218 protein-coding genes, 2 tRNA genes and 4 pseudogenes (2 of these 224 running past the window's edge) are annotated in these 230,686 nt (G+C 52.8%); 120 read left to right on the top strand and 104 right to left on the bottom strand.

Features of this window, described 5'->3' with window-relative positions; translation table 11 throughout:
- The 4 genes in view from J9253_RS09190 to J9253_RS09175 are tightly spaced (each overlapping or abutting the next) and all read left to right on the top strand, a layout consistent with a single transcriptional unit that may run on beyond the window.
- On the top strand, positions 1-1,344 hold the 3' portion of the coding sequence (locus tag J9253_RS09190) for a type I restriction endonuclease subunit R (RefSeq protein WP_210224291.1). 1,707 nt of this gene lie to the left of the window's left edge; only the last 1,344 of its 3,051 coding nucleotides appear in the window; the start codon falls outside the window, past its left edge; it ends in the stop codon at positions 1,342-1,344.
- Complete coding sequence (locus tag J9253_RS09185) at positions 1,334-1,708, top strand: CidA/LrgA family protein (protein ID WP_210224290.1); 375 nt, start codon at positions 1,334-1,336, stop codon at positions 1,706-1,708. Before J9253_RS09190 ends, J9253_RS09185 begins: the two co-directional genes overlap by 11 nt.
- Positions 1,698-2,429, top strand: a complete 732-nt coding sequence (locus J9253_RS09180) for an LrgB family protein (RefSeq protein WP_210224289.1) — start codon at positions 1,698-1,700, stop codon at positions 2,427-2,429. Before J9253_RS09185 ends, J9253_RS09180 begins: the two co-directional genes overlap by 11 nt.
- Positions 2,411-2,767, top strand: coding sequence for a hypothetical protein (locus J9253_RS09175; RefSeq protein ID WP_210224288.1), 357 nt, complete (start codon positions 2,411-2,413; stop codon positions 2,765-2,767). The genes J9253_RS09180 and J9253_RS09175 overlap by 19 nt, the downstream gene beginning before the upstream one ends.
- Positions 2,768-2,769: 2 nt before the next feature.
- Here the strand turns inward: J9253_RS09175 and J9253_RS09170 are convergent, their stop codons facing one another.
- Positions 2,770-3,258 carry a hypothetical protein gene (locus J9253_RS09170; protein WP_210224287.1) on the bottom strand — a complete coding sequence of 163 codons (489 nt, stop codon included), beginning with the start codon at positions 3,256-3,258 and terminating at the stop codon, positions 2,770-2,772.
- Positions 3,259-3,338: 80 nt separating this feature from the next.
- Here J9253_RS09170 and J9253_RS09165 point away from each other — a divergent pair, with 80 nt between their 5' ends.
- On the top strand, positions 3,339-4,592 hold the full coding sequence (locus J9253_RS09165; protein WP_210224286.1) for an MFS transporter: 1,254 nt from the start codon (positions 3,339-3,341) through the stop codon (positions 4,590-4,592).
- Positions 4,593-4,656: 64 nt separating this feature from the next.
- Here J9253_RS09165 and J9253_RS09160 read toward each other — a convergent pair whose 3' ends face one another.
- From J9253_RS09160 to J9253_RS09150, 3 genes are all read right to left on the bottom strand, one after another.
- Complete coding sequence (locus J9253_RS09160) at positions 4,657-4,911, bottom strand: hypothetical protein (RefSeq protein ID WP_210224285.1); 255 nt, start codon at positions 4,909-4,911, stop codon at positions 4,657-4,659.
- A 170-nt stretch (positions 4,912-5,081) separates the two neighbouring features.
- On the bottom strand, positions 5,082-6,161 hold the full coding sequence (locus tag J9253_RS09155) for an agmatine deiminase family protein (protein ID WP_228291555.1): 1,080 nt from the start codon (positions 6,159-6,161) through the stop codon (positions 5,082-5,084).
- 34 nt (positions 6,162-6,195) lie between these two features.
- Positions 6,196-6,444, bottom strand: coding sequence for a hypothetical protein (locus tag J9253_RS09150; protein WP_210224283.1), 249 nt, complete (start codon positions 6,442-6,444; stop codon positions 6,196-6,198).
- 124 nt (positions 6,445-6,568) lie between these two features.
- On the opposite strand from J9253_RS09150, the gene J9253_RS09145 reads away from it, so the two are divergent.
- Complete coding sequence (locus tag J9253_RS09145) at positions 6,569-7,105, top strand: gamma carbonic anhydrase family protein (RefSeq protein ID WP_210224282.1); 537 nt, start codon at positions 6,569-6,571, stop codon at positions 7,103-7,105.
- A 24-nt stretch (positions 7,106-7,129) separates the two neighbouring features.
- Here J9253_RS09145 and J9253_RS09140 read toward each other — a convergent pair whose 3' ends face one another.
- The 3 genes from J9253_RS09140 to J9253_RS09130 are packed head-to-tail and all read right to left on the bottom strand — an operon-like array spanning position 7,130 to position 9,011.
- Positions 7,130-7,459: a rhodanese-like domain-containing protein gene (locus tag J9253_RS09140; protein WP_210224281.1), complete on the bottom strand. Its 330-nt coding sequence runs from the start codon at positions 7,457-7,459 to the stop codon at positions 7,130-7,132.
- Between the two features lie 11 nt (positions 7,460-7,470).
- A complete protein-coding gene (chrA, locus tag J9253_RS09135) occupies positions 7,471-8,781 on the bottom strand; it encodes a chromate efflux transporter (protein ID WP_210224280.1) in 1,311 nt (436 codons plus the stop codon).
- Entirely contained in the window at positions 8,778-9,011 is a 234-nt protein-coding gene (locus J9253_RS09130; protein ID WP_210224279.1) for a heavy-metal-associated domain-containing protein, read from the bottom strand. Before J9253_RS09130 ends, chrA begins: the two co-directional genes overlap by 4 nt.
- 117 nt (positions 9,012-9,128) lie before the next feature.
- On the opposite strand from J9253_RS09130, the gene cls reads away from it, so the two are divergent.
- The 5 genes from cls (at position 9,129) to J9253_RS09105 (ending at position 12,581) form a co-directional block, all read left to right on the top strand.
- A complete protein-coding gene (gene cls, locus J9253_RS09125) occupies positions 9,129-10,577 on the top strand; it encodes a cardiolipin synthase (protein ID WP_228291554.1) in 1,449 nt (482 codons plus the stop codon).
- Between the two features lie 52 nt (positions 10,578-10,629).
- Positions 10,630-11,493: a DUF72 domain-containing protein gene (locus J9253_RS09120; RefSeq protein WP_210224278.1), complete on the top strand. Its 864-nt coding sequence runs from the start codon at positions 10,630-10,632 to the stop codon at positions 11,491-11,493.
- 91 nt (positions 11,494-11,584) lie between these two features.
- Positions 11,585-11,821, top strand: a complete 237-nt coding sequence (gene rpmB, locus J9253_RS09115; RefSeq protein ID WP_028487721.1) for a 50S ribosomal protein L28 — start codon at positions 11,585-11,587, stop codon at positions 11,819-11,821.
- Positions 11,822-11,841: 20 nt separating this feature from the next.
- Positions 11,842-12,012, top strand: a complete 171-nt coding sequence (gene rpmG, locus J9253_RS09110) for a 50S ribosomal protein L33 (RefSeq protein WP_028487722.1) — start codon at positions 11,842-11,844, stop codon at positions 12,010-12,012.
- Positions 12,013-12,095: 83 nt separating this feature from the next.
- Entirely contained in the window at positions 12,096-12,581 is a 486-nt protein-coding gene (locus J9253_RS09105) for an SRPBCC family protein (protein WP_210224277.1), read from the top strand.
- Positions 12,582-12,583: 2 nt separating this feature from the next.
- Here the strand turns inward: J9253_RS09105 and folK (J9253_RS09100) are convergent, their stop codons facing one another.
- The 5 genes from folK (J9253_RS09100) to J9253_RS09080 all read right to left on the bottom strand — a co-directional run bounded on the left by folK (J9253_RS09100) (position 12,584) and on the right by J9253_RS09080 (position 14,745).
- Positions 12,584-13,087, bottom strand: coding sequence for a 2-amino-4-hydroxy-6-hydroxymethyldihydropteridine diphosphokinase (gene folK / locus J9253_RS09100; RefSeq protein ID WP_210224276.1), 504 nt, complete (start codon positions 13,085-13,087; stop codon positions 12,584-12,586).
- Complete coding sequence (gene folB / locus J9253_RS09095; RefSeq protein WP_210224275.1) at positions 13,069-13,440, bottom strand: dihydroneopterin aldolase; 372 nt, start codon at positions 13,438-13,440, stop codon at positions 13,069-13,071. Before folB ends, folK (J9253_RS09100) begins: the two co-directional genes overlap by 19 nt.
- Positions 13,441-13,490: 50 nt before the next feature.
- Entirely contained in the window at positions 13,491-13,772 is a 282-nt protein-coding gene (locus J9253_RS21310) for a zinc ribbon domain-containing protein (protein WP_407701790.1), read from the bottom strand.
- 138 nt (positions 13,773-13,910) lie between these two features.
- Positions 13,911-14,387, bottom strand: coding sequence for a glycine zipper 2TM domain-containing protein (locus tag J9253_RS09085; protein ID WP_210224274.1), 477 nt, complete (start codon positions 14,385-14,387; stop codon positions 13,911-13,913).
- 79 nt (positions 14,388-14,466) lie between these two features.
- On the bottom strand, positions 14,467-14,745 hold the full coding sequence (locus tag J9253_RS09080) for a glycine zipper 2TM domain-containing protein (protein WP_210224273.1): 279 nt from the start codon (positions 14,743-14,745) through the stop codon (positions 14,467-14,469).
- A gap of 243 nt (positions 14,746-14,988) precedes the next feature.
- Here J9253_RS09080 and J9253_RS09075 point away from each other — a divergent pair, with 243 nt between their 5' ends.
- Entirely contained in the window at positions 14,989-16,209 is a 1,221-nt protein-coding gene (locus tag J9253_RS09075; RefSeq protein ID WP_210224272.1) for a glycosyl hydrolase family 18 protein, read from the top strand.
- 24 nt (positions 16,210-16,233) lie between these two features.
- Here J9253_RS09075 and J9253_RS09070 read toward each other — a convergent pair whose 3' ends face one another.
- Complete coding sequence (locus J9253_RS09070; RefSeq protein ID WP_051542594.1) at positions 16,234-17,415, bottom strand: M20 aminoacylase family protein; 1,182 nt, start codon at positions 17,413-17,415, stop codon at positions 16,234-16,236.
- A 106-nt stretch (positions 17,416-17,521) separates the two neighbouring features.
- Here J9253_RS09070 and J9253_RS09065 point away from each other — a divergent pair, with 106 nt between their 5' ends.
- Both J9253_RS09065 and mltB read left to right on the top strand, forming a co-directional pair.
- Complete coding sequence (locus tag J9253_RS09065; RefSeq protein WP_210224271.1) at positions 17,522-18,169, top strand: hypothetical protein; 648 nt, start codon at positions 17,522-17,524, stop codon at positions 18,167-18,169.
- A gap of 72 nt (positions 18,170-18,241) precedes the next feature.
- Positions 18,242-19,399 (top strand): lytic murein transglycosylase B, encoded by a 1,158-nt coding sequence (gene mltB / locus J9253_RS09060; protein WP_210224270.1) that lies wholly within the window; start codon positions 18,242-18,244, stop codon positions 19,397-19,399.
- A 47-nt stretch (positions 19,400-19,446) separates the two neighbouring features.
- Here the strand turns inward: mltB and corA are convergent, their stop codons facing one another.
- On the bottom strand, positions 19,447-20,400 hold the full coding sequence (gene corA / locus J9253_RS09055) for a magnesium/cobalt transporter CorA (protein WP_210224269.1): 954 nt from the start codon (positions 20,398-20,400) through the stop codon (positions 19,447-19,449).
- A gap of 179 nt (positions 20,401-20,579) precedes the next feature.
- Here corA and queF point away from each other — a divergent pair, with 179 nt between their 5' ends.
- The 7 genes from queF to J9253_RS09020 all read left to right on the top strand — a co-directional run bounded on the left by queF (position 20,580) and on the right by J9253_RS09020 (position 28,511).
- Positions 20,580-20,969, top strand: a complete 390-nt coding sequence (queF, locus tag J9253_RS09050; protein ID WP_210224268.1) for a preQ(1) synthase — start codon at positions 20,580-20,582, stop codon at positions 20,967-20,969.
- A 198-nt stretch (positions 20,970-21,167) separates the two neighbouring features.
- The gene (locus J9253_RS09045; RefSeq protein ID WP_228291576.1) at positions 21,168-21,671 is read left to right on the top strand and encodes a peptidylprolyl isomerase; all 504 of its coding nucleotides are present in this window, start codon (positions 21,168-21,170) and stop codon (positions 21,669-21,671) included.
- Between the two features lie 198 nt (positions 21,672-21,869).
- Positions 21,870-23,351, top strand: coding sequence for a circularly permuted type 2 ATP-grasp protein (locus tag J9253_RS09040; RefSeq protein WP_210224266.1), 1,482 nt, complete (start codon positions 21,870-21,872; stop codon positions 23,349-23,351).
- On the top strand, positions 23,348-24,319 hold the full coding sequence (locus tag J9253_RS09035; protein ID WP_210224265.1) for an alpha-E domain-containing protein: 972 nt from the start codon (positions 23,348-23,350) through the stop codon (positions 24,317-24,319). The genes J9253_RS09040 and J9253_RS09035 overlap by 4 nt, the downstream gene beginning before the upstream one ends.
- A gap of 9 nt (positions 24,320-24,328) precedes the next feature.
- Positions 24,329-27,688 carry a transglutaminase family protein gene (locus J9253_RS09030; RefSeq protein ID WP_210224264.1) on the top strand — a complete coding sequence of 1,120 codons (3,360 nt, stop codon included), beginning with the start codon at positions 24,329-24,331 and terminating at the stop codon, positions 27,686-27,688.
- 94 nt (positions 27,689-27,782) lie between these two features.
- The gene (locus tag J9253_RS09025) at positions 27,783-28,037 is read left to right on the top strand and encodes a UPF0175 family protein (RefSeq protein WP_210224263.1); all 255 of its coding nucleotides are present in this window, start codon (positions 27,783-27,785) and stop codon (positions 28,035-28,037) included.
- Between the two features lie 96 nt (positions 28,038-28,133).
- Positions 28,134-28,511: a DUF3368 domain-containing protein gene (locus J9253_RS09020; RefSeq protein WP_210224262.1), complete on the top strand. Its 378-nt coding sequence runs from the start codon at positions 28,134-28,136 to the stop codon at positions 28,509-28,511.
- 16 nt (positions 28,512-28,527) lie between these two features.
- Here J9253_RS09020 and J9253_RS09015 read toward each other — a convergent pair whose 3' ends face one another.
- Positions 28,528-28,842, bottom strand: coding sequence for a hypothetical protein (locus J9253_RS09015; RefSeq protein WP_210224261.1), 315 nt, complete (start codon positions 28,840-28,842; stop codon positions 28,528-28,530).
- A gap of 101 nt (positions 28,843-28,943) precedes the next feature.
- On the opposite strand from J9253_RS09015, the gene J9253_RS09010 reads away from it, so the two are divergent.
- Complete coding sequence (locus tag J9253_RS09010) at positions 28,944-29,918, top strand: IS481 family transposase (RefSeq protein ID WP_210224260.1); 975 nt, start codon at positions 28,944-28,946, stop codon at positions 29,916-29,918.
- Here J9253_RS09010 and J9253_RS09005 read toward each other — a convergent pair.
- Positions 29,878-30,486: an HNH endonuclease signature motif containing protein gene (locus J9253_RS09005; RefSeq protein ID WP_210224259.1), complete on the bottom strand. Its 609-nt coding sequence runs from the start codon at positions 30,484-30,486 to the stop codon at positions 29,878-29,880. The two genes, J9253_RS09010 and J9253_RS09005, sit on opposite strands and share 41 nt — an antisense overlap.
- Before the next feature lie 49 nt (positions 30,487-30,535).
- Between J9253_RS09005 and J9253_RS09000 the strand changes: the two genes are divergently transcribed.
- Complete coding sequence (locus tag J9253_RS09000) at positions 30,536-31,882, top strand: IS4 family transposase (RefSeq protein ID WP_210221796.1); 1,347 nt, start codon at positions 30,536-30,538, stop codon at positions 31,880-31,882.
- Here the strand turns inward: J9253_RS09000 and J9253_RS08995 are convergent.
- From J9253_RS08995 to J9253_RS08980, 4 genes are read right to left on the bottom strand one after another with little or no spacing between them, the layout of a single operon-like run.
- Complete coding sequence (locus tag J9253_RS08995) at positions 31,840-32,082, bottom strand: hypothetical protein (RefSeq protein ID WP_210224258.1); 243 nt, start codon at positions 32,080-32,082, stop codon at positions 31,840-31,842. The two genes, J9253_RS09000 and J9253_RS08995, sit on opposite strands and share 43 nt — an antisense overlap.
- The gene (locus J9253_RS08990) at positions 32,082-32,924 is read right to left on the bottom strand and encodes an OmpA/MotB family protein (RefSeq protein ID WP_210224257.1); all 843 of its coding nucleotides are present in this window, start codon (positions 32,922-32,924) and stop codon (positions 32,082-32,084) included. The genes J9253_RS08995 and J9253_RS08990 overlap by 1 nt, the downstream gene beginning before the upstream one ends.
- A gap of 12 nt (positions 32,925-32,936) precedes the next feature.
- Positions 32,937-33,335 (bottom strand): hypothetical protein, encoded by a 399-nt coding sequence (locus tag J9253_RS08985; protein ID WP_210224256.1) that lies wholly within the window; start codon positions 33,333-33,335, stop codon positions 32,937-32,939.
- A 21-nt stretch (positions 33,336-33,356) separates the two neighbouring features.
- Positions 33,357-34,703 carry an IS4 family transposase gene (locus J9253_RS08980; RefSeq protein WP_210221796.1) on the bottom strand — a complete coding sequence of 449 codons (1,347 nt, stop codon included), beginning with the start codon at positions 34,701-34,703 and terminating at the stop codon, positions 33,357-33,359.
- Positions 34,704-34,907: 204 nt separating this feature from the next.
- Here J9253_RS08980 and tnpC (J9253_RS08975) point away from each other — a divergent pair, with 204 nt between their 5' ends.
- On the top strand, positions 34,908-36,419 hold the full coding sequence (gene tnpC / locus J9253_RS08975) for an IS66 family transposase (protein WP_210224255.1): 1,512 nt from the start codon (positions 34,908-34,910) through the stop codon (positions 36,417-36,419).
- A gap of 20 nt (positions 36,420-36,439) precedes the next feature.
- Here tnpC (J9253_RS08975) and J9253_RS08970 read toward each other — a convergent pair whose 3' ends face one another.
- Positions 36,440-37,015 (bottom strand): hypothetical protein, encoded by a 576-nt coding sequence (locus J9253_RS08970; RefSeq protein WP_210224254.1) that lies wholly within the window; start codon positions 37,013-37,015, stop codon positions 36,440-36,442.
- 365 nt (positions 37,016-37,380) lie between these two features.
- Here J9253_RS08970 and J9253_RS21305 point away from each other — a divergent pair.
- The 3 genes and pseudogenes from J9253_RS21305 to J9253_RS08955 all read left to right on the top strand — a co-directional run.
- Positions 37,381-37,611 (top strand): annotated as a pseudogene (locus J9253_RS21305) (transglutaminase family protein); the annotation flags it as partial.
- 179 nt (positions 37,612-37,790) lie between these two features.
- Complete coding sequence (locus J9253_RS08960) at positions 37,791-39,317, top strand: AAA family ATPase (RefSeq protein WP_210224252.1); 1,527 nt, start codon at positions 37,791-37,793, stop codon at positions 39,315-39,317.
- The gene (locus tag J9253_RS08955; protein WP_210224251.1) at positions 39,314-40,306 is read left to right on the top strand and encodes a zinc-binding metallopeptidase family protein; all 993 of its coding nucleotides are present in this window, start codon (positions 39,314-39,316) and stop codon (positions 40,304-40,306) included. Before J9253_RS08960 ends, J9253_RS08955 begins: the two co-directional genes overlap by 4 nt.
- Here the strand turns inward: J9253_RS08955 and J9253_RS08950 are convergent.
- Positions 40,292-41,044, bottom strand: a complete 753-nt coding sequence (locus tag J9253_RS08950; protein WP_210224250.1) for a proteasome-type protease — start codon at positions 41,042-41,044, stop codon at positions 40,292-40,294. The two genes, J9253_RS08955 and J9253_RS08950, sit on opposite strands and share 15 nt — an antisense overlap.
- 126 nt (positions 41,045-41,170) lie before the next feature.
- Here J9253_RS08950 and J9253_RS08945 point away from each other — a divergent pair, with 126 nt between their 5' ends.
- From J9253_RS08945 to J9253_RS08935, 3 genes are all read left to right on the top strand, one after another.
- Positions 41,171-41,899 (top strand): UDP-2,3-diacylglucosamine diphosphatase, encoded by a 729-nt coding sequence (locus J9253_RS08945; protein ID WP_210224249.1) that lies wholly within the window; start codon positions 41,171-41,173, stop codon positions 41,897-41,899.
- A gap of 84 nt (positions 41,900-41,983) precedes the next feature.
- A complete protein-coding gene (locus J9253_RS08940; RefSeq protein ID WP_210224248.1) occupies positions 41,984-42,661 on the top strand; it encodes a TIGR00153 family protein in 678 nt (225 codons plus the stop codon).
- A gap of 13 nt (positions 42,662-42,674) precedes the next feature.
- On the top strand, positions 42,675-43,937 hold the full coding sequence (locus tag J9253_RS08935) for an inorganic phosphate transporter (RefSeq protein ID WP_210224247.1): 1,263 nt from the start codon (positions 42,675-42,677) through the stop codon (positions 43,935-43,937).
- On the opposite strand, the gene phoR is transcribed toward J9253_RS08935, so the two are convergent.
- The 7 genes from phoR to J9253_RS08900 form a co-directional block, all read right to left on the bottom strand.
- On the bottom strand, positions 43,934-45,229 hold the full coding sequence (gene phoR / locus J9253_RS08930) for a phosphate regulon sensor histidine kinase PhoR (protein WP_210224246.1): 1,296 nt from the start codon (positions 45,227-45,229) through the stop codon (positions 43,934-43,936). The genes J9253_RS08935 and phoR overlap by 4 nt on opposite strands.
- Positions 45,229-45,930, bottom strand: a complete 702-nt coding sequence (gene phoB / locus J9253_RS08925) for a phosphate regulon transcriptional regulator PhoB (protein WP_210224245.1) — start codon at positions 45,928-45,930, stop codon at positions 45,229-45,231. The genes phoR and phoB (J9253_RS08925) overlap by 1 nt, the downstream gene beginning before the upstream one ends.
- Before the next feature lie 9 nt (positions 45,931-45,939).
- Complete coding sequence (gene phoU / locus J9253_RS08920; RefSeq protein ID WP_028490177.1) at positions 45,940-46,647, bottom strand: phosphate signaling complex protein PhoU; 708 nt, start codon at positions 46,645-46,647, stop codon at positions 45,940-45,942.
- Positions 46,644-47,525 (bottom strand): phosphate ABC transporter ATP-binding protein PstB, encoded by an 882-nt coding sequence (gene pstB, locus J9253_RS08915; protein WP_228291552.1) that lies wholly within the window; start codon positions 47,523-47,525, stop codon positions 46,644-46,646. The genes phoU and pstB overlap by 4 nt, the downstream gene beginning before the upstream one ends.
- A gap of 74 nt (positions 47,526-47,599) precedes the next feature.
- The gene (gene pstA / locus J9253_RS08910) at positions 47,600-48,880 is read right to left on the bottom strand and encodes a phosphate ABC transporter permease PstA (RefSeq protein ID WP_210224244.1); all 1,281 of its coding nucleotides are present in this window, start codon (positions 48,878-48,880) and stop codon (positions 47,600-47,602) included.
- Positions 48,881-48,893: 13 nt separating this feature from the next.
- Positions 48,894-50,285 carry a phosphate ABC transporter permease subunit PstC gene (gene pstC, locus J9253_RS08905; RefSeq protein WP_210224243.1) on the bottom strand — a complete coding sequence of 464 codons (1,392 nt, stop codon included), beginning with the start codon at positions 50,283-50,285 and terminating at the stop codon, positions 48,894-48,896.
- 98 nt (positions 50,286-50,383) lie between these two features.
- On the bottom strand, positions 50,384-51,163 hold the full coding sequence (locus J9253_RS08900; RefSeq protein WP_228291551.1) for a GNAT family N-acetyltransferase: 780 nt from the start codon (positions 51,161-51,163) through the stop codon (positions 50,384-50,386).
- A gap of 201 nt (positions 51,164-51,364) precedes the next feature.
- Here J9253_RS08900 and J9253_RS08895 point away from each other — a divergent pair, with 201 nt between their 5' ends.
- Positions 51,365-52,579: a DUF3419 family protein gene (locus tag J9253_RS08895; protein ID WP_210224241.1), complete on the top strand. Its 1,215-nt coding sequence runs from the start codon at positions 51,365-51,367 to the stop codon at positions 52,577-52,579.
- 2 nt (positions 52,580-52,581) lie between these two features.
- Positions 52,582-53,280, top strand: coding sequence for a class I SAM-dependent methyltransferase (locus J9253_RS08890; protein ID WP_210224240.1), 699 nt, complete (start codon positions 52,582-52,584; stop codon positions 53,278-53,280).
- 96 nt (positions 53,281-53,376) lie between these two features.
- On the opposite strand, the gene J9253_RS08885 is transcribed toward J9253_RS08890, so the two are convergent.
- The gene (locus J9253_RS08885) at positions 53,377-54,420 is read right to left on the bottom strand and encodes a substrate-binding domain-containing protein (protein ID WP_210224239.1); all 1,044 of its coding nucleotides are present in this window, start codon (positions 54,418-54,420) and stop codon (positions 53,377-53,379) included.
- Positions 54,421-54,599: 179 nt separating this feature from the next.
- Between J9253_RS08885 and J9253_RS08880 the strand changes: the two genes are divergently transcribed.
- Both J9253_RS08880 and J9253_RS08875 read left to right on the top strand, forming a co-directional pair.
- Positions 54,600-56,426: a pyruvate kinase gene (locus J9253_RS08880; protein ID WP_210224238.1), complete on the top strand. Its 1,827-nt coding sequence runs from the start codon at positions 54,600-54,602 to the stop codon at positions 56,424-56,426.
- A 96-nt stretch (positions 56,427-56,522) separates the two neighbouring features.
- Positions 56,523-56,726 carry a hypothetical protein gene (locus J9253_RS08875; protein WP_210224237.1) on the top strand — a complete coding sequence of 68 codons (204 nt, stop codon included), beginning with the start codon at positions 56,523-56,525 and terminating at the stop codon, positions 56,724-56,726.
- A gap of 49 nt (positions 56,727-56,775) precedes the next feature.
- Here the strand turns inward: J9253_RS08875 and J9253_RS08870 are convergent, their stop codons facing one another.
- Complete coding sequence (locus J9253_RS08870; protein ID WP_210224236.1) at positions 56,776-57,588, bottom strand: RMD1 family protein; 813 nt, start codon at positions 57,586-57,588, stop codon at positions 56,776-56,778.
- A 171-nt stretch (positions 57,589-57,759) separates the two neighbouring features.
- Here J9253_RS08870 and J9253_RS08865 point away from each other — a divergent pair, with 171 nt between their 5' ends.
- Together J9253_RS08865 and J9253_RS08860 are read left to right on the top strand one after the other, a co-directional pair.
- On the top strand, positions 57,760-59,634 hold the full coding sequence (locus tag J9253_RS08865) for a PhoX family protein (protein WP_210224235.1): 1,875 nt from the start codon (positions 57,760-57,762) through the stop codon (positions 59,632-59,634).
- Positions 59,635-59,715: 81 nt separating this feature from the next.
- A complete protein-coding gene (locus J9253_RS08860) occupies positions 59,716-62,322 on the top strand; it encodes a PDZ domain-containing protein (protein WP_210224234.1) in 2,607 nt (868 codons plus the stop codon).
- Positions 62,323-62,460: 138 nt separating this feature from the next.
- On the opposite strand, the gene J9253_RS08855 is transcribed toward J9253_RS08860, so the two are convergent.
- The 13 genes from J9253_RS08855 to J9253_RS08795 form a co-directional block, all read right to left on the bottom strand.
- The gene (locus J9253_RS08855; protein WP_210224233.1) at positions 62,461-62,994 is read right to left on the bottom strand and encodes a phosphatase PAP2 family protein; all 534 of its coding nucleotides are present in this window, start codon (positions 62,992-62,994) and stop codon (positions 62,461-62,463) included.
- On the bottom strand, positions 62,969-64,168 hold the full coding sequence (locus J9253_RS08850) for a glycosyltransferase family 4 protein (RefSeq protein WP_210224232.1): 1,200 nt from the start codon (positions 64,166-64,168) through the stop codon (positions 62,969-62,971). Before J9253_RS08850 ends, J9253_RS08855 begins: the two co-directional genes overlap by 26 nt.
- A gap of 100 nt (positions 64,169-64,268) precedes the next feature.
- On the bottom strand, positions 64,269-64,955 hold the full coding sequence (gene phoB, locus J9253_RS08845) for a phosphate regulon transcriptional regulator PhoB (RefSeq protein ID WP_028489450.1): 687 nt from the start codon (positions 64,953-64,955) through the stop codon (positions 64,269-64,271).
- A 75-nt stretch (positions 64,956-65,030) separates the two neighbouring features.
- Positions 65,031-65,894, bottom strand: a complete 864-nt coding sequence (rapZ, locus tag J9253_RS08840; protein ID WP_210224231.1) for an RNase adapter RapZ — start codon at positions 65,892-65,894, stop codon at positions 65,031-65,033.
- Positions 65,895-65,898: 4 nt separating this feature from the next.
- Complete coding sequence (locus J9253_RS08835) at positions 65,899-66,387, bottom strand: PTS sugar transporter subunit IIA (RefSeq protein WP_210224230.1); 489 nt, start codon at positions 66,385-66,387, stop codon at positions 65,899-65,901.
- Positions 66,388-66,393: 6 nt separating this feature from the next.
- Complete coding sequence (gene hpf, locus J9253_RS08830; protein WP_210224229.1) at positions 66,394-66,732, bottom strand: ribosome hibernation-promoting factor, HPF/YfiA family; 339 nt, start codon at positions 66,730-66,732, stop codon at positions 66,394-66,396.
- Positions 66,733-66,794: 62 nt separating this feature from the next.
- Positions 66,795-68,288 (bottom strand): RNA polymerase factor sigma-54, encoded by a 1,494-nt coding sequence (locus J9253_RS08825; protein ID WP_210224228.1) that lies wholly within the window; start codon positions 68,286-68,288, stop codon positions 66,795-66,797.
- A 127-nt stretch (positions 68,289-68,415) separates the two neighbouring features.
- Entirely contained in the window at positions 68,416-69,141 is a 726-nt protein-coding gene (gene lptB / locus J9253_RS08820) for an LPS export ABC transporter ATP-binding protein (protein WP_210224227.1), read from the bottom strand.
- Positions 69,138-69,602, bottom strand: coding sequence for a lipopolysaccharide transport periplasmic protein LptA (lptA, locus tag J9253_RS08815; RefSeq protein WP_228291550.1), 465 nt, complete (start codon positions 69,600-69,602; stop codon positions 69,138-69,140). Before lptA ends, lptB begins: the two co-directional genes overlap by 4 nt.
- 40 nt (positions 69,603-69,642) lie before the next feature.
- On the bottom strand, positions 69,643-70,092 hold the full coding sequence (lptC, locus tag J9253_RS08810) for an LPS export ABC transporter periplasmic protein LptC (RefSeq protein WP_210224225.1): 450 nt from the start codon (positions 70,090-70,092) through the stop codon (positions 69,643-69,645).
- On the bottom strand, positions 70,089-70,643 hold the full coding sequence (kdsC, locus tag J9253_RS08805) for a 3-deoxy-manno-octulosonate-8-phosphatase KdsC (RefSeq protein WP_210224224.1): 555 nt from the start codon (positions 70,641-70,643) through the stop codon (positions 70,089-70,091). The genes lptC and kdsC overlap by 4 nt, the downstream gene beginning before the upstream one ends.
- Complete coding sequence (locus tag J9253_RS08800) at positions 70,643-71,617, bottom strand: KpsF/GutQ family sugar-phosphate isomerase (protein WP_210224583.1); 975 nt, start codon at positions 71,615-71,617, stop codon at positions 70,643-70,645. Before J9253_RS08800 ends, kdsC begins: the two co-directional genes overlap by 1 nt.
- A gap of 114 nt (positions 71,618-71,731) precedes the next feature.
- Positions 71,732-71,818, bottom strand: a tRNA-Leu gene (locus tag J9253_RS08795).
- 110 nt (positions 71,819-71,928) lie between these two features.
- On the opposite strand from J9253_RS08795, the gene queA reads away from it, so the two are divergent.
- Both queA and J9253_RS08785 read left to right on the top strand, forming a co-directional pair.
- Positions 71,929-72,966: a tRNA preQ1(34) S-adenosylmethionine ribosyltransferase-isomerase QueA gene (gene queA, locus J9253_RS08790; RefSeq protein ID WP_210224582.1), complete on the top strand. Its 1,038-nt coding sequence runs from the start codon at positions 71,929-71,931 to the stop codon at positions 72,964-72,966.
- A 206-nt stretch (positions 72,967-73,172) separates the two neighbouring features.
- Complete coding sequence (locus tag J9253_RS08785; protein ID WP_210224223.1) at positions 73,173-74,003, top strand: hypothetical protein; 831 nt, start codon at positions 73,173-73,175, stop codon at positions 74,001-74,003.
- Between the two features lie 43 nt (positions 74,004-74,046).
- Here the strand turns inward: J9253_RS08785 and folD are convergent, their stop codons facing one another.
- Genes folD through ppsA form a run of 3 tightly spaced genes read right to left on the bottom strand, consistent with a single transcriptional unit; the run spans position 74,047 to position 78,184 of the window.
- The gene (folD, locus tag J9253_RS08780; RefSeq protein ID WP_210224222.1) at positions 74,047-74,904 is read right to left on the bottom strand and encodes a bifunctional methylenetetrahydrofolate dehydrogenase/methenyltetrahydrofolate cyclohydrolase FolD; all 858 of its coding nucleotides are present in this window, start codon (positions 74,902-74,904) and stop codon (positions 74,047-74,049) included.
- A 44-nt stretch (positions 74,905-74,948) separates the two neighbouring features.
- Positions 74,949-75,794, bottom strand: a complete 846-nt coding sequence (gene ppsR, locus J9253_RS08775) for a posphoenolpyruvate synthetase regulatory kinase/phosphorylase PpsR (protein WP_210224221.1) — start codon at positions 75,792-75,794, stop codon at positions 74,949-74,951.
- Complete coding sequence (gene ppsA, locus J9253_RS08770) at positions 75,791-78,184, bottom strand: phosphoenolpyruvate synthase (RefSeq protein WP_407701789.1); 2,394 nt, start codon at positions 78,182-78,184, stop codon at positions 75,791-75,793. The genes ppsR and ppsA overlap by 4 nt, the downstream gene beginning before the upstream one ends.
- 266 nt (positions 78,185-78,450) lie before the next feature.
- Here ppsA and J9253_RS08765 point away from each other — a divergent pair, with 266 nt between their 5' ends.
- Positions 78,451-79,362 carry a LysR family transcriptional regulator gene (locus tag J9253_RS08765; protein ID WP_228291575.1) on the top strand — a complete coding sequence of 304 codons (912 nt, stop codon included), beginning with the start codon at positions 78,451-78,453 and terminating at the stop codon, positions 79,360-79,362.
- 9 nt (positions 79,363-79,371) lie between these two features.
- On the opposite strand, the gene asnB is transcribed toward J9253_RS08765, so the two are convergent.
- Both asnB and J9253_RS08755 read right to left on the bottom strand, forming a co-directional pair.
- Entirely contained in the window at positions 79,372-81,207 is a 1,836-nt protein-coding gene (gene asnB, locus J9253_RS08760; protein ID WP_210224219.1) for an asparagine synthase (glutamine-hydrolyzing), read from the bottom strand.
- Between the two features lie 199 nt (positions 81,208-81,406).
- Complete coding sequence (locus tag J9253_RS08755; protein ID WP_210224218.1) at positions 81,407-82,819, bottom strand: hypothetical protein; 1,413 nt, start codon at positions 82,817-82,819, stop codon at positions 81,407-81,409.
- 713 nt (positions 82,820-83,532) lie between these two features.
- Here J9253_RS08755 and hemN point away from each other — a divergent pair.
- Positions 83,533-84,918, top strand: a complete 1,386-nt coding sequence (gene hemN, locus J9253_RS08750) for an oxygen-independent coproporphyrinogen III oxidase (protein ID WP_210224217.1) — start codon at positions 83,533-83,535, stop codon at positions 84,916-84,918.
- A 29-nt stretch (positions 84,919-84,947) separates the two neighbouring features.
- Here the strand turns inward: hemN and fnr are convergent, their stop codons facing one another.
- Positions 84,948-85,700: a fumarate/nitrate reduction transcriptional regulator Fnr gene (gene fnr / locus J9253_RS08745; RefSeq protein ID WP_210224216.1), complete on the bottom strand. Its 753-nt coding sequence runs from the start codon at positions 85,698-85,700 to the stop codon at positions 84,948-84,950.
- Positions 85,701-85,914: 214 nt separating this feature from the next.
- Between fnr and pssA the strand changes: the two genes are divergently transcribed.
- The 4 genes and pseudogenes from pssA to J9253_RS08730 all read left to right on the top strand — a co-directional run bounded on the left by pssA (position 85,915) and on the right by J9253_RS08730 (position 88,658).
- On the top strand, positions 85,915-86,688 hold the full coding sequence (pssA, locus tag J9253_RS08740) for a CDP-diacylglycerol--serine O-phosphatidyltransferase (RefSeq protein ID WP_210224215.1): 774 nt from the start codon (positions 85,915-85,917) through the stop codon (positions 86,686-86,688).
- A 105-nt stretch (positions 86,689-86,793) separates the two neighbouring features.
- Positions 86,794-86,919: a hypothetical protein gene (locus J9253_RS21145; protein WP_266097382.1), complete on the top strand. Its 126-nt coding sequence runs from the start codon at positions 86,794-86,796 to the stop codon at positions 86,917-86,919.
- 366 nt (positions 86,920-87,285) lie between these two features.
- A pseudogene (gene tnpA / locus J9253_RS08735) lies at positions 87,286-87,489 on the top strand (IS200/IS605 family transposase); the annotation flags it as partial.
- A gap of 245 nt (positions 87,490-87,734) precedes the next feature.
- Positions 87,735-88,658, top strand: a complete 924-nt coding sequence (locus tag J9253_RS08730; protein ID WP_210224214.1) for an SPFH domain-containing protein — start codon at positions 87,735-87,737, stop codon at positions 88,656-88,658.
- A 13-nt stretch (positions 88,659-88,671) separates the two neighbouring features.
- On the opposite strand, the gene J9253_RS21140 is transcribed toward J9253_RS08730, so the two are convergent.
- On the bottom strand, positions 88,672-88,929 hold the full coding sequence (locus J9253_RS21140) for a transposase (RefSeq protein WP_266097381.1): 258 nt from the start codon (positions 88,927-88,929) through the stop codon (positions 88,672-88,674).
- Between the two features lie 59 nt (positions 88,930-88,988).
- A complete protein-coding gene (locus J9253_RS21135) occupies positions 88,989-89,156 on the bottom strand; it encodes a hypothetical protein (protein ID WP_266097380.1) in 168 nt (55 codons plus the stop codon).
- 195 nt (positions 89,157-89,351) lie between these two features.
- Here J9253_RS21135 and J9253_RS08720 point away from each other — a divergent pair, with 195 nt between their 5' ends.
- The 5 genes from J9253_RS08720 to folK (J9253_RS08700) all read left to right on the top strand — a co-directional run bounded on the left by J9253_RS08720 (position 89,352) and on the right by folK (J9253_RS08700) (position 94,035).
- On the top strand, positions 89,352-90,902 hold the full coding sequence (locus tag J9253_RS08720; protein WP_210224213.1) for a 2-isopropylmalate synthase: 1,551 nt from the start codon (positions 89,352-89,354) through the stop codon (positions 90,900-90,902).
- A gap of 60 nt (positions 90,903-90,962) precedes the next feature.
- Positions 90,963-91,643 (top strand): uracil-DNA glycosylase, encoded by a 681-nt coding sequence (locus J9253_RS08715; protein WP_228291549.1) that lies wholly within the window; start codon positions 90,963-90,965, stop codon positions 91,641-91,643.
- Positions 91,624-92,094 (top strand): ribosomal protein S18-alanine N-acetyltransferase, encoded by a 471-nt coding sequence (gene rimI, locus J9253_RS08710; RefSeq protein WP_210224212.1) that lies wholly within the window; start codon positions 91,624-91,626, stop codon positions 92,092-92,094. The genes J9253_RS08715 and rimI overlap by 20 nt, the downstream gene beginning before the upstream one ends.
- 121 nt (positions 92,095-92,215) lie before the next feature.
- Positions 92,216-93,547: a polynucleotide adenylyltransferase PcnB gene (gene pcnB, locus J9253_RS08705; RefSeq protein ID WP_210224211.1), complete on the top strand. Its 1,332-nt coding sequence runs from the start codon at positions 92,216-92,218 to the stop codon at positions 93,545-93,547.
- Positions 93,544-94,035: a 2-amino-4-hydroxy-6-hydroxymethyldihydropteridine diphosphokinase gene (folK, locus tag J9253_RS08700; protein ID WP_210224210.1), complete on the top strand. Its 492-nt coding sequence runs from the start codon at positions 93,544-93,546 to the stop codon at positions 94,033-94,035. Before pcnB ends, folK (J9253_RS08700) begins: the two co-directional genes overlap by 4 nt.
- Here folK (J9253_RS08700) and J9253_RS08695 read toward each other — a convergent pair.
- The gene (locus J9253_RS08695; RefSeq protein ID WP_210224209.1) at positions 94,020-97,160 is read right to left on the bottom strand and encodes an efflux RND transporter permease subunit; all 3,141 of its coding nucleotides are present in this window, start codon (positions 97,158-97,160) and stop codon (positions 94,020-94,022) included. The two genes, folK (J9253_RS08700) and J9253_RS08695, sit on opposite strands and share 16 nt — an antisense overlap.
- 143 nt (positions 97,161-97,303) lie before the next feature.
- On the opposite strand from J9253_RS08695, the gene J9253_RS08690 reads away from it, so the two are divergent.
- Positions 97,304-98,455, top strand: a complete 1,152-nt coding sequence (locus J9253_RS08690; protein WP_210224208.1) for an RNA-guided endonuclease InsQ/TnpB family protein — start codon at positions 97,304-97,306, stop codon at positions 98,453-98,455.
- Between the two features lie 35 nt (positions 98,456-98,490).
- Here the strand turns inward: J9253_RS08690 and J9253_RS08685 are convergent, their stop codons facing one another.
- Together J9253_RS08685 and J9253_RS08680 are read right to left on the bottom strand one after the other, a co-directional pair.
- Positions 98,491-99,564: an efflux RND transporter periplasmic adaptor subunit gene (locus J9253_RS08685; protein WP_210224207.1), complete on the bottom strand. Its 1,074-nt coding sequence runs from the start codon at positions 99,562-99,564 to the stop codon at positions 98,491-98,493.
- 5 nt (positions 99,565-99,569) lie between these two features.
- Positions 99,570-100,205: a TetR/AcrR family transcriptional regulator gene (locus J9253_RS08680; protein ID WP_210224206.1), complete on the bottom strand. Its 636-nt coding sequence runs from the start codon at positions 100,203-100,205 to the stop codon at positions 99,570-99,572.
- Between the two features lie 115 nt (positions 100,206-100,320).
- On the opposite strand from J9253_RS08680, the gene J9253_RS08675 reads away from it, so the two are divergent.
- Positions 100,321-100,671, top strand: a complete 351-nt coding sequence (locus tag J9253_RS08675) for a YajD family HNH nuclease (RefSeq protein ID WP_210224205.1) — start codon at positions 100,321-100,323, stop codon at positions 100,669-100,671.
- 38 nt (positions 100,672-100,709) lie between these two features.
- Here the strand turns inward: J9253_RS08675 and J9253_RS08670 are convergent, their stop codons facing one another.
- Genes J9253_RS08670 through J9253_RS08660 form a run of 3 tightly spaced genes read right to left on the bottom strand, consistent with a single transcriptional unit; the run spans position 100,710 to position 108,010 of the window.
- Positions 100,710-103,769 (bottom strand): efflux RND transporter permease subunit, encoded by a 3,060-nt coding sequence (locus J9253_RS08670; protein ID WP_210224204.1) that lies wholly within the window; start codon positions 103,767-103,769, stop codon positions 100,710-100,712.
- Positions 103,770-103,784: 15 nt separating this feature from the next.
- A complete protein-coding gene (locus tag J9253_RS08665) occupies positions 103,785-106,868 on the bottom strand; it encodes an efflux RND transporter permease subunit (RefSeq protein ID WP_210224203.1) in 3,084 nt (1,027 codons plus the stop codon).
- Positions 106,865-108,010 carry an efflux RND transporter periplasmic adaptor subunit gene (locus tag J9253_RS08660; protein WP_210224202.1) on the bottom strand — a complete coding sequence of 382 codons (1,146 nt, stop codon included), beginning with the start codon at positions 108,008-108,010 and terminating at the stop codon, positions 106,865-106,867. Before J9253_RS08660 ends, J9253_RS08665 begins: the two co-directional genes overlap by 4 nt.
- 162 nt (positions 108,011-108,172) lie before the next feature.
- On the opposite strand from J9253_RS08660, the gene prfB reads away from it, so the two are divergent.
- Both prfB and lysS read left to right on the top strand, forming a co-directional pair.
- Positions 108,173-109,268, top strand: a protein-coding gene (gene prfB / locus J9253_RS08655; RefSeq protein WP_210224201.1) for a peptide chain release factor 2 whose coding sequence is annotated in 2 segments (ribosomal slippage) — positions 108,173-108,244 and positions 108,246-109,268 — 1,095 coding nt in all. Because the reading frame shifts where the segments join, the coding sequence is not laid out codon by codon here.
- Between the two features lie 33 nt (positions 109,269-109,301).
- On the top strand, positions 109,302-110,810 hold the full coding sequence (gene lysS / locus J9253_RS08650) for a lysine--tRNA ligase (RefSeq protein WP_210224200.1): 1,509 nt from the start codon (positions 109,302-109,304) through the stop codon (positions 110,808-110,810).
- 42 nt (positions 110,811-110,852) lie between these two features.
- Here lysS and J9253_RS08645 read toward each other — a convergent pair whose 3' ends face one another.
- On the bottom strand, positions 110,853-111,974 hold the full coding sequence (locus tag J9253_RS08645) for a Fic family protein (protein ID WP_210224199.1): 1,122 nt from the start codon (positions 111,972-111,974) through the stop codon (positions 110,853-110,855).
- Between the two features lie 207 nt (positions 111,975-112,181).
- Here J9253_RS08645 and J9253_RS08640 point away from each other — a divergent pair, with 207 nt between their 5' ends.
- From J9253_RS08640 to J9253_RS08630, 3 genes are all read left to right on the top strand, one after another.
- The gene (locus J9253_RS08640) at positions 112,182-113,246 is read left to right on the top strand and encodes an alkene reductase (protein ID WP_210224198.1); all 1,065 of its coding nucleotides are present in this window, start codon (positions 112,182-112,184) and stop codon (positions 113,244-113,246) included.
- 82 nt (positions 113,247-113,328) lie between these two features.
- Entirely contained in the window at positions 113,329-113,613 is a 285-nt protein-coding gene (locus J9253_RS08635; protein WP_228291548.1) for a DUF1294 domain-containing protein, read from the top strand.
- A gap of 163 nt (positions 113,614-113,776) precedes the next feature.
- A complete protein-coding gene (locus J9253_RS08630; protein ID WP_210224196.1) occupies positions 113,777-114,622 on the top strand; it encodes a hypothetical protein in 846 nt (281 codons plus the stop codon).
- A 122-nt stretch (positions 114,623-114,744) separates the two neighbouring features.
- Here J9253_RS08630 and moeA read toward each other — a convergent pair whose 3' ends face one another.
- Positions 114,745-115,983, bottom strand: a complete 1,239-nt coding sequence (gene moeA / locus J9253_RS08625) for a molybdopterin molybdotransferase MoeA (protein WP_210224195.1) — start codon at positions 115,981-115,983, stop codon at positions 114,745-114,747.
- Between the two features lie 126 nt (positions 115,984-116,109).
- Between moeA and J9253_RS08620 the strand changes: the two genes are divergently transcribed.
- The 6 genes from J9253_RS08620 to J9253_RS08595 all read left to right on the top strand — a co-directional run bounded on the left by J9253_RS08620 (position 116,110) and on the right by J9253_RS08595 (position 124,358).
- Positions 116,110-116,553, top strand: a complete 444-nt coding sequence (locus J9253_RS08620; protein WP_210224194.1) for a hypothetical protein — start codon at positions 116,110-116,112, stop codon at positions 116,551-116,553.
- Positions 116,554-116,643: 90 nt separating this feature from the next.
- Positions 116,644-117,837 (top strand): succinyldiaminopimelate transaminase, encoded by a 1,194-nt coding sequence (gene dapC / locus J9253_RS08615; RefSeq protein WP_210224193.1) that lies wholly within the window; start codon positions 116,644-116,646, stop codon positions 117,835-117,837.
- Positions 117,838-117,864: 27 nt separating this feature from the next.
- Positions 117,865-118,698 (top strand): 2,3,4,5-tetrahydropyridine-2,6-dicarboxylate N-succinyltransferase, encoded by an 834-nt coding sequence (dapD, locus tag J9253_RS08610; protein WP_210224192.1) that lies wholly within the window; start codon positions 117,865-117,867, stop codon positions 118,696-118,698.
- 71 nt (positions 118,699-118,769) lie between these two features.
- Positions 118,770-120,035: a metallophosphoesterase family protein gene (locus J9253_RS08605; RefSeq protein WP_210224191.1), complete on the top strand. Its 1,266-nt coding sequence runs from the start codon at positions 118,770-118,772 to the stop codon at positions 120,033-120,035.
- Positions 120,032-123,520, top strand: coding sequence for a YhaN family protein (locus tag J9253_RS08600; RefSeq protein ID WP_210224190.1), 3,489 nt, complete (start codon positions 120,032-120,034; stop codon positions 123,518-123,520). The genes J9253_RS08605 and J9253_RS08600 overlap by 4 nt, the downstream gene beginning before the upstream one ends.
- A gap of 175 nt (positions 123,521-123,695) precedes the next feature.
- The gene (locus tag J9253_RS08595) at positions 123,696-124,358 is read left to right on the top strand and encodes a lytic transglycosylase domain-containing protein (protein ID WP_210224189.1); all 663 of its coding nucleotides are present in this window, start codon (positions 123,696-123,698) and stop codon (positions 124,356-124,358) included.
- A 1-nt stretch (position 124,359) separates the two neighbouring features.
- On the opposite strand, the gene ppk1 is transcribed toward J9253_RS08595, so the two are convergent.
- Positions 124,360-126,444: a polyphosphate kinase 1 gene (gene ppk1, locus J9253_RS08590; protein WP_210224579.1), complete on the bottom strand. Its 2,085-nt coding sequence runs from the start codon at positions 126,442-126,444 to the stop codon at positions 124,360-124,362.
- Positions 126,445-126,721: 277 nt separating this feature from the next.
- On the opposite strand from ppk1, the gene J9253_RS08585 reads away from it, so the two are divergent.
- The 7 genes from J9253_RS08585 to J9253_RS08555 all read left to right on the top strand — a co-directional run bounded on the left by J9253_RS08585 (position 126,722) and on the right by J9253_RS08555 (position 132,883).
- On the top strand, positions 126,722-127,444 hold the full coding sequence (locus J9253_RS08585) for a MotA/TolQ/ExbB proton channel family protein (protein WP_210224188.1): 723 nt from the start codon (positions 126,722-126,724) through the stop codon (positions 127,442-127,444).
- The gene (locus J9253_RS08580) at positions 127,441-127,875 is read left to right on the top strand and encodes an ExbD/TolR family protein (protein WP_028490092.1); all 435 of its coding nucleotides are present in this window, start codon (positions 127,441-127,443) and stop codon (positions 127,873-127,875) included. The genes J9253_RS08585 and J9253_RS08580 overlap by 4 nt, the downstream gene beginning before the upstream one ends.
- 1 nt (position 127,876) lies before the next feature.
- Positions 127,877-129,628, top strand: a complete 1,752-nt coding sequence (msbA, locus tag J9253_RS08575) for a lipid A export permease/ATP-binding protein MsbA (RefSeq protein ID WP_210224187.1) — start codon at positions 127,877-127,879, stop codon at positions 129,626-129,628.
- Positions 129,618-130,544, top strand: coding sequence for a tetraacyldisaccharide 4'-kinase (gene lpxK, locus J9253_RS08570; protein ID WP_210224186.1), 927 nt, complete (start codon positions 129,618-129,620; stop codon positions 130,542-130,544). The genes msbA and lpxK overlap by 11 nt, the downstream gene beginning before the upstream one ends.
- Positions 130,537-130,728, top strand: coding sequence for a Trm112 family protein (locus tag J9253_RS08565; RefSeq protein ID WP_210224185.1), 192 nt, complete (start codon positions 130,537-130,539; stop codon positions 130,726-130,728). Before lpxK ends, J9253_RS08565 begins: the two co-directional genes overlap by 8 nt.
- Positions 130,725-131,468, top strand: a complete 744-nt coding sequence (gene kdsB, locus J9253_RS08560; protein ID WP_210224184.1) for a 3-deoxy-manno-octulosonate cytidylyltransferase — start codon at positions 130,725-130,727, stop codon at positions 131,466-131,468. The genes J9253_RS08565 and kdsB overlap by 4 nt, the downstream gene beginning before the upstream one ends.
- 149 nt (positions 131,469-131,617) lie before the next feature.
- Positions 131,618-132,883 carry an OmpP1/FadL family transporter gene (locus J9253_RS08555; protein WP_210224183.1) on the top strand — a complete coding sequence of 422 codons (1,266 nt, stop codon included), beginning with the start codon at positions 131,618-131,620 and terminating at the stop codon, positions 132,881-132,883.
- 174 nt (positions 132,884-133,057) lie between these two features.
- On the opposite strand, the gene J9253_RS08550 is transcribed toward J9253_RS08555, so the two are convergent.
- The 3 genes from J9253_RS08550 to J9253_RS08540 all read right to left on the bottom strand — a co-directional run bounded on the left by J9253_RS08550 (position 133,058) and on the right by J9253_RS08540 (position 134,248).
- Positions 133,058-133,366 carry a hypothetical protein gene (locus tag J9253_RS08550; RefSeq protein WP_210224182.1) on the bottom strand — a complete coding sequence of 103 codons (309 nt, stop codon included), beginning with the start codon at positions 133,364-133,366 and terminating at the stop codon, positions 133,058-133,060.
- Between the two features lie 304 nt (positions 133,367-133,670).
- A complete protein-coding gene (locus J9253_RS08545; protein WP_210224181.1) occupies positions 133,671-133,988 on the bottom strand; it encodes a hypothetical protein in 318 nt (105 codons plus the stop codon).
- A gap of 113 nt (positions 133,989-134,101) precedes the next feature.
- Positions 134,102-134,248 carry a hypothetical protein gene (locus tag J9253_RS08540; protein ID WP_210224180.1) on the bottom strand — a complete coding sequence of 49 codons (147 nt, stop codon included), beginning with the start codon at positions 134,246-134,248 and terminating at the stop codon, positions 134,102-134,104.
- 100 nt (positions 134,249-134,348) lie between these two features.
- On the opposite strand from J9253_RS08540, the gene mqo reads away from it, so the two are divergent.
- The 3 genes from mqo to rraA all read left to right on the top strand — a co-directional run bounded on the left by mqo (position 134,349) and on the right by rraA (position 137,995).
- Positions 134,349-135,833 carry a malate dehydrogenase (quinone) gene (gene mqo, locus J9253_RS08535; protein ID WP_210224179.1) on the top strand — a complete coding sequence of 495 codons (1,485 nt, stop codon included), beginning with the start codon at positions 134,349-134,351 and terminating at the stop codon, positions 135,831-135,833.
- A gap of 244 nt (positions 135,834-136,077) precedes the next feature.
- Complete coding sequence (aceA, locus tag J9253_RS08530) at positions 136,078-137,388, top strand: isocitrate lyase (protein ID WP_210224178.1); 1,311 nt, start codon at positions 136,078-136,080, stop codon at positions 137,386-137,388.
- 118 nt (positions 137,389-137,506) lie between these two features.
- Positions 137,507-137,995 (top strand): ribonuclease E activity regulator RraA, encoded by a 489-nt coding sequence (rraA, locus tag J9253_RS08525; RefSeq protein ID WP_210224177.1) that lies wholly within the window; start codon positions 137,507-137,509, stop codon positions 137,993-137,995.
- A gap of 50 nt (positions 137,996-138,045) precedes the next feature.
- On the opposite strand, the gene J9253_RS08520 is transcribed toward rraA, so the two are convergent.
- Entirely contained in the window at positions 138,046-139,290 is a 1,245-nt protein-coding gene (locus J9253_RS08520; protein WP_210224176.1) for an ISL3 family transposase, read from the bottom strand.
- Positions 139,291-139,459: 169 nt separating this feature from the next.
- Between J9253_RS08520 and J9253_RS08515 the strand changes: the two genes are divergently transcribed.
- Positions 139,460-140,611, top strand: a complete 1,152-nt coding sequence (locus tag J9253_RS08515; RefSeq protein WP_210224175.1) for a hypothetical protein — start codon at positions 139,460-139,462, stop codon at positions 140,609-140,611.
- Positions 140,612-140,659: 48 nt separating this feature from the next.
- Here J9253_RS08515 and J9253_RS08510 read toward each other — a convergent pair whose 3' ends face one another.
- The 6 genes from J9253_RS08510 to J9253_RS08485 are packed head-to-tail and all read right to left on the bottom strand — an operon-like array spanning position 140,660 to position 149,101.
- Positions 140,660-142,549 carry a propionyl-CoA synthetase gene (locus J9253_RS08510; protein WP_210224174.1) on the bottom strand — a complete coding sequence of 630 codons (1,890 nt, stop codon included), beginning with the start codon at positions 142,547-142,549 and terminating at the stop codon, positions 140,660-140,662.
- A gap of 22 nt (positions 142,550-142,571) precedes the next feature.
- Complete coding sequence (gene prpF / locus J9253_RS08505) at positions 142,572-143,750, bottom strand: 2-methylaconitate cis-trans isomerase PrpF (RefSeq protein ID WP_210224173.1); 1,179 nt, start codon at positions 143,748-143,750, stop codon at positions 142,572-142,574.
- The gene (gene acnD, locus J9253_RS08500; RefSeq protein WP_210224172.1) at positions 143,750-146,353 is read right to left on the bottom strand and encodes a Fe/S-dependent 2-methylisocitrate dehydratase AcnD; all 2,604 of its coding nucleotides are present in this window, start codon (positions 146,351-146,353) and stop codon (positions 143,750-143,752) included. The genes prpF and acnD overlap by 1 nt, the downstream gene beginning before the upstream one ends.
- Positions 146,354-146,370: 17 nt before the next feature.
- Positions 146,371-147,519, bottom strand: coding sequence for a bifunctional 2-methylcitrate synthase/citrate synthase (gene prpC / locus J9253_RS08495; protein ID WP_210224171.1), 1,149 nt, complete (start codon positions 147,517-147,519; stop codon positions 146,371-146,373).
- 18 nt (positions 147,520-147,537) lie between these two features.
- A complete protein-coding gene (gene prpB / locus J9253_RS08490; RefSeq protein ID WP_228291547.1) occupies positions 147,538-148,434 on the bottom strand; it encodes a methylisocitrate lyase in 897 nt (298 codons plus the stop codon).
- The gene (locus J9253_RS08485; RefSeq protein WP_210224170.1) at positions 148,382-149,101 is read right to left on the bottom strand and encodes a GntR family transcriptional regulator; all 720 of its coding nucleotides are present in this window, start codon (positions 149,099-149,101) and stop codon (positions 148,382-148,384) included. The genes prpB and J9253_RS08485 overlap by 53 nt, the downstream gene beginning before the upstream one ends.
- A gap of 224 nt (positions 149,102-149,325) precedes the next feature.
- Here J9253_RS08485 and galU point away from each other — a divergent pair, with 224 nt between their 5' ends.
- The gene (gene galU, locus J9253_RS08480) at positions 149,326-150,231 is read left to right on the top strand and encodes a UTP--glucose-1-phosphate uridylyltransferase GalU (RefSeq protein ID WP_210224169.1); all 906 of its coding nucleotides are present in this window, start codon (positions 149,326-149,328) and stop codon (positions 150,229-150,231) included.
- Positions 150,231-151,865 carry an exodeoxyribonuclease V subunit alpha gene (recD, locus tag J9253_RS08475; RefSeq protein WP_210224168.1) on the top strand — a complete coding sequence of 545 codons (1,635 nt, stop codon included), beginning with the start codon at positions 150,231-150,233 and terminating at the stop codon, positions 151,863-151,865. Before galU ends, recD begins: the two co-directional genes overlap by 1 nt.
- Here recD and plsY read toward each other — a convergent pair.
- A complete protein-coding gene (plsY, locus tag J9253_RS08470) occupies positions 151,817-152,440 on the bottom strand; it encodes a glycerol-3-phosphate 1-O-acyltransferase PlsY (RefSeq protein ID WP_210224167.1) in 624 nt (207 codons plus the stop codon). The two genes, recD and plsY, sit on opposite strands and share 49 nt — an antisense overlap.
- A gap of 30 nt (positions 152,441-152,470) precedes the next feature.
- Between plsY and bioH the strand changes: the two genes are divergently transcribed.
- From bioH to J9253_RS08430, 8 genes are all read left to right on the top strand, one after another.
- On the top strand, positions 152,471-153,244 hold the full coding sequence (bioH, locus tag J9253_RS08465; protein ID WP_210224166.1) for a pimeloyl-ACP methyl ester esterase BioH: 774 nt from the start codon (positions 152,471-152,473) through the stop codon (positions 153,242-153,244).
- Positions 153,245-153,280: 36 nt separating this feature from the next.
- Complete coding sequence (locus J9253_RS08460) at positions 153,281-153,640, top strand: hypothetical protein (protein WP_210224165.1); 360 nt, start codon at positions 153,281-153,283, stop codon at positions 153,638-153,640.
- 307 nt (positions 153,641-153,947) lie between these two features.
- The gene (locus tag J9253_RS08455) at positions 153,948-154,334 is read left to right on the top strand and encodes a hypothetical protein (RefSeq protein WP_210224164.1); all 387 of its coding nucleotides are present in this window, start codon (positions 153,948-153,950) and stop codon (positions 154,332-154,334) included.
- Between the two features lie 49 nt (positions 154,335-154,383).
- Entirely contained in the window at positions 154,384-155,544 is a 1,161-nt protein-coding gene (locus J9253_RS08450; protein WP_210224163.1) for a hypothetical protein, read from the top strand.
- Positions 155,545-155,644: 100 nt separating this feature from the next.
- The gene (gene bioC / locus J9253_RS08445; RefSeq protein WP_210224162.1) at positions 155,645-156,517 is read left to right on the top strand and encodes a malonyl-ACP O-methyltransferase BioC; all 873 of its coding nucleotides are present in this window, start codon (positions 155,645-155,647) and stop codon (positions 156,515-156,517) included.
- Positions 156,514-156,756 carry a CDGSH iron-sulfur domain-containing protein gene (locus J9253_RS08440; RefSeq protein WP_210224161.1) on the top strand — a complete coding sequence of 81 codons (243 nt, stop codon included), beginning with the start codon at positions 156,514-156,516 and terminating at the stop codon, positions 156,754-156,756. Before bioC ends, J9253_RS08440 begins: the two co-directional genes overlap by 4 nt.
- 57 nt (positions 156,757-156,813) lie before the next feature.
- Positions 156,814-157,263, top strand: a complete 450-nt coding sequence (locus J9253_RS08435; protein WP_210224160.1) for a hypothetical protein — start codon at positions 156,814-156,816, stop codon at positions 157,261-157,263.
- Positions 157,247-158,119, top strand: coding sequence for an NUDIX hydrolase (locus J9253_RS08430; RefSeq protein WP_210224159.1), 873 nt, complete (start codon positions 157,247-157,249; stop codon positions 158,117-158,119). Before J9253_RS08435 ends, J9253_RS08430 begins: the two co-directional genes overlap by 17 nt.
- 35 nt (positions 158,120-158,154) lie before the next feature.
- Here J9253_RS08430 and J9253_RS08425 read toward each other — a convergent pair whose 3' ends face one another.
- Complete coding sequence (locus J9253_RS08425; RefSeq protein WP_210224158.1) at positions 158,155-159,306, bottom strand: RNA-guided endonuclease InsQ/TnpB family protein; 1,152 nt, start codon at positions 159,304-159,306, stop codon at positions 158,155-158,157.
- Between the two features lie 144 nt (positions 159,307-159,450).
- Here J9253_RS08425 and pepN point away from each other — a divergent pair, with 144 nt between their 5' ends.
- A complete protein-coding gene (gene pepN, locus J9253_RS08420; RefSeq protein WP_210224157.1) occupies positions 159,451-162,060 on the top strand; it encodes an aminopeptidase N in 2,610 nt (869 codons plus the stop codon).
- Positions 162,061-162,094: 34 nt separating this feature from the next.
- Positions 162,095-162,547: a hypothetical protein gene (locus J9253_RS08415; protein ID WP_210224156.1), complete on the top strand. Its 453-nt coding sequence runs from the start codon at positions 162,095-162,097 to the stop codon at positions 162,545-162,547.
- Between the two features lie 128 nt (positions 162,548-162,675).
- Here the strand turns inward: J9253_RS08415 and J9253_RS08410 are convergent, their stop codons facing one another.
- The 5 genes and pseudogenes from J9253_RS08410 to J9253_RS08390 form a co-directional block, all read right to left on the bottom strand.
- Positions 162,676-163,062, bottom strand: a complete 387-nt coding sequence (locus tag J9253_RS08410; RefSeq protein WP_210224155.1) for a hypothetical protein — start codon at positions 163,060-163,062, stop codon at positions 162,676-162,678.
- Positions 163,063-163,181: 119 nt separating this feature from the next.
- A complete protein-coding gene (locus tag J9253_RS08405; RefSeq protein ID WP_210224154.1) occupies positions 163,182-163,913 on the bottom strand; it encodes a sulfotransferase family protein in 732 nt (243 codons plus the stop codon).
- Entirely contained in the window at positions 163,910-164,314 is a 405-nt protein-coding gene (locus J9253_RS08400; protein ID WP_210224153.1) for a type II toxin-antitoxin system VapC family toxin, read from the bottom strand. Before J9253_RS08400 ends, J9253_RS08405 begins: the two co-directional genes overlap by 4 nt.
- Positions 164,311-164,535, bottom strand: a complete 225-nt coding sequence (locus tag J9253_RS08395) for an AbrB/MazE/SpoVT family DNA-binding domain-containing protein (RefSeq protein WP_210224152.1) — start codon at positions 164,533-164,535, stop codon at positions 164,311-164,313. The genes J9253_RS08400 and J9253_RS08395 overlap by 4 nt, the downstream gene beginning before the upstream one ends.
- A 312-nt stretch (positions 164,536-164,847) precedes the next feature.
- Positions 164,848-166,197 (bottom strand): annotated as a pseudogene (locus J9253_RS08390) (TRCF domain-containing protein); the annotation flags it as partial.
- A gap of 323 nt (positions 166,198-166,520) precedes the next feature.
- Here J9253_RS08390 and J9253_RS08385 point away from each other — a divergent pair.
- From J9253_RS08385 to J9253_RS08375, 3 genes are read left to right on the top strand one after another with little or no spacing between them, the layout of a single operon-like run.
- Positions 166,521-167,924, top strand: a complete 1,404-nt coding sequence (locus J9253_RS08385; RefSeq protein ID WP_210224151.1) for an esterase/lipase family protein — start codon at positions 166,521-166,523, stop codon at positions 167,922-167,924.
- A gap of 14 nt (positions 167,925-167,938) precedes the next feature.
- The gene (locus J9253_RS08380) at positions 167,939-168,541 is read left to right on the top strand and encodes a hypothetical protein (protein WP_210224150.1); all 603 of its coding nucleotides are present in this window, start codon (positions 167,939-167,941) and stop codon (positions 168,539-168,541) included.
- Positions 168,538-169,806, top strand: coding sequence for a hypothetical protein (locus J9253_RS08375; RefSeq protein WP_210224149.1), 1,269 nt, complete (start codon positions 168,538-168,540; stop codon positions 169,804-169,806). Before J9253_RS08380 ends, J9253_RS08375 begins: the two co-directional genes overlap by 4 nt.
- Positions 169,807-169,835: 29 nt before the next feature.
- Here J9253_RS08375 and mfd read toward each other — a convergent pair whose 3' ends face one another.
- Together mfd and J9253_RS08365 are read right to left on the bottom strand one after the other, a co-directional pair.
- The gene (gene mfd / locus J9253_RS08370; protein ID WP_210224148.1) at positions 169,836-173,321 is read right to left on the bottom strand and encodes a transcription-repair coupling factor; all 3,486 of its coding nucleotides are present in this window, start codon (positions 173,319-173,321) and stop codon (positions 169,836-169,838) included.
- A gap of 33 nt (positions 173,322-173,354) precedes the next feature.
- The gene (locus J9253_RS08365; protein ID WP_210224147.1) at positions 173,355-174,716 is read right to left on the bottom strand and encodes an SEL1-like repeat protein; all 1,362 of its coding nucleotides are present in this window, start codon (positions 174,714-174,716) and stop codon (positions 173,355-173,357) included.
- A 186-nt stretch (positions 174,717-174,902) separates the two neighbouring features.
- On the opposite strand from J9253_RS08365, the gene minC reads away from it, so the two are divergent.
- The 3 genes from minC (at position 174,903) to minE (ending at position 176,760) form a co-directional block, all read left to right on the top strand.
- Positions 174,903-175,616 (top strand): septum site-determining protein MinC, encoded by a 714-nt coding sequence (gene minC, locus J9253_RS08360; protein WP_228291546.1) that lies wholly within the window; start codon positions 174,903-174,905, stop codon positions 175,614-175,616.
- 76 nt (positions 175,617-175,692) lie between these two features.
- On the top strand, positions 175,693-176,499 hold the full coding sequence (gene minD, locus J9253_RS08355) for a septum site-determining protein MinD (protein ID WP_210224145.1): 807 nt from the start codon (positions 175,693-175,695) through the stop codon (positions 176,497-176,499).
- Between the two features lie 3 nt (positions 176,500-176,502).
- Positions 176,503-176,760 (top strand): cell division topological specificity factor MinE, encoded by a 258-nt coding sequence (gene minE / locus J9253_RS08350; RefSeq protein WP_210224144.1) that lies wholly within the window; start codon positions 176,503-176,505, stop codon positions 176,758-176,760.
- A gap of 46 nt (positions 176,761-176,806) precedes the next feature.
- On the opposite strand, the gene J9253_RS08345 is transcribed toward minE, so the two are convergent.
- Positions 176,807-177,292, bottom strand: coding sequence for a TlpA family protein disulfide reductase (locus J9253_RS08345; RefSeq protein ID WP_210224143.1), 486 nt, complete (start codon positions 177,290-177,292; stop codon positions 176,807-176,809).
- 63 nt (positions 177,293-177,355) lie between these two features.
- On the opposite strand from J9253_RS08345, the gene J9253_RS08340 reads away from it, so the two are divergent.
- From J9253_RS08340 to J9253_RS08325, 4 genes are read left to right on the top strand one after another with little or no spacing between them, the layout of a single operon-like run.
- Entirely contained in the window at positions 177,356-178,036 is a 681-nt protein-coding gene (locus J9253_RS08340) for an HAD family hydrolase (protein ID WP_323128871.1), read from the top strand.
- Positions 178,036-179,346 carry a DNA recombination protein RmuC gene (rmuC, locus tag J9253_RS08335; RefSeq protein WP_210224141.1) on the top strand — a complete coding sequence of 437 codons (1,311 nt, stop codon included), beginning with the start codon at positions 178,036-178,038 and terminating at the stop codon, positions 179,344-179,346. The genes J9253_RS08340 and rmuC overlap by 1 nt, the downstream gene beginning before the upstream one ends.
- Entirely contained in the window at positions 179,330-180,259 is a 930-nt protein-coding gene (locus tag J9253_RS08330; RefSeq protein WP_210224140.1) for a hypothetical protein, read from the top strand. Before rmuC ends, J9253_RS08330 begins: the two co-directional genes overlap by 17 nt.
- A 3-nt stretch (positions 180,260-180,262) precedes the next feature.
- A complete protein-coding gene (locus J9253_RS08325; protein WP_210224139.1) occupies positions 180,263-181,147 on the top strand; it encodes an SPFH domain-containing protein in 885 nt (294 codons plus the stop codon).
- Here the strand turns inward: J9253_RS08325 and rlmB are convergent.
- Together rlmB and rnr are read right to left on the bottom strand one after the other, a co-directional pair.
- Positions 181,144-181,884 carry a 23S rRNA (guanosine(2251)-2'-O)-methyltransferase RlmB gene (gene rlmB / locus J9253_RS08320; protein ID WP_210224138.1) on the bottom strand — a complete coding sequence of 247 codons (741 nt, stop codon included), beginning with the start codon at positions 181,882-181,884 and terminating at the stop codon, positions 181,144-181,146. The two genes, J9253_RS08325 and rlmB, sit on opposite strands and share 4 nt — an antisense overlap.
- Positions 181,884-184,250 carry a ribonuclease R gene (rnr, locus tag J9253_RS08315; protein ID WP_210224137.1) on the bottom strand — a complete coding sequence of 789 codons (2,367 nt, stop codon included), beginning with the start codon at positions 184,248-184,250 and terminating at the stop codon, positions 181,884-181,886. The genes rlmB and rnr overlap by 1 nt, the downstream gene beginning before the upstream one ends.
- Before the next feature lie 110 nt (positions 184,251-184,360).
- On the opposite strand from rnr, the gene J9253_RS08310 reads away from it, so the two are divergent.
- The 9 genes from J9253_RS08310 (at position 184,361) to J9253_RS08270 (ending at position 189,749) form a co-directional block, all read left to right on the top strand.
- Positions 184,361-184,447, top strand: a tRNA-Leu gene (locus tag J9253_RS08310).
- Positions 184,448-184,550: 103 nt separating this feature from the next.
- Complete coding sequence (locus tag J9253_RS08305) at positions 184,551-184,787, top strand: DUF433 domain-containing protein (protein WP_210224136.1); 237 nt, start codon at positions 184,551-184,553, stop codon at positions 184,785-184,787.
- Positions 184,784-185,119, top strand: coding sequence for a DUF5615 family PIN-like protein (locus J9253_RS08300; protein ID WP_210224135.1), 336 nt, complete (start codon positions 184,784-184,786; stop codon positions 185,117-185,119). The genes J9253_RS08305 and J9253_RS08300 overlap by 4 nt, the downstream gene beginning before the upstream one ends.
- A gap of 27 nt (positions 185,120-185,146) precedes the next feature.
- Complete coding sequence (locus tag J9253_RS08295) at positions 185,147-185,803, top strand: RluA family pseudouridine synthase (protein ID WP_210224134.1); 657 nt, start codon at positions 185,147-185,149, stop codon at positions 185,801-185,803.
- A 117-nt stretch (positions 185,804-185,920) separates the two neighbouring features.
- Entirely contained in the window at positions 185,921-186,565 is a 645-nt protein-coding gene (locus J9253_RS08290) for an OmpA family protein (protein ID WP_210224133.1), read from the top strand.
- 98 nt (positions 186,566-186,663) lie between these two features.
- Entirely contained in the window at positions 186,664-187,212 is a 549-nt protein-coding gene (locus tag J9253_RS08285; RefSeq protein ID WP_210224132.1) for a CDP-alcohol phosphatidyltransferase family protein, read from the top strand.
- Positions 187,212-188,345, top strand: coding sequence for an AI-2E family transporter (locus J9253_RS08280; RefSeq protein ID WP_228291544.1), 1,134 nt, complete (start codon positions 187,212-187,214; stop codon positions 188,343-188,345). Before J9253_RS08285 ends, J9253_RS08280 begins: the two co-directional genes overlap by 1 nt.
- Entirely contained in the window at positions 188,342-189,046 is a 705-nt protein-coding gene (gene hda, locus J9253_RS08275; RefSeq protein WP_210224131.1) for a DnaA regulatory inactivator Hda, read from the top strand. The genes J9253_RS08280 and hda overlap by 4 nt, the downstream gene beginning before the upstream one ends.
- Before the next feature lie 25 nt (positions 189,047-189,071).
- Complete coding sequence (locus J9253_RS08270; RefSeq protein WP_210224130.1) at positions 189,072-189,749, top strand: DUF533 domain-containing protein; 678 nt, start codon at positions 189,072-189,074, stop codon at positions 189,747-189,749.
- A gap of 76 nt (positions 189,750-189,825) precedes the next feature.
- Here J9253_RS08270 and J9253_RS08265 read toward each other — a convergent pair whose 3' ends face one another.
- The 3 genes from J9253_RS08265 to J9253_RS08255 form a co-directional block, all read right to left on the bottom strand.
- Entirely contained in the window at positions 189,826-190,008 is a 183-nt protein-coding gene (locus J9253_RS08265; protein ID WP_210224129.1) for a PA3496 family putative envelope integrity protein, read from the bottom strand.
- Between the two features lie 80 nt (positions 190,009-190,088).
- A complete protein-coding gene (dsbD, locus tag J9253_RS08260; protein ID WP_228291543.1) occupies positions 190,089-192,428 on the bottom strand; it encodes a protein-disulfide reductase DsbD in 2,340 nt (779 codons plus the stop codon).
- A gap of 198 nt (positions 192,429-192,626) precedes the next feature.
- Positions 192,627-192,947, bottom strand: coding sequence for an H-NS histone family protein (locus J9253_RS08255; protein ID WP_210224128.1), 321 nt, complete (start codon positions 192,945-192,947; stop codon positions 192,627-192,629).
- A 276-nt stretch (positions 192,948-193,223) separates the two neighbouring features.
- Here J9253_RS08255 and J9253_RS08250 point away from each other — a divergent pair, with 276 nt between their 5' ends.
- From J9253_RS08250 to vapC, 6 genes are all read left to right on the top strand, one after another.
- Positions 193,224-195,218 carry a sensor domain-containing protein gene (locus tag J9253_RS08250; protein ID WP_210224127.1) on the top strand — a complete coding sequence of 665 codons (1,995 nt, stop codon included), beginning with the start codon at positions 193,224-193,226 and terminating at the stop codon, positions 195,216-195,218.
- Between the two features lie 78 nt (positions 195,219-195,296).
- Positions 195,297-195,770 carry an FxsA family protein gene (locus J9253_RS08245; protein ID WP_210224126.1) on the top strand — a complete coding sequence of 158 codons (474 nt, stop codon included), beginning with the start codon at positions 195,297-195,299 and terminating at the stop codon, positions 195,768-195,770.
- 98 nt (positions 195,771-195,868) lie between these two features.
- The gene (groES, locus tag J9253_RS08240) at positions 195,869-196,159 is read left to right on the top strand and encodes a co-chaperone GroES (RefSeq protein ID WP_210224125.1); all 291 of its coding nucleotides are present in this window, start codon (positions 195,869-195,871) and stop codon (positions 196,157-196,159) included.
- A gap of 17 nt (positions 196,160-196,176) precedes the next feature.
- Positions 196,177-197,817 (top strand): chaperonin GroEL, encoded by a 1,641-nt coding sequence (gene groL, locus J9253_RS08235; RefSeq protein WP_210224124.1) that lies wholly within the window; start codon positions 196,177-196,179, stop codon positions 197,815-197,817.
- Positions 197,818-197,941: 124 nt separating this feature from the next.
- A complete protein-coding gene (gene vapB, locus J9253_RS08230; RefSeq protein WP_093069820.1) occupies positions 197,942-198,169 on the top strand; it encodes a type II toxin-antitoxin system antitoxin VapB in 228 nt (75 codons plus the stop codon).
- A complete protein-coding gene (gene vapC, locus J9253_RS08225) occupies positions 198,169-198,567 on the top strand; it encodes a type II toxin-antitoxin system tRNA(fMet)-specific endonuclease VapC (RefSeq protein ID WP_210224123.1) in 399 nt (132 codons plus the stop codon). The genes vapB and vapC overlap by 1 nt, the downstream gene beginning before the upstream one ends.
- Before the next feature lie 72 nt (positions 198,568-198,639).
- Here vapC and J9253_RS08220 read toward each other — a convergent pair whose 3' ends face one another.
- The 15 genes and pseudogenes from J9253_RS08220 to J9253_RS20940 all read right to left on the bottom strand — a co-directional run bounded on the left by J9253_RS08220 (position 198,640) and on the right by J9253_RS20940 (position 213,810).
- On the bottom strand, positions 198,640-198,951 hold the full coding sequence (locus J9253_RS08220) for a hypothetical protein (protein ID WP_210224122.1): 312 nt from the start codon (positions 198,949-198,951) through the stop codon (positions 198,640-198,642).
- 345 nt (positions 198,952-199,296) lie between these two features.
- Positions 199,297-200,770 (bottom strand): annotated as a pseudogene (locus J9253_RS08215) (ISNCY family transposase).
- A gap of 558 nt (positions 200,771-201,328) precedes the next feature.
- Positions 201,329-202,306 carry a 2OG-Fe(II) oxygenase gene (locus tag J9253_RS08210; protein ID WP_210224121.1) on the bottom strand — a complete coding sequence of 326 codons (978 nt, stop codon included), beginning with the start codon at positions 202,304-202,306 and terminating at the stop codon, positions 201,329-201,331.
- Between the two features lie 3 nt (positions 202,307-202,309).
- Positions 202,310-203,029: a Dph6-related ATP pyrophosphatase gene (locus tag J9253_RS08205; protein WP_210224120.1), complete on the bottom strand. Its 720-nt coding sequence runs from the start codon at positions 203,027-203,029 to the stop codon at positions 202,310-202,312.
- Complete coding sequence (locus tag J9253_RS08200; protein WP_210224119.1) at positions 203,002-204,129, bottom strand: NAD(P)/FAD-dependent oxidoreductase; 1,128 nt, start codon at positions 204,127-204,129, stop codon at positions 203,002-203,004. Before J9253_RS08200 ends, J9253_RS08205 begins: the two co-directional genes overlap by 28 nt.
- 2 nt (positions 204,130-204,131) lie before the next feature.
- The gene (gene cysS / locus J9253_RS08195; RefSeq protein WP_210224118.1) at positions 204,132-205,517 is read right to left on the bottom strand and encodes a cysteine--tRNA ligase; all 1,386 of its coding nucleotides are present in this window, start codon (positions 205,515-205,517) and stop codon (positions 204,132-204,134) included.
- 17 nt (positions 205,518-205,534) lie between these two features.
- Positions 205,535-205,954, bottom strand: a complete 420-nt coding sequence (locus J9253_RS08190; RefSeq protein ID WP_210224117.1) for an OsmC family protein — start codon at positions 205,952-205,954, stop codon at positions 205,535-205,537.
- Between the two features lie 284 nt (positions 205,955-206,238).
- Positions 206,239-208,026, bottom strand: coding sequence for an FAD-dependent oxidoreductase (locus J9253_RS08185; protein ID WP_210224116.1), 1,788 nt, complete (start codon positions 208,024-208,026; stop codon positions 206,239-206,241).
- On the bottom strand, positions 208,023-208,679 hold the full coding sequence (locus tag J9253_RS08180) for a ferric reductase-like transmembrane domain-containing protein (protein ID WP_210224115.1): 657 nt from the start codon (positions 208,677-208,679) through the stop codon (positions 208,023-208,025). Before J9253_RS08180 ends, J9253_RS08185 begins: the two co-directional genes overlap by 4 nt.
- Positions 208,680-208,681: 2 nt before the next feature.
- Entirely contained in the window at positions 208,682-208,897 is a 216-nt protein-coding gene (locus J9253_RS08175) for a 4Fe-4S dicluster domain-containing protein (RefSeq protein WP_028487781.1), read from the bottom strand.
- A 103-nt stretch (positions 208,898-209,000) separates the two neighbouring features.
- A complete protein-coding gene (locus J9253_RS08170; protein ID WP_210224114.1) occupies positions 209,001-210,923 on the bottom strand; it encodes a monovalent cation:proton antiporter-2 (CPA2) family protein in 1,923 nt (640 codons plus the stop codon).
- Complete coding sequence (locus J9253_RS21130) at positions 210,923-211,057, bottom strand: hypothetical protein (RefSeq protein ID WP_266097379.1); 135 nt, start codon at positions 211,055-211,057, stop codon at positions 210,923-210,925. Before J9253_RS21130 ends, J9253_RS08170 begins: the two co-directional genes overlap by 1 nt.
- Before the next feature lie 109 nt (positions 211,058-211,166).
- Positions 211,167-212,318: an IS66 family transposase gene (gene tnpC / locus J9253_RS08165; protein ID WP_228291542.1), complete on the bottom strand. Its 1,152-nt coding sequence runs from the start codon at positions 212,316-212,318 to the stop codon at positions 211,167-211,169.
- Positions 212,315-213,079: an IS66 family transposase gene (tnpC, locus tag J9253_RS20945; protein ID WP_266097389.1), complete on the bottom strand. Its 765-nt coding sequence runs from the start codon at positions 213,077-213,079 to the stop codon at positions 212,315-212,317. Before tnpC (J9253_RS20945) ends, tnpC (J9253_RS08165) begins: the two co-directional genes overlap by 4 nt.
- The gene (locus tag J9253_RS20940; RefSeq protein WP_228291541.1) at positions 212,989-213,810 is read right to left on the bottom strand and encodes a DUF6444 domain-containing protein; all 822 of its coding nucleotides are present in this window, start codon (positions 213,808-213,810) and stop codon (positions 212,989-212,991) included. Before J9253_RS20940 ends, tnpC (J9253_RS20945) begins: the two co-directional genes overlap by 91 nt.
- A gap of 198 nt (positions 213,811-214,008) precedes the next feature.
- Here J9253_RS20940 and J9253_RS08155 point away from each other — a divergent pair, with 198 nt between their 5' ends.
- The 6 genes from J9253_RS08155 to J9253_RS08130 all read left to right on the top strand — a co-directional run bounded on the left by J9253_RS08155 (position 214,009) and on the right by J9253_RS08130 (position 220,571).
- A complete protein-coding gene (locus J9253_RS08155) occupies positions 214,009-215,160 on the top strand; it encodes an RNA-guided endonuclease InsQ/TnpB family protein (RefSeq protein WP_210224113.1) in 1,152 nt (383 codons plus the stop codon).
- 134 nt (positions 215,161-215,294) lie between these two features.
- The gene (locus tag J9253_RS08150; RefSeq protein WP_210224112.1) at positions 215,295-216,572 is read left to right on the top strand and encodes a YHYH protein; all 1,278 of its coding nucleotides are present in this window, start codon (positions 215,295-215,297) and stop codon (positions 216,570-216,572) included.
- A 25-nt stretch (positions 216,573-216,597) separates the two neighbouring features.
- On the top strand, positions 216,598-217,182 hold the full coding sequence (locus tag J9253_RS08145) for a hypothetical protein (protein ID WP_210224111.1): 585 nt from the start codon (positions 216,598-216,600) through the stop codon (positions 217,180-217,182).
- A 170-nt stretch (positions 217,183-217,352) separates the two neighbouring features.
- The gene (locus J9253_RS08140) at positions 217,353-217,994 is read left to right on the top strand and encodes an EF-hand domain-containing protein (RefSeq protein ID WP_210224110.1); all 642 of its coding nucleotides are present in this window, start codon (positions 217,353-217,355) and stop codon (positions 217,992-217,994) included.
- A 213-nt stretch (positions 217,995-218,207) separates the two neighbouring features.
- A complete protein-coding gene (locus tag J9253_RS08135) occupies positions 218,208-219,338 on the top strand; it encodes a YHYH protein (RefSeq protein ID WP_210224109.1) in 1,131 nt (376 codons plus the stop codon).
- Positions 219,339-219,551: 213 nt separating this feature from the next.
- Positions 219,552-220,571 carry a YHYH protein gene (locus J9253_RS08130; protein ID WP_210224108.1) on the top strand — a complete coding sequence of 340 codons (1,020 nt, stop codon included), beginning with the start codon at positions 219,552-219,554 and terminating at the stop codon, positions 220,569-220,571.
- A 64-nt stretch (positions 220,572-220,635) separates the two neighbouring features.
- Here the strand turns inward: J9253_RS08130 and J9253_RS08125 are convergent, their stop codons facing one another.
- Positions 220,636-220,950 (bottom strand): hypothetical protein, encoded by a 315-nt coding sequence (locus J9253_RS08125; protein WP_210224107.1) that lies wholly within the window; start codon positions 220,948-220,950, stop codon positions 220,636-220,638.
- A gap of 201 nt (positions 220,951-221,151) precedes the next feature.
- Between J9253_RS08125 and J9253_RS08120 the strand changes: the two genes are divergently transcribed.
- From J9253_RS08120 to J9253_RS08105, 4 genes are all read left to right on the top strand, one after another.
- Positions 221,152-222,288: a HupE/UreJ family protein gene (locus J9253_RS08120; protein WP_210224106.1), complete on the top strand. Its 1,137-nt coding sequence runs from the start codon at positions 221,152-221,154 to the stop codon at positions 222,286-222,288.
- Positions 222,289-222,394: 106 nt separating this feature from the next.
- Positions 222,395-224,485: a phosphate acetyltransferase gene (gene pta / locus J9253_RS08115; RefSeq protein ID WP_210224105.1), complete on the top strand. Its 2,091-nt coding sequence runs from the start codon at positions 222,395-222,397 to the stop codon at positions 224,483-224,485.
- Entirely contained in the window at positions 224,482-225,618 is a 1,137-nt protein-coding gene (locus J9253_RS08110; RefSeq protein ID WP_210224104.1) for an acetate/propionate family kinase, read from the top strand. The genes pta and J9253_RS08110 overlap by 4 nt, the downstream gene beginning before the upstream one ends.
- Positions 225,578-226,825: an FGGY-family carbohydrate kinase gene (locus J9253_RS08105; protein ID WP_228291540.1), complete on the top strand. Its 1,248-nt coding sequence runs from the start codon at positions 225,578-225,580 to the stop codon at positions 226,823-226,825. The genes J9253_RS08110 and J9253_RS08105 overlap by 41 nt, the downstream gene beginning before the upstream one ends.
- On the opposite strand, the gene J9253_RS08100 is transcribed toward J9253_RS08105, so the two are convergent.
- A complete protein-coding gene (locus tag J9253_RS08100; RefSeq protein WP_210224102.1) occupies positions 226,817-228,205 on the bottom strand; it encodes a vWA domain-containing protein in 1,389 nt (462 codons plus the stop codon). The two genes, J9253_RS08105 and J9253_RS08100, sit on opposite strands and share 9 nt — an antisense overlap.
- A gap of 114 nt (positions 228,206-228,319) precedes the next feature.
- A protein-coding gene (gene ppdK, locus J9253_RS08095; protein ID WP_210224101.1) for a pyruvate, phosphate dikinase crosses the window boundary here: on the bottom strand, positions 228,320-230,686 show its 3' portion. It continues 420 nt past the right edge of the window; 2,367 of the gene's 2,787 nt are visible here — the last part of the coding sequence; its start codon lies off the right edge, out of view — the gene reads right to left on this strand; the stop codon is at positions 228,320-228,322.

The following is a 230,686-nucleotide window of genomic DNA, read 5'->3' as shown; positions in this document are numbered from 1 at the left end:
CGTTCGCAGCACACCATCAACACCAAAGCTGAGATCATGCTGGAGCATTTCATCCCGCAGGTCGTGACGGCCAAAAAGCTCAAGGGCAAAGCCAAGGGGATGGTGGTCACGCAGAATATTGAAACCGCCATCCGTTACTATCAAGCCATTACCCGCTTACTGGTAGAACAAGGCAACCCGTTCAAAGCCCTCATCGCCTTTTCGGGCAGTAAAACCGTGGATGGTATTGAGTACACCGAAGCTGACGTGAATGGTTTTGCCGAAGCCGATACCAAGGACAAATTCGATACCGATGAATACCGCTTGTTGGTCGTGGCGAACAAATACCTGACGGGTTTCGACCAGCCCAAGCTGTGCGCCATGTATGTGGATAAGAAACTCGCCAGCGTGTTGTGTGTACAAACCCTGTCGCGCCTCAACCGTTCCTCGCCCAAGTGGGGCAAGAAAACCGAAGACCTGTTCGTGCTGGATTTCTTCAATACGGCCGAAGACATCAAGACGGCCTTTGACCCGTTCTATACGTCGACCTCCTTGTCGGAAGCCACGAATATCAATGTGCTGAACGATCTGAAAGATGAGCTGGATGCGGTAAGCGTTTACGAATGGGATGAGGTGGAGAACTTTGTGACGCGCTATTTCAACAATGAAGACGCGCAAACCTTAAGTACTGTGATTGATGTAGCGGCTGAGCGTTTTAACCGCGAGTTGGAACTCGACAACAATGCCAAAGTGGATTTCAAGATCAAAGCCAAGCAGTTCGTGAAAATTTACGGACAAATGGCTTCCATCATGCCGTATGAAAGGGTGATGTGGGAAAAGCTGTTCTGGTTTTTGAAGTTCTTGATTCCGAAGTTAAAAGTCGCTGACCCTGATGCCGAATTGCTGGATGAATTGCTGAACTCGGTGGATTTGAGCACTTACGGTTTGCAACGGGTGAAGTTGAACCATGCCATTGCCCTGGATGCTGTGGCCTCGGCATTAGATCCACCAAACCCCAATCCACGCGGAGCGTATGATACAGGGGGCGATACTGATACCTTGGATGACATTATTCGCACCTTCAACGAACGTTGGTTTCAGGGTTGGAGTGCTACGCCGGAAGAACAGCGGGTGCGTTTATGCAGTATGGCGGAGTCCATCAAGTCACACCCCGATTTTCACGACAAGTACCAAAATGAACACGACCCGCATAACCAGCATCTGGCGTTTGAGAAACTCTTCAAAGAAGTCATGTTGCAGCGGCGCAAGGATGATCTAGCGTTTTACAAACTATTCGCGGGTGATGCCGCGTTCAAAACGTCGTTGATGCAGAGTATGCAAAGGATGGTTGCTCATGTCCCCTAACTTTTTAAATGGCATCACCATTCTGCTGGTGTACCAACTGGTGGGCGAAGTGAGCGCCCGTTTATTGAACCTGCCCGTGCCCGGCCCGGTGATTGGCATGGTATTGCTGTTCCTGACGCTATTGTTGCGCAATGGGTTGGAGCAGGTGGTGGAACCGGCCGCCAGTGCCTTGCTGAGTCATTTGTCCTTGCTGTTTGTGCCTGCGGGCGTGGGGGTAATGGTGCATTTCGGGCGGATTGGGCATCAATGGCTGCCGATCAGTGCGGCGCTGCTGTTCGGTACGCTGATTACCTTGGCGGCTACGGCCTTGGTGATGCAAGGGGTGCAACGCCTCATGGGTAAGAGGGGTTCCGATGACGCCTGACAATAATCTGGCACAAATATGGGTGTACTTGTCCGCCTCGCCATTGCTCGGTTTGACGATTACCCTGATTGCCTATGGGCTGGCGTATCGGGTTTATGTGTGGGCGCAGTTTAACCCTTTGCTGAACCCAGTGGTGACGGCGGTGGGCTTGCTGATTGCGTTGTTATTGCTGACCAATACGCCGTATCAGGATTATTTCGCTGGGGGGCAATTTGTACATTTCCTGTTAGGGCCTGCGACGGTGGCGTTGGCGATTCCGTTGTACCGGCAGTTCGGCAAGTTGAAAACGCTGTGGTTGCCGGTGTTGGTGGCACTGCTGGTCGGGGTGACGGTCGGCGGTGGCAGTGCCGTTGGCATTGCATGGTTGCTGGGGGCGGATGCGCAAACCTTACTGTCGCTTGCGCCCAAATCAGTGACTGCACCCGTGGCGATGGGGATTGCGGAACGGGTCGGCGGTATTCCTTCCCTGACGGCGGTGCTGGTGGTGATGACGGGAATTGTCGGGGCAGTGTTCGGAACCAAGCTGTTCGATTTGATGCGTATCCGCGATGATAGCGTGCGCGGCATTGCGATGGGCGTAGCAGCGCATGGTATTGGTACGGCGCGGGCGTTTCAGGTGAGTGCCGAAATGGGGGCGTTTGCCGGGTTGGCAATGGCCTTGTCGGCGTTTGTGGCGTCGGTGCTATTGCCGTGGTTATTGGGATGGATAAGGTGGGTGTGATGGTATTGAACAAGGCGTTGGCGGCATGGGGTTCGGAAGATTTCCAGAACGTTTTTAAGCAGGAAGTGCAGGCGTTGGGAACAGCGGCTTTACCCTTGCAGGCAGGCATGGCGCACAGCAGCCATGTGAGTGGCGATGCCATGACCGTTATGGTGTTGGATGTGGCGGAAACCCCCAGCCTGCTTCAGGTCAGAACGGGCATTTTTTACGCCGGGGTAATTGCCGGAAGTTGTTGTGCGGATGACCCCAGCCCGGTGTGCGAACAGCAGGAATATTGCGAGCTGCGTTTCGACATTGACCGGGTGAGCGCTGGGACAAGCGTGGTGTTACTGACGTAAGGTTATTTTACGCTGCCTTTGGGCGGCGGCACTTGTATGCCGGGGGCGGAACCCACCCGCGCCATGTCAATCGGGTACGACTGGCTCTCTACCGTGCCGTAGTGGTCAGCACGGATTTTGGCATCATCGTAGTAACCTCGCAGGCTTTGGGTATGATTGTCGTCTTCACCCATGATCAGATAAAGACGGTGTTCGTTTTGCGCATAGGCCGGGTCACTGGAGGCTTCATCCGCGTGCAGGTACAGGAAGGGGTAAGTCGCGAGCTGCCCGTAGAAAAACTCAGGTGTCGAGTCCGTGTAGGTTTTGCCGTTAATGGTGAAACGGGCATCTTGCGGGGTGATTTTCAGGGAAATATCGGGGCTTTGACTGCGCCACTCGCCATCGTAAATCCCTTTGTCGACGGCGGCGACCGGGGTGTTCAGAGTGGCTGCCGTGATGAGTAAGCAAGCACACGCCCACGTTACGGGCTTGAACCGTTGTTCTAATTTCATGATGTTCTCCTAGCGTTTTGGGTATTATTGATTTATCACTATTTTAGCCGATTTATACCGATAAAGGGGAACAGGGAGTGATGAATCTTACCACTACGACTCGCCAGCGCTGGGCGTGGGCGTTTTATGACTGGGCGAATTCGGCCTTTATCACCACGGTGATGGTGGCGTTTTTTCCGATTTTTTTCCGTAAATATTGGGCGAATGGTTTGCCGTCGGAAGATATTACCTTGCACCTGGGCACGGCGAATGCTTTGGCGAGTGTCTCGATCATGTTGCTTGCGCCTTTTTTGGGGACAGTGGCGGATCAGGGCGGTATTAAAAAGCCGATGATGGCGGCCTTTGTTACCTTGGGGGTGTGTGCCACTTTGGGGCTGACGCTGGTCGGTGAAAGCCAGTGGCAATGGGCAATGTTTGCCTTTGTACTGGCGGTGGTGGGCTTTTTGGGGGCAAACATTTTCTACGATTCGCTGCTGGTGGATGTGGCGGAGGAAAAAGATTTTAACCGGGTATCCGCTTTGGGGTATGCGCTGGGTTATTTGGGCGGTGGTTTGCTGTTTGCGGTGTGTGTGTTGCTGACTTTGAAGCCGGAATGGTTTGGCTTGGTAGATAAAACGGCGGCAGTGCGTTGGGCATTCGGGATTACGGCGGCTTGGTGGGCGTTGTTTTCAATTCCGTTGTGGTTGTGGGTGCGGGAACGTGCGCCAGCACAGGCGGTGCGCCCGTCGTTGCCGGTGTTGTTGCGCCAGTCGGTGGGGCAGTTGCGGGATACTTTTCGGCATATTCGCCAGTTACGGGTGGTATGGCTGTTTTTGCTGGCGTATTGGTTCTATATCGACGGGGTGGATACGGTTATCCTGATGTCGGTGGATTATGGCAAGGCGCTGGGGTTTGCCGATGATAGTTTGATTACGGCTTTGTTGATTACCCAGTTCATTGCGTTCCCGGCGGCCTTGGTGTTTGGCTGGGTGGGCAATAAATGGGGGGCGAAACGCGGTATTCTGGCTGGTCTGGCGGGCTATGTGCTGATTACTATCATGGCTTCGCGGATGGAGAATGCGCAGGAGTTTTACCTGTTGGCGGCATCGGTAGGGCTGGTGCAGGGTGGGGTGCAAGCGTTGAGCCGTTCCTTGTATGCGAGTTTGATTCCGGCGGAACAGGCGGCGGAATTTTTCGGTTTCTACAATATGCTGGGTAAGTTTGCGGCGGTATTGGGGCCGTTGTTGGTCGGCTGGGTCGGTGTGTTAACAGGTTCGCCACGTTTGGGCTTGCTGGCAGTGTTGTTGCTGTTTGGTTTGGGGGCGTGGTTATTGTGGAAAGTACCACGCGATTAAGGCTGGTGAAAAACCGCAGGGGCGTGATATTCACGCCCCTAGGTTAGCTAATGACGTTGCAGTATCAGGCTGACAGCAATTGCTGGCCTTGATGACCCAGCATGACTGGCTGTGCCGGAAGTGGTCTGCCAACCATGCGGCCGCTTTCATCGTAACGGTAAATGAGGCTGCCTTTTTGTACGCTGATGGTCGTGGATGTGTGGTGTTTTAGGCCATCTTCAGGCCAACGCCCTGGTGCTGAAATGGAAGTGATTTGCTTTCCATGCTGGTCATAAATGTAAATTAATGACCCTTTTTGTATGGCATGTCCGATGCTCATGATTCTCTCCTCGTATGGTAATGACAATTTTTACTATTATTGGATATAAGGGGCTATCCCTTAGAGGGTATCATACCAGTCTGCCACTCGGAGGAGTATCAGATGAACGTAGGGTTAGCCCCTGTTGTACAGAGGCAACCGCTTGTCGGGGAAATGTTACCGCTGGTTGTTTAGGCTGGTTCTTGCTGCGTGGTGCAGTGGATGCTACCGCCACCTGCGGCAACGCCATCCACGTTGATTTGCTCAATTTTTCGGCCGGGAAAGGCTTTTTGTAAGGTGGCTTTTGCCTTGCTATCGGCCTGTTTGTCGCCGAATTCCTGCATGATGACTGCGCCATTGCACACGTAATAACCGATGTAACCGGCGGCGAAATCCTTGGTTTCGTAGGTTTCGCGTACCGTTTCAGGGCCTTCCAGCGTTAATACTTGCAGCTTGTTGCCTTGCGCATCCGTGGCGGCTTGCAGGATTTCCAGATGCCGCTGGGTGACGGCGTGATCGAAGGAGGCCGGGTCAGGGTCGTAACCGGCGACGACTACACCGGGGCGGGCAAAACGTGCGTAGAAATCGGTGTGCCCGTCGGTGATGTCCTTGCCCTTGATGCCCGGCAGCCAGATGATTTTATCCAGCCCCAGCAAGGGCATGAGGGTGTCTTCAAACTGTGCTTTGGACATGCCGGGGTTGCGGTTGTTATTGAGCGTGCAGCTTTCAGTCATGATGGCAGTGCCGTGCCCATCCAGCTCAAAGCAGCCGCCTTCCAGCACCAGCTTGGTGGAAATGACTTCCACGCCTGCTTGTTTGGCGATGAAGGCGGCGACCTTGCTGTCTTGCCCATGCTGTTGCTTGTTGCCCCAGCCGTTGAAGTTGAAATTGATCGCTGCCTTGTGACCCTGTTCGGTGAGGACAAAGGCGGGGCCGGTGTCGCGCATCCACAAATCATCCAGCGCTGATACGACCAGTTCCACTTTGCTATCCAGCAGTTTCCGCGCCAGCTCGACCTCGTTTTCACGCACCAGCAGGGTGACGGGTTCGTATTTGACTATGGTGTTGGCGATGGTGGCAAGGCTGCGGCGGGTTTCTGGCAGCAATTTCTTGCCCCAGATGGCCGCGCTGGCACCGAATGCCATCCAGGTGCGGGTGTGGCGTTCACCTTCGTCGGGCATGTACCACTCGCGGGGCGTGCTGGTGGCGGCCAAGGCGCTGCCTTGCATTCCCAGCAGGCTGGCGGTGGAGGCGAGTAAGGTGGATGTCATAAAGTGTCGGCGGGTCATCATGGTTTTGGCTTCTTCAATACGGTGCTACATCATCATAACGGACGTGAATTTCCTGGCTGATTTTCTCCAGTTGCCGGTACAGCGCATCCGCCTCATTCCCGATTTGTCGCATCATGCGCAAGTGATGCATCTGCTCGTTGCCTTTGGCGGCTTGCAGGTTCCTGACCCACCTTACCTGTTCTTGCGCTTTGCTATCAGCCCTTTTTTTTATTTCTTTGTATTGGGATACTAGCGAAAAATAATTGGAATCTTTTTGCGTCATGAAACTCTTCCCACATGAATTGATTTAACGCACTTGAGATGTTATCAGGATTATAACGTCCTGTTTCAAGAGCTGCTGTATTAATTTATACTGCAACGCATCATTAGTTGAGGAAATCTTTACCATGACCATTAAACGTTTTGAAAATCACCAGCCCGATATTCACGCTACTGCGTATGTGGATGACATGGCTTACGTCAGTGGCCAAACCACGCTGGCAGAAGGCGTTTCGGTGTGGCCTAGTGCAGTGGTGCGCGGCGATATTAACCGCATCACGATCGGGCGGCTGAGCAATGTGCAGGATGGCGCAGTGCTGCACGTTACCCACGGTGGTGAATACACCCGCCCTGACGGTTTGCCGCTGATTATCGGCGAGGAAGTGACCATCGGGCATCGCGCCGTGTTACACGCCTGTACTATCGGCAATCGTTGCTTGGTGGGGATGGGTGCAATCGTGCTGGATGCTGCCGTGGTGGAAGACGACGTAATTATCGGTGCAGGCAGCCTCGTGCCCCCCGGCAAGGTACTGGAAAGTGGTCATTTGTACGTGGGTAGCCCGGTTAAACAGGCACGTCCCCTGACTGAGAAGGAACGCGCTTATTTGCGGTATTCCGCCGAATATTACCGCAAGCTGGCGGCGCGGACGCTGGCTTCTGCTTAGCCCAAGGCGTTTTGGCGGTTGTGGTTACGCTTTTGGTGCCGGTTTTGCCACGACTTTACCGCCGGATGCTTTCCAGCCTTCCAGACCGCCTTCGATGAAACGTGCTTTCACGCCGTCGGCTTGCAGGCGATCCACCACGCTATTGCTGACGCCACCGCCGCGCACGCAGTAAATCACCACGTCGTGGATGCGTGGTACGGCGCTCATCCATTCGTCGATCCGCTCAGGGTCTTTCCAGAATGACCACTCAACCATTTCGTGGGAGGCTTCGCGGTCTTCCTTGCGGCGTACATCCAGCACCAAGGCAGTGTCAGCAATCGTGGCAAAATCTTGCGGTGTAATAGTCCGTTCCATGATGCAGTTCCTTAAAATAACGGTAATAACATGCTGTACGTCAGGCCAATCGCTGCGCTGGCCGAGATAACGTGCATTATATCGGCTTTGTATTTCCATAAGGCAACAAAAGCCGCCACTGCAATGATGACCGTAAACCACTCGAACGGTTGCGCAAACGGCGTTTCCCCCGTGCCGTTAGGCCAGAAAGTGTGCCATGCAAAAAACACCGCCAAATTCATGATGACGCCGACTACCGCAGCAGTCACGCCAGTGAGTGGCGCGGTAAATTTCAAGTCATTACGGGTACTTTCCACCACGGGCCCGGCGGCGATGATGAACAGGAATGAGGGGAGGAAGGTGAAAAACGTTGCGACTGCCGCGCCAGCCAAACCTGCACCCATGTAGCCAACCCAAGTGACGATCATGATTAATGGCCCTGGTGTGGTTTCACCCAGCGCCAAGCCATCCATCATTTGCGCCCCGGTCAACCAGCCGTAGTGTTCCACCCCGCCTTGATAGACGTAAGGCAATACCGCATACGCCCCGCCGATGGTGAGAAACGCGGCTTTGGTGAAGAAGCTGGCCATCGCTGCCAAGCCTTGATTGCCAGACAACGCCCACATGGCTATCGCCCAGATGCTCGCGAAAACCACCAGCGTCACACAGAGTTTCGCCCATGAAAATTGGGCGTGGGAGGGTGTAGGGGTATGGTCGTCAATCACTGCCGCGCCGTATTGCTTGTGGGATGCACCGTGCCCGCCACCGCTTTTGAATTTATCTGGCATGACTTTACCGCCAATCACGCCCAACAGCGCTGCGGCCAACACAATCCACGGGAAGCCAATATCAAACACAAAAATGGCGACGAAAGCCAAGATTGCCATGCCCCACAGGATGTTGTTCTGCAAGGCTTTCGAGCCAATGCGCCACGCCGCAAACAGCACGATTGCCACCACCGCTGGTTTTATCCCATAGAATAAGCCTTGCACCAGCGGCACATCTCCCCACGCGAGGTAGATGGCGGCTAATGAGGATAGCAATATAAAGGCAGGCAGGAAAAACAATACCCCGGCCATCACTCCACCGACGACACCGTGCAACAACCAGCTAATGTAAATCGCTAGTTGGGTCGCTTCTGGCCCCGGCAGCAACATGCAAAAGTTCAGGGCATGTAAAAATCGCTGCTCTGAAATCCAGCGTTTGCGCTCCACCAAGTCGGTGTGCATCATCGCAATTTGCCCCGCAGGGCCACCGAAACTGATGAAACCCAGTTTTAGCCAATAACGGAAGGCTTGCCCCAAGGTTGGTGTGACGGGCGGTGTCTGTGGTCTTTCGCTCAAAGCCCGATCAAGGCGGCATGGTAGCCACGATCCCGGACAGTACTCAGTATGTCGTAAGAGTAAGCTTGCTCGGGATCATAATCCACTACCATTAGATGACGCGTGCGTTCATTTATGCACGCTGAGCGGATGCCGTGGGAAAAGGACAGGTCATGTTCCAGTGTGTGGATTTCCATGTCGGAAAGTTCTTCGTCGATATGCATCACGACGGCTACATCGTATCTGTTCATGAGGGATCTCCTGTATCAGGTTACGCCCAACCCACGGTAGGACGTGTGCCGCCGACTGTCAAAAACAACTACATTTCATGTTTGAATCCGCCTACAGTAATAGCGGAATGTTTTTTGATGAAAGGGGCGGATTTGATTGCTTACCTGACAAGCTGGCTGAATACGGGGTTGTTGTTGTTTGACGTGTTCATCATTGCCATCCTGTTACCAATCGTGGTTCAGCAGCGCCGCGAGACGGGCGCGACCTTGGCGTGGGTGCTGGTGATTGTGTTGCTACCGTTCATCGGCTTGCTGAGCTTTTGGCTGTTTGGCACGACCCGTCTGCACTTGCGTCGCCGTAAACGTCGTAAGGTGGAGGAGAAATTTGCCCGTGCGCTGGAACGGGTGCAGATTAACCTCGATGGTGAGCAATACATCGCGGGTATTTCCCCTTCCTTACTGACGCTGGTTAACAAGCTGGATGATATTGGCCCGTTGGGTGGCAACGCAGTCGAGGTCATGCGCGAAGGTGACGCGCTCTTTGATGCGTTGGAAAACGCGTTTGATGCGGCAACTCAGCATATCCATCTGGTCTATTACATTTGGGAAACCGATTACACCGGAACCCGTTTGCGCGATGCTTTGAGCCGGGCGGCGCAACGTGGCGTCAAGGTCAGGCTGTTGGTGGATGACGTGGGTTCGCGGCAAGCCAAGGCGAGTTTCTTTGCGCCCCTGCTGGCGGCAGGCGGGCAGGTGGGGCGCTTCCTGAGGGTGAATGTCTTCAGCCGTCAATTGAACCTTAACAACCGTAACCATCGCAAGATCGTCATTATTGATGGCAATCTGACCTTTACCGGCGGGATGAACGTGGGTGATGTCTACGCGGGCAGGGGTGAGCCGTGGCAGGATTTGCACGCTCGCATTCAGGGGCCGGTGGCGTATACCTTGCAGGAAGTGTTCTGTCAGGATTGGTATCACGCGACCGGCGAAGATTTGGTGAGCGACACCTATTTCCCGGTGATTCCCGATGCGGGCAATATTTGCGCCCAGTTTCTTGCCAGCGGGCCTGCGGATGAGCGTTGGCAGGCGATTCATACGGTATTGTTTGCGGCGATGAATTTGGCGTGCCAGCGTATCTGGATTGAAACTCCGTATTTCGTGCCTGATCGGCCGATCCTGATGACGTTGCAAACAGCAGCATTACGTGGGGTGGATGTGCGCTTGTTGTTGCCGGGGCGTTCTGATCATCCGCTGGTGTTGTATGCGGGGCGTTCCTTTATTGATGATTTACTGGCAGCGGGGGTCAGGGTGTTTGAAATGTACCATGCGATGCCTCACGCGAAGGCGATGATGATCGACGGTAATTTTGCCACGCTGGGTTCGGCGAATATGGATCAGCGCAGTTTCCGCCTCAATTTTGAAGGCAATATGTTCTTTTACGGAACGGAGATTGCGGGCAAACTGGAGCAGGATTTTCTGACAGTGTGTGCCAACGCGAAAGAAGTCACGGAATCGCAGCGCCGCCGTTTGGGTAAACGTCAACGTTTGGCGGAGAGTGCCGCCCGCTTGCTGTCCCCTTTGTTGTAACTGTTTGATATTTTATGCTAAGATTTTGATAATTAAGTATTAGGGGCAAGCCATGCAGCCACTACCGTATTATCTGGGTTTACCGTTATGGTCAAACACGCACTGGAAAGGTTCTTTATTCGGTGCTGATGCCAAACCCGCCGACTTTCTGGCGCAATACGCGCAGGTGTTTAATGCGGTGGAAGGCAATACGACGTTCTATGCCGTGCCATCCGCCGAGATGGTGAGCCGCTGGTTGGCGGTGACACCGGAGAGCTTTCGTTTCAGCTTCAAGTTCCCGCGCACGATTACCCACCAGCATTATTTGATTCACGCGGCGAAAGAGACGCAGGAATTCTTGCATCGTCTGTCACCACTGGGGCAGCGGATGGATGGGCTGATGGTGCAATTGCCTGCGACGTTTTCGCCCAGCGAGTTGTCGATGCTGGAAAGTTTCCTGCGTAGTTTGCCTCGGGATTACCAGTATGCGGTGGAAGTGCGTCACCCGGCCTTTTTTACCCACGCGGCTTCGCGGGCTGCTTATAATGCCTTGCTGGAAGACCTTGGGGTGGATCGGGTGATTTTTGACAGCCGCCCACTACATGCGGCTGCACCGCTGGATGCGGCAACCCGTGAAGCGCAAAGCCGCAAACCACGTCTGCCGGTACAACTGGATGTGACGGCAGCGCAGCCTGTGTTGCGTTACATTGGACACCCGGTGCTGGAAGCCAACCATAACTGGTTGGATCGTTGGGTGGCGCAAACGGCGAGGTGGTTGGCGGAGGGTAAGCGCCCGCGCATTTTCCTGCATACCCCGGATAATCATTTGGCTCCAGCTCTGGCGCGGTTATTCCACACCCAGTTGCAGCAGCGAGTGCCAGAACTGCCTGATTTACCGGCTTTGATAACGGCACCAGAACAGGCACTGCTCTTATGAAAAAAAGGCGCAGTCGGGTTGCTTGCAAAGGGTGCTTCTGGTATCCTCACGCGCCTTTAGAGTTTAAGAATCGCAGATCTGGAGTATCCCGATGTCTCGTGTATGCCAAGTAACAGGTAAGCGTCCGGTCACAGGTAATAATGTGTCCCACGCTAACAACAGAACCAAACGCCGTTTCCTGCCTAACCTGCACGCGAAACGTTTCTGGGTGGAAAGTGAAGGACGCTGGGTGCGTCTGCGCGTTTCTACCAAAGGTATGCGTATTATCGACAAGCTGGGTATTGACACCATCCTTGCCGACATCCGCGCCCGTGGCGAAAAAGTTTAATCAACCGGAGGTAACAGCGAATGGCTAAGAAAGGCGGTCGTGATAAAATCAAGCTGGTTTCTTCCGCAGGAACTGGATTTTTCTATACTACAACCAAGAACAAGCGTACTACGCCGGACAAATTAGAGTTCAGCAAGTACGATCCGGTTGTGCGTAAACATGTCATGTTTAAGGAAGCCAAAATCAAGTAATTGATTGGTTTCCTGCGATTCTTTCAAAAGCCCGGCACTGCCGGGTTTTTGCGTTTACGAAAACTGCGATGGAACACACTATCATGTGGATTGTGATAAGCATTGGTATTTTGTTGGTATTAATGCCCCTATTTTTGGGATTTTTGATGTCCCCCTATCAGCAGGTCACGCGAGTGGAGCTGATCAAGGCATCCGCTGATGCTGTTTGGGAAGCGTTAAGTGATTTATCTCAGCAGGCACTTTGGCGTACTGACTTGGCCAAGATGCAAATGCTGGATGATGATGAAGGCTTGCGTTGGGTCGAACAAGCCGCTGGTGGTCAGCCTGTTGTATTGCGCAAGATCAAGGAAACACCATTGAAAGAGCTATTGCTCGACCTGAGGCAGAAGGGCAGCAAGGGCACTCGCCAAGTCCGACTGAGTGCCGTGCCGGGCGGGACGCGGGTGACATTCACCGAAACGCTGGAAACGCATACCGCGATTGGGCGCATCAAGACGCGTATGAATGGTAACCCCGACAAGCGTCTGGATCATTTTATCCAGCAGTTAAAAACTCGCTTTACGGTTTGAGGTTACGCGCGTTTTTTGTTGCTGCAATCCAGTCGAATGATGTTCAAGGTGTTGCGCGGCAAGGCTGAGTTGCCCGCAACTTCGGCAATGGTCTGTTTCAGGCCAGGGTGTAGCGCCTCGGGGGCGATTTCTGCCAGCGGAAAGAGCACAAAGGGGTAAGCCAGAATATCGCTGTGTGGCAGATTGTGTTCGGGGCGCAAATCCAGTGTGTCGTAGAGCAGCAAGTCCAAATCTAGCGTCCGCGCACTGAATTTTTTCTCACCCCGCAAGCGTCCGTGTGCCGTTTCCAGATCCCGTAAGTACTGTTTCAAAGCATTGGGTGTTAGCTCAGTGGTGAAACCAGCCGCGAGATTGAGGAAGGGTTCCCCCACAAAGCCGACGGCGGGTGTTTCATACACTTGTGAAAAGACTATATCGGCGAAGTCGTGCCGGAGCTGCTGCATACAAACACAAAGGTTGGCTTCGCGGTCGATATTGCTGCCTAGGCTCAGGTAGACGCTTGCCATTGGCGATTTCCCCGTTCAATCCTCACACCGACTTCGCTGGAGCCGCGTACTGCGCCCGGTTTGCCTACTGTGACCTGCATCCAGGGGATATGCAGCTCCTGCATTAAGGTGTCGGCAATGGTTTCTGCCAGCCGTTCCACCAGTTCGTAATGGTCGCTTTCCACAAGTTCCATGACACGTTTGGCGGCGGTTTTGTAATTGAGGGTGTCTTTGATGGCATCGCTGGCAGCGGGGATGCGGTTATCCCAGCCCATTTCCAGATCAATGCGAATTTTTTGCAGGATGCGCTTTTCCCATTCGTAAATACCGATGCGGGCATCGAGGCGCAGGTCGCGCACATAAACTATATCCATACATTACTCTTATTGTCAGTTAGGGTATGGATTTTGACATCCTCCCCTCCCTAAAGGAAGGGGATTCCTCCTACGAGACGGCTATGCCCAGCCGCGAGAATGTTCCGAGCTGCATTGACATCTCTGTCGTGCAGCGTGCCACACTCGGCACACGTCCATTCTCTTATTCCAAGTCCTGCCCTACCTTTCGGACTGCTGGCGGAAATACTGCCGCAACACGAACTCTGACCGATAGCGTTTTGAGGGATGTTGTAGGGGTAGTCATCAGCCGATGATGACCCGTTTAGGCGTGAGTGACAACGGGGAAATGGTATGAAAGGCAGGAGATGCACGACTAACGGATAGGTTAGCTAAAGACGCTTATATCCCTGACCTGGAGGACGGGACTTTACGCGAATATTGGTAATACAGATCCCCATGCCCTGTGAAAAAGGGTATGGGGTAAGGGAATTACTGTCAGTCAGGATAGGTTAGCGGTTGAGTTGCCACTGACCACGGCTGTCTTGACAGGCTTGTGTTTGGATATTCTGGCTTCTGCCATCAATCGTGCCGACGATGTTGACAGGGCGGCAAACCGTGCTTTGGTTATTGACGTTGGCGCGGTAAACCTGGCCGGGCGTGACATTGTACTGGTTGCCCGTGGTGGGGTTTTGCCAGCTTGCGGGACGCCCGCTGTAAACGGATTGACCAAGGTATTGTTGGTCGCGGCTATCCAATTGTGCTCCCCACTGGCTGCCAAGGTAGCTACCTAACGCCGTACCGAGGATGGTCATAGCGGTTTTGCCTTGCCCATCCCCTAACTGGTTGCCTGCAACGCCACCTAGGACGGCACCCAGCATTGAGCCAGTTTGTGCATTATTCATAGGGGCAGAGCCTACACACCCGGCAAGCATCAAAACAGATGATAGGGCGGCTACTGCGAGTGGGGTTTTAATAAACATTTTCATCGTGGACACTCCTTATCCGATCAATCTGATCGGGGAAAAACCGGCAACCCGGATGGCAGGTTGCCAGTCGAAACGAGGCTTAGTAGCCCCGACCGTAATACGGTGCTGGCTGTTGCTGAGGCTGTTGATAGTAACGGTCTTGTTGTGTTCCAACTTGACCCCCCACCGCACTACCGACCATTGTGCCAACGATAGTGGCTGCCGTTTTGCCTTCACCTTGACCAAATTGGTTACCCGCAACGCCACCGAGGACTGCACCTGTCATTGCGCCAGTTTGTGCGTTGCTCATAGGGGCACCGCAAGCAGATAACGCCGCTGCCAGTGCGAGGGCGCTCAGTGAATAAGTAACGGTTTTCATGTATAGCTCCTTAGTAAAAATTATGTTTTTTGGGCTTTTGCCACGTTTTTCCAATTTCTGGTGTTTTCTTAGAGTGGCCTACTCGTAGAGTAGTTCACGAAGAGTGCCATTATTTTGGGGATTTCGCACATTAAATTTTAGAGAGAATCTTGTTTTTGCCTGCAATCTTGATTCGTTGGTTTTATGGGATGCGGTATTCAGTTAATATACAGGTTTTCAGGGCTTTAGAATTGGGGATAAACCATGCACATGACCGTCAAAACGCTGGCAGCTTTGTTGTTGAGCATCGCAGTATGGGTGCTGCCGTACACCAGCAATGCGGGTGAGAAAATTACCAAACCTTGGGTCACGGGCTATTTACCTGCTTATGAGCAAAGTAGTGATGGTTCCATTGCCTTTATGGATGAGGATGATTGGAAGATGGTCACGCACATTGTACATTTTGCCGCGCATCTGAACTCCAATGGCAGTTTGAAGTTTGAAGGGAGCGGTAGTGAGGATATTAACCCAACAAAAAGGGCGGCTGCTATTACTGCTGCACATAGCCACAGTGTACCGATCCTGTTCAGTGTGGTTGAACCTCAGGAAATTTACAGGGATGTGTTGGCTAATACAGGCTACCGGCAAACGCTGATCAATAGTCTGGTGGCTATACTGGACGAAGGCTACGATGGTTTGGACATTGACTTGGAACCCATTACACCTTGGGGATCGGCAGTCAATTCCAATTACGAACTGTTTATCACCGAACTCCATGCGAAGATGAAGCAGGAGTACATCGACAAGGGCAAGAAAACACCTTTACTGGAACGGCCTTTGCTGACGATTGCAGGCGGTTCCGATGGCCGGGAAGCCACATTGCTGGCTCGGCATCAGGATATGATTGATCAGATCAATATCATGTTTTACAACATGGTGGATACCAATCTGACGCAGACTTGGCATGACTCTGCCCTGTATTCCAGTAGCTCTTCTTACCCTTCCATTGATGCTAGTATCAACACCTATCTTGAGGCAGGCATTCCCGCCAGCAAGCTGGGGTTGGGGGTGAGTCTCGAAATGCGCCTGTGGAAAGGTGGAGTAGTGACTGGTTCAAGCGATGGTGTAACCCAGCCAAAACAGTCATGGACGACTCAACCCCAGGACTGGATCACTGGCGCTCCGCTAGATAGTGTGGCTCAACTGATGCAGAACTACTACCAACCGGCCTATTACCACTGGGACAAAGATGCACGGGCTGCCTACTTGAGTATCAATAATACGGGCTCTGCCAACGACATGTTCATTTCCTACAATGACCCACGTTCGGTGACAGAAAAAATCGACTACATCAAGCAAAATGGCTTGGGCGGGTTGATGTTGTGGCATTTGCGACTGGATTACCAACCGGAAAAGCCTGTGGGTCAACGTCGCCCCATTATGAAAGCTGTGCGTAAAGCCTTGCACACGGGAGCAGGCAAATAACCTGTCCCCGTTGGTGTGGGTATGTTAACGGCACAAGTGCTGCACTAACCGCACCCAGTAACTTGCTCCTAGTGGCAAGATACTGTCGTTGAAATCGTAGTGCGGGTTGTGCAGGGCGCGGCTTTCGGTGGCGTCACCGTTGCCGATCCAGATGTAAGCACCGGGGCGTTCTTCCAGCATGTAGGCGAAATCTTCTGCGCCCATGCTGGGAGGCGGATTCCATTGCACCCCAGCTTCACCCGCTAGTTCAGTGGCGACCTGATAACAGGCTTCGGCATTGGCGTGATGGTTGATGGTGGCCGGGTAGCCTTCCAGAAAACGCACGCTGGCGCTGGCATCAAAGGCTTGCGCAATATGTTCCACCACGGTTTGCAGGCGTTGCTTGAGCAGCTTACGGTCTTGCGGATCAAGGCTGCGGATTGTGCCATGTAAGCTAGCCGTTTCCGGGACGACGTTGTAAGCACCACTGCCGCCAACCATGCGGGTAATGCTAACGACACCGGCATTGCTGGGTTTCAGGTTACGAGCCACGATGCTTTGCGCGGCAGTAATAATGTGCCCCGCGACCAGGATAGGGTCGGTAAAGGTATCCGGCATCGCCGCGTGACCACCATTCCCCTTGATCTCAATATCGAAACTGTCGGTGGAAGCCATTACTGCCCCGGCATGTACTGCAAATTGCCCCGAAGGAATCCCCGGCCAGTTATGCATTCCGTAGATTTCAGCAATCGGGAAGCGTGTGAATAGCCCTTGGTCAATCATACGCTTCGCCCCAGCATTGCTCTCTTCGGCAGGTTGGAAAATGAAATAAGCCGTGCCTGCAAAATCGGGGTTTTGCGCCAAAATAGTGGCAGCGCCCAGCAGCATGGTGGTATGCCCATCATGCCCGCAGCCGTGCATTTTGCCGTGGTGGCACGAAGCATGGGCAAAGGTATTCAGTTCAGTCAGAGGCAGGGCATCCATATCCGCGCGTAGCCCAATGTGCTTGTCGCCGGGGTGCTTGCCGTGCAGCACGGCCACCACGCCAGTTTCGCCAATGCCGGTATGCACGTCCAAACCTAAGGCGCGTAAACGTTGCGCCACCTGTTCGCTGGTGCGGAATTCTTCGTAAGCCGTTTCCGGGTGTTGGTGAATATCGCGCCGCCATTGCTGCATATCGGCGTGCAGGGCGTGGCTGGCGGCAATAGGGTCGAGTTTAGCGGTCATGCGGTAATCCTTTCTTTTCATAGGTAGTCGCGATTTTATAGGGCATGTCTGGTATTCTTCTTACTCTGATACCTTTCCAATATTAACACTGTCAGGTCGTGATCTCATGAAAACACCACAACGTATAATGCTGGCGGCAACACTCTTGGCAGTAGGCCATGTGCAAGCGCAAGATCCAGCAGCACCACAAACTTTGACTTTTCCACCTCAGGCGATGAACAGTAATCAGGTTCAGTATCCGGGGGTAGCGCAACCGGGGCCGCGCTTCCCGAATCAGGCCTATATGCAGCAAGCGCCAGCTACTGCCTATTACCCCAATACTTACCAGAACACGTATAGCCCTTACCAGAACTACGCTTATCCGGGGTATACGCAGGGTTACTACCCTTATGCGCAACAGCCTTACGCACAGCAACAGCAAGCCTATAACCCTTACATGATGCAGCAGCAACGGATGATGCCTGCTTACCCGATGCGTCCGCCTGTCCCGCAGAAAAAGGTAGTCAAGCCGTGGGGGGATACCCGTTATATCTGGCCTGATTTTTATACCGATTTTACCGGCGATGCTTTTGATAAAATGATCAATGCGCCCTACGATATGGGGCGTATGCCGGGCGGTTGGCAGTTTCCATCCATCAGTATGCCAGACCCGGTAACGGTTAGCGACGCGATTGCTAATCAGGTTCCGCCCTTTGCAGAGGAGTCTAGCAACATGATTCCTTTGGATGACATCGGTAATATGAGACCTTTTTAAGCTGTTATTGGCGTGCTAGACTATTAGTCTGTTTATTAGTTAAAATAATTTTAGTCTATGTTGGAGGCTTTCATGTATTTGCCAAGGAATTCTTTTGCCCGGGGCGCGGTGGCATTATTGGCGTTGAGTTTGGGGGCGTGTAGCTCGACGCCAGAAAAACCGGAAACAGCGGACAACAGTTCCAGTTCCCAGCAAGTGGTTCAGAAACCGGTGGTACAGCCTAAGCCTAAGGCTGATCAGGCACAGGTTGTTAGCTATGGGGGTAAAGGGGTTGGTCATTATTCAGCAGGGGCGTTGAGTGGTGATTTTGCCGGTAATTCGAGTTTGCTGGGGTTCATCGACAATATGGTGCGTACCCAAGGGTTTGATCGTAACTACCTGTACGGTGTATTTTCTCAGGTACGTAACCGTGATGATGTAGCCCGGTTGTGGGCGAGTACCAGTTCTGACCCCGGTAGCCCAAAAGGCTGGAATGCTTACCGTGACCGTTTCGTGACGGCTGCGAATGTGCAACGTGGTGTAGCATTCTGGCAGCAAAATGCACCTTATTTGCAGCGGGCGCAACAGCAATACGGGGTTCCGGCAGAATACATCATTGGTATCATGGGCGTGGAAACCCGTTGGGGGCGTATCCTCGGCAAGCATCGGGTTATTGATGCGCTTACCACGTCGGCGATTGTTAACCAGCGCCGTAGCAAGTTCTTTTTTGATGAGTTGAAAAACTACATGCTCATGACCCGTAGCGAGCGTATGGATCCGCTGTCGCCCAAAGGTTCTTTCGCGGGTGCAATGGGGTATGGTCAGTTCATGCCTAGCAGTTTCCACGGTTATGCGGTCGACTTCGATGGTGATGGCGTGCGGGATCTGTGGAATCCACACGATGCGATTGGTAGCGTTGCCAATTACTTCGCCAAACACGGCTGGCAACAGGGTGGGGAAGTTGCCGTACCTGCACAGGTCAGCTCCAATACCTACGCCAATGTGCCGGATGGTTTCAAAGTCAAATATTCCATGTCTGACCTGAGTCGCATGGGGGTTGCACCCAAGTATGGCAAAGGTTCCTCAGGCCCGGTGCATTTGCTGGCGTTAAGCACGGTGCCGAATGGCTATAAAGAGCCGTGGGTGGGTTACAAAAACTTCTACGTGATTACCCGTTACAATCACAGCAACTATTATGCGATGACCGTGCACCTGCTGGCGCAAGCCGTGCGCGAGCGAGTCGGCAAATAAGAACCGTAGGGGCGCCCTCCGTGTGCGCCCTCTTCGCCTTCTGTCCCCTAGATCCAGCCCTTACGTTTGAAATACCAGTAGGGCATGACTCCCGCCAAAATCATTAAACCAATCGCCATCGGGTAGCCAAAGACCCAATCCAGCTCCGGCATCACCCGGAAGTTCATTCCGTACAAACTGGCCACCAATGTCGGCGGCAGGAATACCACGGCAGCAATCGAAAACATTTTGATAATTTTGTTTTGCTCGATATTGATGAAGCCTTGGGTAGTGCCCATCAAGAAGTTGATTTTGTCGAACAGGAAGGTGGTGTGTGACATCAGGGTTTCAATGTCGCGGATGATTTCCGGGATAATTTCCTGAGCTGCCTGAGTATCGCGCAGGTGGCGTTGCAGGAAGGAGATGGAGCGCTGGGTATCCATCAAGCACAGACGCACTTTACCGTTGCTGTCTTCCAGTGCGGCAAGGTCGTCGATGGCGCTTTCCAGATCGGTATCGGTTTCTTCGAGAACTTTGTGACTGGTGATTTCTAGCTCATGGTGTAAGTCTTCGATGGTATCCGCAAGGTTTTCGACTTTTTGCTCAAACATGGTCAGCAGCAAATGCCGGGGGCTGCGTACTTCGACTTGCCCACGCCGCGCCCGCATTCTCAATAAGCGGAAATCTGCCAGTTCCTGTTCGCGCACGGTAATGAGTCGATCTGGTTGGAGAATGAAGGCTACGGTGGTGGTATCCATGCGCCCTTCGCTTTGGGTCACAAACAGGGAATGCACGTGGATGCCGCTGCTATCAATGAAATAGCGGGCAGAAGATTCGATTTCCTCGACATCATCCGATTCTGGCAATTCGGTATGCAGCAAGATTTCGAGGCGGTCGCGCTCTTCGTCAGACGTATCCTGAGCGTCAATCCAGCCGGTATGGGAAGTGGCGTAGTCCAGCAGGTCAGCACTCAGTTTGTGTTCGAGCAGCCTGCCATCTGCAAAGCCGAAAAATCGTAACATTGCCTGTCTCCGGTTGATGAAGCCGCTGCTACCTGCAAGGCGGGGCTATTGTAACAGCCTCTTGATAGGATGCCAGTGCGAGGCGACAAAAAGGATTCTGGACAAACGGTATGTCGTAGTATAAACCTACGTTTTTTTAACATCCGCCCAACTGTTTATTGGGTAATACAGGAGCAACCATGTCCACACGCCCCAGCAAGGAACTTGAAACCTTCCCAAACCCTAATCCGCAGCGTGATTACACCATCCGCATCGACTTGCCGGAATTCACCTGCATCTGCCCTAAAACCGGGCAGCCGGATTTCGCCCAGTTCAAAATTGAATACGTGGCGGATGAGAAGTGTGTGGAGTTGAAATCCCTCAAGCTTTATATGTGGAGCTACCGCGAAGAGGGGGCTTTCCACGAAGCCGTGACCAACAAGATTTTGGAAGATCTGGTGGCAGCAACCGACCCGCGTTTTATGCGCCTGACTGGGGTGTGGAATGTGCGCGGCGGGGTCTACACCACTGTTATCGTCGAACACCGTAAAGCAGGTTGGCAGCCAGCGCTCAAGGTTGAATTACCGTAATTGTTTATTTGGAAAAACAGAGGGTGCGCGGTATTATGCGCACCGTCTGAACACTAACAAATACAGGGCAACCATACGATGAAACATCTTTTTACCATTTTTTTTGCAATGATGCTGGCGCTTACAGCTTCTGTCGGTTTTGCAGCCGATGAGAATGCTGCCGAGAAGCCCGCTGATCAAGCTACATCTGGAGATAAAATGTCCACTATTCTGATCGAGACCACCAAAGGCAATATCAAAATCGAATTGGATGCGAAAGCCGCACCCAAAACGGTTGAAAACATTCTGGCTTATGTCAACGAAGGTTTTTACAACGGCACTATTTTCCACCGCGTCATTCCCGGCTTCATGGTGCAAGGCGGCGGTATGCTGGAAACCATGCAAGAAAAAGCGGACAAGCGCCCACCTGTGAAAAACGAAGCCAACAACGGTTTGAAAAACGACCGTGGTACGTTAGCCATGGCACGTACTAATGACCCGCATTCGGCTTCTTCACAGTTCTTTATCAATGTTAGCAATAACGATTTCCTGAACTTCCGTTCCGAAACACCACAAGGCTGGGGCTATGCCGTTTTCGGTAAAGTGGTTGAAGGTATGGATGTGGTTGACGACATTGTTAAAGTGAAAACAGGCAACGTTGGCCCACATGGCGATGTGCCTGTGCAGCCAATCATGATGAACAAGGTTTCTGTGGTCGAATAAGCCATTTCGGCGAGGCTCTCTCCGGCGCTGGAGAGGGCTTTCCCCCGTTATTCGATTTTTTCTGTTATAATATGCTCACCTAATAAAAATAATCGAACGTTTTCTCATGCAATAGGCATATATCTTGCAGGCTACAACTTAGTAAGTAACCTGTTGAATGGGTTAATTTATTCTAAGCCATTACCTCATGGACAATATATGAAAGAAAAATGGAATGCCTACGACCCCCAACCCTTCTACGATGAGCTGATTGCAGCCAAGCATCAGCCGCGCCAATCCAGTTACAAGCTTGTTGAATATCTGCGTAATTTCTCTGCTACCGGATTTAAGCGTTGTGTGGATGAGTCCGAAGCTGTTATCCGCGAAATGGGTATTAGCTTCACGGTTTATAGCGACGCGGGCAATATTGACCGCGCTTGGCCGTTTGATGTGATTCCGCGTGTGATTCCCGGCAATGAATGGGATCGCACCGAAATGGGGCTTAAGCAGCGTATCCGTGCACTGAATATGTTCATTCAAGACGTGTATAACGGCGGTAAGGCCATTAAGGATGGCGTAATTCCCGCAGACGTTGTGATGCAGTCGAAAGGTTATCGTGAAGCGTGTGTCGGTATTACGCCCCCTCACGGTGTCTGGGCGAATATTTGCGGTTCCGATCTGGTACGGCATAGCGATGGCGTGATGTATGTGCTGGAAGACAATCTGCGCGTACCTTCTGGTGTGGCTTACATGCTGGAAAACCGGAATATCACCAAAAGGGTGCTGCCGGAAATATTCAACAAATTACCGATTCGCCCGGTGCGCGATTACCCTTCCCACTTGTATGAAATGCTGGCCTCGTTGCGCCCTGAATTGGAGCGCCCAACCATCGCGCTGATGACGCCGGGTATTTACAACTCAGCTTACTTTGAGCACGCATTCTTAGCGCAACAAGCCGGGTTAGTATTGCTTGAAGGTGCCGACTTGATGGTAGGCAAAGACGATTACGTCTACATGAAAACCATTCAGGGCTTGGAGCGGGTAGATGTGATTTACCGCCGTATCGACGACGAGTTCATTGACCCTGAAGTATTCCGAGAAGATTCCATCCTCGGTGTTCCTGGAATTATGCGCTCCTGGAAAGCGGGCAAAGTCGCCATTGCCAATGCCCCCGGCTGTGGGGTGGCGGATGATAAAGTCATTTACGCTTATGTGCCTGACTTGATCCGTTATTACCTCAATGAAGAACCTTCCTTGCCGAATGTGCCGACTTGGGTGTGTCGTCGCCCGGAAGAGCGCGAATACGTGCTGGAACATCTGGCGGAATTAGTAGTGAAGCCAGCGAATGAGTCTGGTGGTTACGGGATGCTGGTTGGCCCGCATTCTACGGCTGCACAAGTGGAAGAATTCCGTAAACTGATTCAGGAAAACCCCAATAACTACATTGCCCAGCCGACCTTGAATCTGTCGGTGACGCCGACGTGTACGGAGGATGGGGCGATTGAGCCACGTCATCTGGATTTGCGTCCGTTTATTCTGAGCGGTTCGGATATTTACGTGACACCCGGTGGCCTTACCCGTGTAGCCCTAGTGAAAGGCTCACTGGTGGTGAACTCTTCACAAGGTGGGGGGAGCAAGGATACGTGGATTGTGGATGATGAAAAGACCCCAGAGACTGACGGGCAGGAGGATGAGGTATGATGCTATCACGTGTTGCGGAAAGGGTTTACTGGATGTCTCGCTATCTGGAACGGACTGAAAATGTTGCCCGCCTGTTGAATGTTCACACCTCGCTCTTGATGGATTTGCCGGGTGATATGGAAATTAACTGGTATACGTTGATCAAGCTGTTCAACGCAGATGAGTTGTTCCGTGAGCACTACGGCAAGGAGGCTAGCGAAGAAAATATCATGCGCTTCCTGATCGCTGATAAGAGGAACCCCGGCTCTTTGGCCAGTTTGTTCCTGAGTGTGCGTGAAAATGTGCGTACTTCACTGGATTTATTGCCGGATGCAACGTGGGAACAGGTTAACCAGACCCACATTATTATGAATAATTCGCTGTCTTCCATTAGCAGCCGCCATTCCCGGCAAAACCTGCTGCGCACTTTGCTCAAGCAGTGCCAGACTATCCGGGGGATCATCGACGGTCACATGAGCCGCGACAATACTTACCGCTTCATGCAGGTGGGCAAGTATTTGGAACGGGCGGACATGACCAGCCGTATTCTAGAAATGGGTTCTTTGCTGCTATCGAAAAGCCGCAGCAACAACTTGCGCAAATACGAAGGCATCCTCTGGACTAACCTGCTGCAAGCCCTGAGTGCGCGGCAGATGTATCAGCAACGGGTGCGTTCACGGGTCAAGGGTAGCGATGTGTTGCCTTTCCTGATGATGGACGGGGACTTTCCGCGTTCCCTGTATTACACCATCAAGGCGACCGGGCATTATCTCAACCAATTGCCTGAGCCTGAAATGCCGCTGGTTATGCAGCAACGCCTGATTGAGTACCTAGAGGAACAGGATATTCCCAGTCTGCTACCAGAAGGGCAGGTACATACCTTGATGGATCACTTGCAAAGTGAGCTGGGTATGTTACATGCAGACATTGCCACCACATGGTTCTATCCTGATCGGGATGAACAACAGCAATTACAAGTACAAGGATAAGGGCTTTACATGAGTATTCACGTCGCTTTAAACCATTACACTGGCTATAAATTTGATCGTCCGGTAAAGCTGTCGCCACATGTGGTGCGTTTGCGCCCGGCAGCCCATTCGCGCACCCCGATTCTGGCGTATTCTCTGAAGATCACGCCGGAAAATCATTACATTAACTGGCAGCAAGACCCGTTCGGCAACTGGCTGGCACGCTTGGTGTTCCCGGAAAAAACCATGGAGTTCAGCGTGGAAGTCGATGTGGTGGCCGATATGGTCACGATCGACCCCTTCGACTTCTTCGTGGAAGACTACGCCATGAAGTACCCGTTCAAGTACGACAAGGCCTTGCAAAAAGAGCTGGTTCCGTATCTGGAAGTGACCGAAGACGGTGCGTTGCTGAAGGAATGGCTGAAAGGCGTTGACCTGAAGCAGCCGAACACCGTGTTGTTCCTCGTCGCGCTTAATAGCCGCTTGCAGCAGCACATCGGCTACAATATTCGCATGGAACCGGGTGTCCAGACCTGTGAGGAAACGCTGGAAATCAAGCGCGGTTCTTGCCGTGATACGGCGTGGTTGCTGGTGCAAATCCTGCGGCATCTGGGTCTGGCGGCGCGGTTTGTGTCTGGTTATTTGGTGCAATTGACGGCTGACCAGAAAGCGCTGGATGGTCCGAGTGGTCCTGAAGCCGATTTCACCGACTTGCACGCGTGGACAGAAGTTTATCTGCCGGGCGCTGGCTGGGTAGGGCTTGACCCGACTTCCGGTTTGTTTGCAGGCGAAGGGCATATCCCGTTGGCGTGTACGCCGTCGCCGGGCAGTGCTGCACCGATTGATGGTGCTACTGACAAATGTGAAGTTGAGTTCGATTACAGCAATACCGTGCGCCGTATCCTCGAAGATCCGCGTGTCACCAAGCCGTATTCCGACGAGCAATGGGCAGATGTGCTGGCATTGGGTAATCAGGTCGAAGCGGATTTGGTATCCAGCGATGTACGTCTGACTATGGGCGGCGAGCCGACGTTCGTGTCCATCGACGATATGGATGGCGTGGAGTGGAATACCGGCGCGTTGGGCGAGCACAAGCGCGAGCGTGCCGGTGTCTTACTGCGGCGGATGCAAAAGGCATTTGCGCCGGGCAGTGCGCTGCAATTCGGGCAGGGCAAGTGGTATCCGGGCGAACCGTTCCCGCGTTGGGCGCTGGGTTGCTACTGGCGACCCGATGGTTTGCCGGTGTGGAACGACCAAAGCCTGATTGCCGATGACCAGAAGGATTATGGTTTTGATGACAAAGCTGCCAAGCGCTTTGCGGATGTTGTTTGCAGCAATCTGGGGCTGGACAATAAGTATTTGGTGCCGGGTTACGAAGACCGTTTGTACTACCTGTGGAAAGAAGCCAGCCAGCCTGCGAATGTGGATTGGTTGACCCTGAACCTGCGGGATAGCAAGCACCGTAATGATTTGGTCATGGCCTTGCAGCAAGGTTTGGATACACCATCGGGTTTCGCGCTGCCGCTGCGTTGGGATGATGCCGACAAGAGCTGGGCGAGTGCCAAATGGGAATTCCGTCGCGAAGAAATGTACCTGATTCCCGGCAATTCACCGATGGGCTTCCGCCTGCCGCTGGACAGCTTGCCGTGGACAGCCGAAGACGAGCGCGAAGTCGAATCGCAACCTTGCCCGTTTGAAGATCGCCCGCCGTTACAGGATTACCACGGGGAAGTCGAGTGGCGTTACAGCGCCCTGATTGCGCCGCCTGAGCCGACGTTGCAGCACGCCGATGCCAGCAAGCAAATGGTCAAGGAATGGCGCGAAGTACCGCGTACTACCTTGTGTATCGAAGCACGGGAAGGGCGCTTGTATGTGTTCCTGCCGCCGCTGCACTACCTTGAGCATTATCTGGATTTGCTGTCGGTGCTGGAAAAGACCGCTGCGGAACTGAAAATGCCGATTTTGCTGGAAGGCTACGAGCCGCCGTCTGATCCGCGTTTGAAATCGTTCAAGGTTACGCCTGATCCGGGTGTTATCGAGGTGAATATTCACCCGGCAGGTAGCTGGAATGAGTTGGTGGCGAACACCGAATTGCTGTACGAAGAAGCCCGCTTGTCACGCTTGGGGGCGGAAAAGTTCATGCTGGATGGACGGCATACGGGCACGGGCGGCGGCAATCACGTCACGCTGGGTGCGGCTACGCCGAGCGACAGCCCGTTCCTGCGCCAGCCGGATGTCTTGCGCAGTATCTTGACGTTCTGGCAGCACCATCCGGGCTTGTCCTACCTGTTCTCCGGCATGTTCATTGGCGCGACTAGCCAAGCGCCACGGGTGGATGAGGCGCGGGATGAAAGCTTGTATGAGCTGGAAATCGCTTTCCAGCAAATGCCGCAAGGGCATAATGACCAGCCGTGGTTGGTTGACCGCTTGTTGCGCAATTTGCTGATCGACATTACTGGCAATACGCACCGCGCTGAATTCTGTATTGATAAGCTGTATTCGCCGGATTCTTACACCGGGCGTCAAGGTTTGTTGGAATTCCGTGGCTTTGAAATGCCGCCTCATGCGCGGATGTCACTGGTGCAGATGTTGCTGATCCGTACCTTGATGGTGCGTTTCTGGAACAAGCCGTATGCGCATCGTTTGGTGCGTTGGGGCACTGAGTTGCACGACCGTTTCATGCTGCCGCATTATGTGTGGGAAGACATGAAGGATGTGTGCGAAGACCTGAAGGCCGCCGGGTATCCGTTCCAGTTGGAATGGCTTGCGCCGTTCCACGAGTTCCGTTTCCCGGTGTATGGGCGTGTGCAACATTGCGGCATTGGGCTGGAATTGCGTGCCGCGCTGGAGCCGTGGAATGTGCTGGGCGAGGAAATGAGCAGTGCGGGAACCGCGCGGTTTGTGGATTCGTCGCTGGAACGGGTGCAGGTGAAGATCAATGGTTTGACCGATTCGCGCTACGTGGTGTCCTGCAATGGGCGACGTGTGCCGATGAAGTCGACCGGCGTGCATGGCGAGTATGTGGCTGGGGTGCGCTTCCGTGCGTGGCAGCCGCCTTCCGCGTTGCACCCGACCATTGGGATTCATGCGCCGCTGGTGTTCGACATCATTGATACCTGGAATGGGCGTTCGGTGGGTGGTTGCACTTACCATGTGTCGCATCCGGGCGGGCGTAACTCCGAATCATTCCCGGTGAATGCGTATGAAGCTGAAGGACGGCGTTTCTCGCGCTTCCGTGAGCAGCATACGCCGGATGTGCTGGAGCCAAAGGTTCTGTCAGAAGCGACGCGGGCGTTCTATGAGCACGGTGCAAAGCCGCAGCCGATGAGCCCACCGTTGGAAGAGACGAATGCGGATTATCCGTATACGTTGGATTTGCGTCGGTCGTAAGCGACCTCTCCTAATATACCGTGCGGGGTGGGCTTGATGCCTGCCCCGCTTGCGCTTATAGTCAGGGCTACCTAATCATTAAGGGAACGCGCCCATGACCGCGATCACAATTCAAATACCCGACTCCGTATTGCCCGTTTTACACCTTGACCCTGATGGTTTTGTGCAGGAAATGCGTCTTGCTGCTGCTATTAAATGGTATGAGGTGCGGCGTGTGTCGCAAGAAAAGGCGGCGGAAATCGCTGGAGTCAGCCGTGCCGATTTCATCACTGCATTATCGTTGGCGAAGGTTTCCCCGTTTCAATTAACAGCGGATGAGGTGTGTGAGGAATTGCATGACCTCTACTAAACATGTTGTCATCAATGCATCACCGCTGATTACCTTGTGCCGTAGCCAATTACACGTTCTGTTGCCGCAGTTGTTTGAAGCTGTGTATGTACCGCTGTGTGGCAAGAAGTTGTCAATGGTGGCAAGGATGATGCCGCTGCCTGTATTGTTCCTACCTTGGATTGGTTGCAACGCTTACCCCCTGTAGACGTTGCACTGGACATCCAACGCTGGAATTTGGGGGCTGGTGAATCGGCTGTTATGCATCATGCCCGTGAATTGGCAGCAGACCGTGCCATTCTGGATGATGCCGCTGCTCGCCGTTGTGCGCGTAGCATCAATATTGCCATGACAGGTACATGTGGTGTGATTGTGTTGGCGAAGCGGCGCGGATTGCTGCCCAAGGCAGAACCCGCTTTTCGGCAATTGCAGGCAGCGGGGTTGTGGTTGTCGGAGGAGCTGATTGCGGCGCTGTTGCAGGAAGCAGGGGGGTAACATTGCTTGGGTTTGATTAAAATTTAAGCGCATGTCCAATCGTCATCAAAGACCAACCAGCTTGTTGCAATGTTTTACGCTGTTGCTCCGAAATATCCACATAAACGCCGACTTTCTGGCTAGGCCATGCGACATCCAAAATAATACCTGATGTAACTGGATAGTAAACGTGGGGTAGTGATTGAGGTTGCCTGCGCTCATAGCGTTTGAGTACCCCATGTAACGCCTCATCCGCTAGTCGATAGGCACTTTGCCAAGAATCAATTTTAAGTAAGCCTTGCTGCATTCTGAGTTGATTAATTGTGTGCATTTGCTCAGGTGTAATTGTCATGTCCCATGGGATCATATTCCCTCAAGGAGCTACCCATTATTCAAAGCACGGGCTATCCTTGAAGGCATCTTATCCACCCATGGCTACAAGGCAAAGCGTACATGAAACTGCATCCCGAAGCACGGACAACCCCGAAATTACGGAGTGAAATCAAGGCATCGCCGCTCACACAAGCAGAACTGGCGAAACAATACAATGTCAGCCGCCTGACGATCCGCAAATGGCAGAACCGTGAGGAGATGACCGACAAATCGCACCGTCCCGATACGCTGCACACCACGCTGACTGAGGTACAGGAATGGTTGGTGGTGGAGCTACGTAAGACCCTGCTGCTGTCGCTGGATGACCTGACCCACATCACCAAAGAATATATCAATGCCGCCGCCAGCCGTTCGGGTATAGACCGCTGCCTGCGTCGTCATGGGATCGCCAACCTGGCGGTAATGAAGCGGGAACTGTATGGCGAGGAGCCGCCACCGAAAAAGGTGTTCAAGGACTACGAACCCGGCTATATCCATATTGACATCAAATACTTGCCGAAGATGCCCGACGAAAAGGAACACCAATACCTGTATGTCGCCATCGACCGTGCCAGTCGTATGGTGTGCCTTGCCATTTACCCCGACAAAGCGGCTGCCAGTACAGCGGATTTTTTGGGTAAAGTAGAGCAGCGCTTCCCCATCAAGGTGCAATACGTGCTGACCGACAATGGGAAGGAATTCACCGACCGCTTTACCCGTAAAGGGGAACGTGACCCCACAGGCAAGCATAAATTCGACAAAGCCTGTGAGCGCATCAAGGCTGAACACCGCCTCACCAAGCCACGCCACCCCCAAACCAACGGCATGGTAGAACGCTTCAACGGACGTATCAGCGACTTGTTGCAAACCACCCGTTTCGCCTCATCCAATGAATTGGCTGACGCGATCAAACATTATGAACGGCTCTACAACCACTGCATTCCCCAGAAAGCACTGGGATACAAAACCCCTATTCAAGCACTCAAGGAATGGCAGAAAAAGAAGCCAGATTTATTCAAAAAGAAAGTATATGATCTATCGGGACTTGACATGTAATCAGCATATGATCATGTAAATGTTCTTTACGATGACAGTCAATACAAAGTGCCTTGAGGTTATGCTCATAATTGTTCCGTTTATCACTATTGATGTGATGCGCGTGTAATAAATGACGCTGGTCATTGAGGTTCACGCCACAGCATTCGCAGGTGAATTTCTTTTTTCGACGAAAAGCTAGAGAAATATCTTGCCAGTCGGCAGTATAGCCTGCTGTTTTTGGTCGAATACCCGGCATATTTTTAAACCAAGTACTATAGGTCGAGAGTAAATCAATGACTGAGAAATGATCCAATATTCGACGCTTTTCATTGGATGTTGCATCAGCAAAACCTTGGTAGTTAATATGTTTGAGGCAGTTCTGACAAGGCATTAAAGCAATGTTTTTGGCGTTATTACCTTTGTTATCGAAAATTTCAAAATGACCGTCCGGGTTATTGTTAGCGCTATAGCGATGCTCATATTTACCTGAAGCACGCATCTCCTCCAAAGTCGTACACTCTGCAAAATGGTACTTATTGCCCTGAGCGTGATTCTTTTCAACGGCTGGTACGCCCTTATAACTCATCTCCTTATACACAAGTCCCAAGCTGATGTAAGATAAGCAATTTTCACCTATGAACTGGTCATCTAGCGAACTCACCGATCTTGATTTGGGAGACAAGCGCCTCGAAACACGCGCCGCCCATATTCTCAATGCCATGCTGAAAGCGCCCCAATCCAGCCTCCCCAAGGCTTGCCAGAGTTGGTCAAGTACCTTGGCGACGTACCGTTTCTTCTGGAATGAGGCGGTGAGCCATGATGCTTTGATGGCATCCCACTTTGAAGCGACAGAGTGCCGAATCCGTCAACAAGACTCGAAGATTATCCTGTGCATTCAAGACACCACCGAATTGGACTTCAATGGACAGGAAACCGAGGGCTTGGGGCGGTTATCCTACGATAAGCAACGCGGGATGTACCTGCATCCGACCTTGTGTATCACCCCGGAACGCCTGCCGTTGGGCATCACCGATACGTGGATGTGGTCACGGGGCTTGAGCAAAGCCGCCGACCAAGCGAACCCCAGCATCAAAGAAAGCCGTCGCTGGATCGAAGGGTATGAACGGGTAGCCGAACTGGCGGCACGCTGCCCCGGACACCGGCTCATCTATACGGGCGACCGTGAAAGCGACTTTTACGACTTGCTCAAACGGGCACAAGCCTTGGATTACCCGGCTGACCTGCTGATACGGGCGCAACATAACCGTGCCTTAGGAGATGACCTCAAACTGTGGGATGCCATTGAGCAACAACAGGCGTTGACCCGCATCACCTTTACCAAACCGCGCAAGCAGGGTGAAAAAGCCCGCAAAGTGGTACAGGAAATCAAGGTGTTACGTTATACCCTGCGTCCCAAGAGCAAGCACCCGATGCTATTGACCTTGGTTCAAGCCAAAGAAATCAACCCACCCGCCGGAAAATCGCCCCTCATTTGGCGTTTAGTCACCAACCGTTGTGTAGAGACCGCCGATGCCGCTTGTGAACTCATCGACTGGTATCGGGCGCGTTGGGAAATCGAAATGTTTTTTGATGTCCTGAAAGTTGGCTGTCGCGTCGAAAAACTGCAACTGGACACTAAAGAGCGCATCGAAAAAGCCCTCGCGCTCTACATCATGGTGGCCTGGCGGATTATGTTTCTGATGCGGTTGGGGCGTACCTGCCCAGAACTTCCGGCTGAGCTGGTGTTTGACCCGCTGGAATGGAAAGTATCCTTCCGGCTCGGCAAAAAAGCACTGCCCGATGGCATACCTACCCTCAATCAAGTGATCCGCAATCTGGCAGAACTGGGGGGCTTTCTGGGCAGAAAATGCGATGGCGAACCGGGAGCTAAAAGTATCTGGTTGGGCTACTCAAGGGTGCTGGACTGTATTTATGGGATTCAGATGGCTAGTGAATTGGGGGAAGGACTGATTTGTGTATAAAGAGATGCCTTATAACTGTGGTCGGGAATAAACACGACAACCTGATGATCATCATAACTCAGCAACCCTTTCTTGCTCTTAATATCGCTCAGTTTGACTTTGATGCCCGATTGAGAGGTCAGATCTAACTTCTGAAGTGCTGCGCCCATTTGGGTCACACATGCCTTGAGGTTTACGATAAATGCCGTATCAATTTTCATCAGAAGGTAGCCAGTATTTTCTGCACTTGCTGTTCAGCGTTGGTCAAAATACGAAATGACACTCGTCGCGATTTTTCGAGATCCTCGGTGCAAACCGATTGTGTCAAGGGTTCATTTTCCTCTGGACTATTGCACGCTGATTCTTTGAATACGGGGCGCGATGATGATAAACCAACGGCTGCAATGTGTGCCTTCATCCATGGGCGTTGTTTGGCAATGCCCGACATATCGTAGATATACGTCAGTACAGATCGCGTTCTTCCTTGGGATAAGTCCATATTATTGTAGTAGATATCTTTATCAGTCATCGTAGAACCCGTTGTGCCCCATGTCGAATCGGTATGACCCTCGATACGAATTTCAGTGATTGAGCTTTTAAAGCTTTTCACCCCATCCTGTTCTATTGTTCCACCCGCACCCGCACCCGCACCCGCACCCGCACCCGCACCCGCACCCGTAAGCACCGTGAGATAGCGTGGGAAGAAATCATCTAAAACTTCTTTAAATTTGGGTGTTAACTGGTCTTTGCCTATCGCAAACAATATGTCAGGCGATTTAAAGGTGAAGGTAAGATTATTACGATCAATTTCAGCATCCCATTTTTTTAAGTCTCGTGCGAATTCTTGTTGCAGTGCATCATAAATAGCTGTTTTATTCTCTTGATAGGCTTTGACGATTTGCTCAATGCGCTTCTTTTCATCAACGGCTGTGTCTTTATCCTTATTGACAATTTGCATCATGGCAATCGAGATAAACAGAAATACCATCATCAAACCTGACATGAGGTCAGAGACGGATAGCCATTGTGACTCATCTGCATGTGATTTTTTTTTCCGTTGCATCACAGATTGTCCTTATCGTGCACGAACAACTTTATTCATCTCATTAACCAAAGTTTGGTAGTCTTCGGTAAACTTACGCGTGATCGTTGTGAGTGCTGAACCCAGTTCGGTCATGGTGCGGTTAAGCTCCTGTTCCAGTGCTTGATCTATTGCTCTAGTTTGTTTTAAGACAGATTCCTTTGTACTGCTGATGGTTGTTTGAGCGAAATTTTTGATCTGATCTTCTGATTCTTTATAGCCACTCATCATCTGGGCAATGGCTGTTTCAAACGTTTGTAATTGCGCTTGCTGACTGCCTTGCAATTGATGAATAAAGCCATAGAAATCCTCACGAATTTGCGTAACCGAATCAATCAAGGTTGTTTTGATGACTTCTGACTCTCTAGTGAGGTGATCTGATGTTGTTTGCAACGCACCATTAACACCATCTCTTTATACACAAATCAGTCCTTCCCCCAATTCACTAGCCATCTGAATCCCATAAATACAGTCCAGCACCCTTGAGTAGCCCAACCAGATACTTTTAGCTCCCGGTTCGCCATCGCATTTTCTGCCCAGAAAGCCCCCCAGTTCTGCCAGATTGCGGATCACTTGATTGAGGGTAGGTATGCCATCGGGCAGTGCTTTTTTGCCGAGCCGGAAGGATACTTTCCATTCCAGCGGGTCAAACACCAGCTCAGCCGGAAGTTCTGGGCAGGTACGCCCCAACCGCATCAGAAACATAATCCGCCAGGCCACCATGATGTAGAGCGCGAGGGCTTTTTCGATGCGCTCTTTAGTGTCCAGTTGCAGTTTTTCGACGCGACAGCCAACTTTCAGGACATCAAAAAACATTTCGATTTCCCAACGCGCCCGATACCAGTCGATGAGTTCACAAGCGGCATCGGCGGTCTCTACACAACGGTTGGTGACTAAACGCCAAATGAGGGGCGATTTTCCGGCGGGTGGGTTGATTTCTTTGGCTTGAACCAAGGTCAATAGCATCGGGTGCTTGCTCTTGGGACGCAGGGTATAACGTAACACCTTGATTTCCTGTACCACTTTGCGGGCTTTTTCACCCTGCTTGCGCGGTTTGGTAAAGGTGATGCGGGTCAACGCCTGTTGTTGCTCAATGGCATCCCACAGTTTGAGGTCATCTCCTAAGGCACGGTTATGTTGCGCCCGTATCAGCAGGTCAGCCGGGTAATCCAAGGCTTGTGCCCGTTTGAGCAAGTCGTAAAAGTCGCTTTCACGGTCGCCCGTATAGATGAGCCGGTGTCCGGGGCAGCGTGCCGCCAGTTCGGCTACCCGTTCATACCCTTCGATCCAGCGACGGCTTTCTTTGATGCTGGGGTTCGCTTGGTCGGCGGCTTTGCTCAAGCCCCGTGACCACATCCACGTATCGGTGATGCCCAACGGCAGGCGTTCCGGGGTGATACACAAGGTCGGATGCAGGTACATCCCGCGTTGCTTATCGTAGGATAACCGCCCCAAGCCCTCGGTTTCCTGTCCATTGAAGTCCAATTCGGTGGTGTCTTGAATGCACAGGATAATCTTCGAGTCTTGTTGACGGATTCGGCACTCTGTCGCTTCAAAGTGGGATGCCATCAAAGCATCATGGCTCACCGCCTCATTCCAGAAGAAACGGTACGTCGCCAAGGTACTTGACCAACTCTGGCAAGCCTTGGGGAGGCTGGATTGGGGCGCTTTCAGCATGGCATTGAGAATATGGGCGGCGCGTGTTTCGAGGCGCTTGTCTCCCAAATCAAGATCGGTGAGTTCGCTAGATGACCAGTTCATAGGTGAAAATTGCTTATCTTACATCAGCTTGGGACTTGTGTATAAGGAGATGCATTAACACGGGATGAGCTGTCATCAAATTCCGTTGCTGTTTTGATAATGGCATTCGAGAGGTTAGCGGCGCTTTCATTGATGCCTTCTACCAATTGCGATGGTAACTGTTCACGGGCTTGCAACTGCCAGAGTCTGAGCTATGCTTGAAAGATGAACGAGCTAACGATCACCACCGATTTTACTGATATTGCGTTGCCAACCGATTTGGCCACCTCCCAGCAGCTTAACCGTGATCTGCTGACGTTGGTGGTTGCGTTGCAGGCACGGGTAAAACAACTGGAAGCGGAACTGACAGAACTGAAAGAACGCCTGAATGACTCCTCCGCCACCTCCTCTAACCCCCCGTCACGTGACACGCCCGAACAACGCGCCCAACGCGAGCGCAAACCGAAAAGCCCGTTAAAACGCGGCGGTCAGCCAGGACACAGCAAACATGAACGCACCTTGGTGGAGGAATCACGCCTGGATGCTATCCAGCATTACTATCCCGAAGGCTGTTGCCGTTGTGGTGGTCATCTGGTGCTGGAAACCACGCCGAGCCAGCGTCATCAGGTATTTGACCTACCGGAAGTTGCTTATCAAGTAACGGAACACCGCCTGTATGCGGGTACGTGTAGTTGCTGCGGGAAACGTCAGGTAGCCGAGTTACCCGAAGACATCCCCAGCGGGCAGATGGGTGCTGGCTTGATCAGTTGGATCACCCTGATGAACGGGGCGTGCCGCCTGTCCACGCGGCAAATCCAGTTACTGCTGGAAGAACAATGGCAGTTATCCTTCAGTAGCGGTGCGATCAGTGAGGCTACTGCCCCCGTCAGCCGTTGGTTAGCACCCTTATATGCTCAGGCGGGTGATGCAGTGCGTAGCAGCCCGGTGGTAAACGCGGATGAAACCAGTCACTACCGTGGGCGCGAACGTGAATGGTTATGGGTGATGTGTTCGCCACAGGTGGTGTACTTCATGACGCATTACTCACGCGGCAAAGGTGCAGCGGACGAATTGCTGGGAAAATTCAATGGCGTACTCGTGACCGACCAGCACGGCGGCTATAATCACCACCCCAATGAACGACGGCAACTGTGCTGGGCGCACATTATCCGTAAGTTCAAAAAAATAGCACAACGTTACGGGCGTGCAGGCATCTTAGGGAAGCGTTTGCTGCGTCTGGCACGCCTGATTGTCCACTTGCATAACCGCAAGCTCGCAGGTGCTTACTCGGACAGGTTGTACCGGCAACGCATGGATAAACTCCGCGAAGCCTTCCGCCAGACATTGGTAGCAGGTAGCGGCTTACGTCAAGCACAACATCCTGATAAGCCGACTAAAACCGCCAACCAGTGCCAACGCTTACGGGATGATGACCTGATGTTATGGACATTTTTGCGTCATTCCGGTGTTCCTCTGACCAACAATGCTGCCGAACGGGCTATCCGCCCCTATGTCATCTGGCGTAAGACCAGCTTTTTTAGCCAATCTTTCCGAGGTGATCAATTCCGCCCGTTAATACTGACTATCGTGGAAACCTGCAAACGCCTAGGTATCAGCGCTTACCGAATTATCCGCCAAGCGTGTCAGCAGGCATTGGCTAAAAAGCCGGTGACGGTGCGTTTGCCTATTCCCCCTCCGCAAGTATTGAATCCGGTGACTGGACTTATTGCCGCTTAAGGGGGCTGCTCCGTGAACAGTTACGCATCGTTCAACGTTTGTAAGGCATTGATGACTTGTTTACGTTGATCAGCAGCATCACTTCGGTGTAATTTTAAGATGTTGACTAGGCTTGAGTCAGTATTTTCATCACCGATGGATTTGACGATCTGCGCCAAATGTTGATTTTGCACCGTTAAAATGCCTTCGATCGAGTTGTCGCTTTGAGCTAAGCCATCACTGTTTTCTGATGCTTGCTCTTGATTGAGCAAAAAACTCTCAAATGCCTTAAAGGTAATCGACAAAAAAACACCAGTAATACTGGTAAAGAAAGCTGTTTGTAGACCCCAGAGCAGATTCGTAATGGAGTCATTCATCTTTTCGGGCGTTGGATCAAATGCCAATAGACCAATGACAATACCAGCAAAAGTTCCTAAAATACCCAGTGATGATAATAAGGTTGGGATGTAATCAGTAAAAGCCGGTTTTTTTCCGCGTAGCCTCAATATCAGTGCAGCGATGAAAACAGACAAGATTACCCAAAAGAAAATATCCGTAGTTGTTGATGAAAATTCAGGGGTTGGGTCAATTATTTCTTTTAATTTTTCAATAATCATGAGTTGAATCCAATCAATTAGGTTATATTGGGTTGATAGGGAGCAAATCGAGCACTGTGGTACTTAGCCGTCTTACTGAAAAGCCTGTAACAGACCAAACAAGAATCTATTAATCATAAAATAAACAATATCTATTAATGTCATGTGGTCTTCCGCATAGCCCAAAATGTGCATTGATTTTCTTCCAATATGCCCGTTAATTGCGCAAATTTTAACTTAAGAATTAAATCTGCTGCTGTGATCATGCTTACATTTTCTTCATAAAAATTGAAGAGGGTTGACAAAAATGCTGTTGTCTTTCTCTCGTGGCAGCATACTTAACTTGTTTCAACAGTCGTAAGTTATTCCCATCTCCACAAAGCTATAATGGGCGACGTGTGCCGATGAAGTCGACCGGGGTGCATGGTGAGTATGTGGCTGGGGTGCGCTTCCGTGCGTGGCAGCCGCCTTCCGCACTGCATCCGACGATTGGGATTCATGCGCCGCTGGTGTTCGACATCATTGATACCTGGAACGGGCGTTCGGTGGGTGGTTGCACTTACCATGTATCGCATCCGGGCGGGCGTAACTCCGAATCGTTCCCGGTGAATGCGTATTATCCGTATACGTTATACGTTGGATTTGCGTCGGTCGTAAGAAACCCTGAAGAAAATCCTCCCCTAGCCCCTCCTTTTGCAAAGGAGGGGTGCTGGGAAGCATCGCAGCCCTGCAAGCCAGTCTCGCACTCACGCCATTATGCTAAACTGTTCCCATCACTCCGAAGGATAGTCGCAGCATGAAAATCCCCTACGGCGAAAGCAATTTCAAGAAAGTCATCACCGAAGGTTTTGTCTACCTCGACAAGACTGATTACATTCCCCAGTTGGAAGCAGCAGGCAGCCATCTGTTTCTGCTGCGCCCGCGTCGTTTTGGCAAAAGCCTGTTCTTGTCCATGCTGGAATATTATTACGATGTGGCGTATCAGCACGAGTTCGATGCGTTGTTTGGCAAGCTGTACATCGGGCAACAGCCAGCACCACTGCGTAGCAGCTATCAAGTGCTGTTCATGGACTTTAGCGGTATTGATACCGATGCAGGGCATGATGCTGTTTTGCAGCGGTTTACCAGCAAGGTCGATATGCACTTGCAAACGTTTTTGCGCCGCTATGCTTACCCTGACAGTTATCAGGACGCTATTCGGGAAAAGGTAACTCCCGCCGACAAAATGCAGCAATTCGTGGAGTTATTGGGTGAACACAAATTTCTGCTGTTGATCGACGAATACGACCACTTTGCCAATAGCATTTTAGCAGCAGACATGAAGCTATTTCTGCGCATCATGGGCAAAGGTGGCTTCGTGCGTAGCTTTTACGAAACCCTCAAAACGGCTACGCAACGCGGCACCCTCGACCGCCTGTTTGTCACGGGCGTTACCCCCATCATGCTTGATAGTATGACCAGCGGGTTCAATATTGGGCAAAACCTGTCATTGCACGAAGATTTCAACGAAGCCATTGGTTTCACCAAGGCAGAAGTTGCCCGTCTGTTGCAGCCGTTAGTGGATACTTGTTCGGTGGAGTTGGAACAACTGCTGGCTGATGTGACCCGTTGGTACAACGGCTACCGCTTCAACCTCAAGGCATCGGAAACGGTCTACAATGCCAATATGGTGTTGTATTTTGCCAAGAATTTCGACCTGCGCCGCTGTGAATACCCCGATCCGATGATGGATGAAAACATCGCCTCGGATTACGGCAAAATCATGGGCATGTTCAGCATTGGCAACCGCGACACCAATTTTGCGGTGCTGGATGAGCTAATCAACACCGAAGAAGTGACCGCCCAACAACGCCGCAAATTCGAGTTTGACAAAGGTTTTGACCGTGACGATTTTATCAGCCTGTTGGCGTATATGGGGTTTATTACTCTGTACCGCAAAACGCTGGCGGGGGAAACTTTTGTCATCCCCAATTACGCGATTCGCGAATTCTACTTCCATTATTTCAAGGTGGAACTGGAGCGCCGTAACCAGATGAGTATTCCCAACCATACGCTGCGGCTGGCGGTGGAAAAGCTGGCGCTGTACGCCGATATGCAGCCGTTGGTGGATGAAATGGTGCGTGCCTTGCAACTGCTTTCCAACCGCGACGCAAAGGAAGCGGGTTGGTTAGCCAAAAAGCAGGAGGGGCTTGAGCAAGTGCAGGGTTATCTGCAATTGCCGGAGATTGCCGCGCTGCAAAACCTTGCCGCATGGCTACTGGTGACAGATGGTGAACAGGTGGAAGTTGTCCGGGTTGAGTTGGATAAGGTGGGGAACTCATGAGGCGTTTCCACTGTGTCTGCGGGCATGAAGTTTTTTTCGAGGACAGTAAGTGCTCCTCTTGCCATAGCCTGCTAGGGTTTAACCCCGAAACCTTGACAATGGTGGTGTTGAACGAAGATCCCACGCTGCGTGCTTGTGCACTCCGTAATCATCCTGTGGGCTGTAACTGGATGGTGGCTGAGGACGATGATCACGAACAATGCCGCTCTTGCCGTTTGACGCGTACCGTTCCCCAGCAAAATATCCCCATCAACGTTCAACGCTGGAAAGTGCTGGAATATGCTAAACGGCGTTTGGTGTATTCCTTCATTATGTTGGGCTTGCCGGTGGTGAGCCGGGAGCAAGACCCAGACTCAGGCTTGGCGTTTGATTTTCTGGAGGATCAGCGCACCAATCCTTTGGTGAAAAAAAGAGTGGTGTATACCGGGCATCATAATGGCTTGATTACTTTGCATGTTTCCGAGGCGGATGATGCCTATAGGGTGAAAACACGCGAGCAGATGAACGAAAGCTACCGTACTGTACTGGGGCATATGCGCCACGAAATCGGGCATTATTATTGGGATAAGCTGATACGGGATTCGGTGTGGTATCCGCGCTTTCGGCACATGTTCGGGGGCGAGGAAAACTACCGTGAGTCAATGGATAACTATTACGCTTACGGCCCCGTTCCCAATTGGGAGAAGCGCCATATCAGTGCTTATGCCAGCGCCCACCCGTGGGAGGATTGGGCGGAAACCTGGGCGCATTACCTGCATATCATGGATACGCTGGAAACCGCCACAGACTTTGAGGTGATCCATCGGAGCACGTCGCATTCCCGCGACTTCCACCTGTTGATGGGGGAGTGGCGGCAACTGACGCTGATGATGAATGCCCTGAACCGCAGCATGGGGCAGCGCGACCCCTACCCCTTCAGCCTGTCTCGACAGGTGATTGTGAAGCTGCGTTTCATCCACCAATTAGTGGCGGGTTCAGAGAGCGCGTAAGTAGCTGTTCGGCTGCGCCTGACTTTCTTCCAGACGTGGCATGGAGCGGAATGCTTGATTCAAGTGATGTGCCCATTCCTGACGAATAGCCAGTAGATAAGGGTCTTCGGCATCAAACTTGTAATGTTTGGGCGTGGTGAACTGATCGCGTTTGTAGATCAGCACTTCAATCGGTGGCCCTACGCTGGCGTTACTTTTCATGGTGGAGTCCATGGAAATCAGCGAGCAGATGGCGGCATCTTCCAGCGAGGCGTCACGGGTAATGAAACGGTCGAGCACTGGTTTACCGTATTTGCTTTCGCCAATTTGCAGGTAGGGTGTCTCACTGGAAGACGTGATGTAATTTCCCTGCGGATAAATCATGTAAAGGTTTGGTTCGCGCCCTTTGATTTGTCCACCCAAAACCAAAGTGGCATCGGCAATAAAACCGCCTTGCTCATTATGTTTACGAATGAGATTGACCAGAATTTCACCCAAGTAATCCGCAACATCGGCGAGATAAGCCATGTTGTTAATATTTCTGGGCTTGCCCTCGTGAACATCACGCTTGACCTGCTGGATCACGGCCTGGGTGGTGGCGAGGTTGCCCGCACTCAGAATAACCAGGAAACGATCAGGTGTCGTTTCACATTGGTACATCTTGCTGTAGGTACTGACATTATCAATACCCGCATTGGTACGGGAGTCGGATGTCAGGACAAGTCCTGCATCAAGAGAAACGCCTACACAATATGTCATGTTATGTCAGTTCTAGGTAGTTTAAAGTTAGGATAACTTATTAGACTCTGTGCAGCAGGTCAACGTTCTATTAGATTTGTTTTTTAATTTGCGACAAAAAAGTCGATTTATAAATAAAGAGTGCTTATGGTTAGCTGGTTTATTGCTGATTTACATCTTGATACCTCCCGCCCTGCCATCATTCGCTTGCTGATAACATTTCTGCAACAGCTCAAGGGTAGGGCAGATGCACTCTATATTCTGGGGGATCTGTTCGAGTACTGGGTGGGGGATGATGCGTTGGATAGCCCCGCTGCGGCTGGTTTTTTGCCGGTTGTCGCGGAGTTGCGCGAGCTGGTTGATAGCGGAGTCGCGCTGTATTTCATGCACGGCAACCGCGATTTTCTGGTAGGGGAGCAGTTTGCGGCAGCAACGGGCTGCATCTTGTTACCCGAACAGCACCTGATGGATTTATACGGCACCCCGACCCTGTTATTACACGGTGATACCTTGTGTACCGATGATGTGGAATACCAGCAAGTGCGCAAATTGTTCCGCAATCCGCCATGGCAGCAGCAATTTCTGGCCTTACCGCTGGAAGCGCGTATCCGTCAGGCGGAGGCGATGCGGGCGCAAAGCCGCGAGAGTATGCAGGGCAAGGCGGCAGCGATTCTGGACGTGAATCAGCAGGCGGTGGAGGCAGTTTTCCAACAGACGGGCGTTTCTCGCATCATCCACGGGCATACGCATCGCCCAGCGGTACACGATGTGGCGCTGGATGGCAAAATGCTGCAACGGGTAGTGCTAGGGGATTGGCATGAAGATAAAGGCAGTTTTTTGCGGGTGGATGCTGAAAAGATGACGCTAGAATTTTAACATAACCTTAATATTTAGCTTTGATTCAGCTAGCAAGCTCTTCATACTATCCGCGTTTTTTCTAGCTTTGGAAAGGTAAGTGTCATGCCTAAAAACCATATCGCAGGATTGTTCGGCAAATCGCCGATACGTCCCCTTCAAGAGCACATGTATTGTGTTTACAAGGGAATCAAACATTTAATCATACTGGCTGAAGGGATGAATAGCGATGATGAGCAAAAAATTACCGCTGCGCATCAAGCTATTGTGGATAGCGAACATCTCGCGGATGATATGAAAAAGGATTTACGCCATAACTTGCCGCGCGGATTTTTCATGCCAGTCGATCGTCGTGATTTGCTGGATGTGCTGTGGATGCAAGATCAAATCATCAATCAAGCCAAGGATATTGCGGGGATGGTGGTCGGGCGCAAAATGCGTTTGCCAGAAAACATGCAAGAGATTTTCCTAAAATACACCCAACGCTGTGTCGCTTCAGTCAAGCAGGCATTGGAAATCATCAATGAACTGGATGAGTTGCTCGAAACAGGTTTCCGAGGCATGGAAGTCGATCATGTGGAAGAAATGCTCAAGGAATTGAGCCGGATTGAACGTCAAACCGATGAGTGTCAGGTTGAGCTGCGCAAAATCCTGTTTACGCTGGAAGACAGCTTACGCCCGACTGATGTGATGTTTACCTACCGCTTGATTGAGTGGATGGGTAGAGTCGCCGATGATGCCCAACGTGTGGGTAGCCGTTTACAACTGATGCTGGCACGTTAACAGGGGATTTCTGATGGAATTTTTGACTGATACGACGACGATTTATATCGCCCTCGCGGCGATTTTTGGCGTTTTCATGGCATGGGGGATTGGTGCAAATGACGTTGCCAATGCGATGGCGACTTCGGTTGGCTCCAAATCCATTACGATCAAACAGGCGCTGATCATTGCGGCTATTTTTGAATTCGCGGGTGCATACCTTGCGGGTGGGCAGGTGACAGAAACCATCCGTAATGGCTTGGTGGATATGGATGCCTTTAGTGCCAACCCGGAAGTGTTGGTGTGGGGCATGTTAGGCTCACTGTTGGCGGCCGGAACATGGCTATTAGTGGCTAGTTTGCGCGGCTGGCCGGTGTCGACCACGCACAGCATTGTGGGGGCTGTGGTTGGCTTTGCGGCGGTAGGCGTGGGTGTGGATGCGGTTAATTGGGGTACGGTCGGTACGACAGCCATCAGTTGGGTGTTTTCACCGATGATTTCCGGGGTGTTGGCTTTCCTGATTTTTATGAGTCTCCAGAAACTGGTGCTGAATACCAAAAGCCCGCTTCAGAATGCCATCAAGTACGGGCCGTTTTACCTGTTTATGGTGGGTTTCGTACTGTCATTATTGACGATCAAAAAAGGGCTGAAGCACGTTGGCCTGCATCTGGATGGAGGCATGGATCTGGTGCTGTCGGTGGCGGTCGGCATCATGATTGCCTTGCTGGGGCGCTGGCTGATTAGCCGGGTGAAGTTTGATGAGAAAGTGGATAGACGCTCCCATTTCGCCAACGTGGAAAAGATTTTTGCGGTGATGATGATTTTCACGGCATCTGCTATGGCGTTTGCCCATGGCTCCAACGATGTGGCGAATGCGGTAGGGCCAATGGCTGCGGTGATTGATGTGGCGAAAAGTGGTGTCATGGCGGCAAAGTCCAGTGTCCCTTCTTGGGTTTTACTGGTGGGTGCTGTTGGTATCGTGGTCGGTTTGGGGACTTATGGTTATAAGGTCATCCAGACAGTTGGCAACAAAATTACTGAATTGACGCCTACCCGTGGTTTTTCGGCGGAAATCTCCACAGCGATGACGGTGGTGATGGCATCGTATACGGGGATTCCGGTTTCGACTACGCATACCTTGGTGGGCGCGATTCTGGGTGTCGGCTTTGCGCGTGGGATTGCCGCCATTGATCTGCGTGTCGTTGGCGGTATCTTTATGTCGTGGGTGGTAACGCTACCCGCCGGGGCATTGCTGTCGGTGATATTCTTCTATTTGTTGCGCGGGATTTTCGTTTAATCCAAGACCCGCTTGGCTGGAAAGTAAGCCCGGAAGCTGGTGCATCCGGGTTTGCTTGCAATCTTCAAGGTGCCGTTATGCCATTGCATGACGTGCTTCACAATCGCTAAGCCCAACCCTGTGCCGCCACTGGCACGCGAACGCCCTTCATCGACGCGGTAAAAGCGTTCGGTTAGATGCGGTAAATGCTTTTCAGGGATACCGGGGCCATTATCTTCTACGCTGAAACAGGCTTGCCCATCCGCTTCGCTGTGCCACTGGATGCGGATAGTCGTGCCGGGTGGGGTATGCTTGACCGAATTTGCTAGCAGGTTGGTAATGACGCTGTTGATGTCTTTTTCCGAGCCGCAGATGCACAGGTCAGGTTCTATCTGCACTTCCAGACTATGGGTGTCGGCTGCCAGCGTATCGCTGATAGCTTGGATGCTGCTTTCCAACATGGCGGGCATATCGACACGGTTGCCCATCAGTGGCGTGGTTTCTTGGCTTTCCAGCCGTGAAAGTGCCAACATGTCGCTGATGATTTGTTGCATCCGTGCGGCTTGTTCGCGGGATTGCTGTAACGGGGCTAGCAAGTATTCTGGCAATGCCGGGTCTTGCTCAAACAGCTCCATATAGCCAGTCAGCACCGTCAACGGGGTGCGCAATTCGTGGGATGCGTTGGCAATGAAGGCTTTGCGGGTTTTCTGCAATTGCACCCCTTCGCTGATATTGCGCACGCTCAAGACCCGTGAACCACCTTGCAAGGGTAGTAATCTTGCCCGTAAGGTCAGGTTGCTGTTGCGTGGCGAGGGGAATGTCACCTTGCGTTCGCTATTTTCTTCCAGCAGCTTGTGTAAATCGGGGTTGCGCAACAAGGTATCAATGCGCTTTCCCCTGTCGTTATTGTCGATGATACCCAATAACTTTGCCGCTGATTTATTTGCCCATTGGATGTGGTTCTCGGCATCCAGCAAAATCGCCGCATCCGGCAAGGCGGACAGGACATTATCAAAGCGCGTCAGCAGTTCCTGTTGTTTGCGTTTGCGCTCCTGGCTTTTTTGTTGGGATTTGTGGAACAGGTAAGCGATTTGTTCCCAAGCACCATCGCTGTCGGGCATTTCTTCAGGCTTTTGTCCATTGGTAAGCCAGCGCTGTAATTGGTGCAGTTTGTGCAACATCCAGCCGATATAGCTGAGCAGGACAAACACCATAATCGGTAACGGGTAAGGGGTAAACCACGCCACCAGCGCCCCACAGCCAATCACTAAGCCAAAGCGGTAACGCTCGACACTCCAATAATCAACAACCATTACTCACCTGTCGTTTCGGCTGCACTGAACAAGTAACCCGCGCCACGTACCGTTTGGATAACGTGTTCCGTCGCGTAGGTCTTCAAGGTTTTGCGCAAGCGTAATACATGCACATCCACGGTACGTTCTTCGATGTACGTGTTTTGCCCCCACACGAAGTCGAGTAATTGGGCGCGGGAATAGACCTTTTCCGGGTGCTGCATGAAAAATTCCAGCAAACGGTATTCGGTCGTTCCCACATGCACGGGTGTGCCGTCAATGCGCAACTGGTGCGCATCCTGATTGAGTTGCAAGCGTCCGGCGTTAATGATGCGCTGTTCGTCAAAGCCATCGGTGCGGCGCAACAGTGCTTTGATCCGCGCACTCAGGGCTTTGAGTGAGACGGGCTTGACGAGGTAATCATCCGCACCCGCGTCCAGCCCGTGGATCATGTCATCCTCTTCGCTTTTAGCGGTGAGCATGATGATGGGGATGTCGCGGGTTAATGGATCACGGCGGAAACGGCGAATCAGTTCAGGGCCAGACAAATCCGGCAGCATCCAGTCCACCAACATCAGGTCGGGTAACTGGTTTGCTGCCAGATCGCGGGCAGCACGGGCATCGGGCGCTTCCATGACGGCATAGCCTTCCCGCTCCAGTGAGAAGCGGATCATGGCACGGATAGCCGCTTCATCCTCGATACACAGGATGTGTTTTTTCATGAAACCAACTTACTCACCGAGGATGGTTTCACGTATTTTGTCGAGATTGGTATGGCGTACATCTTTGCCTTTTACCAGATAAATCACGTATTCGCAGATGTTTTTGCAATGGTCGCCAATGCGTTCCAAGGAGCGGGCGCACCACGTCACGTTCAGGCTGTCTTTGATATTGCGGGGGTCTTCCAGCATCCGGGTGTAGAGCTGGCGGGTAATGGAGTCGAATTCATCATCGACTTGTTGGTCGTTTTTGACCACTTGCATGGCTTGTTCAACATCCAGACGTGCTAAGGCATCCAGTGTTTCGCTCAACATGGTTTTTACGTGTCCGCTTAAGTGACGCAGGGAGCTGTGCAAGCCACCGTAAGTAGGGGTTTCAGCCATTTCGACCGCATAACGCCCGACTTTTTCGGCCTCATCACCAATGCGTTCAAGGTCGGTAATGACTTTGATGATGGTGATCAGCAAGCGCAAGTCACTGGCAGCCGGTTGACGACGCGCAATAATTTCGGCGCAGTGTTCGTCAATCGCGACTTCCATCGAGTTGATTTCGTAATCGGAAAACGAGACTTTTTCACCTAAGGAGCTGTCGCGTTCCAACAAGGCTTTGATGGCATTGGTGACCTGCGTTTCCACCAGACCACCCATGGTCATCAGCTTGCTGCGAGCTTCTTCCAGCTCGTGGTTATATTTTTGGGAAGTGTGTTGTGTCGTATTCATCCGAAGCGCCCTGTTATGTAATTTTCAGTTAATTGGTGTTGCGGGTTGGTGAAGACCGTTTTGGTGTCATTCAATTCAACCAGATAACCCATGTGGAAGTAGGCGGTACGTTGTGAAATCCGCGCCGCCTGTTGCATGGAGTGGGTGACGATGCAAATGGTAAAGCTTGCACGTAATTCGTCAATCAATTCTTCAATCGTAGCGGTCGCAATCGGGTCAAGGGCGGAGGTGGGTTCATCCATCAGGATGACTTCCGGGCTGACCGCGATGGTACGCGCAATACACAGCCGTTGTTGTTGGCCACCAGAAAGCCCGGTGCCGGGTGATTGCAAACGGTCTTTCACTTCCTTGAACAAACCGGCTTTGGTGAGGCTTTGTTCCACAATATCATCCAGCTCGGCGCGGTTAGCTGCCAGGCCATGCAGGCGCGGGCCATACGCAACGTTGTCGTAAATGGATTTGGGGAAGGGGTTAGGCTTTTGGAACACCATGCCGACACGGGCGCGGAGCAATACCGGGTCTTGTTCCTTGTCGTGAATATCTTCCCCGTCGAGCTTGATATTGCCCGTCACGCGGCAACCGGCGATGGTGTCATTCATGCGGTTCATGCAGCGCAGGAAGGTGGATTTGCCGCAGCCGGAAGGGCCGATCATAGCAATGACTTCGTTGCGCCCAATGTCCATATTCACATCAAAAATGGCTTGCTTGTCGCCGGAGTAAAACACGTTCACATCCCGGCAAAAGAATTTCGCATCTTTGCCATCCAGATACGGCTTGCCAATCGTGCCGCTGATGGTATGGGAAAATTCTTCACGTCCACCGCTGGTGGCGGTATTTACGTTGGCTACTGCTGTCATATCAAGGGTTGCTTCCATCATCGAGTTCACCTTATCGTCAAAAGGTTAAGGGAATTTGGGTAAATGTCATACGTAACAAGGCGCATTAACGCAACTCACCAGCGCCGCTCAAAGCGTTTACGCAGTATGACGGCAATCAAGTTCATCGACACCAAGAACGTGAGTAACACCATAATCGCGGCAGACGTCCGCTCAGTGAAGGCGCGTTCCGGGCTGTCCGCCCACAAATAGATTTGTACGGGTAATACGGTGGAAGGTGAGGTCACACTGTCAGGTACATCCATAATGAAGGCGATCATGCCGATCATCAGCAGCGGGGCGGTTTCCCCCAAGGCTTGCGCCATACCAATGATGGTGCCAGTCAGGATGCCTGGCATCGCCAACGGTAAAACGTTCTGAAACACCGTTTGGGTTTTGGATGCACCAATACCCAACGCACCCTCACGGATCGAAGGAGGCACGGCGCGTAACGCAGCCCGTGCTGCAATAATAATCGTCGGCAAGGTCATCAAGGTCAGTACCAGCCCCCCTATCAACGGGGCAGAACGCGGCAAACCAAACAGTTGGATAAACACCGCCAGACCCAGCAAACCAAACACGATGGATGGCACGGCGGCGAGGTTATTGATGTTCACCTCAATCAAATCCACCCAAAAATTATTCTTGGGCGCAAACTCTTCCAGATACAACGCCGCCGCCACCCCAATCGGGAAGGACAGGGAAAGTGTGACCAGCAAGGTGTAGAAAGAGCCTACCAAGGCACTCAAAATACCCGCTTGTTCCGGTTCACGCGAGTCGCCACGGGTGAAGAAGGTAGTATTGAATTGACTGTCAATCCGTCCTTCTGCTTCGAGCTTATCCAGCCATGCCAACTGGAAATCTTTAATGCGGCGGTCGGCTTCCGGTGCGGTGCGGTCGATATTGCCTTTGTAATACACGTCAATATCATCATCCGCCAACACCCAGACGGATTGTGTCGTGCCGATCAATTGCGGGTTGTCCATGACCATGCGTTGCAATTCGTATTGCGCATCGCCACTCACCAAGCCCTTGAGGGCTTTTTTCTCTTTACGATCGGTTACACCGGGGAGCAGCGTATTCAAGCTGTTCAAGACAGCGGTATTGTAATTGGCCATGCGCAATTGTTCAGGTGTGGCGTCGGTGCTGACACCCAAGGTTGGTGCATCCAACTGCACATCCAACTTGATGTAGGTGCTGCTGAAGGCGGGAAGACCCTTGACCGTAATATCGGTCAGTAACAGCACCAGAAACAAAAGGCTCAAGGCAATCGAAGCCAGACCATAAAAACGGAAGCGTTTTTCTTTCGCGTAACGTTTTCCAAGGGTCGCTTTCACTTTTTCAGTCGTCGTACTCATGACAGTGCTCCGTTTAATCGTATTGTTCGCGGTATTTGCGCACGATATGCAACGCAACCACGTTCAGAATCAAGGTGACAACAAACAGGCTTAACCCTAAGGCAAACGCCGCGAGCGTTTTCGCACTGTCAAATTCTTGGTCGCCGGTCAGCAGGGTGACGATTTGCACGGTCACAGTGGTCACAGCTTCCAGCGGGTTAATAGTCATATTGGCTGCTAGCCCGGCGGCCATGACCACGATCATGGTTTCACCGATAGCGCGGGAAGCTGCCAACAGGAATGCGCCAACAATACCGGGCAAAGCGGCGGGTATGATGACTTGTTTGATGGTTTCCGACTTGGTAGCACCCATGCCGTAAGAGCCATCGCGCATCGCCTGTGGCACGGCGTTGATCACGTCATCCGACAACGACGACATAAACGGAATGATCATAATACCCATGACCAGCCCGGCAGCCAGCGCACTTTCCGAGGCCACGCTCAGACCGAATGATTCGCCCATGCTGCGGATAAACGGTGCAACGGTCAGGGCAGCAAAGAAGCCGTAGACCACGGTGGGGATACCCGCGAGGATTTCCATGGCGGGTTTGGCATAAGCACGCAAGGTCGGGCTGGCGTATTCGGAGAGGTAAATCGCCGACATCAAACCCAGCGGTACGGCAATCAGCAAGGCAATGGCCGAGATCAGCAGCGTGCCCACGAAAAGTGGAATCGCCCCGAATGAACCAGAGCTACCTGCCTGATCAGCGCGTAGTGCCGTTTGCGGGCTCCAATGCGTTCCGAACAGGAAGTCCGTGGCAGGCACTTGCCCAAAGAAGCGGAAAGATTCAAACAATACGGAGAACACAATGCCCACGGTCGTCAAAATGGCGATGGAGGCGCAGCCAATCATGATGATTTGCACCACCCGTTCCACTTGGTTGCGGGCGCGGGTTTTGGGTTTGACATGACGCAAGCCGATGAATGTTCCCGCAATGGCGAGTGCCAATACCAGCAGTGTTTTGATGTTGTTACTCAGGGACTGCATCTGTTGGTAGTCTTGTGCGGCTGCTTTGTACACGGGGTCAGCCGTCGCCAGCCGTTCGGGGTTATACACCAGATTGAGGATACGGTTACTGATAAGGCTATGTTCGTCAGCAGATTTGTCCTGATATTCCGCTGGTATGTGGGACATCATGCTGGCTGTCAGCAGTGGTTTTTCCAGTGTTGACCACAAGGCAAACACTAACAGGGCGGGGATAACCGCCCATGCCACGACCAGATAACCGTAGTAACTGGGCAGGGAATGCAGGTTATTACCACCGCGTTGCATGGGGGTGGCCAGCGCCAGCGAGCGTTTGCGGCCAATGTAGTAACTGAACGCGGCTAGCAATATTAGCGTTAGCAAAATACCCAAGGTACTCATGAAAACTCCTGATTGGGGGCTGTATGACCAGATTGATGTGTCGCGCCCCGGATTGTAAGCGCGGAATATGACAATATTGTTACAGACTGTTAACGGTTTTAGGCTGCCCGTAATAAACCGGTGTCGCTGGCGGTGTTGCGCTTCAGGCTACCTTGCACAAAATGGCGGTGGTAACGGGTGTTGAGCTTGTTGACATCCAGCAGGATGAAAATATCGGCGACGTTGAAATCAGGGTCGAGGCAGGGTTCACCCGCTACCCATGCGCCGAGTTTCAGGTAGGCTTTCAGCAGGGGTGGCATGTTGATTTTGGTGGCCGGGACGGTGGGTAGTAGGTGCATCAGGGGGCGGACGCGCAGTTCAGCGGGGGCGAGGTTGTTGGCGCGGGTTTCTTGCATGATGGCAGAGGCTTGTGCGCCGCCGTCGTTCATGCTGATGCTGGCGCACCCGAACAGGAAATCGACGCGGTGCATTTCTATAAATTGCGCCAGCCCCAGCCATAACATGCCGATGCCTGCGCCATTACGGAAGTCGGGGTGAATGCAGGTGCGCCCGATTTCAATGGCATTGCCTTTTAATTGTGGGAACAGGCCGCGCAGATCGAATTCGTTTTCGGAGTAAAAGCTGCCTGCTTTGCGTGCATTCGGCGTGGTGAGGATGCGGGTGGAGCCGACCACGGCATGGGTGTCGGTACGGCGTACCAGCAGGTGGTGGCAATAATCGTCGTAATGGTCGCGGTCGATGCCTTCCGCCGCACTTTCCAGTTGTGCGCCTTGTTCCTTGGCGAAGATTTCGTAGCGCAGGCGTTGGGATGCGTAAATGTCTTGCGGTGTGGTGGCAAGTTCTACTCTGAGTTGTGGTAAGTGAATAGCGGCTGTCATGGGTTGCACTCCTTTCATAGTATCGCGCTAGCTTATGAAAGGAGAATGACAACCGAATGACGGTTATTTTTCAGGGAGGTTAAATGTGGGGGGAGCAGCGTAACTTTTGGTATTAACACAACCATCACACAAGCGTCATTTTGCCGTCATGCCTCGCCATTAGCCTTTCACGCATAATCCGTTATTGTTAGAGAGAATTTCATGGCAGGTATTTCCGACGCAATGCGCGATGCTGTGCATCAACATGCCCCGACTTCCTTGATGGGGATGCAGCAACGTTTATTCAGCTTTTGGTTCAATAGCTTTATTTACAACCAGATTTGGGAAGACCCAGCGGTTGATTTACAAGCTTTGCAATTGACCTCGGAAAGCCGGGTGCTGACCATTGCTTCGGGCGGCTGTAATGTGCTGAATTACCTGACGGCAAATCCGGCGCACATTACCGCGATTGACCTGAATCCGTACCACTTGTCCTTGACACGCCTGAAACTGGCGGCCATGAAACACCTGCCGGATCATGCCGCGTTTTACGATTTCTTTGGTTACGCTGACCGCGAAACCAATATTGCGCAGTATGAGCAGCACATCCGCCCGCATCTGGATACGGCGCTGGATGCTTTCTGGCAAGGGCGCAGCATCTGGGGTCAAAAACGCATCCACATGTTCCGTGACGGGCTGTACCGTCACACGCGCTTTGGCTATTTCATGCGTCTGTTGCACTGGATAGCGCGACGCACCAATTACCACCCGGAAAAGCTTCTCACGGCTGCCAGTTTGTACGAACAGAAGGCGATTTTTAAGCAACACATTGCGCCGTTTTTCGATAACAAACTGGTGAAATTCCTTGGTAAGTTGCCAGTATCAGTATTCAGCCTTGGCATTCCACCACAGCAATACAAGGCGATGAAGGAACAAGGCAATCTGATCGGGCAATACCGTGAACGGGTAAAGCGTCTGGCGTGTGATACCCCGATTCAAGACAACTATTTTGCTTGGCAGGGGTTTAGCCATCGCTATGACCATGCTAAACGGCGAGCGATTCCTGCTTACCTGACAGCGGAAAATTATGAGGCTATCCGCAGCCAACTGGGTAAGGTCGATACGCACCTTGGCTCGATGATCGACTTTTTGGAAGAGCAAGCGCTGCATAGTTACGACCGTTTCGTCTTCCTCGACGCGCAGGATTGGATGACGGATGAGGTGTTGACCCGCTTGTGGACGCAAATCGCACGGGTGGGCAAACCGGGCACGCGCATTATCTTCCGCACTGCTGCTGCTGAATCGCCGCTAGAGACTGCCTTGCCTGCTGAATTGCGCAACCAGTTTGTGTACGAAGCGGAAACCTCAGCGCAATTATTCCAGCAAGACCGTTCTGCCATCTACGGTGGTTTCCACCTCTACCGTAAGGCTGGTTGACGATGGATGCCGCACAGAAAATGGATCAGCAGTACCGTTACCAGCGGTACGTTTATGACTTGTCCCGCAAGTATTACCTGCTGGGACGCGACACGCTGCTGGCGGAAATTCCGTTGCAGCCGGGTGAAACCTTGCTGGAAATCGGCTGCGGTACGGGGCGTAACCTAACCAAGTTAGCCTATCGTCACCCCCATGCCAAACTCTACGGCATGGATGCTTCCGCGATGATGCTGGCAACGGCGCAAGAGAATCTCCGCAATACTTTGTATAGCCAGCAGATTAGCTTGCGCCAAGGTTTGGCGGGGCAGGTTGACCACACTGCGTTTGGGCTGGATAAGCCGTTTGACCACATCGTGTTTTCGTATGTGCTGTCGATGATCCCCGGCTGGCAGGATGCGCTGGAACATGCCTTGAGCATCCTTAAGCCCAGTGGGTGTTTGCATGTGGTGGACTTTTCTGATCAGCAAACCCTGCCTGCATGGTTCCGCAAACTGCTGTTGCAATGGCTGGATGGGTTCAATGTTCACCCGGATCCGGCAGTACCTGTTTATTTGGAGCAACTGGCTGCTCGCCAGCAAGACCAACTGCGCATTCGCCATTTGCGTGGGCGTTATGCCGTGCTTGCGCATTACCAGAAAGGGGGGATTCCCAATGACCATCAACCAGAACTTCCGCAAATATCGCAGTATCTGGATTTCTGATACGCCCGGTACTGATGTTTTAGCTGCCCACTAAAAAAGGGAGCATCCTTGCTCCCTTAACACTAGCTCATTGTTATTTTTGGCATTGTTATTTTATTATTTCAGGGCATTGACCGATACGGGCGTCAGTGCAGCCGCAGCGGCAATGGAAGCGCTCTTTTCCGCCGCAGGCAGTGCAACCAAGCCTTTGTCAGCCAGATAGCCGTCAGCGTTCAAGGCTGCATCGCTGGCGAACTCAGCCATGTATTCCTTGATGCCTTTGATTTGATCAACGTGGCTGTTTTTCACGTAGAAGTAAAGTGGGCGTGATAGCTTGTATGAGCCGTTTGCGATGGCATCATAGCTGATGTCTACGCCATCAATGGATGCCGCTTTGAGGCTGTCACGGTTCTGATCCATAAAGCTGTAACCGAAGATGCCGACTGCATTAGGGTTGGCTTGCAGCTTTTGCACGATCAGGTTGTCGTTTTCGCCCGCTTCGATGTAATGACCATCTTCACGTACCGTTGTGCAAGCAGCTTTGAAGGCTTTCTCGTCGCTCTTTTTCAGTTCTGGCATACCTTTGAAGAGCAGGCAGCCTTTTTCCATGCCCAGTTCTGCCAATGCATCACGTGTACCAGAAGTGGGCGGCGGGCCCATGACTTCGATTTTCACGTCAGCCATCGCTGGGTTAATTTGCTTCCAAGTGGTGTAAGTGTTCGGTTGCAATTCACCATTAGGGCCGGTGGGAACATCTTTCGCCAGTGCCAGATACAGTTCACGGCGTGACAGTGCGACAGGTGCTGCATCCTTAGCTTGGGCAATGGCAATACCATCGAAGCCGATTTTGACTTCAGTGACAGTATCAACGCCATTTTTTATGCAGGTTTCCATCTCGCTCTTTTTCATGCGGCGGGAAGCGTTGCTGATGTCAGGTGTATCAATGCCAGCGCCAGAGCAGAACAATTTCATGCCGCCGCCAGTACCGGTGGCTTCAACCTTGGGAGCAGCCATCCCCGTTTTCTTGGCAAACTGTTCCGCAACAGCGGTGGAAAACGGGTATACCGTAGAAGAACCGACGATTTCGATGTTGTCGCGTGCTTGCGCAACACCGGCAGCAGTGACCAGACCCAATGCAACTGCCAGAGTAAGTTGTTTCATTAATAAGCTCCTTGGAAAAAAGAATCCGGGATGGATTTGCGCGAATCGTAGAGCTTCTTGATGAAAGTTTTATGGCGGTATTATGAAAGAATGATGACAATGGTTGGCAGGTGTCTTGTCATCATTCTGCAACATGGCGGGGGTAGCATCCGCACAAGCAAACCCAAAGGACAATAAGCATGGATGATAAGCAGTTGCTGGAACAGCTGATCTGGATTCGTAGCCAGGCAGTGACGTTTGCCACGCAATACCCAGAGTTAGAACAGCTTGATGCAGCCCACCAACCTTCCGCACAAAACCTGTTGCATTACCTCTCGGTGCGCAGTCACGAGCTGCGGGCATTACAGCTTGCACTTATTGAACGTGGCCTGAGTTCATTGGGTATACTGGAGTCGCATACGCTGGCAACCCTGAATAGCGTGATTGCAGCCTTGCAATGCCTGAAAGGGGAAACACCTTCCGCTGCGCCTGTTGCTCCTGTTTCCGTTGCTACTAGTAGTGAGCTGATGGAGCGCTCAGCCACGGCGCTGTTTGGTGCTCGTCCGCTCCACCGTGAAGTACGCATCATGGTGACGATGCCCTCCGAAGCTGCCGACGATCATGTCCTGATCAGCGGTTTACTGGAAGCGGGTATGGATGTCATGCGGATCAATTGCGCCCATGACACGTCTGACGATTGGCAGCAAATGCTCGGCAACTTGCGGCTAGCAGAATCCCAAACGGGCAAAACCTGTAAAACCCAGCTTGATCTGGCGGGGCCGAAATTGCGTACCGGCACGATCAAGGCTGTCGGGCGGGTCATTAAACTCAAGCCCAAGCGTGACCTGTTTGGTCATGTGTATATGCCGGGGCGTCTCTGGCTGATTCCCGAAGGTGCAGAGTGGATTGAACAGGAGTTCCCGGCGCTCGAAGTGAGTGGCAAGGTATTGGCGGATACGCGTCCGGGTGATGACATTCTGCTCCGTGATGCGCGTGAAGCTCACCGCGAATTACAGGTCGTCGCCAAACACCAGCACGCCCGTTTGGTGACGACCGACCAGACTCTTTATTTACAGGAAAATACCGAACTGCTGTTCGAGCGCAACGGCAAAAAACTTGGCAAGGGCAAGCTCATCCATGTGGCAGAAGTGACTCCTCCCCTTGCCCTGCACGTTGGTGACCACCTGATTCTGACTCGTGCTGCTGAGCCGGGAACTGCCGGTGAGCGTGATGCCGAGGGCGTGCAAACCCAGCCTGCCCGCATTCACTGCACATTGGAAGAAGCTTTCAGCGCTGTACAAACTGGACAGCAAGTGTGGCTGGATGATGGCAAGATTGGTGGCACGGTGGAAGCGCGTGATGGCGACACCATCGACTTGCTGATTACCCATACCCCACCCGGTGGCGCGAAGTTACGGGCAGAAAAAGGCATCAATTTCCCCGACACCGTGTTTCATTCGCCTGCCTTGACGGACAAGGATATTGCCGACCTTGAGGCTATGGCTGGCAAGGTAGACATGGTGGCATTGTCTTTTGTGCGTTCCTCCGACGATGTAGCCAATCTGCAAGCTCATTTACAACGGCTGGGGATTCCTGACACAGGCATCATCCTCAAGATCGAAAATCGGGCAGCGTTTGAAAACCTACCTGCCATTCTGTTGACCGCGATGCGTTCCCCCAAGGTTGGGGTGATGATTGCGCGGGGCGATCTGGCGGTGGAGGTGGGTTTTGAGCGTCTATCTGAAGTGCAGGAAGAAATTCTCTGGTTGTGTGAAGCCGCGCATACCCCGGTGATCTGGGCTACCCAAATTCTGGAAAGCATGGCGAAAAATGGTGCGCCTTCCCGCGCTGAAGTCACCGATGCCGCGATGAGCATCCGTGCCGAATGCGCCATGCTTAACAAAGGGCCGAATATCGTCGAAACCGTGCGCTTTCTGGATGGCATCATGCAACGCATGGAAAGCCATTACCACAAGCGTCGCCTGATGATGCGGCCTTTGAGCGTGTGCCAGAATGGGATGCTGTGATGGCTTTATGATGTTCCCTAAATTTTTTGGCATAAAAATTGCTTAACATTTTTGTGAGATAATGCCGAGCAATTGATAATCTCAAAGGAGTTCGTTATGAACATTCAAGCAGCCATCACACACATTCAAACAGGCCAGTGCGCGTGTAAGCATATTGAGCGGGCGCTGGAAAAGCTCTCCAAACTGGTCGATGCTGGTCGCCACAAGGTCACCGTTACGTTTGGTTCCCGCTTAGTTATTCTGGAGACGGGTGAAGGACGTGAGGTATTGTGCTCACACTTTCTGGATCAACGGGATTAAGCCATGTTGAAAAAGCAATACCTGAAAACCCGCCCAGTTTGCAAAGTCACTAATGTCCCTTAAAAAACAGCTCGTACAAGGTCAGGCCAATCTCAACCACGATCAAAATGGTGATATACCATTCCACCCGATGGCTTTGCTGGGTTTGCAATAAATCCAGCAAGGTTTCGGCGGTATTGGAGATAACTTGCAGCTTGCGTTCCAGCGCCAGATGGCGTTCGCGCAATTCAAATTCGTCTTCTAGCCGCAGGTACAAGCCTTCCAGTTCCGGGCGTTCCCACAGTAAATCGGGTTTGTCGGCGACTTCGGCACGGCCTACCATGCGTTGCTGGCTGAGTAGGGAATCGCCAATGTAAGTCAGCAACACCTGTTTTTTTTGCCCGACTTTGCCCCGTTTTCGCAGGTTTTGCGCCAAGGGTTCGATTTTTTCAAAGGTTTTGGTGAGGCGGGCTTCGTCATCGGATAGGACAGAGCTACGTGCCAGCATTTCCGCGACCAGTTGCAGGCGTTGCACTGAAATATCGTGTAACCACAAACAGCCTTGTGCATCAACACCTTCCAGTTGTGCAGTGTCGATGCGCAAGTTGATCAACTCGTCATCTGGCGAAGTGTGTGGCTCTTGGATCAATGGCTGTAGGCGCTCCAGAAATTGGGTTTCCTGTGCGGTGCTCATGCCAAAAAATACCACGACACCGTAGCGGAACAGCACCACGCAACCCCCGTCAGGGATGGCAATGGTCAACGGGTTGATGGCGAGGGTTTCATCCGCGCGGAAGGGTTTGGTATCAATCCGGCTACCGAGCAGGGCTTCGCGGATGCGGATGCTGTCATTGGCTTGGGGGTTGAGTGTTGGCTGATTCACGTTAGGCTCCACGGCGTATATTGCTATTTTTCAGGCAGTGTACGGGTATATCCGCGCCTTGCCAAACACAGGGACTATTTAATAAAAATACAATATAAGCGTCACTTTACTGAAAACTTATGGGGTTACATTGCACACCATAAACGCCCTATGATTCATGGAGATAATGCAATGAAATACCTGAAAATCAGCCTGCTGACGTTTGCAGTGGCTTCTGCGCTGGCTGGCTGTGGTGGTGGTAACAGTACTGCGGCTGATACAACAACTTCTACTACTTCCACCGTCAAGTCTGTTGAATTCAGCAGTATGCCAGCACCAACAGCAGCGGTTGATATGGCAAAGTCTTATTCCTCATCCATTGCCAAGGTCACGTATACCGATGGCACTACCAAAGATTTTCCACTCTCTTACAACAAGCTGTTCGGCGTAAAAGATAAAGTAGGCGGCAATGCCAACGCAGCGGGTCAGTTGTATAACTACAAGATGGAAGCTATCAATGACCCGTTTGGTAAACCTGTCATCGCTGAAACCCCTGACGCGAACAGCCTGTTGAAAGTAGGTAGCAACCTGTTCCTGATTTCTCATCTGGAATACGATTGGTTGCTGTCTGACGGTTCGGATGCCTATAAAGTTGCTAACTGGTATAGCCGTATGCCGATGTCCATGCTACTGACCGGCATCACTCAAGGCACTGACGGCAAATTGTCGGTCAAATCCCAGAAGCCACTGGATTTCTCTGGCGTTGATGGTCTGTGGATTCCTTGCTTTGGTTCGCAAACCCCTTGGAATACCCACTTGGGTTCTGAAGAAGATTATGACCTCCAGTTCAACCCGCTGAATACCAGCGGCTATGCGGCTACTACTGCTGGCCTGAAAGCCTTGAACGAAGTCTATTTCAAGAGCGAAAAGACCGCTAACCCTTACAATCACGGCATCATTCCTGAAGTGACCGTCAAGGAAGATGGTTCTAGCAGTATCGTCAAGCACTACGCGATGGGTCGTGGTACTTGGGAAATGTCCAAAGTCATGCCGGACGGCAAAACCGCTTACATGGGGGACGACGGCACGCACGGCTTCATGCTGATGTTCGTGGCTGACAAGGCTGGTGACCTGTCAGCGGGTACTATCTACGCAGCCAAATGGACACAAACTTCTGCTGACGCTGGCGGCAAGGCCAACCTGACCTGGGTCAAGCTGGGCAGTGGCAATAATGCTGAAATCAAGGCACTGGCTGATGCAGCGACGTTTGCAACCCTCTTCGACGCAGTTGCACCCACCGAAGGTGCTTGCCCGACGGGTTACACCCGTGTCCGTGCTGGTTCTACGGCTGACGAGTGCCTGACGGTGAAGACTGGTCAGGAAAAAGCGGCAGCTTTCCTTGAGTCCCGCCGCTTCGCAGCCATCAAAGGCGCAACCACCGAGTTCACCAAAATGGAAGGCATCGCTGTTAACGACAAAGACAAGCGTTTGTACGTGGCGATTTCCGCTATCCGTGACAGCATGACAGATGATGCCAAAGAGCCTGTTAACGACATCAAGCTGGCAAAAGTGTCTGCGGGTGCAACGTACAGTGCCGACATGAAGGGTGGTCAGAAAGATACCTCTGGTGCTGCGATCAACTCCGACTACGTTGCGACCAACATGTATGTTGAAGCTGCCCTGCTGGGTAAGGACATCACAGCTGACGCGCTGGGCAACACCGCTGATCCCAACACGGTTGCCAATACCGACAATATTTTCTTCTCTGAAAAAATGCGCACTTTGTTCATCGGTGAAGATTCCGGTATGCACGTCAACAACTTCGTCTGGGCTTACAATGTCGATACCAAAAAGTTGAGCCGTGTGCTGAGTGCAGTGGCAGGTGCTGAAAACACTGGCCTGCAAGTAGTGGAAGACATGAATGGTCATGCTTACGTCATGAGCAACAGCCAACACCACGGCGACTGGTCGACTGGCAAAAATGCGGAAGTGGATAAGGCACTGGCGACTATCGACAAGTTTGACGCCAACATCGGCTACATCGGCGGCTTGCCTGCCATCAAGTAAACCTTGCGCAATGTGAGGTTCCTGCCTAAAGGCTGGTAAGCCCCCCTTACCGGCCTTTCTTGTCTGACAAGGTTTGGTTTTATGTATAAAATTTATTTACTGTTATGGCTTCTCTTATTGGGGGGCTGTGGCGATGGAGCGGTTAGTACGCCTAGTGTGGGGCTGATCGGTAGTCGCCTTAGCCCGACAATGTTCAGCAACCCTTATCCGCAGATTCCTGCTCAGTGTTATAGCGAAACTTCACGAGGGACACAAAACGCTTGCCAATATTGCCACACCAATGCCGCTTACCAGTCCGGCTTGGGCAATAACAATCCACAGGCAGGTCTGGAAGCCCGTATCGGCAATCTGCAATTGGAATACGCTTTTGCCCCTTACGAAACCACTGCTCCTTTGGCGACCATTAACCACTGGGAAAATACCCTGAAGCCAGAAAATCTGCGTGCTGTGGTGGCAATGGGGATTGACCCCACGGCGTGGGATATGCGCACTTACCTGCGTACCGATAACTGGAAAGCAGCTTATGATCAGCGTCCCGGTGATCCGAAACAATGGGATGCCGGTATGCAGTCAGCGTTCCGCTTGTTTCCTGGTCTTGATCCGGCTGACTTGCCTGCCAGTGCTGATGGTTTTGTTCGCAGTACAACGGCAAAAAATGGTTTCTTTAGTGATGCACAAGGCTGGATTACCGGTTGGCGTGCGCTTAATTTCATGCCCTATGGGATTTTCACCCCCATGACTGGCTCGGTTTCTGGTATCTACATCCGTTTGCCGGAAAAATTCATGCAACATGACAATGGCAGTTTTGATCTGGCGATCTACCAACAAAACCTTGATTTGCTGGAACGTGCCATCCAAGGACGCTTATTACCCGCTGATGGTAAAACCTTTGTGGGGAAAGCGCAGGATGTCGCGGTTCAGCGTGGTTTGTACCCACTGGGGACGGAATTTGCCCATCCCTTACACTATGTCGATGTACGTGCGCCAGGAACGCGTAGCCGCCGGGTCAAGGAAGTGCGCTACATGTACAAAATGCAGGATTGGCAGCCGAGCCAGTTTCGTCCTGGTGAGAAATCCGAAGGCACGGGTGTTTATGGCAATGATGCACAAGGCTGGGTAGACAATGGTGCAGGCTGGCTGTTGGCTGGCTATATCGAAGACAAGAATGGTGCCTTGCGTCCGCAAAACCGTGAAGAAATGACCCAGTGTATCGGTTGCCATAGTGGCATTACCCGCACTGAATTTCCAACCTTTACCTCTGGCACGGGCAATACCGTGGATAGCACTTGGGCAATGCCGCGCAAATTTGCCGGGGCGTTGGGGTGGCAGGAAATGAATTACTTGTTGTACCAACCTGACCCTAATGCCTCGGAAACCGCGATACCGGGTAAGGCGGGGCAGGGTGACCCACTCAATCGTGAGTTGGGCAAAGGTGAATTACGCTATTTCCTTGAAACGGTGGTGGGTGCAAGCCTCTACGGTGATATGCCGCCTGCGGTTGAAGCTGTGCTGGCGGGGGTTATCCGCGAAGTGGAGGGTTATAGTGCAGACTGGCCGAGCCTCGACACCAGCAGCGCGGAGCGTTTTCAACAAGTGCAAACCTTGCGTCAAAAGCTGATGCGCGAATTCACCGCTAAAGGTGAGTATCTGGAAACGGATGGAACCATCAAGGGTGGTTTGCTGTACCCGCCGGAACGCGATGCACTGGCGGCAGCGGCGCGTTATCGCCAAGTGGTGGTTAGCCAGCGTTATAGCAAAGGCAAGGATGTGTTCCCGGAAACGCCTGTGACGTTCCGCCATTTCCGTGATCCTGCGGAGCCGCTGACCCGTGTGGATGGCACGGCGTACCAAACCGGTGAAATGATTACGGAACGTCCGATTGAGCAGGATAATCCGGCGAGTGTTACTTACCGTGCGGGTAACAGTGCTACACAAATTGACAATACCCAGCCTTACCCGCAAGGCAATTACAACCCGGCTTATTTGTCGCTGTTGCGCTTCCCGCTTCAGTTCGAGTCAACGCCCACACCTGCTGGTGCGGTGAAGCGTCGTTTGGATTGGGACGACATTCCCGTGAGTGTTTTGCCGCTTAACCTGAAGGGTATGTTGGGCTTGCCGGATGGGCAGGGTTTTGCGGTGATGGAGTATCAGGGGAAGCAGTTTCTGGTGCAGAGCGGGCGCGAATTGCATACTCATCAAGGGGTGAAGTTGTTGGAGGTCAGTGAGCGCTACGCCTTGCTGCAACAGGGCAAACGCTTGGAAAAACTGGAACTCGGTGATCACACCGTGACACCGCACACTGCCCAGTCAGCTTTGCCGGTGTTGTCTATGGATGAGCTGGCGCTGGTCGATTTGAAGTCATTCCGTGACAACGCAGCACTAGACCCTTACCGTCTGTTTGACGCGGTGCAGCCGGAGGCGGTCGTGGTGAATGGTAAATTGTCCGGTTATCGTTTAACACCCGGTGCTGATCCGGCGCTATTCCACAAGGCTGGTTTGCAAGCAGGGGATGTGTTGCTGGCAGTCAATGGGGTGAAACTGGAAAGCGAGGCACAAGCAGTACAATTGCTGGAGCAATATGAAGGGGCGGTGCAACTCAGCCTGACTTTGCAGCGCGGCAAGGATGAGATTAATTTACCCGTGAATTTTCAGGAGTTTGAGCTGGCGTCAAATGCACAGGCGGGCTGACTATACGAGGCATATTTTGATGGGTGCTGACACTGTTGCGTTGCATCCGCGCTTCCAGCCTTTGTTTCACCATCCCCCACTCAGTATCGAGGATGCTGTAAACGGCCGTATCGGTTGCAACGTCATGACCGCCCCCTTTTAGAATAGGCAAGACAACAGGCAGAAACTTCCTTGTGCTAGACCAGCGCCCAAAAACGCGCCCATCAGCACATCGCTAGGGTAATGCAGCCCCAGCACCACTCGCGACAAGGCGACGAGAATGCTAAACGGCACTACCAGCACGAACCATTCCGGGTAATAGCTCAGCAATACCCAGCTAAACCCGACTGCGTGCAAGGTATGCCCGGAAGGGAAGCTGAACTGGTCGAGTGCCGCCACATTTTGCAGGATATTGTCGCTGTGGCTGTAAGGGCGTACCCGCTCGGTGGAGCTTTTCAGCCATTTGTAAACCAGCAGGGCAGCCAGCCCCACCAACGCCATGTGCAACGAGACTTGCAGGGCTTGCCAGCCGTAAATCAGCGGCAACATCAGCATGAGCACGTACCAAAAGACCCCGTTTCCCAAACGGCTGATCGCCGCAAAAAACAGGCTGATCGGTTTTAAGTGGTTGACCCGGTTGAACAGAAGGCACAACGGGATTTCACGGTCATTTAGTTGGTGTAGCAGCTTCATGGCGTACCTCGTGCAGAATGGTCTGGAGGGTTTGGTGTAAACGTTCCACCACTTTTTCCCAGCTCAAGCTGAGGGCGGTCTGGTGGGCGGCATGGCCTTGGGTTTTGCGTAAAACAGGGTTGAGCGCGAGTGTGGTGCTTGCTTGAATGAAAGCGGCATTGTCATCCAGTGCCATGCTCATGCCGTTGATATTGCTGCGTAAATGTTCGTGAGCGGCGGCGTAATCGAAGGTGACGACCGGCAGGCCGCTGGCCATCGCTTCTAGCACGACATTGCCGAAGGTTTCGCTGGTGCTGGGGTAAAGGAATAGGTCGCCGCTGGCGTAATGTTCCGCCAAGGCTGTGCCGGTTTGCATTCCTACGAACAGGCAGTCGGGGTGGGCATCTTGCAAGCGTTTGCGTTCTGGGCCATCGCCAACCAGCAGGAAACGTGCTTTGGGAACGTGTTGTTGAATCGCGCGAAAGGCTTCAAACGCCAGATCGAGGTTTTTTTCTTGTGCCATGCGTGAGACCAATGTGACCAGCAATTGGTCGGGCTGGACGCCGAGTTGTTCGCGCAGGGCAGGGCTGCGGCGTTGTGGGTTGAACAGCTTTACATCAATGCCACGATCCAGAATGCCCAGTTTGGTGTAGCCGCTGGTGCTCAGTTGTTGTTGTAATTCACGGGTGGGGACTAGCGTCACCAGTGTCTGGTTGTGGACGTGGCGTAAATAACGCTTTGCCAGACTAAACAGCCCGCTCAAGCGGTAGTAGCGGCTGTATTGGTCAAAGTTGGTGTGGAAGTCGCTGATGACCGGAATGCCCAGTTTTTTCGCGGCTTTCATGGCGGAATAACCGAGTGGGCCTTCGGTGACGATTTGCACGATGTCGGGGCGTTGCTTTTTCCACAAGCGTTTCAGGGCGTTGTATTGCGGGAAGCCAAGCCGAACTTCTTTGTAAAACGGCAGCGTCAGCCCATTGACGAGGTATTCCTGAAAACCGTCTGCGTGCAAAGCTTTGTCACGCGCAGTCTGGCGTGGGCGTACCAACTGGATGTGATAGCCGCCGTGTGCACGCAAGCCTGTCACCATCTGGCTGATGGTGCGTGCTACCCCGTTGATTTCTGGCGGCCACGTTTCGGTGACGACGCTCAGTCGGGTGTTGCTGCTGACAAGTTGAAGGCTAGGCTTTGACACAAAAATGCACGTCTCGTAGTGGATACCTTACTGATTTTGCAGGGTTAATGCTGCAAGACAGTGACGTTTTTGTGACGGTTGTGTTTACGCTGGCAGAAGGTCAGGGGTTCGGCGAAAAACGGTAGCCTGAGCCGCGCACGGTTTGGATGTAATGTTCAAAACCGTGTGGTGCTAGGGTCTTGCGTAGACGCAAAATATGGACATCGACTGTGCGTTCTTCCACATACACATTGCGTCCCCAAGCGTTATCCAGCAGTTGTTCGCGGCTGTACACACGGTCTGGGTGTTGCATGAAGAATTTCAGCAGGCGGAATTCGGTGGGGCCAAATTCGAGTTCGGTGTCGCCTGCGGTCACGCGGTGGCTGAGTGGGTCGAGGGTCAGCCTGTCGAATGCGAGGATGTCTGCCGGTTGGGAATGCTGGGTGCGGCGCAATACGGCTTGAATTCTTACCACCAATTCGGCGGGGGAAAACGGCTTGCTGATGTAATCGTCGATGCCTGCCTGAAACCCGGAAATGCGGTCGGCTTCTTCGTTGCGTGCGGTTAACATAATGACAGGGATGTCTTGGGTGTTGCTGTCGCGTTGTAAGCGTTTAACCAGTTCAATGCCGCTCATGCCGGGCAGCATCCAATCCATCAGGATCAGTTCCGGGCGTTGGCGGTGGATCGCGGTGTACGCTTGTTCAGCCGTTTCCGCTTCGTTCAGGGTGAAACCTGCCCGTCCTAGGGCAAAGCCGACCATTTTGCGGATCGGCTGTTCATCTTCGACAATCAGGATATTGCTCATGTGAAACCTGTATGAATTTCATGTTATACAGGCATTTAAGCGTAAGTATGTGTCACTTTCGTGACAGCAGCGCGACTAACGCACGTAGTTGAGTTCGCGGTGACGCAGGATGACGTTTTCACCCAGGGTTTTGCGAAAGTGCTTGTAGAGCTGTTCGGCCAGATACACTGAACGGTGTCGCCCGCCCGTGCAGCCAATGGAGACGGTCAGGTAAGCACGTTGGTTGGCTTTGTCGATGTTGGGAATCCAGTTGTCGAGGAAAGCACGCAGATCGTGATACATACGTTGTACGTCCTCATGCTTTTCGAGCCATTCGATAATGCCTGCATCACGACCTGTCAGGGTGCGTAGGTCAGGTTCCCAATAAGGGTTGGGCAGGCAGCGCACGTCAAACAGAAAATCGGAATCCGACGGGGCAGTGTGTTTGAAACCGAATGACTGAATCATCAGCGACAAGTGCTGTTGGTCGGTCTGGCTGATGCGTGCAGTTAGCATACGCCCCAACTCATACACGCCAATATGCGAGGTATCCAGCCGCAAGTCAGCGTCAATAGCCAGTGGCTCCAAGAGGGTGGACTCTAACGCAATGGCTTTGTCGAGTTCCTGAGCTTCGCTGGTTAAGGGGTGACGGCGGCGGGTTTCATTGTAACGTTTACGCAAGACTTCCTGTGTGGCATACAGGTAAATGACTTGCGTGCTGGGCACGCGCTGGCGTACCCGCTTGATAATGTCGGGGGTATCCAGCAGGCTGTCGCGCCCGCCCCGGATATCAATGCCAACAGCCAAATACGGTTGTTTGGCTATTTGGGGGGTACTGAGCAGGGCTTCCAGCAATTGGGAAGGCAAGTTGTCAATACAGTAATAACCGTTATCTTCAAGTGTGTGCAAGGCATAACTTTTGCCAGCACCAGACATACCGCTAATGATGACCAAGTGCATACTATTAAGCCGCTAATGCACCCTCTAACGGGTGGTTGGGTGGAGTGAATAACGTAATGAAGTGATCCAGCATCGTTTCACTGTCACAATAGCTACAGATTTCTTCAATCAGTGATTTTTGTATCAGGGTGCTGGTCAGTTGGGTAATGAGGTCGGAATAATCAGGGGCTTGGTTGGGTGGAACCAGAATCGCCATGAACAGTTGCACGGGTTTTTTATCCGGCGCGTCCATTTTGATCCCGTCTTCCACTAACAACAAAGCCCCTCGAGGTTGAGTGACGGACATACACGCATGGGGAATGGCAACGCCATTGCCGATGGTCGTACTACCCAGCTTCTCCCGATTGGTCAGGGCATCGAAAATCATGTCGACGCCCAAGGTGTCCTGGCCTGTGGCAAGCATCTCCGCCAGTTGTTCAAAGGCGCGTTTCTTGCTGGAAACGTCTGGCTTGCAGGCGATCCGTTCGGGAGAGAGCAGGGTAGTGATGTCCATAATGTATTAGTCCACGGTTTCTTCAGTTGCAGCAGCCAGTTGTACAGCTTCCTGACGATGATGGTCTTTCATTTTTTCCTTGTGTTTGACAATTTGTCGATCGAGTTTGTCAGTTAAGGCGTCAATGGCTGCGTACATATCATCTGAAATGGCATCGGCGAAAAAGTGGTTACCGTTGACGTGGAAAGTCGCTTCAGCCTTGTGGTTCTGTTTTTGGACTTCCAGAATGAAATGGATTTTCATTACTTGGTCAAAGTGGCGCTTCAGGCGTTCTGCCTTTTCACGCACGTAGTTGTTCATGGAGTCGGTCACTTCAAGATGATGCCCAGTGATTTCTAATTGCATAATGCAAGCTCCTTGTTCAAGGTCATGGAAGAAACTGTGTTTGTCATCATAACGCTCACAGTTCAGGTCGGAACCAACGCCTTCCGGTCATGCGATGACGGAATGGACATTGCTTCACGATACTTGGCGACAGTACGTCGCGCTACATTAATACCCTGCTGGTTTAGCAGGTTAGTTAATTGGTTGTCGCTTAGGGGGGAGTGTTGATTTTCCTCATTAATCAGATTTTTGAGCATGGCGCGAATGGCGGTGGATGAACAGCTAGACCCGGCATCTGTGTCTACCTGGCTGGAGAAGAAATATTTGAATTCAAAGATACCGCGCGGGGTATACAGGTATTTGTTGGTGGTGACACGGGAGATAGTGGACTCATGCATTTCAAGCTCTTCTGCTATATCCCTGAGAATCAGTGGCTTCATTGCCTGCTCACCATATTGCATGAAAGCGCTTTGACGTTCAACTATTGCTTTGGCAACATTCAGCATGGTGGTGTTGCGGCTTTCAACGCTGCGGATCAGCCAGCGGGCTTGTTGCAAATTGGATTTGAAGTAGCTGGCGTCATGCTCACTTTTGGACTGCCCCAGCATATCAGCGTAATACTGGTTAACTTGCAGGTGTGGCGTGACTTGCGCGTTCAGTGAAACCACCCATTCTCCTTTGATCTTGCGGACATAAGCATCAGGCACGATGTAATCGGCACTGGATGCTGAATAAGCACTACCCGGTCTTGGTTGAAGGCTGCGTAACAACAAGATGATCTCTTCCAGTTCGCCTTGTTCTATTTTCAACCTTTTGCTTATTTCTTTATAGTCGCGCCGCTCCATCAAGTCCAGATTTTTTTCGACAAGCTGACGGGCTTTGAAGAGAATACGGCTTTCCGGGAGGTGCGCCAACTGGATCAACAGGCATTCACGCAGGTCGCGTGCGCCTACGCCTACTGGGTCGAGTTGCTGGATAAATTTGAGGACAACTTCGACATCTTCAAGGTCAATCAGCAGTTCATCGCGGAGGTTTTCAAAGATTTCTTCGAGCGGGTCGCACAAGTAACCAGCATCATCCAGCGAGCCTATCAACACTTCCGCAATTTGCTTGTCGATGCTGGTGAGGTTGCTCATGCGAATTTGCCATAGCAGGTGTTCCTGCAAGCCGCTGTCGGCAGTATCGCCCTGATTTTCGAGGAAACCGCTGACATCACCGCCGCCATCGCTGTTACTGCTACGGGTGTCGTAAACGTCCTCCCATTCGGCATCCATGTGCAGTTCGTCGGGAATATCCTGATCAAGCTGAGAATGGTCGCTGGGGGCGTCGGCAGCGGATTCTGTCTCAGACAGTTCGGTGGTGTTGGCGGTGGCTTCCGTTGGCGGCTCACTGGGTGCTTCAGGGCGAGAATCCTCAGCTTCATCGGTCAGTTGCAGCAAAGGGTTTTCTTCCAACGCTTGCTGAATTTCGTTCTGTAACTCAAGTGAAGACAACTGCAACAAGCGGATGGCCTGCTGTAATTGCGGGGTCATTGAGAGTGTCTGACCCAGTTTGAGATCGAATCCCTGTTTGAGCATTGTTCTTGTTATTCCTTTTTCCTGTGTCGCCAATGAATCCTGTCTGTCATGGCTTTTATACTACGCTAATCGTTTGCTGGTGCAAAGATGCGATAATCGGGGTGAATGGCGGCTGACTTAAGTCATCTCACAGTTTGAAGTTTTCCCCGAGATAGACACGGCGGGCTTGTTCATTCTGTAATATATCATCAGGTGAGCCTTCGACCAGAATTTTACCTTCGCTGAGGATGTAGGCGCGGTGGCAAATGCCGAGGGTTTCGCGCACATTGTGGTCGGTGATCAGCACGCCGATGTCGCGGGCGACCAGATGCCGGATGATTTTCTGGATTTCCAGCACTGAAATGGGGTCAACCCCAGCGAATGGCTCGTCCAGCAGGATGAAGGCGGGTTCGCTGGCAAGAGCGCGGGCAATTTCAGCACGGCGACGTTCTCCACCTGACAAGCTGATGCCTTGGCTGTCACGCAGGTGAGTCAGTTGGAATTCTTCCAGCAGGCTGTCAACCTTGGCTTGGCGCTGGCTGCGGTTCAGTTCTTTGCGTAATTCCAGCACTGCCATGATGTTTTGCGCCACGGTCAACTTGCGGAAAATACTGGCTTCCTGTGGCAGGTAGCCGATGCCTTCGCGGGCGCGTTCGTGCATGGCGGCGGCGGTAATGTCTTTGTCGTTGAGCAACACTTGCCCGGCATCAGCGCCGACCAGCCCGACGATGATGTAGAAACAGGTGGTCTTGCCCGCTCCGTTCGGCCCGAGTAAACCAACGACTTCAGCCGTGTTGACATGCAAATCCACACCTTTGAGGATTTGGCGTTTTTTGTAACTTTTTTGCAAGTTACGGGCGGTAAGGGTATTCATTGGGCGGCTTTGTTGGTGGGGTAAAATACGGCGGAAACCCGGCCTGCTTTGCCTTTGCTGCCTGTGCCACCGGCTTTGAGCTGACCCGTGTCTGTCAGGTATTCGATGTGGTTGCTGGTGAATCTGTCCTGATCTTGCAGGAGTTCGGCATCACCGTTGAGGATCAGGCGCTTTTCCTTGACCAGATATTGCATTTCGCGGGCTTTGCCGCTGGCAAGTTTACCGTTGTCCATTTTTTGCTTGAGGCTGACGGGGGAACCTGTGGCCACAATGCTGACAATTTCATTGTTGGGGGCGTTGATTTCAATGTGGGCAGCAAGGATTTCCAGTGTGCCTTGGCGGATACTGACATTGCCATCGTAGCTGGCTTTACCCGCCATTTTGTCGAATACCGCTGCGTCGGCTTCAATCTGCACCGGGGCTTCTACATCGGATTTGATGGCGTAGGCCGTGGAAGCCATGCCCGCCAGCAGCAGGCACAATAACCATGGGGTTAATCCGTTATTTGACGGTGTTGACTTGGTAGGTTGAGCGCACATTGGAATCCAGTTTTAGTAAATTATCGTCAAGTTTAGCGGTAAGTCCGGTAGATTGTGTGGTGCCAGAAGGTGATGTAATGAACACTTCAGCATCGGTGGAAATTTCCCGCGTGGTCTGATCATACAGCAGGCGGTCTGACTGTAGCTTGAATCCTGCCGAGGTCTCAATTTTTGCGGCAATGATCCGGCTCTGGCGTTTACCTTGCCAATGGGATAGGTGTCGACCGGAGAGTCTGTAACCGACCGTGCCATCGGATTTGATTGCCATGATGGAAAAATCGGATAGGTAGTAGTCTATCTGGTCTTTTTCCATCGTCAATTGGCTAATGTCAGTTTTGCCTAGATAATCCTCGGCCTGTGTAATCAGTAGGATGATGATCAGGGTGACAACCAGCGCAAGCAGGTGTTTCATGCCAGATAGCTAGCCAACTTGGGCTGTAATTTACCGTGGGCGTGCAGCAGCATTTCGCAGATTTCGCGGCCTGCGCCATGACCACCGTTAGTTTGTGTGACCCAGTGGGCGTGCTGTTTGACGTAGTAATGTGCATCCCCGACGGCAATGGCGAAACCAACTTGTGCCATCACGGGTAGATCCACCACGTCATCACCCACGTAAGCAATGTTTTCCGGCTTTAACCCGGTTTGGGCAAGTAGGTCATCGAAGGCCGGACGCTTGTCGCGGTAGCCTTGCCAGATGCGGTTACGGGGGATTTTCAGGTTGTCGGCACGGTGAAGTACCAGTTCGGATTGTCGCCCGGTGATCAGTGCCATTTCCAAGCCGCTTTCCAGCAACATGCGGATGCCGTGCCCGTCTTTGGAGTTGAAGGCTTTGTATTCTTGGCCGTCATCGCCGTAGAACAGGCTGCCATCGGTCAATACGCCGTCGATGTCGAAAATGACCAGGCTGGTGTTGCGGGCGCGTTCAAGCACAGCGGCGGAGAGATTGTCAAAAGTGTTTATCATCAGGCGATTCCTGCGCGTAAAAGATCATGCATGTGGATGATACCGATAACGCTGCCATCCTGCACGACTGGCAGCACGGTAATCGCGTATTCCTGCATCAGGTTGAGGGCTTCGACCGCGAGGCTATTGGCGTCGATGCTACGGAATTGTGTAGTCATCAGGGCGGAAATGGGTTGTGTATGCAGATCTTGGCCTTTATCGAAAGAGCGTCGCAAGTCACCATCGGTGAAGATACCTTGCAGTTTACCGTTCGTGTCGGTGATGGCGGTCATGCCGAGTTTTTTGCGGGTCATTTCCAGAATCGCTTGTTGCAGAGGTGCATCTGGGTTGACCTGTGGAATGTCTGCGCCGGTATGCATGATGTCATGCACATGCACCAGCAAGCGTTTGCCCAAGCGTCCGCCGGGGTGGGAGCGGGCGAAATCTTCAGCGGTAAAGCCACGCGCTTCCAGCAGGGCAACCGCGAGCGCATCGCCCATTACCAGCGTGGCGGTGGTGCTGGAAGTCGGTGCAAGCCCCAGCGGACAGGCTTCCTTATCTACCCCAATATTAATGTGGAAATCGGCGGCTTCAGCCATTGGTGAGTGCGGGTCGCCAGTCATGGCGATGACGCGCACGTCGAGGCGGCGAATGACGGGCAGGATAGCGAGAATTTCCGCACTCGTGCCAGAGTTGGAGAGTGCGATGATGACATCGCCATTAACAATCATACCGAGGTCGCCGTGGCTAGCTTCACCGGGGTGCAGGAAAAACGCGGGCGTGCCGGTGCTGGCAAGCGTTGCCGCGATTTTATTGCCAATGTGCCCGGATTTGCCCATGCCGGTGACAATGACGCGCCCCTTACAGGCCAGTATGGCTTCGCAGGCGTTCAGGAATTCGTTGTCTAAGCGTGAGGGCAGGGCAGCAAGGGCGGCAATTTCAGTGTCGATAACCGCTTTCGCGAGGGCGAGGAGATCTTTGGCATGGTGTGGCATGGTGGTTAGCCCTTTGTCGTTGTTGTTAGCCTTTTGGTCTGGTGTGCCGAATGCGGGCACAAAAAAACCCGCGACTGGCGGGTTAGATGTTCTCACTTGTTGTTAGTTCACAAGTGGTGCCGAGAGCGAGACTCGAACTCGCACAATGTTACCATCGGCGGATTTTGAATCCGCTGCGTCTACCAATTCCGCCATCCCGGCAGGGGGTGAAGGCTGCGAATTATACCTAACTTTTTCGATTTGTCGAAAGAAATTTTTCAAGCTGTTATTATTTCTTGCCCCATAACTGCCCGATGCTGTAACTGATGCCCATGCAACTGAGTGATTTCCATTACGACCTGCCCCCTGAGCTGATTGCTGCCGAGCCTTTGGCAGAACGTACTGCCAGCCGCCTGCTGATTCTGGATGGTGCTAGTGGTGAATACCGTGACGGTCAATTTACCGATGTGCTGGCGCTGATCCAGCCGGAAGACTTGCTGGTGTTCAACAATACCCGGGTGATTCCTGCCCGCTTGCATGGTGAGAAGGCCACGGGGGGCAAGGTTGAAGTGCTGGTGGAACGCATTACCGGCGAACACACCGCGCTTGCTCATATCCGCGCCAGCAAAGCCCCCAAGCCGGGCACGCACTTGCGGCTGGAACAGGCGATTGATGCGCAAGTGACCGGGCGGCAGGGGGATTTGTTTGAGGTGCTGTTTCTGCATACGGATTCTGCCTTGAGCTTGCTGGAACAGTATGGGCATATGCCGTTGCCGCCGTATATCGAACGTGAAGATACCCCGGCTGATCGGGAGCGTTACCAGACGGTGTTTGCCAAACAGCCGGGCGCGGTGGCTGCGCCGACGGCTGGATTGCATTTTGATCAGGCATTGCTGGATGCTTTGCAACGTAAAGGGGTGCAAACGGCAGCCGTGACCCTGCATGTCGGCGCGGGCACTTTCCAGCCGGTACGGGTGCAGGATTTGTCGCAGCATGTGATGCACGCCGAATACGTGGAGGTTTCCCAGCAAGTCTGTGATGCGGTAACGGCTTGCCGGGCGCGTGGCGGCAGGGTGGTGGCGGTGGGTACGACTTCGGTGCGTAGTCTGGAAAGTGCCGCGCAGGGTGGCGGCTTAAAACCCTTTCAAGGTGACACACGTTTGTTCATCACGCCGGGTTGCCGCTTTCTGGTGGTGGATGCCCTGATCACCAATTTTCATTTGTCAGAATCTACCCTGTTGATGCTGGTTTCGGCGTTTGCGGGTTATGAAAACATTAAGCAAGCCTATCAACATGCCGTTTGTCAGCAATATCGCTTCTTTAGTTACGGTGATGCCATGTTTATGACCTATAAGCAGAATAAATGTTAATTTCGTCTGCTAAGGTTGTGACTTTTTTGCAACTGTAAGATCATAATCATGTAACGTAAATATATGTTTATCAAAGATTAACCAAAACTATGGATGGTTGGTTTTAGATCAAGCTAGCAGGTCATTTTATCCCCAATGACGGCTGTGCTTTTTAACTTGCGAGATGACGCACCCGTTGTCAGTCGGGAAGGTGTCGGAGATTGATTATGAAGAAAAAGAGTGTCTTGAAGAAAACGTCCCTGTCTTGGTTGGGTGGTTTTATGCTGTTGGCAGTGCCCTTGCTGGGTGTTGCGGAACTGTCCATGCCTGCGGATACGTCGTTGGTGTACCGTGTCCAGGGTCTTGATGCAGGCAATGTTCTGAAAATGTACAAAGAACCCGGCAAGGAGGTTCTGGTCAACATTCCCCATAATGCTACCTGGCTTGCCCGCCGCAATGCGCAAATGACCGTTGGCGATAAGGTATGGGAAAAAGTCAGTTGGGATAACCAGACCGGCTGGGTTCTGTCAGACGCACTGGCGGAAGACCCTAAAGCCACCGAGGAGGCAAATAAACGCCGCCAGTGTCTGGTTGACCCGGCGGTGCAAGACAAGGAATGTTGTGGCTACCCGGAAGCAGCCAAAGGTGGCCTGTTCAAATCCATTCCGGTGTATGCGGTACAGGATTTGTCTCCCGGTGAAAGCCTGATGATGTACGTGGATCACGGCGAGGATGCCATTGCGGTGGAAATTCCCCACAGCGGAACCAGTATCGTCAAACTGGGGCAACGCGCCGAAGCAGGCGCATTTGCGATGGAACGGGTACGCTGGGCAGGCCAGAATGGCTGGATTGATGCTGCCAAAATTACCTATGACGAAGCCAAAACCAAGGCAAGCGATGCCAAGCGCCAGAAATGCGGCGGGGTATCCGGCGGGGTTGATTTCCGCTCATCTGAAGTGGTTTGCTTGCCCGCACCGGTGATCCGCCGTCTGCAAGAGTCCGGTGCGCTGGATGCCGCAACGGTTAAAGCGCTGCTGGAACAAGCCAGCAAGAAGTAAGTCTTTCAGGGTGGGGGCGTATTCAATACGCCCCTGTTCTCGCCTAGAACGAATGCTTTTCGCAGGCTTCCAGCGTATTTTTCATGAGCATTGCCACGGTCATGGGTCCGACCCCGCCGGGAACTGGCGTAATCCACGCTGCGCGTTCTGCTGCTGCGGCAAATTCTACATCGCCTGCCAGTTTGCCATTTTCCAGCCGGTTGATGCCTACGTCGATCACGGTTGCGCCCGGTTTGATCCAGTCACCTTTGACTAGCCCCGGTTTGCCCGCCGCAGCGACTACGATGTCGGCTTGCCGAACCAGATCGGGGGTGGAGCTGCCACTGAAGCGGTGAGTGACGGTGACGGTGGCACCGGCGAGCAGTAGTTCCAGCATCATTGGGCGACCGACAATATTGGACGCGCCCACAATGACCGCATGGCGGCCTTTGTAGACTTCGCCCGTGCTGTCCAGCAAACGCATGATGCCATAGGGCGTGCAGGGGCGCAGGGCAGGGATACGCAATGTCAGCCTGCCAACGTTGGTGGGGTGGAAGCCATCCACGTCCTTGCTGGGGTTGATTTGCTCGATGATCAGGGATGAATCCAGATGCGCAGGCAGGGGCAGTTGTACCAGAATGCCATCAATCAGCGGGTCGTGATTGAGTTCATTGACCAGTTCGATCAGTTCGTGCTGGGTGGTTTGCGGAGGCAGGTCGTAAGAGCGTGACATAATGCCCACTTCGTCGCAGGCTTTGCGCTTGTGGCTGACGTACACTTGCGACGCAGGGTCGGAACCGATGAGAATAACGGCAAGGCCGGGGCGGCGTTTGCCTTGTTGTAGGCGTGCATCGACACCTTGTTTGACTTCGACACGGACGTCGGCGGCGATTTTCTTTCCATCAATGATCTGGGCTGTCATGGCGTTTCCGGGGCTGGGAAAAAGTGCGTATTGTCGCACTTGACTTACTCCCCGTACAACTGCCGTTTCAAGCCGCTGCGGTTGAGGATGGTGGTCGCCATTTCCTCAATCGACGTTGCGGTCGTGTCGATGTAGGGAATTTTTTCACGCCGGTACAAACTTTCCTGCCATTGAAGTTCCTGCTGGCATTGGCTGAGCGAGGCATAGCGGCTGTTGGGTTTGCGTTCCTGACGGATTTTGTGAAGCTGTTCCGCAGTAATGGTCAGGCCAAACAATTTGTCTTTGAAGGGCTTGATGATCGAGGGCAGGGAAGATGAATCCATGTCCTCTTCCGTCAGTGGGTAGTTAGCAGCGTAAATGCCGTATTGCAAGGCCAGATACAAGCAGGTTGGCGTTTTGCCGGAGCGTGAAACCCCCACCAGAATGATGTCAGCTTCGGCGAAACTTTTCGCGCTGATACCGTCATCGTTGGTTTGGGCAAAGTTGACGGCTGCAATCCGCTTGGTGTAGGAGGCATTGTTATTGACCCCGTGCGAACGCCCGATAGCGTGGGAGGATTGCTGCCCCAGTTCCTTTTCCATCGAGTCGATGAAGCTCTCGAAAAAGTCGTAAATGGCACAGTCGGCCTGTTCTATCCAGGAACGTACCGCAGGGTCGATCAGGGTGCTGAATACCAGTGGGCGGCAGCCATCCTGTTCGCGGGTCAGGTTGATTTGTTCGGCGGCAGCTTTGGCTTTTTCCTCGGAATCCAGAAACGGGATGCCGATTTTGCGCCATTTAATCCCATCGAACTGGGTCAACAAGCTATGACCCAGTGTTTCGACGGTGATGCCGGTGCGGTCGGACAGGTAGAAAACTGTCCGCCGATTTTTGCAAGTTTCGGTACTCATGCTTTGGCGTTGTCAAGGCTGGCGAGGTGCAGCCATGTGTCGACCACGGTGTCCGGGTTCAATGACAGGCTGCTGATGCCTTGTTCGTGCAACCAGACGGCGAAGTCGGGGTAGTCAGATGGCCCTTGCCCGCAAATGCCGATGTATTTACCTTGCTTGTGGCAAGCATCAATCGCCATTTTCAGCAGCTTTTTCACAGCAGGGTTACGCTCGTCAAACAGGTGCGCAATCAAGCCAGAATCGCGGTCAAGACCCAGCGTCAATTGCGTCATGTCGTTGGAGCCGATGGAGAAGCCGTCGAAGTATTCAAGGAACTCTTCCGCCAGCACCGCGTTGGACGGAATTTCGCACATCATGATCAGGCGCAAACCGTTTTCACCACGTTTGATGCCTTGAGTCGCCAGCAATTCGGTGACTTGTTGGGCTTCTTCCAGCGTGCGGCAGAATGGGATCATGATTTCAACGTTGCTCAAGCCCATTTCGTTGCGGACTTTGCGCAGCGCCCGGCATTCCAGCTCGAAACAGTCGCGGAATGATTCGGACAGGTAGCGCGAAACGCCCCGGTAGCCGATCATCGGGTTTTCTTCGTGCGGCTCGTAACGGTCGCCTGCCATCAGGTTGGCGTATTCGTTCGACTTGAAGTCGGACATACGCACGATGACTTTGTTGGGTGCGTAAGCCGCTGCAAGCGTGGCGATGCCTTCGACCAGTTTTTCCACGTAGAAATCGACCGGGCTGGCGTAACCGGCAATCTTTGCGCCAATGCTGGCTTTCAGGTCGGCGGGCAGATTCTCGAATTCCAGCAAGGCTTTCGGGTGAATGCCGATGGTGTTGTTGATGATGAATTCCAGCCGTGCCAGACCAACACCTGCATTCGGCAAGCGTGAGAAGGCGAAAGCGCGGGACGGGTTGCCCACGTTCATCATAATTTTCACGGAAAGATCGGGCAAGTTGCCAGTGTCGGCGGTGCGCACTTCAAACGGCAGCAGGCCGCTGTAGATGAAGCCAGTGTCGCCTTCCGCACAGGAAACAGTGATTTCGTCGCCCGCTTTGACGCGCTCGGTGGCATCGCCACAACCAACCACCGCTGGAATACCCATTTCACGCGCAATGATCGCGGCATGGCAGGTACGGCCCCCCCGGTTGGTGACGATGGCGGAAGCGCGTTTCATGATCGGTTCCCAATCCGGGTCGGTCATGTCGGTGACGAGTACGTCGCCTTCTTTCACCTCGTCCATCTGGCTGATGCTCATGATGATCCGCGCAGGGCCTTGGCCGATTTTCTGACCGATAGCACGGCCTTCAGCAACGATGTCACCTTTGGCTTGGAGCTGGTAACGTTCGATAAGGGTGGCAGAAGCGCGGCTTTCGACGGTTTCAGGGCGGGCTTGCACGATGTAGAGCTTGCCGTCGCCGCCATCCAGTGCCCACTCGATGTCCATCGGGCGCTGGTAATGCTTTTCGATGATCATGGCTTGGCGGGCAAGCGATTCGACTTGCTCTTCGGTCAGGCAGAAACGCTGGCTGCGGGCAGCATCGACTTCACGGGTCAATGTCGCTTTATTGTGCGCATCGCCAGCGGTGGCGGCGTAGACCATTTCAATGGCTTTGGTTCCCAAACGACGGCTGAGGATCGCAGGGCGACCCGCTTCGATATTGGGTTTGTAAACGTAGAATTCGTCGGGGTTGACTGCGCCTTGCACCACGGTTTCGCCCAAGCCGTATGCGCCAGTGACAAAAACGGCATCGCGGAAACCGGATTCGGTGTCAAGGGTGAACAGTACGCCACTGGCACCGATGTCGCTGCGTACCATTTTTTGTACGCCCGCTGACAGGAACACTTTGTCGTGCTCAAAATGCTGGTGGACACGGTAGGCAATGGCACGGTCATTATACAGGGAGGCGAACACTTCCTTGATGGCGGCAATCACATTGTCGAGACCCTGCACGTTGAGGAAGGTTTCTTGCTGGCCTGCAAAGGAGGCATCTGGCAAGTCTTCGGCAGTGGCGGAAGAACGTACTGCGAAAGAAGCGGTGTCGCCAGAACTGCCCACGAGGGTTTCATAAGCTTCGCGCACGGTTTCCAGCAGCTTGTCTGGCAAAGGCGTATCCATAACCCAGCCACGGATGGTTTTGCCAGCAGTGGTGAGGGCGTGGATGTCGTCGACGTTGAGTGAATTCAGGAGTGCGTTGATACGGTCAGCCAGACCATCAGCGCGGATAAAATCTTGGTAAGCGTGTGTGGTGGTGGCAAAACCATTCGGGACGCTGACGCCCGCGTTGGCCAAATTGCTAATCATTTCCCCAAGGGAGGCATTTTTGCCGCCGACGATATTAACGTCGTGCATCCCCAATTGGTCAAACCAAAGAATATAATCGTTTGCCATCATGAAATCTCCATCAGTCGCGTTGGGAAGTATTGGATCTTTTATTTGCAGGTATTAAGGCATTGTTTCACAGGGGAGGGAGAGAAAAAAGAGCGGCGTCTATCATTGACGCCGCAAGCACCACAGTTAGCATAGATAAACACCCGTAATGAGTGTTTAGCTGCCGCGTAAGATACCGAAAATAGTGGATAGTAAAAAATCAATTGTTTCAATTATTACCATTGTATTGCACAATAATGGAATCACAGAGGAGGATAAAAACGTTGGCAATGCACTACTATAAGCAGACACGTTATAAGTTGCTGCGGACTTTTTGTGTGGTCGCGCAGAAAGAAAACATTACTCATGCTGCGGAACAATTACATATTAGTCAGCCGACAGTTTCTTTACAAATTCAAGCGCTTGAGCGTGAAATGGGTGAGCAGTTACTGGAGCGGCGTGGCCCTAGCGTGCGTTTGACACCGGAAGGGAAAATACTTTACCAGCTTGTACAGCCGATTGCAGCGGGGATCGATTCCCTCAAGGAAACGTTTGCGGCGAGCCTTGGCAAAATGGAGCAGGGGGAGTTGAATATTGCGGTTGGTCAGTCTACTGCCTTGTATGTATTGCCCAAGTATCTGGAACGTTTTTGCGCGGCATACCCCGGTATTCGTATCAACCTGCACAATGTCGAAGGCCAGAGCGGCATGAAAAAGCTGCTGGAAGATCAGGTGGATTTAGCCGTTGGTCCGTTATTGCATATTCCTGATACGATTGTGTACAAGCCGTTTGTTGCGTTTGGCTCGATCCTGATTACGCCCGAAAAGCATCCGCTGGCTAAATTGAAGCGCAAGATCAAGCTGGATGATATTGGGCCGTATGGTTTGATCCTGCCGCCGCGCAACATGAGTACCTGGCGGATGGTGGATACAGTCTTTCGCCAGCATGAAGTGCCCTATTCGGTGGCGATGGAGGCAGGTGGTTGGGAAATCGTCAAACGTTACGTGGAAATGGGTTTGGGCGTGTCAATTGTCACCGAGGTTTGTTTAACGGGTCACGAGAAGATTGTGGCGATTCCGCTCAAGGATTATTTCCCCTCGCGCAGTTATGGCTTGATTGCGCGGCGCGGCAAGTTTTTTACCCCACAAGCCAAGCGCTTTATCGAGATGTTCGACGAGCACTTTTTCATGGATGAGGCGTGAAGTTGTTGATCACGCTGCCATTGCCCGCATAACCGGTATCTGACGCTCATGCCATGCCTGAAACATCAGCAGATTCCACAGATAATCTTGCCAGTTATATTGCCCTGCCAAATGCTGCCGCCATTTTTCGCGGATGGGGGTGGGGTCGAAAAAACCTTCCTGACGCAGGCGCGAAGCATCCAGCAAGGCTTCTGCCCAATCACGCAGGCTGGTACGTAACCAATCACCCAGCGGCGGATGGGAATTTTGTTGTCGGGGGTGTACGCACAAGTGTTGGGGAAGGTGGCGCTCTAGCACCTGATGTAATAACCATACTCCCTGCCCATGGCGAATTTTCATGTGTAAGGGCAATTGCCAAGCCAGCTCAACCATGCGGGGGTCAAGATAGGGGGCACGGGTTTCAAGGCTGACGCCCATGCTGGCACGGTCCATTTTGGTCAGGATATTGTCGGGCAGATACCCTAGTGTATCCCGGTACATCAGGCGTTCGGTGAAATCCAGGCGTTCCGGGAGATGGTTGGGAATCGGCGCGGGTGTTGAGCAGATGCCAAGCACTACCTCTTCAGAGATTGCTTGGCTCGGTGTACTGCGTAAAAGCCCCGGTAGATGCTGTAAACGTTTCCAGAGTCGTTGGGCGTAACCGTCACTGTAACCATAACGCTGGTAACCACCGAACAGTTCATCCGCACCACACCCTGACAGGCAGACGTTGACTTTGGTGCTGGCCAGTTGCGCCATCAGCAAGGCAGGAACTTGCGCCATATCCGAAAACGGTTCATCAAACACGCTGGGAAGTAGGGGAATAATATCTCGTACATCCACCGAATTAGCATAAAACTCGTGGTGTTCTGCGCCCAGATGCCGAGCAACAGCGCGGGCGTGATTTGCTTTGCGGTCATCCATTCCAGCATAAGCGATGGTGAAGGTTTGCAGTGTTTGTTGGGTTTGTGTTTGCATCAAGGCCGCTAGCAGGGATGAATTGACACCGCCAGAGAGGAAAATACCCACCGGCACATCCGCCCGCATTTGTTGGCGCACCGCGTTACTCAGGCACGCTTCAAGGGTATCGGCCTGCTTGCGAGTATTCCTGAAGAACTGTTTGGGAAAGTGTGCTTGCCTGGTTTGGGCAATCTGTGTTGCCAACGACCACCAAGCCCCCACTTGTATCGGGCTTCCGGGCAAGCTGTGAGGGGTAATTTGCAACAAATGACCGGGTTCGAGCTTGTAAATGTGCTGGTAAATGGTCAGCGGTGCCGGAATATAGCTCAGGTGTAGCTGGCAGGCGATGGCCTCACGGTTGATGCTGGCATTCCATGCCTGATGCATCTGCAAGGCTTTCAGCTCAGAGCCGAACAGGAAGGTTTTTCCCATCCAGCCGTAGTACAGGGGTTTTTCGCCCATGCGGTCACGTACTAGGGTCAAACGGCTGGTTTTGTTGTCCCACAAGGCGATGGCGAACATGCCTACACAGGCTTGCAGGGTACGGCGGATTCCCCAGCAGGTAAACGCCACCAGCAGGGTTTCGGTAGTGGAGGTTCCCTGCCAGTCACAATAGCCTTTGATGCTGAGGCGTTGGCGCAAGGCTACCTGGTTGTAGATTTCCCCGTCAAAGGCGATGGCGTAACGCCCTGACGGTGTGGTCATTGGCTGGCTGCCAGAGGGGGTGCTACCCATCATGGCAAGCTGTTGATGCCCTAACGCAATCCCTGCCTCGCGGTCTAGCCATAGGCTGTGGTCATCTGACCCCCTGTGCATGAGTGCGGCGCTCATCCGGCGCAGGTTGCTGCGCATGTCGGCTGAATTGCGTTTGCTGGAAAGGGAGTAGAATCCCGTCAGTCCACTCATGATCGGCTAACTCCTTGATAGCTTTTGGTACTGCTCCGTGACACGCGACATGGCACGTAAGCCCATTTCCTTGTGCCGATTACAGGTGATGCTGTTACAGATGGAGAGTGGCAGGAAGCAGGGGCAGGATGGAAAAGGGCATTTGCCAGATAAGTGTTAAGCCTGTGGTCTTAATACGCCGATAGATAAGCCGCTGGCATTAGTTGGCAGCTTTGGCTTTTTGATGGTGTTGTGCGAGGGCGGTGCTGGGGGTCAGGCTGAAGACCCACTCTTCGATATTGCTGTAGCCGTTAACGTTGTGATCTTCGGTAGCATCGGGCTTGTCGGGGTCTAGGGTGTTGGCCTGCTCCCAAGTGTCGGGGATGCCATCATCGTCTTTGTCGGTTGCTGATGAGCCACTGGCATAAACGCTGGGGGCGGCGGTGTTGACTGGGCATTCTGGTGGGGTTGGGCAGGGTGGAATATTCCCCTGTTGTTTGCGGGTATCTTCAACGGCGGCGAGGTCGGTGGCATCTCGTCGGGGAAGAATTGCACCGACGGTTGGCAGTATTTTGTCCAGTAGTGTCTGGGCTTTAAAGGTGGTAATCGGCGGGGCGGGGAAACGCTCATTCGATTCCCAGTTGGCAGTTGGCCAGCCTAGCAGGTTAAAGTTGACAGGCAGGGGTTCGGGCTGTTCAGAGTCGCGGATGCTGAGGTTTTCTTCAAGGAAGAGTTGGTAGTCCTCGCCTGCATTACGGGCGGCTAGCTCAGGCGCTTCACGTTGGGAGTCCTTGCCCATGACATAGAGGTTGTGAATCAGGTTGACCTGCATTTTACCGTGTTTGCTGATTATTTCTACACCGCTTTGTCCCCAGTTGTAGATCAGGTTATTAACAATGTCGATGATGCCATTGCCGGTTTTGAAGCTGGGGTTGCTGCTTTGGCTGTGGATGACGAGGTTGTGGTGCAAGCTGATAGCGTGTGTGCCGGGTGAATCAAAAAATATCCCCTGATTGCCGTCGTCTTCTTTTTCTTTTACTGCTTGTTTGTGACCAGGGCCAATGATGTTGTAGCTCAGGGTGGTGTCGTGCGTATCGTTTGTACAAGCGATAATGCCTGTGGTTCCGCCCGAAAAGGAGCAGTGATCAAGGACGATATTGGCGAGGGGATCATTATTTTCGGCTGGGGCAATGGTTAGTGCATGACTGCAACAGTCAGGCTCACTACCGAGGCTGGTGCGGAAGCGCAGGTGCTGCACGACCACATCATGAGTGGCAATGGTGACGAGTGCTTGCTGGATGGTGGGAGTGCCTGTTACCACGATGCCGTCGCCGGGGGCCGTTTGTCCAAAAATGGTGAGGTAAGGGTGGCGGATGCTGAGGTTGCTTTCCAGGCGGATGATACCACCTGTGGTAAAAATGATAATGCGTGGCTGCGGGTTATCAATGCAGTCACGCAAACTGCCGGTGCCACTATCATTCAGATTGGTGACTTTGCAGACGATCCCACCGCGCCCGCCAGTGGTGCGTGTACCGAAGCCTTCTGCCCCTGAAAATACAGGTAACACAGGTGCATCGGCGCTAGCTTGCACGCCGATGATATAGATCAGAAAGATCAGTAAAATTCGTAACACTGCTATACCTGTTATAAGTTCGGGTATAGCCTAGTACAAAAGTTGGTCTTATGTCTATGATTTCTGTTGTTTATTAGTATCCAGTGTTTTGCCTAGGGACTGGCAGTCCGTGTTGTCGCGGCTTCGTGATCGGTAATAGGTTTCAAACCAGACAACGACTGCGGCAAAAATGGCGAACAATAAAGTTGGTAACAATACGACTAAGCCCTGCATATTTTTTCCTTTTCGATTTATGGCGATATAGCGGTTTTGGTATTACTTTTTAATATTGTTTATTATTTACACGATTTATACAATATATACTTGATATATGTCAACAAGTCTATACTTCCCTTATTTGTGGCTTATTTGCAACAGCAATCTATTGACTTTAGTCAAGCATGAATTTTTCTCCTTGGTGGATACTTCGAGCGGTATCGTAAGGCTGTAAATTTACCAAGCCACCAAAAAGAAGGCTCTCCAAAGAGGAGAGCCAAGTGCTTTAGGGTATGTAGAGCGTTGAAAATTGCTGATGCCGAGGAGGTAACGAACATCAGTCTCAGCAACCTTCGAGAGTTATTACACCTGTTTTCTATGTGGTTTACAATGTGTCCACTTTCGGTTTCTTGATACAAGTCAATTTAGTTTACTGTTTTGTTTCAAGTGCTTGTAATTGGTGATCGGATACGGCATTTATGCATACTGCCTGAGCTTGGGCAGATAAAGAGGTTGGTATGAGTACAGTACAGTTCGATGCAGAGTTGATTCGTCGTTATGATACGGCGGGGCCGCGTTACACGTCTTATCCGACGGCTGTTGCATTTGGGCCTTTTACTGAAGACGAGTACAAGGCGCACGCTTACATGAGCAACGAAGACCCGATTCCGCTGCCCTTGTCGCTGTATTTTCATATCCCGTTTTGCGACACCGTTTGTTTCTATTGTGCTTGCAACAAGGTGGTCACCAAAGACCACAGCAAGTCCGTGACATATCTGGAATACCTGTTCCGTGAAATCGAGATGCAGGCGAAATTGTATGACCGTGATCGTACCGTAGAGCAGTTGCACTGGGGTGGTGGCACACCCACCTTCCTCAACCACGATGAAATGCGGGCGTTGATGGAAAAGACCCGCGAACATTTTTCCCTGCATATCACCGATGAGGGCGATTATTCCATCGAGATTGACCCGCGTTCGGTGACACCGGAAACCATTGGGGTGTTGCGTGAAATCGGTTTTAATCGCTTCAGTCTGGGCGTGCAGGATGTGAATGAGCGGGTGCAGGCTGCGGTTAACCGTATCCAGCCGATTGAGCAGACCTTGGCGATTATTGAGGCTTGCCGGGCGCAGGGGGCGAAATCCATCAGCGTGGATTTGATTTACGGTTTGCCTTTCCAGAGTGTTGAAAGCTTCCGCGAGACGCTGGATACGATTATTACGCTGTCGCCAGACCGTATTTCGGTATTCAATTATGCGCACATGCCGAACCTGTTCAAGCCGCAACGGCGGATTAACGAGGTTGACTTGCCTTCCCCCGAAACCAAGCTGCAAATCATGCAACTGGCGGTGGAACACCTGACGTCAGCCGGTTACGAATACATTGGTATGGATCATTTTGCCAAGCCGGATGATGAGCTGGCGATTGCCCAGCGTAACGGGACTTTGCACCGTAATTTCCAAGGTTATACCACTCATGCGGATTGCGATTTGGTGGCGATGGGGGTGAGTTCGATCAGCAGTGTGGCGGAATCTTACAGCCAGAATGCCAAGAATCTGGATGATTACTACGCAGCCATTGATGCCGGGCATTTGCCGGTGATCAAAGGTTTGACGCTGGATGATGATGATGTGTTGCGGCGTTTTATTATTCAGCAACTGGCTTGCCATTTTATGCTGGATTTCACGCAGGTTGAGCGACTGTTCAAGCTGGCGTTTGCGGATTATTTTGAGCGTGAGCTGGCGATGTTGGGAACCATGACGGGTGATGATCTATTGCGGTTTACGGATACGGGGCTGGATGTAACGCCGCGTGGCCGTTTCCTGATCCGCAATATTTGCATGGTGTTTGATGTCAGCTTGCGGAAACAGGGTGTGCAACAACGTTTCTCGCGGGTAATTTAGGCTGAGGGAGGGCGTATGGCAATACGCCCCTACAGCACGTCGCTCGCTGGGCGGCAGGTGTGATGTGCCAGTTGTTTCAGGCGGTTCATGTCGTCGATTTTGACGAGGCGGTGTTGTACCGCAATGATTTTTTCTTCCTGCAAGCGGGAGAACATGCGGCTGAGGGTTTCGACTGCCATGCCGAGGTAGTTGGCAAGGTCGTGGCGTGCCATCGGCAGGTTGAACTCGGCAGGCGAGAAACCGCGTTCTTGGTTACGTTCTGACAGGCTGGATAAGAAGGTGGCAAGACGTTCTTCGGTACGCATTTGCCCCAGCGTCAACAACAGCATTTGTTCACGCTCAATTTCTGTGCCGATCTGGCGCATCATTTGCCCGCGCATAATGGGGAGCTTGCCGCATAAGTCCTGAAAGTTATCCATGCTCAGTTCACACACTAGGGTGTCGTCGAGCGCTTGGGCGTCGCAGGTATGGCGGTCGCGGGCAAACGCATCAAACCCTAATAGGTCGCCGGGCAGATAGAAACCGAGGATTTGTTCTTCACCATCCGGGGTAGAAAGGGATGTTTTGATTGCCCCGGCTTTGACAGCGAAGATGGCCTGTTGGGTGTCGTCACGGTGGAACAGGTAATCTTTTTTCTTGATTTTCACTGTTTTGTTGATGGAGTTTTCCAGCAATTCCAGTTCGTCACGGTTAAGGCCGCGCGGCAGGCACAGGTCACTCAAGCTACAATTGTGGCAAGCGATGGCTGATTTTTTGGCGCTGTGTAACGGAACTGTCTTCATATGTGGCTCTCTCGAATCACCTAAATGTATGTTTTTTTGATGTAAATCAAACTGCTGTGAGCATATTCGTCCTAGACTTGTGATTGTACACGTTTATTTTCATTAGTATAGGAGAATAGGCTGTCGAACGGATTCTACAGAAACACATTTCACTTTCACCTAATGCTGGCTACTATGTGCGGAATACCTATAGCAGTAAGCGGGATGAATTTAAGTGGAAGAACAACAACCGGAACTCAAAGCCCCACCACGTAAGGGCATTTACCTATTACCTAATCTACTTACCACGGGCGCGATGTTCGGCGGTTTTTATGCTGTGGTCGCAGCCATGCAGGGCAAGTTTGAAGCGGCAGCAGTGGCAGTTTTCATTGCCATGATTCTGGATGGTCTGGATGGGCGGGTTGCTCGTATGACCAATACTCAAACCGAATTCGGTGCGCAATACGACAGTCTGGCTGATTTGATTTCCTTTGGCGTTGCGCCGGGTTTGGTGATGTACCAGTGGGCATTGGTGCATTTGCAATCGGCTGGCGTTGCTTGGGGCAAGGCTGGCTGGCTGGCGGCGTTTGTATACGTGGCGTGCGCGGCGTTGCGCTTGGCGCGTTTCAATACCCAGATTGGCAAAGTGGACAAGCGCTTTTTCGTGGGCTTGCCAAGCCCTGCTGCCGCCGCCGTGATGGTGGGGATGGTGTGGGTCTTCCACGATATGGAAGTGGCCGGTGGTAATGTACAAATACCTGCCTTGATTCTCACCTTGGCAGTGGGTCTGTTGATGGTCAGCAATATCAGTTTCTACAGTTTCAAGGATGTTGACCTGCGAAACCGCGTACCGTTTTTGGCCGTTCTGGTGATGGTGCTGGGGTTTGCTTTGACCACGATTGATCCGCCCAAGGTGTTGTTCGGGGTTTTCCTGTCGTATGCGTTGTCGGGGCCGGTGTGGTGGGTGTGGCGGCGTTATCGCAAGTTCCAGCGTCGTAAAGCGCAATAAATCCGTTTACCCATAGATCATTGCGTCAATGTATAATTAATACTGAAGTCATCGCCTTCTGTGCGTGTGGCCTCGAATGCCAGGAGGCTGTCTTTGGTACGTTTGATGCCAATCGCGCAGATAATGGTCGAGGTGCTGCTGCTGCTGCTGCTGCTGCCGCTGGGGCAAGCAATGCTGGATGAGGTGACGGCAAGGTTTACCCCTGTGGGGGTGATTTGCAGTTTGGCTTGAGGGTCATTGGAGCTTATGGAAAGTGAACTGCTGCCCGATGCTGTGCTTGCTCCCTCCGCAAAAGTGAGGGAGGTTATGGGTTCAATAGCGGCTATCACTACCTTGGGTATAGTTAGCTTAAGTGTTTGGGTATCGCCTGCCACTACAGTCGTACTGACTGCAATCAAGCCAAGTACAAAGTGAACTCGGTACATAGGGGAAGTCCTTTTGTTCTGACTTCCTTAGACTAATCAAATGACCATCACTTGTCCCGTTTGCCACGATTAGCGGCATCATCCTCTAGTTTTGCATCAGCGTATAAGTAATATTCGTAGTGTAATCGCCGTAAGCAATCATTCCCCTAATGAAGAAGGCGTTGCGCGAATCGTTATGCGCCGGATCAAGGGACGCAGTTCGGCGAAACTGTTTGAGAGTTTCCCGGATTTGAAGAAGCGTTACTGGGGAAGGCACTTTTGGGCACGTGGTTACTTCTGTGTCACCTCAGGGGAAGTGACTGAAGAAATGATCAGGGAATATTTAGAGCACCATTTTGAGCCAAAAATAGATGATAACTTTAGGACAAAAGCCTAAACGGGTCTATTTGACCCGTATCAGGACTTTAGTCCATTCAGACTAACCCTTCAGCTTTAGCTGATGGTTGTTGAGTTAATCAGCATAAAATTAAGGTGAAATTTCTCCCTAACTGTTGGATATGATAAACAAGTTCTATTTGTTTGGCTAGACTTTTGATAAAATCTTGTTATCATTATCTGATTGATAAATAATCAATCAACATCCCTTGAATGATTAAAAATAATACACAAGGTGTTATCGTTATGATTAGTAATTTCTATTATGAATTCTTGCTGCTGGGCTTGGTGAGTACACTCTTGCTACTGCTGTACGTATTGTATGTCCGTGTTCCTGTGGATGCCGCGTATTTGCGGACAGGTTTGGGTAAGCCCAAGGTGTTACTCGGTAGGGGCGGCTTTGTGTTTCCCTTCCTGCACACGCTGACGCCGGTCAACCTGCAAACATACAGCCTTGAATTGTGCTTGCAGGGCGCGAATTCCTTGATCAGCAAAGACTTGCTGCGTGTCGATGTGTTAATGGTCTTTAGTGTCAGGGTGGCTGCGCAAGTCAACAGCGTCCAATTAGCAGCACGGGTGTTGGGTGAAATCAATTTGCAACGGGATACGATAAAATCTTTGCTGGAAGCCGAAGGCACAGCAGTATTGCGTGGCACTGCGGCGATGATGTCATTTAACACGGTGCACCAGCAACGCCATGATTTTACAGAAACGGTTAACCGTCGTCTCAACCTGCAATTACGGAAATATGGGCTGGAAGTGGTGTCGACGGCTTTGATGAAGGTGGAACAAACCCCTAAAAGCTATTATGACCCTCAGCAAGTGCTGGATGCACAAGGCTTGATGCTGCTGGAAAAAGCCCAGTTTGCCTACGCCAAACAACGTCAGGTACAGCGTTGGGATGCTGAGTTGTCTGCTCGACGGCATGACTTTCATTCAGCCGTGCAGCGTATGGTGTGGGAGCGTGACGAATTTTCAGCGCGTTTGCAGCATATCCGTTTCAAAGCTGAAGCCGATGCTAAAGCCGAGCAAGAATTAGAAGAAATCCAGTTAGCGAAAGACATGGCGCTTGAAATGGTACAGCGGGACGTGCAACTCATGCGTATCCAAACCGAACAAGAGTTAGCTGCTGCGCAAACCGTCATACCGTTAAAACTGGTCAGTGCTTGACATCCTCCCCACCCTAAAGGATGAAGATTCCTCCGGCGAGACGGCTATGCCCAGCCGCGAGAATGTTGCGGGCTGCATTGACATCTCTGTCGTGCAGCGTGCCACAGTCGGCACACATCCATTCCCTTATTCCAAGCCCTGCTCTACCTTTCGGACTGTTGACGGAAAGACTGCCGCAACACGAACACGTCTGGGTACTGTACGCTTCGTTGACTTCTGCAAACACCACTGACCGCGCCATCGCTTTGTATTTCAGTTGTGTTTTCAACATGAACCAGCCTGCATCCAAGACGCTTTTGATTCGCGCGTTGGGTTTTGCCGAGCTTCACTTCAATATTTCGGTAACGCTGCTGGCGTTCCAATACCGTAGCCATCGCTACAGGTGGCCGTGGTTTTTAACCCAAGGTCAATACCAATCGCGGTTTGGCTTTGATTCGTGGCAACCTCAACCTGCACCACGACATTGAAATACCAACGTCCCCGCGCATCCCCGCGCATCTTCGGAAAACGAGCCGGAACGGAAGGCGTATTGTGACAAGCATATCCTCGCCCTGAAGAACGAGGTTTTACGCGATTACTGATAAATTCCTACGCCCCACACGGCAACACGCGCTATTATTACCCCCACTTTCAAATTGTTGACTCACTGCTTGCCCGGTAAAGCCCGTGCAGCGGTGTTTTGGAGCAGGAATCATGTCTAAGCAGCGTTTAATCATTTTTGATACCACTTTGCGCGATGGCGAGCAAAGCCCCGGCGCATCCATGACGCAGGAAGAAAAAATCCGCATTGCCTTGATGCTGGAAAAAATGCGGGTGGATGTCATCGAAGGTGGCTTCCCTATTGCCAGTGTCGGCGACTTCGAGTCAGTTAGAGCTATTGCCCGTCTTGTCAAAGACAGCACTGTCTGTGGCCTTGCTCGTGCCTTGGAAAAAGACATTGACCGGGCGGCAGAAGCGATCAAGCCCGCCAATTCCGGGCGTATCCACACGTTCATCGCCACCTCTCCGATCCACATGCAGAACAAGCTGCGTATGACGCCGGATCAGGTGGTCGAGCAAGCGGTGTTTGCGGTGAAACGGGCGCGGAACTACACCGATGATGTGGAATTTTCTTGCGAAGATGCCGGGCGTTCCGAATTCGATTTCCTTTGCCGGGTGATCGAAGCAGCGATTGCTGCCGGGGCGCGTACCATCAATATTCCTGACACGGTTGGCTACCAGATTCCATCCGTATTTGGCGATATGGTGGGGCGTTTGATCACCACTATTCCGAATGCTGACCAAGCCATTTTCTCGGTGCATTGCCACAACGACCTAGGTTTGGCGGTAGGCAATTCCTTGGCGGCGGTCATGCAAGGCGCCCGTCAGGTCGAATGCACCATCAACGGTCTGGGCGAACGTGCCGGTAATGCCTCCCTCGAAGAAGTGGTGATGGCGATTCGGGTGCGCCCTGACGTATTCCCAGTCGAAACCCGTATCGACGCTACCCACATTGTGCCAACCTCACGGCTGGTTTCCAGCGTTACCGGCTTTCCGGTGCAGCCGAACAAGGCCATTGTTGGCGCGAATGCGTTTGCCCACGAATCCGGCATTCATCAGGATGGCGTGTTGAAACACCGCGAAACCTACGAAATCATGCGGGCGCAAGATGTGGGCTGGAGCGACAACAAGATCGTACTCGGCAAGCATTCCGGTCGTAACGCCTTCAAGACCCGCTTGCAGGAACTCAATATCGAGTTTAAGTCCGAAGAAGAACTCAATGCCGCCTTTTCGCGCTTCAAGGACTTGGCAGACCGCAAGCACGACATCTTCGACGAAGACTTGATGGTATTGATGATGGATACCCGTTCGGCCGAGGATGAGGTGGCCTATGAACTGATTTCCTTGCATGTCTGCTCAACCACGGGCGAAGCACCAGAAGCCCGCGTGACCCTGAAAGTTCACGACACAGAACATACTGCGACGGCTATTGGTGGCGGGCCAGTCGATGCGGTCTATAAAGCGATCGAAAGCATCGTCGGCGAAAGCGCCAGCCTCGCACTGTATTCCGTCAACAATATCACCAGCGGCACAGATGCGCAGGGTGAAGTGACGGTACGGCTGGAAAAGGGCGGGCGCATTATCCACGGCCACGGGGCGGATACCGACATCGTGATTGCCTCTGCCAAAGCCTATGTGGATGCGTGGAACAAGCTCGCCGGTCAGTCACTGCGCGAACATCCGCAGCACCATCAGGGAGTGTAAGCACGGGTGGATGTGCAGGTACGTAATCGCTACATGCAGGCAATGGGGATCCCGGTGTGGATGCCAAAAGATAGTAGGGTGCAGGAAGAGGTGAGGGAGGTGCAGGAGGTTGTCCCTGACATAAAACGGCCTCTTCCCTCGCCAATACCTGTTTCTTTCGACTGTTCCTACATGGACTGGCAACAACTCCGCACCGCAGTCCAATCCTGTACCCGTTGCGACATCAGCAAAGTCCGTACCCAGACTGTGTTCGGCACGGGCAATCAGCAAGCACCTTGGATGGTAATTGGTGAAGCCCCCGGTGCGGAAGAAGACCGCCAAGGCGAGCCTTTCGTCGGCAAGGCCGGGCAGTTGCTCAACAATATGCTGCTAGCGATCGGGATGCCGCGTGAAACGGTTTACATCGCCAATGTCCTCAAGTGCCGCCCGCCCAATAACCGCGACCCGAAGCCGGACGAGGCTACTCATTGCCGGGGCTATCTGGAACGCCAGATTGAGCTGGTGAACCCGTCGCTGATTTTGGTGGTAGGCCGTATTGCTGCCCAAAACCTGTTACAGACGACGGAGCCGCTGGCACGTTTGCGCGGTAAGCAGCATCGCGCCCCTGTGAGTGGCACGCCGGTTGTCGTGACGTATCACCCTGCTTATCTGTTGCGCCAGCCTGCTGACAAACGTAAGGCGTGGCAGGATTTATTGTTTGCCCGTGAAGTTTCTAGCCAATATGTCCCAACATCACACTGATCCTGATTTTCTGCCACTGCGCCCGATGACCTCAGACGATGTAACGACAGTCATGGCGCTGGAGGCTCGTGCTTACCCGTTCCCGTGGACAGCCGCGATTTTTCTGGACTGCCTCAAGCACGGTCATTCGGGCTGGGTTTATGAACAGGAGGGGCAATTGCAGGGGTATGCCATGATGATGTTCGTGCTGGATGAGATGCACCTGCTGAATCTTTGTATTGCCCCCGAAAGCCAAGGCCAAGGCTTGGGTAGCCGTCTGTTGAAAACCTTGGAACGCATTGCGCGTACTGCCAAGGCTGAAACCTGTTTTCTGGAAGTGCGTCAGTCCAATTTTTCCGCTATCCGTCTGTATTTGAACACAGGTTTTAACGAAGTGGGTATCCGCAAAGGCTATTATCCAGCCGCCATTGGGCGTGAAGATGCCATCGTCATGGCAAAAACCTTGTTCTGATCTTTCGTAAAAAATCTCCAATAGGATAGGTATTCATGTGCGGTAGTAGTATTATTACCACTTTTATGGTGGGAGTTTAAGCGATAGTGTGTGTAAAACGGAATTTGCAGGGTCAATCGAGATGTTAAGTCACGAGGATGCTGCTGCGCACGTACCTTCCGCCGTGCATCATATACCCCCCGATAAAGTCTGTGGTCGTGCTAAAGATGTGATCCGGCGCTTGCAAAAGGCGGGCTACGAAGCCTATCTGGTGGGTGGTTGTGTGCGCGATTTGCTGTTGGGGATTACCCCGAAAGACTTTGATATTGCTACCAGCGCCCGCCCGGAAGAAATCCGCCGCTTGTTTAATTCCTGCCGTTTGATCGGGCGACGTTTCCGCTTGGCGCATATTTATTACGGGCGTGATTATCTGGAAGTCGCTACGTTCCGTGCCCCACATGATGACAGCGATGCGGGCGGCAAGGTCAATGACGAAGGCCGCATTACCCACGATAACGTTTACGGCACACTCGATGAAGATGTGTGGCGGCGTGATTTCACCATCAATGCGTTGTTTTACAACCCGATCAGTGGCGAGTTGCTGGATTTTGTGGGTGGTTTGGAAGATTTGCGCCACGGTCAAATCCGTCTGATTGGCGACCCGGAAATGCGTTTCCGCGAAGACCCGGTGCGCTTGCTCCGCGCTATCCGCTTTGCTGCTAAATTAGGGTTTGCGATCGAGGAAGACACCCGTGAACCAATGACTTCACTGGCAATTTTGCTGGAAGGGGTGTCGTCGGCGCGTTTGTTCGACGAAATCATCAAGTTATTGCACAGCGGCGATGGCCTGAATACGTTCCGTCTGCTGCGTGAATACGATATGTTGCAACACTTGCTGCCGTTGACGGCCGAGAGCATTGAGGAAGACAGCAGCGGTAATTTCGAGCGCATGGTGGAATTGTCGTTAGGCAATACCGATCAGCGTTTGCGTGAAGGCAAATCAGTCATGCCGGGGTTCTTGTACGCCGTGCTGTTGTGGCACAAGGTGAACTTGGCGGCACTGGCCTTACAGACCGAGGGAGCGCCGGAACTACAGGCGCTGAATGAAGCGGCTACCGATGCTTTGCGTGATCAAGTCGATTTCACTGCTGTACCGCGCCGTTTTAGCAATATTACCCGCGAAATCTGGGCGTTGCAGGCGCGTTTCCGCTACCGTGATTTACGTCGTGCTTCGGCGTTGGTGGGGAATGTGCGTTTCCGGGCGGCTTATGACTTCCTGTGCCTGCGTGCCGAGGCTGGCGAGCCAGTGAAGGAAGACGCTGAATGGTGGACGACCTTCCAGTTTGCCACGCAGGAAGAGCGTGAAGTGCTGTGTCGGGATTCCGCCGATAAAAAAGGTGGCCTGCGCCGCCGTAAAAAGCGCAAGAAAAGCACAGGCAGTAGCAAAGCTGCGCCACCACCGTCTGCGGAATGAAGGCTGTGATTTGTTATATCGGCTTGGGCAGTAATCTGGGCGATTCTGTCGCCAATCTGCATTCTGCCATTGCGCAACTTGCGGCGGCTGATGGGGTGGAATTGCGTGGCGTGTCGCGCTTTTTCACCAGCAAACCGATGGGGCCGCAAGACCAGCCGGATTATGTGAATGCCGTCGTTTGTGTCCACACCGATCTGTCTGCCCATGCTTTGCTGGAAGCCCTGTTTGTGGTGGAACGGGCGCATGGGCGGGTACGTGATGCTGGTTTACGTTGGGGTGCGCGAACGCTTGATCTGGATTTGCTGTTATACGGCGATGCAGTGATCGCAACACCCGATTTACACGTACCGCATCCGGGTATCGCTGAACGTTCTTTTGTGTTGCTGCCGCTGGCCGATCTTGCGCCGCATCGGGTGTTCCCAGATGGGCGCAACTTGCAGGATTGTCTAGCAGCCTTGCCCTGCGATGACCTTTACCCGTTGGCTTGAGTTTCTCCGCTAAAGGCTTGGCGGCCTTGCGTCATTTTAAACCACACCGTATACACTGCTGGCAAAAATAACAGCGTCAGCAGTGTTGCCACCAGTAATCCCCCCATAATCGCCACCGCCATCGGTCCAAAAAATACGCTTTTCGACAAGGGAATCATGGCGAGAATAGCCGCTAACGCCGTTAGCATGATCGGACGGAAACGCCGTACCGCTGCTTCGATCACGGCTTCGCGTGGGATATGCCCTTCAGTAATATTACGTTCAATTTGGTCTACCAGAATCACCGAGTTGCGCATAATCATGCCCGATAGTGCAATCGTCCCCAACATAGCCACGAACCCAAAGGGGCGGTCAAACAGCAGCAGGAATAGCGTGACCCCGATCAGGCCAAACGGTGCAGTTAGTACTACCATGATCACCCGCTGGAAACTCTGGAGCTGGATCATCAACAAGGTCAACACCACTACAATGAACAACGGGAAACCTGCACCGATGGATTCGTTGCCTTTGGCGCTTTCCTCGACGGCTCCGCCCGTTGCCAGCTTATAGCCCAAGGGTAGCTTGGCGCGGATGTCACCGAGCCGTGATTCGACTTCCGTCGTTACGGTGGGGGCTTGAATTTTGCTGTAAATATCTCCGCGCACCGTGATGGTTCGAGTGCGGTTGCGGTGCCAGATAATGCCTTCTTCCTGCTCGTAGTCGATTTTCGCCAGTTGCGACAACGGCACAGTTTTGCCCGTTGAAGTCGGCACATTCAACCCGGCAAGGCGTGACAGCATGTCACGTTCGCCTGCCACGCCGCGTAACAAAATGGGGATGGTTTGATCCTGTTCGCGGAATTCGCCAATCGGTGTGCCGCTCAAGGTGCTTTGCAACAACTGTGACAAGGCCGATTGGGTTACGCCGAGGCTGATGGCTTTGGCAGTATCCAGTTTGAGGCGGATGGCTTTGCTGCGTTCGTTCCAGTCCAGATGCACATTGACCAGATGTGGATTGCCTCGCATCACCGTTGCCACTTGCTCAGCCAGTTCGCGCAGTTGCCACAAGTCCTCACCCGACACGCGGAATTGTACCGGGTAGCCAACCGGCGGGCCATTTTCGAGGCGGATCACGCGCCCGCGTGCCAGACTGAAATCCGGGTTGGTATCCAGTAGCGTAATCAGTTTGCTGCGCAAGGCTTCACGGTCAGCAATGCTGTTGGTGGTAATCACGAATTGCGCAAAGCTCGCGGCAGGTAATTGCTGATCCAGTGGCAGGTAGAAACGTGGTGAACCGTTGCCTACATACGCCACAAAATTCTCAAGGTGTTCTTTTTGGGTATTCAGGTACTCTTCCAGCTTGTCCACTTCGGTTTGGGTGGCTTGCAGGGAAGAGCCTTCCGGCAGTTTCAGGTCAACAATCAATTCCATCCGAGTGGAGTCCGGGAAGAACTGTTGCTGCACAAACTGAAACATGAACAGCGACCCGGCGAAGGTGGCAATCGTCAAGAAAATCACCGTTAGCGGATAGCCCACGCAGGCTTTGATCAGACCCCGAAACCAGCGGTAAAAGCCTTCCGCCAGATGATGCTGGAAATCCAGAAAGGGTTTTAGCAGGCGTGAAATAGCGCCTGTTTTTTTCACCGTGGGGTCGTGTGGCACATGATCTGGCAGCAACTTAAACCCCAGATACGGGATGACAATGACTGCCGCAAACCACGAAATCACCAGTGCAATGGTGACGACCTGAAAGATCGAGCGGGTAAATTCCCCGACCGACGATTGAGCGGTGGCAATCGGTAAAAAGCCTGCGGCGGTGACGAGCGTGCCGGTTAGCATTGGAATCGCGGTGGTGGTGTAGGCAAAACTGGCGGCTTTTACCCTGTCCCAGCCTTCTTCCATTTTCACCACCATCATTTCAATGGCAATGATCGCGTCATCCACCAGTAGCCCCAACGCCAGCACCAGCGAACCCAATGAGATTTTGTGCAGGCCAATGTCAAACAAATGCATGGCGAAAAACGTGCCTGCCAACACCAGCGGAATGGAAAGTGCCACCACCGTGCCTGCCCGCATCCCCAAGCTGATGAAACTCACCGCCAACACGATGATGATGGCTTCAAACACCACTTGCAGGAATTCCCCCACCGAACGTTTCACGGCGGAAGGTTGATCGTTGACGCGGTGCAATTCCATGCCGACCGGCAGTTGGCTTTCGATGCGCACCAAGGCTTCATCCAGTGATTTGCCCAGCGCGATAATGTCGCCGCCTTTGCGCATGGAAACACCAATGCCCAGCGCCTCGGTTCCCTCATAACGGAAGGTGGAGTGCGCTGGGTCAGCGTATCCACGCTTGACTTCCGCGACTTCGCGCAAGCGCAGGGTGCGGTTGCCGATATTGATGGGCAGGTTGCGGATATCTTCCAGATTGCTGAAAGCACCTTCGGGGCGCACGTAAATACGGTCGGATGCGGTGTTGTAAGCGCCCACGGCGGCGATGCCATTTTGTGCCTGCAAGACATCGACCAGTTGCTGCACGCTGAAGCCAAGGTTTGCCAGCTTGCTGTTGGAAAGCTCGATAGTGACACGTTCGCTTTGTTCGCCAATGCTGAGTATTTTGGCAACATCCTTGACCAGCAACAGCTCCTTGCGGATGTTGTCGGCTGTATCACGCAATTGCGCAAAGTTAAAACCGTCACCTGTCAGGGCGAACACATTGCCGTAAGTTTCCCCGAATTCATCGTTGAATACGGGACCGATCACCCCTTGTGGCAGGGTGCTGCTCATGTCGCCGACGCGTTTGCGGATGTCGTAAAACATGCCTGCCATGGCGCTTGAGGGGGAATTATCTTTGGCAATCACGAAAATATTGGCTTCACCGGGGCGTGAAAAGCTACGCACCACGTCAACATAGGCCGTTTCGATAATGGTTTTTTCCACGCGCTCAGTGACTTGTGTTTCCATTTCTTCGGCAGTTGCCCCCGGCCAGTAGGCTTGCACCAGCATGACCTTGAAGGTAAATGGCGGGTCTTCCGATTGCCCCAGCTTGCTGTAGCCGAAAATACCCAAGCCTAGCGTCAGGATCATCAAATACAGCACGAAATTGCGGTGACGTAATGCCCATTCGGACAGGTTAAAACCTTTCATCCATCTTGCGCGAGATACCCCGTCCTTCAGGTCGGGGAGGGATAGCGCGTCGGCGGAGCCGACCCTGTTCTCGCTCCTCTTTTCGTTTACGCTATTTTGGTTAAACAGGCACAACGAACACGGCATGGACTACACTGTGAGTCATGCCAACGAAACGCGCCTACAAATTCCGGTTTTACCCAGACCTGCAACAAGAAAAGTTGCTGGCGCAGACGTTTGGTTGTGTGCGTTACGTGTACAACAGCATTTTGCGTTACCGCACGGATGCTTACGATCAGGCTCAGGAAAAGGTCAGTTACCTGGGTGCTAATGCGCGATTGACCGCCATCAAACAATGGCCTGAGCTGCTTTTCTTGAATGAAGTCTCCAGTGTTCCGCTGCAACAATGCTTGCGGAACCAACAAACCGCGTTCAAGAACTTTTTTGAGGGCAGGGCAAAATACCCTGTCTTCAAATCCAAAAAGCACCGACAGTCGGTAGAATTTACTTACCGTGCTTTTACATTCCGCAACGGTGAATTGAAGCTGGCTAAGTGCGCTGCGCCGCTGGACATTCGATGGAGCCAGCCACTTCCTGCTGCCCCGACCACTGTCACCGTGTCCAAAGATCAGGCCGGACGCTATTTCGTGTCTTGCTTGTGTGAATTTGAACCCACGCTGTTGCCCGTCACCGACAAAAAGGTGGGCATTGACGTGGGCATCAAGGATTTGTTCGTCACTAGCGACGGCTTCAAGTCCGGCAATCCCGGCCACACCGCCCAACACGCGGCTAAACTGGCGAAATACCAACGCCGTCTTGCCAAGAAGAAATTTGGCAGCAAGAATCGGCTGAAAGCTAAACGCAACGTTGCCCGTGTTCACGCGAAGATTTCCGATTGCCGGTCGGACAACTTGCACAAGCTGTCCCGCAAACTGATTAACGAGAACCAAGTGGTTTGCGCTGAAAACCTCGCCGTGAAAAACATGATTAAACACCCAACATTAGCCAAGCACATTGCCGATGCGAGTTGGGGGGAATTCACCCGCCAGCTTGAATACAAAGCCCACTGGGCAGGCAGGACGTATGTCGAAATCGACCGTTTCTTCCCTTCCAGCAAACGCTGTAACGGCTGCGGGTTCGTGAAAGCAAACATGCCGCTGGACGTGCGGTCTTGGGAATGCCCGGAATGTGGCGCAACCCACGACCGTGACGTGAATGCAGCACGTAACATTTTAGCCGCCGGACTGGCGGTGTTAGCCTTTGGAGAGAATGTTAGCGGTGATGGCATTTCGGTGTCGTTGTCCTGTTCTCGATGAATTAGGAATCCCCTTCCTTTAGGGAGGGGAGGAAGTCAAGAAGCCTCCGCACCGTCATAAGGAACGGGGTTGATGACTTGCCCAGCACTGAGTTTGTGGACACCGGCAGCAATCACTTTTGTACCTGGTTGCAGGCCAGTCACGGTGACGCCGCTTTCGTGGTAAGCGAGCACTTTGATGGGAAGTAATTGCACTTGCTGGTCAGTATTCACCACCCATACGGCAGTTTGCTGGCCTTGCTGGAACAGGGCGGAGGCAGGCAACCAGTGGCTGGCTTCGGTGGTCGTGCTGACCAGACTGACATCTGCCGTGACCCCCAAGCGTAAATCGGCTGGCGGGTTGAGCAAACTTATTTTGACCAGAAAGCTACGGGTGGTATCGGTGGCGGGGGAAATTTCACGTACCTTGCCCTGAAATACGGTGTCGGGTTGTGACCAGAGTTTGATGTCGGTCAGTGCGCCGGTTTGCAGGGTTTGAGCGGTGGCTTCGCCCACACGGATATGGATGTCGCGTTCGCCTGCGTAAGCAATGTGGGCGGCGGGGGTTCCGGCGGCGATGACTTGCCCCGCTTCAATATTAACTTGGGTAATGATGCCGGGTTGCTCGGCGCGGAGTTCGGTATAGCTTGCTTGATTGCCGCTCAGTTTGAGCTGGGCTTTGGCAGAGGCAACTTTGGCGGCAGCGGCATCATGCGCGGCTTGGGCGCTATCCAGTGAGGCTTGCCCGATGAATTGCTTGCGGCGCAATGTGCTGACGCGTGCCAGCTCGGTTTTGGCTTGGGTGAAATCGGCTTCCGCCGCAGCGAGGCTGGCGCGGGCGGTGTTGATATTGAGGTTTAAATCGGTGGTGTCGAGGCTGGCGAGCACTTGCCCGGCTTTGACGCTATCACCGGGGTCAACCTTGCGGGTAATGACTTTGCCACTCACCCGGAAGGCAAGGTCGGCTTCCTCGCGTGCTTTGGTTTCGCCGGAATAGGTGACGCCATTGCGGGTAGTGGCTTGGTCGCTGACTGTCCAGACTTGCGCGGGGCGGATCACGGTTGCCGGTATTTCGGGTTCTTTACATGCGCCTAGTGTGAGTAACAGCAGGAGTGGAATGATTTTTTTCATTGCAGTCAGTCCTTTGAGGTGAGTGAGCCGCGCCACAGGGCGTGCAGGGCTGCTTCCAGCATGTCGAGGTAGTCATTGTTGCCAGTGGATAGTAAGGAACGCTCTTGCATGAGCTCTTTCAACGGGGTAGGGCGCAGTAATTGCCATAAGCCCAGCATCAGGGCGTAGCTTTGCATCATCAACGGCTGGTTTGCTTGCGGAAAATGGCGTTGCAGCGCGGTGACCACTTGGTTCAGATGGGTGTAGGTGCGTTCTTCAAACGCGTAAGCGATTTCCAGTGGTATTTGCCGTTCCAGTAAGCCGTGACAGAGTGTCGCGAGTGGCAGGAAAGCGGGCGTATCCATCAGAAACTGACGGTTGATATTGAACATGCTGTCCAACGACATCGGTTTGTCTTGTAGGGCGCGTTGTGTCATCCGCTGGAAAAACGTGCCGACATGGCGCTCGTGAATGCCGAGGAACAACTCTTCCTTGCTGCGGAAATACAGGTAAACTGTGCCTTTGGCGAGCCCCGCCGCGCTGGCAATTTCTGCTACATTGGAGGTGCGCTCAGGCTGTGAAAGCCAAAGTTGTTCGGCAGCATCAAGGATCGCTTCGCGGCGCTGCTCCTTGTCTTCGGGGTTGGTGGCACGGATTTGCATATAAATGACTGCTGGTCAGTTGTTTGTAACGAGTGTAAATGACTCGCGGTCAGTTGTCGAGTTTCAGCGCCAAAATCGTATACAATAAACCCATCATCATTGTTAGGGGAAAACCATGAATCCAGATCACGCCAAAATTGTCCTGAATGCCCGCAAAAACGCGGATGAACGCGCCAAAGGCTACCGCGAACAAGCCTTGAAACTGTACCCGTGGATTTGTGGGCGTTGCGCCCGCGAATTCAGCCATGCCAACTTGCGTGAATTGACCGTGCACCACCGCGACCACAACCACGACAATAACCCGCAGGATGGCAGTAATTGGGAATTGCTGTGCCTGTATTGCCACGACAACGAACACCAGAAGCAGATCGAAGCGGAACATGGTGGTTCAGCAGGTACGAAAGGGCCAGCCGCAGCGACCCACAACCCGTTTGCGGATTTGAAGGCGCGGATGGGGAAGAAGTGAAGAGGTGAGGCGTGGGTCGGGCTTTAGCCCGACAAACCCTACGCCGTCTTCGCCATCCCAAACAGCCGCCGAATCCCTTTCAGCACATCATCCACAAACGTAAACACCACTGGCACGACCAACAAACTCAGCAAGGTCGACGCAATCAGCCCGCCAATCAGCACAATCGCCATCGGTGCACGGAAGCTGGGGTCAGCGCCCAACCCCAGCGCGGTCGGCATCATCCCCGCGCCCATTGCAATCGTGGTCATCACAATTGGCCTTGCGCGTTTGTGGCAAGCATCCACCAGTGCATCAAAGCGCCCCAACCCATGTTCATGCAGCCCCAGCATGGCGTAATCCACCAGCAAGATCGAGTTCTTGGTCACAATCCCCATCAGCATCAGCAAGCCAATTACCGATGGCATCGACAGGCTATTGCCCGTGACCAGCAAGGCCAGCAATGCCCCGCCCAGCGACAAGGGCAGCGCCGCTAGAATCGTCAACGGTTGCAGGAAGTCGTGCAGCAACAACACCAGCACGATGTAAATACAGATGATCCCGATCAGCATTGCCGTACCGAAACTGCCGAACAATTCCCCCATGGTTTCCGCATCGCCGATATTCTGGCGTTTAACCCCAGCGGGCAGGTTTTGCAGTGAGGGGAGCTTATCCGCTTCGGCGATCACCTCGCCCAAGCTGCGCCCGTTGAGTTCCACATCCAGTGTCACGTTTTGCTTGCGGTCGAAACGGTCGATTTGCGCTGCGCCGCTGCCCATGCGCACCTCGGCGACATTGGCAAGGTTGACCATGCCTTTGCTGCCAGGAATTTTGATCTGGCGGATTTGATCCAAATCTTCGCGGAAGGATTTATCCAGCCGTACCCGGATCGGAATCTGGCGTTGTGGCAAGTTCAGCTTGGGCAATTGCGCGGAAAAATCCCCGCTGGTGGCCATCTGGATGGTGCTGGACAAGGCTTGCGCGGTAATGCCCGCATTCGCCGCCCGCGCATAGTTGGGGATAATCTGGATTTCCGGGCGTTGCAAGCTGGAACTGGACGACAAATTGCCGATACCTTTCAGGGTACGCAAGTCGCGGGTGACGGCATTGGACGCTGTTTTCAAGGCTTGCGCATCATCGCTGGCCAGAACAATTTGCATCTTTTCGCCGCCTAGCCCGACCGTTACCCGTGCGCCCGGCAAGGCTTGCAGGCGTTGGCGGATGTCAGCTTCGATAGCGCCTTGCTTGCGGCTGCGTTCGTGGCGGTTTTTCAGCACCATGCTCAGGGTGGCTTTGCGCACGTCGGCACTTGCCCCCATCGCAAATGGGCCACCGTCGCCACTGAAATAGCCGACTGTGGTAAATACGCGGGTAATTTCCGGCACGTCTGCCAGCAAATGGCGAGCTTGTTCTGCGACGGCGTAGGTTTCATCGAGGTTGCTGCCCGGTTGCAATTCGAGTTTGGCGGCGGTTTGCACCCCGTCATCTGCCGGGATAAAGCCTGTGGGTAAGAGCGGGATAATGGCCAGCGAGGCCGCAAACAAGCCAAGCGCGGCTACCAGCGTGATCAGGCGATGGCGTAAACACCAGCGTGCTAGCCGCAGGTAGTGGCGCATAATGAAGCCATCTTTAGCGTTGGGCTGGGGGTGCGCTTTCATGATGTAAGCCGCCATCATCGGCGTGAGCAGCCGCGCCACGATCAGCGAGAAGAAAATCGCCACCGCTGCGGTAATGCCGAACGGTTCAAAGAATTTCCCCGGTATCCCGCCCATGAAAGCGGTCGGCAGGAATACGGCAATCAGTGTAAACGTGGTGGCAATGACCGCGAGGCCGATTTCGTCGGCGGCTTCCATCGCGGCTTGATAAGGCGTTTTGCCCATGCGCAAGTGGCGTTCGATGTTTTCCACTTCTACAATCGCGTCATCGACCAAAACCCCGACTACCAGCGCCATTGCCAGCAAGGTCAGCAGGTTGAGGGAATAGCCGAAATAGTGCATCACCGCAAAGGTGGGGATGATGGCCAGCGGCAGCGCCGCCGCCGACACCAGCGTTGCCCGCCAGTCACGCAGGAAAATGAAAACCACCAGAATCGCGAGGGCAGCACCTTCATACAGCAAGAGCATTGAACCGTCGTAGTTTTCCTGCACCGGGGTCACGGTGTCGAAGGCTTCTTCAAAAGTGACTTGCGGGTAAGCGGTTTTGAGCTGTGCAATAGTAGCGCGAGCCGCTGCTGCAACCGCCACTTCGCTTGCGCCCTTAGTGCGGGTGACTTGAAAGCCGATGACAGGTTTGCCATCCAGCAAGGCATAGGTGGAACGTTCGGCGGCAGTGTCGTTGATTTGCGCAATCTGGTTAAGGCGCACCTGTCGCCCATCGGAGAGGGGAATATCGAGCGTAGCGATTTCATCCGCCGTTTGCACCGCAGCAAGGGTGCGGATCGACTGGATATTGCCGCCCACATCGCCGCGCCCGCCGGAGGCATCCTGTTGCACTTGCAGCAATTGCCGGGAAATATCGCTGGCGGTAACGCCCAAGCCGCTCATACGGGTGGGGTCGAGGTTGACCTGCACTTCGCGGTCAACGCCGCCGAGTCGTGATACCCGCCCGACGCCTTTGGTGGCCAGCAATTCCTTGGTGACTTCATTGTCCACAAACCATGACAAGCCTTGCTCGTCCAGCTTGTCGGAAGCAACCGTCACGGTCAGGATAGGGCTGCCAGTGGTGCTGATTTTGGATACCACCGGGTCAGTCATGGCGGCAGGCAAGGTAGCGCGGATGGTATCAACCGCGTTACGCACTTCGTTTTGCGCGACCTCGTTGTCTTTGTCGATGGTGAATTCGACGCTGACCACTGCCATGCCGTCGGTGAGGTTGGCGTAAATGTGCTTGATGCCGCTCAAACTGGCGACGGCATTTTCCACCTTACGCGCCACCTCGGTTTCCAATTGCGTAGGGGATGCACCCTCTAACGCCATGCTGACCGTGATAATGGGCAATTCAATATCCGGGAATTGCTGGATACCCAATGACTTGAAACCGCCAATGCCCAAGAAGGTCAGCAGCGCGAACAGCAGAATCGCGGGAACAGGGTTGCGGATCGACCAAGCAGAGACGTTCATGTTCAGCTCCCGTAGTTACGCATGTTTCAATTTCCCGCTGACTTTCCTGAAGCCGACCAAAATGTCATCAATAAAGGTAAACACGGCTGGAACCACCAACAAACTCAGGAAGGTTGAGGCGATCAAGCCGCCAATCACCACAATCGCCATCGGCTGGCGGAAGCTGGGGTCGGCTGCCAACCCCAGCGCGGTTGGCATCATTCCCGCGCCCATCGCAATCGTGGTCATCACAATCGGGCGTGCCCGTTTGTGGCAAGCGTCGATCAGCGCAGGGATACGCCCGGTTTGGTCACGTTCCCGCGCCATGACCGCGTAATCCACTAACAGGATCGAGTTTTTGGTCACAATCCCCATCAGCATCAGCAAGCCGATAACCGCAGGCATCGAGAAACTCATCCCCGTCAACAACAGCGCGACGAATGCCCCGCCTACCGACAGTGGTAATGCTGTCAAAATAGTGATCGGTTGCAAGAAGTCGTGGAATAGCAGTACCAATACAATATAAATCAGCATAACGCCAATTAGCATCGCACCGCCGAAGCCGCCGAACAGTTCCGCCATGCGCTCGGCATCGCCCGACGATTGGCGGATAACACCCGGTGGCAAGGTTTGCATGGAGGGCAATTTATCCACTTCCGCCATCACTTGCCCGACGGGTAAGCCGTTCAATTCCACGTCGATACTGACGTTACGCATCCGGTCAAAGCGGGCGAGTTGTGCTGGGCCGCTGCCCATTTCGACTGTCGCCACGGCAGAGAGTGGCACGGAACCGTTGCGCCCCGGAATGCGTAATTGGCGGATGGTATCCAGATTTTCGCGCACTGAACGTTCCAATTCCACCCGAATCGGGATTTGCCGTTGTGGCAAATTCAGCTTGGGCAAACGGGTGGAAAAGTCGCCGCTGGTGGCGATTCGTACCACAGCACCCAAGGCTTCAGTGGTCACACCTAATTCTGCCGCGCGGGTGAAATTGGGAGTGATGTGGATTTCGGGGCGTTGCAGGCTAGCGCCAGAAACCACGTTGCCAATGCCTTGCAGGGTGCGCAAATCGCGTTCCGCCGCTTGAGCAGCGGTGAGCAGCAAGCCGCCATCATCACTGGCAAGTACCACCTGCATTTTGTCGCCAGAACCGCCAGAACCTACGGTGAAGCGTACCCCCGGCAATGGTTTCAGGCGGGTACGGATTTCGCTTTCCACTTCGGTTTGTGAACGTGAACGTTCTTCGCGGGTGGTGAGTTGCAGAGTGAGGCTGGCTTTACGCACATCCGCTGCGCTGCTTTCCTGCATAGGGCCGCTGCTGACGCCACCACCACCGCCACCTGCTACCGCGAAGACTTTTTTTACATCGGTCATTGGTGCGAGTAACTGCCGCGCTTGTTCAGAAAGTGCTAGGGATTCTTCCAACGTGCTGCCCGGTTGTAATTCCAGTGACACCGAGGTTAATGCAGTGTCAGCCGGTGGTACGAAGCCTTTCGGTAGCAATTGAGCCAGCATCAGGGAACCAATGAACAGAGCAATCGCCAAGCCGACGGTGATAAAGCGATGCTTCAAACACCAACTGACGGTTTTGAGGTAAGAGCGCATGATCCAGCCGTCACCCTCTGGCTCCTTGTTGTTGGACGCTTTGTGCGGCTTGAGCATGTAGGCCGCCATCATGGGCGTGAGTAATCGCGCCACCAAGAGTGAAAATACCACCGACACCGCAGCGGTAATGCCAAAGGATTCAAAGAATTTCCCCGGTATGCCGCCCATGAAGGCTGTGGGTAGGAATACGGCAACCAGCGTAAAGGTGGTGGCAACAACGGCGAGGCCGATTTCATCAGAAGCTTCCATTGCGGCTTGATACGGGGTTTTACCCATACGCAAGTGACGTTCGATGTTTTCCACTTCCACAATGGCATCATCGACCAGTACCCCCACGACCAAGGCAAGCGCCAGCAGGGTGAGGATATTGAGGGAAAAGCCGAAATATTGCATCGCCGCAAAGGTAGGGATTATCGCCAGTGGCAAGGCGGCTGCCGACACAAAGGTTGCCCGCCAGTCACGCAGGAACAGCAGTACCACCAAAATGGCGAGGGCTGCACCTTCGTAGAGCAGGTGCATCGAGCCAGTGTAGTTGGCTTGAATCCGTTCAACCGAGTTGTAGGCTTCCTCAATCTTGACTTGCGGGTGGCTGGTGGCAAATTTTGTCAACTCGGCTCGCACGCCATCGACCACGGCAATTTCACTCGCGCCGCGTGTACGGGTGATCTGGAAACCGACGACTTCTTGCCCATTCAGCAAGGCGTGGGTGGAACGTTCGGCAATAGTGTCTTCAACGCGGGCAATCTGATCCAGACGGACATGCCGCCCGTTGGATAGGGGGATGTCGATGCTGGCGAGTTCATCAGCGGTTTTCACCCGCCCCAGCGTGCGCACGGATTGGGTGCTGCCACCGACATCGCCTCGTCCGCCGGGGGCATCTTGCTGCATTTGCCCCAAGCGAGCGGAAACATCAGCCGAGGTGACGCCCAAGCCTGCCATCAGTGCCGGGTTGAGCGAGATGCGCACTTCACGGTTGACGCCGCCGACCCGTGAGACTTTGCCAACGCCTTTAACGGCCATGAGTTTGCGGGTAATGTCGTTGTCGACAAACCACGAGAGCGCTTCCTCATCCATATTCGGGGAGGCAACGGTGAAGGTGACTAGCGAGCTACCTGCGGTGGTGACTTTGGAAACGATCGGGTCGTTCATTTGCGCGGGCAAATTGGCGCGGATGGTGTCGACCGCGTTGCGCACTTCGTTGAGGGCGACTTCGGTATCCTTGTCGATGTCGAATTCGGTGGCAATGTTCGCCGAACTGTCGGTCAGGGTGGTGCGGATGTGCTTGACACCGGCAATGGTGGCAAGCTGGTTTTCAATCTTGCGGGCGACTTCGCTTTCGAGCTGTTCCGGGTCAGCGCCTTCCAGCGAGGCATTGACCGTAATGGTAGGCAGGTCAATGTCGGGGAAGTTCTGGATACCTAGTGCTTTGAAGCCTTTGACACCGAGGAATGTCAGCAGCGCAAACAGCAGGATGGCGGGAACCGGATTACGGATTGACCAAGCGGATACATTCATGGTTTTGGCTTATCCCGGTTACTGGCGTTATTGGGGGCGGTTTCCGGCGCTTTGTCGATGATTTGTACGGTGTCACCGTCATTGAGGAATGCGCCACCGGTGGCGACTACCCGGGCAGCCGGGGCAATGCCTTCGAGGATTTCAACCTTGCCGTCAGCCTGTCGCCCGGTTTTGACGAGGCGTTGGAGCACATGGTTATCCGCATCCACTTCAAACACGTAACGGTTGCCATCACGCAGGATAACCGCCGATTGTGGCAGCCCCATTGCTTTGCTGGAACCGGTGAGAATTTGGCCTTCCGCAAACATGCCCGCTTTGGCGGGGCTGTCACTGGGCAGGCTGATGTAAACCGTGGCGTTACGGGTATTGGCGTCGAGTGTGGGGGAAACTACGCGGACGATTCCGCTGACGCTTTCGCCGGTGGGCAGAGTCAGGTTGGCGGATTGCCCGGTCTGAATGCTGGCAACGTCACGCCCGGCGACTTCTGCCCGCCATTCGATCTTGTTTTGGCGCACCAGCCGGAACAGTTCTGTGCCCGTTTGTACGACCGAACCAAGAGTGGCACTGCGGGAAGACACAATGCCATTGTCGGGTGCGGTGATGCGGGTTTGCTCCAGACGGATTTGCTGGGATTGCATCGCGGCTTTTTGGGCAGCGAGGTTGGCCTTGGCGGTGGCTTCGGTGGTGAGGTACTGGTCGATTTGCTGGGCGGGCAGGGCACCGGAAGATTTCAGGGTGCGGGCGCGGGCAGCATTGGTTTTGGCGTCTTCAAGGCTGGCTTCCGCTTGGGCGACATGAGCAGCGGCTTGGGCAAGGTCGGCTTGCACGGCTTCGGGCGCGAGGATAGCGAGTGTCTGGCCTTGTTTGACTTTATCGCCGATGTCTACCTGTAGCTTGGCAATGCGTTGCCCGCCGATTTCAGAGGCGACAATCGCTTCCTGCCACGGGCTGAGCGTGCCGCTGGCGGTGATGCCACTGTTCCAGTCGGCGGCGCTGGGGTTGGTGACGCTAACGGCGAGCGCAGCGTTGGTTTTGGCTGGCTTGGCGTCTTCTGCTTGGGTAAGCGGGCTGAGGGTTGTCAGGCTAGTTGCTAGTAACAGGGTTTGCACGAAACGGGATGCAAGCACGGAGGGATTTTTCATGTTAATGACTGCCGGTCAATTGATTGTGGGGAATATTAAATGACCGGGAGTCAGTTGTCGAGATTGAATTAGTGCTAGTAGGGTTAAGGTATTATTTCTGTGCTTTGATTATCCCCCCATGATTGCTATCATCGTCAGCTTTTCTTGCAGATTGGCAGAATCATGGAACTCAACCCCACCTATACCAAAATCAAAGATCTCCAAGGGCGCGTTGACGCTCTGAGGGGGTATCTTTGACTACGAAACCAAGAACGAACGCTTAGAAGAAGTTACCCGCGAACTGGAAGACCCCAAAGTCTGGGATAATCCACAACGTGCCCAGGATTTGGGTAAGGAACGCGCCATTCTCGATGGCATTGTCGGCGGTATTGATAAGATCAGTTCCGGCCTCAGTGATGCGAAAGAATTGCTCGAACTTGCCGAAATGGAAGACGACGAAGACAGCGCTAATGCCGTCATCGCGGACGTAGACGGTATCGACAAGCACGTTGCCCAGCTCGAATTTGAACGCATGTTCTCCGGGCCGATGGATCGCAATAACGCCTTCCTCGACATTCAAGCCGGTTCCGGCGGCACGGAAGCACAAGACTGGGCGGAAATCCTGTTGCGTATGTACCTGCGCTGGGGTGAGGCGAAAGGCTTTAAGGTTGAACTGCTCGAAGCCAGCCCCGGCGACGTGGCGGGTATCAAAGGTGCGAGTATCAGCTTTGAAGGCCCTTATGCTTTTGGTTGGTTGCGTACCGAAACTGGCGTACACCGTCTGGTGCGCAAGTCGCCCTTCGATTCTGGCAACCGTCGCCACACCTCGTTCAGTGGTGTTTTCGTCTCGCCTGAAGTCGATGACAATATCGAAATCGACATCAACCCGGCGGATTTACGCATCGACGTTTACCGTGCCTCCGGTGCGGGTGGTCAGCACATCAACAAAACTGAATCAGCGGTACGGATTACCCACACGCCGACCAATACGGTGGTGCAATGCCAAAGCGGACGTTCCCAGCATCAAAATAAAGACAACGCCATGAAACAATTGCGTGCCAAACTCTATGAGCTGGAAATGCAAAAGCGCAATGTCGAAAAGCAGGCGCTGGAAGACAGCAAATCCGACATTGGTTGGGGCAGTCAGATTCGGTCGTATGTTCTCGACCAGTCACGCATCAAGGATTTGCGGACGGGCGTAGAAACAGCCAATACACAAGCGGTACTGGATGGCGATCTGGACAAATTTATTGAAGCAAGCCTGAAAAGCGGCTTATAAGACCCTCACGGGTACAAGATCAAGGTTATGACAATGAGCGAACACGAAACCCCTAACGACCATCACGATGAAAATAAACTGATCACGCAACGCCGCGAGAAGCTGGCGAAATTGCGCGAACAGGGTACGGCATTCCCCAATGACGTGGTGCGTGAACACAAAGCCGCCGACCTGCACGCGCAGTACGGTGCACATGACAAGCCGTGGTTTGAAGAAAATCCGATTGAAGTGACCATCGCCGGGCGCATGATGCTCAAACGTCTGATGGGCAAGGCCAGCTTTGCCACGATTTCGGATGTATCTGGGCGTATCCAACTTTATTCGCAGAAAAACGTGCTCGGCGATACCGTCTTTGAAGACTACAGCCACTGGGATTTGGGCGATATTATCTGGGCATCCGGCGTGCTGTTCAAAACCCAGACGGGCGAATTGTCGGTGAAGGTGAAAGAAATCCGTTTGCTGACCAAATCGCTGCGCCCGCTGCCGGAAAAATTCCACGGTTTGACCGACCATGAGCAGCGTTACCGCCAGCGTTACATTGACCTGATCATGAACCACGATACCCGTGATGCGTTCATGATGCGTTCCAAGATTGTGGCTTATATCCGCAACTTCTTCCTCCAGCGCGATTATCTGGAAGTGGAAACGCCGATGTTGCAGACCATCCCCGGTGGTGCGGTGGCGCGGCCTTTCATTACGCACCACAATGCGCTGGATCTGCCGATGTATATGCGGATTGCGCCGGAATTGTTCCTCAAGCGGCTAGTGGTCGGCGGTTTCGAGCGCGTGTTTGAAATCAACCGCAACTTCCGTAACGAAGGGCTTTCCACCCGCCATAACCCTGAATTCACCATGATCGAATTCTATCAGGCGTATGCGACTTACCACGATTTGATGGATTTGACCGAAAGCCTGATGCGCGGCATTGCCACTGATGTCGTTGGCAGCCATGAAATCGTGTATCAGGGCGAAACCTTCGACTTCAGCCAGCCCTTTACCCGCATCAGCGTGCGCGACTCCATTCTGCACTTCAACCCGGATGTCAGCGGCGAGCAAATCGACACGCTGGAAGGTGCGAAAGCCGTAGCGACCAAGCTGGGCATTCCGCTCAAGGACAGCTACGGCCTCGGCAAAGTACAGATCGAAATCTTCGAGAAAACCGTTGAGCATCGTCTGTTGCAACCGACGTTTATCACCGAATACCCGGCAGAAGTGTCACCACTGGCACGACGTAATGACAATAATCCCTTCATTACCGACCGTTTCGAGTTCTTTGTGGGCGGGCGTGAAATTGGCAATGGCTTCTCCGAGTTGAATGACGCGGAAGACCAAGCCGAACGTTTCATGCAGCAGGTGGCAGATAAGGATGCGGGCGACGATGAAGCCATGCATTACGACGCTGATTACATCCGTGCGCTGGAATACGGGATGCCGCCGACAGCGGGCGAGGGGATTGGGATTGACCGGCTGGTGATGTTGTTTACCGATGCGCCGTCGATCAGGGATGTTATTTTATTCCCGCATATGCGTCCTGAACATTGAGTTAACGCCCCTCAGCACCTGATAGTTGCTGGGGGGAATTGCTTACAACTGCGGTAATTCCCCCGCCGTCACCAGCCGATAACTGGTACTACGCCCCTTCGCCGGATTCTGTACCAACACCCCCCACGCTACCAACGCACCAATATCCCGCAAGGCCGTATCCGTCGAGCATTTTGCCATCTTGGCGTATTTCGAGGTATTCATGTACCCCTCAAAATCATCCATCATCCGGTTCATAATCAAGCGTTGCCGCTCATTCACCGTATAAAGGTGCAGGTGTTCCCACACCTTGGCCTTGTGCAACACCGTACCCAACGCCTCGCCAGCACTGGCAATTGCCCGCCCCAGACAAGCCAGAAACCAGCTCAGCCACGGGGTAATGTCCAGCGAACCGCGTTGCTGGCGTTCGAGTTGTTCATAGTAGTGTTTGCGTTCCGCCTCAATTTGCGCCGACATGCTGTAAAAGCGCTGCGGGGTAGCATCCGCCCGCGCCAACGCCATATCCGCCAGCGCACGGGCAATCCGCCCATTACCATCTTCAAAGGGATGCAAGGTGATAAACCAGAAATGCGCCACACCCGCCTTCAATACCGGGTCAAGACCACCGTCACGCTCAAACCAGTCGAGAAACGCTGCCATTTCAGCGGGCAACCGATTAGCATCCGGCGCTTCAAAGTGCACCCGCCTGCGCCCATAAGCCCCGGAGATAACCTGCATCGCCCCGGCAGAAGGCGGTCGCCACATCCCAACCATAATCGGCGTCATGCCACTAAAGCCGCTCGGAAACAGCGCAGAATGCCAAGCGCACAGGCGTTCTTCCGTCAGTGGTTGCTGGTAAACCTGTGTCGCATCCAGCAGCACTTCGACAATGCCATTGATATGGCGGCTGGTGGGGAGATGACCGCCCTGATCAATACCCAGATGATGGGCAATCGAAGAACGTACTTCCTCACGATCCAGTTGTTCACCTTCAATCGCGGAGGATTTCACCGCATCACTGGTTAGGGTATTCAAGTTGGCTTCCATCTGGAGTGAAAATCCAAGGTGTGACATCCGCCCCAGTAAGTGACCTTGTTGGTGACGCAGGTGTGCCAGTGGGGTACTCAGGGCTTTTTCATCCCAGTGAAATTGTGGCCATTCAGGCCGTTCGTGTATCCATTTCAAATTAATCACCGCAGCGTTTACGGTGTTTATAGATGCTAATCACCGCAAGCACAAGCCTAATCGCTGCAAATGATGCGGTGATTAGCGCCTCTATTCACCGCAACAAGTATCAACTGAAGGCGCAGACAGCTTTAAATATCCGTCAGCGGTAAGGGCATTGAAAGCGTGTTACTCTCGCGGCTATTCAATACACAGGAACACCTTGACATGACTTCACTGTTTGACGCTGCCCAACTGGGCGAGCTCACTTTACGCAATCGCTGCATCATGGCACCACTCACCCGTTGCCGCGCCAGTGTTGGGCGTGTGCCGAATGCGCTGATGGCGCAGTATTACCAGCAACGTGCCAGCGCGGGGTTGATCCTGACCGAAGCCACGTCTGTTACCCCGATGGGCGTTGGCTACCCCGATACACCGGGGATTTGGTCGGCAGAACAAGTGGAAGGCTGGAAGCTGACTACAGAGGCCGTGCATCAAGCGGGCGGGCTGATTTTCTTGCAGCTTTGGCACGTTGGGCGCATTTCCGATGCGAGTTATTTGAATGGCGAATTGCCAGTTGCGCCGAGCGCGATTGCTGCCGAAGGCCATGTCAGTCTGGTGCGCCCAGAGAAACATTACGATGTACCGCGTGCGCTGGAAACCGACGAAATTCCGGGCATTGTCGCGGCGTATCGTTTGGGCGCTGAAAACGCCAAACTGGCGGGCTTTGATGGCGTGGAAATTCACGGTGCGAATGGCTATTTGCTCGATCAATTCCTGCAAGACAGCACCAATAAACGCACCGATGCTTACGGCGGTTCGCTGGAAAATCGGGCGCGTTTGTTACTGGAAGTGACCGATGCGGTGATAGACGTGTGGGGCGCAGGTCGGGTCGGAATGCACCTTGCGCCGCGTGGTGATGCGCACACAATGGGCGATTCCAACCCGCTGGCGACGTTTGGCTATGTGGCGGAAGAGCTGGGTAAACGCAATATCGCCTTCATCTTCACTCGCGAAGCGCTGAAAGAAGACAGCATCAGCTCAGCTTTGAAACAGCATTTCGGCGGCTTCTTTATCGCCAACGAAGGCTTTGATGTCGACAGTGCGCAGACTGTATTAGCGACTGGCAACGCCGATGCGGTGTCCTTCGGTAAAGCGTTTATTGCCAACCCTGATTTGCCACGGCGTTTGCAGGAAAACCTGCCGCTGAATCCGCCCGATTTCGGCACGTTTTATGGTGTAGGTTTGGCTGATCCGGCGGTGGGGTATACGGATTATCCGTTCGCCGATTAACGTCGAGAAAACGCTGGTGTTGAGGGTGTGTTGTAGTCGTATCAGTTACAATAGCCATAATCATCTTATTATGAAATGGGCTATGTCTGTTACTGTCATCCTCACAATCTACCTAATCGCCAGCGTTATTACGTTTCTGGTATATGCGCAGGACAAATCCGCCGCGCGGCACAACCGTTGGCGAACTAAGGAAAGCACCCTGCACAGTTTGGCTTTAACGGGCGGTTGGCCGGGGGCGTTACTCGCGCAAAAAATCTTGCGTCACAAGTCCAGCAAAGTGGCGTTCCAGCGCGTGTTCTGGGTAACAGTGGTCGTGAATGTGGGCGTCGTCGGGTGGTTGCTGAAGACGGGAATGGTCAAAGTGTGATGGGTTGGGTTTTGACGGGCAGCGCTTGGCGTTGTTAAGGTTAGCATCCAAGGTTGCTGCTGATAAACCTGTTGCTAGTAATAAGTTCAGGGGATACCATCAACGTTGTCTGATACACCGCAATCGCGGATTCAACCGTTAGAGAGAGAAGAGGAAATAATTCATGAAATACACTCAAACCGCACTTTTCATTGCAGGGCTTGCCATTTCCAGTCTGGCTTCTGCCGACTTTATGGATGGCTTTGACAATGGCAGTGGCACAGGTCAGGGCTATGGTTCAGGTCAAGGCAATACCAGTGGTCAGGGTCAGGGCTACGGTTCTGGTGCTAGTGATGCATCGGGTTTCGGTCGTGGTAAAGGCGATGCCGATGGCTCGGTTGATTTCACCGTCACCATGAAAGGCAAAGGCAAAACCGACATGGCGAGCGATGCTGCTGGCAGCGGGCGCGGTGATGGCGCAAGCAACCTGCAAGGCAGTGGCTATGGTTACGGTAATGGCTACAACAATATGTCCGGTTACAGTAATACTTCCCAGAATGGCTACGGTGGTGGCAGCCCTTGGGGTAACATGCCGAACATGAACATGATGCGGCCACAAATGATGCAACAAGCGCCAGCGCAAGGCCAGATGATGCCACCCGTTGCGATGCAAGGTATGCCACAAGGTCAGGGCATGGCTCCGCAAATGATGATGATGCCGATGCCTATGCAGCAAGCGCCTAGCTTTGAGCAGATTTATCAGCAAATGTTGATGCAACGCGCCCAAGCTGATGCATTCTTCAAGAAAGTCGACGAAATGCGGGCAGCCGTCGCTGCACGTAAAGCAGCCGCACCTGCTGCTGTACCAGCCGCAGCTACCCCAGCACCTGCTGCTGTGACTACTGAAGCAGCACCCGCCGCCGCACCTGCTGCTGCCGCGACTACTGAAGCAGCACCCGCCGCCGCAGCTCCGGCTCCGGCAGCAGCGGATATGCCGCCAGCACCACCAGCACCAGAAGCCGCGAAGTAATCGCGCTACCGGCCTGAAGACCCTCACCCCAACCCCTCTCCCATAGGTAGAGGGGCTAAGAAATCAGCCTCTTACTCCCCCTCTACCTCCGGGAGAGGGGGCTGGGGGTGAGGGTCTTTTCATTAAAGCAACCCTTCAAACGGTATAATACTGACTGTTGTCCCCGCCTCTACATTGCTCCATTCGAGTGGCAAAACGATAAAACAATTCGCCTGACTCATCGAGCGTAGGATGTGCGAACCTTGCCCGCCGGTGCTGCTGACGCGCCATTGCCCGCTGGCATCACGTTGGCAAATGCCCCGCTGATAATCCTTGCGCCCTGCTGCCTTTTTCAGGGGTGTATCGCAAATGGCAGGGTATTCAGGGACGACCGGTACACTTTCACCGCGCATCCGCAGGATCGCTGGGCGTAAAAACAGCAGGAACGTTGCCATCACCGATACCGGGTTGCCGGGTAGCCCGAAGAAAAACCCTTGTCCGAGTGTGCCAAAGGCCAGCGGTTTGCCCGGTTTCATGGCGATTTTCCAGAAATTGACTTGCCCCAATCGTAGCAAGGTGGCGGTGACATAATCAGCTTCGCCAACGGATACGCCGCCGCTGGTGATGAGGATGTCGGCAAGTTGCATGGCTTGTTGGAAGGCGTGTTCGACCGCTTCGGGGGTATCTTTGACCACGCCGAGGTCGATGATTTCCACGTCAAGCTTTTGCAGCAGGCCGTAGAGGGTGTAGCGGTTGCTGTCGTAAATGTCGCCGGGTTGCAGGGTTTCGCCGATACCTTTGAGTTCGTCGCCGGTTGAGCAGAAAGCCACCCGTGGGCGGCGCAATACGCTGACTTCGCCAATGCCGAGGGAGGCCAGCAGGCCGAGGTCTGCCGCATTCAGTTTATGCCCGGCTTGTAATACGGCATCGCCCGTGCGCATGTCTTCGCCGGGGTGACGCACGTTTTCACCTGCTTGGAGTGTGGCGGTGAGTCTGATGGTGTCGCCATCGCGTTGTACGTTTTCCTGCATCACCACGCTATCTGTGCCATCAGGCACTACCGCGCCGGTCATGATGCGCACGCATTCGCCGGGTTGGACAGCGCCCGCAAATGGTCGCCCGGCAAAGGCAGTGCCAATGACGTTCAATGGGGTGGTTGTGGTGAGGTCAGCATGGCGCAGGGCGTAGCCATCCATCGCCGAATTACGGTGCGGGGGAACGTCCAGCGGGGCGCTGACCGTTTCAGCCAGAATACGCCCTTGTGCTTGCCACAAGGTGACGTGTTCGTTGGCCTGTAACACCGGGATGCTGGCGAGGATGTGTGCCTGTGCCTGTTCGACGTTCAGGGTTCCTTGGGGGAGGGTGTCGCAACTGATGGTCATACAAAATCTCTCATCTTAAGCGCAAAGTACTACAGTATAACGTGACCAATCGTCGACTTGTCAGCTTGTTGTATTAGCATTTTGCTATATTGCAGGGTACGAAATAAAAAAATAGAGTGTGGTGATATGAGCGAACCTAAACGCTGTGCGATGGATACCCGTGATCTTGTCACGTTGTTGGCAGACCTCGCGGAACAGATTGAGATCCTGATCGGTAAAAAAGGCACGATTAGCGTCTTCCGCTATGCAGGCAAGCAGATGGGTAAACGTCTGGGCGCAGGGCAGGTGGGTGATGCTGATCTGGCACGGAGCATTGTGGCGAATTTTTTCCAGGAAAAAGAGTTTATGGATGGCGTGAATTTGTCAGGCAATACTGCCGAATTACACGGCTGTCGGATTGGATTGGTGCTGAAAGACCGTGGTGTTCAAGCAGGTAGTCATGCTTTGTGTAATTTTGGCTTTGGTTTGATTGATGGTGTCACCGAGGCTGTGACCGGCAAAAAAATCATTACCCTGCACGTTGCCTCGGAATACCATGCGGCAGGCGTAACTTGCCACGAAACTTGGTAAACACGGCTTTCCTAGTGGTTTGATGGGGTTTGTGACGCTTTTCGGTTTTCCGGTATACTGGGCGTTTTCCGCACGTAACTTGGGATAGCGATGAACCCTGATCTTGCCCGTTTGCAAGCCTACCCGTTTGAAAGAATCCGCGCCTTGCTTCAAGGTGTCAGTCCGGCTGACCTGCCAGCGGTTTCGTTGGCAATGGGTGAGCCGAAACACCCGACCCCGGACTTTATCCAGCAGGCGATTGCTGCCAACTGGAGTGGTTTGGCGAATTACCCGTTGACCAAGGGCATTCCTGCCTTGCGTGAAACCATTGCAGCGTGGTTGACGCGGCGTTTCCAGCTTCCGGCTGATTCGGTGGATGCTGAACAGCACGTGATTCCGGTGAACGGCACACGCGAAGCGTTGTTTGCGTTTGCCCAAGCCGTGGTAGACCGCAGTGCTGATGCAGCGGTGGTGATGCCGAACCCTTTCTATCAGATTTATGAAGGCGCGGCATTGTTGGCGGGGGCGGAGCCAGTGTTTCTGCCTTGCACGGCCGACAATGGTTTCATTCCTGATTTTGCTGCTGTACTGGCGGCGACCTGGCAGCGTTGCCAATTACTGTATCTGTGCAACCCCGGCAATCCGACGGGTGCAGTCATGTCGCTGGAAACCCTGCAACAGGTGCTGAAGCTGGCGGAACAGCATGATTTTATCGTGGCTTCCGACGAGTGCTATTCCGAACTGTATGCTGATGAAGACCAGCCGCCACCGGGCTTATTGCAAGCCGCTGCCCAAATGGGGAATACGGCGTGGAAGCGTTGTGTGGTATTTCATAGCTTGTCGAAACGCTCGAATGCACCGGGGATGCGCTCCGGCTTCGTGGCGGGCGATGCCGAGGTGTTGAAGCAATTCCTGTTGTTTCGTACCTACCACGGCTGTGCGATGCCCCCACCGTTTCAGGCAGCTAGCGTGGCAGCGTGGGCAGATGAGGCGCATGTGCAGGAAAACCGTCGTTTGTACCGGCAGAAATTTGCAGCGGTGATGGATATACTGAAACCTGTGATGAAGGTGGAGTTGCCCCCCGCGAGTTTTTACCTGTGGCCTGAAACCCCGGTGGATGATGCCCTGTTTACCCGTGAATTGTTTGCCCGTGCGCATGTGAATGTGGTTCCCGGCAGTTATTTGTCGCGGGAAGTGAATGGGCTGAATCCGGGCGCAAACCGGGTGCGTTTGGCACTGGTTGCCCCACTGGATGAATGTATTGAAGCGGCGGGACGTATCCGGCGCGTAGTCGAAACCCTTTAAGTATTTCCCCCAAATATGGAGACAAAAATGTCAGACGTAAGCCAACTGCAAAGCATTATCGAGGAATCCTTCGAGCGCCGCGCCGACATCAACCCGCGCAATGCTGACGCGCAAACCCGTGATGCCGTGAATGAGGCGTTGGAACTGCTGAATGCAGGTAAATTACGCATTGCTACCCAGCACGGCGTGGGTAAGTGGGAAGTGAACCAATGGCTGAAAAAAGCCGTGCTGCTGTCGTTCCGCCTGAATGACAACGAAGTGATGGATGGCGGTTGCACCAACTATTACGATAAAGTGCCTTCCAAGTTTGCAGGCATGAGTGCGGATGAGTTTGCCGCAGGCGGTGTGCGTGTGGTGCCGAATGCGATTGCGCGGCGTGGTGCTTACATTGCACCGGGCTGCGTGCTGATGCCTTCTTACGTCAATATCGGTGCGTATGTGGATAGCGGCACGATGGTGGATACCTGGGCAACCGTAGGCTCTTGCGCCCAAATTGGCAAGAACGTGCATTTGTCCGGTGGCGTGGGTATCGGCGGCGTATTGGAACCCGTGCAAGCTGGCCCGACCATTATCGAAGATAACTGCTTTATCGGCGCACGTTCCGAAGTCGTCGAAGGCGTGATCGTGGAAGAGGGTGCAGTGGTTTCGATGGGCGTTTACATCGGTCAGAGCACTCGCATTTATGACCGCGAAACTGGCGAAATCATGTACGGGCGTGTTCCGGCGGGTTCGGTGGTAGTTTCGGGCAACCTGCCTTCCAGTGATGGCAAATACAGCTTGTATTGTGCGGTCATCGTCAAAAAAGTTGATGCGAAAACGCGCAGCAAGGTTGGCATTAACGAGTTGTTGCGCGATATTTAATTAATGCGCAATCGAAAAAGGGAGCGTAGTCTCCCTTTTTTTATGCTTGTCATCCGGGTGCAGGGATAACCATGTTTAAATTCATTCACGCTGCCGATATTCATCTGGATAGCCCGTTACGCGGCCTTTCCCGCTATGACGCCGCACCTGTAGATGCGATACGTGGTGCATCTCGTCGTGCTTTCGAGAACCTGATCCAACACGCCATTGAAGAAAAAGTTGCTTTCATTCTGCTTGCAGGCGACATCTACGACGGTGATTGGAAAGATTACAGCACCGGCATTTTCCTCAGTCAGCAAATCGGCAAACTCAAAGCGCACCATATCCACGTCTTCGCCGTGTTGGGCAATCACGATGCCGCCAACAAAATGACCAAGGCGTTGGACAGCCCCAGCAACATGACTATCCTTGCTCATCGCAAAGTCGAAAAAATGCACCTTGCCGATCTCGGTGTAATGATTCACGGGCGTAGTTTTAGCGCCCAACATATCCACGATAACCTCGTGACAGATTTCGCGCCTGCCACCAAAGACCTCTTCAACATTGGCTTATTGCACACCAGCCTTGATGGGCGCGAAGGTCATGCGCCTTACGCGCCGTGTAGCATTGATGACCTGCGTTCCAAAGGCTACCACTATTGGGCATTGGGTCACGTTCACAAATACGAACTCGTTGCGCAAGCCCCGTGGATTGTGTTTCCCGGTTGCATTCAGGGTCGTCATATCCACGAAACCGGCGCGAAGGGTTGCGTATTAGTGACTGTCAGCGAGGGTGAGGTCAGCAGCGTCGAACCTGTGGCCTTGGATGTGTTGCGCTGGGTACTGTGCCGCGTGGATGTTACCGATACCGCCGCCCTGCGCGAAGTCTGGGAACGCATCCGCCCAGCGATTGCCAGCGAACTCGCCGCTGCTGACGGGCGTATTATTGCTATGCGTATCCGTCTAGAGGGCGCGAGCCAAGTCGCCGCTGCACTCGCTGCTGACCCTGAACACGTCGCCCAACAATGCAAAGCCATCGGCGCGGAACTGGCGGGTGAAGACTTATGGATTGAGCGCGTTGAAAACGCTGTTACCAGCAAACGCGATTTGGATGCAGCGCTGGCTGATGATAACCCCTTAGCCAATCTTCTCAACGCCATTATTGCCACCTCCCATCACCCGGATGATATTGACGGCTTACCCGACATCCTTGCCGGGTTGCGCCAAAAAATACCGCACGAAGCCTTGGGCAGTGACGCGACACTCAACCTTGATGCGCCTGAAACGCTACAACGGATTGTGCAAGAAGCTAAGCAAATGCTAGTCGGCAGACTGTTGAGTGTAAGGGGGGATCCATGAGAATAGACCGCCTCGACCTGCGTGCTTACGGCGCATTCACCGATAAAACCTTGGACTTATCGGCGGGTGCAGCAGGGCTACATCTGATCTACGGCGACAATGAAGCGGGTAAAAGCACCTCGTTGCGTGCCATTATCGCGTGGCTGTTTGGGATTCCCGCCCGTACCAGTGACGATTACTTACACCCTCATACCCAGATGCGGGTAGGCGGTAAACTGCGGCTTGCCGATGGGCGTAGCATAGAATTTGTGCGCCGCAAAGGTAATAAAAATACCTTGCTACAGCCCGATACGGACGCGCCGCTGGATGATGCGCTGTTATTGCCGTTTTTGCCCGCCAGCATGAATGAGGATTTATTCAAGAAATTCCACGGTATCGACCACGAACGCCTTGATGCAGGCGGCAAAGCCTTGCTCAGTCAAGCGGGTGATATGGGACAAGTTTTATTCAGTGCTACGGGTATTGCCAGTTCGCGCCTGATTCTGGAGCGCTTGGAAAGCAGTGCTGCGGAACTGTTTAAGCCCACGGGGAATAAACCTAAAGTCAACCAAGCCATTGCCGATTTCAAAAAAGCTCAAAAACTCACTAAAGATCTCAGCCTTCCCGTGGCCGAATGGAAAGAACTCAATAACAAGCGCGATAGTATCGAAGCCAGTATTCAAGCCATAGATGCCGCCATCCAGCAAGCCAGCAAGGAAAAAAGCCGCTTAGACCGCCTCAGCCGGGTGAAAGGTGCGTTGGGGCAACGTCGTGAAGTGATGACCCATCTGCAAACCTTGAGTGAGGTCTTGCTGCTTCCCGAAGACTTCGAGGCGCAGTACAGCACCGCCCGTGACAAGTTGCAAACCGCCACCGAAGTCAAAGCTAAGGCAGCCGTTAAGCTTGCCAGTTTGCAACAGGAAGTGGACTCTCTCAGGGTTCGTCACGAACTGCTGGAGAACGAGGCCGAAATTCTAGCTATTCACAAGGAATTGGGGGCGGTTGATAAAACCATTGTCGATAAGCCGCGCCAAGATGGGCAACGCCGCTTGTTGCGTAACGAAGCCGACAATTTGCTGAAAGAAATCCGCCCCGATCTCAAACTGAATGACGCTGCCCCATTGAGGCCACTGCTCAATAACAAAAAGTGGTTGGCAGAATTGGTCAAACGCCACGGCATTCTGGGGCAAAAGCGGGAGGTGGCTGACACTAGCTTGCGGGAAGCCAACGATAAGCAACAGCAGGCGCAGCAAATACTGACACAACAACCTGTGCTGGCCTTGGATTTGAGTGAATTGAAAGCCACCCTCGCGGTAGTCAGCAAGGCGGGCAATCTTGAACAGCGTTGCGTTGCTGCACAAAAACGTGCGGCTCATGAACGGCTGGCTTGTGGGCAAGCGCTTGCCAGACTAGGCAGATTTATGGGGGAGCTTGAGGCACTCTTGACCTTGGCTTTGCCGGTATCGGCAACCTTGGATGCTTTTGAAAAACAGTTTCAGGCCAATGCCGATGAGCTGCGGGACTGTTCCCGCCAACAAAAAGCCCTTGAAGAAGAACAGCAACTGGCAGAACAGGAACTAGCTGCCTTGGTATTGAGTGACGTGCCTACCCCGGCAGAACTCGATACAGCACGAGCGGCCCGGCATCATGACTGGTTGTTGATTAAGCGTCATTACCTCGAACCGCTGTCAATAGTGTTGGATACCGCACTGCCAGCGCGTTATGAGCAAAAAGTAGATGCTGCCGACCATGTGGCGGACAGGTTGCGTTTAGGGGCAGACCAAGTGGTGAAACGCGCTGACCTTGAAGCAAGGCTGCAAAGCCTTAACGCCCGCCTCGCTGCTATTGCCACCGCCAGTGCAACGGCGCAGGTAGTGAAGCAAGCATTGCAACAGGAATGGGCGGCGGTCTGGACACCTACGGGAATCAGTTCCGGCACACCCACTGAGATGAAGCAGTGGGTGCAGAAGGCAGAGGTGCTGCTGTCCAGGCTCCAGTCGTCCAATGAGCAGCTTGCTGAAGCGGAAAGTCTTGCCAGTGAATATGCTAGCCTGAAGGCGACACTTGCCAAGCAGATAGCCATATTTGCCCCGTCACTGGACATTCAGGGCTTGGGTCTTGAGGCAATGCTGAATGTGTGTGAGCAGCGGCTGGGGCAGGAAGAGGCTGTACTTGAAAGCCACCGTCAATTACGTCGTGACATGGAAGAAGCCGAAAGGCGCATCCAACGGGTGCGTGAGGAGTTGATGGTGATTGGCGGTGAACAGGCCATTTGGCAGGGTGAATGGGAGCAAGCTATTGCAGACTTGGGTCTAAAGGCTGATGCCCACCCTGAATACGTCACCGCGATTTTTGAGCAATGGGTGAATTTTTTTGCCAAGTTCGACAAATCAGAAGAGGCGAATCGCCGTATTTACGGTATGGATAAGGTGCTTAAGGATTTTGAAAGCAAGGTATTTGCGTTTGCCGATGGGATGGGTTTTCGGCGCGAAGGTCATACTGCGTCGGCACTTGCTGATAAGCTCCATCAGGAATTGAATACAGCACGCGAAGCCCGCGCCAGCCTGACTAAACTTAAAGATTCGGAAAAAGATATTGCTGAAGCTTTGCAAGATGCCACGATTACCATTGATGCGGCCAACCAGCAATTAAGCGAATTGCGGGCGATGGCGAGTGTTGCCAGCAATGCCGATTTGGCGTCTGCGGGTGAGGCTTCGCGCCACAAACGCGGCTTGCAGCAGCAATTGGAGGTTCTCGAATGGCAATTGAGCAGTAACGGCGATGGTTTAAGCCTTGCGGCTTTGGAGCAAGAAGCGGCTGCGTCTGATATTGATGCTCTCGACGCAGAGATACAGCGTGTTGCCACACAACTGGGCGAGTTGAGCAAGCAACGCGATGCACTGCTGGCACAACGCCAAACGGTGCACGATGCGATTCAGGCGAAAGATGGTAATGCCGCTGCTGCCAATGCTGCGGAAGAGGCAGAACAACACCTGACCAGCGTGGTATCCGGTGTAGAGCAATACTTGCGTTTTGCGTGTGCTGCCTTGATTCTCAAACAGCGTATTGAGGATTACCGCAAGAAAAACCAGACCCCAGTGTTATTACGGGCAGGTGAACTATTTGCCAAGCTGACCTTGGGGGCTTACGCCAGTTTGCGCGATGAATTGGATGATGACGGCAAGCCTATTTTGCTGGGTGTGCGCCCCAATAATGCCGAGGTGTGGGTGGAGCGTATGAGTGAAGGTACGCGTGCCCAGCTTTACCTGTCGCTGCGGCTGGCAACCCTGGAGCAGCAACATTCGCCGCATAGCGAGCCAATGCCGTTTGTGGTGGATGATATTCTAATCGGGTTTGACGACAAGCGTACTCGCGTTGGTCTGGAAGTGCTGGCAGAGGTGGCTCAACAAACCCAAGTGCTGCTGTTTACGCATCACCGGCGGGTATTGGATTTGGCAGCGACGCTAAATGCGCCAGCGGGGGTGTTTACCCATGAACTTGCGTGAGCAGGGATAGCAATTTTAGTGATGCTTATCACTTCATCCTGCATGGCATTGCTACTAGAATGCGGTTTGCCAGCCATCAATGGAACTTTTTGTTAACATCCAACCCTAAAAAAGGGTATTTGAAGAATAAGTTTTTGCTAATATACTTAGTGCTGGTTTGATTTGGGGAAAATACATGACACGTTTGAAAATCGCCATTTTTATATCATTGTTGGGTCTTACTACCCTGCAATTTGCTTACGCTGCTGGCTGTAGCATGAATGCCGGAGTGGTCAACAAAAATGCCGAAGCTCATCAAGAGTCTATCCAGAAATATTCCGAGAAATACGGGGTCAGTGCGGACATCGTGAAAGCGGTGATCGCTATTGAGTCCTGTTACAACAGCTCGGCGGTTTCACCCAAGGGTGCGCAGGGGCTGATGCAGTTGATACCGGCTACTGCTGAACGTTTTGGCGTGTCGGATTCTTTCGATACCAGCCAGAACATTCACGGTGGAACCCGCTACCTGAGCTGGCTGATGAAACGTTATAACGGCGACTTGTACAAGTCGATTGCGGCTTACAATGCTGGGGAAGGAGCGGTTGACAAGTATAAGGGGATTCCGCCTTACAACGAAACCCAGCAATATGTGCGCAAGGTGTTGGCGGTGTACAACGGTTTGAGCGGTAAGGCGATTGCCTTACCCGTTGTGAGTGCTTCCGGGAAAGTTTCCACCAAGTTGGCTAGCCAGACACAGACGCAGACGGAGATACCAGCAAAAGTATATCCTAAGGGTAAGCCGGGGCGCTCAGGTTGGGAAGCCACCAAAGCAATGGCTCCCCAACTATTCAAGCACTGAGTTAGTTATTTCCCAGCAGTTTCAACAAACTAGTTTGGGCGCTGACGGGGGTTTCCTGCTCATCTTCAGGCTGTTGGCGCAAGTAGAGGCCATCGGCCTGTAATTCCCACGCTTGGGTATTGTCTTGCAGATGCAGCTCAAAGGCTTCGTGGATAATACGCTGGCGCAGCTTTTCGTCGAGGATCGGGAAGGCGACTTCCACCCGGCGGAAGAAGTTGCGTGGCATCCAGTCGGCGCTGGAGCAGTACAGTTCTTCCTCTCCATCATTGCTGAAATAAAACACGCGGGGATGTTCCAGAAAACGTCCCATGACTGAGCGTACCTGAATATTCTCCGAAACACCGGGGATACCGGGGCGTAAGCAACACACACCGCGCACGACCATTTCTACCCGTACACCTGCTTGCGATGCCTGATACAGGGCGGCGATGATTTGCGGCTCGATCAGGGCGTTCATGCGGGCGCGGATCAGCGCGGGTTTGCCTGCACGGGCATAGTCGGTTTCACGCTGGATTTTGTCCATCACTGTCTGATGCAGGTTGAAGGGTGATTCCAACAGGTGTTTCAGGTCGCGCATCCGCCCAAGGCCAGTGAGCATGTGGAAGACTTTGTGTACGTCTTCGGTAATATCGGGGTGGCAGGTTAGCAGGCCGAAGTCGGTGTAAATCTTGGCTGTGCCGGGGTGGTAATTGCCCGTACCGAGGTGAGCGTAGCTGCGTAATTGTTCACCTTCACGGCGTACCACCAAACAGAGTTTTGCGTGAGTCTTGTAACCCACCACACCGTAAACCACGTGCGCTCCGGCGTTTTGTAACTGATTGGCGAGGCCGATATTGGCTTCTTCATCGAAGCGGGCGCGGAGTTCAACCACGACGGTGACTTCCTTGCCTGCCCGTGCTGCCCGCAGCAGATGCTTGACCAGCTCAGATTGTTTGCCGGTGCGGTACAGCGTCATTTTCATCGCCAATACCGCCGGGTCGCTAGCCGCTTGCGCAATAAAGTCCAGCACCGTCTGGAAGCTTTGGTAAGGGTGATGAACCAGTACATCACGCTGCTGAATGAGGTTAAACAGGTTGGGGTTACGTTCCGCCAGTGACGGCGCGGGGCGAAACGGCATAAAGCGCAGCTCAGGTCGATCAACCAGATCAGCAATGGCCATCAGACGGTTGAGATTAACGGGGCCGTTGACGTTGTAGACATCCTTTTCACACAGATTAAACTGTTCCATCAGGTAATTGATATTGTCCTGTGGACATTGGTCGGCAACTTCCAGCCGTACCACCGCGCCGTAATTGCGTTGTGGCAATTCACCCTGCATGGCTTGCAACAGGTCGTCAATTTCTTCTTCGTCGACGTACATATTGCTGTTGCGGGTTAGGCGGAACTGGTAGCAACCCGATACTTCCATGCCGGGAAACAGCCGGTCGATGAAAGCGTGCAGGATGGATGACAGGAAAACGAAACTGTCTTTGCTGGCTCCCATGCCTTTGGGCAAGCGGATAATGCGCGGCAGGGTGCGCGGTGCTTGCACAATAGCGGTGTCGATTTCGCGCCCAAAAGCATCCGTGCCTTGCAGGCTGATGATGAAATTCAGGCTCTTGTTGATGACATTGGGGAAGGGATGCGCCGGGTCAAGCCCCAGCGGGCTGAGTAATGGCATCAGTTCGCGGTCGAAGTAGTCGGAAAGCCAGGCAAGTTGTTCTTCATTCCAGTGGGTGCGGCGCACGAAATAAATGCGTTCCTCGCGCAGGGCGGGGATCAGTTCTTCGTTGAGTAATTTGTATTGGCAATCGACCAAGGCGTGTGCAGTGCTGGTGATTTGTTTCAGCGCTGCGGTCGGGGTCAAGCCATCCGCGCCAATCGAGGCGACATCCAGTTGCAATTGCTGTTTCAGGCTGGCAACGCGGACTTCAAAGAATTCATCCATGTTCGCGCTGGAAATGCACAGAAAGCGTAGGCGTTCCAGCAGTGGTACACGCGGATCTTGTGCTAGCTCCAGAACCCTGCGGTTAAAAGCCAGCAGGCTGAGTTCGCGATTAAGGTAGTATTCGGGGTTATTCAGGTCGGGTGCAGCATTTTCCTGCATGATAACATCCTGTTCCGGTTCTGGTGTCGTGGCTGATTGTGGACAAATATAACGACAGCTTGTGACAGTTTGGTTACATCCAGCGCAGATGTGGTCATCTTCGCCCAATAACCACAGGTAACGGGGGCGCATGGGATGCGGGGTAGACGGGGCGTTTGTTATTATTCTCATGGTCAAGGTTACACTTTGTTGTTGTTTTCTGGATTTATTCGTGTACGGAAATAACTTACTATACACCATGTGGGCTAAATCATATAAAAATGAGGCATGAATAGATATGTTTGAATTAATCACGTCTGGTGGGGTCATGATGTTCCCCCTGATTTTGAGTTCCGTGATTGCACTGGCGATTATCATTGAGCGTTTCCTGTCCTTGCGGGTTAATCGGGTTGTCCCTGCCAGTGATATTGAGCGGGCGCGGAAACTGGCTGGCATCAACAAGTTGTCTGACGTACAGGTCGATGAATTGCGTAACGGCTCTTTGCTAGGGCGGGTATTAGCTACCGGGCTGGAAAGCCGCGAGCTGCCACGCCATATCATGAAAGAAAACGTTGAAGAAGCCGGGCGGCACGTGGTGCAGGAATTGGAACGTTACCTGCCAGCGCTGGGCACGATCATTACCATTGCGCCGATGATGGGGTTGTTGGGTACAGTGTTGGGGATGATTGGGGTATTCAGCGCCATCAATACAGCCGGTGTCGGTAATCCGCAGCAAATGGCGGGGGGCATTTCTGAGGCATTGGTTACGACGGTAGTAGGTTTGTTGATTGCCATTACCACCTTGGTGTTTGAGCGTTACTTCAAGGCTAAAGTGGATGGGTTTGTCGCGGTTATGGAACGCGAAGCCTTACGTTTGATTGAAATCGCTAACTCTAGCCGTAAGACGGTTCCCGCCGCTATGCCGCCTGCTGCTGCTCGCCCGAGTGCTGCCGCTGTCGCCGCCGCACAGCAACGGGCTGCTGCCGCCGCTACGTCAGGGCGCGGGGGTAAGCCAGCATGAAATTTCGTACCCGTGAGCGTCAGGAGAGCAAGGTTGATTTGACCTCCTTGATTGACGTGGTATTCATGCTGTTGATTTTCTTCATGGTCACGACCACGTTTGACAAGAATGCCGAGCTTAAAATTGAGCTGCCCACCGCGAGCAATACCGCTGCCACCGTTGCGGGTGACAAGCTGGAATTGCTGATTGACGGGCAAGGGCGTTATTATGTTAATGGACGTGAAGTGCTGAATAGTCAGCCAGAAACGCTGTTTCAAGCCATGAGTATGACGCTGGAGGAGATGGGGAATAATACCCCGCCACTGGTGATTTCGGCGGATGCAGCAGTGAATTATCAGGCAGTCGTCACCGCAATGGATATCGCTGGGCGTCTTGGTCTGACCAACTTCTCGATGGCGACTTCGCAATCAGAACGCAAACCACAGGAATAGGATGACCACACCCCGCACGACTGGCTGGCAGGTTTATCGACGTTTAATTGCTTATTCACTGAAGCAGCGGCATTACCTGTTGTTGGCAATGATTGGGCTACTCGTCAGTGCAGCGACGCAACCTTTATTCGCTTGGAGTCTAGAACCCTTGCTGGATAAGGCGATCAACCAGCGTGACCCGGAAACCATTATGTGGTTACCGTTGGGGATTCTGGGGATTTTTTTGTTGCGGGGCGGGTCGATGTTTCTGTCCGGTTACTACGTAGGGTTAGTGGGGCGTATTGTCGTCAAAACCTTGCGGGATGAGGTGTTTTCCCATCTGTTGCGGATGCCGGTGCGGTTTTTCGAGAATTCCTCCTCCGGCAAGCTGCTGTCTTATGTCAGTTACCATATTGAACAAGTGGCGAATTCCAGTATCCGAGGCGTAACGTCGCTGGTGCAGGATTCTGCCACCATCATCGGTTTACTGGGGTTGATGTTCTGGCATAGCTGGCAATTGACCTTGGGGGTGTTGGTGATCGTGCCGCTGATTGCTGGCGTGGTGGCGTGGGTGACACGCCGCTTGCGTCGCTTGAGTCATGAAGTGCAAGATTCCGTCGGTGATGTGACCCAGATTGCTAATGAGCTGATCCGGGGTTACAAGGTGGTGCGGATTTTCAACGGCGAACAGTATGAGGCCAAGCGTTTCAGTGCTGCCAATGAGCAGAATATTGACCTGCAAATGAAGCGTATGGTGCTGGAGTTGTTGAGCACGCCGCTGGTGCAATTCATGGTGGCGGTAGCATTGGCGGCGATTGTCTATGTGGCAACCCGTGATGCGATGCTGGATGCGTTGACTCCCGGTGTTTTCATGTCCTTCGTCATGGCGATGATTTTAATGTTAACGCCGATCCGTAACCTCACCCAATTGAACGCGCAATTGCAAACTGCGATTGCAGCGGGCGAGGGTATTTTTGAGCTGCTCGATACTCCGGCTGAAAATGATCACGGTACACAAACGTTGGAGCACTGCCGGGGTGCGGTGACGTTTCGCGATGTTTCTTTTACTTATCCTGAAACCGACAAAGCAGTCTTGCGTAACATCAATCTAACGGTGCAACCCGGTGAAAAGATTGCCTTGGTGGGTAAATCTGGTAGTGGCAAAACCACGCTGGTGAACCTGTTGCCGCGTTTTCATGATGTGCAGATGGGCACTGTTTTGTTGGATGATGTGCCTTTGCAAGACCTGCGCTTGCATAATTTGCGTAGCCAGATTGCCTACGTGGGGCAAGACATCGTGCTGTTCAACGATACCGTGCGCAATAATATTGCCTACGGTGATATGCGTCATGTGCCAGATGCGCAAATCCGCGCTGCTGCCGAGGCCGCTTATGCGTTGGAATTTATCGAAAAACTGCCACAAGGCTTCGATACGCTGATTGGTGATAATGGCGTGATGCTCTCCGGCGGGCAACGTCAGCGCTTGTCGATTGCACGGGCGATTTTGTCGAGTGCGCCCGTCCTGATTTTGGATGAAGCCACTTCCGCGCTGGATACTGAATCCGAACGCCACATCCAGTCCGCGCTGGATAATCTGCTGGCAAACCGTACCACTTTCATGATTGCCCACCGTCTTTCCACCATCGAGAATGCCGATCGGATTCTGGTCATGCAGGATGGTGTGATCATCGAATCCGGCAAGCACCACGAATTGCTGGCCTTGAAGGGGCAATACGCACGCTTGCACGCCATGCAATTCCACGATGAAACTTGAACGTTGGGTGCTGAATGTCTGGTACGGGAATGATCGGTTCGGTAAATACCTGTTATTGCCGCTGACCGGAGTTTTCTGCGTATTGGCGGCCTTGAATCGCTGGCGGCACAAGCGTCAGCAAGTTAAACATCCGGTTCCTGTGGTGGTGGTGGGTAATATTTCGGTGGGCGGTACGGGTAAGACGCCGCTGGTGATCTGGCTGGTGGAACGGCTGCGCGAGGCAGGGTTCAAACCGGGAGTGGTGAGCCGGGGCTATAAGAAAGATGCGGATAGCCTGGGTGATGAGCCGCTATTGATCATTCAGCGCACCAACGTTCCCCTCGCCATCGGCAAAGACCGTAATCAGGCTATCACGACGCTGTTACACGAACACGCTTGCGACATCATTATCGCCGACGACGGTTTGCAACATTACCGTATGGGGCGCGATGTGGAAATCTGCGTGGTGGATGGACAGCGCCGTTTTGGGAATGGTTTTTGCCTGCCATCTGGCCCATTACGCGAGCCTGTTTCCCGCCTGGCAAGCTGTGATTTTGTCGTGACCAATGGTGAAAACATGACGATGCACGGCGATACGCTGGTAAATCTGGCGACTGATTCGCGTCAATCGTTACAGGCATTGAGTGGGCAAACGGTGCATGTCGTGACCGGCATCGGCAATCCACAACGCTTTATCAACACGCTGGAACAGGCTGGTTTACAGGTGTTGGCGCACCTTTACCCCGATCATCACGCCTTTACGGGTGCAGAAATACGTTTTGATGATGCACTTCCCATCCTCATGACCGAGAAAGATGCGGTAAAATGCCGCCAGTATGCTGTGCAAAACGTTTGGTATCTGCCGATTGAGGCGGTGCTGGATGAATGTCTTGCCCAAGCCCTGCTTAAACGTTTACAAGGATTCAATCATGGATAAGAAATTGCTGGAAATTCTCGCTTGCCCCGTCACCAAAGGCTCACTGATTTATGATAAGGATAAGCAGGAACTGGTCTCGAAATCAGCGCGTTTGGCTTATCCGATCCGCGACGGCATCCCCGTCATGCTGGAAGAGGAAGCCCGTACCCTGACACAAGAAGAAGTCGAGGCATTGCACGTATGAACACGGTTCTGGTGATTCCGGCACGCTATGCGTCATCGCGCTTGCCGGGCAAGCCTTTGCGTGAATTGGCGGGTAAACCGCTGATTCAGCATGTGCATGAACGTGCTTTGGCCGCCGATTTTGCGACGGTGCTGGTGGCAACGGATGATGAACGTATCCGCCGTGTGTGCGAAGGTTTTGGGGCGAAAGTCGCGATGACGGCGAGCACCCATGAAACCGGCAGTGACCGCTTGGCAGAAGTGGTGCAACAACAAGGCTGGAGTGACGACACTATCGTGGTCAACCTGCAAGGCGATGAACCGCTCACGCCTGTGGTAAATTTACATCAATTGGCAAAAAATCTGGCTGACTACCCGCAAGCCAGTATGGCGACCTTGGCGACACCAATTACCCACGCAGACGATTTCACCAACCCGAATATCGTCAAGGTGGTGCGTGATGAACAAGGGCTGGCCTTGTATTTCAGTCGTGCGCCGATCCCGTTTCAGCGTGATGCTGGCATTGACCTTGAAAAATATGCGCTGCGACACATCGGTATGTACGCCTACCGTGCTGGCTTCCTCAAGGCATTTGCGGGTATGCAGCCCTCGTTGCCAGAGCAATTGGAAAAACTGGAGCAGTTGCGAGCGCTTTCGCACGGTTATCGTATTCACGTTGATATTGCAGCAGAAATTCCGGGGGCGGGAGTGGATACCGAAGAAGATGCACTTAAAGTTTCAGCTATATTGGGTGTTGTATAAAACATTACAGCTAAAGAAGCATATCTGAATATTCTAATAAGTACTTGTTTTGCTTAATAATAAGCATTTGACAGCTTAATACTCCTCTGTCACTATTTCGCAACAACGCTTGAGAATTCGCAAAAGTATAATTGGAGGAGTATTTATTTATGTTCAGAAAAACTACCCTGGCAGTGTCGGTTCTATTGGCACTGGGCACTCAATCAGCATTCGCCACCAACGGTCTAGCCCCCACAGGTTTGGGACAAACCCATAAAGGCATGGGTGGCGCGGCAGCTGCTTATGCGGCAGGCCCCATGAGTATGGCGACCAACCCGGCATCCGCCTCATTTTCGCCCGATGGTTACGAAGTAGGGGCGGAAGTATTCATTCCTAACCGTACTGTGACCTTGCAAGCGCCTTTTTCGGGTACAGGTACTGCGCAAGAAGCGGATGGCAATGGGGACGAAATGTTCCTGATCCCGGAGGCGGGCTACAAACGTGACATGAAAGGTGGTTTGTCCGTTGGTATTGTGGCCTACGGCAACGGCGGGATGAATACCGCTTACGATACGGGCGTGCCGTTTGGTGCAGGCTCTTTTGGTGGCGCACCGGGAACACCCACAGGTATTGACCTTAAGCAAGTGTTTGTTTCCCCTACTGCCAGTTACAAAATCAATGACAATGTAGCTATTGGTGCTTCTGCCAATCTGGTTTACCAGCGCTTTGAGGCTGATGGTTTGGGGGCGTTTGCCGGGTTCAGTAGCGACCCAACCAGCCTAAGTGACAGAGGTGGCTCGAAAGCCAGCGGTATCGGTGCGACAGTGGGTATTCAGGGCAAACTTTCTGACAAGTTGTCGGCTGGTTTGGCTTATCGCTCCAAAGTGAACATGGGTAAATTTGACGAGTATCAGGGCTTGTTCCCGGATGGCACATTTGATGTGCCTGCGGCAACAACGGCTGGCATCGCCTATCAGGCTACCCCGCAAACCCTGATTGCTGCTGACGTGGCGAAAATTGAATATTCAAGTGTCGATGCGACGGGTAACTCCCCTTCCAACGGCCTGCCATTTGGTGCAGTGAATGGGCCTGGTTTTGGCTGGGAAGATCAGACAGTCTATAAAGTGGGTGTCAAGCATCAGCTTAATGATGGTCTAGCGTTGATGGCTGGTTATAACCGTGGCGATAGCCCAATAGGTTCTGGCGTGACAACGGTGAACGTACTCTCACCAGGTGTTGTTGAAGATCATATTTCCTTGGGATTTGAGAAAAGGCTGACACCTAAATCCAAGATTACCGGATCTTATATTCACGCCTTTGAAAAGACGGTGGAAGGTGCTGGAACATTGCCGCCTTCAGGCCCGATTCCAATGGATGCTTATGACCTTACCATGGAGCAGGATGCAGTAGGCATTGGCTACAGTGTCGAGTTCTAAGCACTGAATTATTGAGCATAAAAGTAGAAAAGCGAGGTTTAACCCCGCTTTTCTTTTATGCCTTGGATAAAACAGCAGTTCAAGCCCGAACACTACTGTTTTTGATAGTCTGCCTACCAGCCCTAAATAAGTAGACTATCATTCCAAGGGTTTTTTTTAGCCCTTTAATGCCGCTTAAATCAATGGGTGCTCCTGCATCCCAAAGCTATGTGACGGCAAGCGCACCCGTAACAACGATGACGCAGAGCTCCCCAATGAAATGGCTCCGTGCGCTATGCCATCGTTTGGCGTGATAATATAATCCGGCACACCACATAAGGTGTCGCTATTGGCGTGATAGGCCAGATCCATTTCTTCCCCTGCTTCAAATACCGTGAAGTATGAATGCTGGTAGCGTGCTGACTGTATGCGTGCATTGCTACAAGCTTCTGCAAAAGTCTTGTGTGTTGAGTGATACGTTCCATCAAGAAAAACTTTGAACATGTGAGAACTCCTGTTTGCTGTTCATGTTGCTATGGGTAAAGAATAAGGCAATTGAGGCGGGGGATATGTGATGGTAAACACACAATGAAAAAAACTGTTATCAAATGTTTTTTGCTATTTTGTTATTTTATTTATGAGCATATGTGATTAAATTTTATCAAATCCCAGAAAAAGAAAAAGCGGGGCTTACCCCGCTTTGAATATGCTTTATGTGTCCAACGGATAGCCCCATCCGTTGGATACACAAAGACTGTTTAACGGATATATCATCCGTTTAGCCCTTATTTTTATAGAGTTGTTCTTTTTAAATGCCCCTAGACATACCTGCGATATGATGTGAGGCAGCCGCTGCCAGATGGGCAACCCCTGCTCTCCGGTATTCTTGTGCTTTCGGCATGACGACGTGTGGTGTAATGATGTAAGCAGGTACACCTTTCATGACTTCTTGTTCCGCGTCCTGTTCAGCGTCGAGTGTCATGTGTTGTGCGCTGTTATCACCTGCTTCAAACACAGTGAAGTAGGCTTGTTGGTTAGTGTTGGCTTGCTTCCTTGCGTAGCGGCAAGCGCCAGTGAATGTCTCATGCGTTGAATGGTAAACGCCATTAAGATAGACCTTGAACATATTGTTAGCTCCCGTTGTGTGGTTTCCTGTAGGTGCAGAATATTTAAAAAGTGCCCATCAGAATGTGATAGCGAACACACTTTTTGTTTTTTTACGGAAAAGTTTTTTATCGGTTATTTTTCTATCTTATTGATGAGATTTACTGCTGTGGCATTATTTAATTTTATGATTGGTTTGGGCTGTGTGTAAAAATGTTCAACTTGATTTAAATGCTGCAATGCCGCATCCTGCTTGGCTTGGCAGGTGGTTTTAGGCAACATTGTCGACAATCTTGTGAAAATCCTGTGTTTATGTGTAGAAATCACCTTCCTTCCCGGTCTATTATCCTGCTTTTCTTGTCACTGATGGTTGAAGGTGAATATGGCAACGAAGAATGTAAACGTCTTACTGGTAGGGGCAGGCATCATGAGTGCCACCTTGGGTGTGTTGCTGAAGCAATTAAACCCATTGTTGACAATTAGCATCGTCGAGAGGCTGAGTGATGTTGCCATGGAAAGCACCAGCGGCTGGAATAATGCAGGTACTGGTCATGCTGCTTACTGCGAATTGAATTACACTCCCGAGAAGCCGGATGGCAGCATTGACGCCAGTAAAGCGTATGGGATCAATGAATCCTTTGAGCGTACTTTACAGCTCTGGTCTTATCTGGTGCAGCAGCAAGCCTTGCCTGAGCCTTCCACTTTCATTAATCCAACACCACACATGAGCTTTGTCTGGGGCGATAAGAACGTTAACTTCTTGCGCAACCGTTTTGCGGCGATTGGTCAGCACCCGATGTTTGCGGACATGGAATACAGCGAAGATCCAGCCGTCCTGCGGGAATGGATGCCGCTGGTGATGAATGGGCGTGACGCTAATCAGCCAGTCGCGGGAACGCGGGTCAAACACGGTACGGATGTAAACTTCGGTTCCCTGACACGCAGCATGATTGCCTACCTGCAAGCCTTTGATGATGTTGAGCTTCTGCTTAACCATGAAGTCAGGAATCTGCGCAAACAAGCGGATGGCCAGTGGCAGGTGATAACCCAGGAGACGGATAGCATTCTCGATACCCGTACATTGACGGCCGATTTTGTGTTCCTTGGTGCAGGTGGCGGGGCGCTGCCAATGCTGCAAATGTCAGGTATTGCAGAGGGCAAGGGTTACGGTGGTTTCCCGGTCAGCGGTCAATGGTTGGTATGCAAAAAGCCTGAAATCGTGAACCAGCATTTCGCCAAGGTGTACGGCAAAGCCTCTATCGGCGCACCGCCTATGTCGGTTCCGCATCTGGATACTCGGATTATTGATGGTGAGAAAGCCCTGTTATTTGGACCTTTCGCAGGTTTCACCACCAAATTCCTCAAGGAAGGTTCGGTGACTGATCTGTTGGCTTCGGTCAAGCCTAACAATATTCTGCCAATGGTCAAAGTTGGCTTGAGCAGTGCTGATCTGATCCGCTACCTAGTGTCTGAAGTGATGCAAAATCACGATTCACGTATGGATGCCCTGCGCGAATACTTCCCGGAAGCCCGTAATGAGGACTGGACATTAGCCAGTGCTGGACAGCGTGTGCAAATCATCAAAAAAGATCCGGTGAAAGGCGGCAAGCTGGAATTCGGTACCGAAGTCATTACCGCTGCGGATGGTTCACTGGCGGGTTTGTTGGGTGCATCGCCGGGCGCGTCGGTCACTGTTACCGCCATGTTGCAAGTGCTGGAGAAGTGTTTCGCCAAGGAAATGGCTTCAGATGTCTGGAAAAACAAGCTAAAAGAGATGATTCCATCTTATGGCGAGTCACTGCTGGACAATACTGAATTGCTCCAACGCATCCGTCACGATACATTGTCGACACTGAAAATTGGCTAAAACGTCAGTCAATTATTGCTTCAGGCAATGCTAAGGATTGAATTAATTTTATTGTCGACAGTATGTGGGTTTATTACTATCGAGCCCCTGACAATTTTTAATGATTGTCCTGCATTTCATAAAACAGCAAGATTCGCGGCAGCGAGCAGAGAGAGGAATAAAAAGATTGCCTGATGGCAATCCTCGGCAGATTGCCGACATTTTACCGGTTTCGTTCACTTTTATTGACTCTGAGGAACACTACATGACAACTCGTGAAGCGCAAATTGCAGCACTGGAAAAAGACTGGGCAGAAAACCCACGTTGGGCAAACGTTAAGCGTACTTACAGTGCGGCTGACGTAGTACGCCTGCGCGGTTCCCTGCAAGTTGACCATACACTGGCAAAACGTGGTGCAGGCAAGCTGTGGGATCTGGTTAACGGCGGCGCGAAAAAAGGCTATGTAAACGCTTTCGGCGCAATCAGCGCAGGTCAAGCGATGCAACAAGCCAAAGCGGGTTTGGAAGCTGTTTACCTGTCCGGCTGGCAGGTTGCTGCTGACGGCAATACCTCAGAAACCATGTACCCTGACCAATCTTTGTATGCATACGATTCCGTACCCACCATGGTTCGTCGTATCAACAACACCTTCAAGCGTGCTGACGAGATCCAATGGGGTCGTGGCATCAGCCCAACTGACGAAGGCGGTCTGGACTACTTCCTGCCTATCGTTGCTGACGCAGAAGCCGGTTTCGGCGGCGTGCTGAACGCTTTTGAACTGATGAAGAACATGATCACCGCAGGCGCGGCTGGTGTTCACTTTGAAGACCAATTGGCAGCCGTGAAAAAATGCGGCCACATGGGCGGCAAAGTATTGGTTCCAACTTCTGAAGCAGTTGAAAAGCTGATTTCTGCCCGTTTCGCTGCTGACGTTATGGGCGTTCCTACCGTTATCTTGGCACGTACTGACGCAGAAGCCGCTAACCTGATCACTTCTGACCATGACGCAAACGACAAGCCATTCCTGACTGGCGAGCGTACTGCTGAAGGTTTCTACCGCGTTAAGAACGGTCTGGAACAGTCCATCAGCCGTGGCGTTGCTTACGCGCCTTACGCTGACATGGTGTGGTGTGAAACTGGCAAGCCTGACCTTGGCTTTGCGCGTGAATTCGCTCAAGCAGTTCAAGCGGCTTGCCCAGGCCAACTGTTGTCTTACAACTGCTCACCTTCTTTCAACTGGAAGAAAAACCTGACTGACTCACAAATCGCTTCTTTCCAAGAAGATTTGTCTGCGCTGGGTTACAAATACCAGTTCATCACCTTGGCGGGTATCCACGTCAACTGGTACAACACCTTCAAGTTCGCACACGCTTACGCACGCGGCGAAGGCATGAAGCACTACGTCAACATGGTTCAAGAACCTGAGTTTACTGCCCGTGAAGAAGGCTACACCTTCGTTTCTCACCAGCAAGAAGTTGGCGTTGGCTACTTCGATGACGTTACCACTGTTATCCAGGGTGGTTCTTCATCCGTAACAGCGTTGACTGGCTCTACTGAAGAAGAGCAATTCCACTAAGAAACCCCTCCCAACCCTCCCCTTATCAAGGGAGGGCTTAAGAGAATGGAATGCCCCTCTTGTTCCTCCCCTGATAAGGGGAGGTTAGGAGGGGTTTCTTTTTTTAAGGAGATGAAACATGACATTCAAAACAGCCGACCTGCTCGACGACAACGAAGACAAGCCAGTACAAGTGGTACAGCCGGGTTTCAACAACTACGGTGGTCGTAGCAAATTCTCTGGCGAAATCGTCACGATCAAGATTTACGAAGACAACTCATTGGTACGTGAGCTGGTTGCCGAAGACGGCAAAGGCAAAGTGCTGGTGGTGGATGGCGGCGGTTCTACCCGTTGCGCACTATTGGGCGACATGCTGGCTGAAAAAGCGGTGAAAAACGGCTGGAACGGCATCGTCGTTTTCGGTCTGATCCGCGATTCCGTGGACATTGGGCAGATGGATATTGGCGTCAAAGCGCTCGGTACACTGCCACTGAAAAGCGTCAAACGTGGCGTAGGGTTGCGTAATGAAGTAGTGCGTTTCCACGATGTGACTTTCACACCCGGTCAATACTTGTACTCGGATGAGGACGGGATGATCGTGTCACCGGTTGCTTTGCTGGGCGAATAATTTCGGCTCTTTGGGAATTCCCGTGGAAGCCACCAGATGTAGTGTTAGCCTCATGCCGGTTGCTTCCTTGAAAATGCCAGATCCCCCTGAATGTGTTGGAAGAAACGCTTCACATCCAACAACCCATAGCAGCGGCGCTTGATGACTTTCAGCTTGTTGTTCATGCCTTCGACAAAACCGGAGGTGTTGCGATCTTCAAAGTAGTTGGTGATGCCATCCTGCCATGTTTCCAGCAGATTGAGGAATTTGTCAAAACAGGCCAGCCCTGATGCTTTAACCTTGGCCTTCCAGTCTTGTAGTTGTTGTTGGGCTTGTGCCTTGGTTTGTTCCTGTTCAAATAGCAGGTTCAGTTCATGACGCAGTAACCAAGCATCTTTCAACTCAGGGGCGAGTAGCAGAAATTCTTCCAGTTGCCCCCGCTGTTCTGCGGTCAATGACCAGTAGTGGTGACGGAACAGCCAGAGTGTCCCCTTACAGGTAGCGTAGGTATCTGCCGAAAGTGTTTGCTTGAGTTCCTGCAAGGTCTGCTTACGGAAATTGTCTACCTCCCGGTTGTAGTATTGTGCGACATGGAAACGGTCTACTACGATAGCGACCTTGGGCAAGGTTTCCTGGACGGCATTGGCAAAACCCTCGTTCATGTCACAACATGCCCAGCACACGGTGGTTTGCAGGTGTTCAGGAATGCTGCGCAGGAAGGCAGCTACCGTTTCTTTGAGACGGTCAGGCAACACAGCCAACACCTGCGGACGGTCATGATCATCCAGTGAGCTGATAATCGCGGCATAGTGCTTATGGCCTTTTTTCAGGGCGATTTCATCAATGCCCAAGGTGCGTAATTGCTTAAAACCAGACCAATCCACTTGGGTGCTGACACGACGTTTCAGCACCCCTTCCACCTCACCATAGCTGACACCACAGCGGCGGCTGACATCCATGACGGTGGAATTGCCCAACATCTTCAACAGCCAGTCCTCAAAAGCACGGGTATGCGGGCTGCGGGGGTCATACCATTCCAGCGTCTGGGTAGTGGTCGGGTCACCTTCGCAATGGCGGCAGCGGTAACGTTTGGGGCGGATTTCAATCCAGACATCACGCCCCAGAATCGGCAAATGGCGCAAACGGATCGGTCGGTCGTAGCCATGGAATTCGGTAATCTTGTGCCCACAGCAACGACATTTCGTGAATGAAAGGCTACTTTCCACTTCCAGAATGAAATTGCCCTGTGCGTCATAGGAACTCGACAGTAAACGGACGTTGGGGAGATCAAGCGGGATTTGCAGGCTACTGTTCATGGGGGGATCCTCGCCAAGGGTGCTCGGTTTTCCTCATAATACTACATGTTGTGGCTTCCACGGGAATTCCCAAAGAGCCATAATTTCCCCAGCAAAGCTAATCGGCTTTGACGGGGTGATGTTGTATCCTACGCTAAGTGCTCGCTGGCACTTATCAAGGAGCAACCGCATGAGTGAATACCAATATTATGACTTTCGAGCCATTGACCGATCATTGACAGCCGAACAAAAAGCAAGCGTTGCCAGTTTGTCTAGCCGAGCGGAGGTGAGCCAGCAACGCGCCGAATTCGTTTACCATTACGGCGATTTTCGGGGCAATGTGACCCAGCTCATGAGTGACACCTTTGACATGATGCTGTATGTCGCTAATTGGGGGACGCAGCGGTTAATGTTCCGTCTGCCCAAAGCATTGTTTAACGTGTCGGAGGTACGTGATTATTTTATTTCCGACGAGATAGACCATGATCAACACGGTGAATATGTCATCATTGACCTGCATTTTAACGAGGAAGATGCCTATAGCGACTGGCTGGAAGGTGAGGAATTATTAGATGAGATGTTACCCTTGCGTGATGAACTCCTGCAAGGGGATTTCCGCGTGTTGTATTTGGCATGGCTGAAAGCAGCCGATACCGCAGCAGATGATGAAACGCTCGAACCAGCCGTTCCCGCAGGGCTTGGGCAACTCTCTCACGCCCAACAACAGTTCGCGGCGTTGTTTGGAGTGGATGAGATCATGATTAACGTTGCTGCCGACCATAGCCCGCCGCTCCAGCAAACCACTTTTCAGCCAGAAGCGTGGGTAAACCAGCTCCCTGATGCAGAAAAAAACGATTTTCTCGCTCGTCTTTGTCGCAATGAACCCAACCTCACCATGCACTTAAATAGGCGATTGCAAACCTTGTTCCAGACTTCGCCCCAAGCGGGAACATCCCAACCTCCATCGCCCCGCCGCCGCTTTGTAGATATACAAACCACCTATGATGCGCGTAAAGAAGCGGCTGATCTCGAAGCCCAGCGTCAAACAGCCATCAAAGCAGAAGCCAAACGCCAAGCCGATGCACAAAAACGCCAGCAGTACCTTGATGAGCTGAAGCAGCGGGAAAACCGTGTATGGCACGAGATCGACAATCTGATCAGTGAGGGTAATGCCAAAAGCTATGAACAAGCAGCCCGCCATTTGAGTGACTTGCGCGAACTGGCGGAACGTGACAAGACACTGGAAGTGTTTCAACCGAAGTTGATTGCGTTGGCGAATCAATACAGCCGTCGCCCGGCGTTTATGAGCCGCTTGCGGGGTAAGGGGTTGATTTCCCCCTAGCCCACCAGCCCCCTCTACCGCTGAGCGGGAGAAGGGGAGAGGGTCTTCTTACCTAATCACACCTTTCTCACGCAACAACGCCTCAATCTCCGGCATAATCGTCACGTCATCAATGGTGGAAGGCACCACATACGGCTGTCCATTCACCATCTGACGCAAGCTCTTACGCAGCGTTTTGCCCGAACGGGTTTTCGGCAAACGTTTGACGATGTGCGTTTCCTTGTAGCAGGCAATCGCGCCGATACTGCTGCGGATCATCTGGGTGAGTTCCTTCGACAAGGTGTCTTCGTCGATGTCCGCACCTGTTTTCAGTACCACCAGACCCATCGGGATTTGCCCTTTCAGGTCATCATCCCGCGCAATTACCGCGCATTCGGCCACGGACGGATGCCCGCCGACGACTTCTTCCATCTCGCCCGTGGACAGACGATGGCCTGCCACGTTCATGACGTCATCGACGCGACCCATGACGAAAACATAGCCGTCTTCGTCGATATAGCCGCCGTCACCGCTGGCATAGTAACCGTCGAAGGTTTGCAGGTAGCTCTGTTTGAACTTCTCCACATCACCCCAAATGGTGGCTAAACAGCTTGGTGGTAAAGGCAATTTCAGCGCGATGAAACCCTGTTCATTTCTGCCCAAAACCTGCCCGTTTTCGTCCAGAATCTGCACGTTGAAACCGGGGGTCGGCATGGTGGAAGAACCGAGTTTCACCGGCATTGGCTCAACACCTTGCAGGTTGGCAGTAATGCCCCAGCCTGTTTCGGTTTGCCACCAATGGTCGATCACCGGCTTGCCCGTCTTTTCCATCATCCATTCTTGAGTCGGTGGGTCAAGACGTTCGCCCGCTGAGAAGATGGTCAGCAAACTGTCGGTGTTGTAGCGCTTGATCAGTGCCGCTTCCGGGTCATCTTTCTTGATCGCACGGAATGCCGTCGGGGCAGAGAACAAGCCTTTTACGCCGTACTCTTCGGTAATGCGCCAGAATGCACCCGCATCCGGTGTCATGACCGGCTTGCCTTCGTACACGATGGTCGTGCAACCGCGCAGCAGCGGCGCGTACACGATATACGAGTGACCCACCACCCAGCCCACGTCAGACGCCGCCCAGAACACATCGCCGGGGTTCATGTTGTAAATGGCTTGCATACTGTAGTTCAGTGCCACCGCATGACCGCCGTTTTCACGCACCACACCCTTAGGCTTGCCGGTCGTGCCGGATGTGTACAGAATGTACAACGGGTCAGTGCCTTTGACTGGCACGCAATCCGCCGGGGTAGCGCTTGCCATCAACGTACTCCACTCGTAGTCACGCCCTGCAATCAGCGGGGAAGTGGCTTGCGGACGCTGGAACATAATGCAGCTTTGCGGCTTGTGCGCTGACAAATCAATCGCTTTGTCGAGCAGCGGTTTGTATTCAATCACGCGCTTGATCTCAATCCCGCAAGAGGCAGAAATCATCACTTTCGGTTGCGCATCTTCAATGCGTTGCGCCAGTTCCGGGGCAGCAAAACCACCAAATACCACGGAATGGATAGCGCCCAACCGCGCTGTTGCCAGCATGGAAATGACCGCTTCCGGGATCATCGGCATGTAGATAATAACGCGGTCGCCTTTTTCGACACCCAGACCCGCCAGCATCCCAGCAGCCAGTGCTACTTCGTCACGCAGTTCGGTGTAAGTGTACTGTTTCTTGGTATCCGTCACGGGTGAATCGTAAATCAACGCGACTTGATCACCGCGCCCGTTTTCGACGTGGTAATCCAGCGCCATGTACGCAGTGTTCATTTCACCATCGGCAAACCAGTGGAAAATACCGTGTTCGTCTTGCGACAGGATTTTTTCGGGGGCTTTGAACCACTTCAGGGCTGCGGATTTTTCTTTCCAGAAGCCTTCTGGGTCGTTCATCGAGCGGTCGTATTCGGCCTTGTAACTCATCTTTTCTCTCCTCCTCTAAAACTTAAAAACTGTCGCCTGGAATGCGTACCCAGCCTTCCATCAATACCCGCGCACTGCGGCTCATCACGACTTTTTCCACTTTCCAGTCACCGTTAGTGGCGCTAGCGGCAGCGCCTACTTTCAGCGTACCGGAAGGGTGGCCGAAGGTCACAACACTGCGATCACCACCGCCAGCAGCGAGGTTGACCAAGGTGCCGGGAATCGCAGCGGCTGTGCCGATAGCCACCGCCGCCGTACCCATCATGGCATGGTGCAGTTTGCCCATCGACAGGGCGCGTACATTCAAATCAATGTCGGTAGCATTGATCTGTTTGCCACTGGACGACACGTAGGCTTGTGGTTTGCCCACAAACGCCACTTTAGGCGTGTGTTGACGACCAGCCGCTTCCGCGACATCGGCAATCAAACCCATTTTCACCGCACCGTAAGCGCGGATGGTTTCAAACATGGCCAGCGCTTTAGGGTCGCCGTTGATGGCGTCCTGCAATTCGCAGCCGGTGTAACCAATGGCGTCTGCATTCAAAAACACGGTGGGAATACCCGCGTTGATCATGGTCGCCTGAAAGGTGCCAACACCCGGTACTTCCAGTTCATCCACCAGATTGCCGGTGGGGAACATGGCATCCGTCGCATCGACTGGGTTCATGAATTCCACCTGCACTTCTGCCGCTGGGAAGGTCACGCCATCCAGCTCGAAATCGCCGGTTTCTTGCACTTCGCCATTGGTCATCGGCACGTTGGCAACGATGGTTTTCTGGATGTTTTTCTGCCAGATACGCACCACGGCCATGCCGTTTTGCGGGAGGCGGGAAGCATCCACCAAGCCGTTGCTGATGGCGAAAGAGCCAACCGCTGCGGTCAGGTTGCCGCAGTTGCCGCTCCAGTCCACAAATGCCTTGTCGATGGAAACCTGCCCAAACAGGTAATCCACGTCATGATCAGGCTGTTCGCTTTTCGCCAGAATCACGGTTTTGCTGGTGCTGGACGTTGCGCCGCCCATGCCGTCGGTTTGCTTGCCATACGGGTCAGGGCTGCCGATTACGCGCAGCAATACCGCGTCACGCGCCGCACCGGGGACTTGCGCGACATCGGGCAAGTCGGTCAGTTTGAAAAACACGCCCTTGGACGTGCCGCCACGCATATACGTGGCGGGGATTTTGATTTGCGGGATTTGGGACATTACGCTGCGTCTCCTTCGAGGAAGTCTTGCGCGAAACGTTGCAGTACACCACCGGCGTTATAGACACGCACTTCCGCAGCGGTATCCAGACGGCAGGTCACAGGAATGCGCACGGTTTCGCCGTTTCTGCGGTGCATGATGACCGTCAGGTCGGCGCGTGGGGCAATGTCACCTTCCACGTCGTAGCTTTCGGTACCGTCGATGGCGTAAGTCTTGCGCGTTTCGCCCGCTTTGAACTCCAGCGGCAGCACGCCCATGCCGACCAAGTTGGTACGGTGAATACGCTCGAAGCCTTCCGCCACAATCGCTTCCACACCTGCCAAACGCACGCCTTTGGCAGCCCAGTCACGGCTGGAACCTTGGCCATAATCTGCACCCGCGACGATGATCAGCGGTTGCTTGCGTTCCATGTAGGTTTCGATGGCTTCCCACATGCGCATGACTTGGCCTTCTGGCTCGACACGAGCGAGGGAGCCTTGCTTGACTTGACCATCCACCACTGCCATTTCATTGATCAGCTTAGGGTTGGCGAAAGTCGCACGTTGCGCGGTCAAATGGTCGCCACGGTGAGTTGCGTAAGAGTTGAAGTCCTCTTCCGGCAAGCCCATTTTGTGCAAATATTCGCCCGCCGCACTGTTCATCATGATCGCGTTGGAAGGCGATAAGTGGTCAGTGGTGATATTGTCTGGCAATACCGCTAACGGCAGCATCCCTTTCAAGGTACGCTCACCTGCCAATGCACCTTCCCAGTAAGGGGGGCGGCGGATGTAGGTGGACATGGGACGCCAGTCATACAACGGGCTTTTCGCTTCTTCGACAGTGCCGAGATCAAACATCGGGATGTAGATTTGCTTGAATTGCTCAGGCTTAACGCTGGCGGCAACGATGGCGTCGATGTCTTCGTCAGCAGGCCAGATGTCTTTCAGCGTAATCGGATTGCCGTCTTTGTCCGTACCCAGCACGTCTTTTTCGATGTCGAAACGGATCGTGCCTGCAATCGCGTAAGCGACTACCAGCGGCGGGGACGCAAGGAACGCTTGCTTGGCATACGGGTGAATACGCCCGTCGAAGTTACGGTTGCCGGACAGGACAGCGGTCGCGTACAAGTCGCGGTCGATGATTTCTTGCTGGATAATTGGGTCGAGTGCGCCAGACATGCCGTTACAGGTGGTGCAAGCGAAACCGACGATGCCGAAACCGAGTTGTTCCAGTTCCGTCAGCAAACCCGCTTCTTGCAGATACAGCTCGGCGACTTTGGAACCCGGTGCGAACGAGGTTTTTACCCACGGTTTGCGTACCAAGCCCAGTTTGTTGGCGTTGCGTGCCAGCAAGGCAGCGGCTACCACGTTACGTGGATTGGAGGTGTTGGTGCAAGAGGTGATCGCCGCGATGATGACCGCGCCGTCTGGCATTTTGCCTTCCGCTTCTTCGGCTTGCGCCGCTGCCAAATTCACCGCAATGCCGCGCTCAGCCAAGTCAGCCGTCGGTAAACGGCGGTGTGGGTTGGAAGGGCCAGCCATGTTACGCACCACGCTGGACAGGTCGAATTCGAGTACACGCGGGTATGTTGCGTTTACCAGTGAATCCGCCCACAAGCCGGTGGCTTTGGCGTAGTTTTCAACCAGTGCGACTTGCTCCGGTTCACGCCCGGTCAGCTTCAGGTAGTCGATGGTTTGTTCGTCGATGTAGAACATGCCCGCCGACGCGCCGAATTCCGGGGTCATATTGGAAATGGTCGCACGGTCGCCGATGGTGAGGTTTTTCGCCCCTTCGCCGAAGAACTCCAGCCATGCAGAGACTACACGCTCTTTACGCAGGAATTCAGTAATGGCCAGTACGATGTCGGTGGCAGTGATGCCGGGTTGGCGTTTGCCGACCAGTTTCACGCCGATAATGTCCGGCAGACGCATCATGGAAGGCAAGCCCAGCATGACGGTTTCGGCTTCCAGGCCACCGACGCCAATCGCGATAACGCCGAGTGCGTCAACGTGTGGGGTGTGTGAGTCTGTGCCGACGCAGGTGTCAGGGAAGGCTACGCCGTCACGCGCTTGAATCACCGGCGACATTTTCTCCAGATTGATCTGGTGCATGATGCCGTTGCCTGCTGGGATCACGTCGACGTTTTTGAACGCGGTTTTTGTCCACTCGATGAAGTGGAAACGGTCTTCGTTACGACGGTCTTCAATGGCGCGGTTTTTCGCGAAGGCATCCGGGTCGAAGCCACCGCATTCAACGGCCAGTGAGTGGTCAACAATCAACTGGGTAGGCACGACCGGGTTAACTTTCGCCGGGTCGCCGCCTTGGTCAGCAATCGCGTCACGCAGGCCAGCAAGGTCAACCAGTGCGGTTTGGCCGAGGATGTCATGGCAGACCACGCGGGCGGGATACCACGGGAAGTCCAGATCCTGCTTGCCTTCGATGAGCTGCTTCAATGAGTCGGTCAGCATCTCGGGTTCGCAACGGCGTACCAGTTGTTCTGCCAATACACGCGAGGTGTAGGGCAGGGTGGCGTAGCTGCCGGGTTGGATGGCTTCGATCGCCGCGCGGGTGTCGAAGTAGTCCAGTTTGGTGCCGGGCAGGTTTTTACGGTATTCGGTATTCATTGTTGCTTTAATCCTTATTAACCACGGTCAGCCAACGGCACAAACTTCACATTTTCCGGCCCCACATAATTGGCACTGGGGCGAATAATCTTGCCATCTTCACGCTGCTCGATAACGTGTGCACCCCAGCCAGTGGCGCGAGCGATAACGAAAATCGGGGTGAACATGTCGGTCGGTACACCCATTTGCCCGTAGGAAACTGCCGAGAACCAGTCCAGATTCGGGAACATTTTCTTCAGTTCCCACATAGTGCTTTCCAGACGTGCCGCGATGTCGAACATTTTCATGTCGCCGTTTTCTTGCGCCAGCCCTTTGGCGACGCGCTTGATGACTTCGTTGCGCGGGTCGGCAATGGTGTAAACTGGATGACCGAAACCGATGACGATTTCTTTCTTGGCAACGCGCTCGCGGATGTCAGCTTCGGCTTCATCAGCGCTGTTGTAGCGGGTCTGGATACGCTGCGCTTCTTCGTTCGCGCCGCCGTGTTTCGGGCCACGCAATGCGCCGATTGCGCCGGTAATGCAAGAATGCATGTCAGAATTGGTGCCAGCAATCACGCGTGCGGTGAAGGTGGAGGCGTTGAATTCATGCTCGGCGTACAGGATCAGGGAAGTGTGCATGGCACGTACCCACGATTCGCTAGGCGTTTCGCCGTGCAGCAGGTGCAGGAAATGTCCGCCGACGGTTTCGTCGTCAGTTTCTACTTCAATGACTTTGCCGTTGATGGCGTAGTGATACCAGTACAGCAGCATAGAGCCAAAGCTGGCAACCATGCGGTCAATGATGTTACGGGCATCAGCCGCTGGGTGATGCTCTTTTTCAGGCAGGCACGCGCCCAGCACGGAACAGCCAGTACGCATCACATCCATCGGGTGAGTGGACGGTGGTAGGGCTTCAAGCGCTTGCTTGACGGGCATTGGCAGGCCGCGCAGGGATTTGAGTTTGGTTTTGTAGGCTTTGAGTTCAGATGCATTGGGCAGTTTGCCGTGCACGATCAGATGGGCAATTTCTTCAAACTCGGCCTGTTCGGCGAAGTCGAGAATATCATAACCACGGTAGTGCAGGTCGTTGCCGGTGCGGCCTACGGTACAAATAGCCGTGTTACCAGCAGCCGTGCCCGATAGGGCGACGGATTTTTTTGGCTTGGGTAAGTGTTGTTCTGACATGAGTCCTCCTCCGGTATTTTATTCAGCGCCTTTTTCGGCAAACAGTTGGTCAAGTTTTTGCTCAAATTCGTGGTAGCCGATGGTGTCGTACAGTTCCATGCGGGTTTGCATGGTGTTGATCACGTTCTGTTGCGTGCCTTCGGTCAACAAATGGGTGTAAACGTTTTCAGCCGCTTTGCACATCGCCCGGAAGGCGCTCAGTGGGTACAGCACCAGTTGTACGCCAACCGCAGCCAGTTCAGTGGTGGTGTACAGCGGGGTTGCACCGAATTCAGTGATGTTGGCCAGTACTGGCACTTTGATCACTTTGGTGAATTCAGCGTACTGTTCCAGTTGGTTCATGGCTTCGGGGAAGATCATGTCAGCACCGGCTTCCACACACGCCATAGCGCGGTCGATGGCGGATTGCATCCCTTCTACAGCCAGCGCGTCGGTACGTGCCATGATGACGAAGCTGTCGTCAGTACGTGCATCCACGGCGGATTTCACGCGGTCGACCATTTCTTGCAGGGAAACGATGGCTTTGTTGGGGCGATGACCGCAACGCTTTTGCATGACCTGATCTTCGATGTGGAAACCGGCCACGCCAGACTGAATCATTTCGCGGGTAGCACGGGCAATGTTGAAGGTGCCGCCCCAGCCCGTATCAATGTCAACCAGCAAGGGTGCAGAAGTCACGGCAGTAATGCGCTTGGCATCTTCCAGCACGTCATGCAGGGTGGTAATGCCCAGATCGGGAATACCCAGCGATGACGCAGCAACACCGCCGCCGGACAGGTATAGGGCTTTATGGCCTACCTTTTCCGCAATGATGGCACTGTTGGCAGTGACGGCCCCGACAACTTGCAGGGGGGTGTTGTCTTTAACTGCCTGACGCAGTTTTTGACCGGGAGTAAGTGATTGTATTGCTGTCATGTTCCTCATCCATCATTTCACTGATACTTTTCCATGCACCACTGATATGGCGGCGCATGAGGATTTCCGCCAATTCCCCATCGCGGGCGACAAGTGCGTCGACGATGTGGCGGTGCTGTTGCAAGGCCGGGCGAATACGTGCTGAGAGTCGGCTGGTGCGGTAACGGCACATGCGCAACAATTGGTACAACTCACCTGCCAGCAGGTTGATCAGCATCTGGTTTCGGCTCCCCAGTGCGATCTGGTAATGGAAATCGAAGTCACCTTCGCTTTGGACGTATACCTGCCCATCGGCGGCTTCAATTTGTTCGGCATGTTTTTCCAATAATAGCCGTAAGGTGTCGATTTCTGCGTCGGTCATGCGTAGCGCAGCCGTGCGGCAGGCCATGCCTTCCAGGGCTTCGCGCACGGCGTATAAATCTGCCATCATCTCGCGGTCAAGGGTAACGACACGAGCGCCCGCATGTGGTATACGTTTAACGAGGCGCATCCCTTCAAGCTGGCGCAGTGCTTCACGCAAGGGGCCGCGTCCAATACCGTAACGTTCCGCCAGATCGGATTCATTCAGTTTCTGTCCCTGAATTAACTCACCCGTAATAATGGCTTGCGTTAATCGGATTGATGCGACATCTGCTAAGGTTCCTTCTGGTGTGTGTAGTGCTAACATGGTGTTATTCTCAGTGATTGTTGACAATCCTTTTGCAAATAATAACATTGTGCGGAAAAAAGTGAAGTTTTTATTTGGTTTTGTTGACAAAACAGCAAAATACCCTTCAGATTGTTGGTGTAGTGACCGTCAGGCAGCAACTTTTGACATAGTGCTACCGGAAGAGTGATAAAATGTCAGTAGTCATTAGATGTTATTGATTGAATTCAGAGGAAACCTTGTCCATGAATAACCATAAAGTCCGCAAGGCTGTGATTCCCGTTGCGGGATTGGGTACACGTATGTTGCCCGCTACCAAAGCCATTCCGAAGGAAATGCTACCAATTGTTGACAAACCTTTGATCCAGTACGTGGTCAACGAGTGTGTCGCAGCGGGTATCAAGGAAATTGTACTGGTGACCCATTCCAGTAAAAACTCCATCGAAAACCATTTCGACACCAGTTTCGAGCTGGAAACCATGCTGGAAAAGCGCGTCAAGCGTCAGTTGCTGGATGAAGTGCGTTCCATTTGCCCGCGTGATGTCACCATCATGCATGTTCGTCAGGGGCAGGCGAAAGGTTTGGGGCACGCCATTATGTGTGCGCATCCGATTGTGGGTAACGAGCCGTTTGCGGTGGTCTTGCCGGATGTGATCATTGATGATGCCGCGAGCAACCCCCTCAAAGACAACCTCGCTGCGATGCTGGAATTGTACGATGAAACCGGCTATAGCCAGATCATGGTCGAGCCAGTGCCGATGAATAAAGTATCTTCTTACGGTGTGGTAGACATTAACGGGCAGACATTGGCAGCGGGTGAGTCCGTATCCATGAGCGCGATTGTGGAAAAGCCTCCGGTTAATGAATCACCTTCCAACCTTGCCGTGGTCGGGCGTTATGTGCTGGCGCCACACACGTGGGGTTGGTTACAACGCACGCCATTGGGTGCGGGCGATGAAATCCAGCTCACTGACACCATCGGTTTGCTGATGCGCGAATATCAGGTGAATGCGTTTCATATAACCGGCAAAAGCCATGACTGCGGTTCCAAGATGGGCTACATGATGGCGAATATCGAATACGCTTCGCGCCACGGTGACATTGGCAAGCGTTTCAATGCGTTCCTGAAAGAGTATGTGAAAACGCTGTAATGCCATCTGCGCCCCACCCCGTTCATCCCGTCCACCCACTCGATGACCAGCTTGCTAACTTGCTGAAACGGCTGGATGGCGGGGTGAGTCAGCGGGGGTTAGTTGCCCTGATCCGTGAGGTCAGTGCGCGTACCCGTGAGGGCGTGATTGCAGTGCCTTTGGCAGAAACTCCGTTGGCGGAACTGTTTGATTCGCCGGTGGTGGGGCGCGAAGGTGATTATAAGCCACTGATTTTAAGCGATACCCATGCGTGGCTGTATCGCTATTGGCACTATGAAGACCGCCTGGCAAAATGCATCCAAACACGGATTACCCCTTCTTCGCTCCCTTCACCCCTTGCGGGGGAAGGGCTGGGGATGGGGGGTAATCTCCTGATTATTTCCGGTGGGCCCGGCACGGGTAAAACCACCAAAGTTACCCGTATTTTGGCTGATTTGATTGCGGATGGGATGGAACCTGCCCGCATTCTGCTAGCAGCACCGACCGGGAAAGCAGCGATGCGTATGCAGGAATCCATCCGCGATACCCGCCAACGTGAAAACATTACTTGCCCCATGCCTGAGCAATCCAGCACCTTGCACCGCTTGCTGGGTTTTATCCCCAATCGGGTAGGCTTTCGCCATCATGCCAACAATCCGTTGCCTGCTGATGTGGTGATTGTCGACGAAGCCTCGATGATCGACATTTCCCTAATGACGCATTTGTTTGAGGCCGTGCCGCCGCCAGCCAAGCTGATTTTGTTGGGTGACAAGGATCAGTTGGCCTCGGTGGAAACTGGCTCGATTTTTCGCGATTTATGCAGCGGTGATGCATTGGCTAAACAGATGCTGTTGTTGCAAACCAGTTACCGTTTCAGTGATGCGGATGGTGTCGGGCAACTGGCACAAGCTATCCGTGAGGCTGATGAGGAACGTTTGCTGGACGTGCTGGCTTCCCCCGATTTCGCCACGGTGACGCTGGATGAATCGCAGGCGGGGCTGGATGCTAATTGGCTGCGTGAAGGTTGGCAAGACTACGTGGCAGCGGTCAGGGAAGGGGAGTCGGAGGCGATTTTTCGCGCCTTCAATGCCTTGCGCATCCTGACACCGTTGCGGCAAGGGCGTCAGGGCGTGGAAGCGCTGAATGTGTGGGTGGATGGTGTCATGCAACGCCTGCTGCCTGCGCACGAGGGGGCGCAACGCCCGTGGTACGTGGGCAGGCCGGTGATGGTGACGCAGAATGATTACCGCCAGAACCTGTTCAACGGCGACATTGGCATTGCCTTGCCGAACGAAAAAGGTGAATTGCGGGTGTGGTTTCCAACCGGGGAGGCGGGAGAATACCGAGCGGTTGCGCCGATCCGTTTGCCTGCGCACGAAACCGCGTGGGCGATGACCATCCACAAGAGCCAAGGGTCGGAATTTACGCGGGTATTGCTGATCTTGCCGGAAGCGGAAGACTTGCCGTTGCTGGGGCGGGAATTGCTGTATACCGCCGTGACGAGGGCGAAGACCGGGATTCACATCCTCGCCAGTCGGGCGATGCTGGGCAAAGCCTTGCGGCAGGTAGCGCCGCCCGCGTCGCAGTTGCAGGAACGGCTGGTTGCTTATTCTTCGTTCGTTACCGCTTCGACATCCGCGCCTTCTTTGGACTGAATCTTGTCTTCCTTGCCGGATAGCAGGTTGCGGATATTGGATTCGTGCCGCCAGAAAACCATGAGTGCCATGAATAGCACGCCTAGCGTCAGCCAGCCGTTACCATCGCTGAGTACCCAGAAATACACCGGGGAAAGTGCCGTCGCAATCAGTGCCGCCAGCGAGGAAATCTTGAAGCCTTTCGCCATCACCAGCCATGTTGCTACGAATGCCAGCCCACCCCAAAGATTCACGCCGAGGAATACGCCAATAGCGGTTGCCACGCCTTTACCGCCTTTGAAACCGTAGAATACCGGGTATAAATGCCCCAGAAACGCGGCGATACCGATGAGGATCAGCCAGTTGGCTTCCAGCCCGAAAGCGTGGCCTACCAGTACGGGAATCAAACCTTTCAGACCGTCACCCAGCAGGGTAATCGCGGCTGCTTTTTTGCCACCGTGGCGCAGTACATTGGTCGCGCCGGGGTTGTTGGAACCCACCGTGCGCGGGTCGGGCAGCCCCATCAATTTGCAAGTAATGATGGCGGCGGAAATTGAACCGAGCAGATAGGCGAGTATGATCAGCAGGTAAGGCATGGCATATCCATTTATTATTGAGAGTTAAACGTGACCGCATTGTATACCAACATTACTGGACAAGGCAGACCCCTTGTCCTCCTCCACGGCTGGGGAATGAATAGCCACGTCTGGCAACCGTTATTGCCCGAACTGGCGCAATACGCCCAAGTGATCTGCATCGACCTGCCGGGGCATGGCGCAAACAGCCACTTGCCGCTGGGAACCGTAGCGGAAGCGGTAAAACAACTTGCCCCACACATTCCCGACGATGCCATCATCATGGGTTGGTCACTCGGTGGCCTGATTGCGCAAGCGCTGGCGCACGCACTACCGGAGCGGGTAACTGCCCTGATCCTGATTGCCAGCACGCCCAAATTCGTTGCGGAAGGCGACTGGCCGCACGGGGTTTCCCCCGACTTGCTCGCCCTGTTTGGCAGAAGTTTGCAAACCGATTACCTTGGCACGGTGAAACGCTTTTTTGCCCTGCAATTCCTCAGTACTAAAACCGATACCCGCGTAGTGAATGCCTTGCGTGACACCATCATGCAGCACCCGGCGAGTGTGGCGGCGCTGGAAGATGGCTTGGCTATCCTACAAACCGCCGACTTTTCCCAAACACCCATCAAGCAGCCGACATTGTGGATGCTGGGCAAGCTCGATAAGCTGATTCCGGCGTCATTGGCGGAGGTGCTGCCGGAAATGGGGTATCAGCATGTGGCAATGCTCAATAGCGCCGCGCATGTGCCCTTTGTGACCCACCCGGAGAGTTTCATGGAGCATATTAGGGTGTTTCTGGGTGAGTCTGGAGACAAAATCTGCTGAATTTTCATGAATATATTGATAGGGTGATTTCAGGCTATGCAATTCCCGAAAAGCTATTGGTACTACTGGCACACCGGAAATAAACTTGTTGCCGTCATCAGCATGATTTTAAGCGCTGCGGTGACGTGGTTGGTCTTGGCCATCTCAGCCGGGTTCTCAATCTGGGGAATAATCCTTGCCGTATTGCTCGACACGCTGGGGTTTTGGGTGGCGGTAATCTATGTCGCCCTGCGCAGTTACCTGCCAAGTTTTATGCTGGAACAATGCGATACACTGGTTCTGTATCAGTTCGTAATCCCCGTCTGCATCGCATTTGTCGTTGGAAGGCTAATAACCTTTTGGGTCGCGAAGCTTAACCATCGGTCGAAGCCCAAACTGGAGAAGTCGAAAAACTGAAGGCAGTCGCAGTACAAGCGAGGCATTTCTGGATTCGCTCCGACTTCATATTGGTTGATATTTTTTATTGACATTATGACCAATGTGATATTTGTCACATCAAAAAATAATCAGATGCTTTACCTTTTTCCATGAGCTGCAATGGCGCTTTTCTTTAGGAAATCAGGTCATATCAAGCAAAAATTTGTGGTTCAAGCAATTGAAGTTAATGTGTTTTTCATTGATATGTATCAGGTAGACAATCTTTGATTGCGATATTTTGATCGACGGGCTAACTATTATTAATCATAAATTAAGGAAATTAATTATGAAAAAAATTCTTATCACTGTGCTTTTATCGGTACTACTCACCCAATCAGCGATGGCGGGTGTATGTGACTATCGTCCGAGTGAACTGATCGGTGGAGGCACAACAGGTGTTGTTGCAGGTGGTGCTGGTGCTACGGCTGCAACGGGTGCTGGAATGAGTGCTGCGGGCTTATATGCCATTACAAATGCAACGACAGGAGCAGCAATGCTCGGTTCTACAGCGGCAGGCGCGTCTGCGGCAGGAACCGCAGGTATCCTTGCTGGAACCAGCGGTATTATTGGCAGTGTTGGCGCAGTATTATTGTCCCCGTTTGTAATGATTCCAGCGGCAGTCGTAGCCGTTGGTGTTGGGGGATATGAGGGTGGGTGTTATTTGCTTGAGTAATCTTGGTTAGACAGGAAAGCATTAATACTCATTCTTTTCAGGAGGCATCATGATCTCAGAACTTGCAGGTTTCGCTTTAAGCCGTTCCATTCCCGACAACTTGATGCTTGGGGTGTTGGCTGGTGTTAATAAAGTGTACGGTGGTGTTGTCCGTAATGAACAAGGCCAAATCTTGGCACATCTTGTGAATAGTGCTACCCCAAGCAACATTTTATCAGCCTTTACCTCGCCTCTGAATACACTGTTTTCAGGCGTTAATACCTATCAACTCCATCGTATCGGTGGGGATGTGGGTGTTATTGGTGCTGAAGTTGGTCGCGTGGGTGCTGAAGTGAGTCACATAGGCGCTAATGTCACTCAATTGCTTCAGTTCGCTCAAGCATCCATGCTTTTGTCTGGTTTAACGCTTGCTGTTAGCTCTGCCGGTTTCCTGTTTTTAAGTAATAAAATAAATAAAATTGATGAAAGATTGCAGCAAGTTGCCTCTGATGTGAAGTACATCAAATCGTTTCTTGAACTACAAGAAAGATCTAGGTTGATAGCAGCCCTAAAGGTCATTAGAGAATTAAATAAAGTGGAAGATAGTTCAGCCAAACTTCAGATGCTAATCAGTAGCAGGCAAACTATCGGGGAAATACACGAAAAATATAAAATGTTACTGACCGACAGTAGCAATGAATATTCTTTCATGGCAGCAGAAGAATATTTCACCATTACGGCGATTGGGCATTCCTTGTGTTCGGCCGAACTGGATATGTACGATCAGGCCGTGAACGATTTGAATGATGCGCAAGCTGTGTGGCAAAGCTCATCCAGAGCTTTTGTCAAAAACCATGTCATTACTGATAATGCGCAAAGATTTCTGACAAAAGATTACGTGAAACACATCGGTTCTGCCGAAGTGATTGAGTGGGTTGACTTCGCGGAGTCCACCTCAGATGGCATGGGCATTCTTGACCGCTTGAGGGGAGAGCCACAGAAAATGAGTTTTGGGTGGTCTATGCTCAAGGGAATAGACAATGAAGAAAAGTTAAACCTTGAGGTTTCAAGGAAAATTATTGCCAGAAATAAGATACTCCAAGGCTATGCTGATCAACTGAAATACCTGGCACAGATAAGGCAAAAGCCGTCTACTGTCCAACATTTCATGGATAGCATTCCTGCTGATGACAGTGTTGAAGGCTGCTATATCTTTGTCGCCAATGCTTAAGCTGGCTGATTAGGCATTCCTGCTTTACCCTGACATTGTATACTCCATCCGCTTGTTACCCACCCGGAGACTTTCATGGAACATAGCGGGGCATTTCTGGATGCGCTCTAATACTGCTAACCCCTACTTGCTGGACAAACACAAAACCCGCCAAGGCTTTGAACGGGCAGCAGAAACCTATGACGCCAATGCCTTGTTGCAGCGTGAAATCGGCGCCCGCCTGCTGGAACGGTTGGATTTGATCAAGATGCAGCCAGAAACCGTGCTTGATCTGGGTTGCGGCACTGGCATGGTCAGCGAACACTTGCTCAAGCGTTACAAAAAAGCGCGTGTCATCGGCGTCGATCTCGCGCTGAATATGGTGAAAAAAACCCGGCAGCGCGGCGGTTGGTTCCGCAAGCCGCAAGGTGTGTGTGCCGATGCTGCCAGCCTGCCATTCCAGCCGCAATGTGCCGATATGCTGTTGTCCAACCTGATGCTGCAATGGTGCAATGATTTGCCAACGGTGTTTGGCGAATGGGTGCAGGTGCTCAAACCCAACGGCTTACTGATGTTTGCCACCTTCGGCCCCGATACCCTCAAGGAATTGCGGGCAAGCTGGGGGCAGGTGGATGGCTTTACCCACACCAGCCGTTTCCCCGACATGCATGACGTGGGCGATGCCTTGCTGCAAGCCGGTTTCCGCGACCCGGTGATGGATATGGAAATGATCACCCTGACCTATGCCGACGTGCGCGGCCTGCTGCGGGAACTCAAGGGGATTGGCGCGAACAATGCCACCAGCGGGCGTAATCACGGCTTGACCGGCAAAGCACGCCTACAGGCTTGCTTGCAGGCTTACGAATACTTCCGTCAGGAAGATGGCCTTTATCCCGCCACCTACGAAGTAGTGTATGGTCACGCGTGGGCACCGACCTTGTTGCCCAGTAAATTGCCCGAAAAATTCATTCCCATCATGAGGAGCACAACATGACCGACCCCGTAATCGCGCAGAAAAAACCGTGTGTGGTAGAGCTGGAAGCTGGAACTAGCTATTGGTGGTGTACCTGCGGGCGTTCCGCCAACCAGCCATTTTGCGACGGTTCTCATAAGGGCACGGATTTTACCCCGATGGAATTCACTGTGCCGGAAACCAAGAAATACGGCCTGTGCGCCTGCAAACACACCAAAACGGCGCCCTTTTGTGATGCAACTCATCGTAATCTGGACTGAAACCTGACACGGGTATGGTAGAGTTACGCCAATCCTTTAGGTATTTGGCTAACAACAATGAAAAAAACCTACACTATCCAGTCACTTGTTTGCACTGAAATTTCGCCCGGCAAAGGTTCCATGGTTTGGCAATTACGTGACAGTGCCGATGAGCGCTTGCGTAAAGTCAATGGGATCAGTACCTTGGATAAAAATGGTCTGATAGAGTCGGTACGCTCTATCTACACCCGTGAAGCGCCCTTGGTGGAAGAATTGTTGCTGCGTCACGAAGGCGACACCTTCAGTATCGACTTTAGCAGCTTCAATCAGGCACAGGGTTATATCAACCGGGAAATGTACGCCAACATGCAGAAATGCGAACGCCTTTCTTGTATGGTGGGTAAATTATGGCGGGTACTTGCTGTGATGGCGCTGCTGGTTGTACTCTCCTTAAGCTGGATGCTGAATAGCAGTATGACTAAATTTTCCCAACAACAACCCTTAATTCATCATGAGCAGTTACCTTGATCGTATTGACGCCTGTAATAATTTTGAGGCCACCCATTATTTAGCCTTGCTGATCGACGGTAAGGTGTACGGGCAAGTTCAGCCTGCGTTTGCCCAGCATCTGGCGCATTGGCCGGAGGTGTTTACGGTGACGGCCACAACCGTGACCTTGAACCCTGAATTAGTCGATTATACGTCCCGTACTGCGGCTGTTGCCCCGGTGTTTCGTGCCTTGCACCAGCAAGGGGTGATTGACAGTTGGGTGGAAGAAGCCTACCCGATTACCCGTACCTTTGGTGGTCATGCCGAGCTGGAAATTGAGCGGGCAGCGACTAATTTCATGGGTGTGAAAACGTTTGGCATCCATGTTAATGGTTTGGTGCAAACCGCCAACGGGGTGGAGGTGTGGGTGGCGACGCGCTCACTGGATAAACCTTTCTGGCCGGGCAAGCTGGATCAGATGGTGGCAGGTGGTCAGCCGGTTGGTCTGGGCTTGCTGGAAAATGTCATCAAGGAATCACAGGAAGAAGCCAATATCCCCGTGGAACTGGCGCAACAAGCGCAAGCGATTGGCACGATCCCTTACCGTCAACAAGGCTGGCGCGGCTTGGACAATTCCACCATCTATGTGTATGACTTGTGGCTGCCGGAAGATTTTGTGCCGGAAAATACCGATGGTGAAGTGATTGCGTTTGAGCGGATGCCCTTGGCTGACATAGCCCGTCTGACCGAAACCACCGAGGCATTCAAGGACAATTGCAATCTGGTCAATATTGACCTTTTATTGCGCATGGGGGAGATTACGCCACAACATCCCCAACATGCTGCTATCCTCAAGATTTTATACACTGCTGATAATACAAAGAGTCAAAATTGACTTCCTCCCCTCCCTAAAGGAAGGGGATTCCTAATTCATCGAGAACAGGACAACGACACCGAAATGCCATCACCACTAACATTCTCTCCAAAGGCTAGCACCGCCAGTCCGGCGGCTAAAATGTTACGTGCTGCATTCACGTCACGGTCGTGGGTTGCGCCACATTCCGGGCATTCCCAAGACCGCACGTCCAGCGGCATGTTTGCTTTCACGAACCCGCAGCCGTTACAGCGTTTGCTGGAAGGAAAGAAACGGTCGATCTCGACATACGTCCTGCCTGCCCAGTGGGCTTTGTACGCCAGTTGGCGGGTAAATTCCCCCCAACTTGCATCAGCAATGTGCTTGGCTAATGTTGGGTGTTTAATCATGTTCTTCACAGCGAGGTTTTCAGCGCAAACGACTTGGTTCTCGTTAATCAGTTTGCGGGACAGCTTGTGCAAGTTGTCCGACCGGCAATCGGAAGTTTTCGCGTGAACACGGGCAACCTTGCGTTTGGCTTTCAGCCGATTCTTGCTGCCGAGTTTTTTCTTGGCAAGACGGCGTTGGTACTTCGCCAGTTTAGCCGCGTGTTGGGCGGTGTGGCGGGGATTGCCGGACTTGAAGCCGTCGCTAGTGACGAACAAATCCTTGATGCCCACGTCAATGCCAGCCTTTTTGTCGGTGACGGGCAACAGCGTGGATTCAAATTCACACAAGCAGGACACGAAATAGCGTCCGGCCTGATCTTTGGACACGGTGACAGTGGTCGGGGCAGCAGGAAGTGGCTGGCTCCATCGAATGTCCAACGGCACATCGCACTTAGCCAGCTTCAATTCACCGTTGCGGAATGTAAAAGCACGGTAAGTAAATTCTGCCGACTGTCGGTGCTTTTTGGATTTGAAGACAGGGTATTTTGCCCTGCCCTCAAAAAAGTTCTTGAACGCGGTTTGTTGGTTCCGCAAGCATTGTTGCAGCGGAACACTGGAAACGTCGTTCAGAAAAAGCCGTTCGGGCAGCTTCTTGATGGCTGTCAACCGCGCATTAGCACCCAGGTAACTGACCTTTTCCTGAGCCTGATCGTAAGCATCCGTGCGGTAACGCAAGATGCTGTTGTACACGTAGCGCACACAACCAAACGTCTGCGCCAGCAACGTTTCTTGTTGTGGGTCTGGGTAGAATCGGAATTTGTAGGCGCGTTTTGCTAGCATAACTCACAGTATAGTTCATACCGTGTGATTTCTATGTGTTTAATCAAGATAGCTTAACCAAAAAGAGGAGCGAGAAGAGGGTCGGCTAACGCCGACGCGCTATCCCTCCCCGCCCTGAAGGACGGGGTATCTCGCGCAAGATGGATGAAAGAAGGCCAACCAACGACCATTTATTTGCAGGACTATGCTGCACCGGCTTACCGCGTGGATGCTGTGTCCCTGGTATTTGAATTGGGCGAAGCATCTACCCGCGTCACCAGCGTTGCCAATTACCGCCGCGAGCCGGGGGTAGCTGCCGATACGCCGTTGGAATTGTACGGTGAAGCCCTCGAATTGCTGGAAGTTCGCCTGAATGGTTTGCCACTCAGCGAGACGGATTACAGCATCAGCGATACTGGCATGAGTGTACACAACGTATCCGCGCTGTGTACGCTGGAAATCGTCACGCGCATTTACCCGCAGAAGAATACCTCTCTGGAAGGCTTGTACCAGAGCAGCGGTAATTTCTGCACCCAATGTGAGGCGCAGGGTTTCCGCAAAATCACCTATTACCCCGACCGCCCGGATGTGATGACGGTGTTCACCACCCAGATTCTGGCGGATAAGCAAAAGTACCCAATACTGCTGTCCAACGGCAACCTTACTGGCAGCGGTGATTTACCGGATGGGCGTCACTGGGCGCGTTGGGAAGACCCGTTTCACAAACCGGCGTATTTGTTTGCGCTGGTGGCAGGCAATTTGCAGCATGTGGAAGACCATTACACCACGCTTTCCGGGCGTGAGGTGACCTTGCGCATCTACACCGAAGCGCACAATATCGACAAATGTGACCACGCGATGCAGTCGCTGAAACGGGCGATGTATTGGGATGAACAGCGTTTCGGGCTGGAATACGACCTCGATATTTACATGGTTGTGGCGGTCGATGACTTCAATATGGGGGCGATGGAAAACAAGGGCTTGAACGTGTTCAATTCCAAGTTGGTATTCGCCAGCCCCGCCACCGCTACGGATATGGATTACGTCAATATTGAAGCGGTGATTGGCCACGAATATTTCCACAACTGGACAGGCAACCGCGTGACTTGCCGTGACTGGTTCCAGTTGTCGCTCAAGGAAGGCTTGACGGTGTTCCGCGATCAGGAATTCACTTCCGATTTGCATTCGCGCCCAGTCAAGCGCATTGAGGATGTGCGGGCATTGCGTACCTTCCAGTTCGCCGAAGATGCCAGCCCGATGGCGCATCCGATCCGCCCGGCTTCCTACATGGAAATCAACAATTTCTACACCGTGACCGTTTACGAAAAAGGCGCGGAAGTGGTGCGCATGTACCAGACGCTGTTGGGGCGTGACGGTTTCCGCAAGGGCATGGACTTGTACTTCGAGCGCCATGACGGGCAGGCGGTTGCCACCGAAAATTTCCTTGCTGCGATGGCGGATGCCAATGAAGCGGATTTAAGCCAATTTCAGCGTTGGTACGATCAGGCAGGCACGCCGCAAGTGGCCGTGCGCATGGATTACGATGCAGCGGCGCAACGTTGCACCCTGCATTTCAGCCAAAGCTGCCCGGCAACCCCGGAAGCCGATAACAAGCTGCCATTCCTGATTCCAGTGGCAATCGGTTTGCTGGATGGTAAAGGGCAAGACTTGATCGGCACGCAAGTGTTACGTCTGACCGATACGGAGCAATCGTTCACGTTTGAGAAGGTGCCGGAACAGCCAGTGCCATCCTTGCTGCGTGATTTTTCTGCGCCGGTGAAGCTCAACTTCCCGTATGCGGAAGCGGATCTGGTGTTCCTGATGAAGCACGACAGCGACGCTTTCAATCGTTGGGATGCCGGGCAACGGTTGGCGATGCAAACCATCCTGAAGCTGTTGGCAGCACACCAGCAACAGGAAGCTTTCGGACTGGAGCACGATTTCATCAGCGCTTATCAGGCTATTCTCACCGACGATGCGTTGGATCGTGCCTTGCGTGCCGCAGCCTTGCAATTGCCGTCCGAAGCGGATATTGCTGAAGTGGCGCGGCCTTCTGACCCGGAAGCCATTCATGCCGTGCGCGAATTTATCTACACCACGCTGGCAAAAGCGTTGCGGCTGGATCTGGAACGTCTGTATGCGGAATTGCACGAGGAGGGTGAATACTCGCCGGATGCGACCAGCATTGGCCGCCGCAGCCTGAAAAACGTTTGTTTGGCGTATCTGGGGCGGATTCAGGATGACGGTATCCATGAAGCCTGTTTGCAACAGTACCTTGCGGCAGGCAATATGACCGATGCGATGGCGGCTTTGGCGGTGCTGAGCAGTATTGAATGCCCACAACGTGAGCAAGCCTTACAGCATTTCCACGACCGCTGGCAGCATGATTCGTTGGTGATGGATAAATGGTTTGCGCTGCAAGCCACGTCTTCCTTGCCGGACACTCTGCAACAGGTGCAAGCCTTGATGCAGCACAAGCTGTTCGATATGCGTAACCCCAACAAGGTACGTGCATTGGTTGGCAGTTTTGCGATGCGCAACCCGTTGCATTTCCATGCGCAAGACGGTAGTGGTTACGTTTTCCTCACCGAGCGGGTACTGGAACTGGATGCGATGAACCCGCAAATTGCTTCCCGCATGGTACGCCCGCTGATGAACTGGCGGCAGTACGAACCGGTGCGCAGTGCGCTGATGAAAGCTCAACTGGAACGCATTCAGGCACACAGTGGCTTATCGAGTGATGCGTATGAAATCGTCAACAAGAGTCTGGTATAATGCAGCGACTGTATTTAATGAGAGAGGGCATAGTATGAAATTGAATGGTTTTAAAGCACTAGGGCTGGCAGCATTGTTGATGACTGGCGGTAACGCGGTTGCCGATGAAGTCTGGAACACCAATGTAGGCCGGATTGTATACGCGGATGAAATCGGCCCAACCGCCGTGTTCGCTTACGGCTCGGCAGAAGATCCGGGTGTGATCTACATCGTGGGTCTTGCCAAGGTTTACCAGAACCGTGGTACGTATGATGGTTACTGGGCAGAAAACAATGCAAAGGTCGAATGTACCACCGAGCGCCCTGGCATTTATGGCAAAATGACCAAGTACTGGGGGCGTTACCAGATCAAGTTCCTCGATAAAGGTTTCCCTGCCCGTTGGGAAGCGACGTGGAGCTATTGTGATGGCGCGGCTGAAAAGCTGAAAATTGAAGCGACACCAGCCGTTGGTGAAGCAGTGGCTGCGCCAGCACCTGCGAAGAAATAAGCGCTTTACCCGCCTACAAAAAAAGGGTCAACCGACTTGCGTTGGTTGACCCTTAGCCCCAATTATCCATCAGCCCTCAAACTTGTTGTTACCCCAGCCCCCCTTTTGCTTAGCCCTTTCGCAAACGGTTATTTATGCTGTGCATTTGGCATCTGATGATGTTGCTTATGCTTGTTAGCTTTTTTGACAACTGCCTTGTTGTTAGCCAGTTTAGTGATGTGCCTGTTCAAGGCCGCTTCTTTGCGTTCCAACTTGACACGTTCAATTCTGGTTACTTGGTGGTCTTTTTTCGCCAGTTTCACGGCGGAACCTAGGCGACGCAGTTCGGTACGCAGTTGGCGTTCTTCAGTCCGGGTCAGTTTGCCGCTTTTGACGCCAGCATCAATACGCATGTCCAATCTGGGGATGTTGACATCCACACGTTGAAAGTGGCCTTGTGGTGCTGCCATTGCCGCAGAAGAAGCAAACAATACGCCTGCGATCAGTGCGCTTGAGAATAAGTTAATCTTTTTCATGGTATCACTCCGGTTAGTTACTGTTAGGTGAAAGTGTTTTCCCTTTCAACAGGTGTAACGATACGGCTAAATCACGCACGAAATATGATTGAATTGTGTAAAAAAAGTGGAAGTCATGATTAAATAAACAGGCTATCCAACGCATTATCAATGAGTTGCTGGCGGCAGTGTTGGTAGGTCTGTTCTGCTTGTTGCAATAACGTCGCATCTAACACCACATCATCCACCGCTTCCTGAAAATCCGGTAATATTTTGCCGGTATGAATGAGGGGTGAGGTATCCCCCGCACCGGCTACGCCCGTTTTGGCAAAGCTACCGTATTCAGGCGATAACGGTTCGGCCATTCCTATCCATTGCTGTAACTGGCTTAATAAGCGGTCAGTGTCAGTACAGACTTTTTCGGTATCAAAATAGTAATAACGTTGTGGGTGTTGCTGGGCGAAGTTGCTAAGGGTTTGCAGCCGTTCGAGGTAATAGTCGGTTGCGCCAGTGGGTTGTGCATACAAGTCATCGCTGGATTTTTGCCGAAATAACTTGATGATGCTTTTAATGGTTGGCTCAGGTTGGCGTAACGCAAGAAAGATGACGGCATTTTGTAACGCGGGCAGGCTTACATTCAGTTGGTAATCGTTGTGCAGCAGTTTATCAAACTGATAGTGACTGTCGGATTTTAAGCTGTCGTGTTGGCTGTAGTCCGCGATTTGCTGGGCTAAATCAGCGTCGCTGAGGTAGCTTTGGTGCATTTCGTAATAGCCATTGATACGCGGGTGTGAGCCGATAATATGCCCTAGCAAACTGCTGTAGGCACGCATGTGGCTGAGTAGGAAGATTCGGGAATGGGGTTGTGTCATGGTTTAATGAGTTTAAGTTGCGGATAGTAAGTATTATATTTAGCGGAGTCTCTAGTTATTAACTCAAACTGAGAGACAGTAGCGTGTGCGCCAATGAAGAAATCAGGCAGAGGTGATTTTTTTGTGCCTTTATTTCTTCTGTATTGTAGAAACACTTTTCCAGTCAAAAACAATGCTTCTCTCGGCATTTCCAATACTTTGATGCCAAGCTCAGATATGGCAGCCTCTACCTCTTCGATTTTATCGAATCCAATCGAGACTTCTGTGTAAACAATGGAGTTAATATATAATGTATTTGTCTTGCTGTACCTCTCAAGAACATTCTCTGACCAATCTGCCCAGTTAGGATCATCTGTAAATAAATCAAGCAACACGCATGAGTCTACAAAAACACCGTTCATGATGATTCCCTTGTAAGACCCATGATCTGATCTGTCGACATTTTAGCCGTTGCTATACCCCTAAACTTGTGAAATTTTCTTGTGATTGTCGGTTCATCAACCCTGACGATATAGAATCGTCCATTTTCTTCTCTGAAGTCGATCTCAGTTTCAGGGGAAATTCCTAGTATCTCTCTGATATTTCTAGGAATAGTGACTTGTCCTTTAGTGGTTACTCTCATGGCATATACGCTTTATATGTAAGTAAGACCTTTATGGTATTACTTGTGAGAGCAACAAGCAACGATGTCTCTTGTGTTGTTCTTGAACTTTCCTGCGTTAGAGTATCTGAGGATAGTGTAACTTTACCGAATTCTCATTTAGCATTGGTATAACGTCAATATGACGTAACTGTTCACGAGCTTGCAACTGCCACGGTCTGAGCTATGCTTGATGAATGAACGAGCTGACCACCACCACCGATTTGACCGACATTGCGTTGCCAACCGATTTGGCCACCTCCCAGCAGCTTAACCGTATTCAATTTTTTTGTATCAACTTCCAATCTCCCCCATCAACTTAACCACCCACTCCTCCCGCTCCTCCACCGTCAGCAATTCCACCTCAAACCGTAACTTATCCTGCCCATCCAGTTTAAACACCCACGGGCGTTTCTGGATCAGGGTAATCACCTTCATCGGGTCAATATTTGGTTTGTCGTCAAAGATAATCCGCCCGCCCTTGATGTGCATATCCAGCTTGCGGATGCTCAGTTCCTGTGCCAGCAGCTTGACCCGCGTAACGCTGAACAGCGTCTTGGTTGGCTCTGGCAGCAGCCCGAAGCGGTCGATCATTTCCACCCGCAATTCGTCCAGTGCCGCCTGCGATTCCGCGCTGGCAATGCGTTTGTAGAGGATCAGCCGCGCATGGACATCCGGCAAATAATCGTCCGGAATCAGCGCAGGCGCACCCAATTCCACCGTGGTGCGGCGGCTGGTGGCGCTCAATTCCGGCACTTTGCCGGACTTCAACGCCTTCACGGCGCGTTCCAGCAAGTCGTTGTAGAGGTTGAAACCGATTTCCTGAATCTGCCCGCTTTGCCCTTCGCCGAGCAATTCGCCCGCGCCGCGAATCTCCAGATCGTGCGTCGCCAGCGTGAAGCCGACCCCCAGTTCTTCTAGCGATTCAATCGCTTCCAGCCGCTTGACCGCATCCGGCGTGAGCGCGGATTTCGGCGGCGCAATCAAATAGGCGTAAGCGCGGTGGTGCGAACGCCCGACCCGCCCGCGCAACTGGTGCAATTGCGCCAGCCCCAGTTTGTCGGCGCGGTTGATCAAAATCGTGTTGGCGGTCGGCACGTCGATGCCGCTTTCAATGATGGTGGTCGCAATCAGAATCTGGAAACGCTGGTGGTAAAAGTCGCTCATGATGTTTTCCAGCTCATTCGCCCGCATCTGCCCGTGGGCATGGCGCACCGTCACGCCGGGCAACATCGCGGTCAATTCCGCTTCCACATTGGCAATGGTTTTGACCTCATTGTGTAGCACGTACACCTGCCCGCCACGTGACAATTCCCGCGCACACGCCTCCTGAATGATGGTCTTGTTCCACTCGCACACGAAAGTTTTGATCGCGTGGCGTTGCGTCGGCGGGGTGGCAATGATCGACAAATCGCGCAAGCCCGACAGCGACATATTCAGCGTGCGCGGAATCGGCGTGGCGGTCATGGTCAACATATCGACATTGGCACGCAGCTTTTTCATCTGCTCCTTGTCGCGCACCCCGAAGCGGTGTTCCTCGTCGATAATCACCAGCCCCAGTTGCTTGAAATGCACATCATCCTGCAACAGCTTGTGCGTACCGATCACGATGTCGATCTTGCCGGACGCGAGCGCCGCCAGTGCTTGGCGGCACTAAACGAAAAAGTCAAGGTGGAAAATTCAATCTATAGAAATATTAATGAAAAGATGTAAATTTAGTAATGATGTGTTGAAAAAAAAAATGAATTATTGATAGAATTAGATTATGAAGATAACAGTAGGGGCTACAGGGGGCTGGCAAAACTTATCTCATTCCGTTCAAGGCTGACTTTTCTCAAAGGAAGCTTCGTTCGTGGTTGTCTGACTTTTTTTGAAATAAATTATGCAATGCAAAAAAATATGTAAAATTTTTTGTGTAAATATTTTGGTGTTCTCATGGGTAATAATTTTCAAAATAGGGGTTTTATATGAAAATTTCACAATCTCGTTTCGTTAGTGCGTTGCTGCTTGGGTTGATGGCTTCCGGTACGCAAGCACAGGAGCTGGTAATTCGCATCGACAGTGTATCCTTGGTGGGGGATTATGATCCGGCTCTTGGCGGGTTGGAAATTAAGGAGCAACGTGATAGTAATGGCAATGTTCTCAATGCTATTGTTACTGCATTCCCCAAAGCTGGCACGAATTTTACAGGCTGGGATACCCTGAATTTCCTTAACCGTTGTGATCCAGCTAAGACTCAGTGTGTCATTCCTCGCGCTGTTTTGAAGGCAGCCACACGCCAGCCCCGCATTTATGCTAAATTTGCCAAAAGTACCGCAGTCCTACTGCTGCATGGGATGAACTCGGATATTAGCACTTGGGGTGCGGTGGAAGCAGACATGATAAAGCTGGGCTTTAGCGGGAAATGTACATCCCTGTCTGCCACAGAAAAGCCAAATCAGAAGAGGGACGCGGATGCGGTTCGATGCTTCAGATTGGGGGCTGCATCAAGGGACAAAATACTTAATGTGCGAACCAATGTTCCTCAAACTTGGAAGAATGGTGATGCTCTAACCTTCTCTGAATTGGGCGCGGAAGTGACCCAGACATTGCAAAACATCCAAGCAGGCTACCCCGGCATTGGTTCTTTTGTACTGGTTGGGCATAGCCGAGGCGGTTTGGCAGCAAGGGCAGCCTTTGTTGGAAATGCTCCCATCATTAGCAAAGTAAAAGGCGTGGTACAAATTGGTACACCGAATCAAGGCAGCGTGTTTGGTAGGATACAACAATGGTTGGTTAGCAACCCAAGACCGAAAGGATGGGGCAGTTGCCCAACGGGAGATGGAGTGCTATCGCAATATTGCGCTACGCCGGGGCCGAATGGTCAACCCTCAGAACGCGACCGTGATCAGGCATGGCAGCAAGCAACAGCAGCGGCTGCGGCTGGAACTGATCTTGGCAGCCCCACCATTGGCTATCTCGCCATTGGTTCGTCGCAACTGAATTCACTGAACCAATACAGTTTGCCATCGTGGGTAAAAACCGCTACGGTCACATCGACTGGTGTTCCGCTGGGTCAAGTGATTGGGTGGGATGGTCGTCCGTGGGCGGGTATTGACCTGCTGACCCCAGCATGGGGACTGATGACGATGGCAACACCGTGGAAGTTGCCAGATTCCACCCGTAATTTTGTTCTTAGCGGATTTAGCCTAAAATCAGGGCAGTCTGGACTCAGCGCTGACAGTGATGGAATAGTGCATATTTGGTCGCAATTGAAATTGCCAGCCAGTAACCCGCCGACCAATTATCCTGTCAGTAAAACACACCATGTTAATGAAACGGGTAATGCAGCAGTGATTAACGCCATCCGTTCAGCCATTTCTAGCATGTGAACAAGGAGTTCAAAATGAAAACATTGATCGTTAGTAGCATCGTTATGTTGGGGGTTGTGTTTGGCTTGTCGGCTTGCTCCCAGCCGGGTCATGTGTGGGGTGTAGACGGTGGGCGTAGCATTGCGGATACTAGTAAGCCTATGCAGTTTCAGAAACCCGACATCCGCTGGTCTCAAGGAAAGTCAGCCTCTGAACTCTTTCTTATGTGGAAGCAGGGATACGAAAGACTTCCTGTGGAAGCAGAAAAAAGGTCGCTGGATATGGATTACAAGCTTAACAATATTAAAGAGGCGATGGGTTTTCGTTTAAGGGACAGTGGAGGTAATGATCCTGCCTATACTTTGGTTCGGGAATATGCATTGAGCAAGAACAGCACTGGAGTTGGAGGCTTGTTGCCGGATATAGCTACCTGTAAGGCCGTTGATATTTACAAAGCCGCCAAGCGAAAATGGGGGAGGGATAGTTCAGAGTATACGGTTGATGGATTAATTGAAATGGGCATTTACCATTCAAAACTGTACGTCATGTACGACCCGCTGACAAGTCAACCTGTCCCCCCGCCGCGTGAATCGCTGTGTGACTGTCTGGAATATTCCAGCGGAGGCTGTCCGAAATGAAGAAAATCCATCTTGCCATTACCCTTTCTTTGGGGGTGATGGCGGGGGTGGCGTATTACGCCAGCCTTGACCGTGGTAACGAAACAAACGCTTTAACCACAGTAACTGCATCGGCAGCGGTCAGTAATTATCATTCGATGGCATCATCAAATATGGCAGTAGCAACCACCCATGAAGCAGAACCAGAACCTGCCTTGGTAAACGGGTATTGGCCATCAGACCCCAACTATAAAGCAACAGTTGCGGAAACTCCCGATATTTGCAAGGCAGATGCCATACCCGAAGACATGCGCAAAACCTGTGAAATGGAGGTATACAGCGCATCCTTGCAACAACAATCAGTCGGTGAACTGTTGTCCGTTTGGCAAGCAACTGAAGCAAACGGTGACGGCAAAGCGGATATTGTAAACAAGCTATTGGCAGAAAAAATCCAGCAACTCCCCGATGATGACCCGATGTATGACACGCTGCGTAACCTTACCCTGAATGCCACCGACAGCACAACCCTGAGTGGTGTCGCAATCCTTCTGGGGGAAATTGGCACAGCTCCCGTGGTAGGCATTGCCCAAGCCATGATAGGGCAAGGGTTGGAGCTAGAAGGTTATGATGTGCTGAGGGGGTTGATTAGTACCCGCAGCATTTCCCAATGGGATGCAAGCCGTCATCAGGCATTATCCCCTATTGGTGATACCCTGCAATCAGCATGGAACAATGTGCAAAGTGTCAGCACGACGGCGAGTGCCAATGACAGCAGTGCAGACGTACAGCGTAGCTTGCTGGCAAGCGCCATCGCTACGGAAGGCGGCGCGGTGAATGCTGAATTTCTGTTTTCCCACCTTAACAATGATGCAACGGATACCAAAACCCGTACCTCTCTGGGTAGCATAATCAGTACGCGGCTGCATGATGAGGGGGCTATCCCCGTCTTAAACAAATACCTCAACACTAGCCAGCCCGATAGCCCTGCATTTCAAGCCAGTGCAGGGGCATTGTTAGGGATGGCAGGTACTGATGCCGGAGCAAAGGAACTGCTCAAGTGGTCGCAAGCCAAAGCTACTGACGCGGATGCCACGATGGTGAAAGACTGGTTTAGCCAATCGTTGGGTGTTGTCAGTGGGAGCTATGACAAAAATGTGCCAGCAGTCAATACGTTTAAACCGTTGGCTGAATCGGGCAGCTTTCAGTCCGAAGCCGTGAAAACGGCAGTGCTGGCAGGTATCGCCGAACAGGAACGGCAATTGCAACCACCCCCTTCGGGGCAGTAACCTATTGAGGGGGGAGGTTGCGGAATAATTCACCCGCCAATCTCCCCCATCAACTTAACCACCCACTCCTCCCGCTCCTCCACCGTCGGCAATTCAATCTCAAACCGCAACTTATCCTGCCCATCCAGCTTAAACACCCACGGGCGTTTCTGGATCAGGGTAATCACCTTCATCGGGTCAATATTCGGCTTGTCGTCAAAGATAATCCGCCCGCCCTTGACGTGCATATCCAGCTTGCGGATGCCCAGCTCCTGCGCCAGCAGCTTGACCCGCGTGACGCTGAACAGCGTCTTGGTCGGCTCTGGCAGCAGCCCGAAGCGGTCGATCATTTCCACCCGCAATTCGTCGAGTGCCGCCTGCGATTCCGCGCTGGCAATGCGTTTGTAGAGGATCAGCCGCGCATGGACATCCGGCAAATAAGCGTCCGGGATCAGCGCAGGCGCACCCAGTTCCACCGTGGTGCGGCGGCTGGTGGCACTCAATTCCGGCACTTTGCCCGACTTCAACGCCTTCACCGCGCGTTCCAGCAAGTCGTTGTAGAGGTTGAAACCGATTTCCTGAATCTGCCCGCTTTGCCCTTCGCCGAGCAATTCGCCCGCGCCGCGAATCTCCAGATCGTGCGTCGCCAACGTAAAACCGACCCCCAGTTCTTCCAGCGATTCAATCGCTTCCAGCCGTTTGACCGCATCCGGCGTGAGCGCGGATTTCGGCGGCGCAATCAAATAGGCATAAGCGCGGTGGTGCGAACGCCCGACCCGTCCGCGCAACTGGTGCAACTGCGCCAGCCCCAGTTTGTCGGCGCGGTTGATCAAAATCGTGTTGGCGGTCGGCACGTCGATGCCGCTTTCAATGATGGTGGTGGCAATCAGAATCTGGAAACGCTGGTGGTAAAAATCGCTCATGATGTTTTCCAGCTCATTCGCCCGCATCTGCCCGTGGGCATGGCGCACCGTCACACCGGGTAACATCGCGGTCAATTCCGCTTCCACATTGGCAATGGTTTTGACCTCATTGTGCAGCACGTACACCTGCCCGCCGCGTGACAATTCGCGCGCACACGCTTCCTGAATGATGGTCTTGTTCCACTCGCACACGAAAGTCTTGATCGCGTGGCGTTGCGTCGGCGGGGTGGCAATGATCGACAAATCGCGCAAACCCGACAGCGACATATTCAGCGTGCGCGGAATCGGCGTGGCGGTCATGGTCAACATATCGACATTGGCACGCAGCTTTTTCATCTGCTCCTTGTCGCGCACCCCAAAGCGGTGTTCCTCGTCGATAATCACCAGCCCCAGTTGCTTGAAATGCACATCGTCCTGCAACAGTTTGTGCGTGCCGATCACGATGTCGATCTTGCCGGAGGCGAGCGCCTCCAGTGCCGTATTGGTTTCCTTGCCCGTCTTGAAGCGCGACAACGATTCGATATTGAATGGCCAGTCGGCAAAACGGTCGCGGAAATTGTTCAAATGCTGCTGCGTCAGCAAGGTCGTCGGCGCAATCATTGCCACCTGCTTGCCTGCATTCGCCGCCACGAATGCCGCCCGCATCGCTACTTCGGTCTTGCCGAAACCCACGTCGCCGCACACCACCCGATCCATCGGCTGTGGCGCACGCATGTCCTTGATGACGTTTTCAATCGCCAGCGCCTGATCTGGCGTTTCTTCAAACGGGAACGCGCCCGCAAACAGGCGGTAATCGTTGTCGTCAAACGGGAAGCTATGCCCCTGTTGCGCCGCACGGCGGGCGTGGATGTCGAGCAATTCCGCCGCCACATCCCGCGCCTTTTCCGCTGCTTTTTGGCGTGCTTTGTCCCACTGCTCATTGCCGAGGCGGTGCAGCGGCGCGTGTTCCGGGTCAGCCCCGGTGTAACGGCTGACCAGATGCAGCGCGGCAACGGGCACGTACAATTTGTCGTGGTTGGCGTATTCGATCAGCAAATATTCGGCAGTAACGCCGCCCGCCGTGACTGTTTCCAGCCCCAGATAACGCCCAACCCCGTGTTCCTCATGAACCACAGGTGCGCCTTCGTTGAGGTCGGTCAGGTTGCGGATAATCGCATCGGCATCGCGGGTGGCTTTGCGGCGACGGCGTTGCTGCTGGATTTGCACCCCGTGCAGCAGGTTTTCGGGGATGACTGCGATCTTCGCGTCGGGCAACCAGAAACCGTTTTCCAGCGGCGCGACTGTAACCGCCATTTCGGCTTTGCTGCCAAGGAAATCCTGCCAGGTTTCCAGCGTTTTGACCACGATACCGTTGTCTTTCAGCAGCGTGAGGAAGGCTTCGCGCCGTCCAGCGGATTCGGCGGTGAATAGCACCCGGCCTTTCAGGTCTTTGATGAAATTGAGCAGCAGGAACAGCGGTTGTTCCTGACGGGCGTGGATCAGCAGCGAGGGCAGGGCAGAAACCGGATAATCCACCGTAGGGGCGTATTGCATACGCCCTTCTTCGGCATCATGATCGGAGGAAGAGGGCGTATGCAATACGCCCCTACGATGCTGCGCTTCAACCCGAGGGTAATCCGTCAAATAACTCCCCAACATCGCCGCCGTCAAAAACAGCTTTTCCGGCGCCAGCAAGGGGCGTTCAATATCATGCCGCCGTTGTTCATAGCGGTCTTCGAGCGATTTCCAGAAGCGGCTGATGGCAGTATCAACCCCTTCGGTTAGCACCAACAGGGTTTTCTTCGGCAGGTAATCGAACAGCGTGGCGGTATGCTCAAAGAACAGCGGCAGGTAATACTCGATCCCGGCGGAAGGCTTGCCCTGACTCACGCCTTCGTAAATGCGGCTGCGGGTCAAATCGCCCTCAATCTGCGCTCGGTAGTTCTGGCGGAAGGTGCGGATTCCGGCTTCATCCAGCGGGAATTCGCGGGCAGGTAGCAGTTCAATGCTGTCCACCTTCTCTTCGGTAAGCTGGGTTTCTGGGTTGAAGGTGCGGATCGAGTCGATTTCGTCGTCAAACAAGTCAATGCGGTAAGGTGTGTTGCTACCCATTGGGAACAAATCCACCAACGAGCCACGGGTGGCGTATTCGCCGTGTTCCATCACCTGGCTGACGTTGCGGTAGCCTGCTTCTTCGAGTTGCTTGCGCAATTTGTCGATGTCGAGCGGCGAACCTTTGCGCACCACGAACGTATGCCCATGCACGTAACCGGGTGGCGCAAGCCGGTGCAGCAAGGTGCTGGCAGGCACGATGAGGATGCCGCGTTTGAGATTTTGCAGCGTCGCCAGCGTTTTCAGGCGCTCGGAAATAATGTCTTCGTGCGGTGAAAATACGTCGTAGGGTAGGGTTTCCCAGTCAGGAAATATATGGCTGGGAATGTCGGGGGCAAAGAATTGCAGCGCGGATTCGGCCTGATAAGCGGCATGTACATCCGGGACGACCAGTAGTAACAGGCCATCAAACCCTTGGGCAGACTGGGCAATCAGCCATTCGTGGGAGCAACCGTACAACTGCCCCCAGCGGATGTGTCCATTGGGGGCGGGAGGAAGATGAGGCTTGAGCAATGCAGGCATGAATCCGGGCTTGTATTCTGGAAAGCCCGTATTCTACTGGATGGCGACTTGTTTGTCCTGAGCCAGTGTGCCGTTAGGGGCGGTTTTCAGACGGCGTTCCACTTCAGCGTGCTCACTATCGTTCAGCATTTTCAGGACGTAATCACGGTTGGCAATCGCCCCTTCATGCCCTTGGTTAGCGGCTAGCGAGAGCCAGTAAGCGGCTGATGGCAGGTCTTTTGCCATGCCAATGCCATGTGCCATGTAGGTGCCAAGATTGAACTGGGCGCTGGCGTTTCCGGCTTCGGCAGCACGCTGGAACCATTGGTAAGCTTCGCTGCTATCGGCCTTCACGCTCTGCTCGTTGGCCAGCATCATGGCGAGGCTAAGCTGGGCATCGGTGTAACCCTGTTCCGCTGCCTGACGATACCAATGCACTGCCAGCGTATCGTCTTTGGGCAGGTCAGCTCCTTGGTCGTACATGAAGCCGACAGTGTATTGAGCGGCGGGGTTGCCACCGTCGGCCGCTTTGCGTATCCAGTCAATGCCTGTTGCGTGATCCCGCGTAACACCTTCGCCCAGCAGGTATTTGACGCCGAGGTTGTATTGCGCCCCGGCTTCACCTTGCTGCGCGGCTTGGCGATACCAGCGGATGGCTTCTGTGATGCTTTTAGCCTCGCCTTTGCCTTGTTCATACATCAGACCCAGATTGAACGCGGCGGCGGGGTCGCCTTGTTCCGCTGCTTTGTGAAACCAGTGGGCGGCTTGTGACAGGTTTTGGGGCAGGGTGGTGCCTTGCAGGTAACGTACCCCCAAATCAAACTGGGCATTTTTGTGACCGTTTTGGGCGGCTTGCGTATACCAATAGGTGGCTTCTGTCGGATCGGCCTGTTTACCTTTGCTAAAATCATACAGTAGGGCAAGGTTATATTGAGCTTCCGCATCATGCTGTTGAGCCGCTTGTTCCAGCCAGTAACGTGCTTTATCGGTGTCCTTGACCACCCGCAGGTATAGCAAGCCCAAGTTGTATTGGGAGTCTAGGTGCTTCTGTTTTGCCGCTTGTTCGTAAAGATTGACCGCTTTGGCGGTATCCTGCTTTACATACGTACCGTTTTCATAGAGATTAGCAAGTTCAAACAAAGCGGGTGAGTAGCTTTGTGATGCTGCACGTTCCAGCCAGATCAGCCCCTGTTCCAAGTCTGTTTTGTTGGCGTTGCTGTTCAGTAATTTTTTTGCTCTGGTGAATTGTTCGGCTGCCTTGAGCTTACCAGCCGTTGCTATAATGCTCGCGGGTATGGATGTTGTGGGAGATTCCGAACTCTCGGTCGTTTTAGCGGATGTTGGCAAAGCCAGTGCCAGTAGTGTTGCGGCAGTTATGCCCAGCCATAACGGTGCTGAAACCGTACTGATGTACATGATAGTGAAGCCCCCAGTGCAAAAAATCAGGAAAACCCATTTATTTTGTTCTATATAATTTCTGATTATATGACCAAAGTATGTGTTAATAAAACGATTTTAAACAAGATGTGTTGCCAATGTTGTACCTTTTGTCGGGTAAAGTTACAGTAAGGTTCATGCGATTTTTAGTCAGGAGTATGGGTTGTGTCAGGAGATTTGCTTGAAATAAAGGGTGAAATGACTCTGCTCAGCGTGCTGCGGCTAACGTCTACCGAGCTGGAAACCATCCGGCAGGGTCTGCAACAAAAGCTGGAGAGCGTGCCGCAATTATTTGCCAACAGCCCTTTGGTGGTGGATTGCAGCCAGTTGGGTGATGCTTGTGCAGAGCTGGATATGGCGCAGTTGCGTGAAACCATTCTGGCGCTTGGGTTTATCCCGGTCGGCATCCGTAACATGACGGAAGAGTGTGTCGAACCCGCGAAGCAAGCCGGTTGGGCGGTATTGCGTGCCGGGCGAGCAACTGGTGCGTTGCCACGGCTGGAAACACCGACAACAGCGGGTGACCCTGAGCCGGAAGCGCCTATGACCGCCAGTGTTAAAGTGGTGGATCGCCCGCTGCGTTCCGGTCAGCAAGTCTATTTTCCTGAAGGCAGTCTGGTGATTTTGCAACATACCAGTGCGGGCTCTGAAATCCTTGCGGGCGGTTCTGTGCATGTGTACGGCTCGTTGCGTGGCAGGGTACTGGCCGGGATTGGTGGGGATACCAGCGCCCGTATTTTCTGTCAGAAACTGGAAGCTGAATTGGTGGCCATTGCCGGTCATTACCGTTTGTTGGATGACATTGATACCGACTTAAAAGGCTCACCTGCCATGGTTTGGCTGGAAGGAGAAAAATTGAGAATTGCACCAATGTTCTGAAAATTCCTACATTTTTATGCTAAATAAGGTCTGCGGTATCGGTTAAATATGCCGTATCAATAAGAAGGAGTATTTTTTGAGCAGAATAGTTGTCGTTACCTCCGGTAAAGGCGGTGTTGGCAAAACCACTACCAGTGCTGCCTTTGCAACTGGGCTTGCCATGCGCGGTTATAAGACGGCGGTGATTGATTTTGATGTCGGCTTGCGTAATCTGGATCTGATCATGGGGTGTGAGCGCCGTGTGGTTTATGATTTTGTCAATGTCATCAATAACGAAGCCTCGCTGAGTCAGGCATTGATCCGCGATAAGCACGTGGAAAATCTGCACGTATTACCCGCTTCCCAAACCCGTGACAAGGATGCGCTAACCACGGAAGGTGTTGGCAAGGTGATGGATGAGCTGCACGAGCTTGGTTTTGATTTTATCGTGTGTGATTCCCCGGCAGGTATTGAGCGCGGCGCACACATGGCGATGTATTACGCCGATGATGCGATTGTCGTGACCAACCCGGAAGTGTCTTCAGTACGCGATTCCGACCGCATTCTCGGTTTATTGCAAAGCAAGACCTACCGTGCCAAGCAGGGTGAAAGCGTGCGTGAACACTTGCTGATTACCCGTTACTCACCTGCTCGGGTCAGCGCTGGTGAAATGCTGGGGTTGGAAGATATTCTGGAGATTCTCGCTGTCCCGCTGATTGGCGTGGTTCCTGAGTCCCAAAGCGTGTTGCAGGCATCCAACAGCGGTACACCCGTGATTCTCGATAAGGTTAGTGATGCCGGGCAGGCATACGATGACTTTGTGCGTCGTTTTCTTGGTGAAACAGTCCCTCACCGCTTCTTGGAAGTGGAAAAGAAGGGTTTCTTCAAAAAGCTGTTTGGGTGATTTATGGGATGGTTTGATTATTTTAAGCAGAGTAGCCCAAGTAGTGCCAAGGTTGCCAAAGAACGCTTGCAGATTGTAATTGCGCACGAACGTATTGACCGTAACGGGCCTGAATATTTGCCGCAGTTACGCCGCGATATTATGGAAGTGATCCGCAAGTACGTAGCGATTACCGAAGATCAGGTCAATGTCCAGTATGAGAAGGGTGTGGATTATGATGTGCTGGAATTGAACATTGCTTTGCCGGAGCGTGACCACTGAATAAGAAACCCCGCCTCTTGATGGGAGGGGGGTTATTAGCAGGTATTTACTGACTTTGTTTCTTGATGAAGTCGCTTAATTCTTCCGCCGTCACTGCCCCCGGTTGTACTGCCAGCAATTTTCCCTGCGGGTTATAGACCATGAATGTTGGCGTACCGATGAAGCTTTCTTTCGCGGTACTGTAAAGGTACTTGTCAACTTCAGACGGATCGCTCAGCAGGTTGGTGAATGTTAAGCCTTGTTCGTCGATAAACTTCTCGGCATTTGCTTTGCCTGCTTTGCCATCCAGCGAGACACCGATGACATCCACATCCGGGTTGCTGGTCTCGAAATCGACAGTGTGGTGGATCGTGGCGCGGCACATGCGGCAATCGGATGCCCACACTTCCATCACCGTCCATTTGCCCTTGCCTACCAAGCTGTCGAAGGTGGCAGGCTTGTCTTCCATATCGCTTAACGCATTCGCGGGCGCGGTCAATAGCAACCCGTGAGCGAAAAGTGCGATAATCAGCGCGTGTTTAATGGGTAACATGAACATTTCTTCAAAAATAGACCACTATTAGGTTCCGAATTTACGTAACCGCTGATTGTATGGATGCATCCGATGCCGACAAATTCTTTTTTACCGATAAAATGTATTCTCTTTGACCTGGATGGCACCTTGCTGGATACCGCCCTTGATCTGCTGGCTGCCTTGAATGCCGTGTTGCTGGCGGAAGGGCGCGAACCTTATACGCTGGCACAAGCCCGCCACACGGTTTCGCACGGCAGTATCGGTATGTTGGCGCTGGCTTTCGGCCTTGAGCAAACCGAGGCGGACATAGCGCGTCGCCGCAAGATATTCCTGGATTATTACCAAGCCAATATCAGCCGCCATTCCCGCCTGTTTGAAGCCATGCCTGACGTCTTGGCGCGGCTGGAAGCAGATCATATTCCTTGGGGAATTGTGACCAACAAGCCGGAATACCTGACCTTCCCGCTGCTGGAAGCGCTGAATTTGCATACCCGCCCGCGCAGCATTATTGGCGGCGATACCCTTGAGGTCGCCAAACCGCATCCTGAGCCGTTGCTATTGGCTGCCGAGCAGTGTGGCATTGCGCCGCAACAGTGCCTGTACATTGGCGATGCGGAACGCGACATCGTTGCCGGGCGTAATGCCGGGATGAGAACATTGATTGCAGAGTGGGGCTATTTGCACCCTAATAATGAGCATCTTGGCTGGCCTGCCGACGGCAGCATTGCCAACCCCACCGCTATATTGGACTGGCTGAACTGATGGATCAGTCCACTTTTCAACTCGGTATATTTATCGACCAGAATATTGTGTTCATTACGGCGGTGGTGATGTTCGCGCTGGGCGTGTTGCTGGCGCACCTCATCTACAACGTGCCGCTGCAACAAGCCCGCCGCGAACTCGAACGCCTGCAATTGCAGTTACAAACCGAAGAGCAAATCAACGAAGAACGCTTGCGGATGCTGGATGATGCGCAAGACCGTTTGCACAATACCTTTGCGGCCTTGTCACAGCGGGCGTTGCGCGACAATAACACCCAGTTTTTGCAATTGGCGCAGGAAAGCATGGGGCGTTTTCAGGTGGAATCGCGGGCTGATCTGGAGCAACGCCAGCGTTCCATCCAGCATCTGGTTGACCCGATCCGCGATGCGCTGGCGAAAACCGAAGTGCAAATTCGCGAAATTGAAAAAGACCGGCTGGCGAGTTTCGGCGTGCTCAGCCAGCAAATTCGCGGCATGATGCATGACCAAACCGCGTTACGCGATGAAACCGGGCGGCTGGCATCGGCCTTGCGTACTCCCGGTATCCGTGGGCAATGGGGCGAGTTGAGTTTGCGGCGGATTGCCGAGCTTTCTGGCATGGTCGAACACTGCGATTTCGTCGAACAGGCGCAGCGCAGCAATAGCGACCGTACCATCCGACCGGATATGGTGATCCGAATGCCGGACGCGCGGGAAATGATCGTCGATGCTAAAGCGCCAATGGATGCTTTCCTCGATGCGGTAAATGCCGACAACGAAGACAGCCGCAAACGCCACCTGCAACGCCATGCGCGTCATGTGCGTGATCACGTCAAGGTGCTGGCGGGCAAGCGTTACTGGGAACAGTTTGAGCAGTCGCCTGATTTCGTGGTGCTGTTCATTCCCGGTGAGCACTTCCTCGGCGCGGCGTTGGAACAGGATAAAACCCTGCTGGATGATTCCCTGAATGACAAGGTGATTCTTGCCACGCCCAGCACCTTGGTGGCATTGTTGCGGGCAGTAGCGTTTGGCTGGAAACAAACCGTGCTGGCTGAAAATGCAGGCAAAGTCCGCGATTTGGGTGAGGAATTGCACAAACGCCTTACGGTTTTCCTTGACCATCTGGAGCGTTTGGGGCGTAATCTCGGCAGCAGCGTGGATACCTACAATAAAGCGTTAGGCTCGCTGGAACGCAGTGTGTTGCCGGGGGTGCGCAAACTGTCAGAGCTGGGAATTTCATCGGGGCGGAACATGACTGAGCCTGTCCCGGTCGAAGCTATTCCACGCCGCCCGTATGCCAAGGATACAGAAACTGATGCTGAAACCAATTAAAACCCGCTATTACCTGACGCTGCTACAAATGCTGGTGGTGCTGTTCCTGCTGGGTTTCGTGGTGCTCATGAACAAGGAGCACGTCGCGCAATTTTTCTATGCCACCCAGGCCGGGCAGTTGGGGCTGGTGCTGAACGGGATTATTCTGATGATTTTCCTGATTGGGCTAGTGCGCATGATTTTGATGTTCTTAAGTTTTACGCGTGAGCAAGACATGTTGCAGCGTTTTATAAAGCGGGTAGCAGAGAGTGCTCCCAATCCCGTCTATGGGTTAGCCAATGCCGCTATGATTGTAGACCGCTACCACGCCGTGCAAACCATTGCCCGTCAGCACGCGGACGTGAATCAGGCAGCTTTGGCGTCGACCTTGGCAGCGGGCATGTCGACTCAGTTTACCCTTGTCCGCTTTGTGCATAACATTCTGATTTTGTCGGGTGTTTTTGGAACGGTAGTCTCGTTGTCGATTGCGCTGATGGGTGCTGCCGGGTTACTGGATTCGCCCGAAAACATGCAGCAGATGGGAACGATTATCGGGGGTATGTCCAACGCGCTCAGTACGACGATTACTGCTATTGTCTGCTACGTGTTTTTTGCGTACTTCCACCTGCGTTTGCAGGATGCCCGCACCCAGTTGCTGGTCAATATTGAAAATGTCACCACGCTTTACATCATGCCGCGCTTCCAGCACGCTGAAAACAGCCTGATGCATGACGTGGCGGTATTGGCGGCGGAATTGCGCCGTTCGGCCGAGGCTATTCACCTGATTCAGGATCGTTTTTTGCACGCGGGCGAACGTTTGCAATTGGCGGCGGATGATCTGCAAGTCGCGGTGAGTCAAAGCGGCGATAATATCAAGGTGATTCGTGACTCGATCCGCGAAGGTTTCCGTCTTGACGAACAACCGAAGGGGTAGGGCATGAGTGACGGGCATTTTTCTTTCGCCTCCCTGATCAGTTCGCGGGATGAATACGAGGAAAGTTTCTGGCCTTCGTTTACCGACATCATGATGGTCATCACCATGATTTTCCTGATCGTGACGGTAGCGGTCGTGCTGACCAATACGCGCTTGCTGGATAATTTGCGCCACAGCGTGTTAGCAGAACAAGTGGCACAGCAGGAAGCTCAAAAGTTGGCAGTAGATGCCCAACGTGCTGCTCAAGAAGCGCAAAAAGCCAACCAACAAGCCGAATTCCAGCTCAAAGCCAATGCCACGCTGGAAGAGCAACTCGACTACCTGCAACAGCGTACCGCTTCGCTGGAAATGGAATTACTGCGCAGCCGTGCCACGACTGAAGAAGCCCGCGCCACCAGTACCAGCAAGGATGCGGAACTTGCCCGTTTACAGGCACTTTCCAGCACACAGGCGGACACTCTGGGTTTGCGTGACAAGGCCATTCAGGAATTGCAAATCACCTTGGAGAGCAAGGAAACTGACATGGCAGGCTTGCGCACCAAAGTGGATGAAAGCGAGAAAAAACTGCTGAGTATGCAAGGCGAATACACCGAACTCGACCAGAAATACCAGAAACTACTCAAGCCAGCACGTTCGACCAAAGGTAAGCAAGTGGTCGAAGTGGTGTATAGCAAATCCGGTTACAGCATCCGCAAACCGGGCGAGGCTTCTTCACGTAGCGTCACACGGGCAGCATTGGAAAGTGAGTTAGGTGCGCTTAAAGCCCAGCACAGCACGGATTTGTACGTGAAAGTCATTATCCCCAACAACAGCGGCCTGTCTTACAACGACGCGTGGCGGTTTACCAGCGACATGCTGAGCAAGTATGACTATTACGCTGCGCCTTAACGCTGGCGCTGACGACCTGCTTCAAACAAGCAAACGCCCGTTGCGACCGAGACATTGAGGCTCGATACCTGACCCGCCATCGGAATGGAAATCAGGTAGTCGCAAGCCTCTTCGGTCAGGCGGCGTATGCCTGCACCTTCTGCACCCATCACCAAAGCCATTGGCCCTTTCAGGTCGGCTTGATACAAGGTTTGTTTGGCTTTGTCGCTGGTGCCGGTCAGCCAGATGCCGCGATTTTTGAGCGTTTCCAGCGTGCGGGCAAGGTTGGTGACTGGCACAAACGGGATGATTTCCGCTGCACCAGAAGCAACTTTGCGCACGGTTGGGGTAATGCTGGCGGCATTGTCCTTGGGGGCAATCACGGCGTGGACGCCCGCACCTTCGGCAGTACGTAAACATGCACCCAGATTATGTGGGTCAGTCACGCCATCCAGCACCAACAGGAAGGGCTGCTCGGTCATGCCATCGAGCATGTCGTAGAGGTCGTTTTCTGTCCACGCTTTGAGCTTGTAATACTCGGCAACAATGCCTTGGTGGCGGTTGTTACCGGCGAGTTTGTCGAGCTTGTCGTCGTCGGTGAGGAAAACGCGCATCCCGTTTTCTTCCGCCATTTTTTCGAGCTTCTTCAGGCGGTCGTTGCGGCTGCGTTTGTCCAGCCAGATTTGCCCGAGATTTTCGGTATCGTTGCGCAGGGCGCTTTCAACGGCATGTACGCCGCAAATGATGGATTTTGACATTAGGCTTGCGGTTTCTTCTTGCGGGGTTTCTTGGTGGCAGTCTGGCTGCCTGTGGAATCGGGTTCAGCTTTGGGCTTCTTGGCTCTTGGCTTACTGGCGGGTTTGCGGCTTTTGCTGGCAGGTTTTTTACCGCGCGGTTTCTTGCTACTGTCAGCGTCGTCGCTATCCGTTTTGGCGAGTACGAAGTCGATTTTGCGCTCATCCAGATCCACCCGTGCGACGGTGACATTGAGGGTGTCGCCGAGTCGGTAGATGCGCCCGGAATTTTCCCCGGTCAATTGGTGGCGTGCGGCATCAAAGTGGTAGTAATCGCTGGTCAGGGCGGTGATGTGGATCAGACCTTCCACGTAGATGTCTTTGAGTTCGACGAACAGGCCAAAGCCAGTGACGCCTGCGATCACGCCGCTGAAAGTTTCGCCCACGTGTGCCTGCATGTATTCGCATTTGAGCCAGGCGGTGACATCGCGGGTGGCATCATCCGCACGGCGTTCGGTCATGGAGCAGTGTTCACCCAGTGCTACCATGTCTTTGTGCGAATATTGGTACTCGCTGACTTTGCCACCACGCACCAGATGACGGATAGCGCGGTGCACCAATAGGTCAGGGTAACGGCGTATCGGTGAAGTAAAGTGCGCGTAATGGGTTTGTGCTAGCCCGAAATGCCCGTCGGAATCAGGGCTGTAAACCGCTTGCGACATGGAGCGCAGCAGTACGGTCTGGATCAGGTGCTTGTCCGGGCGATCACCGAGGTTGTTGAGCAACTTGGTGTAATCCGCAGGGGTGGGTTCGTCGCCACCGTCGAGCGTCAGGGCTAAACCGGCGAGGAATTGGCGTACATCGGCGAGTTTTTCCGGGCTGGGGCGCTTGTGGGCGCGGTGCAACGCAGGAATTTTATACTTGCTGAGGTAGGTTGCCGCGCACACGTTGGCGAGGATCATGCATTCTTCGATCAGCTTGTGGGCATCGTTGCGCACGGTGGGAACAATTGCTTCGATCTTGCGTTCGGCATCGAAAACGATGCGGGTTTCGGAGGTTTCAAAGTCGATTGCGCCACGGCGGTCACGCGCTTTGCGTAATACGTGGTAAAGGGAATACAGGTCGTCGAGGTGTTCGCAAAGTTCTTGCGGGTGTTGGCGACGGGCTGCCATGTCACGGTCAACCACGATTTTCGCCATATCGGTGTAGGTCAGGCGAGCAGCGGAGTGCATGATGCCTTCGACGAACTGGTAGCTGATGAGTTTGCCGCGTGCGCCGATCTGAATGTCGCAAATCATGCACAGGCGATCGACGTGTGGGTTAAGCGAGCACAGGCCGTTGGAGAGGATTTCTGGCAGCATGGGGATGACTTTGCCGGGGAAATACACGGATGTGCCGCGTTCGGTGGCTTCACGTCCGATGGCTGAGTTGGCTTTGACGTAATGCGATACGTCGGCAATCGCAACCAATAAGCGCCAGCCGTTGCCGTCACGTTCGCAGTACACGGCATCGTCGAAGTCTTTGGCATCTTCGCCATCGATGGTGACGAATGGGGTGTCGCGCAAGTCTTCGCGGTTTTTGTCGACTTTATCAGCTTCGGGGACTTCGTAGCCGAAACGGTCGGCTTCTTCGTGGATTTCGGCTGACCATTCGTGGGGAAGCTGGTGGCTGCGGATGGCTACGTCGATTTCCATGCCGGGAGCCATGTGATCGCCGAGTACTTCGACAATTTTGCCGGTGGGTTGGGCACGCTTGGAGGGCTGTTCAACAATCGCGGCGACTACGATTTGGCCGGGTTGGGCATTACCAGCGGCATTAGCGGGGATGAGAATGTCCTGGCTGATACGGGAGTTGTCGGGGGTAACGAAGCCGATATTGCCCTCGATGAAATAGCGCCCGACGACTTGGGTAGTGCCGCGTTCCAGCACTTCCACGACAGCGCCTTCGCGGCGGCCTTTGGGGTCGAGGCCACGCACGCTGCACAGGGCGCGGTCGCCGTGCATCAGGCCATGCATTTGTTTGGCGTGCAAGAACAGGTCAGGCGTGCCGTCATCCGGTTTGAGGAAACCGAATCCGTCCGGGTGGCCGATGACGCGCCCGGCAATCAGGTCGGTGCGTTCGATGGGGACGTATTGGCGGCGGCGGTTGTATAGCAGTTGCCCGTCGCGCTCCATCGCCCGCAGGCGTTTTTTCAGGGCGTCAATGTCACGTTCGTCGTGCAGGTGCAGGGCTTCGGTGATGGCAACAAAGTCGAGCGGTTGGCCGTTTTCCTCCAGCAACTGCAAGATAACCTCGCGGCTGGGAATGGGGTTTTCATACTTTTCGGCTTCGCGCTGACTATGGGGGTCGTTAAACTTCAAATTGTGTCCTTGTGTGGTTTGCGTTTTCATATGGGCGCAGTGTATCAAAAAAATGTAATAAAAACGCTGTTTGGTGTTTGACAAGATGCCACAAGCTCTATATATTTCGCTTCTCACAAGGCATTACTGCTTTATGAATTGCCGAGATGGCGGAATTGGTAGACGCGCTAGTTTCAGGTATTAGTGGGGGTAACCCCGTGGAGGTTCGAGTCCTCTTCCCGGCACCAAATTTAAAGGCTAGTCAGAAATGACTGGCCTTTTTTGCGTCTGGAATAATGTAATTGGCGCTATAATGCAGATAGCTGTTACACAATATCAGGAGAGGCGCAGATGAGCGTGATGACACCTAATAGTCGGATTACGATTGAGGCAGGCAAGCGTAGTGGCAAGCCGTGTATTCGTGGGTTACGGATTGCGGTTGCTGATGTGCTAGGTTGGCTTGCGGCGGGGATGAGCATCTCCGAGATTCTTGAGGATTTCCCGGAGCTGGAGGCGGCGGATGTGACTGCTAGCCTGCAATTCGCGGCACACCGTGAACATTCCATGCAAATGCTGATCGCTGCATGAAGTTGTTGCTTGAAGAAAACCTGTCGCGGCGTATTATTCCGGCGATTGTGGACGTTTACCCGGAGTCCTCGCAGATTGCTTTGCTGGGCATGGAGTCGGCGGCTGATGGGGAAATATGGGCATATGCTCGGCAGGAAAATTACCTGTTGGTAACGCAAGACAGCGATTTCCATGACCTTTCGGCGTTGTATGGGCATCCACCTAAAGTGATCTGGTTGAAGTGTGGTAATCAGCCCCGTCGACGTATTGTGGAAATATTGTTGTCCATTCGGGATGATGTACAGGCATTTGTTGATAATTCTGACTTGTCGTGTCTTGAGGTCTACGTCTGATTTCCGACTACCTCTACGGAATGTGATTTGATCATCTATACTCCCCCACCCCATACTGGCCTGCAAATCCTCTATCAAGATGACTCTCTAATCGTAGTCGATAAGCCCGCTGGCCTGCTTTCCGTCCCCGGTCGTGGTGCAGATAAACAGGATTGCATGATTAGCCGGGTGCAAACCGAATTCCCCGATGCTTTAACCGTCCATCGTCTCGATATGGGCACGTCTGGCATTATGGTGATAGCGCGGGGCAAGGCGATGGAGCGGGCGTTAAGTATCCTGTTTCAGACTCGGCAGGTACACAAACGCTACGTAGCAGTGGTGGCAGGGCAAATGGCGGAAGCGTGCGGTGAAATTAATCTGCCACTGATCACCGATTGGCCTAATCGCCCGCGTCAGATGGTCAGTTTTGAGCTGGGCAAGCCTTCCAGCACCCGCTATCAAGTGCTGGAACAGGATGCAGTGGCAAATACCACCCGCGTGGAACTCGAACCCATCACCGGGCGTACCCATCAGTTACGGGTGCATTTACAGGCGTTGGGACATCCGATCCTCGGCGATGAGCTATACGCCAGCGCGGAAATCCTCGCGCAAGCCCCACGTTTGCTGTTGCACGCAGCCTGTATCCAGTTCCCACACCCGCAGTCCAGCACTATTTTGACAATTGACAGCCCGATTCCTTTTTAATGGCTAGCATCGCGTTCGGGTTTACGTCAAAATTCGTCCGATCGTTAGCGGGAACTCTGTGGGCTAACTTAGTTCTAACACCGTGACGACATATTATAAATTATTGAGGTGTTCATTATGAAAATTTCCATGCGTACTTTGTTGATCGGTGCTGTTTCAGCAGCGTTGATGGCGGGCTGTAGCCCTACCGGGGAAATGACCCGTGCACAACAAGGCGCGTTGATCGGGGCTATTGGTGGTGCTGTTGTTGGTAAAAATACCGGCGACAAAGACAGAGGGCATACCATTGCTGGTGCAGTAGTGGGTGGTTTGGCAGGTGCTGCCATCGGCAATTACATGGATGAGCAAGAAGCCGCTTTGCGCCAAAACCTGCAAGGTACGGGCGTAGAAGTGACTCGTCAGAATGACAATATCGTATTGACGATGCCTGATGCAATCACGTTTGACTTTGGTCAGGCAACGCTTAAACCACAGTTCTATGGTGTGTTAGGTGGCTTGGCTAATACCCTGAATCAGTACCCAGAAACTCGCATCCAGATTGCTGGCCATACGGATAACATCGGCAGCGATGCGTCCAACCTGCAACTTTCCCAGCAACGTGCCAACAGTGTACGGACGTATCTGGCAAGCACTGGCGTAGCAGCGCAGCGTATGCAGGCAGTAGGCTATGGCGAAAGCCGCCCGATTGCTGATAATAGCAGCGATTACGGCCGTGCTCAGAACCGCCGTGTTGAAATTACCCTGATTCCGGTTCAGCAGTAATAAAAACACAATAGTCGGAAAACCGGCACATCACCTATAATCCGTTATATGATTGAAGGCTCCATAGGGAGCCTTCTTTGTATAAAAATGGATTCAACGTGCGGGAACAAATTCCAAATATCATCACAGTGATACGTATTCTTTCCATCCTGCCGATTTGTTGGCTGTTGTGGAAGGAGTCGTATGCGCTAGCGCTGGCCTTGCTGGTGCTGGCTGGTTTATCTGACGCGCTTGACGGTTTTCTGGCGCGGCGTTACGGTTGGCTCACCCGTTTGGGAGCAATGCTTGACCCGGTGGCTGATAAGCTGTTTGTAATGGCAGTGTTCATTGTCTTTGGCCTGAAAGGGCATCTGCCGTGGTGGTTGATTGCGTTGGTGATTGGGCGTGATGTGCTGATTGTATTGGGTGCTATTATTTACCGGCTGGTAACAGGCCGTCTGGATATGCGCCCTTTGATGATCAGCAAGCTGAATACCGGTTTACAGATTTTTTTGTTGGCAACGACTTTGTTGCACGTGGCGCTTTACCCTTTGCCCGGCTGGTTTAATTTGGGCTTGCAGTGGGGCGTGGCGGTGACGACTGTCCTGAGTGGTGCTGCCTATGTCTTGTTGTGGAGTCGCTATGCGTGGCGAAAAGGTGAATCATAATGCTGGATAGTGGGCGTTGGTTCTGGCTAGTGGTGTCGGGCATTGTGGTGAGTTTGCTGTATTTGCTGGCACCTATCCTGACGCCGTTTCTGACGGCAGCGTTTCTGGCGTATCTGGGCGACCCACTGGTTGACCGGCTGGAAACCTGGAAGTTTTCCCGCACCTTGTCGGTCACGACAGTCTTTCTGGTCATTTTCCTGTTTATTCTGGTGTTTTTCCTGTTTTTGCTGCCGGTTCTGGAAACGCAGGTGAAGCTGTTTATCGGTAAGGTGCCTGCTTACATTGATTGGGTAGTGAATGTGTTGGGGCCATATTTGCATGAACATTTTCAAGTGGATACCAGTGTTCTCGAAGTCGATAAAATCAAGTCGGTGATTACCTCACATTGGCAGGAAACGGGCGGCTTTATCCGTAATGCTATCCAGACCATTTCCAAATCAGGCTTTGTGGTATTGGGGTGGGTGGCAAATCTGGCGTTGATTCCGATCATTACCTTTTACCTGCTGCGCGATTGGGATCGGATGGTGGCTTACATTGATGATTTGCTGCCGCGTTCTATTCAACCGCTGGTTGCCAAACTGGGGCGGGAATCGGATGAAGTGCTGGGCGCATTCTTGCGCGGGCAATTGTTGGTAATGCTGGCGTTGGCGGGGATTTACTCGCTAGGTTTGTCGTTGGTAGGGCTGGAGTTTGCCTTGCTGATTGGGCTGATTGCCGGGTTGGTGAGCTTCGTGCCTTACCTCGGCCTGATTGTTGGGGTGGCGATTGCCGGGATTGCTATTCTGTTCCAGACCCAGGATGTGTTTGACCTGTTTTGGGTATTGGCAGTATTCGGGGTGGCACAAGTGATTGAAGGTACGGTACTGACACCCTTATTGGTCGGTGAGCGCATTGGCTTGCACCCGGTGACGGTTATTTTCTCGGTGCTGGCAGGTGGGCAACTGTTCGGCTTTTTTGGCATTTTGCTGGCGTTGCCGGTAGCGGCTGTGCTGGCGGTGATCATGCGTCACATCCATAGCACTTACAAACAAAGTCATATTTACGGGATAGATGAGCCTGACCCTGATCCGCTGGAAGTGGTTGATCTGGATGTTAATGACGACCGTGACACCGCGACGAAAGGACAGGAATGATGCAACAACTGACCTTGAATGTCGGTATGCGGGAAGGCCATCGCTTCAGTTCATTTTTTGTGACGCCGGAAAATGCTGAATTGCTGGGTGTGCTGAAACACGGTTTTGAAGAAGATTTCCCGCAAATTTTCCTGTGGGGTGAAACCCAGGCGGGGAAATCCCATTTGCTGCAAGCGTATTGTGAGCGTTACTACGAGCGCGGGATGATGGCGGCGTATTTGCCGCTGGCAAGTTGCGCTAAATACGGCACGCGGGTGCTGGCAGGGGTGGCGGGCAAGCATTTGGTAGCCGTCGATGAGCTGGATGCGATTATCGGGCAACAAGATTGGGAAATCGCCTTGATGAACCTGATCAATACGTGCCGCACCAATAACCAACCGTTGATCATGGCAGCACGTACCAATCCTCGCGAGATGGCTTGTGTGCTGCCTGATTTTGCTTCACGTTTATTATGGGGGCCGGATTATCGGCTGTACCCGGTGCATGATGGGCAATGCCTTCAGGCGATGGCGTGGCGTGCCCATCAACGCGGTTTTGAATTATCCGAACACGTCATGAAATATATTGAGCGGCATTATCCCCTGAATATGGCTACGCTCATGGCAGTGCTGGATAGGGTGGATGCTGCCAGTTTGACAAAAGGGCGCAAAATCACGCGGGAATTTATCCGCGAGGTCATGCGGAATGTAACGCCCATCTAGTAATCATCAAAACAAGGAGATCATTATGGACATGAAGAATTTTCTGGATCAAATGCTGCAATCCGGTAAAGACATTGCCCAAAAAAGCCAAACAATGGCAGAGGAAAAACTGGGTGTCCCCGCAGAAGGTGAACAACGTGATCAGATGCTGTCTGGCATGAAAACCGGCGCGGCTGCGGCAGGCGTATTGGCCTTGTTACTGGGCACGGGTGCTGGTCGTCGGGTAACAGGCGCGGCAGTCAAAGTTGGTAGCCTCGCAGCCTTGGGTGGTTTGGCCTATCAAATGTATCGCCAATGGGAAAACAACCCGAATGCTTCAGGTACGGCACAAGCGGCTGAGCCGGGCTTGTTGGAAGCTCCAGCGCCTAAAGCCAGCGCGGAAGTGTTAATGAAGGCCATGATTGCCGCTGCCAAAGCAGATGGGCATGTGGATTCCACTGAATTGGCAACCATTCGTCAGCAGTTGGCGGAAGTGAATTTACAGGGGGATATGAATGACATGATCCTGACGGAATTGGCACAACCGCTAGATGCCAAAGGTATTGCCGCACTGGCTAATAACGATTTGGCAGTCGCTACCGAGATTTATCTGGTATCGGCGGCTATTATTGATGATGCGAATGAAGCGGAAAAGACTTACTTGGCTGATTTGCGTAGTGCCCTCCAATTGCCTGAAGAGTCTACCAATACCACCGCGTTATAAGCTAACGCATTGAAAAGGTAGAAAAGGATAGAGACGCAAGATTTTGCGTCTCTATGGGGTTTGACTGTTTTTAGTCTCATGCATCATCATCAAAAACGTCTTTAAGACGACGCTCCAGTGCTTTACGTTCCAGATAATCCTCAACATTGCGTCGCACAACATGTGGTTTGATCTTTTTACCGTCTAGCGAGGCGGCTACCTTTTCCAACTGAAAGAATTCATCTTCTTGTTCAGTATAATATTCTTTGCTATTACGCATGGTAAGAGACTCCATAACTGAAGTGTTGATATGCGACCGTAGTATAAAAACTATAGCTGAACTTGTGCTGATTAAGGCTATTACTGTTGGAGGTTCTGCTGAAAGCGCTGAATTCGCTGAAGAAAGGGTTCTGGTGCTTCATAGCCTGCGAGACGTACCGCTTTAATTTCTTGGCCATCAGGCGTAAAAAATAAAATCTGCGGCGGGCCAAATAAGCCAAAATGTTTGTTTAAGGCTTGATCCTGCGCATCATCATCGGTGACATCGGCCTGAATCAACAACGTATCTTTTAAGTTAGCGACAACATCGGGATCTTTAAAGGTCTTGTGTTCCAGTTCCTTGCAAGTAACGCACCAATCGGCATAAAAGTCGAGCATCACAGGTTTGTTCTGGGTTTTGGCTTGCGCTAGTGTTTGTTGCAAACCTTCCATGCCCTTAATACGCTTGAAACTAAGCTTGTTTTCCAGCATGGCGGAGGAGGATGCGGCAACCGCATAACCACCACCAAACACGCCTTTAAGCGGTTGTAACAGGCTGCTGCTGCCTGCGGCTACCCCGAACAGGATCATACCACCGTAGAACAACATGATCAGGCCAAGGCTTTTCCAGAAACGTCCCCAGCCACCGGCTTCATCATTAATTCTTTCCAAAGCACCCATGTAAATACCGGAACTGACCAGTAGTGTACCGGTCAAGGCCATGGTGACTTCTGGCGGTACGACACGGCTGAGCATCCAGATCGCCAAGCCCAGCATCATAATGCCAAAGATGGCTTTGGTGGTATCCATCCACACTCCGGCACGCGGCAGCAAACTGCTGGCAGAAGTGCCGATCATTAACAACGGTAAGCCCATGCCTAAGCCCAGCGAGAACAGCGACAGACCACCAAGCAGGGCATCGCGGGTCTGGGCGATATATACCAACGCACCAATCAGCGGTGCTGTGACACAAGGACCAACAATCAGGGCAGACAGGATGCCCATGATACCTGCACCGATAAAGCTCCCGCCTTGCTGGCGATTGCTGATTTCGGTCAGGCGGCTTTGGATGCTGGTGGGCATTTGCAGGTCATAAAAGCCAAACATCGAAAAGGCCAGCAATACAAACAAGCCTGCAAACGAGCCAATAATCCACGGGTTCTGGAACATGACCTGAAGGTTTGCACCACTCAGCCCTGCCACGACCCCGACAATGGCATACGTCAGCGCCATTGGCATGACATAAGACAGGGAGAGCAGGAAGGCTTTACGCGGCGAAAGATCGTTATTCGACGAGCCAGCGATAATGCCGGACAAGATCGGAATCATCGGGAAGACGCAAGGGGTAAACGCTAACCCTAAACCGGCGAGGAAAAAGAACAACAGGTTGCTGAAATAACTGTCATCGCGCATCCGCATGGAAATCGCATCTTCAGGCGATGTGGGGATGTTTTCTGCCTGTTCTTGGTCTTGTTCCAGTGGTTTGGCATCCGGCAGCCCCGCCAGTGTCAATTCACGGGTCTGTTTGACGGGGGGGTAGCAAATGCCGGTATTATCTGAACAGCCCTGATACTCGGTTTCCACGACCAGCTTTTGCAAGCCTGCCGATTGCAGGATAGGGACTTTGACATCAATGTCTTTGCCATACACTTCAATTTTGCCGAAGTATTCATCCTCAACCATCTCGCCTGTTGGGAAAATGGGATTGCCGAGTGCGACGCCCTGTGGTTCTTTAACCGTAAATTTGATCTTGGGGCGATACAAATGGTGGTCTGGCTGGATTATCCAGTGCGCATTCAGGGTTCCCTTGTCCAGCGCTGTCATGTCAAACACGAAGGCTTGGTCTACCGGAATGGCGCTACCAGCAGCGGGTTTCTTGGCTTGTTTGATGAGGTCAGTGAGTGCTGAGCCGGTTGCAGTGGCAGGTGGTGTTGCACTGGTTTTAGTTGGTGCGACAGCGGCGAGCTGTAGCTTGGTTGTTTTTCTCTGAGGCTGATAACATAAGCCCGCATCGGCACAGCCTTGATATTTGACTTTAAGGGCTAATTCAATCGCCTTGTTCGCGTTTTGTTCGCGTTCAATCGGAATCTCAATGGTAACTTGGTGGTGATAAACCTCGGTTTCACCGAAGTTGGGGTCGTTTTTTGTGTCACCAGTGGGGAAAATGGGGGAAGCCAGCGTCACGCCTTCCGAATTTTCAGGCTCGAAACTGAAACGTTCGCGGTACAGGTAATAGCCGTCCGCAATGTCCCAAGTAGCCTGAATTTTGTCTGAAGCCACCATTTCGGCCTTGAACTTGAAGGCTTCATCAGGTGGCAGCAAGTCTTCTTGCTTGAGCGCGTGTGCTGGTAGCGAAACAACCAGCAGTAACAAGAAACCCAACAGGCTTCTCACGCCAACGTGTTTGCTGTGCGCCTTAATCAAGTTTAGATAACTAATCATCTTTCAACATGGTTTAACTAGATGCGACTAATAGTAGAGTAAATGCGAGTGATCAGCAAAATATCTTCGCACCATTTTACGCCATGAGAGGATTTTTGTCTGAGACGAGTAGTGAAGTTGTGATTTGTGCAACATATCGTGGTGTTATTACAACAGAAGCCCGATTCAATTGGGCTTCTGTGATTCAACGTTAAAGGATCATTCTGGGATTAAGCAGTCATTCAGATCATTGCCATCCGCAATCCATTCCTGTACCCAAATAGGCTTTCTGCCACGCCCACTCCACGTTTCTGATGGATTGTTAGGGTTGCTGTATTTGGCTTTAACGGCACGTTTTTTGGCGGTACGGACTTGTAAAACTTCATCCAGTGTAAAACCCGCTGCTTCAATCATGTCATCAATGGCTTGACGTAAACTCAGTAATTCACCGTCACGACGATTGGCGATAGCGCTATCAATACTGCCTTTGAGTTTTTCAAGTTCTGCGACGCTAAGATTGGAAATATCAACGTTGGACATGAATAACACCTTTCCTTTTGCATTATGTTTAAAAAATATGTCGGTATATTCCCGTTCTTTAATCTAATTGTCAAGTGGGCTTTTAATAAAATGAGAAAATTGGATTAAGATATTTTAAAAACATTAATAGTTGGGTTTTGGTGATGGCGCTGGACGATGCTAGATGATGGTTTTTTATCAGACAGGCGGAGTAGCAGTTGTCAAGTAAATTAGTTATAATAAAGGCTAGTATTTAATCATAATTATTACATAAGATACCTGTTTTAGGGGGATTTGATGCGATTTGTCGTTCCAATCCTGTCATTGGTTGCGTTGGCTGTTATGTTTGTCTGGGCATTGTCCAGTGGTCAGCTAAATAAGCTATCTGTGGCAGCCGATTTGTCTTGGTTGACAGGTTCTGTGCCTTATTTGTTGCCGGTTATTGCCGCTGCGCAAGGGCTTGCCGTTTATCTTCTGATGCGCCATGGTAAACCAATGACCATACCCATCATTAGTACGGTGGTTATTGACCCGGATAGCGCTCCCTCTGAGCCGAAAACCAAGCCGTCACAAGAGCAGGTCAATACCGAGTGGGTACTGGATGCCTTGGCAGGTGGGGTGATCGTCGCTAACCAGCAGGGCAATATCACCTATATGAACGCCAGTGCTGAGAAGCTGACCTTGTGGCAGCGTGATAAAGTGCTGGGTGAGCATGTTAGCAAGGTGTTGAAACTGGAAGATTTACAAGGAAACTCCCTGGGCGTGAAAGCCTTTGAAACCAATCTTGCCCACCCCAATCATCCCTTGCAGTTCGGGCAAGTCAAGCTGTATCCGCGCGTGGGTGAAGAGCGCTTTGTTGAATTAAATACGACCTGTATCCTTGAACACTGTAAAGCTATCGTGTTTATTTTTCGTGATGTTACGGCAGATCGTAAAATAATCAACCGTTTATATCGTCAAGCATCACGTGATGCCTTGACTGATTTAATGAACCGTACCAGCTTTGAACAATATGTTGAGCAATTGGCGCATGATACCTCTACATTGACCCGCAGCCACGTATTGGCGAGTGTGGATCTGGATAACTTCAAGATTATCAATGACACCTGTGGGCATTTGGCAGGCGATGAATTGCTGAAACAGGTGGCACAAATATTTCGTCGCGCTGTGCGCAATTCGGACAAGGTGGCACGGATTGGCGGGGATGAGTTTGCGGTATTCCTAGAAGGTTGTGGTCTGGAAAAGGGCCGTCATATTATGGAATCCATTCTGACCGAATTGCGCAACTTCCGTTTTAGTTGGGAAGGCAAGGTATTTTCTATCGGCGCAAGTGTCGGTTTATTGGAGTTTATGCCCGCCAGTAATATTCAAATAAAACAACTGTTTTCGGATGCGGACAAAGCTTGTTACACCGCTAAAGCACTGGGGCGTAATCAGGTCTTTATCCATGCTGAAGAAAAGCGTGAGGAAATGTCTAATCAGCGGGTACATGATTGGGGCAAGCTGCTGAAGGATGCGATCCGCGAAGACCGTTTCATCCTGTTTGCTCAACCTGTTGTGCCGTTACATTCGGCACGTAACCAGCATTTCCGGCAATACGAAATTTTGTTGCGTTTACCCTTCCGTCAGGCGCTGCTGAATCCGGGCAGTTTTTTGCCGGTTGCTGACCGACTCGACCTGATGACCAGCATTGACCGCTGGATTATTCATAAGTCTTTGGAAATGTTGGCGGGTTGTCGCGGTGATCAACAAACCCAACCGTGTCAGGAAATCCGTTTGATGATCAACCTGTCCGGTCAGTCGGTGCAGGATGCGCGGCTGTTTGGGTATGTCGAAGAGCAGCTCAACCATTTTGGCATCAACCCCGGCATGATTTGTTTTGAAATTTCCGAATCGGTGGCCATCAGTAATTTCGTCCATGCGAAACGGGTGATGAATGCCCTGCATAGCCTAGGCTGTCATTTGGTGCTGGATGATTTCGGCAGCGGCTTTTCATCCCTCAGTTACTTGCGTGAATTGCCGTTGAGTTACCTGAAAATCGACGGTAATTTTGTGCACAACCTAGTGTCCAGCCCGGTGGATGCGGCGATGGTCAAGGCAGTGCATGATGTGGGTCAGGTGATGAACCTGCTGACGATTGCCGAGCTGGTCGAAGACGGTGAAACCTTGGTGCGTCTGCGGGAGATCGGCGTGGATTTTGCCCAAGGCTATTATTGTGGCCGCCCGATTCCGCTGGTGCAATTGCGGGAACGGATGAAGAACGAAAGGGATGTGCAGGCAAAAGCGGCCTGAATTTTACAAAAATGCCTTGAAAACACAAAATTCAGACCGATATAGTTTTAATTATTGGTTTGAATGGACTGTTGGATAATGCGTCGCTTTCCTGTGTTTACTGTACTGTTGTTGCTGGTTCCGTTCATTGAGCTTTGGTTGCTTATCAAGGTGGGCAGCGCCATTGGTGCGTTTGCGACGATCCTGCTGTTGATCCTGTCCGGTGTGTTTGGCATGTTTTTGCTGCGCCATCAAGGGCTGGTGACCTTGGCAAAATTCCAGCGTGAGATGCAAACGGGTCAACCCCCTGCCCAAGCGGGGCTTGAAGGTATCATGCTGCTGCTTAGCGGCTTGCTGTTCATCATTCCCGGTTTTTTCAGCGATATACTCGGGCTAATCCTGCTACTGCCACCTACTCGTTACTTGTTGATCAAAGCCTTGCTCAAACGTGGCGTGGTGTCGGCTACTGGCTTCCAATATTCGCAATCTTCCCGCTCTTACAATAGCCATGACATCGAAGGCGAAGTCGTGCATCGGGACGATGATACAAAAAATTCACTCGATCGCCCTTGACTTTACTTAAGCCGTCCCTATTATTAGCACTCACTAGCCTTGAGTGCTAACAACAACCCTAATGCCCTAATCTTATTGGTTTGAGGAGAATACTGACCATGAATATCCGTCCATTGCATGACCGCGTTGTAGTACGCCGTATGGAAGAAGAGCGCAAAACTGCCAGCGGCATCATCATCCCTGACAATGCTACTGAAAAACCGGATCGCGGCGAAGTGCTTGCGGTAGGCCCAGGCAAGGTTGGCGATGACAATGAGCGTATCGCGCTGCAAGTAAAAGTCGGTGACAAAGTTTTGTTCGGTAAATACGCCGGTACAGCAATCAAAATGGATGGTCAGGAAGTACTGATCATGCGCGAAGAAGATCTGCTGGCGATTATCGAAGGCTAATTTAAGAGGATTATAAGATGAGTGCTAAAGAAGTACGTTTTGGTGATGACGCTCGCGTTCGCATGGTTCGCGGTATCAATGTTCTGGCTAACGCCGTAAAAGTTACACTGGGTCCTAAAGGCCGTAACGTCGTACTGGAAAAATCGTTCGGCGCACCGACCGTGACCAAAGACGGCGTTTCCGTTGCCAAAGAAATCGAACTGGAAGACAAGTTCGAGAACATGGGCGCACAGTTGGTTAAGGAAGTATCTTCCAAGACTTCTGACGCGGCAGGTGATGGTACTACGACTGCAACCGTACTGGCGCAAGCCATCGTGCGTGAAGGCATGAAGTCTGTTACTGCTGGCATGAACCCTATGGATCTGAAGCGCGGTATCGACAAAGCTGTGATCGCTGCGGTTGCTGAATTGCAAAAAATGTCTACGCCTTGCGCTGACACCAATGCTATCGCACAGGTTGGTAGCATTTCTGCCAACTCTGACGAAGCCATCGGCAACATCATTGCGACTGCAATGGAAAAAGTTGGCAAAGAAGGCGTCATCACCGTTGAAGAAGGTTCCGGCCTCGACAACGAACTTGACGTTGTAGAAGGTATGCAGTTCGACCGTGGTTACCTGTCCCCGTACTTTGTGAACAACCAGCAAAGCATGTCGGCTGAATTGGAAGGCCCTTACGTACTGCTGTACGACAAGAAAATTTCCAACATCCGTGAACTGCTGCCAGCCCTCGAAGGCGCTGCTAAAGCAGGCAAGCCACTGATGATCATCGCTGAAGACATCGAAGGCGAAGCACTGGCGACACTGGTTGTGAACAACATCCGTGGTATCGTTAAAGTGGCAGCCGTTAAAGCACCGGGCTTCGGCGACCGTCGTAAAGCCATGTTGCAAGACATCGCTATCCTGACGGGCGGCACGGTTATTTCTGAAGAAGTCGGTTTGGCTTTGGATAAAGTCACGCTGGACGATCTGGGTCAAGCCAAGCGCATCAACATCACCAAAGACAACACCACCATCATTGATGGCGCGGGTTCTCCTGATGACATCAAAGCGCGTGTTGACCAAGTGCGTTCACAAATCGAAACCACTTCATCTGATTATGACCGTGAAAAACTGCAAGAGCGCGTTGCCAAACTGGCAGGCGGCGTTGCGGTCATCAAGGTCGGTGCTGCAACCGAAATCGAAATGAAAGAAAAGAAAGCCCGCGTTGAAGATGCCCTGCACGCTACCCGTGCGGCGGTTGAAGAAGGCGTGGTTCCTGGCGGTGGTGTTGCACTGGTGCGTGCGCTGCAAGCGATTGCCAGCCTGAAAGGTGAGAATCACGAGCAAGACGTAGGTATCCAAATCGCTATGCGTGCGATGGAAGAGCCACTGCGCCAAATCTGCGCTAACGCTGGCGATGAGCCATCCGTTATCCTGAACGCGGTGAAAGCGGGCGAAGGCAACTACGGTTACAACGCACGTACTTCCGAGTACGGCGATATGATCGCGATGGGTATCCTTGACCCAACTAAAGTTACCCGTACTGCATTGCAGAACGCGGCATCTGTTTCTGGCCTGATCATCACGACCGAAGCAATGGTCGCTGAACTGCCGAAGAAAGATGGCGGCGCTGCAATGCCTGATATGGGCGGCATGGGTGGTATGGGCGGCATGATGTAAGCTGCGGCTTATTCTGTCTCCGAAGGAAACCCCGCGTGCGGGGTTTTCTTTTGTGGGTAAGGCTTGAATTCAGGCGACAAGAAGTCTATATTTTTGGTATATACTTTTTGATGAGGGTCGCGTGATGCAAACAGCAAAAATCTTTCAGAATGGGCGTTCGCAAGCCATTCGTTTACCCAAAGCCTTTCGCTTGTCGGGTACTGAGGTCAAAATTTCCCGCGATGGCAACCGCATTATCCTTGAACCACTGGAGCAATCCTGGGACGATTGGCTGCTCGCCATCGAACAGTTTTCAGACGATTTCATGGCGGAAGGGCGCGACCAGCCCGCCGTGCAAGAGCGGGAGTGGTGATGAAGTACCTGCTGGATACCAACATCTGTATTTACCTCATCAAGGAAAAACCGCCAGCAGTGTTGGTGCGCTTTACGGCATTGAAACCAGCGCAAGTATTTATTTCAGCTGTGACGGTGTTTGAACTGTATTATGGCGTTGAAAATAGTCAGGCTCACAAACGCAACTTGGCGGCGTTGGAAAAATTCCTGCGCCCGATGACTATCCTCGATTTTACCCCTGAAGATGCCAAACAAGCTGCACGGATTCGTGCCGACCTCAAGCGCAAAGGTACACCCATTGGGGCTTATGATCTGCAAATTGCCGCGACAGCGTTAGCCAATGGCTTGACGGTCGTGACCAATAACACGGATGAGTTTCAGCGGGTTGTTGGGTTAAGGTTGGAGAATTGGGTTTAGTGGGGGAACCTGACGTTTGAGGTCAGGGTGCTGAGTCAGCTTGCCGGAGAGTCATCCCGTTTGACCAACATGTTAGGCATCTCTCCCGGCTCCCTGCCAACGTTGTAGCCAGTCATCAAGCTCGAGAAGCTGGCTGTCAAAAAAAAGAGACCGCATAGTATCTTCAATAATGTTCTCAAGATCCTGAATCACGTCTCCACCAGTTAGTACACCGACAATGGTTCCTCCTGTGCCGGAGCCACCCGGCTCGTGCTTAGCCCAATGAAAAGCGAATCTGTTTATGGTGTAGGACTCAATGTAGTCGCGGGCGTTAGTGGCATCAAAATGTTTTCTTGGATAGAACTCGGCGAGCCTGAGCCAGACAAACTGCAGAAAATCAATCATATCGTAGCTCGCCTCGCGCATGTTCAAAGTGACAGGTGACCCCCACCCTTCACTCGATGAGCGGAGAACAACAGCCTTCAACTCAGGAAGGTGTCGAACAAGACGCACTTGAGCCTCGCTATCGGTGCTTCTTCTAATGTAGTTAGTGTCTGACCGAAAAAGCCTTCCTGCCGCCACGAGTGCCCAATTTTAGTCCATGCAGCCGTTTTCCCCGCCACCTTCTGGCAAGCACGAGGGTAAAACGCTGGGTTTCAAGGCATGGCTGGCAGCGCAGGCTTGCCTTCGGTGCAGGGGCTGCCCTGCCTTCCCGGCATTTTCCCTCATCGGTCGGCGTTGTGGGGTGGTTCAGGCGGCTTGGCGCTGTCGTCGGCGTTCATCCTTCTGCAAGGCCTCCAACGCCCTGGCCTGTAAAATGGCCCCGACCTTTTGCAGGTTCCTGCCCACCACCGCCAGTGCCACATAGCGCTTGAAGCGTTCCAGCCCCCGGTCGGGGCAATAGTCCAGCCCATGGACTTCCAGTGCGTTGATGCCGGATTCCACCGCTGAGTGCTGGCGTCTGGCCTGGACAAACGCCGGGTCGGTTTCACGGGCAGTGTCCGCCTGGCTCCAGCGGCCGTTTTCGGCAACACCACCCGGTCGAGCAGTTCGGCCAGTTCGCGCTGGTTGGCCGGTGAGTGGAACCCCTTGTCAAAGCTGCACGCGCTCAGGGAGGGGAACAGCGCTTTGGCTTGCTTAACCATGGTCACGGCAATCTCACTGTCGGGGCAGTGTTGCATCACTTGGTGGTGGAGGATGAAGCCGTCAGCCGATTCCATCACGCACACGTTCAGGCCCAGCTCCACCGGCACACCGGCTTTGCCCTTGCTGAGCCATTCGCTGTAATCCTCGAAGAGGGAGAAGATCTTGTCGCCGTGGGGGATGGTTTCCCCGTCCAGCACCCGCCGCCGCACCAGGTCAACCTGATGCCACCCGTACCCCAGCCAGCGCTGGAGGTCGTTGCCCGACCGGCTGTCCAGCAGGCTGAGGGGCAGGTCAGCCACCGTTTCCTCCACTTTCGACAACAGCGCGGCGCACAGGCCCAGGTAGGTGTGGTGGGCGTCACGGATGGCCTGTTGCCGGGTGGCCTGCTTGTCCGGGTCTTGGGAGCTGGAGTGCTTGAGCTTCTGCGCATGACGGCAGGCTTTCTTCACCTGGCGGAGATTGTACTGCCATTGCCGCCAGCGGCTGTCGCCGTGCCCTTCACACCAATCGGCCACCGTGCGCACCGAACAACGCACCGCGTCGTACAACAGGTTGATGTCGGTCGGGTAGTGGATGTTGCTTTCCACCACGAAGGAGTCACAACGGGCGCTCAGCGGCGCGGCTTTTTTTTTAGCAGCTTGTGACCGGCCTCCACCACCAACTGGTTGATGCGTTGCAGGCTGGCTTCGTCCACCAGAGCGGCGTTGTCCTTGACCGTTTGCAGCTTGTACTCATCGTCATCATCCCAGAAACCATGCCCCAGCATCTGACGGATGCTGCGGTGCTGGTTCGCCATCTCCAGCAGCCGGTCATAGTCCCAGTTCAGGTTCACCCGCAATGTCGCCAGCACCAGCGCATTCCACAGATCCATGCCGGGGCGTCCACGGCTGGCGTCCACCTCCGCCGGAACCCGCTTTTCCAGCACCGCAAACACCGCCTCACGCAGTTCGTCTGTCACATAAATGTATTGCAGCCCTTGCAACACCTGCGGGATGTCGTCCCGCGAACGTGGGTTGAAGGTCAGCCTGCCGATGTCAGCGTGACCCAGGCGAAGTTGGCGGGCGATCACTTCACGCATCGTGTGTCTCCTGCGAAGTTTGGCGGATGGATGCCCTATTTTGCCCTATTTTGGGCGCTTTTGCAGCTTTCTGGCCTGCTTCCGGGAAATCTTAGGGCAAGGAAAACGGGCGTAGCATCTTGATCGGAAAAGGGTTTTAGGGTTTCCGGTCAGACACTAGTTATCAGGGAGTTCACTTTTCAGCTCGTTTGGAACGAGCACAGCAGCCAAAGCATCCTTCTTGCGGTGCAAGAGAATTGCGACGCCAGCACATAGGATGCCAATAAGGGCTGAGCCAACGGCTAAGGCAGTATCTTTGGTCGATAGGAAATACCAAACCGCACCCGTGACAAAGACGCCAGATACCCACCATGCAACTTGTATCAACCAATCAGGGACAGAACGCATCTTTAAACCTAACGTAAACTAGGCGACCTAATGTCGCCGTTAAAAACGACATCCTGTTGTATGTCTCCGAACTGGATGCCAATGATTTCAGAGGATTTTAGCGTATCCTTCCGTGGAATATGACTTGGACAGAAAGCGATATGCTTAACGTGCAAGTCAGTTTTTGGCTAATCAGGAATCGGTGTTATGAATCAGCCGTGATTGAACGTCAAACTGTCCCCTTTCCGGCACACAAAGCTGCCATGTAGGCATCAAACGCGGAAACCTTTCCATTCCCTCAAGTTCGCCCCGCAAGATTTCCCAACGTACCAAATCAAACGAGTCCCGATACAAGTACGCCACCCAATCCGCCAGTAGCACGGCTGCGTAGGTTTCTGCATTGCTAGAATCGCAGCGAACAATCCCCGTGCTGTGCTGGTAGCCAGTCACCACCGTTGCCGCATCATAGCCCCAACGGTGCAGTGCAATCGCCGCCGTACCTGCCCGAAATGTCACCTCTTCGGGCAACGTTGCCTCTGCATCGGAGGCAATCGGATCAAGTGCTGCCGGTAATTCCGAGAAATGCAGCTTGGCAAACAAGGCTTGAATATGCGCGTCAAGTTCGGGCGTATTCGCCTCATGCCAGAAATTGAAAACCACAGTTTGGCGTGGCGCAGTCACTTCAGTGACACCATGATACGACTCTGCGTGCAGCAGAAAGCCAAACGCTTTGTTGTATTCAGGGTTAACACTGAACATCACTTCGCCCTCTGGTGAAGCAAATAATTCCAGCACACCGCCATGTTCTGCTTGCCAGTCCTTATTGAGTTGCACCACCAGCCGCGCAAGTTCATAACCCAAAAGTGGGCGGTCGCTGTGTATACCAATCACTTGTCCGGGCAGCATTCGTTGTGCCGTGACCAGCAAACGCTCGACGAGTGGCAAGCCGGTAATGTCACGCATTCTGGCGAGTATTTCGCGTTGAAACGTTGCCGGAATCCTCGCGGTAACATCGGACAGCGAACAGCGGTAAAACGCACCATCCCGATGTTGCCAGGCATTATCTTGCGAAAAAAGGCTATCCAGTACCGTACACTGTTCCTCAGCAAAGGCGGCATCCACCGCAAAAAAAGGGAAGGGGTGAATATGGTGGTCGGGCTGCAAAAGCAATCGCTACACTCCTATAGGAATAATATCGGCATAAGCAAACCCATCTCGCTCAATCACCGCACCAATATTGACCGGAATGGTCTTCTTGAACATGGGGCCTGCCACTACCACTGTGTGGATTTCACCGTTTTCGCCGCACGGGTGGCAATCATGAGGGAAGCCTGCAATCACGTCTTTAGACCAACGTTGGCCAGCAAGCTGTGCGGGGAGTTTGTTTAGGTCAACGCTACTAATATGCGCGTGTAGCCCAGCCGATAGCATGGCTTCAACCAGATATTGAGTACACATGCCCCACAAGGGGAATAGCGGGCTAATCCCGCTACCTTGCAGTTGCCGTTCTCGGTATTGACGGATTTCATTCACAAACAGGTCGCCAAAGGCCATGCACTCAATCTGATTACGGGCGGCTGTGGCGATGTATGCTTGTATAATGGCATCGTATTGTTCATTGCTGCATTCGTCTGGTAGCACGACCAGTTCTAGCGGTAAACCTGCTGCATCCGCCTGACGATGTAACATGTCAATGCTGGTATCGTGCATGGATGCCCGGTTGTGTTTTTGCTCAATAAGGGTAAATAAACCAACCAGTTCAATGGCAGGGTCTTGCTGAAGCAAATGCAGCGCCCATGCGCTATCTTTACCGCTGCTCCAACTGAGCAGGGTTTTCTTTCTGGTACACTTTTTGCCTTTGAGCATTAACGGTACTGCCGCAAATACCACCATTCAAACCCGCGTTTCGCCCAATGGAATACGCGGGAAGCGGGTAATACCACTGAACGTTTTTCAGTGCGCGATACCAACATCCCTTTGTTTACGGAGTCGACGATGCACACCAGTTCAACCTTGAAGGTCGCATCGGTCGCGCCGCCATTCAGTTCACCCAGCAGGTTTTTGGCAGCGGCGGCGGCTTGCAAATCAGCCATGTGCGCTTGCTTTGGCATCCAGTCGGGGCCGGGGAAACTGCCGGAATCGCCTGCGACGTAAACCTTGTCCCAACCGTCGACCTTGCAATGTTGGTCAGCTTTCAGCAAACCGCCAGCGGAACGGGGCAGGGTGGTGTTGTCGAACCACAGGTTGCCGGTCATGCCGGGCATGAACAGGATCAGGTCAGCGTTGAATTCGCCGCCTTCGGTCGTCACTTTTTCAGCGGTGAAGCTTTTCATTTTGTGACCGAGGTGGGTTTCAATGCCGCGCTTGCCCATTTCAGACAACAGGCCAGACATGGCTTTGGGACCCAGACGGTTGCCGGGTTGCGGGGCAGGGCTGAAGAATACCAGATGGAATTTGTCGCGGCGGCCTTGCTGACGCAGCAAAGTGTCAATGCCGAACAGGAACTCAAACATTGGCCCACCACGCATCGCGCTGGGTTCGTTGGGGTTGCCTGCGAAACCGATGGCGATAGTGCCGCTTTGCATTTCTTTCAGGCGATCCCGGATTTTTTCCGCTGCACTGATGCCTTCGCACGGCGTGATAGCGTGCTCGATGCCGGGCAGTTTTTTGATGAAACGGCCGCCGGAAGCAATGATTAAGCCGTCATTGCCCACTTCACCGTTGTCGGTTTCGACGATTCGTCCGCCATCGCGTAGGCCAGTGACATTGCCTTGGTGGAACTTGACGTTCATGCGACCAAAGAAGTTGGCCAAGGGCACAATCAAGTCTTCGCGGGTGCGTAAGCCGTTGGGAATCCAGATAATGCCCGGCAGGTAGTGCAGCTCGGCAAGCGGGGCAATCAGGGTGATTTCCGCATTCTTATCTTGTTTGCGCACTTGGCGCACGGCGCTTAGGGCTGCGAAGCCTGCGCCGATAATGGTTATTTTGTTCATGTTTATGCTCGTTTCCAAGTTGTGCCGCCCGCGCCATCTTCCAAAAGTACGCCTTGCGCCTTGAGTTCGTCGCGGATGCGGTCGGATTCTGCCCATTGTTTGGCGGTGCGGGCATCCAGACGTTGCTGGATCAGGGTTTCGATGGCGTCATCGCTTAACCCGTCTGCATTGGCAGAGCCTTTGAACCAGCTTTCCGGGTCATCTTGCAACAGCCCAAGGACATTGCCAAGGCGTTGCAACAATGCGCCGAGTGCGGCGGCTGAGGCATCGCTTTGGGTTTTGCGGATGCGGTTAATGTCGCCCGCCAGTTCAAACAGCACCGCCATGGCTTCGGGGGTGTTGAAGTCGTCATCCATCGCCGCGATAAAGCGATTTTCGTAATAGGTGTAGGCTGCCGGGCCTGATTCAGGCAGACCACGGATAGCCGTATATAAGCGTGACAGCGAGGCGCGTGCTGCATCCAATTGATCCGTGCCGTAATTCAACTGGCTACGGTAATGGCTATTGAGGATGAAAAAGCGCACTTCCGCTGCTTTGTAATCTTTCAATACTTCGCGGATGGTGAAGAAATTGTTCAGCGACTTGGACATCTTCTCATCGTTGACGCGGATGAAGCCGTTATGCATCCAGTAATTGACGTGCTTGTGCCCGGTGCAGCCTTCGCTTTGGGCGATTTCGTTCTCGTGGTGCGGGAACTGCAAATCGCTGCCGCCGCCGTGAATGTCGAAATGATCACCCAGCAGTTTCTGCGACATGGCGGAACATTCGATGTGCCAACCGGGGCGGCCTGCTCCCCACGGCGCATCCCATGCCGGGTCGCCGGGTTTGCTGGCTTTCCACAGCACGAAATCCAGCGGGTCGTCTTTCACTTCGTCAACGGCAACCCGTTCACCGGCACGTAAGTCGTCCAGCTTGCGCCCGGAGAGTTTGCCGTAACCCTCAAATTGGGAGACGTCGTAATACACATCGCCGTTTTTGCCCTGATAGGCGATGCCCTTGTCCAGCAAGGTCTGGATCATGGTGAGCATCTCTTGGATATTGTCAGTGGCACGCGGTTCCGCATCGGGGCGCAGCACGCTCAGGCTGTCTTCATCTTCGTGCATCGCGTCGATGAAACGTTGGGTCAGGGCGTCAATCGGTTCGCCATTTTCGGCGGCACGCTTGATGATCTTGTCGTCAATATCGGTGATGTTGCGCACGTATTCGACCGCGTAACCGCTGGTTTTGAGGTAACGGTAAACGGTATCAAACACCACCATGACCCGTGCATGGCCGAGGTGACAGTAGTCGTAAACCGTCATGCCGCACACGTACATGCGTACTTGGCGCGGTTGAATGGGTTCAAAGACTTCTTTCTGGCGAGTCAGGCTATTGTAGATGTGCAACATGAGGGCTCTTCAACAGGTTAATCAATGAGTTTGCTTAGGATGGTAACACCATTGCTCAGGGTTTTGTGTACCGGGCAACGGTCAGCAATATCCAGCAGGCGTTCGCGCTGGTCGTCGGTGAGTTCGCCAACGATCTGGATGTCGCGTTCAAACATGCTTTGCTTTTTGGCATCGCGGCTGTGGCGCAGGGTGACGATCACGTTTTCAACCGGCCATTTCTTGCGCTCGGCATACATGCGAAGAGTCATGGCCGTGCAAGCGCCTAAGGCGGCCTTCAGGTATTGGTAGGGCGCTGCACCCAAGTCGTCACCACCCAGTGGAACCGGCTCATCGGCAACCATTTGGTGCTTGCCTGCCTTGATGTCACAGGTATACGTGCCTTCGGTATCACGTAAATTGACGATGACGGTGTGGGGGTCTTTCGGTTGTGGGTCCATGTGTTTCCTTGGGTAGGGTGTCAACTGGATAAGGTTCAGACGTTTCTGTAACCGTAGCAAATGGCGACGCCTGCCTCATCCAGCCGACTGTGACATCTTCGGATTTTATCCCGTTTAGTGAAAATTGCCATGCCCCGAATAGGGCATATTCAACAGGGCTTAAGCAGCATGGGCAGAATGTTAACGGAAAGGGGGGGAGCCACGCAAATACTGTACAGTTCACGGACAATCTCGATGCCATCCTTACCGGACAGCATCAGATTCAGCGCATCTTTAAATACCGGTTATGCTTGTGTCGGCCAACTGCCAAACGGCTGCTTTTCCAGTTGCATATTGCCTTCAGCATCCTTATGGATATTGATCCATGCTTGCCAGTTTTGATTGTCCAGTTCGGGATAATCCAGCCGGTAGTGGCTACAGCGGCTTTCTGTGCGCATCAGTGAGGCTTTCAACTTCATTTCGGCGCTGATAATCATGTTGGCGGTTTCATGCGCCAAGCGCAGTTCATGCATATCCGCCGCTCTCAGCATGGGCATGTGGTGATCCCTCAGCTCTTCAATATAAGCCAAGGCTGCTTTCAACATACTCTCTTTTTTGATGTACAACACAAAGTTGGGAATCATCACGCCTTGCAGGGTTTGGGTTACCCAAGCTGGGCCATAGCCTGCTTTTCTTTTTAATGGCGCTAGTATTTCCGCTTTTATGGTGCTTAGCGTTGCTGCTGATAATGTGGGCATTGGCGTGTTCTGGCAGTATCGGGCGGCGGCTTGTGCAGCAATCGCGCCTTGCACCGCTGAACCAGCCAATGATGAGCCTATCTGCGTGTAGATTGCACCCGCCATATAGGAACCCAATGCATCACCAGCCGCGTATAGCCCCGGAATCGTGGATTCGCATTGGTCATTAATCGGCACCAGACCTTCGGATTTGTGGATTGCCATCCCAGCAGAAGAACCGCCTACAGGTGTTTGGCTCATGCCGGGTGGCAGACCACCTTCACCACCGGGTGGTGGCCCGTGTCTTGGTGGCCCTTCTCCGCGTGGCGGTGGCCCACCTGCCAAGCCAGCTTCACCACCGGGAGGCGGCGATGAATGATCAAATCCTTCCGGTTTGTAGGGGCCACCTTTTACTTTATTCTTGCGCATCAGTTCTGGGGGAGGGCCACCCTCCAGAGGATTGCCGTTCACGTAGGCGATATAATTTAAATCTACCCCCAGATCATGGCGTATTTCCACCCCGGTCACATCGGGTTTGCGCTCAAACATGCCATGCCAGCCATCGAAACAGGCTGCCGCATTGTCGGCTTGTCCCGGATGCCCGTCATTCCACTCCTTGCCGGTGACTTTTGCACCAATATGGTAGGCCATAACAGTGCCATCATGCGTCAGGTCGCAAATGGGGAAACCGTTGGGTTTAAAGCCTCCCGCACCGGTACACAAAATGACGCTTTTGGCGTGGAACGTAATGACTTGTTCAGCATCCAGACTAAAACCGGCAGCTCCTGCTATTTTGCCGTTTTCTTTGATCAGGTGGGTGATCATGACGCGCTCGATTAAGGGAATATTGCGTTCGGTGATGGGTTTGCTAAACGGCTTGTTATAAAGCACTGAGTCAAAAAATCCCCATTCCTTCAGCTCATTCACTCTGGCCTGTGAATGTTCTGCCATTTGCCGGGTATAGACCGGGTTATTGGTTCCCAATGCTGAGCGGGAAACGGCGGCGGTAAACTCATCCAGCGACATCTTTGCGGTCTTTTCATCATAAGCAAACATGCCTTTTGCAAAAGGTGTTTGGCCGGATGCGCCGAGACGTCCTTTGGAAATCATCATAACCTTGGCTCCGGCATCATGTGCCTTGACCGCCGCAAACAGACCCGCCATGCCGCCACCGATCACCAGTACATCCGTTTCATAGGCTTTATCGGCTCGTTTCTGGAGGTCGACTGCTGTTGTGTTATCCGCCCAGCCGGGTGGGATGCCCATGGATACCAGTGCTGCCATGCCTGCGACACCGCTGGTTAAGCCTAAAAACTGACGGCGTGACAAACCGTGATTATCTTCTGGGTTGCTCATGACGTTACACCTGTGCGTTTTTCCGTGGTTAATACATATTGTTTGACTAAAAGCACTGCCCCGCTGACCGCGAAGACCATGATGAAGCTTGCCATCAGGGTATCGACATGGCGTCCAAGCTCAATGGCGTGCCAACTGGCTATCGAAATGAATAGGACAGACAAAGCGCCATGAAACAGCCGCCATGCTTTGTATTTAATGCCCAGCTTTTGCACCAGTTTGTAGCGAAAGATGGCAGTCATGCCCAGCAGGAGCATCAGACCCCAAGCAATCAAGCCGAGCACAACACCCAAACTTTGAAAGGTTGTCAAAAGGGTGATCAAGGCATCCAGCGGTTTGACGCCTGCTTCAAAGAACCTTGGCACGACCAGCAAAACAGGGTGAAACAGAAAAACCGTTACAACAAAATAGCCAATATATTTATGAATATTAGATAGTTGGCTTAACTTGTAATATGCCTGGATGCCTTTAAAATTACGCGTGAGAAAAAGCTGTTGCAGCATGAAAGAGAAGGCCAAGACGGTCAGGAGCGAGAGCGAATCTTTTAACAGGCTACGAGAGGGGGCGCTTCCCAGCGCAAACAGGAGTGCTGGCAAGGCGATGAAAATGAGTAGTGCAATAATGATAACGATTTTTTTAGGATGAATCTGCATGGTTAGCCCCACGATACAATCACCGGTATGGTTTTTTCCGGTGCGATAATGATGGCATCCACCGGGCAATACAGGCGGCACAAATGACAAATCTGGCAATCTGCCACGTATTTGATGACCGCCTTTTTTGTCTTCGGGTCCAGACGTATGACATCTGTGGGACAGGATTTGATGCATTCTTCACAGCCGATGCAGCCGTTAATACTGTGTATGCTCATGGATACCCCCTAATGGGTGAGTTTTGACTGGATTACCTGTCAGGGTAAACCCAGAAAGTGGAGTAAATGTGTAGAAACAAGCTGGAAATGGTGAAGTAAGCCATTATGTTGGGTGCTGATCAACCAGCTTCTGCGCATAATCTTTGGGCGGTGGTGTCCAGCCCCGTTCAGTGCAGTCATGCAGTTGCAGTAGGTCAACTTCCAGTATTTCCCTGAGCGTTTCACTGTGTTCCTGGGCGCGGGTGATGAATAGCTGGTTATTGATAATATCGGGATCCTGATCCCAGATTCCGTACAGTTGTTCCGTGGCTGCCTGATCATGACGGCGGAAAGCATGACTCATTTTCTCCACATCGAACGGATGCATTCCCAGCGCTTTCAGGACTTCAGCGCCCATTTGCAAGGAGCCGCTGAACACCTCACGCACGGCAACATCCGCGCCTTTTTTCTTGAGTGTGTAGTCATGCTTGATGTCGAAAGCACGTGCAAAAATTTTGATATGCGGGTAACGACGCTTGACGTATTCAACGATTTCGACCGTGCGCTTCTGGTCGTCGATGGCTATAACCAGTGCCCTTGCCTGTTCGATACCGGCGGCGTGTAACAAATCCGGTCGCGAAGCATCGCCATAATGGCTCTTGATGCCAAACTGGCGCAGCATATCAATCGTTGAGGCTTCGTGATCCAGCACCACGGTCGATATACCACTGGATATCAGCAGGCGGTTGACGATTTGTCCGAAACGGCCACTGCCCGCGATAATGACGGAGCCTTGTTCGTCGATGGCATCCGCTTCTGCATTATTCTGTCTCTGTAAACGTGTCGGGATGAACTTGTCATAAAAAATAAACAGGATAGGTGTCAGCAACATGGAAAGGGCAACCACCAGTGATAGGGTTTGCGCCAGTTCGGGGGGCAGTACATATTGCCCCAAAGAGAAATTCAATAACACAAAGCCGAATTCACCTACCTGTGACAGCCCCAGTGTAAACAGCCATTTGTCGCCCAGCTTCAGGCTGAACAGCCGTGCAAGGCCGAATAACACCGCGCCTTTGAGCAGCATCACGCCCAAGGTCAGCCCCAGTATGGTGGTGAAGTCACCAAACAGGATTTTAACGTCGATACCTGCGCCGACCGTGATAAAGAACAGACCCAGCAGTAGCCCCTTGAATGGTTCGATGTTTGATTCCAGTTCATGGCGAAACTCGCTATCCGCCAGCACCACGCCCGCCAGAAATGTACCCAGTGCAGGGGAAAGCCCAACCAGTGTCATCAGCAGGGCAATGCCGATTACCAGCAGCAATGCGCTGGCCGTAAATATTTCCGGCAGACGCGTGGTGGCAATGAAACGAAACAGGGGACGCGCCAGAAAGTGCCCGCAGAGTAGAATGGCCGCTACAGCATTTATGACAACCAGCGCATGTGCCCAACCGGGCAAGCCCGTGACCAGACTCAGATGTTCACCCTGCGTTTGCGTATGGGCAGCCGCTTCATTCGTCAGTTCTGGTAAGGCCAGCAGCGGTATCAGCGCCAGTATGGGAATGACGGCCATATCCTGAAATAGCAATATCGAGAAGCTGGCACGCCCCCCATCCGTTTTGGTCAAGCCTTTCTCGTTCAAGGTTTGCAGCACGATGGCTGTCGACGACAGTGAAAGTATCAGGCCGATAGCCAGCGCCACACTCCAGTACAGCCCTAGTAACAAGGCCGCGCCGGTAATCAGGGCAGTCGTAATGCTTACCTGCAAGCCTCCCAGCCCTAGCAAACGGTTGCGCATTTCCCACAACATGTGCGGTTCCAGTTCCAGGCCGACCAGAAACAGCATCATTACCACGCCAAACTCGGCGAAGTTCTGAAGTTCTTGCATCGCTTCTGCATTGGAACCGACCAATCCTGTTAGCGGGCCGATAACGATCCCGGCAATCAGATAGCCAAGCACCGAACCCAATCCCAGACGTTTGGCAATGGGTACGGCAATAACAGCGGCACACAGATAAATAAATGCCTGAAATAGAAATCCATCCATTATTTAGCTCCCGTAATAATGGCTTCGATATCGACACAATCATCTTCCCGCAAACGGTTTTGCTCACGGTCAATCTTGATTTGAAATGTCGGGTATGTTGTTGCAAGTTCATTTGGCTTTTGCCCTGTTTCCATGATCTGGTTGCAGGGTTTAAGCAGCTTTTCTCAGCCGTTGAACTCAATGCCCGGCAGGGTAAACCCAGAAAATGGAGTAAATATGTAGAAAAAATCGTAACTACTCAGTCTATCCGAAAACCGCTCTGAGGGACTCAAACGGATTTCGTTCCTGAAGTTTGTCAGTTTCCCACACAGAACGAATGACACAAAAAGCATCAGCACCGCCCATTGCCCGGAATCCACCCGCCACCTTGAGTTTGACTTTGACGGGTCGAACAGCTCGTTCAGCCAGATTGTTGTCAAACGGTACGTCAAACCGCTGAATGAATCGCAACACCGAATCCTTGAAATCGCGCAGACGGCATAACAAGTTTCTGGCAGGGTCTTGTTTGGCTTTACCTTGTTTAGTAGGGCTGGTTTTGGGTTGTTCGGGGAAAATCAACAGTCCGTGGTTCAGCCATTGGTCATAACGCTGCTCCACGTCGGCAATTTGCTCCGGCGACAGTGACGTTTGTTGTACTGCTTTTGCCTGTGCCACGGCTGTTTTGGCATCAATCAAGACTTGTTTGAGTTGTGCTGGCCATTGATGCTTGAGGGTTTCATCAAAGTAGTTCAACTCCCGCAGCAGATGCGTTACGCAAAGGCTGTGTACCACATGATCAAAGCGGAAATAAGGTTTCCAATGATCATGAACCGCAACGCCTTGAAATACCGGTAGGATTCCCGCCGCCGTCATTGCCTCCTGTCCGCGCCGTGCATGGGCAGTGTAGTAAACGGCTTCCGGGGTGGCTGCCACATGCAGCCATTGGGTCTTGCCTTGCGCTCGGATACCACTTTCATCAAAGTTCGCCACGGCACTGCTGCTGATGGTGTCCCGAATGTCCGTGTACGTTGTCGCAAGGTTTTCACTCGCCTGACCGATCCAGCGTTGCACACTGCCATCGGAAGGCTTGACTCCGTATTGGTCGGACACAATCTCCGTTACCCGTGACAGCGAAATGAAGTGACCTTGTACTAAACCCACCGTATAGGCTTTCAGACGTGCGCCGTAACTGATGTAAGGCGGCAGGGACGTTGGGAACTTGCCTTTATGAACGTTGCCGCAGCTACAAGTGCCAATGAGTTGGCGGTATTCTGTCACCACGATTTGCGGAGCCGGGATGTCCCATTGCTGGCGGCGTTCACCTGTGTCGAGCAGGGCTTCGGACAAGGGTAAGCCGCATTCACAATGCCCTTCGATACCATAATGTTCCACATGATCAGGCGAGTTAGCGTTCACGCCATCTGTAGCGGGTTGCAGGCACTGGCTTGATCCAACGGGAAGCGCACCGAGACGGGCTTATGCGCCAAGCCTTGGGAGCAAACTTCGCGCATCAAGGTCGCCATATTCATGCCCAATTGACGCGCCGTTCCCAACACCGTCAGCACCGTCGGACGAAACCTGTCACCTTGTGCCGACTGGCTGGCAAAGCTGGTTTTGCGCCATTGCACATACGGCCTGATCACCCGCTCAGCACGGTTATTGGTGAGGGGAATCCGGTCATCCTTGAGGAATGTCCAACACATCGCCTCATCCTTGAGCAGATGCTTACATTGGTTGGTGGTGCGCTTGCAATTGTGCAAAGCCACACCTTGGTTGAGCGTGGCTTGGAAGCTGCGGCGCAAGCGCAGTATCCGCCGTCGGTAGCGGGTGGCTTGGTCGGGATGTTGTTGCCAACGGTGATGGGTGCGAATCGTGGCATAAGCGAGTAACAACAGGCGTTTGCCCACGATTCCCCCTTCGCCACAGCGTCCTGCTATTTTGCGGAAGTGCCGGATCAAATGCGCCCAACACAGTTGCCGCCGTTCGGGCGGGACATTGCCGTAACCACTGAAGTGGTCGGTGACTAAATAACCGCTAAAGCTACCCAGCAACGCATCCGCCGCCGCCTTGCCACGGGAGTAATGGGTCATGAAGTAACTGACCGTATTATCCGCCAATGCCCATAACCAATAGGTGTTCGTCCCCCGATAATGGCGGGTTTCATCGGCATGGCACACTGCTTGTTCGCGCACATGCTGACCCACTTGACGGTACAGCGGCCCATCCACGGAATCGCTTTGCCTTGGGCGTTGCTGATTGCACCCGTGCTGAAACGTATCTGGCACATTTCCCACAACAGCACTTGAATCTGACGCATCGACAGGCGGAACTGACCGCTCAGGATCACCACCCATGCAATAACGCCCGCGCCCATTTGACCGCTCGGCACCCAATCGGGCCACTGACTGTGATGCTTGATGCCGCAGGATTGGCAAATACCGTGGTAAAACTGGTGTTCCGTCACATCCGGCGGTGGTGGCGGCGCAATATCCGTGACCTGATGGCAGTAAGGGTTTCCCCAGTCAATCGCCACTGCACCGCCACAGGGACAGGTGCTTTCAGGGAAATACTGTTCGGTGCGCGTCACTTGTTCGGCAGGATATAACGCCCGTTCGTGACGCGGATGCCCCGGTTGGCCACCCTGAGCGCGGCTACTCCCCTTGCGTTTAGGGCGCAACGCCCGTTGTTCGGGACTGTCGGATGAGGGCGGTTTGGAACTGTTGAGCGAACTGCTGCCGAATTTAGCCACTAGTTCTTCGATATGTTGTTGCAGGGCTTCGACTTGTTGCTCCAGCACTGCTACCCGTGCCACTTGCTTCTCCAACTCAGCTATTCGTTCTTGTTGGCGCACGATTACCTGATGCGCTTCATCCAGTGTCGTGGGTAAGTGGGAAACGGGGGCTAACAAGGGGAAAATGACTCGCTGTTGGGATGGGGAGAATTTACTACAAAGTCGCTGAAATGCCTAATAGAGGGCGTGAACGCTAACCTTTAGGCATGGGGAGGGATAGCGCGTCGGCGACAGCCGACCCTCTTCTCGCTCCTCCGTTTGGTTTGCTATCTTCGGTTGTTGACTCTTCACGAAATATACGATATTTTGTGAATAATGAAAACTAAACGCGCCTACCAATTCCGATTCTACCCAGACCCACAACAAGAAACGTTGCTGGTTCAGACGTTCGGTTGTGTGCGCTACGTTTACAACAGCATCTTGCGTTACCGCACGGATGCCTACTATCAGGCTCAGGAAAAAGTTGGGTACACGAAAGCGAGTTCCCAACTGACTGCCATCAAAAAACTGCCTGAAGCTACTTTCCTGAACGACGTTTCCAGTGTTCCGCTGCAACAATGCTTGAGGAATCAGCAAACGGCGTTCAAAAACTTCTTTGAAGGTCGGGCAAAATACCCTGTCTTCAAATCTAAAAAGCACCGCCAATCGGCTGAATTCACGTACCGCGCGTTCAGCTACCGTGACGGTGAATTGAAACTGGCGAAGTGCGATAAACCGCTGAATATCAAGTGGAGTCAGGCACTTCCGGCTGACCCCACCACGGTTACTGTTTCCAAAGATCAGGCCGGACGCTATTTTGTGTCTTGCTTGTGTGAATTTGAACCCACGCTGTTGCCCGTCACCGATAAAAAGGCAGGCATTGACGTGGGCATCAAGGATTTGTTCGTTACCTCTGACGGTTTTAAATCCGGTAATCCCCGCCACACCGCACAACACGCGGCTAAACTCGCGAAGTACCAACGCCGTCTTGCCAAGAAGACACTCGGCAGCAAGAACCGGTTGAAAGCTAAACGCAAGGTCGCCCGTGTTCACGCGAAAATTTCCGATGACCGTTCGGACAACTTGCACAAGTTGTCCCGCAAACTGATTAACGAGAACCAAGTGGTTTGTGCTGAAAACCTCGCCGTGAAGAACATGATTAAGAACCCAACGTTAGCCAAGCACATTGCGGATGCAAGTTGGGGTGAGTTCACTCGCCAGCTTGCGTACAAAGCTGGCTGGTACGGGAGGACATACGTTGAGATAGGGAGATTCTTCCCGTCCACTAAACGCTGTTCCTGCTGTGGGTTCGTGAAAGAAAACATGCCGCTGGACGTGCGATCGTGGGAGTGCCCCGAATGCGGCACAACCCACGACCGTGACGTGAATGCAGCACGTAACATTTTAGCCGCCGGGCTGGCGGTGTTAGCCTTTGGAGAGAATGTTAGTGGCGATGGCATTTCGGTGTCGTCGTCCTGTTCTCGGTGAATTAGGAATCCCCCGGCTTTAGCCGTGGGGAGTAGTCAACATCTTTAGCCCTGATTATTTTGCGCTCTCCACATTTCCCTCACATTTGCACCGTAATCTTTAGCTATCACCAACAAACGCTAATAGTGGGAAATATGAACATACAATATCGCAAGACACTGCTGAGCCTAGCACTGATAGCTGGGTTACAGGGGTGCGGCGGCTCCTCATCGACAGTAACGACAACAACCAGCACAACAGGTTCTAATACAGCACCCGTAGCCAGTGCCGGGGTAGATCAAAATGTGACGCCTGGTACTACCGTTAGCCTGAATGCCAGCGGTAGCTCTGATGCAGATGGGAACAGCCTTACCTATTACTGGTCGGCGGTGACAGTGCCTGCCAATAGTGCTGCGGTACTCGATTCAATGACTACAGTAAACCCGACCTTCACGGCTGATGTTGCAGGAAGCTACACGTTTCAGGTCGCCGTCAGTGATGGCACAGAAACCACCACCGATCAGGTAGTCATAACCGCCACGACAAATACCACCACCACAGGCACAACTTCAACCAATGGGGTTGCGTGTGATTATAGTTATAGTGGATTCAACGCATCCAGCTCGGTGAATGCTACCAGTACCTCAGCCTGGACTTGTACGGGAACAACACGTGAGCTGGCGGCGAATGGTATTCCTGATCACGCGGTTGGGACTTTCCCTAACCCCGGTAATCCGAATACGATTTCAGAACAGACCGTCACAGCCAGCTATACGCTAACACCCACCAAGACAGATGTCGCGACAACCCGTGGCGGCCCAGCAGGCCCTCAGGGACACATTCTGAATGGTATTAAAATCGATGCTGGCACCGGTGGTTCTTGTACGGATTACGGTACTTCCTGTGCTGGTGGCGACAACAGCGGTGCATGGAGTTTGGAAGCATTAGGACAAACCAGTTTTGATTTTGGCGCTGATGAAAATAACGCACACGTTCAACCCGATGGTACCTATCACTACCATGGGATGCCAGAAGGTTTTATTACCTTGAAAGGTGGCAATAGCTCCAAAATGACTCAAATCGGCTGGGCGGCAGATGGCTTCCCTATCTATGCACGCTATGGTTACAGCGACCCGACTAATGCAAGTTCAGCCATAAAGAAGGTATCGGGTAGTTATCAACTGGTGACTTCGGTGAGCGACACCAGACCTTCCGTGGACATTTATTCACTGGGTACGTTTAAACAGGACTGGCAATATGTCGCAGGCTCCGGGGATCTGGATGAGTGTAACGGGCGTTTTGGTGTAACCCCGGAATTTCCTAACGGCATCTACCATTACTATGCAACGGACAGCTACCCTTACTTCCAGCGTTGTGTGAAAGGTGCAGTGGCAAGCGCGGGTGCTCCTCCAGCGGGCGGCCCTCCACAATAATGTTCATTCATAAACAGGTATTAAGATGTCTAAGCAAAGCCAGTACAAACGCCTGATGTTTCAGGCCAAGCTTCTGCTCTCTAGCTTAGTGTTGAGTGCGGCCATTGTGCCGCACGCATCAGCACACCTCATGGTCGCTCAGCACGGCACCTTAAATTTCAAGGGCGATGGTGTCTTTATGGTGCTGTCACTGCCCGTGTCAGCCTTTGATGCTATTGATGATGATGGTGACGGTAAAATGTCTGCGGGCGAATTCATCAAACACCGCGCAGCTCTTGTGACGGCTATCAACGAAAAGGTAAGGCTAACTGACAAGGAAGGCTCACGGCCATTGCAAGGTTTGATGCTATCACCTGTCGCTTCACACGAGGAACCGCAAGCCCCTAACGAACAACTGGTGATTATGGGGCGCTTTGCCTTGGCGAGTATCGACTCCGCCACTAGCAATGAGCTAACCCTTCATGTTGGGTTATTTGGGAAAACGGCGGATGAACGGTCACTTGAGATGACAGCCACGCGAAAACTTGGCGCAGACTCAGCACCCGAAAAATATAAATTTGTCTTAACGCCTGAGCAGCCTGAAGCACCCTTATTTACCAAGAAGCCGTGATGGAGATTGTGGAGAAATGGCGGGGAATTGTGGAGGAATTGTGAAGTTTTTAAAATGACAATAAACTGCATTGATTAATCAATTTACTCAAACTATGATTCACTTCGTTGGCAGCGCATCCCCAGCGCTGCTAACGAAACCCCAAATACTAAAAATTAATAGAGTGATCAATGATGAAAACAACAATCCTGTCTATCGCTGTTTTGGCGAGTGTTCTGTCTGCGCCTGTATTCGCGGCTGACTCCGTACTTGGACAACAAAGTGACATGGTACAAATGCTGCTCAAATACGATACCAGTGGCGATGGCATTATCTCCCGTGATGAGATGCTCGCTGGCAAAACAGCAGAATTTAACGCCGCTGATACCAATGCTGACACATTCTTGTCCTTCGATGAATTCAAGGCTGCGGATGATGCCCATCGTGTAGAACGTACCTCCTCCATGTTTGGCGTGATGGACGCTGACAAAAGCGGTAGCGTCAGTGCAACAGAGTTTGCCGCCGCTTTCGCTGACAAAACGGCAGCACAAGCCGCCACAGCTTTCAACCTGATTGCTGGCAGTGATGCGTCTTTGTCATTGGAAGAAATGTCTGCATTGGGTAGTACAGAAACAGGTCGTTTGGTGTGGGACTTTGCCAGCAAAGACAAGGACGCAGACAGCCAACTGTCCGTGGCTGAGTACACTGAAACGCCCGCTCAAGGTGCACAAACGACAACAGGCGCAGCACCCCAAAAGCCAGAAGCCCGTCAAGGTACTAACACCAGCACGACCACAACAACGGGTCGGAACCTACCGCCACCCCGTCATTAATCCCGACTGAGTGGTGTAATCCACCGCTCCCCGCCTCCAAACCGAGGCTGTCGTAAAAGCCCCCAGTTCAACCAAATCTGGTAAACTGGGGGTACGTAGCGAATATTCCCCGAAAATCCCATCGAATAACCCCGTTCAGCGTCCGCCTCCATATTTCCCTCACATTTCCCTCGTATATTTAGCCATTCTTAACAAAATTTAATGAAGGCAAATATGAACATACAATATCGCAGGGCACTCCTGGGTCTGACGCTGGTAGCCGGGCTACAGGGGTGCGGTGGTAGCTCCTCCACGACATTAACCACTACGACCGGGACGGACACAGCGACAACCGGGACAGATACAGCAACAACCACAACCCCTGCAACCAGCACGGGTACTACTACAGTCGTTAGCGCATCGGATGCTACTGAGGGGCCTAACCCCAATCTTTTTGTCAGCGGGGCGCTGGTTGAGGCTGCAACCACGGAAGATTGTGTGCTGAGTGGCGGGACGCAAACGACATGCTACCGGATTAGCGTTAAAGGTGTTCCCGCCAATCATGCTGTTGGTCCTTTCTGCCCACCCACGATTACTTCAACCGCGACAGAGGGGGGTATTTGGCTTGATGGGAGTGGTGAAACTTACGATGTTGACGGTAATTTCATTGTCAATCTGCCGACGCTTTACAACGATGCTAGTTGGCAACTGTATGATCTGGCAACGGGTAAGGTAAAGATTACCGATACGCAGGTGGCCTGTGAGGCAGCGGCACAGCCCAATGTTGCGGCGGAATATCAAAATTATTGTGTGGAATGTTCACTGGATTACGTTAACGGCGGTATCTCGGAAACGGTCTTGATACCCAAAACCCCTGTTCCATTAGCGACACCTGCAACGCTCAATGGCAATGTCGGTATTTCATTGACTGGCGTCACGTTCGCCTTGGCAGCACCGGTTGATGCTATTTTGAGTGCTCATACCATTGCTGCATTCGACGATTGTGGTGGGCATGTTAATCCAAATGTTGGCTACCATTACCACGCTGCTACTGGCTGTACTGAGTCAGCTATTCAAGAAGATGGTCATGCCACTCTGTTGGGGTATGCAATGGATGGTTACGGCATTTACGCCAATAAGAACCCCACGGGTAATGATAATACTGATCTGGATCAATGCCGTGGTCATACCGATGCTATTCGTGGCTTCCATTATCATGCTGCTCCGGCGGGTGATAATGCGTTCATTGGCTGCTTCCACGGTGAGCAAGGTACGTCTGCAAGCGCCGCCGCAGCGGGAGCACCTCCAGCGGGCGGCGTTCCACCAGCAGGGGGCGTACCACCTACCGGGCTGCCACCACAATAAGTGCGTTGGAATGACTGAATAGGAATTCGATTCCGATTCAGTCATTTCGCCCACCCGGAAACAGACTCATACTAGCAGGGTTAATTTATGTTCAACTTGTCCTCCACCAAGCACTCACCTGAGGTGCTAAAAAAATCTTTACTTATTATGGCATTGGGTTCCATGTCACTTGTCTCTGGATGCAACAGTAGCAGTAGTACAACGAGTAGTACTGTGGATAGTACGGATACAACCACTACCGCTACCTCCACCACCTCGACTGCCTCCACTACCTCCACTACCGCAGACACTAGCACCATTCTTGACGTAAGCCTGTTTCGGTCGATTGTTTCATCTGGCACGACGACTTGTACATTAAGCAATGGCGCTTCCACTACCTGTCACAAGCTTGTTTTTAAAGACAATGTGATACACAACAGCAATGGCGATCTGGTTGATGATGATGCAGGTCCGTTTTGCCCGAGTGGTTACACGATGCTGGATGGTGGTGTGGGTATTTATGATGGAGCCAGCGGCCCCGGCTTCCAGAGTCTGACCCAGACCTTATGGGATAACATGGCGAAAGATGGTTATGACCTGATCGATGAAGTGGCCGGAACGGTTTGTATTCAGGATCCAAGATTGGGAACCACTACCGGAGAGAATTGTACAGCTGCTTGCCTGAATGCTTCGGCGAATGATGCGTTGACAGTGACTTACCTGATACCAGTGACACCTCAAAATACTACTTCTCCCACTGCGATCGGTAGTGTGCAACCTGTCGGGCTGTCATTGGATGGTATTCCCTTTACGGGTACGCCGCCTTCTGTTGTCACAGGGCCTACGGGTATGGCGGCGGCTGTTGGTGGCAATATTCCATCACTGGATTATTGCGGGGGGCATCACGATCCGGCGGGTTATTATCACTGGCATTTAATTCCCGAGGCAGCTGATAAAGTGCATCAGGCACACGGTACTGACAATCTGGCAAACTGTGGTAACAAGATCACCCAGAGCAGCACGGCTTTAACGGGTTATGCGAAAGATGGTTATCCGATTTATTCCTACGCAGATATGGTGAATGGTGTGGCGACCACACCTACTGATCTGGACGGGTGTAACGGACACACCAGTGCGACAGCGGAGTTCCCTGATGGCATTTATCATTACCATGCCTCATTGGACGCGCCCAATATGCCAACGTGTGTTAAGGGTGCTTTTGTCGACCAGCGTAGTTCACCCATTATTAAATAGTCCACAAAAAAAACCGGCAAGCGATTAAGCTTGCCGGTTTTCTGTTTAGCTGGTTGCCAGACAGTTACTCTGCACTTTTCTCAGGTCTTGGAGGAGGCATTTTGCCGCCTTCAGGAGCACAGATCAACGATGCTTCACCGCGTGGTGGGGTGATGCATGAACCGGTCATCGTTTCACCTTGGCGACCTGTAAAGCTACAAGCAGTGCCTTCTGTTAGTGAAGCGCAAGCTTGAATGGCTTCTTGAGGTGGGCCACCTTGAGGGCCGCCTTGACCACCTTGGCCGCCACGACCTGTTTCTGCATTGGAAGACATCGCGTAAGTAGCAAAGGCGAGAAATAAGGCTGTTGCAAACTTCAGTTTGTTTGGTGTGTTTAACATAAGTAGCTCCTGGATTAGATTATTGTCTTATTGACAGGGTGCATTCTGATCGTGAAATAAGGAGCAAGTGAGGGGCAAATATGGAGAAGTCATGGAGATTTTCATGTCTTGAAAGCTTGGTTTTGTCCATATTTGATACACATTTCGGCATTAGTATCACATGCTCACTTATCACTTCTTTTCTTTATCTGGTTGTTTGTCATGATTAAATACCTATTATTGTTTAGTTGGCTATGGTTGTTGAGTACACCGGCCTTTGCTCATGTTGCCGGTGGTGTCACGGATACGGGTATCCTCATCACCAGCAACAGCCAGCTTACGGTTGTTTATACAGCTCCCATCGCCAATTTGAAGACGCTGAATACCGATGAGGCCGGGGTGGAGCAAGCTATCCGCGAAGGCTTGGTGATGAAAAATGGTGAAGCCGTCTGCACGGCTAAAACGGCTGGAACCCTTGTGCTGAATGATATTGCCTCACAGCAATTTAAGATGGAGTATGACTGCGGCGCTGCCATTGAGACACTGACGATTGAGTACAAGCTCTTTATCGACCAGCTTCCCAACCATCAAAATTTCACCCGTTTGGCCATTGCCAACGTCGACCGTTTCCAGGATTTTGTCTTTTCGGCAGAAAAGCGCCAACATCAGGTGCCACTCGGAAGGGTCATGGCAGCATGGCAGAAGCGTGCATCACAACAGGCATCACAACAGGCGTCTATGTCTACATTAGCGCCGGATGCACCAGCTGCTAGCGGAATCCGCGCCTTATTCAGCTCCACCCATTATTTCCCGATAGGCGTGAAGCATATTTTATTTGGATTTGACCATCTACTTTTCTTGCTTGCCCTGCTGATGTTGCCCATTCGCATTAAACCTTTGTTGGCGCTGGTGACCTCTTTCACCGTGGCTCACTCCATCACCTTGGGCTTGTCCGTGCTGGATATTGTCAACCTGCCTGCTGCATGGGTGGAAGTGGCGATTGCCTTCAGTATTGTTTACGTGGCGCTTGAAAACCTTTACGAATTGCAGCGGCAACACCAGCCACAGCCAGTTTCCCCTTGGAAGCGTCGTGTCGTGGTGACTTTTCTATTTGGCTTGATCCACGGTTTCGGCTTTTCCTACATTCTCAAGGAAATCGGGCTGGGTGATCAGGTGGCCAGTGCATTGTTGTTCTTCAATCTCGGTGTTGAGGCTGGGCAGTTGCTGGCAATTTTGCTGATTTTTCCTGTGTTGTTGTTATTGTTCAAGCAAAAGCAGTCAAGATCTTACATGCAGGTAGGGTCTGTGCTGATTGGTTTGATGGGGGCGTTTTGGTTGGTAGAGCGGCTGATGGGGTAAGTCGTATGCATACCGCTTAACCATCCCCCACTGGTAGCAGCCCCCGAATTGCTTTATGATAAATGCTGCAATGCACAAAATCATTTCGGGACTCAAGGGGACGCACGTGTTTCACAGTATCTACATAGCCGGGGCAGAACCCCGCAGCGGCAAGTCAATCATCGTGCTGGGCATGATGGAAATGCTCCGCGCCATGACACCCAAGGTGGGTTTCTTCCGCCCGGTCATTACTGAAAACAACGGGCGCGACCCGCTGATCCACCTGATTTCCAAGCGTTATGGTCTGGACATGGAAGGCAGCGAACTCTACGGCGTGACGTTGGACGTTGCCCGTAAAATGATCGCGGAAGGCCATCACGATGACTTGCTCAAGCTGATTCTCGCCAAATACCGCGCCGTGCAAGAAAAGATGGACATCGTGGTGTGCGCTGGAACCGATTTCACCGGGGCAAATACCGCGCTGGAGCTGGGATTCAATGCCAGACTTGCCAACCATTTTGGTTGCCTGTTCATGCCTGTCGTCAAAGGTCACGGGCGTACTGCGGGTGAAATTGCCGATGCGGTGCGGATGCTGGAAGAACATTTGGACGCGGGGCAGCATTGCGAGTTGCTGGCAGCTTTTGCCAACCGCGTGCCGCCCGATCAGGTCGATGAGCTGTCGACCTTGCTGCAAGGTTCGCGCTTCCCGTTTTACGTACTGCCAGAAAAGAGTTCGCTGGGACGCCCAACCGTGGGTGAAATTGCCCGCGCTCTGCATTTCACCTGCTTGTACGGCACGCCGCAGTCAATGAACCACGAAGTTTCCCGCTACAAAGTGGCGGCGATGCAGGTACAGGATTTCCTCGACCATCTGGACAACTGTACCCTGATCATTACCCCCGGCGACCGTTCCGACATTATTTTGGGTACTTTGGCGGCGGATGCGTCCAGCAATTACCCGTTGATTTCCGGGTTGGTACTCACAGGTGGGCAACAACCCGCGCCACAGGTCAGCAAGCTGCTGGAAGGCATGAACCCTTTACGCCTGCCTATTTTGTCTTCACCGCTGGATACCTTCGAGACTGCGCTGAAAGTCAACGAAGTGGAAGGCAGCATCCTGCCCTCCGACGAACGCAAGATCGCGGTGGCGCTGGGCTTGATGGAATCCTGCGTGGATATGCACCAGTTGCGCCAGTTGATTATTCAAAACGTCGGGCAGCGCATGACCCCGTTGATGTTTGAATACGAGCTGATCCAGCGTGCCAAGTCGCAGCGCAAACACATTGTGTTGCCGGAAAGCAGTGACGAGCGCGTGTTACGCGCGGCTGAAATCCTTTCCTTGCGGGATGTGGTGCAAGTCAGTCTGTTGGGTGTTGAGGAAGACGTGCGTGCTAAAGCCTCGCATCTGGGGCTGAAATTGCGCCATGTGGACATTATCGACCCGCGCAAATCGCCGTGGCGGCAGGAATTTGCCGATGCTTATTACGAGCTGCGCAAGCACAAGAACGTTTCCCCGGCCTTCGCCTGGGATACGATGGTGGATGTCAGTTATTTCGGCACGATGATGGTACATCTGGGTTATGCCGATGGCATGGTATCCGGCGCGGCACATACCACCCAGCACACCATCCGCCCGGCGTTTGAAATCATCAAGACCAAGCCGGATTGCTCACTGGTGTCCAGCGTGTTCTTCATGTGTCTGGAAGACCGGGTGCTGGTGTACGGCGATTGCGCGGTCAACCCCAACCCGAATGCGGCGGAGTTGGCGGATATTGCCGTCACTTCGTCCGACACGGCGCGGATGTTTGGCATTGAACCACGTACCGCCATGCTGTCGTATTCCTCAGGTGAATCGGGCAAAGGCGATGACGTGGAAAAAGTGCGTACTGCCGTCAAACTTGCCCATGCCCGTTGCCCTGAGCTGAAACTCGATGGTCCAATCCAGTACGACGCAGCGGTGGACGCCAGTATTGGCAACTCCAAAATGCCCGGTAGCGAAGTCGCAGGCAAAGCCACCGTATTCATTTTTCCTGACCTGAATACCGGCAATAACACTTATAAAGCGGTGCAACGTTCCGCCAACGCCGTCGCCATCGGCCCGGTTTTGCAAGGTTTGAACAAGCCGGTCAACGACCTCAGCCGAGGCTGCACGGTGACGGATATTGTAAATACCGTGGTGATTACCGCGATTCAGGCGCAACAGGAGACCGCAGCGTGAAAATACTGGTACTGAATGCAGGCAGCTCATCCATCAAATACCAAGTGTTCGGCATGGACGAGCAGCAAGTGCTGGCGGGCGGCTTGATCGACCGGATTGGTGAAGCCGGTGGTGAAATGGCCTCTCACCATGAAGCGCTGGAACAAATTATTCAGCGTTTGCAAGCAGCAGGCATTGCCGGAATTGATGCGATTGGGCATCGCGTCGTACACGGCGGCGAACATTTCAAGCAACCGGCGCTGATTGATGCGGCGGTGGTGGATACCATCCGGGCAATGATTCCGTTGGCTCCGCTACACAATCCAGCGAATCTGGAAGGTATCGAAGTGGCGCAACGCCTGTTTCCGGGCATTCCACAGGTGGCGGTGTTTGACACGGCGTTTCACCAGACCATGCCGCCTGTGGCGTTCCGCTATGCGCTGCCGGTCGAGCTGTACCAGCAACACAAGGTACGGCGTTACGGTTTCCACGGCACGTCACACCAGTACGTGGCGCAACAGGCGGCAGCGTATTTGCACCGTGATTTGGCTGATCTCAACCTGATTACCCTGCATCTGGGGAATGGTTGCAGCGCGGCGGCGATTGCTGGGGGCAAGAGTATAGACACGTCGATGGGCATGACACCGCTGGAAGGGCTGGTGATGGGAACCCGCTGTGGTGACATTGACCCCGCGCTGCATTTCTACCTGCATCGCGAAACCGGGTTATCAGCCGATGATGTGGAAAGCCTGTTCAATAAAAAAAGTGGCCTGAAAGGGCTGTGTGGCGTCGGCGACATGCGCGAAGTGCAGGCACTGGCCGATAGCGGGGATACCGATGCGCAACTGGCGGAAGCCATGTTTGCCTACCGTGTGAAAAAATACGTCGGCGCGTATATCGCCGTGTTGGGGCGCATAGATGCCGTAGTATTCACCGGCGGCATTGGCGAACATTCGGCGCGAATCCGGGCGCAAGTGTGCGCGAATTTGCAGGTATTTGGTGTACACCCTGACCTTGACAGAAATACGGCTCACACCGCAGGCATTCTGGAATTCCAGCAGGAAGCTGCTACCCTCAAGCTTTTGGTTATCCCCACCAATGAGGAGCTTGAAATTGCCCGCAGCACTGCCCGAGAATTACTACGCCGGTCTTGATTTAGGCACATCTGGTTGCCGCTTGATTGTTATTGATGGCAATCAGGCGGTGCAAGCCGAAGCGCGGGTTATTTACCCCGCCCATGCCGAGCAAACCCCTGAATTGTGGTGGGCTGCTGTGCAGCAAGTCATGGCTGAACTGCCCGCAGCTATCCGCTCAAATCTGCAAGGTATCGCTGTGGATGGCACTTCCGGCACGATTTTGCTGACGGATGTGGCTGGCAACCCGACCACACCCGCCCTGATGTACAACGATGCGCGTGCGCTGGAACAGGCGCGGCGCATTGCAGCCATTGCCCCCAGAGAAAGCGGTGCGCACGGTGCAAGCAGCAGTCTCGCCAAATTGCTGTGGCTCTTGGAGCATTACCCCGACCAACCCCACGCTCACGCTTTGCATCAGGCCGACTGGATTGCAGGCAAGCTGGCAGGGCAATTTGGTTTCAGCGATGAAAATAATTGTTTGAAGTTGGGGTATGACCCGGTGCGGCGAGCATGGCCGGAATGGGTGAAGGGGCTGGTTCCTGAGCGCTTGTTGCCGAAAGTGTATGTGCCGGGGGAGAAAATTGGGGCGGGGATCTGTCGCGCTGGAACCACTGACAGCATTGCGGCTTTCATCGCTACAGGTGCAAGCGCGTTGGGCGATGCGGTGACGTCGCTGGGCAGTACCATTGCGCTTAAAATCATCAGTGATCAGCCGATATTTGCCCCTGAATTCGGTATTTACAGCCATCGTTTGGGGGATAAGTGGTTGGCGGGGGGCGCATCCAATAGCGGTGGGGCAGTGCTGTTACAGCATTTTTCGCGGGCGGCGTTGGAGCGTTTGACGTCGCTGCTCACACCGGAAACCCCCACTGGGCTGGATTATTACCCGTTGGTGAAGCAGGGGGAACGCTTTCCCCATGCTGATCCGCAATTGCAGCCTCGGCTAACGCCACGCCCGGCAGACGATGTGCCATTTCTGCAAGCCATGCTGGAAGGCATGAGCCGGATTGAGCGGGAAGGCTGGCAACGCCTGCATGAGCTTGGAGCACCTTACCCGCAAACGTTGCGTACTGTCGGTGGCGGTAGCCGCAATCCGGCGTGGATGCAGATGCGGGCAAGGCTGATTGGTGCGCCGTTGCTGGCTTCACGGCATGATGAGGCCGCGTTTGGGGCAGCGTTGTTGGCTCTGGAAGAGGGCGTATGCAATACGCCCCTACTAGTTTAGTTGTACTCTTGTGCCCCACGGTACGGGGGACTTGCCTTTTACCAACCAGATGACGGGGAAGTTCGGCGGTGCTTTGGGGAAATAGCCTTGCGCATCGGTGAAATACACCAAAATATCCGGCTGCTGGTCTTGGGCATTTACCCACTCGAATACCGGGCGGAAATCGGTGGAACCACCGCCAGGCATGGCTTGTGGCAGGGTGGCTTCTTCCCACGGCTCAAAACGGCGCGGGAAACCTTCCACCACTTCGGAATCGCAGGCGAGTAGGGTGACAGCCGCGCGGACTTGCCCTTTGATGGCGTTGATTTCTGACAGGCAGTCTTGCAATTCCTTGTCGTTGACTGAGCCGCTCACGTCCAGCGCGACGACTGCGTTAATCTGGTAGCTTTTCAGGCTGGGGAAAATCGCCGGGTCGCCGCGCCGTGAGCTGGGGCGGGCATAGCTGTAATCATCGCGAGCCACAGCGGTCATGTAGTGCGCCAGCAAGGTGCGCCAGGGTAAGCGTGGTTGCAGCAGTTCTTCCACCAGACGTTTCATGACGCCGCTGAGTTTTCCGGCTTGCTGGGCTTGTTGTGCTGCTCCGGCAAGGCGTTGCTGCCATTGCACACTGAGGTCTTCAGCTTCTTGCTGGTTCAGTGGCGGCGGGGGGGCTTCGCCGCCTTCGGATTGTTCATCGCGTTCTTGTTGTTGCCCGCCGCTGTCATTATCGGTTTCGGTGGGGGCGGCAGATTGTCCCGCGCCCGCGTCGGCGGGTTCTGGTTCGGAAGGCTCCGGCTCGGTTGGCTCGGCCTCGTCACTGGGTTCTGGTTCGGATTCCTGTGGTTGGTCATCCTGGTTGTTGGGTGTGGAAGTTTCCTGTTTGTCGCGGTTATTCAGCGGGTTGTCACTGGTATCACGCCCGCCTTCGGAGGGGTTGTCTTCCTTGTCATACAGGTGCTGATCCATCGTTTCGGTCATGTCGTTGTCGTCGAGGAGCGGGTAAATCTCCTCGGCGGTCATGCCGACGTATTCTTTCATCATGATCATGCCCGGCGGTGGTTTCAGGCCGTCGGCAATCAGGATGGGGTTAATGGCGTAATCGCAGGCTAGATCCCAGCGGTGTTTGACGCGGTGGGCACGGCGGGCAAAGTGCGACAGGGCGCAATGAAGGGCTTCGTGGGCGAGCACGAACTGGGCTTCTTCGGTGCGCAATTCTTGCACGTATTCGGGGTTGTAATAAAACTTGCGGGCATCCGTGCCCGTGGTCGGGCACCATGCCGGGTTGGCAATCTGCAAGGGCAGGCGCAACACCAACGCCCCGAGGAACGGTTTGTCGAGGATCAGCTTGGTGCGGGCGGCGACCAGTTTGTCTTCAATGGCTTTGATGTCGAGGTCTGGCATAGTAGGCAGTTTTCGGGGAAAACGCTCATGGTAGGGGCAGCGGGGGGGATGTGCAAATTGGCGTACATAAAGCCAATAAAAGCCTCCCCCCAGCGGAGGAGGCTGGTGAGGCTATTAAGCCGTTTTGTCAGCGTTGGCTTTTTCCTTGCCCAACAGTATTTGCGCATGGGCAGCCGCCAGCCGTGCAATCGGCACGCGCGGCCCGGAGCAGGACACATAATCCAGCCCGATACTGTCACAGAACTGGATGGAGGCCGGATGCCCGCCATGTTCGCCGCAGATGCCGACCTTGAGTTTGGGATGGGTGCTACGTCCCCAACCGACTGCCAGTCCCATTAGCCGCCCGACACCTTTTAAGTCCAGCACTTCAAACGGGTTGTCCTGCAAAATGCTGCGTTCGTTGTACATCGGCAGGAACTTGTTCTCGGCGTCTTCGCGGGAGAACGAGAAGGTGGCTTGGGTCAGGTCGTTGGTGCCGAAGGAGAAGAATTGCGCTTCTTCCGCCAGACTGTCCGCCCGCATACAGGCACGCACTACTTCCATCATGCTGCCAAACTGGTAGTGAACTTTGACGCCAAAGGTGGCTTCAACTTGCTGATGCACCGATTGCACCAGCTTTTTGACATGCTTGAGTTCTTCGACGGTACAGACCTGCGGCACCATGATTTCCGGGGATACCGGGATGCCTGCCTTGGTGCAGTCGGCAGCCGCTTCCAGCACCGCGCGGATCTGCATGGTGTAGATTTCCGGGAACGTAATGCCGAGGCGCACGCCGCGATGCCCCAGCATGGGGTTGACTTCGCGCAGTGCCCGCACCTTTTTCAGGATTTGCTCCTTGCGGGTGATTACGCTGTCGACCAGACGGGTGTCGCCGAGTTCGTGCACGCTGGAAGGGAGTGGTTCGCCACTGCTACCCGCCAGCAGTTTGGCGGTTTCCACCAGCACTTCCATGCCTTGTACGGAAAGGCGCAAGTGCTGTAACTGTTGCAGTTCATCGACCAGTTGCTGTTCGCTGGGCAGGAATTCGTGGATTGGCGGGTCGAGCAGACGCACCGTGACCGGGCGCGGCGACATGGTTTTGAACACTTCCTTGAAATCGGCGCGTTGGATGGGTAACAGCCTGTCGAGTGCGGCCTGCCGCTGTTCAGGTGTGTCGGCCACGATCATGTCGATGACGATGGGGAGGCGTTCGGCGGCGTTGAACATGCGTTCGGTACGGCATAGGCCAATGCCCATCGCCCCGTATTTGAGGGCGCGGGCCGCGTCATTGGGGGTGTCGGCATTCGCCATGACCTTGAGGCGTGCAGCCTTGTCTGCCCAGCCGAGCAGGGTGACGAGTTCGTCGGAGAAATCGGATTCGACCTTGGGAACCGCACCGAGGTAAATACTGCCGCGCGTGCCGTCGAGGGTGATGACGTCGCCTTCCTTGATGATGGTGTTGCCGACGAAGGCCTTGCGCAGTTGTACGTCAACGTGGATGCCTTCTGCGCCAGCGACACACGGTTTGCCCATGCCACGGGCGACCACTGCCGCGTGCGAGGTCTTGCCACCCCGGCTGGTGAGGATGCCTTGCGCGGCGAAAAAGCCGTGAATGTCTTCGGGCTTGGTTTCCTCGCGCACCAGAATAACTTTGATGCCTTGCTTGCCCAACTGCTCGGCGCGGTCGGCGTCAAACACCACTTGTCCGCTGGCAGCACCGGGGGAAGCGGGCAGGCCAGTAGCCAGCGGCGTACCCTTGAATGCCGGGTCAAGCCGTGGGTAGAGCATTTGTTCCAGATGTTGCGGGTTGACGCGCAGCAGGGCTTCTTCCTCGCTGATCAGCCCTTCGTGCGCCATTTCCACCGAGGTGCGCACCATGGCGCTGGCGTTCATCTTGCCGTTGCGGGTTTGCAGGCAGTACAGCACACCTTTTTCGATGGTGAACTCGAAGTCTTGGATTTCGCAATAGTGGCGTTCCAGCTTGTTGCGCAGGTCGAGCAACTGGGTGTAAAGAGCGGGCATTTCCCGCGCCATTTCCTGCAAGGGTTTGGGGGTGCGGATACCGGCTACCACGTCTTCGCCCTGCGCGTTGGTGAGGTATTCGCCGTACAGCATGTTTTCGCCGGTAGCGGGGTTGCGGGTGAAGCCGACGCCGGTGGCACAGTCATTGCCCATATTACCGAATACCATGGTGACGACGTTGACCGCCGTGCCGTTGGCCATTTCCGGGGTAATGTGGAATTCGCGGCGGTAGTCGACTGCGCGTTTGCCCGACCAGCTACCAAAGACCGCCTTGATGGCGATTTCGAGCTGTTCGTAAGGGTCTTCGGGGAACGGCTTGCCGGTGTGGTGGCGCACCACGGCGAGGAAGCGTTCGCTGATGTCTTTCAGGTCATTGGCTTGCAAGCCCACATCGGATTCTGCGCCGACGTTTTTTTTCACGGCTTCAAACTGTTCGTCGAACAACTCGTCCGGCACACCCAGCGCCACTTTACCGAAGAG

Source organism: Thiothrix litoralis, from assembly GCF_017901135.1.
GTDB lineage: Bacteria > Pseudomonadota > Gammaproteobacteria > Thiotrichales > Thiotrichaceae > Thiothrix > Thiothrix litoralis.
The sequence above is the reverse complement of the archived record's forward strand: the minus strand, read 5'-3'. Positions and strand labels throughout refer to the sequence as shown.

Bases quoted from the DNA above. Each gene is read 5' to 3' on its own strand.
- J9253_RS09185 (WP_210224290.1), top strand. From the start codon at position 1,334: ATGTCCCCTAACTTTTTAAATGGCATCACCATTCTGCTGGTGTACCAA.
- J9253_RS09180 (WP_210224289.1), top strand. From the start codon at position 1,698: ATGACGCCTGACAATAATCTGGCACAAATATGGGTGTACTTGTCCGCC.
- J9253_RS09175 (WP_210224288.1), top strand. From the start codon at position 2,411: ATGGATAAGGTGGGTGTGATGGTATTGAACAAGGCGTTGGCGGCATGG.
- J9253_RS09170 (WP_210224287.1), bottom strand. From the start codon at position 3,258: ATGAAATTAGAACAACGGTTCAAGCCCGTAACGTGGGCGTGTGCTTGC.
- J9253_RS09165 (WP_210224286.1), top strand. From the start codon at position 3,339: ATGAATCTTACCACTACGACTCGCCAGCGCTGGGCGTGGGCGTTTTAT.
- J9253_RS09160 (WP_210224285.1), bottom strand. From the start codon at position 4,911: ATGAGCATCGGACATGCCATACAAAAAGGGTCATTAATTTACATTTAT.
- J9253_RS09155 (WP_228291555.1), bottom strand. From the start codon at position 6,161: ATGACATCCACCTTACTCGCCTCCACCGCCAGCCTGCTGGGAATGCAA.
- J9253_RS09150 (WP_210224283.1), bottom strand. From the start codon at position 6,444: ATGACGCAAAAAGATTCCAATTATTTTTCGCTAGTATCCCAATACAAA.
- J9253_RS09145 (WP_210224282.1), top strand. From the start codon at position 6,569: ATGACCATTAAACGTTTTGAAAATCACCAGCCCGATATTCACGCTACT.
- J9253_RS09140 (WP_210224281.1), bottom strand. From the start codon at position 7,459: ATGGAACGGACTATTACACCGCAAGATTTTGCCACGATTGCTGACACT.
- J9253_RS09130 (WP_210224279.1), bottom strand. From the start codon at position 9,011: ATGAACAGATACGATGTAGCCGTCGTGATGCATATCGACGAAGAACTT.
- cls (WP_228291554.1), top strand. From the start codon at position 9,129: ATGAAAGGGGCGGATTTGATTGCTTACCTGACAAGCTGGCTGAATACG.
- J9253_RS09120 (WP_210224278.1), top strand. From the start codon at position 10,630: ATGCAGCCACTACCGTATTATCTGGGTTTACCGTTATGGTCAAACACG.
- rpmB (WP_028487721.1), top strand. From the start codon at position 11,585: ATGTCTCGTGTATGCCAAGTAACAGGTAAGCGTCCGGTCACAGGTAAT.
- rpmG (WP_028487722.1), top strand. From the start codon at position 11,842: ATGGCTAAGAAAGGCGGTCGTGATAAAATCAAGCTGGTTTCTTCCGCA.
- J9253_RS09105 (WP_210224277.1), top strand. From the start codon at position 12,096: ATGTGGATTGTGATAAGCATTGGTATTTTGTTGGTATTAATGCCCCTA.
- folK (WP_210224276.1), bottom strand. From the start codon at position 13,087: ATGGCAAGCGTCTACCTGAGCCTAGGCAGCAATATCGACCGCGAAGCC.
- folB (WP_210224275.1), bottom strand. From the start codon at position 13,440: ATGGATATAGTTTATGTGCGCGACCTGCGCCTCGATGCCCGCATCGGT.
- J9253_RS09085 (WP_210224274.1), bottom strand. From the start codon at position 14,387: ATGAAAATGTTTATTAAAACCCCACTCGCAGTAGCCGCCCTATCATCT.
- J9253_RS09080 (WP_210224273.1), bottom strand. From the start codon at position 14,745: ATGAAAACCGTTACTTATTCACTGAGCGCCCTCGCACTGGCAGCGGCG.
- J9253_RS09075 (WP_210224272.1), top strand. From the start codon at position 14,989: ATGCACATGACCGTCAAAACGCTGGCAGCTTTGTTGTTGAGCATCGCA.
- J9253_RS09070 (WP_051542594.1), bottom strand. From the start codon at position 17,415: ATGACCGCTAAACTCGACCCTATTGCCGCCAGCCACGCCCTGCACGCC.
- J9253_RS09065 (WP_210224271.1), top strand. From the start codon at position 17,522: ATGAAAACACCACAACGTATAATGCTGGCGGCAACACTCTTGGCAGTA.
- mltB (WP_210224270.1), top strand. From the start codon at position 18,242: ATGTATTTGCCAAGGAATTCTTTTGCCCGGGGCGCGGTGGCATTATTG.
- corA (WP_210224269.1), bottom strand. From the start codon at position 20,400: ATGTTACGATTTTTCGGCTTTGCAGATGGCAGGCTGCTCGAACACAAA.
- queF (WP_210224268.1), top strand. From the start codon at position 20,580: ATGTCCACACGCCCCAGCAAGGAACTTGAAACCTTCCCAAACCCTAAT.
- J9253_RS09045 (WP_228291576.1), top strand. From the start codon at position 21,168: ATGTCCACTATTCTGATCGAGACCACCAAAGGCAATATCAAAATCGAA.
- J9253_RS09040 (WP_210224266.1), top strand. From the start codon at position 21,870: ATGAAAGAAAAATGGAATGCCTACGACCCCCAACCCTTCTACGATGAG.
- J9253_RS09035 (WP_210224265.1), top strand. From the start codon at position 23,348: ATGATGCTATCACGTGTTGCGGAAAGGGTTTACTGGATGTCTCGCTAT.
- J9253_RS09030 (WP_210224264.1), top strand. From the start codon at position 24,329: ATGAGTATTCACGTCGCTTTAAACCATTACACTGGCTATAAATTTGAT.
- J9253_RS09025 (WP_210224263.1), top strand. From the start codon at position 27,783: ATGACCGCGATCACAATTCAAATACCCGACTCCGTATTGCCCGTTTTA.
- J9253_RS09015 (WP_210224261.1), bottom strand. From the start codon at position 28,842: ATGACAATTACACCTGAGCAAATGCACACAATTAATCAACTCAGAATG.
- J9253_RS09010 (WP_210224260.1), top strand. From the start codon at position 28,944: ATGAAACTGCATCCCGAAGCACGGACAACCCCGAAATTACGGAGTGAA.
- J9253_RS09005 (WP_210224259.1), bottom strand. From the start codon at position 30,486: ATGAGTTATAAGGGCGTACCAGCCGTTGAAAAGAATCACGCTCAGGGC.
- J9253_RS09000 (WP_210221796.1), top strand. From the start codon at position 30,536: ATGAACTGGTCATCTAGCGAACTCACCGATCTTGATTTGGGAGACAAG.
- J9253_RS08995 (WP_210224258.1), bottom strand. From the start codon at position 32,082: ATGAAAATTGATACGGCATTTATCGTAAACCTCAAGGCATGTGTGACC.
- J9253_RS08990 (WP_210224257.1), bottom strand. From the start codon at position 32,924: ATGCAACGGAAAAAAAAATCACATGCAGATGAGTCACAATGGCTATCC.
- J9253_RS08980 (WP_210221796.1), bottom strand. From the start codon at position 34,703: ATGAACTGGTCATCTAGCGAACTCACCGATCTTGATTTGGGAGACAAG.
- tnpC (WP_210224255.1), top strand. From the start codon at position 34,908: ATGAACGAGCTAACGATCACCACCGATTTTACTGATATTGCGTTGCCA.
- J9253_RS08970 (WP_210224254.1), bottom strand. From the start codon at position 37,015: ATGATTATTGAAAAATTAAAAGAAATAATTGACCCAACCCCTGAATTT.
- J9253_RS08960 (WP_210224252.1), top strand. From the start codon at position 37,791: ATGAAAATCCCCTACGGCGAAAGCAATTTCAAGAAAGTCATCACCGAA.
- J9253_RS08955 (WP_210224251.1), top strand. From the start codon at position 39,314: ATGAGGCGTTTCCACTGTGTCTGCGGGCATGAAGTTTTTTTCGAGGAC.
- J9253_RS08950 (WP_210224250.1), bottom strand. From the start codon at position 41,044: ATGACATATTGTGTAGGCGTTTCTCTTGATGCAGGACTTGTCCTGACA.
- J9253_RS08945 (WP_210224249.1), top strand. From the start codon at position 41,171: ATGGTTAGCTGGTTTATTGCTGATTTACATCTTGATACCTCCCGCCCT.
- J9253_RS08940 (WP_210224248.1), top strand. From the start codon at position 41,984: ATGCCTAAAAACCATATCGCAGGATTGTTCGGCAAATCGCCGATACGT.
- J9253_RS08935 (WP_210224247.1), top strand. From the start codon at position 42,675: ATGGAATTTTTGACTGATACGACGACGATTTATATCGCCCTCGCGGCG.
- phoR (WP_210224246.1), bottom strand. From the start codon at position 45,229: ATGGTTGTTGATTATTGGAGTGTCGAGCGTTACCGCTTTGGCTTAGTG.
- phoB (WP_210224245.1), bottom strand. From the start codon at position 45,930: ATGAAAAAACACATCCTGTGTATCGAGGATGAAGCGGCTATCCGTGCC.
- phoU (WP_028490177.1), bottom strand. From the start codon at position 46,647: ATGAATACGACACAACACACTTCCCAAAAATATAACCACGAGCTGGAA.
- pstB (WP_228291552.1), bottom strand. From the start codon at position 47,525: ATGATGGAAGCAACCCTTGATATGACAGCAGTAGCCAACGTAAATACC.
- pstA (WP_210224244.1), bottom strand. From the start codon at position 48,880: ATGAGTACGACGACTGAAAAAGTGAAAGCGACCCTTGGAAAACGTTAC.
- pstC (WP_210224243.1), bottom strand. From the start codon at position 50,285: ATGAGTACCTTGGGTATTTTGCTAACGCTAATATTGCTAGCCGCGTTC.
- J9253_RS08900 (WP_228291551.1), bottom strand. From the start codon at position 51,163: ATGACAGCCGCTATTCACTTACCACAACTCAGAGTAGAACTTGCCACC.
- J9253_RS08895 (WP_210224241.1), top strand. From the start codon at position 51,365: ATGGCAGGTATTTCCGACGCAATGCGCGATGCTGTGCATCAACATGCC.
- J9253_RS08890 (WP_210224240.1), top strand. From the start codon at position 52,582: ATGGATGCCGCACAGAAAATGGATCAGCAGTACCGTTACCAGCGGTAC.
- J9253_RS08885 (WP_210224239.1), bottom strand. From the start codon at position 54,420: ATGAAACAACTTACTCTGGCAGTTGCATTGGGTCTGGTCACTGCTGCC.
- J9253_RS08880 (WP_210224238.1), top strand. From the start codon at position 54,600: ATGGATGATAAGCAGTTGCTGGAACAGCTGATCTGGATTCGTAGCCAG.
- J9253_RS08875 (WP_210224237.1), top strand. From the start codon at position 56,523: ATGAACATTCAAGCAGCCATCACACACATTCAAACAGGCCAGTGCGCG.
- J9253_RS08865 (WP_210224235.1), top strand. From the start codon at position 57,760: ATGAAATACCTGAAAATCAGCCTGCTGACGTTTGCAGTGGCTTCTGCG.
- J9253_RS08860 (WP_210224234.1), top strand. From the start codon at position 59,716: ATGTATAAAATTTATTTACTGTTATGGCTTCTCTTATTGGGGGGCTGT.
- J9253_RS08855 (WP_210224233.1), bottom strand. From the start codon at position 62,994: ATGAAGCTGCTACACCAACTAAATGACCGTGAAATCCCGTTGTGCCTT.
- phoB (WP_028489450.1), bottom strand. From the start codon at position 64,955: ATGAGCAATATCCTGATTGTCGAAGATGAACAGCCGATCCGCAAAATG.
- rapZ (WP_210224231.1), bottom strand. From the start codon at position 65,894: ATGCACTTGGTCATCATTAGCGGTATGTCTGGTGCTGGCAAAAGTTAT.
- J9253_RS08835 (WP_210224230.1), bottom strand. From the start codon at position 66,387: ATGGACATCACTACCCTGCTCTCTCCCGAACGGATCGCCTGCAAGCCA.
- hpf (WP_210224229.1), bottom strand. From the start codon at position 66,732: ATGCAATTAGAAATCACTGGGCATCATCTTGAAGTGACCGACTCCATG.
- J9253_RS08825 (WP_210224228.1), bottom strand. From the start codon at position 68,288: ATGCTCAAACAGGGATTCGATCTCAAACTGGGTCAGACACTCTCAATG.
- lptB (WP_210224227.1), bottom strand. From the start codon at position 69,141: ATGAATACCCTTACCGCCCGTAACTTGCAAAAAAGTTACAAAAAACGC.
- lptA (WP_228291550.1), bottom strand. From the start codon at position 69,602: ATGGCTTCCACGGCCTACGCCATCAAATCCGATGTAGAAGCCCCGGTG.
- lptC (WP_210224225.1), bottom strand. From the start codon at position 70,092: ATGAAACACCTGCTTGCGCTGGTTGTCACCCTGATCATCATCCTACTG.
- kdsC (WP_210224224.1), bottom strand. From the start codon at position 70,643: ATGATAAACACTTTTGACAATCTCTCCGCCGCTGTGCTTGAACGCGCC.
- J9253_RS08800 (WP_210224583.1), bottom strand. From the start codon at position 71,617: ATGCCACACCATGCCAAAGATCTCCTCGCCCTCGCGAAAGCGGTTATC.
- queA (WP_210224582.1), top strand. From the start codon at position 71,929: ATGCAACTGAGTGATTTCCATTACGACCTGCCCCCTGAGCTGATTGCT.
- J9253_RS08785 (WP_210224223.1), top strand. From the start codon at position 73,173: ATGAAGAAAAAGAGTGTCTTGAAGAAAACGTCCCTGTCTTGGTTGGGT.
- folD (WP_210224222.1), bottom strand. From the start codon at position 74,904: ATGACAGCCCAGATCATTGATGGAAAGAAAATCGCCGCCGACGTCCGT.
- ppsR (WP_210224221.1), bottom strand. From the start codon at position 75,794: ATGAGTACCGAAACTTGCAAAAATCGGCGGACAGTTTTCTACCTGTCC.
- ppsA (WP_407701789.1), bottom strand. From the start codon at position 78,184: ATGATGGCAAACGATTATATTCTTTGGTTTGACCAATTGGGGATGCAC.
- J9253_RS08765 (WP_228291575.1), top strand. From the start codon at position 78,451: ATGCACTACTATAAGCAGACACGTTATAAGTTGCTGCGGACTTTTTGT.
- asnB (WP_210224219.1), bottom strand. From the start codon at position 81,207: ATGAGTGGACTGACGGGATTCTACTCCCTTTCCAGCAAACGCAATTCA.
- hemN (WP_210224217.1), top strand. From the start codon at position 83,533: ATGAGTACAGTACAGTTCGATGCAGAGTTGATTCGTCGTTATGATACG.
- fnr (WP_210224216.1), bottom strand. From the start codon at position 85,700: ATGAAGACAGTTCCGTTACACAGCGCCAAAAAATCAGCCATCGCTTGC.
- J9253_RS21145 (WP_266097382.1), top strand. From the start codon at position 86,794: ATGCCAATCGCGCAGATAATGGTCGAGGTGCTGCTGCTGCTGCTGCTG.
- J9253_RS08730 (WP_210224214.1), top strand. From the start codon at position 87,735: ATGATTAGTAATTTCTATTATGAATTCTTGCTGCTGGGCTTGGTGAGT.
- J9253_RS21140 (WP_266097381.1), bottom strand. From the start codon at position 88,929: ATGTTGAAAACACAACTGAAATACAAAGCGATGGCGCGGTCAGTGGTG.
- J9253_RS21135 (WP_266097380.1), bottom strand. From the start codon at position 89,156: ATGCGCGGGGATGCGCGGGGACGTTGGTATTTCAATGTCGTGGTGCAG.
- J9253_RS08720 (WP_210224213.1), top strand. From the start codon at position 89,352: ATGTCTAAGCAGCGTTTAATCATTTTTGATACCACTTTGCGCGATGGC.
- J9253_RS08715 (WP_228291549.1), top strand. From the start codon at position 90,963: ATGCCAAAAGATAGTAGGGTGCAGGAAGAGGTGAGGGAGGTGCAGGAG.
- rimI (WP_210224212.1), top strand. From the start codon at position 91,624: ATGTCCCAACATCACACTGATCCTGATTTTCTGCCACTGCGCCCGATG.
- pcnB (WP_210224211.1), top strand. From the start codon at position 92,216: ATGTTAAGTCACGAGGATGCTGCTGCGCACGTACCTTCCGCCGTGCAT.
- folK (WP_210224210.1), top strand. From the start codon at position 93,544: ATGAAGGCTGTGATTTGTTATATCGGCTTGGGCAGTAATCTGGGCGAT.
- J9253_RS08695 (WP_210224209.1), bottom strand. From the start codon at position 97,160: ATGAAAGGTTTTAACCTGTCCGAATGGGCATTACGTCACCGCAATTTC.
- J9253_RS08690 (WP_210224208.1), top strand. From the start codon at position 97,304: ATGCCAACGAAACGCGCCTACAAATTCCGGTTTTACCCAGACCTGCAA.
- J9253_RS08685 (WP_210224207.1), bottom strand. From the start codon at position 99,564: ATGAAAAAAATCATTCCACTCCTGCTGTTACTCACACTAGGCGCATGT.
- J9253_RS08680 (WP_210224206.1), bottom strand. From the start codon at position 100,205: ATGCAAATCCGTGCCACCAACCCCGAAGACAAGGAGCAGCGCCGCGAA.
- J9253_RS08675 (WP_210224205.1), top strand. From the start codon at position 100,321: ATGAATCCAGATCACGCCAAAATTGTCCTGAATGCCCGCAAAAACGCG.
- J9253_RS08670 (WP_210224204.1), bottom strand. From the start codon at position 103,769: ATGAACGTCTCTGCTTGGTCGATCCGCAACCCTGTTCCCGCGATTCTG.
- J9253_RS08665 (WP_210224203.1), bottom strand. From the start codon at position 106,868: ATGAATGTATCCGCTTGGTCAATCCGTAATCCGGTTCCCGCCATCCTG.
- J9253_RS08660 (WP_210224202.1), bottom strand. From the start codon at position 108,010: ATGAAAAATCCCTCCGTGCTTGCATCCCGTTTCGTGCAAACCCTGTTA.
- lysS (WP_210224200.1), top strand. From the start codon at position 109,302: ATGAGCGAACACGAAACCCCTAACGACCATCACGATGAAAATAAACTG.
- J9253_RS08640 (WP_210224198.1), top strand. From the start codon at position 112,182: ATGACTTCACTGTTTGACGCTGCCCAACTGGGCGAGCTCACTTTACGC.
- J9253_RS08635 (WP_228291548.1), top strand. From the start codon at position 113,329: ATGTCTGTTACTGTCATCCTCACAATCTACCTAATCGCCAGCGTTATT.
- J9253_RS08630 (WP_210224196.1), top strand. From the start codon at position 113,777: ATGAAATACACTCAAACCGCACTTTTCATTGCAGGGCTTGCCATTTCC.
- moeA (WP_210224195.1), bottom strand. From the start codon at position 115,983: ATGACCATCAGTTGCGACACCCTCCCCCAAGGAACCCTGAACGTCGAA.
- J9253_RS08620 (WP_210224194.1), top strand. From the start codon at position 116,110: ATGAGCGAACCTAAACGCTGTGCGATGGATACCCGTGATCTTGTCACG.
- dapC (WP_210224193.1), top strand. From the start codon at position 116,644: ATGAACCCTGATCTTGCCCGTTTGCAAGCCTACCCGTTTGAAAGAATC.
- dapD (WP_210224192.1), top strand. From the start codon at position 117,865: ATGTCAGACGTAAGCCAACTGCAAAGCATTATCGAGGAATCCTTCGAG.
- J9253_RS08605 (WP_210224191.1), top strand. From the start codon at position 118,770: ATGTTTAAATTCATTCACGCTGCCGATATTCATCTGGATAGCCCGTTA.
- J9253_RS08600 (WP_210224190.1), top strand. From the start codon at position 120,032: ATGAGAATAGACCGCCTCGACCTGCGTGCTTACGGCGCATTCACCGAT.
- J9253_RS08595 (WP_210224189.1), top strand. From the start codon at position 123,696: ATGACACGTTTGAAAATCGCCATTTTTATATCATTGTTGGGTCTTACT.
- ppk1 (WP_210224579.1), bottom strand. From the start codon at position 126,444: ATGCAGGAAAATGCTGCACCCGACCTGAATAACCCCGAATACTACCTT.
- J9253_RS08585 (WP_210224188.1), top strand. From the start codon at position 126,722: ATGTTTGAATTAATCACGTCTGGTGGGGTCATGATGTTCCCCCTGATT.
- J9253_RS08580 (WP_028490092.1), top strand. From the start codon at position 127,441: ATGAAATTTCGTACCCGTGAGCGTCAGGAGAGCAAGGTTGATTTGACC.
- msbA (WP_210224187.1), top strand. From the start codon at position 127,877: ATGACCACACCCCGCACGACTGGCTGGCAGGTTTATCGACGTTTAATT.
- lpxK (WP_210224186.1), top strand. From the start codon at position 129,618: ATGAAACTTGAACGTTGGGTGCTGAATGTCTGGTACGGGAATGATCGG.
- J9253_RS08565 (WP_210224185.1), top strand. From the start codon at position 130,537: ATGGATAAGAAATTGCTGGAAATTCTCGCTTGCCCCGTCACCAAAGGC.
- kdsB (WP_210224184.1), top strand. From the start codon at position 130,725: ATGAACACGGTTCTGGTGATTCCGGCACGCTATGCGTCATCGCGCTTG.
- J9253_RS08555 (WP_210224183.1), top strand. From the start codon at position 131,618: ATGTTCAGAAAAACTACCCTGGCAGTGTCGGTTCTATTGGCACTGGGC.
- J9253_RS08550 (WP_210224182.1), bottom strand. From the start codon at position 133,366: ATGTTCAAAGTTTTTCTTGATGGAACGTATCACTCAACACACAAGACT.
- J9253_RS08545 (WP_210224181.1), bottom strand. From the start codon at position 133,988: ATGTTCAAGGTCTATCTTAATGGCGTTTACCATTCAACGCATGAGACA.
- J9253_RS08540 (WP_210224180.1), bottom strand. From the start codon at position 134,248: ATGTTGCCTAAAACCACCTGCCAAGCCAAGCAGGATGCGGCATTGCAG.
- mqo (WP_210224179.1), top strand. From the start codon at position 134,349: ATGGCAACGAAGAATGTAAACGTCTTACTGGTAGGGGCAGGCATCATG.
- aceA (WP_210224178.1), top strand. From the start codon at position 136,078: ATGACAACTCGTGAAGCGCAAATTGCAGCACTGGAAAAAGACTGGGCA.
- rraA (WP_210224177.1), top strand. From the start codon at position 137,507: ATGACATTCAAAACAGCCGACCTGCTCGACGACAACGAAGACAAGCCA.
- J9253_RS08520 (WP_210224176.1), bottom strand. From the start codon at position 139,290: ATGAACAGTAGCCTGCAAATCCCGCTTGATCTCCCCAACGTCCGTTTA.
- J9253_RS08515 (WP_210224175.1), top strand. From the start codon at position 139,460: ATGAGTGAATACCAATATTATGACTTTCGAGCCATTGACCGATCATTG.
- J9253_RS08510 (WP_210224174.1), bottom strand. From the start codon at position 142,549: ATGAGTTACAAGGCCGAATACGACCGCTCGATGAACGACCCAGAAGGC.
- prpF (WP_210224173.1), bottom strand. From the start codon at position 143,750: ATGTCCCAAATCCCGCAAATCAAAATCCCCGCCACGTATATGCGTGGC.
- acnD (WP_210224172.1), bottom strand. From the start codon at position 146,353: ATGAATACCGAATACCGTAAAAACCTGCCCGGCACCAAACTGGACTAC.
- prpC (WP_210224171.1), bottom strand. From the start codon at position 147,519: ATGTCAGAACAACACTTACCCAAGCCAAAAAAATCCGTCGCCCTATCG.
- prpB (WP_228291547.1), bottom strand. From the start codon at position 148,434: ATGACAGCAATACAATCACTTACTCCCGGTCAAAAACTGCGTCAGGCA.
- J9253_RS08485 (WP_210224170.1), bottom strand. From the start codon at position 149,101: ATGTTAGCACTACACACACCAGAAGGAACCTTAGCAGATGTCGCATCA.
- galU (WP_210224169.1), top strand. From the start codon at position 149,326: ATGAATAACCATAAAGTCCGCAAGGCTGTGATTCCCGTTGCGGGATTG.
- recD (WP_210224168.1), top strand. From the start codon at position 150,231: ATGCCATCTGCGCCCCACCCCGTTCATCCCGTCCACCCACTCGATGAC.
- plsY (WP_210224167.1), bottom strand. From the start codon at position 152,440: ATGCCTTACCTGCTGATCATACTCGCCTATCTGCTCGGTTCAATTTCC.
- J9253_RS08460 (WP_210224165.1), top strand. From the start codon at position 153,281: ATGCAATTCCCGAAAAGCTATTGGTACTACTGGCACACCGGAAATAAA.
- J9253_RS08455 (WP_210224164.1), top strand. From the start codon at position 153,948: ATGAAAAAAATTCTTATCACTGTGCTTTTATCGGTACTACTCACCCAA.
- J9253_RS08450 (WP_210224163.1), top strand. From the start codon at position 154,384: ATGATCTCAGAACTTGCAGGTTTCGCTTTAAGCCGTTCCATTCCCGAC.
- bioC (WP_210224162.1), top strand. From the start codon at position 155,645: ATGCGCTCTAATACTGCTAACCCCTACTTGCTGGACAAACACAAAACC.
- J9253_RS08440 (WP_210224161.1), top strand. From the start codon at position 156,514: ATGACCGACCCCGTAATCGCGCAGAAAAAACCGTGTGTGGTAGAGCTG.
- J9253_RS08435 (WP_210224160.1), top strand. From the start codon at position 156,814: ATGAAAAAAACCTACACTATCCAGTCACTTGTTTGCACTGAAATTTCG.
- J9253_RS08430 (WP_210224159.1), top strand. From the start codon at position 157,247: ATGAGCAGTTACCTTGATCGTATTGACGCCTGTAATAATTTTGAGGCC.
- J9253_RS08425 (WP_210224158.1), bottom strand. From the start codon at position 159,306: ATGCTAGCAAAACGCGCCTACAAATTCCGATTCTACCCAGACCCACAA.
- pepN (WP_210224157.1), top strand. From the start codon at position 159,451: ATGAAAGAAGGCCAACCAACGACCATTTATTTGCAGGACTATGCTGCA.
- J9253_RS08415 (WP_210224156.1), top strand. From the start codon at position 162,095: ATGAAATTGAATGGTTTTAAAGCACTAGGGCTGGCAGCATTGTTGATG.
- J9253_RS08410 (WP_210224155.1), bottom strand. From the start codon at position 163,062: ATGAAAAAGATTAACTTATTCTCAAGCGCACTGATCGCAGGCGTATTG.
- J9253_RS08405 (WP_210224154.1), bottom strand. From the start codon at position 163,913: ATGACACAACCCCATTCCCGAATCTTCCTACTCAGCCACATGCGTGCC.
- J9253_RS08400 (WP_210224153.1), bottom strand. From the start codon at position 164,314: ATGAACGGTGTTTTTGTAGACTCATGCGTGTTGCTTGATTTATTTACA.
- J9253_RS08395 (WP_210224152.1), bottom strand. From the start codon at position 164,535: ATGAGAGTAACCACTAAAGGACAAGTCACTATTCCTAGAAATATCAGA.
- J9253_RS08385 (WP_210224151.1), top strand. From the start codon at position 166,521: ATGAAAATTTCACAATCTCGTTTCGTTAGTGCGTTGCTGCTTGGGTTG.
- J9253_RS08380 (WP_210224150.1), top strand. From the start codon at position 167,939: ATGAAAACATTGATCGTTAGTAGCATCGTTATGTTGGGGGTTGTGTTT.
- J9253_RS08375 (WP_210224149.1), top strand. From the start codon at position 168,538: ATGAAGAAAATCCATCTTGCCATTACCCTTTCTTTGGGGGTGATGGCG.
- mfd (WP_210224148.1), bottom strand. From the start codon at position 173,321: ATGCCTGCATTGCTCAAGCCTCATCTTCCTCCCGCCCCCAATGGACAC.
- J9253_RS08365 (WP_210224147.1), bottom strand. From the start codon at position 174,716: ATGTACATCAGTACGGTTTCAGCACCGTTATGGCTGGGCATAACTGCC.
- minE (WP_210224144.1), top strand. From the start codon at position 176,503: ATGGGATGGTTTGATTATTTTAAGCAGAGTAGCCCAAGTAGTGCCAAG.
- J9253_RS08345 (WP_210224143.1), bottom strand. From the start codon at position 177,292: ATGTTACCCATTAAACACGCGCTGATTATCGCACTTTTCGCTCACGGG.
- J9253_RS08340 (WP_323128871.1), top strand. From the start codon at position 177,356: ATGCATCCGATGCCGACAAATTCTTTTTTACCGATAAAATGTATTCTC.
- rmuC (WP_210224141.1), top strand. From the start codon at position 178,036: ATGGATCAGTCCACTTTTCAACTCGGTATATTTATCGACCAGAATATT.
- J9253_RS08330 (WP_210224140.1), top strand. From the start codon at position 179,330: ATGCTGAAACCAATTAAAACCCGCTATTACCTGACGCTGCTACAAATG.
- J9253_RS08325 (WP_210224139.1), top strand. From the start codon at position 180,263: ATGAGTGACGGGCATTTTTCTTTCGCCTCCCTGATCAGTTCGCGGGAT.
- rlmB (WP_210224138.1), bottom strand. From the start codon at position 181,884: ATGTCAAAATCCATCATTTGCGGCGTACATGCCGTTGAAAGCGCCCTG.
- rnr (WP_210224137.1), bottom strand. From the start codon at position 184,250: ATGAAAACGCAAACCACACAAGGACACAATTTGAAGTTTAACGACCCC.
- J9253_RS08305 (WP_210224136.1), top strand. From the start codon at position 184,551: ATGAGCGTGATGACACCTAATAGTCGGATTACGATTGAGGCAGGCAAG.
- J9253_RS08300 (WP_210224135.1), top strand. From the start codon at position 184,784: ATGAAGTTGTTGCTTGAAGAAAACCTGTCGCGGCGTATTATTCCGGCG.
- J9253_RS08290 (WP_210224133.1), top strand. From the start codon at position 185,921: ATGAAAATTTCCATGCGTACTTTGTTGATCGGTGCTGTTTCAGCAGCG.
- J9253_RS08280 (WP_228291544.1), top strand. From the start codon at position 187,212: ATGCTGGATAGTGGGCGTTGGTTCTGGCTAGTGGTGTCGGGCATTGTG.
- hda (WP_210224131.1), top strand. From the start codon at position 188,342: ATGATGCAACAACTGACCTTGAATGTCGGTATGCGGGAAGGCCATCGC.
- J9253_RS08270 (WP_210224130.1), top strand. From the start codon at position 189,072: ATGGACATGAAGAATTTTCTGGATCAAATGCTGCAATCCGGTAAAGAC.
- J9253_RS08265 (WP_210224129.1), bottom strand. From the start codon at position 190,008: ATGCGTAATAGCAAAGAATATTATACTGAACAAGAAGATGAATTCTTT.
- dsbD (WP_228291543.1), bottom strand. From the start codon at position 192,428: ATGATTAGTTATCTAAACTTGATTAAGGCGCACAGCAAACACGTTGGC.
- J9253_RS08255 (WP_210224128.1), bottom strand. From the start codon at position 192,947: ATGTCCAACGTTGATATTTCCAATCTTAGCGTCGCAGAACTTGAAAAA.
- J9253_RS08250 (WP_210224127.1), top strand. From the start codon at position 193,224: ATGCGATTTGTCGTTCCAATCCTGTCATTGGTTGCGTTGGCTGTTATG.
- J9253_RS08245 (WP_210224126.1), top strand. From the start codon at position 195,297: ATGCGTCGCTTTCCTGTGTTTACTGTACTGTTGTTGCTGGTTCCGTTC.
- groES (WP_210224125.1), top strand. From the start codon at position 195,869: ATGAATATCCGTCCATTGCATGACCGCGTTGTAGTACGCCGTATGGAA.
- groL (WP_210224124.1), top strand. From the start codon at position 196,177: ATGAGTGCTAAAGAAGTACGTTTTGGTGATGACGCTCGCGTTCGCATG.
- vapB (WP_093069820.1), top strand. From the start codon at position 197,942: ATGCAAACAGCAAAAATCTTTCAGAATGGGCGTTCGCAAGCCATTCGT.
- vapC (WP_210224123.1), top strand. From the start codon at position 198,169: ATGAAGTACCTGCTGGATACCAACATCTGTATTTACCTCATCAAGGAA.
- J9253_RS08220 (WP_210224122.1), bottom strand. From the start codon at position 198,951: ATGATTGATTTTCTGCAGTTTGTCTGGCTCAGGCTCGCCGAGTTCTAT.
- J9253_RS08205 (WP_210224120.1), bottom strand. From the start codon at position 203,029: ATGGTGGTATTTGCGGCAGTACCGTTAATGCTCAAAGGCAAAAAGTGT.
- J9253_RS08200 (WP_210224119.1), bottom strand. From the start codon at position 204,129: ATGAACAAAATAACCATTATCGGCGCAGGCTTCGCAGCCCTAAGCGCC.
- cysS (WP_210224118.1), bottom strand. From the start codon at position 205,517: ATGTTGCACATCTACAATAGCCTGACTCGCCAGAAAGAAGTCTTTGAA.
- J9253_RS08190 (WP_210224117.1), bottom strand. From the start codon at position 205,954: ATGGACCCACAACCGAAAGACCCCCACACCGTCATCGTCAATTTACGT.
- J9253_RS08185 (WP_210224116.1), bottom strand. From the start codon at position 208,026: ATGAGCAACCCAGAAGATAATCACGGTTTGTCACGCCGTCAGTTTTTA.
- J9253_RS08180 (WP_210224115.1), bottom strand. From the start codon at position 208,679: ATGCAGATTCATCCTAAAAAAATCGTTATCATTATTGCACTACTCATT.
- J9253_RS08175 (WP_028487781.1), bottom strand. From the start codon at position 208,897: ATGAGCATACACAGTATTAACGGCTGCATCGGCTGTGAAGAATGCATC.
- J9253_RS08170 (WP_210224114.1), bottom strand. From the start codon at position 210,923: ATGGATGGATTTCTATTTCAGGCATTTATTTATCTGTGTGCCGCTGTT.
- J9253_RS21130 (WP_266097379.1), bottom strand. From the start codon at position 211,057: ATGGAAACAGGGCAAAAGCCAAATGAACTTGCAACAACATACCCGACA.
- J9253_RS08155 (WP_210224113.1), top strand. From the start codon at position 214,009: ATGAAAACTAAACGCGCCTACCAATTCCGATTCTACCCAGACCCACAA.
- J9253_RS08150 (WP_210224112.1), top strand. From the start codon at position 215,295: ATGAACATACAATATCGCAAGACACTGCTGAGCCTAGCACTGATAGCT.
- J9253_RS08145 (WP_210224111.1), top strand. From the start codon at position 216,598: ATGTCTAAGCAAAGCCAGTACAAACGCCTGATGTTTCAGGCCAAGCTT.
- J9253_RS08140 (WP_210224110.1), top strand. From the start codon at position 217,353: ATGATGAAAACAACAATCCTGTCTATCGCTGTTTTGGCGAGTGTTCTG.
- J9253_RS08135 (WP_210224109.1), top strand. From the start codon at position 218,208: ATGAACATACAATATCGCAGGGCACTCCTGGGTCTGACGCTGGTAGCC.
- J9253_RS08125 (WP_210224107.1), bottom strand. From the start codon at position 220,950: ATGTTAAACACACCAAACAAACTGAAGTTTGCAACAGCCTTATTTCTC.
- J9253_RS08120 (WP_210224106.1), top strand. From the start codon at position 221,152: ATGATTAAATACCTATTATTGTTTAGTTGGCTATGGTTGTTGAGTACA.
- J9253_RS08100 (WP_210224102.1), bottom strand. From the start codon at position 228,205: ATGCCAGACCTCGACATCAAAGCCATTGAAGACAAACTGGTCGCCGCC.